195 protein-coding genes, 2 tRNA genes, 3 pseudogenes and 1 riboswitch (2 of these 201 running past the window's edge) are annotated in these 230,686 nt (G+C 53.5%); of the genes and pseudogenes, 33 read left to right on the top strand and 167 right to left on the bottom strand.

All coding sequences use genetic code 11. The annotated features are described in order from the left end of the window. The 12 genes from IRJ17_RS12050 to IRJ17_RS11995 all read right to left on the bottom strand — a co-directional run. Positions 1 to 818: the 5' portion of an ABC transporter ATP-binding protein gene (locus IRJ17_RS12050; RefSeq protein ID WP_173596820.1), read on the bottom strand. Its footprint begins 136 nt before the window's first position; the window shows 818 of its 954 coding nt (coding positions 1–818); its start codon is at positions 816 to 818; the stop codon falls past the left edge of the window. Continuing rightward, the gene (locus IRJ17_RS12045) at positions 811 to 1,833 is read right to left on the bottom strand and encodes an ABC transporter ATP-binding protein (protein ID WP_242774842.1); all 1,023 of its coding nucleotides are present in this window, start codon (positions 1,831 to 1,833) and stop codon (positions 811 to 813) included. The genes IRJ17_RS12050 and IRJ17_RS12045 overlap by 8 nt, the downstream gene beginning before the upstream one ends. A gap of 14 nt (positions 1,834 to 1,847) precedes the next feature. After that, positions 1,848 to 2,798, bottom strand: coding sequence for an ABC transporter permease (locus IRJ17_RS12040; RefSeq protein WP_173596818.1), 951 nt, complete (start codon positions 2,796 to 2,798; stop codon positions 1,848 to 1,850). Positions 2,799 to 2,802: 4 nt separating this feature from the next. After that, positions 2,803 to 3,735, bottom strand: a complete 933-nt coding sequence (locus IRJ17_RS12035; protein ID WP_122963868.1) for an ABC transporter permease — start codon at positions 3,733 to 3,735, stop codon at positions 2,803 to 2,805. Positions 3,736 to 3,978: 243 nt separating this feature from the next. Continuing rightward, complete coding sequence (locus tag IRJ17_RS12030) at positions 3,979 to 5,457, bottom strand: DEAD/DEAH box helicase (protein WP_122963867.1); 1,479 nt, start codon at positions 5,455 to 5,457, stop codon at positions 3,979 to 3,981. Positions 5,458 to 5,663: 206 nt separating this feature from the next. Continuing rightward, on the bottom strand, positions 5,664 to 6,737 hold the full coding sequence (locus tag IRJ17_RS12025) for a M42 family metallopeptidase (RefSeq protein ID WP_242774840.1): 1,074 nt from the start codon (positions 6,735 to 6,737) through the stop codon (positions 5,664 to 5,666). 98 nt (positions 6,738 to 6,835) lie between these two features. Next, positions 6,836 to 8,137: an MFS transporter gene (locus IRJ17_RS12020; RefSeq protein ID WP_242774838.1), complete on the bottom strand. Its 1,302-nt coding sequence runs from the start codon at positions 8,135 to 8,137 to the stop codon at positions 6,836 to 6,838. A gap of 66 nt (positions 8,138 to 8,203) precedes the next feature. After that, positions 8,204 to 8,806 carry a TetR/AcrR family transcriptional regulator gene (locus IRJ17_RS12015; protein WP_217022351.1) on the bottom strand — a complete coding sequence of 201 codons (603 nt, stop codon included), beginning with the start codon at positions 8,804 to 8,806 and terminating at the stop codon, positions 8,204 to 8,206. A gap of 120 nt (positions 8,807 to 8,926) precedes the next feature. Continuing rightward, a complete protein-coding gene (gene pepV, locus IRJ17_RS12010; protein WP_242774836.1) occupies positions 8,927 to 10,363 on the bottom strand; it encodes a dipeptidase PepV in 1,437 nt (478 codons plus the stop codon). Further along, positions 10,350 to 11,081: a GTP pyrophosphokinase gene (locus IRJ17_RS12005; RefSeq protein ID WP_122963862.1), complete on the bottom strand. Its 732-nt coding sequence runs from the start codon at positions 11,079 to 11,081 to the stop codon at positions 10,350 to 10,352. Before IRJ17_RS12005 ends, pepV begins: the two co-directional genes overlap by 14 nt. A gap of 135 nt (positions 11,082 to 11,216) precedes the next feature. Further along, the gene (locus IRJ17_RS12000; protein ID WP_122963861.1) at positions 11,217 to 13,289 is read right to left on the bottom strand and encodes a methyl-accepting chemotaxis protein; all 2,073 of its coding nucleotides are present in this window, start codon (positions 13,287 to 13,289) and stop codon (positions 11,217 to 11,219) included. A 109-nt stretch (positions 13,290 to 13,398) separates the two neighbouring features. Beyond that, on the bottom strand, positions 13,399 to 13,872 hold the full coding sequence (locus tag IRJ17_RS11995) for an N-acetyltransferase (protein ID WP_122963860.1): 474 nt from the start codon (positions 13,870 to 13,872) through the stop codon (positions 13,399 to 13,401). A 197-nt stretch (positions 13,873 to 14,069) separates the two neighbouring features. Here IRJ17_RS11995 and IRJ17_RS11990 point away from each other — a divergent pair, with 197 nt between their 5' ends. Further along, on the top strand, positions 14,070 to 14,663 hold the full coding sequence (locus tag IRJ17_RS11990; protein WP_063227964.1) for a TetR/AcrR family transcriptional regulator: 594 nt from the start codon (positions 14,070 to 14,072) through the stop codon (positions 14,661 to 14,663). Between the two features lie 38 nt (positions 14,664 to 14,701). Here the strand turns inward: IRJ17_RS11990 and IRJ17_RS11985 are convergent, their stop codons facing one another. Continuing rightward, a complete protein-coding gene (locus IRJ17_RS11985) occupies positions 14,702 to 16,393 on the bottom strand; it encodes a peptide ABC transporter substrate-binding protein (protein ID WP_373926275.1) in 1,692 nt (563 codons plus the stop codon). Between the two features lie 3 nt (positions 16,394 to 16,396). Next, positions 16,397 to 16,570 carry a hypothetical protein gene (locus tag IRJ17_RS11980; RefSeq protein WP_167470274.1) on the bottom strand — a complete coding sequence of 58 codons (174 nt, stop codon included), beginning with the start codon at positions 16,568 to 16,570 and terminating at the stop codon, positions 16,397 to 16,399. A gap of 316 nt (positions 16,571 to 16,886) precedes the next feature. Here IRJ17_RS11980 and IRJ17_RS11975 point away from each other — a divergent pair, with 316 nt between their 5' ends. Further along, positions 16,887 to 19,379: a U32 family peptidase gene (locus tag IRJ17_RS11975; protein WP_122963858.1), complete on the top strand. Its 2,493-nt coding sequence runs from the start codon at positions 16,887 to 16,889 to the stop codon at positions 19,377 to 19,379. Positions 19,380 to 19,407: 28 nt separating this feature from the next. Beyond that, complete coding sequence (locus tag IRJ17_RS11970) at positions 19,408 to 19,638, top strand: DUF1128 domain-containing protein (protein WP_063227962.1); 231 nt, start codon at positions 19,408 to 19,410, stop codon at positions 19,636 to 19,638. A 104-nt stretch (positions 19,639 to 19,742) separates the two neighbouring features. On the opposite strand, the gene IRJ17_RS11965 is transcribed toward IRJ17_RS11970, so the two are convergent. Next, the gene (locus IRJ17_RS11965; RefSeq protein ID WP_122963857.1) at positions 19,743 to 21,239 is read right to left on the bottom strand and encodes a DHA2 family efflux MFS transporter permease subunit; all 1,497 of its coding nucleotides are present in this window, start codon (positions 21,237 to 21,239) and stop codon (positions 19,743 to 19,745) included. A 571-nt stretch (positions 21,240 to 21,810) separates the two neighbouring features. Then, on the bottom strand, positions 21,811 to 23,049 hold the full coding sequence (gene fabF / locus IRJ17_RS11960; RefSeq protein ID WP_242774833.1) for a beta-ketoacyl-ACP synthase II: 1,239 nt from the start codon (positions 23,047 to 23,049) through the stop codon (positions 21,811 to 21,813). Positions 23,050 to 23,177: 128 nt separating this feature from the next. Here fabF and IRJ17_RS11955 point away from each other — a divergent pair, with 128 nt between their 5' ends. Further along, positions 23,178 to 24,041: a helix-turn-helix transcriptional regulator gene (locus IRJ17_RS11955; protein WP_242774830.1), complete on the top strand. Its 864-nt coding sequence runs from the start codon at positions 23,178 to 23,180 to the stop codon at positions 24,039 to 24,041. 182 nt (positions 24,042 to 24,223) lie between these two features. Here IRJ17_RS11955 and cimA read toward each other — a convergent pair whose 3' ends face one another. The 7 genes from cimA to IRJ17_RS11920 all read right to left on the bottom strand — a co-directional run bounded on the left by cimA (position 24,224) and on the right by IRJ17_RS11920 (position 31,968). After that, on the bottom strand, positions 24,224 to 25,846 hold the full coding sequence (gene cimA / locus IRJ17_RS11950) for a citramalate synthase (RefSeq protein WP_173596810.1): 1,623 nt from the start codon (positions 25,844 to 25,846) through the stop codon (positions 24,224 to 24,226). Positions 25,847 to 25,964: 118 nt separating this feature from the next. Beyond that, a complete protein-coding gene (locus IRJ17_RS11945; RefSeq protein WP_122963853.1) occupies positions 25,965 to 26,804 on the bottom strand; it encodes an alpha/beta hydrolase in 840 nt (279 codons plus the stop codon). Between the two features lie 132 nt (positions 26,805 to 26,936). After that, positions 26,937 to 28,049 (bottom strand): YheC/YheD family endospore coat-associated protein, encoded by a 1,113-nt coding sequence (locus IRJ17_RS11940; RefSeq protein ID WP_173596809.1) that lies wholly within the window; start codon positions 28,047 to 28,049, stop codon positions 26,937 to 26,939. Between the two features lie 141 nt (positions 28,050 to 28,190). Continuing rightward, entirely contained in the window at positions 28,191 to 29,384 is a 1,194-nt protein-coding gene (locus IRJ17_RS11935) for a M20 metallopeptidase family protein (RefSeq protein WP_122963851.1), read from the bottom strand. An 81-nt stretch (positions 29,385 to 29,465) separates the two neighbouring features. Continuing rightward, complete coding sequence (locus tag IRJ17_RS11930) at positions 29,466 to 30,464, bottom strand: PHP domain-containing protein (protein ID WP_173596906.1); 999 nt, start codon at positions 30,462 to 30,464, stop codon at positions 29,466 to 29,468. A gap of 236 nt (positions 30,465 to 30,700) precedes the next feature. After that, positions 30,701 to 31,177, bottom strand: coding sequence for a dihydrofolate reductase (locus IRJ17_RS11925; RefSeq protein WP_122963850.1), 477 nt, complete (start codon positions 31,175 to 31,177; stop codon positions 30,701 to 30,703). Continuing rightward, positions 31,174 to 31,968 (bottom strand): thymidylate synthase, encoded by a 795-nt coding sequence (locus tag IRJ17_RS11920; protein ID WP_122963849.1) that lies wholly within the window; start codon positions 31,966 to 31,968, stop codon positions 31,174 to 31,176. Before IRJ17_RS11920 ends, IRJ17_RS11925 begins: the two co-directional genes overlap by 4 nt. Before the next feature lie 155 nt (positions 31,969 to 32,123). On the opposite strand from IRJ17_RS11920, the gene pdxR (IRJ17_RS11915) reads away from it, so the two are divergent. Together pdxR (IRJ17_RS11915) and IRJ17_RS11910 are read left to right on the top strand one after the other, a co-directional pair. Then, complete coding sequence (pdxR, locus tag IRJ17_RS11915; RefSeq protein ID WP_242774827.1) at positions 32,124 to 33,557, top strand: MocR-like pyridoxine biosynthesis transcription factor PdxR; 1,434 nt, start codon at positions 32,124 to 32,126, stop codon at positions 33,555 to 33,557. An 88-nt stretch (positions 33,558 to 33,645) separates the two neighbouring features. Further along, entirely contained in the window at positions 33,646 to 33,843 is a 198-nt protein-coding gene (locus IRJ17_RS11910) for a hypothetical protein (protein WP_063227951.1), read from the top strand. A 147-nt stretch (positions 33,844 to 33,990) separates the two neighbouring features. Here the strand turns inward: IRJ17_RS11910 and IRJ17_RS11905 are convergent, their stop codons facing one another. Then, a complete protein-coding gene (locus IRJ17_RS11905; protein ID WP_063227950.1) occupies positions 33,991 to 34,194 on the bottom strand; it encodes a cold-shock protein in 204 nt (67 codons plus the stop codon). Positions 34,195 to 34,325: 131 nt separating this feature from the next. Between IRJ17_RS11905 and IRJ17_RS11900 the strand changes: the two genes are divergently transcribed. Together IRJ17_RS11900 and putP are read left to right on the top strand one after the other, a co-directional pair. After that, positions 34,326 to 34,784 carry a hypothetical protein gene (locus tag IRJ17_RS11900; protein ID WP_122963847.1) on the top strand — a complete coding sequence of 153 codons (459 nt, stop codon included), beginning with the start codon at positions 34,326 to 34,328 and terminating at the stop codon, positions 34,782 to 34,784. A gap of 189 nt (positions 34,785 to 34,973) precedes the next feature. Then, positions 34,974 to 36,437 (top strand): sodium/proline symporter PutP, encoded by a 1,464-nt coding sequence (putP, locus tag IRJ17_RS11895; RefSeq protein WP_242774825.1) that lies wholly within the window; start codon positions 34,974 to 34,976, stop codon positions 36,435 to 36,437. Between the two features lie 141 nt (positions 36,438 to 36,578). Here putP and pdxR (IRJ17_RS11890) read toward each other — a convergent pair whose 3' ends face one another. Beyond that, positions 36,579 to 38,000, bottom strand: a complete 1,422-nt coding sequence (gene pdxR / locus IRJ17_RS11890; RefSeq protein WP_242774824.1) for a MocR-like pyridoxine biosynthesis transcription factor PdxR — start codon at positions 37,998 to 38,000, stop codon at positions 36,579 to 36,581. Positions 38,001 to 38,114: 114 nt separating this feature from the next. Here pdxR (IRJ17_RS11890) and IRJ17_RS11885 point away from each other — a divergent pair, with 114 nt between their 5' ends. Next, positions 38,115 to 38,693: a GNAT family N-acetyltransferase gene (locus tag IRJ17_RS11885; RefSeq protein WP_173596803.1), complete on the top strand. Its 579-nt coding sequence runs from the start codon at positions 38,115 to 38,117 to the stop codon at positions 38,691 to 38,693. Between the two features lie 141 nt (positions 38,694 to 38,834). Here IRJ17_RS11885 and IRJ17_RS11880 read toward each other — a convergent pair whose 3' ends face one another. Then, positions 38,835 to 40,802 (bottom strand): dynamin family protein, encoded by a 1,968-nt coding sequence (locus IRJ17_RS11880; RefSeq protein WP_122963843.1) that lies wholly within the window; start codon positions 40,800 to 40,802, stop codon positions 38,835 to 38,837. Then, on the bottom strand, positions 40,799 to 42,448 hold the full coding sequence (locus tag IRJ17_RS11875) for a dynamin family protein (protein ID WP_423751959.1): 1,650 nt from the start codon (positions 42,446 to 42,448) through the stop codon (positions 40,799 to 40,801). The genes IRJ17_RS11880 and IRJ17_RS11875 overlap by 4 nt, the downstream gene beginning before the upstream one ends. A 197-nt stretch (positions 42,449 to 42,645) precedes the next feature. Here IRJ17_RS11875 and IRJ17_RS11870 point away from each other — a divergent pair, with 197 nt between their 5' ends. From IRJ17_RS11870 to IRJ17_RS11855, 4 genes are read left to right on the top strand one after another with little or no spacing between them, the layout of a single operon-like run. Continuing rightward, positions 42,646 to 44,220 carry a spore germination protein gene (locus tag IRJ17_RS11870; protein WP_242774820.1) on the top strand — a complete coding sequence of 525 codons (1,575 nt, stop codon included), beginning with the start codon at positions 42,646 to 42,648 and terminating at the stop codon, positions 44,218 to 44,220. Then, the gene (locus IRJ17_RS11865; RefSeq protein ID WP_242774818.1) at positions 44,217 to 45,323 is read left to right on the top strand and encodes a GerAB/ArcD/ProY family transporter; all 1,107 of its coding nucleotides are present in this window, start codon (positions 44,217 to 44,219) and stop codon (positions 45,321 to 45,323) included. The genes IRJ17_RS11870 and IRJ17_RS11865 overlap by 4 nt, the downstream gene beginning before the upstream one ends. Further along, positions 45,316 to 46,548, top strand: a complete 1,233-nt coding sequence (locus tag IRJ17_RS11860; RefSeq protein ID WP_242774816.1) for a Ger(x)C family spore germination protein — start codon at positions 45,316 to 45,318, stop codon at positions 46,546 to 46,548. Before IRJ17_RS11865 ends, IRJ17_RS11860 begins: the two co-directional genes overlap by 8 nt. A gap of 5 nt (positions 46,549 to 46,553) precedes the next feature. Continuing rightward, positions 46,554 to 46,706: a hypothetical protein gene (locus IRJ17_RS11855; protein ID WP_170205903.1), complete on the top strand. Its 153-nt coding sequence runs from the start codon at positions 46,554 to 46,556 to the stop codon at positions 46,704 to 46,706. Positions 46,707 to 46,798: 92 nt separating this feature from the next. Here IRJ17_RS11855 and IRJ17_RS11850 read toward each other — a convergent pair whose 3' ends face one another. The 5 genes from IRJ17_RS11850 to IRJ17_RS11830 all read right to left on the bottom strand — a co-directional run bounded on the left by IRJ17_RS11850 (position 46,799) and on the right by IRJ17_RS11830 (position 48,910). Next, a complete protein-coding gene (locus IRJ17_RS11850; RefSeq protein WP_122963838.1) occupies positions 46,799 to 47,320 on the bottom strand; it encodes a type 1 glutamine amidotransferase domain-containing protein in 522 nt (173 codons plus the stop codon). A 337-nt stretch (positions 47,321 to 47,657) separates the two neighbouring features. Beyond that, positions 47,658 to 47,740: transfer RNA gene (locus tag IRJ17_RS11845), tRNA-Leu, on the bottom strand. Between the two features lie 16 nt (positions 47,741 to 47,756). Continuing rightward, positions 47,757 to 47,833 (bottom strand) — tRNA-Pro (locus tag IRJ17_RS11840). Between the two features lie 88 nt (positions 47,834 to 47,921). Continuing rightward, positions 47,922 to 48,275, bottom strand: a complete 354-nt coding sequence (locus tag IRJ17_RS11835; RefSeq protein WP_229049728.1) for a sigma factor — start codon at positions 48,273 to 48,275, stop codon at positions 47,922 to 47,924. Positions 48,276 to 48,352: 77 nt separating this feature from the next. After that, on the bottom strand, positions 48,353 to 48,910 hold the full coding sequence (locus tag IRJ17_RS11830) for an IseA DL-endopeptidase inhibitor family protein (RefSeq protein ID WP_242774813.1): 558 nt from the start codon (positions 48,908 to 48,910) through the stop codon (positions 48,353 to 48,355). 138 nt (positions 48,911 to 49,048) lie between these two features. Here IRJ17_RS11830 and IRJ17_RS11825 point away from each other — a divergent pair, with 138 nt between their 5' ends. The 3 genes from IRJ17_RS11825 (at position 49,049) to IRJ17_RS11815 (ending at position 51,759) form a co-directional block, all read left to right on the top strand. Continuing rightward, positions 49,049 to 49,273, top strand: a complete 225-nt coding sequence (locus IRJ17_RS11825) for a hypothetical protein (RefSeq protein WP_063227938.1) — start codon at positions 49,049 to 49,051, stop codon at positions 49,271 to 49,273. Positions 49,274 to 49,445: 172 nt separating this feature from the next. Continuing rightward, entirely contained in the window at positions 49,446 to 49,871 is a 426-nt protein-coding gene (gene fosB, locus IRJ17_RS11820) for a metallothiol transferase FosB (protein WP_242775258.1), read from the top strand. Between the two features lie 154 nt (positions 49,872 to 50,025). Beyond that, positions 50,026 to 51,759, top strand: a complete 1,734-nt coding sequence (locus tag IRJ17_RS11815; protein WP_242774811.1) for a protoglobin domain-containing protein — start codon at positions 50,026 to 50,028, stop codon at positions 51,757 to 51,759. Here IRJ17_RS11815 and IRJ17_RS11810 read toward each other — a convergent pair. The 13 genes from IRJ17_RS11810 to IRJ17_RS11750 form a co-directional block, all read right to left on the bottom strand. After that, positions 51,749 to 52,783, bottom strand: coding sequence for a chymotrypsin family serine protease (locus IRJ17_RS11810; protein WP_173596798.1), 1,035 nt, complete (start codon positions 52,781 to 52,783; stop codon positions 51,749 to 51,751). The genes IRJ17_RS11815 and IRJ17_RS11810 overlap by 11 nt on opposite strands. A gap of 187 nt (positions 52,784 to 52,970) precedes the next feature. Further along, on the bottom strand, positions 52,971 to 54,278 hold the full coding sequence (locus tag IRJ17_RS11805) for a nucleobase:cation symporter-2 family protein (protein ID WP_122963835.1): 1,308 nt from the start codon (positions 54,276 to 54,278) through the stop codon (positions 52,971 to 52,973). Between the two features lie 33 nt (positions 54,279 to 54,311). Next, the gene (locus IRJ17_RS11800; protein ID WP_242774809.1) at positions 54,312 to 54,902 is read right to left on the bottom strand and encodes a xanthine phosphoribosyltransferase; all 591 of its coding nucleotides are present in this window, start codon (positions 54,900 to 54,902) and stop codon (positions 54,312 to 54,314) included. A 258-nt stretch (positions 54,903 to 55,160) separates the two neighbouring features. Next, positions 55,161 to 55,262: riboswitch (purine riboswitch) on the bottom strand. Between the two features lie 139 nt (positions 55,263 to 55,401). Next, positions 55,402 to 56,487 (bottom strand): ribosome small subunit-dependent GTPase A, encoded by a 1,086-nt coding sequence (gene rsgA / locus IRJ17_RS11795; protein WP_122963833.1) that lies wholly within the window; start codon positions 56,485 to 56,487, stop codon positions 55,402 to 55,404. 243 nt (positions 56,488 to 56,730) lie between these two features. Next, positions 56,731 to 57,003 (bottom strand): hypothetical protein, encoded by a 273-nt coding sequence (locus tag IRJ17_RS11790; protein ID WP_242774807.1) that lies wholly within the window; start codon positions 57,001 to 57,003, stop codon positions 56,731 to 56,733. Positions 57,004 to 57,179: 176 nt separating this feature from the next. After that, positions 57,180 to 58,421 (bottom strand): MFS transporter, encoded by a 1,242-nt coding sequence (locus IRJ17_RS11785; protein ID WP_217022355.1) that lies wholly within the window; start codon positions 58,419 to 58,421, stop codon positions 57,180 to 57,182. A gap of 305 nt (positions 58,422 to 58,726) precedes the next feature. Continuing rightward, entirely contained in the window at positions 58,727 to 59,362 is a 636-nt protein-coding gene (locus IRJ17_RS11780) for a YcnI family copper-binding membrane protein (RefSeq protein WP_122963829.1), read from the bottom strand. Then, the gene (locus IRJ17_RS11775; RefSeq protein WP_242774805.1) at positions 59,359 to 60,834 is read right to left on the bottom strand and encodes a copper resistance CopC/CopD family protein; all 1,476 of its coding nucleotides are present in this window, start codon (positions 60,832 to 60,834) and stop codon (positions 59,359 to 59,361) included. Before IRJ17_RS11775 ends, IRJ17_RS11780 begins: the two co-directional genes overlap by 4 nt. 92 nt (positions 60,835 to 60,926) lie before the next feature. After that, positions 60,927 to 61,982, bottom strand: a complete 1,056-nt coding sequence (locus IRJ17_RS11770) for a polyamine ABC transporter substrate-binding protein (protein ID WP_122963828.1) — start codon at positions 61,980 to 61,982, stop codon at positions 60,927 to 60,929. 45 nt (positions 61,983 to 62,027) lie between these two features. Then, on the bottom strand, positions 62,028 to 62,825 hold the full coding sequence (locus IRJ17_RS11765) for an ABC transporter permease (protein WP_122963827.1): 798 nt from the start codon (positions 62,823 to 62,825) through the stop codon (positions 62,028 to 62,030). Continuing rightward, positions 62,822 to 63,625: an ABC transporter permease gene (locus IRJ17_RS11760; protein WP_063228172.1), complete on the bottom strand. Its 804-nt coding sequence runs from the start codon at positions 63,623 to 63,625 to the stop codon at positions 62,822 to 62,824. Before IRJ17_RS11760 ends, IRJ17_RS11765 begins: the two co-directional genes overlap by 4 nt. A gap of 44 nt (positions 63,626 to 63,669) precedes the next feature. Next, entirely contained in the window at positions 63,670 to 64,656 is a 987-nt protein-coding gene (locus IRJ17_RS11755; RefSeq protein ID WP_122963826.1) for an ABC transporter ATP-binding protein, read from the bottom strand. Between the two features lie 190 nt (positions 64,657 to 64,846). Continuing rightward, positions 64,847 to 65,794, bottom strand: a complete 948-nt coding sequence (locus tag IRJ17_RS11750) for a DMT family transporter (RefSeq protein WP_173596793.1) — start codon at positions 65,792 to 65,794, stop codon at positions 64,847 to 64,849. Positions 65,795 to 65,927: 133 nt separating this feature from the next. Here IRJ17_RS11750 and IRJ17_RS11745 point away from each other — a divergent pair, with 133 nt between their 5' ends. From IRJ17_RS11745 to IRJ17_RS11735, 3 genes are all read left to right on the top strand, one after another. Beyond that, complete coding sequence (locus IRJ17_RS11745; RefSeq protein WP_122963824.1) at positions 65,928 to 67,277, top strand: aminotransferase-like domain-containing protein; 1,350 nt, start codon at positions 65,928 to 65,930, stop codon at positions 67,275 to 67,277. Positions 67,278 to 67,430: 153 nt separating this feature from the next. Then, positions 67,431 to 68,027, top strand: a complete 597-nt coding sequence (locus tag IRJ17_RS11740; RefSeq protein ID WP_122963823.1) for a YqaA family protein — start codon at positions 67,431 to 67,433, stop codon at positions 68,025 to 68,027. Between the two features lie 47 nt (positions 68,028 to 68,074). Beyond that, positions 68,075 to 68,434: an SH3 domain-containing protein gene (locus tag IRJ17_RS11735; RefSeq protein WP_122963822.1), complete on the top strand. Its 360-nt coding sequence runs from the start codon at positions 68,075 to 68,077 to the stop codon at positions 68,432 to 68,434. Between the two features lie 93 nt (positions 68,435 to 68,527). Here IRJ17_RS11735 and IRJ17_RS11730 read toward each other — a convergent pair whose 3' ends face one another. After that, positions 68,528 to 70,672, bottom strand: coding sequence for an ATP-dependent Clp protease ATP-binding subunit (locus IRJ17_RS11730; protein ID WP_242774803.1), 2,145 nt, complete (start codon positions 70,670 to 70,672; stop codon positions 68,528 to 68,530). Between the two features lie 253 nt (positions 70,673 to 70,925). Here IRJ17_RS11730 and IRJ17_RS11725 point away from each other — a divergent pair, with 253 nt between their 5' ends. Continuing rightward, positions 70,926 to 71,477, top strand: coding sequence for a PadR family transcriptional regulator (locus IRJ17_RS11725; RefSeq protein ID WP_122963820.1), 552 nt, complete (start codon positions 70,926 to 70,928; stop codon positions 71,475 to 71,477). A gap of 100 nt (positions 71,478 to 71,577) precedes the next feature. Here IRJ17_RS11725 and rbsK read toward each other — a convergent pair whose 3' ends face one another. From rbsK to IRJ17_RS11690, 7 genes are all read right to left on the bottom strand, one after another. Then, on the bottom strand, positions 71,578 to 72,480 hold the full coding sequence (rbsK, locus tag IRJ17_RS11720) for a ribokinase (RefSeq protein ID WP_122963819.1): 903 nt from the start codon (positions 72,478 to 72,480) through the stop codon (positions 71,578 to 71,580). Between the two features lie 26 nt (positions 72,481 to 72,506). Next, positions 72,507 to 73,304, bottom strand: a complete 798-nt coding sequence (locus IRJ17_RS11715; RefSeq protein WP_242774801.1) for an energy-coupling factor ABC transporter ATP-binding protein — start codon at positions 73,302 to 73,304, stop codon at positions 72,507 to 72,509. Beyond that, positions 73,301 to 74,167 carry an energy-coupling factor ABC transporter ATP-binding protein gene (locus tag IRJ17_RS11710; protein ID WP_173599909.1) on the bottom strand — a complete coding sequence of 289 codons (867 nt, stop codon included), beginning with the start codon at positions 74,165 to 74,167 and terminating at the stop codon, positions 73,301 to 73,303. Before IRJ17_RS11710 ends, IRJ17_RS11715 begins: the two co-directional genes overlap by 4 nt. Beyond that, positions 74,164 to 74,919 carry an energy-coupling factor transporter transmembrane component T gene (locus tag IRJ17_RS11705; protein ID WP_122963816.1) on the bottom strand — a complete coding sequence of 252 codons (756 nt, stop codon included), beginning with the start codon at positions 74,917 to 74,919 and terminating at the stop codon, positions 74,164 to 74,166. Before IRJ17_RS11705 ends, IRJ17_RS11710 begins: the two co-directional genes overlap by 4 nt. A gap of 91 nt (positions 74,920 to 75,010) precedes the next feature. Next, positions 75,011 to 75,601, bottom strand: a complete 591-nt coding sequence (locus IRJ17_RS11700; RefSeq protein ID WP_122963815.1) for an ECF transporter S component — start codon at positions 75,599 to 75,601, stop codon at positions 75,011 to 75,013. A 29-nt stretch (positions 75,602 to 75,630) separates the two neighbouring features. Then, positions 75,631 to 76,578: a nucleoside hydrolase gene (locus IRJ17_RS11695; protein WP_242774799.1), complete on the bottom strand. Its 948-nt coding sequence runs from the start codon at positions 76,576 to 76,578 to the stop codon at positions 75,631 to 75,633. 36 nt (positions 76,579 to 76,614) lie between these two features. Beyond that, complete coding sequence (locus IRJ17_RS11690; protein WP_173596789.1) at positions 76,615 to 77,619, bottom strand: LacI family DNA-binding transcriptional regulator; 1,005 nt, start codon at positions 77,617 to 77,619, stop codon at positions 76,615 to 76,617. A gap of 243 nt (positions 77,620 to 77,862) precedes the next feature. Here IRJ17_RS11690 and IRJ17_RS11685 point away from each other — a divergent pair, with 243 nt between their 5' ends. Both IRJ17_RS11685 and nfi read left to right on the top strand, forming a co-directional pair. Then, the gene (locus IRJ17_RS11685) at positions 77,863 to 78,804 is read left to right on the top strand and encodes a DMT family transporter (protein WP_242774797.1); all 942 of its coding nucleotides are present in this window, start codon (positions 77,863 to 77,865) and stop codon (positions 78,802 to 78,804) included. A 119-nt stretch (positions 78,805 to 78,923) separates the two neighbouring features. Further along, positions 78,924 to 79,604, top strand: a complete 681-nt coding sequence (gene nfi / locus IRJ17_RS11680; protein ID WP_242774793.1) for a deoxyribonuclease V — start codon at positions 78,924 to 78,926, stop codon at positions 79,602 to 79,604. Positions 79,605 to 79,697: 93 nt separating this feature from the next. Here nfi and IRJ17_RS11675 read toward each other — a convergent pair whose 3' ends face one another. The 8 genes from IRJ17_RS11675 to IRJ17_RS11640 all read right to left on the bottom strand — a co-directional run bounded on the left by IRJ17_RS11675 (position 79,698) and on the right by IRJ17_RS11640 (position 103,784). Next, on the bottom strand, positions 79,698 to 80,351 hold the full coding sequence (locus tag IRJ17_RS11675) for an immunity protein Imm33 domain-containing protein (protein WP_173596787.1): 654 nt from the start codon (positions 80,349 to 80,351) through the stop codon (positions 79,698 to 79,700). Positions 80,352 to 80,635: 284 nt separating this feature from the next. Beyond that, positions 80,636 to 86,155, bottom strand: a complete 5,520-nt coding sequence (locus IRJ17_RS11670) for a non-ribosomal peptide synthetase (protein ID WP_242774790.1) — start codon at positions 86,153 to 86,155, stop codon at positions 80,636 to 80,638. 12 nt (positions 86,156 to 86,167) lie between these two features. Continuing rightward, positions 86,168 to 88,510, bottom strand: a complete 2,343-nt coding sequence (locus tag IRJ17_RS11665) for a bifunctional Gfo/Idh/MocA family oxidoreductase/class I SAM-dependent methyltransferase (RefSeq protein WP_242774788.1) — start codon at positions 88,508 to 88,510, stop codon at positions 86,168 to 86,170. Beyond that, on the bottom strand, positions 88,507 to 89,637 hold the full coding sequence (locus IRJ17_RS11660) for a saccharopine dehydrogenase family protein (protein ID WP_242774784.1): 1,131 nt from the start codon (positions 89,635 to 89,637) through the stop codon (positions 88,507 to 88,509). Before IRJ17_RS11660 ends, IRJ17_RS11665 begins: the two co-directional genes overlap by 4 nt. Positions 89,638 to 89,788: 151 nt before the next feature. Beyond that, on the bottom strand, positions 89,789 to 98,869 hold the full coding sequence (locus tag IRJ17_RS11655) for a non-ribosomal peptide synthetase (RefSeq protein WP_242774782.1): 9,081 nt from the start codon (positions 98,867 to 98,869) through the stop codon (positions 89,789 to 89,791). A gap of 31 nt (positions 98,870 to 98,900) precedes the next feature. After that, entirely contained in the window at positions 98,901 to 101,897 is a 2,997-nt protein-coding gene (locus IRJ17_RS11650; RefSeq protein WP_242774781.1) for a salicylate synthase, read from the bottom strand. Positions 101,898 to 102,219: 322 nt separating this feature from the next. Beyond that, positions 102,220 to 102,999 carry a 4'-phosphopantetheinyl transferase family protein gene (locus IRJ17_RS11645; protein WP_122963805.1) on the bottom strand — a complete coding sequence of 260 codons (780 nt, stop codon included), beginning with the start codon at positions 102,997 to 102,999 and terminating at the stop codon, positions 102,220 to 102,222. After that, positions 102,996 to 103,784: a thioesterase II family protein gene (locus tag IRJ17_RS11640; RefSeq protein WP_122963804.1), complete on the bottom strand. Its 789-nt coding sequence runs from the start codon at positions 103,782 to 103,784 to the stop codon at positions 102,996 to 102,998. The genes IRJ17_RS11645 and IRJ17_RS11640 overlap by 4 nt, the downstream gene beginning before the upstream one ends. Positions 103,785 to 104,306: 522 nt before the next feature. Here IRJ17_RS11640 and IRJ17_RS11635 point away from each other — a divergent pair. Beyond that, positions 104,307 to 104,909, top strand: a complete 603-nt coding sequence (locus tag IRJ17_RS11635; RefSeq protein WP_063227909.1) for an MptD family putative ECF transporter S component — start codon at positions 104,307 to 104,309, stop codon at positions 104,907 to 104,909. A 70-nt stretch (positions 104,910 to 104,979) separates the two neighbouring features. Here IRJ17_RS11635 and IRJ17_RS11630 read toward each other — a convergent pair whose 3' ends face one another. The 9 genes and pseudogenes from IRJ17_RS11630 to IRJ17_RS11600 form a co-directional block, all read right to left on the bottom strand. Next, the gene (locus IRJ17_RS11630) at positions 104,980 to 105,882 is read right to left on the bottom strand and encodes a nucleotidyl transferase AbiEii/AbiGii toxin family protein (RefSeq protein WP_173599900.1); all 903 of its coding nucleotides are present in this window, start codon (positions 105,880 to 105,882) and stop codon (positions 104,980 to 104,982) included. Positions 105,883 to 105,909: 27 nt separating this feature from the next. Beyond that, the gene (locus tag IRJ17_RS11625; protein WP_242774780.1) at positions 105,910 to 106,494 is read right to left on the bottom strand and encodes a hypothetical protein; all 585 of its coding nucleotides are present in this window, start codon (positions 106,492 to 106,494) and stop codon (positions 105,910 to 105,912) included. A 205-nt stretch (positions 106,495 to 106,699) separates the two neighbouring features. Further along, entirely contained in the window at positions 106,700 to 107,263 is a 564-nt protein-coding gene (locus IRJ17_RS11620; protein ID WP_242774778.1) for a hypothetical protein, read from the bottom strand. Next, the gene (locus IRJ17_RS11615; protein ID WP_242774772.1) at positions 107,260 to 107,508 is read right to left on the bottom strand and encodes a hypothetical protein; all 249 of its coding nucleotides are present in this window, start codon (positions 107,506 to 107,508) and stop codon (positions 107,260 to 107,262) included. The genes IRJ17_RS11620 and IRJ17_RS11615 overlap by 4 nt, the downstream gene beginning before the upstream one ends. A gap of 148 nt (positions 107,509 to 107,656) precedes the next feature. Then, positions 107,657 to 107,884, bottom strand: coding sequence for a ribonuclease toxin immunity protein CdiI (gene cdiI, locus IRJ17_RS11610; protein ID WP_122966787.1), 228 nt, complete (start codon positions 107,882 to 107,884; stop codon positions 107,657 to 107,659). A 26-nt stretch (positions 107,885 to 107,910) separates the two neighbouring features. Then, the gene (locus IRJ17_RS11605) at positions 107,911 to 108,219 is read right to left on the bottom strand and encodes a helix-turn-helix domain-containing protein (RefSeq protein WP_229049962.1); all 309 of its coding nucleotides are present in this window, start codon (positions 108,217 to 108,219) and stop codon (positions 107,911 to 107,913) included. An 823-nt stretch (positions 108,220 to 109,042) separates the two neighbouring features. Next, positions 109,043 to 109,180 (bottom strand): hypothetical protein, encoded by a 138-nt coding sequence (locus IRJ17_RS28280; RefSeq protein WP_423751967.1) that lies wholly within the window; start codon positions 109,178 to 109,180, stop codon positions 109,043 to 109,045. A 41-nt stretch (positions 109,181 to 109,221) separates the two neighbouring features. Continuing rightward, a pseudogene (locus IRJ17_RS28275) lies at positions 109,222 to 109,650 on the bottom strand (Imm3 family immunity protein). A 96-nt stretch (positions 109,651 to 109,746) separates the two neighbouring features. Beyond that, positions 109,747 to 110,190, bottom strand: coding sequence for a deaminase domain-containing protein (locus tag IRJ17_RS11600; protein WP_217444929.1), 444 nt, complete (start codon positions 110,188 to 110,190; stop codon positions 109,747 to 109,749). 497 nt (positions 110,191 to 110,687) lie between these two features. Between IRJ17_RS11600 and IRJ17_RS11595 the strand changes: the two are divergent. Further along, a pseudogene (locus IRJ17_RS11595) lies at positions 110,688 to 111,730 on the top strand (IS3 family transposase); the annotation flags it as partial. Between the two features lie 462 nt (positions 111,731 to 112,192). Here the strand turns inward: IRJ17_RS11595 and IRJ17_RS11585 are convergent. From IRJ17_RS11585 to IRJ17_RS11470, 24 genes are all read right to left on the bottom strand, one after another. Then, positions 112,193 to 112,363 carry a hypothetical protein gene (locus IRJ17_RS11585; RefSeq protein ID WP_167470394.1) on the bottom strand — a complete coding sequence of 57 codons (171 nt, stop codon included), beginning with the start codon at positions 112,361 to 112,363 and terminating at the stop codon, positions 112,193 to 112,195. A 30-nt stretch (positions 112,364 to 112,393) separates the two neighbouring features. Next, positions 112,394 to 113,203 (bottom strand): recombinase family protein, encoded by an 810-nt coding sequence (locus IRJ17_RS11580; protein WP_242774765.1) that lies wholly within the window; start codon positions 113,201 to 113,203, stop codon positions 112,394 to 112,396. 188 nt (positions 113,204 to 113,391) lie between these two features. Beyond that, positions 113,392 to 113,901, bottom strand: a complete 510-nt coding sequence (locus IRJ17_RS11575) for an HGGxSTG domain-containing protein (RefSeq protein WP_242774763.1) — start codon at positions 113,899 to 113,901, stop codon at positions 113,392 to 113,394. 102 nt (positions 113,902 to 114,003) lie between these two features. Beyond that, complete coding sequence (locus IRJ17_RS11570) at positions 114,004 to 114,210, bottom strand: hypothetical protein (RefSeq protein ID WP_174231948.1); 207 nt, start codon at positions 114,208 to 114,210, stop codon at positions 114,004 to 114,006. 309 nt (positions 114,211 to 114,519) lie between these two features. Then, positions 114,520 to 114,786, bottom strand: a complete 267-nt coding sequence (locus tag IRJ17_RS11565) for a hypothetical protein (RefSeq protein ID WP_242774761.1) — start codon at positions 114,784 to 114,786, stop codon at positions 114,520 to 114,522. A 4-nt stretch (positions 114,787 to 114,790) separates the two neighbouring features. Further along, entirely contained in the window at positions 114,791 to 115,294 is a 504-nt protein-coding gene (locus IRJ17_RS11560; protein WP_242774759.1) for a hypothetical protein, read from the bottom strand. 247 nt (positions 115,295 to 115,541) lie between these two features. Continuing rightward, positions 115,542 to 116,039 (bottom strand): hypothetical protein, encoded by a 498-nt coding sequence (locus IRJ17_RS11555; protein WP_373926273.1) that lies wholly within the window; start codon positions 116,037 to 116,039, stop codon positions 115,542 to 115,544. Between the two features lie 2 nt (positions 116,040 to 116,041). After that, entirely contained in the window at positions 116,042 to 119,218 is a 3,177-nt protein-coding gene (locus tag IRJ17_RS11550; RefSeq protein WP_242774755.1) for a late control protein, read from the bottom strand. Positions 119,219 to 119,254: 36 nt separating this feature from the next. Further along, positions 119,255 to 119,626, bottom strand: a complete 372-nt coding sequence (locus IRJ17_RS11545; RefSeq protein ID WP_122965909.1) for a DUF4280 domain-containing protein — start codon at positions 119,624 to 119,626, stop codon at positions 119,255 to 119,257. Between the two features lie 35 nt (positions 119,627 to 119,661). Then, complete coding sequence (locus IRJ17_RS11540; RefSeq protein WP_122965910.1) at positions 119,662 to 120,294, bottom strand: hypothetical protein; 633 nt, start codon at positions 120,292 to 120,294, stop codon at positions 119,662 to 119,664. Beyond that, positions 120,291 to 120,806, bottom strand: coding sequence for a hypothetical protein (locus tag IRJ17_RS11535; protein ID WP_173598230.1), 516 nt, complete (start codon positions 120,804 to 120,806; stop codon positions 120,291 to 120,293). The genes IRJ17_RS11540 and IRJ17_RS11535 overlap by 4 nt, the downstream gene beginning before the upstream one ends. A 14-nt stretch (positions 120,807 to 120,820) precedes the next feature. Then, positions 120,821 to 121,921 carry a pentapeptide repeat-containing protein gene (locus tag IRJ17_RS11530; RefSeq protein ID WP_242774753.1) on the bottom strand — a complete coding sequence of 367 codons (1,101 nt, stop codon included), beginning with the start codon at positions 121,919 to 121,921 and terminating at the stop codon, positions 120,821 to 120,823. A gap of 15 nt (positions 121,922 to 121,936) precedes the next feature. Further along, positions 121,937 to 123,418, bottom strand: a complete 1,482-nt coding sequence (locus IRJ17_RS11525) for a contractile injection system protein, VgrG/Pvc8 family (RefSeq protein WP_173598228.1) — start codon at positions 123,416 to 123,418, stop codon at positions 121,937 to 121,939. Between the two features lie 49 nt (positions 123,419 to 123,467). Beyond that, positions 123,468 to 124,244: a DNA and RNA helicase gene (locus IRJ17_RS11520; protein WP_122965914.1), complete on the bottom strand. Its 777-nt coding sequence runs from the start codon at positions 124,242 to 124,244 to the stop codon at positions 123,468 to 123,470. A gap of 42 nt (positions 124,245 to 124,286) precedes the next feature. Continuing rightward, positions 124,287 to 126,941, bottom strand: coding sequence for an acetate and sugar kinases/Hsc70/actin family protein (locus tag IRJ17_RS11515; RefSeq protein WP_173598226.1), 2,655 nt, complete (start codon positions 126,939 to 126,941; stop codon positions 124,287 to 124,289). Between the two features lie 51 nt (positions 126,942 to 126,992). Further along, positions 126,993 to 127,688: an iron-dependent peroxidase gene (locus tag IRJ17_RS11510; RefSeq protein WP_122965916.1), complete on the bottom strand. Its 696-nt coding sequence runs from the start codon at positions 127,686 to 127,688 to the stop codon at positions 126,993 to 126,995. Beyond that, the gene (locus tag IRJ17_RS11505; RefSeq protein WP_122965996.1) at positions 127,679 to 128,956 is read right to left on the bottom strand and encodes a normocyte-binding protein; all 1,278 of its coding nucleotides are present in this window, start codon (positions 128,954 to 128,956) and stop codon (positions 127,679 to 127,681) included. The genes IRJ17_RS11510 and IRJ17_RS11505 overlap by 10 nt, the downstream gene beginning before the upstream one ends. Then, positions 128,956 to 131,025: a serine/threonine protein phosphatase gene (locus tag IRJ17_RS11500; protein ID WP_242774750.1), complete on the bottom strand. Its 2,070-nt coding sequence runs from the start codon at positions 131,023 to 131,025 to the stop codon at positions 128,956 to 128,958. The genes IRJ17_RS11505 and IRJ17_RS11500 overlap by 1 nt, the downstream gene beginning before the upstream one ends. A 49-nt stretch (positions 131,026 to 131,074) precedes the next feature. Continuing rightward, positions 131,075 to 131,914, bottom strand: coding sequence for a PP2C family protein-serine/threonine phosphatase (locus IRJ17_RS11495; protein WP_217022400.1), 840 nt, complete (start codon positions 131,912 to 131,914; stop codon positions 131,075 to 131,077). A gap of 2 nt (positions 131,915 to 131,916) precedes the next feature. Beyond that, positions 131,917 to 132,453, bottom strand: coding sequence for an FHA domain-containing protein (locus IRJ17_RS11490; protein WP_242774747.1), 537 nt, complete (start codon positions 132,451 to 132,453; stop codon positions 131,917 to 131,919). A gap of 39 nt (positions 132,454 to 132,492) precedes the next feature. Beyond that, complete coding sequence (locus tag IRJ17_RS11485; protein WP_122965920.1) at positions 132,493 to 133,050, bottom strand: FHA domain-containing protein; 558 nt, start codon at positions 133,048 to 133,050, stop codon at positions 132,493 to 132,495. Positions 133,051 to 133,278: 228 nt separating this feature from the next. Continuing rightward, a complete protein-coding gene (locus IRJ17_RS11480) occupies positions 133,279 to 133,743 on the bottom strand; it encodes a DnaJ domain-containing protein (RefSeq protein WP_173598225.1) in 465 nt (154 codons plus the stop codon). 153 nt (positions 133,744 to 133,896) lie between these two features. Continuing rightward, a complete protein-coding gene (locus IRJ17_RS11475; protein WP_122965922.1) occupies positions 133,897 to 134,322 on the bottom strand; it encodes a membrane-associated protease 1 in 426 nt (141 codons plus the stop codon). Positions 134,323 to 134,476: 154 nt separating this feature from the next. Continuing rightward, entirely contained in the window at positions 134,477 to 136,645 is a 2,169-nt protein-coding gene (locus IRJ17_RS11470; protein WP_242774744.1) for a transcriptional regulator, read from the bottom strand. A 550-nt stretch (positions 136,646 to 137,195) separates the two neighbouring features. Here IRJ17_RS11470 and IRJ17_RS11465 point away from each other — a divergent pair. Next, on the top strand, positions 137,196 to 139,256 hold the full coding sequence (locus IRJ17_RS11465; protein WP_242774742.1) for a VWA domain-containing protein: 2,061 nt from the start codon (positions 137,196 to 137,198) through the stop codon (positions 139,254 to 139,256). A 4-nt stretch (positions 139,257 to 139,260) separates the two neighbouring features. Here the strand turns inward: IRJ17_RS11465 and IRJ17_RS11460 are convergent, their stop codons facing one another. The 3 genes from IRJ17_RS11460 to IRJ17_RS11450 form a co-directional block, all read right to left on the bottom strand. Beyond that, the gene (locus tag IRJ17_RS11460) at positions 139,261 to 140,175 is read right to left on the bottom strand and encodes a serine/threonine protein kinase (protein WP_173599565.1); all 915 of its coding nucleotides are present in this window, start codon (positions 140,173 to 140,175) and stop codon (positions 139,261 to 139,263) included. 88 nt (positions 140,176 to 140,263) lie between these two features. After that, complete coding sequence (locus tag IRJ17_RS11455; protein WP_242774740.1) at positions 140,264 to 141,046, bottom strand: isocitrate lyase/PEP mutase family protein; 783 nt, start codon at positions 141,044 to 141,046, stop codon at positions 140,264 to 140,266. Positions 141,047 to 141,060: 14 nt separating this feature from the next. Continuing rightward, positions 141,061 to 142,299 (bottom strand): MDR family MFS transporter, encoded by a 1,239-nt coding sequence (locus IRJ17_RS11450; RefSeq protein ID WP_242774738.1) that lies wholly within the window; start codon positions 142,297 to 142,299, stop codon positions 141,061 to 141,063. A 130-nt stretch (positions 142,300 to 142,429) separates the two neighbouring features. On the opposite strand from IRJ17_RS11450, the gene IRJ17_RS11445 reads away from it, so the two are divergent. Further along, positions 142,430 to 144,286, top strand: a complete 1,857-nt coding sequence (locus IRJ17_RS11445; RefSeq protein WP_242774736.1) for an SgrR family transcriptional regulator — start codon at positions 142,430 to 142,432, stop codon at positions 144,284 to 144,286. 125 nt (positions 144,287 to 144,411) lie between these two features. On the opposite strand, the gene nagA is transcribed toward IRJ17_RS11445, so the two are convergent. From nagA to IRJ17_RS11320, 25 genes are all read right to left on the bottom strand, one after another. Further along, the gene (nagA, locus tag IRJ17_RS11440) at positions 144,412 to 145,581 is read right to left on the bottom strand and encodes an N-acetylglucosamine-6-phosphate deacetylase (RefSeq protein ID WP_242774734.1); all 1,170 of its coding nucleotides are present in this window, start codon (positions 145,579 to 145,581) and stop codon (positions 144,412 to 144,414) included. 63 nt (positions 145,582 to 145,644) lie between these two features. Continuing rightward, positions 145,645 to 146,721: an NAD(P)H-dependent flavin oxidoreductase gene (locus IRJ17_RS11435; protein WP_242774732.1), complete on the bottom strand. Its 1,077-nt coding sequence runs from the start codon at positions 146,719 to 146,721 to the stop codon at positions 145,645 to 145,647. A gap of 53 nt (positions 146,722 to 146,774) precedes the next feature. Continuing rightward, a complete protein-coding gene (locus IRJ17_RS11430; protein WP_242774730.1) occupies positions 146,775 to 147,938 on the bottom strand; it encodes a VOC family protein in 1,164 nt (387 codons plus the stop codon). 319 nt (positions 147,939 to 148,257) lie between these two features. Further along, the gene (locus IRJ17_RS11425) at positions 148,258 to 149,973 is read right to left on the bottom strand and encodes an ABC transporter ATP-binding protein (RefSeq protein WP_122965932.1); all 1,716 of its coding nucleotides are present in this window, start codon (positions 149,971 to 149,973) and stop codon (positions 148,258 to 148,260) included. Positions 149,974 to 150,021: 48 nt separating this feature from the next. Then, the gene (locus IRJ17_RS11420) at positions 150,022 to 151,053 is read right to left on the bottom strand and encodes a FecCD family ABC transporter permease (protein WP_122965933.1); all 1,032 of its coding nucleotides are present in this window, start codon (positions 151,051 to 151,053) and stop codon (positions 150,022 to 150,024) included. 3 nt (positions 151,054 to 151,056) lie between these two features. Continuing rightward, positions 151,057 to 152,112, bottom strand: coding sequence for a FecCD family ABC transporter permease (locus IRJ17_RS11415; protein ID WP_122965934.1), 1,056 nt, complete (start codon positions 152,110 to 152,112; stop codon positions 151,057 to 151,059). Between the two features lie 179 nt (positions 152,113 to 152,291). Beyond that, complete coding sequence (locus tag IRJ17_RS11410) at positions 152,292 to 153,758, bottom strand: AraC family transcriptional regulator (protein ID WP_242774727.1); 1,467 nt, start codon at positions 153,756 to 153,758, stop codon at positions 152,292 to 152,294. Positions 153,759 to 154,070: 312 nt separating this feature from the next. Continuing rightward, positions 154,071 to 155,075, bottom strand: coding sequence for an ABC transporter substrate-binding protein (locus tag IRJ17_RS11405; protein ID WP_217022381.1), 1,005 nt, complete (start codon positions 155,073 to 155,075; stop codon positions 154,071 to 154,073). 245 nt (positions 155,076 to 155,320) lie between these two features. Next, on the bottom strand, positions 155,321 to 156,112 hold the full coding sequence (locus IRJ17_RS11400; RefSeq protein ID WP_122965937.1) for a DeoR/GlpR family DNA-binding transcription regulator: 792 nt from the start codon (positions 156,110 to 156,112) through the stop codon (positions 155,321 to 155,323). A 238-nt stretch (positions 156,113 to 156,350) separates the two neighbouring features. Continuing rightward, a complete protein-coding gene (phnW, locus tag IRJ17_RS11395) occupies positions 156,351 to 157,466 on the bottom strand; it encodes a 2-aminoethylphosphonate--pyruvate transaminase (RefSeq protein WP_242774722.1) in 1,116 nt (371 codons plus the stop codon). A gap of 46 nt (positions 157,467 to 157,512) precedes the next feature. Further along, positions 157,513 to 158,307, bottom strand: coding sequence for a phosphonoacetaldehyde hydrolase (phnX, locus tag IRJ17_RS11390; protein WP_242774720.1), 795 nt, complete (start codon positions 158,305 to 158,307; stop codon positions 157,513 to 157,515). Next, positions 158,308 to 160,017, bottom strand: a complete 1,710-nt coding sequence (locus IRJ17_RS11385) for a putative 2-aminoethylphosphonate ABC transporter permease subunit (protein WP_242774718.1) — start codon at positions 160,015 to 160,017, stop codon at positions 158,308 to 158,310. Positions 160,018 to 160,022: 5 nt separating this feature from the next. Continuing rightward, on the bottom strand, positions 160,023 to 161,072 hold the full coding sequence (locus tag IRJ17_RS11380) for an ABC transporter ATP-binding protein (RefSeq protein ID WP_242774717.1): 1,050 nt from the start codon (positions 161,070 to 161,072) through the stop codon (positions 160,023 to 160,025). A 17-nt stretch (positions 161,073 to 161,089) separates the two neighbouring features. Further along, positions 161,090 to 162,178, bottom strand: coding sequence for a putative 2-aminoethylphosphonate ABC transporter substrate-binding protein (locus tag IRJ17_RS11375; RefSeq protein ID WP_122965942.1), 1,089 nt, complete (start codon positions 162,176 to 162,178; stop codon positions 161,090 to 161,092). A gap of 401 nt (positions 162,179 to 162,579) precedes the next feature. After that, complete coding sequence (locus tag IRJ17_RS11370) at positions 162,580 to 162,903, bottom strand: antibiotic biosynthesis monooxygenase family protein (RefSeq protein WP_122965943.1); 324 nt, start codon at positions 162,901 to 162,903, stop codon at positions 162,580 to 162,582. Between the two features lie 2 nt (positions 162,904 to 162,905). Continuing rightward, a complete protein-coding gene (locus IRJ17_RS11365) occupies positions 162,906 to 163,610 on the bottom strand; it encodes an aspartate/glutamate racemase family protein (protein ID WP_242774715.1) in 705 nt (234 codons plus the stop codon). A 121-nt stretch (positions 163,611 to 163,731) separates the two neighbouring features. Next, positions 163,732 to 164,622, bottom strand: coding sequence for a sugar nucleotide-binding protein (locus IRJ17_RS11360; protein ID WP_242774713.1), 891 nt, complete (start codon positions 164,620 to 164,622; stop codon positions 163,732 to 163,734). 464 nt (positions 164,623 to 165,086) lie between these two features. Next, positions 165,087 to 166,640: a xanthine permease gene (locus IRJ17_RS11355; protein WP_242774710.1), complete on the bottom strand. Its 1,554-nt coding sequence runs from the start codon at positions 166,638 to 166,640 to the stop codon at positions 165,087 to 165,089. A gap of 36 nt (positions 166,641 to 166,676) precedes the next feature. After that, positions 166,677 to 167,135 carry a nucleoside deaminase gene (locus tag IRJ17_RS11350; RefSeq protein ID WP_122965997.1) on the bottom strand — a complete coding sequence of 153 codons (459 nt, stop codon included), beginning with the start codon at positions 167,133 to 167,135 and terminating at the stop codon, positions 166,677 to 166,679. 25 nt (positions 167,136 to 167,160) lie between these two features. Beyond that, a complete protein-coding gene (gene arcC, locus IRJ17_RS11345) occupies positions 167,161 to 168,114 on the bottom strand; it encodes a carbamate kinase (protein ID WP_242774707.1) in 954 nt (317 codons plus the stop codon). 65 nt (positions 168,115 to 168,179) lie between these two features. Further along, positions 168,180 to 169,616, bottom strand: coding sequence for a cytosine permease (locus IRJ17_RS11340; RefSeq protein ID WP_122965948.1), 1,437 nt, complete (start codon positions 169,614 to 169,616; stop codon positions 168,180 to 168,182). A gap of 146 nt (positions 169,617 to 169,762) precedes the next feature. Further along, positions 169,763 to 171,187 carry a YlbE family protein gene (locus IRJ17_RS11335; RefSeq protein WP_122965949.1) on the bottom strand — a complete coding sequence of 475 codons (1,425 nt, stop codon included), beginning with the start codon at positions 171,185 to 171,187 and terminating at the stop codon, positions 169,763 to 169,765. A 2-nt stretch (positions 171,188 to 171,189) separates the two neighbouring features. Next, positions 171,190 to 172,737: an acyl-CoA synthetase FdrA gene (gene fdrA / locus IRJ17_RS11330; RefSeq protein ID WP_173599577.1), complete on the bottom strand. Its 1,548-nt coding sequence runs from the start codon at positions 172,735 to 172,737 to the stop codon at positions 171,190 to 171,192. Next, on the bottom strand, positions 172,719 to 173,621 hold the full coding sequence (locus IRJ17_RS11325) for an oxamate carbamoyltransferase subunit AllH family protein (RefSeq protein ID WP_173598212.1): 903 nt from the start codon (positions 173,619 to 173,621) through the stop codon (positions 172,719 to 172,721). The genes fdrA and IRJ17_RS11325 overlap by 19 nt, the downstream gene beginning before the upstream one ends. 8 nt (positions 173,622 to 173,629) lie before the next feature. Beyond that, complete coding sequence (locus tag IRJ17_RS11320) at positions 173,630 to 174,238, bottom strand: ankyrin repeat domain-containing protein (RefSeq protein WP_242774704.1); 609 nt, start codon at positions 174,236 to 174,238, stop codon at positions 173,630 to 173,632. A 192-nt stretch (positions 174,239 to 174,430) separates the two neighbouring features. Here IRJ17_RS11320 and IRJ17_RS11315 point away from each other — a divergent pair, with 192 nt between their 5' ends. Continuing rightward, positions 174,431 to 176,125 carry a PucR family transcriptional regulator gene (locus IRJ17_RS11315; protein WP_122965953.1) on the top strand — a complete coding sequence of 565 codons (1,695 nt, stop codon included), beginning with the start codon at positions 174,431 to 174,433 and terminating at the stop codon, positions 176,123 to 176,125. A 105-nt stretch (positions 176,126 to 176,230) separates the two neighbouring features. On the opposite strand, the pseudogene IRJ17_RS11310 reads toward IRJ17_RS11315, so the two are convergent. The 6 genes and pseudogenes from IRJ17_RS11310 to IRJ17_RS11285 form a co-directional block, all read right to left on the bottom strand. Beyond that, a pseudogene (locus IRJ17_RS11310) lies at positions 176,231 to 176,473 on the bottom strand (alpha/beta hydrolase fold domain-containing protein); the annotation flags it as partial. Between the two features lie 261 nt (positions 176,474 to 176,734). Continuing rightward, complete coding sequence (locus IRJ17_RS11305) at positions 176,735 to 176,809, bottom strand: YvbH-like oligomerization domain-containing protein (protein WP_232322303.1); 75 nt, start codon at positions 176,807 to 176,809, stop codon at positions 176,735 to 176,737. A 68-nt stretch (positions 176,810 to 176,877) separates the two neighbouring features. Next, positions 176,878 to 177,483 carry a stalk domain-containing protein gene (locus IRJ17_RS11300; RefSeq protein WP_173599578.1) on the bottom strand — a complete coding sequence of 202 codons (606 nt, stop codon included), beginning with the start codon at positions 177,481 to 177,483 and terminating at the stop codon, positions 176,878 to 176,880. Between the two features lie 67 nt (positions 177,484 to 177,550). Next, positions 177,551 to 178,180, bottom strand: coding sequence for a hypothetical protein (locus IRJ17_RS11295; RefSeq protein ID WP_242774701.1), 630 nt, complete (start codon positions 178,178 to 178,180; stop codon positions 177,551 to 177,553). 18 nt (positions 178,181 to 178,198) lie between these two features. Continuing rightward, a complete protein-coding gene (locus IRJ17_RS11290) occupies positions 178,199 to 178,846 on the bottom strand; it encodes a zinc metalloprotease (RefSeq protein WP_157128110.1) in 648 nt (215 codons plus the stop codon). Positions 178,847 to 179,102: 256 nt separating this feature from the next. After that, positions 179,103 to 180,314, bottom strand: a complete 1,212-nt coding sequence (locus IRJ17_RS11285) for an MFS transporter (protein ID WP_242775256.1) — start codon at positions 180,312 to 180,314, stop codon at positions 179,103 to 179,105. 959 nt (positions 180,315 to 181,273) lie between these two features. Between IRJ17_RS11285 and IRJ17_RS11280 the strand changes: the two genes are divergently transcribed. Further along, positions 181,274 to 181,855: a TetR/AcrR family transcriptional regulator gene (locus IRJ17_RS11280; RefSeq protein ID WP_173598154.1), complete on the top strand. Its 582-nt coding sequence runs from the start codon at positions 181,274 to 181,276 to the stop codon at positions 181,853 to 181,855. A gap of 98 nt (positions 181,856 to 181,953) precedes the next feature. Here IRJ17_RS11280 and IRJ17_RS11275 read toward each other — a convergent pair whose 3' ends face one another. The 3 genes from IRJ17_RS11275 to IRJ17_RS11265 all read right to left on the bottom strand — a co-directional run bounded on the left by IRJ17_RS11275 (position 181,954) and on the right by IRJ17_RS11265 (position 183,594). After that, positions 181,954 to 182,568, bottom strand: a complete 615-nt coding sequence (locus tag IRJ17_RS11275; protein WP_173598153.1) for a PH domain-containing protein — start codon at positions 182,566 to 182,568, stop codon at positions 181,954 to 181,956. Positions 182,569 to 182,664: 96 nt separating this feature from the next. After that, the gene (locus tag IRJ17_RS11270) at positions 182,665 to 183,222 is read right to left on the bottom strand and encodes a nitroreductase family protein (protein ID WP_122965957.1); all 558 of its coding nucleotides are present in this window, start codon (positions 183,220 to 183,222) and stop codon (positions 182,665 to 182,667) included. Positions 183,223 to 183,336: 114 nt separating this feature from the next. Beyond that, positions 183,337 to 183,594: a hypothetical protein gene (locus IRJ17_RS11265; RefSeq protein ID WP_122965958.1), complete on the bottom strand. Its 258-nt coding sequence runs from the start codon at positions 183,592 to 183,594 to the stop codon at positions 183,337 to 183,339. Positions 183,595 to 183,807: 213 nt separating this feature from the next. Between IRJ17_RS11265 and IRJ17_RS11260 the strand changes: the two genes are divergently transcribed. Further along, positions 183,808 to 184,746, top strand: coding sequence for an alpha/beta hydrolase family protein (locus IRJ17_RS11260; protein WP_242774698.1), 939 nt, complete (start codon positions 183,808 to 183,810; stop codon positions 184,744 to 184,746). Between the two features lie 126 nt (positions 184,747 to 184,872). Here the strand turns inward: IRJ17_RS11260 and IRJ17_RS11255 are convergent, their stop codons facing one another. The 29 genes from IRJ17_RS11255 to IRJ17_RS11115 all read right to left on the bottom strand — a co-directional run bounded on the left by IRJ17_RS11255 (position 184,873) and on the right by IRJ17_RS11115 (position 218,928). Further along, the gene (locus tag IRJ17_RS11255) at positions 184,873 to 185,613 is read right to left on the bottom strand and encodes a GntR family transcriptional regulator (protein ID WP_217022389.1); all 741 of its coding nucleotides are present in this window, start codon (positions 185,611 to 185,613) and stop codon (positions 184,873 to 184,875) included. A 187-nt stretch (positions 185,614 to 185,800) separates the two neighbouring features. Then, on the bottom strand, positions 185,801 to 186,538 hold the full coding sequence (locus IRJ17_RS11250; protein WP_122965998.1) for a PIG-L deacetylase family protein: 738 nt from the start codon (positions 186,536 to 186,538) through the stop codon (positions 185,801 to 185,803). Positions 186,539 to 186,548: 10 nt separating this feature from the next. Beyond that, the gene (locus IRJ17_RS11245) at positions 186,549 to 187,559 is read right to left on the bottom strand and encodes an N-acetylglucosamine kinase (protein ID WP_242774694.1); all 1,011 of its coding nucleotides are present in this window, start codon (positions 187,557 to 187,559) and stop codon (positions 186,549 to 186,551) included. Continuing rightward, positions 187,559 to 189,067 carry an argininosuccinate lyase gene (gene argH / locus IRJ17_RS11240; RefSeq protein ID WP_242774691.1) on the bottom strand — a complete coding sequence of 503 codons (1,509 nt, stop codon included), beginning with the start codon at positions 189,065 to 189,067 and terminating at the stop codon, positions 187,559 to 187,561. Before argH ends, IRJ17_RS11245 begins: the two co-directional genes overlap by 1 nt. A gap of 220 nt (positions 189,068 to 189,287) precedes the next feature. Continuing rightward, on the bottom strand, positions 189,288 to 191,819 hold the full coding sequence (locus IRJ17_RS11235; RefSeq protein ID WP_122965963.1) for an NEW3 domain-containing protein: 2,532 nt from the start codon (positions 191,817 to 191,819) through the stop codon (positions 189,288 to 189,290). 134 nt (positions 191,820 to 191,953) lie between these two features. Continuing rightward, on the bottom strand, positions 191,954 to 194,491 hold the full coding sequence (locus tag IRJ17_RS11230) for an NEW3 domain-containing protein (RefSeq protein ID WP_173598151.1): 2,538 nt from the start codon (positions 194,489 to 194,491) through the stop codon (positions 191,954 to 191,956). Between the two features lie 91 nt (positions 194,492 to 194,582). Continuing rightward, on the bottom strand, positions 194,583 to 196,310 hold the full coding sequence (locus IRJ17_RS11225; RefSeq protein WP_063227864.1) for an ABC transporter permease: 1,728 nt from the start codon (positions 196,308 to 196,310) through the stop codon (positions 194,583 to 194,585). 14 nt (positions 196,311 to 196,324) lie between these two features. Then, positions 196,325 to 197,401 (bottom strand): ABC transporter ATP-binding protein, encoded by a 1,077-nt coding sequence (locus tag IRJ17_RS11220; protein WP_122965965.1) that lies wholly within the window; start codon positions 197,399 to 197,401, stop codon positions 196,325 to 196,327. Between the two features lie 107 nt (positions 197,402 to 197,508). After that, positions 197,509 to 198,639 carry an extracellular solute-binding protein gene (locus tag IRJ17_RS11215; protein WP_122965966.1) on the bottom strand — a complete coding sequence of 377 codons (1,131 nt, stop codon included), beginning with the start codon at positions 198,637 to 198,639 and terminating at the stop codon, positions 197,509 to 197,511. A 22-nt stretch (positions 198,640 to 198,661) separates the two neighbouring features. Further along, a complete protein-coding gene (locus tag IRJ17_RS11210; protein ID WP_122965967.1) occupies positions 198,662 to 199,840 on the bottom strand; it encodes an ROK family protein in 1,179 nt (392 codons plus the stop codon). 266 nt (positions 199,841 to 200,106) lie between these two features. Then, positions 200,107 to 201,267: a cytochrome P450 gene (locus IRJ17_RS11205; RefSeq protein ID WP_122965999.1), complete on the bottom strand. Its 1,161-nt coding sequence runs from the start codon at positions 201,265 to 201,267 to the stop codon at positions 200,107 to 200,109. A 150-nt stretch (positions 201,268 to 201,417) separates the two neighbouring features. Beyond that, complete coding sequence (locus tag IRJ17_RS11200; RefSeq protein WP_122965968.1) at positions 201,418 to 202,299, bottom strand: LysR family transcriptional regulator; 882 nt, start codon at positions 202,297 to 202,299, stop codon at positions 201,418 to 201,420. A 190-nt stretch (positions 202,300 to 202,489) separates the two neighbouring features. Continuing rightward, a complete protein-coding gene (locus IRJ17_RS11195; RefSeq protein ID WP_122965969.1) occupies positions 202,490 to 203,611 on the bottom strand; it encodes an aminotransferase in 1,122 nt (373 codons plus the stop codon). 59 nt (positions 203,612 to 203,670) lie between these two features. Further along, the gene (locus IRJ17_RS11190) at positions 203,671 to 204,720 is read right to left on the bottom strand and encodes an ornithine cyclodeaminase family protein (protein ID WP_122965970.1); all 1,050 of its coding nucleotides are present in this window, start codon (positions 204,718 to 204,720) and stop codon (positions 203,671 to 203,673) included. Positions 204,721 to 204,851: 131 nt separating this feature from the next. Then, entirely contained in the window at positions 204,852 to 205,583 is a 732-nt protein-coding gene (locus IRJ17_RS11185; RefSeq protein WP_063227860.1) for an IclR family transcriptional regulator, read from the bottom strand. 27 nt (positions 205,584 to 205,610) lie between these two features. Then, complete coding sequence (locus tag IRJ17_RS11180) at positions 205,611 to 206,297, bottom strand: amino acid ABC transporter permease (RefSeq protein ID WP_173599583.1); 687 nt, start codon at positions 206,295 to 206,297, stop codon at positions 205,611 to 205,613. Positions 206,298 to 206,362: 65 nt separating this feature from the next. Then, positions 206,363 to 207,178 carry a transporter substrate-binding domain-containing protein gene (locus tag IRJ17_RS11175; protein ID WP_122965972.1) on the bottom strand — a complete coding sequence of 272 codons (816 nt, stop codon included), beginning with the start codon at positions 207,176 to 207,178 and terminating at the stop codon, positions 206,363 to 206,365. Positions 207,179 to 207,205: 27 nt separating this feature from the next. After that, positions 207,206 to 207,928 carry an amino acid ABC transporter ATP-binding protein gene (locus IRJ17_RS11170; protein ID WP_063227857.1) on the bottom strand — a complete coding sequence of 241 codons (723 nt, stop codon included), beginning with the start codon at positions 207,926 to 207,928 and terminating at the stop codon, positions 207,206 to 207,208. Positions 207,929 to 208,218: 290 nt separating this feature from the next. Further along, positions 208,219 to 209,154: an aromatic acid exporter family protein gene (locus tag IRJ17_RS11165; protein ID WP_341276025.1), complete on the bottom strand. Its 936-nt coding sequence runs from the start codon at positions 209,152 to 209,154 to the stop codon at positions 208,219 to 208,221. 166 nt (positions 209,155 to 209,320) lie between these two features. After that, positions 209,321 to 209,728, bottom strand: coding sequence for a zinc ribbon domain-containing protein (locus IRJ17_RS11160; protein ID WP_173599586.1), 408 nt, complete (start codon positions 209,726 to 209,728; stop codon positions 209,321 to 209,323). Between the two features lie 222 nt (positions 209,729 to 209,950). Continuing rightward, positions 209,951 to 210,703, bottom strand: coding sequence for a hydrogen peroxide-dependent heme synthase (gene hemQ / locus IRJ17_RS11155; RefSeq protein ID WP_122965975.1), 753 nt, complete (start codon positions 210,701 to 210,703; stop codon positions 209,951 to 209,953). A gap of 125 nt (positions 210,704 to 210,828) precedes the next feature. After that, a complete protein-coding gene (gene nagB / locus IRJ17_RS11150; protein ID WP_173598148.1) occupies positions 210,829 to 211,587 on the bottom strand; it encodes a glucosamine-6-phosphate deaminase in 759 nt (252 codons plus the stop codon). A 15-nt stretch (positions 211,588 to 211,602) separates the two neighbouring features. Then, positions 211,603 to 212,484 (bottom strand): MurR/RpiR family transcriptional regulator, encoded by an 882-nt coding sequence (locus tag IRJ17_RS11145; RefSeq protein WP_122965977.1) that lies wholly within the window; start codon positions 212,482 to 212,484, stop codon positions 211,603 to 211,605. A gap of 296 nt (positions 212,485 to 212,780) precedes the next feature. Continuing rightward, positions 212,781 to 213,146 carry a YisL family protein gene (locus IRJ17_RS11140; RefSeq protein ID WP_173598146.1) on the bottom strand — a complete coding sequence of 122 codons (366 nt, stop codon included), beginning with the start codon at positions 213,144 to 213,146 and terminating at the stop codon, positions 212,781 to 212,783. A 157-nt stretch (positions 213,147 to 213,303) separates the two neighbouring features. Beyond that, positions 213,304 to 214,308: a proline racemase family protein gene (locus IRJ17_RS11135; RefSeq protein ID WP_242774688.1), complete on the bottom strand. Its 1,005-nt coding sequence runs from the start codon at positions 214,306 to 214,308 to the stop codon at positions 213,304 to 213,306. 36 nt (positions 214,309 to 214,344) lie between these two features. Further along, a complete protein-coding gene (locus IRJ17_RS11130; RefSeq protein ID WP_242774685.1) occupies positions 214,345 to 215,784 on the bottom strand; it encodes an aldehyde dehydrogenase family protein in 1,440 nt (479 codons plus the stop codon). A gap of 15 nt (positions 215,785 to 215,799) precedes the next feature. Next, positions 215,800 to 216,684, bottom strand: a complete 885-nt coding sequence (locus IRJ17_RS11125; RefSeq protein WP_122965982.1) for a dihydrodipicolinate synthase family protein — start codon at positions 216,682 to 216,684, stop codon at positions 215,800 to 215,802. 28 nt (positions 216,685 to 216,712) lie between these two features. Further along, positions 216,713 to 217,738, bottom strand: a complete 1,026-nt coding sequence (locus IRJ17_RS11120; protein WP_122965983.1) for a proline racemase family protein — start codon at positions 217,736 to 217,738, stop codon at positions 216,713 to 216,715. Continuing rightward, entirely contained in the window at positions 217,735 to 218,928 is a 1,194-nt protein-coding gene (locus tag IRJ17_RS11115; protein WP_122965984.1) for an NAD(P)/FAD-dependent oxidoreductase, read from the bottom strand. Before IRJ17_RS11115 ends, IRJ17_RS11120 begins: the two co-directional genes overlap by 4 nt. A 189-nt stretch (positions 218,929 to 219,117) precedes the next feature. On the opposite strand from IRJ17_RS11115, the gene IRJ17_RS11110 reads away from it, so the two are divergent. Then, positions 219,118 to 220,827, top strand: coding sequence for a sigma-54 interaction domain-containing protein (locus tag IRJ17_RS11110; protein WP_122965985.1), 1,710 nt, complete (start codon positions 219,118 to 219,120; stop codon positions 220,825 to 220,827). Positions 220,828 to 221,230: 403 nt separating this feature from the next. Here the strand turns inward: IRJ17_RS11110 and IRJ17_RS11105 are convergent, their stop codons facing one another. The 7 genes from IRJ17_RS11105 to IRJ17_RS11075 all read right to left on the bottom strand — a co-directional run bounded on the left by IRJ17_RS11105 (position 221,231) and on the right by IRJ17_RS11075 (position 228,863). After that, positions 221,231 to 221,947 (bottom strand): ABC transporter ATP-binding protein, encoded by a 717-nt coding sequence (locus IRJ17_RS11105; RefSeq protein WP_122965986.1) that lies wholly within the window; start codon positions 221,945 to 221,947, stop codon positions 221,231 to 221,233. Beyond that, complete coding sequence (locus IRJ17_RS11100; RefSeq protein ID WP_242774682.1) at positions 221,944 to 222,714, bottom strand: ABC transporter ATP-binding protein; 771 nt, start codon at positions 222,712 to 222,714, stop codon at positions 221,944 to 221,946. The genes IRJ17_RS11105 and IRJ17_RS11100 overlap by 4 nt, the downstream gene beginning before the upstream one ends. Further along, entirely contained in the window at positions 222,680 to 223,684 is a 1,005-nt protein-coding gene (locus tag IRJ17_RS11095) for a branched-chain amino acid ABC transporter permease (RefSeq protein WP_242774679.1), read from the bottom strand. Before IRJ17_RS11095 ends, IRJ17_RS11100 begins: the two co-directional genes overlap by 35 nt. 3 nt (positions 223,685 to 223,687) lie before the next feature. Continuing rightward, a complete protein-coding gene (locus IRJ17_RS11090) occupies positions 223,688 to 224,590 on the bottom strand; it encodes a branched-chain amino acid ABC transporter permease (protein ID WP_242774676.1) in 903 nt (300 codons plus the stop codon). A 49-nt stretch (positions 224,591 to 224,639) separates the two neighbouring features. Further along, on the bottom strand, positions 224,640 to 225,779 hold the full coding sequence (locus tag IRJ17_RS11085; RefSeq protein ID WP_242774673.1) for a branched-chain amino acid ABC transporter substrate-binding protein: 1,140 nt from the start codon (positions 225,777 to 225,779) through the stop codon (positions 224,640 to 224,642). Between the two features lie 21 nt (positions 225,780 to 225,800). Further along, positions 225,801 to 227,465, bottom strand: a complete 1,665-nt coding sequence (locus IRJ17_RS11080; protein WP_217022395.1) for a peptide ABC transporter substrate-binding protein — start codon at positions 227,463 to 227,465, stop codon at positions 225,801 to 225,803. 330 nt (positions 227,466 to 227,795) lie between these two features. Further along, a complete protein-coding gene (locus IRJ17_RS11075; protein ID WP_242774670.1) occupies positions 227,796 to 228,863 on the bottom strand; it encodes a M24 family metallopeptidase in 1,068 nt (355 codons plus the stop codon). A 192-nt stretch (positions 228,864 to 229,055) separates the two neighbouring features. On the opposite strand from IRJ17_RS11075, the gene IRJ17_RS11070 reads away from it, so the two are divergent. The 3 genes in view from IRJ17_RS11070 to IRJ17_RS11060 are tightly spaced (each overlapping or abutting the next) and all read left to right on the top strand, a layout consistent with a single transcriptional unit that may run on beyond the window. Next, positions 229,056 to 229,328, top strand: coding sequence for a (2Fe-2S)-binding protein (locus IRJ17_RS11070; protein WP_063227839.1), 273 nt, complete (start codon positions 229,056 to 229,058; stop codon positions 229,326 to 229,328). Then, positions 229,325 to 229,660, top strand: a complete 336-nt coding sequence (locus tag IRJ17_RS11065; protein WP_173598141.1) for a (2Fe-2S)-binding protein — start codon at positions 229,325 to 229,327, stop codon at positions 229,658 to 229,660. Before IRJ17_RS11070 ends, IRJ17_RS11065 begins: the two co-directional genes overlap by 4 nt. Next, positions 229,657 to 230,686: the 5' portion of an NAD(P)/FAD-dependent oxidoreductase gene (locus tag IRJ17_RS11060; protein ID WP_242774667.1), read on the top strand. The gene runs 176 nt beyond the window's last position; 1,030 of the gene's 1,206 nt are visible here — the first part of the coding sequence; its start codon is at positions 229,657 to 229,659; the stop codon falls past the right edge of the window. Before IRJ17_RS11065 ends, IRJ17_RS11060 begins: the two co-directional genes overlap by 4 nt.

The raw sequence follows: 230,686 nt of genomic DNA, 5'->3' as shown, positions 1-230,686 counted from the left end.
GGCGGTTCGCCGATGACAATGCGTTCGCGTTCTGCACGATGCTTCGGATGAGATACCGGCATCGTAGACAGCAGCACTTGCGTATACGGATGCAGCGGCTTGGCAAAAAGGTCATCGCTTTCAGCCAGCTCCATCATGCGGCCCAAATACATCACGCCGATCCGGTCGCTGATGTATTTGACCATAGCCAGATCGTGGGCGATGAACAAATACGTCAGTTGGCTTTCCGCTTGCAAATCGGCCAGCAAATTCACCACTTGCGCCTGAATCGAGACGTCCAGGGCGGAAATCGGCTCATCCGCCACGATGAAGCTGGGCTGCACAGCGAGCGCCCGGGCAATTCCGATCCGCTGCCGCTGTCCGCCGCTAAATTCGTGCGGATACCGCTTCGCATGGTCCGGGTGCAAGCCGACTTTTTCCAGCAACTGGTGTACCCGCTCCGCTTTCTCGCGGCCTTTTGCCAAGCCGTGGGCCTCGATTCCTTCCGCGATGATTTCGCCTACTCGCAGGCGCGGGTTGAGCGAAGATTGCGGGTCTTGAAAAATGAGCTGCATCTGGCGATTGATCTCGCGCTTTTGCCTGCCGCGTGCCGTAGCCAGATCGGTTCCCGCAAAGCTGACCGAGCCGCTCGTCGGCGGGTACAGGCCGACTATGGTCCGGCCGAGCGTCGACTTGCCGCTGCCGCTCTCGCCGACCAGTCCGAGCGTCTCGCCTTTGCGGATCGAAAACGAGATGTCGTCTACGGACTTGACCTGTCTGCCGTTGCCGATCGAATAATATTTGCGCAGTTCGTTTACCTGTACCAATATGTCAGACATGCTGCTCCCTCCCTGCACTCACCAGTTCCTCCACGCGGTGCGCACGCCGATCGTGCAGCCAGCATTTGGCCTGATGCTGCGCTGAAAACGCCGTGCTTTTCGGCATGTACTGCGCGCACACTTCCATCGCGTGATCGCATCTGGCGGCAAACGGGCAGCCCGCAGGCGGCGCAAACAGATCGGGCGGTGCGCCCTGGATCGGAATGAGCCGTTCCTCGCTCGGCTGATCCAGACGCGGCACCGATTGCAGCAGCCCTTTTGTGTACGGATGCTGCGGGTTGTCGAATATTTCCTCTACTGGCCCTTGCTCGACGATGATCCCGGCGTACATGACCGCCATCTGATCGGCCACTTCCGCCACCACGCCCAAGTCGTGCGTGATCATGATGATCGACGTGCCTTTTGTGCGCTGCAAATCGTTCAATAGAGCCAAAATCTGCGCCTGGATCGTCACGTCCAGAGCGGTCGTCGGCTCATCCGCAATGATCAGCTCAGGGTCGCAGGCCAAGGCTATGGCGATCACGATCCGCTGTCTCATCCCCCCGCTGCATTCGTGAGGATACTGCTCGTACCGTCGGGCAGGCTCCGGGATGCCGACCGCCGCCAGCAGCTCGATCGCCTTTTCGCGCGCCTGCTTTTTGGCCAGCTTTTGATGCTTGATCAGCACTTCCGCGATTTGCGTCCCGATCTTCATCGTCGGATTCAGCGAAGTCATCGGGTCTTGAAAAATCATGCCGATTTGTGCTCCGCGCACTTGTTGCAGCTCTTTTTTCCCGAGACAGGACAGCTCTCTGCCCTGCAAACGGACGCTCCCCTTCTTCACGCGGCCCCGCGGCGCTTTCACCATGCCCAAAATCGCCCGCGCCGTCACACTTTTGCCGCAGCCGCTCTCCCCGACAATCGCCAGTGTCTCGCCTGGCCGCACGGCGAAGCTCACGCCGCGAACTGCCTGGATTTCCCCGCCATAAGCTCGGAAGGAGACATGCAAATCTTCCACTTCCAGCACATTCCTCATCTGTCGTTCCTCCTTCAAGCTTTGCCGCCCCTCGGGTTGAAGGCGTCCTGCAATCCGTCTCCGATCGCGTTAAAAGCAAACATCGTCAAGGAAATCATGACCCCCGGAAAAAACAGCCTCCACCATTGCCCGCTCAAAATCACGGCTAACCCATCGTTTGCCATCGTGCCCCAGCTCGCGGTCGGAGCCTGCACGCCCAAGCCGAGAAAACTGAGGAATGATTCGGCAAAAATGGCCTGCGGGATCGTAAAGGTCAAGTTGACGATAATAATCCCGGCGACGTTCGGAATCAGGTGCCGCCAAATGATTTTCGCGTGCGGCGTTCCCAGCTTTTCCGCCGCCAGCACGTACTCCTGGCCTTTTACCTGCAAAATTTGCCCGCGTACCAGCCGAGCCATCCCGACCCAGCCCGTGATCGACAACGCCGTAATAATCGTGGCCAGTCCAGGCTCCATAATGACCATCAGCAAAATCACGACCAACAGATACGGGATTCCGTACAAGATCTCGACCAGCCTCATCAGGAAATTGTCAATGCGATCGCCCCATTTGCCGCGACCCGCCATGTAACCCGACAACCCGCCGACCACTACGCCGATAACCAAGTCGATCAGGGCGGCGACGACTCCGATGAACAGGGAGATTCGCCCTCCTTCCCAGGTGCGCACCCACATGTCGCGGCCGAGGTCGTCCGTTCCAAACCAATGCTCGGCTGACAGCGGCAAATTGCCCGAGACGAGAGATTGCTCGCTGGCGGAGTAAGGAAGCATGCCCGGCCCAAAAGCGGACAAGATCACGATTGCCCCGAGCAAACAAAAGCCCAGAACTGCCAGCTTGTTGCGAAAAATTTTCCGGATGCTTTCCAGGCCGTAGCTCGCACTCGGACGCATGGCGTTGTGACTGTCGAACCGGCTGCGATCAAGCGGGCGAAAAAGTTCATCTGGCACTTGTGATACTTCTGCCATCGCGCTATTCCCCTCCATTGGCTAATTTGATTCGCGGATCGACGAATCGGTACAAAATATCGGTGACAAACAAGGTCAAAATCAGGACGGCACTGTAAAAGACAGAAGTTCCGAGAATAACCGGATAATCGCGATTGAAAATACTTTCCACGAAATATTTGCCGATGCCCGGGATCGCGAAAATCTTTTCGACGACAAATGTGCCCGTAATCAGGTTGGCAAACAGCGGGCCGATAAACGTAATGACCGGAAGAATCGCATTGCGGATACCGTGGCGGAACACGATGTGAAAAGTCGAAAGTCCTTTTGCCTCCGCCGTGCTCATGTAGTCCTGGTCAAACACCTCGATCATGCTGGTGCGGACAAAGCGGGCAATAATCGCCAGCGGCCCGATCGCCAGCGCAACGGACGGGAGCACGGAGTATTCCCAGCCATCCCAGGACGCTACCGGAAGCAGCTCCCACTTCACCGCAAAATACTTGATCAGTAAAGGAGCCAGGATGAAGCTCGGAACCGAGATGCCGAGGATGGCAAAAAACATCGCCGCATAATCCATCAGGCGGTTGTGAAACAGGGCTGCAACGACTCCGAGCGCGATGCCCCCGGTCAGGGCGATCACCAGCGACTGCAAACCGAGCACGGCTGACGCTGGAAAGCCGCTTTGAATCAACGTCGTGACGTCCTGCGACTTTTGTTGAATCGAAGGGCCGAGATCGAGATGAATCAGTCCATTCATATACTGGACATACTGCTCAATCAGCGGTTTATCGAGGTGGTATCGCTCCCGCATGTTCTGCACCACCTCTTCCGGCAGCATGCGCGCTTCCGTCGCGAACGGATCGCCGGGAATCAGATGCATGATGACAAACGTCAATGTGGCGATGAGCCATAACGTTATGACCATCGACAGCGACCGCTTGAGCATGTATTTCCACATAATCGCTTCCTCCCCACTACAACTAATCAGATAAAAATAGTATGATTTAAATTGCGAACTTAGGTTAGAGTCTAATCGATAAAAAGATTTTATTCAACATTATTCCGATATGTTTTATCAGAATTAATATTTTTGCACTTTTGTTTTATGGTTCAAATAATTCCAACAATAACTCGCCATCGGACACACGCGAAAAAGGCCCAGCTCGCACGAAGCGAATCTGGACCTTTTTTTATGCTTGCATTAACCTCTGGACTTGCCCGAATCTTGACGGAACGGTCTTGCCCCTTTGGCAGAGCGGTTTGCTCCGCCTTTTCCCGCTTTTTTGGCATCTGCCGGCTTTGCCGATTTTCCTGCTTTTCTGGCAGCAATCGCTTCTGCCTTTTTGCGGTTTTTCTCATACTGCGTCTGAAGCTCGCCCAGCTCGCGCGCCAGCTTTTTCTTGTAGCCTGGCTTTACTTTCGCTTTTTTCTTCAAAGCTTCGCGCACTGGAGCGAACTCTTTGTCTTTTTCCTTTTGCTGTTCTTTCGCCTGTTGGGCGCGCAGCTCGATGAAGTGGGCCTCGCGCTCCTGCGCACGCTCGCGACGGCCTGCATCCAGATGGCGGCCTGGCTCCAGAATGCGCTCTTCAATCGACGCCTTCGTCGCTTTGGCAAAACGACCCATCAAGTTTTTTTGGCGCGGGGAAATGAGCGAGATCGCTTTTCCGCTCTGTCCCGCACGTCCTGTACGGCCTACGCGGTGAATGTAGCTGTCGACGTCGTTGGGCAAATCGTAGTTGATCACATGCGTGATGCCTTCGACGTCCAGCCCGCGCGCCGCGATATCGGTAGCAACCAGGTACTGGAAGCGCATCTCGCGGAACTGTCTCATCAGCTGCTCGCGCTTGCTTTGCGACAAATCTCCGTACAGCGCTTGCGCGGACAGTCCGTTTTCCTGCAAACGAGCCGTGAGCTGCTGCACGCGGACTTGCGTGTTCGCGAACACAATCGTCAAAAACGGCTGTTCCTGCTCCACGACATCGACGAGCGCATCTGTTTTGTCACTTTGGTTGACGACGTAGTAAAATTGCTCGATTTTCTCTACGGTCTTTTGCTTGCCCTCGATTTTAAGATGTGGCGGCTGCTTCATGAAGCGATGAGCGAGCCGCTTGACCAAATCGGGCATGGTTGCGGAGAAGAGCAGCACTTGACGCTGCGATGGCGTGTGGACGATCACTTGCTCGACATCCTCCAAAAAGCCCATCTCCATCATCTTGTCCGCTTCGTCCAGTACAAGCGTGGAAATCCGTCCGAAATGCAGCGAACCGCGCTTCATGTGATCGAGTACGCGGCCTGGCGTCCCGACGACCACATGTACCGTCGCTTTCAGCTTGCTCAGCTGTTTGTCAATATCCGCTCCGCCGTGCAAAGACAGTACATTCACATCGAGGTGCTTGCCCAGCTTCTCTACTTCTTTGGCAATCTGAATGGACAGCTCGCGCGTCGGGGTCAAAATTAGCGCTTGAATGTCGCGCTTTCCTTCCTCCAGACGGTTCAGGATCGGCAGCATGAACGCTGCTGTTTTTCCGGTTCCGGTCTGCGCTTGTCCAATCACATCTTTCCCTTCCAGAATCAGCGGAATCGCTTCCTCCTGGATCGGCGTCGGTTCTTTATAATACAGGTCTTGAATCCCTTGCATCAGCTCCGGTCGAAAGCCAAAAGACGCAAACGATTTTGCCATCATATCCACTTCCTTTCACATCACACGCGGTCCCGTTCTGTACACCCTTGGCTGCATGGACAGCGGGTGTGAATCATCCCAGGCAGGTTGTACCCTTGCGAAATCCTATCCTACCTATACTATAGGAGTCGCTTGAAAAATACAACCAAACCATTCGACACGCCTTCGCTTTTTGCCGTGGTCAGGAAGGTGATTTCTGCTGGAAATTAGTCGATCAATCGCGCTACCGTATCATGATCGAGCTTTTTGATCACCGCCGTCAACAGCTCGGCGGCCTGTTCAAAATCTTTTTTGGACATGATCGAATTATGGCTGTGGATGTACCTGGTGGCAAAACCGACGACCAAGGACGGGCAGCCGACACCGCTCGTATGGAACTTGTCGGCGTCCGTTCCCCCGCCTGCCATCGCATCGACCTGCACGCGGATTCCCAGCTCCTCCGCCGTATCCATGACGAGATCGCGCAGTCCGGTATGCGGAATCATCGTCGCGTCGTAGAGGAAAATCAGCGGACCGTCGCCCATATTGCACGTGAACGGATGCGACTCGCTTCCCGGCGTATCGTAGGCGACCCCTACATCCAGGGCAAAGGCAATGTCTGGCTGCACCAAATGGGCGACCGTACCTGCTCCGCGAGAGCCGACCTCTTCCTGCACGGTTGCCCCGGCGTATACGACATTGGGGTGCTCCTCTGTCTGCAAACGCTTGAGAACCTCAATCGCGAGCGCGCACCCTGCCCGATTGTCCAGCGCCTTGGCTACCCACAACTCTCCGTCGCGCATCGTCGTGAACTCGCTTGCCGGAACAGCCCAATCGCCGGGGCGGACGCCCATCGCTTTCGCCTCTTCCTCGTTTTTAGCCCCGATGTCGATGTACAAATCTTTGAGCTTCATCACTTTTTCCCGCTCCTCTTTTTCCAGAGAGTGCGGCGGTTTCGAGCCGATGATCCCCACGTATTCGCCTTTTCGCGTCTTGACCTTCACTCGCTGCGAGAGCAAATTGTGCGGCCACCAGCCGCCAAGCTGCATGAAGCGCAAGTAGCCTTTTGGCGTAATCTGCGTAATCATGAAGCCGATTTCGTCGAGGTGTCCCGCCAGCAAAATTTTCGGGCCGCCCGCATCCCCCGTTTTCGCACCGAGAACTCCGCCCAGCCGATCTTTTACGAGCTGCTCGCTAAGCGGCGCCAAATGCTCCTCCATCTTTTTTCTCACTTCGCGCTCGTGTCCGGGAACGCCGTCCACCTCTGTCAGTTCCTTGATCAATTTGGTGATGTCATCCATCAGAAAAATTCCTCCTATTGGAAAATCAATTTTTTCTTTATTCTTTTTCGCGACAGCCCAGCTAATTCCCTTGAACGCTAGACAGAGAGAAAGCAAGCTCAGGCTCCGGTCTGGATCGGGGCGGCAGAAGTCTCGGGTTCTTGCGCAAGCCGTTTGGTGATAACTGCGAACATGCCCACGCTGACAGCTCCCATGCAGGCAAATCCGGCACTGAGAAGCAGCGGCGGCACCCAGGCGCTGATGAGAATAAACACGCCGGCGCTGCTGACTCCCACGATGTTGAGCAAGGAATAAACCGCCATGTACGTGCTTCGCGCATCATCTGGCACCATGTTCGCCAGCATCGTTTGCTTTGTGGGAATGTGCATCAACTCGCCGATCGTCGCTACAAGCATCGCGAACAGCAGCAGCCATGGCGAGGCGCTGTAGCTGATCACCGTGTAGCCGCTGAAAAAAAGCACAAGACCCCACAGCAAGCTGGCGCGCTCCTTGACCTTTTTCATCAGCAGGGAGACGAGTCCGGTCAGGCATACAACCAGGAGCGTATTCTCCGATCTCAGTATCCCCAGCATGTTCATTCCGTCTACCTGAAAGGCGAGAAACGGCAGGAGCGCTTGCGGTTCCGCCAGCTCCTTCACCAGGCGAATCCCGATGGCGTTCGTCAATTGTTCTTCCACCGAGATGATCAGCAAGCTTGCCAGGGCGAACCACATGAACCATTTATGGCGAAAAACGCTCGCGTACGCCGTCAGCATCCGACTGAACTTCCGCCCTTCGCCGCCTCTTGTCTGCGCTTCCTTTTTGCCGGGCTGGCTTTGGCTTTTCGGCACATACGTCTCGCCAATGTACAAAATCGTGATGAGCAAAGAAATAGCCGTGCTGCAAGCGACTCCGACAAACAGCCAAAAGTGATGCTCCTTGAACAAAAAGGCTCCGATCATGCCGCCAGCCGCACCCGCGAGATTGTTGAGCCAGTACAAAGCCGTAAAGATCGCGCGCCGATTGTCGGGACGGCTGACATCGATAATCAGCGCCTGGTAAACAGGTCCCGCCGCGCCTGTGCACAGTTGAATGAACACAAACAAGCCAAACGTCACATACGGCAGCTGATACTCCGGCGCATTTACCCAGGCAACCGCACTAAAACCTGCAAAAATAACCGCTTCACATGTGACGATCACTTTTTTCCGGCCGATCCGGTCCGCTGCATATCCCCCGGCAAACGTCCCGAGAATGCTCGCCGCCATGACCCCGATGAACATCATTCCGGTGACGGCCGTTCCCAGTTGGCTGGAGAAAAAGACGATCAAGTACGGCACAACAGACATCACCGCCAGATTCGTCCAAAATTGCAAGACCATCCGAATGCGAATCGTTCGGTCAAACGCGAAAATGCCCACGCGCGATTCCTCCTTTTTACGATTGATCAATCAATCATTTATTGGTCATAAAAAGAGCGAACACGGTTAGTCGGTCTTCGCTCCAAAAAGCTGCATGGCAAACGGCACAAATTGTTCCCACATCTGGCTGTCTGGCGAGTCGATGAGATTCACCCGCAGGCCGATCAAAAAGCTGGTGTAGGCAGTCGCAGCGTACTTGGCATCCTGGATTTGCAGCTCGCCTCGCTCCTGGCCGTTTTTCACAAGCTCGCCGATTTTCGCCCGAAACGTATTGTGAAAAGCGTCCAGCTCGGCAAACGCTTCGGCAAAGCGGTTGTGATAGCCGATGACCTGCACGACCAGCCGCAAGTACGGGCCGAAGCTCGAAAAGATTTTGATATGCTTTGCCACCATGTTCCAAAGCTCTTGCGTCGGCTGCTTGGCGTTCGGATCAAAGTCGAGCAACTTGGGTGCGTACACTTGCAGCGGCTCCACGACTGCCGCGAAAAAGAGCTGGTCTTTGTTTTCAAAATACGTAAACACACTGCCAAAGCTGACGCCAGACGCCTTCGCTACTTTCGCAATCGTCGTATCGTTATAGCCGTGCTCGGCAAACATCAGAGTGGCTTGCTCCAATATCGTCTCGCGCTTCTGTTTCATTTTTTGGACTTGCGAATCGGACAGGGCCATGCAAACACGTCTCCTCATGGATGATTACTCAATCAATCGTACTTCCAAAGTATAAACCGCGCTCCCACAAATTGTAAAGGGGATGCAGCCAATCGCCGCATCCCCGGATTATCCTGTCGATTATTTTGCCAGCTCGTAAATCGCCTGAGCGTAGATCGCTGTCGCCTTGACCAGATCGTCGACCAAAATGTACTCATCGCGCTGATGGGCACTGTCCGGGCGTCCCGGGAACAGCGGGCCAAACGCTACGCCCACATCCAGGGAGCGGCCGTAGGTGGCACCGCCAATAGCGATAATGCCTGCCTCTTCCCCTGTCTGTTCCGTGTACACCTTTTGCAGGGTAGTGACCAGCGGGTGATTCGGGTCGACGCGGTGCGGAGTCAGGTGCTCCACGACTTGCAAGTCAAAAGCAGCCGCAGCGAATCGGTCTGCGAGAGTCGTCGACCACTTCTCGAACGAGATCGAGTGCGGATAGCGAATGTTCAAGCGGAACAGCGCGTCTCCTTCCGCTTCATACTCCAGCACGCCCGTGTTCAATGTGAGCGCGCCCATCTCCTCGTCGTCATGGGCGATGCCGATCGCTTGTCCGTCATGCTGCTTGTGCAAGTAGCGATCTGCTGCGGCAACGTACACAGCCGCACGCGCGTCCAATGTCAGTGTGTGCAGGAAGTGGAGCAGCTCCGTACCTGCGTTGACCCCTTTTTTCGGGTCCATGCCGTGGACAGAGACGCCTTCCATATGCAGCACGACCAAGCCGTCTTTTGCTTCCGCCTGCCCCTTCAAGCCTGTTTGTGCCAAATGCTTCTCGTAACGCTCCACAATCGCCTGACTATCCAGTCCCTGTGGCGCAAGCTTCGCTGTTCCTTTGTCCGGCACCATGTTCATGCGCAGGCCGGATTGGAAGGACACGAGCTTGGCGTCTGCCTGCTCGACAGCCGAAGCGCCGAGCTTTTGGAACGCTTCATACGATTGGGACAGCGTCAAGTCAGTCAAACCTTTTTCGGCATAGATCAGCGGAAAATCGGCGTCAGGCGTGAAGCCCATCGTCGGCATTTCTTCCGTTTCAAAATACGTTTTCACGCATTGCCAGCTGGACTCTTCGTCCGTCCCGAAAATGAAGCGGACGCGCTTGGAAAGAGGCAGTCCCAGTCCGAGCACCACTTTGGCTGCAAAAATCGCCGCCATGGTCGGCCCCTTGTCGTCAATCGCTCCGCGCGCGACCAGCTTCCCGTCTACGATTTCGGCGGCGTATGGCGGAGTGCTCCAGCCATCCCCTTCCGGTACGACATCGACGTGGCTCAAAATGCCGACCAGCTCTTCCCCTTGCCCGAACTCGGCGTGAGCGGCATACCCGCGAACATCCTTGGTCGTCATTCCGGCTTGCTTGCATACGTCCAGGGCAAAATCCAGCGCTTCGCGAATGCCCTTGCCAAAAGGCGCTCCTTCGCCAGCCGTAGCAGGGTCGAGCACGCTTTTGATCCGCAAAAAGTCCTGCGTCGTCGCGATCAGCTCATCCTTGAGTTTATTCGTTTCTTCCAGCCAATTAATGGTCGTCATTTTCGTTTTCTTTCCTTTCGTGTGCGCTGCTTTCCATCATTCCAGCGTCAATGTCCAGGTCCAGCTCCACCAGCGAGAGCAGCGATTCCATCGGCACTTCCTTTTTCGTGAACTCGGCCTGTGCTTCCTTGATCTCGTCGCGGATGTTGTTCATCTCGCTGTCCAGCTTGTACGAAGCTTTGGCGGCCTCAAACAGCCGCTGGCGAATGTTCGACGGAATGATTCCTTCGTATTTGTAATTCAGCGAGTGTTCAATCGTCGCCCAAAAGTTCATTCCGAGTGTACGAATTTGGATTTCCACCGGGATCGTCACTTGTCCGCCCGCCATCATGATCGGGTATTCGACCGCCAGGTGATAGCCGCGATAACCGCTTTCTTTTGGCGTGGACACGTAGTCTTTTTCCAAATAGACGCGCATGTCGCCGCGCTTGCGGATCATCTCCACCACCGCGGGAATGTCGTCGATAAACTGACAGATGACGCGCACGCCCGCGATGTCCCTGATCTCCCAGCATATATTTTCATCAATCGGAAATTGCAGGCGGTTTGCTTTGTTGTAGATGCTCGGAATCGATTTGACCCGGCCCACGGCGAACTCGATAGGCGAATGCTCCTTGCGCTTGCGCAGCTCGTTGCGGATATTTTTAATTTTGACTTTGATCTCTTCTACAGCTTGCTCGAACGGCAGCAAATAAAGTTCCCAATCTAGTTTGTGCACGCTTACGTCCCTCCGGCCCGAAACTCTCCATCGTCCTTATCATTCAACATTTTGTGTGAGATATCCTTCCAAAATGCAAAAAGAGCCGGGAAAACGAACATTTCCCGGCAACGTTATGCGATTTTCCCCGCCTGGTTACTTGAGGACAAATGCGGCCAGCGAGCCGCGCAAATCGTCGGCCAGCTTCGCCAGCTGATCGGCAGATTGGGCGATCAGTTCCATCGCTGCGCTTTGCTCCTCCACCGCAGCAGAGATGCTTTGCACGCCTGCCGTAGCTTGTACGGAAGCAGCCGAAACTTCTTTGGCGACGACGACGACTTGCTGCGCATCCGGGGCCATCCGCGCGAAGGCGTCGCTGACCCGCCGGATTTCCTCCGACACGCGCAAAATGTTTTGCTCGATATGCTGGAACATTTCCCCCGACTGGCGGGCAGTTTTCATGCCGTGCGCCGTCGTCTCTGCTCCCTCGGCCATTTTTGCCACCGCGATCGCCGTGTCGTTTTGTACGTCATTGATCATGCGCACGATTTGCTGCGCAGCCTCGTTCGTGCCCTCGGACAGCTTGCGGACTTCTCCGGCGACGACTGCAAAGCCTTTGCCGTGCTCTCCGGCACGCGCTGCCTCGATCGCCGCATTCAAAGCCAGCAAGTTCGTCTGTCTGGCAATTTCCGTAATGACCGCAATGATCCGCGATATATCTTGCGAGCGCTGCTCCAGGACGTGGATCACAGAAGTGGCAGCTTCTACCGAGCGGTTGATTTCCTCCATGCTGAGAATGACCGCAGTCACTGCTTCCCTGCCTTCCTCTGCGTGCTGCTTCATCTCGGTCGAGGACAGCGTGACTTGCTGCACATTTTGCGTGACCCCCGCTACGTCATTCGTCAAGTCCACGGCCAGATTCAGCGTTTGCCCCATTTTCTCCATCTGGTTCTCACTCGAAGCTGCCACCTGATCGACCACCTGCACAATTTGCTGGCTCGATGCGGCAATCTCGTTCGTGTTCCCGTGAATTTCCCGCACGGCGTGTGCCACAGATGCTGCCGCTTGTCCGACTTGCAAAAGAATGCCTTGCAGTTGCTTCTGCATCGCCGACAGCGAACGGGCAAGCTCGCCCAGCTCGTCTTTGCGCTTCAAAAGTTTGCTTGGAAACGAGGTCGTGAAGTCGCCTTTTCCGATCCGTTCTGCGGCCAGGAGCATTCCGCTGAAAGAACGGCGCAGCCAGCCTGCCGTGTAGAGCGAAATCGCCACGATGAGCAAGAGCACCGCCCCGTTGAAAACGACCATCGCCGTTTGAATCCGGCTTGGCCCCGCCAAAATTTCCGTCATGTCCATCTCGGCGAGAATGACCCATGTATGCTTCGCTACTTTGATCTGGTCATAGGAAACGAGAACGGGCTGTCCGCGATAATCGACACTCTCCTGCGTCCCTGAAAACCCTTCGGACTGGAAAGCCTGCCCGATGATCGGCGTGTCTACGACCTGCTTGAGAATCGTCTCCTCGCCGCTTCCCAACTGCGAACGCATCAGCTTGTCCGGCCCGACGAGATAAATTTTTCCGGTTTCGCCCAAGCCCTCTCTCTGGTTCAAGAGGCGGGAGATGTAATCGAGCGGCACTTCGACCGCGAGCTGCCCCATCATATAGCCTTTTTCGTAAATCGGAGCCGCAATGTAGACACCTGGCACATTGCCTGACGGTTCATACCTGCCCAGATCAGACACCTCGGCGCTCTGTCCCTTCACGACCTGCTGAACAGTCTTGCCCAATACGGAGCTTGCATGCGGGCCTGTCAGCAAATTGGTGCCAAAATCCGCTTGCGGCTTTGTCTCGTACACGATCTCGCCTGTTTCACTGAGCAAAAAGGCGTTGGAAAACCCGTAGCGCGCGACTTCCATCTTCAACTCTTTGGCGTAGGACAGCTCTGCCTCTTTGTAGGCGGCAGACTCCCTGCCTCCTTGCCACAACTCGGAAAAGACAGAAACGGCAGAGATTACTGTTCCGGAGGCCGCCAGCGTATCGACGTTTTTCGTGCGCTCCCGCAAGTAATTCTCCACCTGCTCCTTGTTGCTGATTCGCAACGCTTCCAGCTTGGCTGCACTGCCATTCAGCAATTCCTGTTTCGTCTCTTGGTAAGCAAACACTCCTGCCGCGGTCAATGGTACGATACTCGCGACCAGGAGCACGATCAGTACGCGCGCGCCCAGCTTCATGGAAAGCCCCCCAATTCGAACATCTTTTCTGATTCAATATTCTCTATATTTTTATTATTGTTACGAATATAGTACCAGAAAAGAAAAAAGGAAGGCTATACCAAATGTATCAGGCAGTCTCGAAAATCATTGCGATTTCGTCGCACATGGGCAGCTTGGAACAGTTAATGCAGTCTTTCCACACTTTTTGCGGCAACGTTTCCTTCGCTACGATCCAAAATCCGCACTTTTCAAAGAACACTTTTTGATAGGTTAGCGCAAGCACACGGTTAATGCCCAGGTTGCGGCACTGGTCTACGAGATGAAGGACGAGATGCTTGCCCACGCCCATCCCTTTTGCTTTTTCCGATATCGCCAGGGAGCGGATTTCCGCCAGGTCCTCCCATAAAATATGCAGTCCGGCAACGCCAACCACTGTATCTCCATCATGAGCGACGATAAATGACTGCAAATTTTCACAGACAGAAAGTTTCGTTCGCGGCAACATCAATCCCTGTTGTGCATATTCATTAATGATTTCCAACATGGCATCGACGTCCTTCATCATTGCCTGACGTACTGTCAGCGCTTTTGCAACGCTCATTTTACTCTCCTCCACCCCATGCTCTAACAGCTCGGTATGATTAAATATTTATTCATTATAGTATATAAATATACATTCGACTCGCACAGAAGTCTATCCCTTTTTTTGCCCTTTTGCTCCTGAAATGTACGGAAAATTCTTTTGTAAGTAAGTGTTATGTTATAATCATACAAACGAGCAGAGGAGGTACTACCTTTTTGACGACGAGACGGGAGAGAAAAAAGCGGGAAACACGCGAAAAAATCTTCAACGCTGCCATCAAGCTGTTCAAGCAGCACGGCTTTGAAGCAACGACCATCGACATGATCTCGGAAGAAGCAGATGTCGCTCGCGGCACCATTTTTCTGCATTTCACGTCAAAGGAAGCAATCCTCGCCAACTGGGGATATGAACGGCTTCACGAAATCGAAGAACGCCGTGCGGAGTGGGACTACGGGGACGATTGCAAATCCAAGGTTCTGCGGATTTACAAAATCATGAACGAAGTGACGATCACCAATTTTGATTTCATCAAAGTCGTCGTGGAATCGTCGATGAAGCATCGCAAAGTGCTGGAGAACGAAAAGAACATGTACTTTGAGCTGCGCCAGCTTTTTGCAGACCTGATCGAAGAAGCGCAGGATCGGCAACAGCTGAAGGCCAAGTTCAATCCGCTCGTGGCGGCAAACATGTTGGAAAACATCTACTACAACGCGCTGTATGACTGGGTGCGCAGCGAAGGCGCCTGGGCGCTGGAAGAAATAATGGAAGAGAAGGTCTCGATTGTATTCGAAGGGCTGGTCGTGGATTAATCCAAGCGACCAGCCCTTCACATTTTTGTTAGGAACGATTATTCAAAATAGGCCCATTTGTACTGCGCATTGCCCAGCCCGGAAATGACGACATCTTTCAAGTTCGGATTTTTCGCGTAAACTGTGGATTTGAAGTAGAACGGAATTACTGGCATTTCATCCACCAGCAGCTTTTCTGCATCCTGCAAGATCGCCTTGCGTTTGGCAGCATCCTTTTCCTTGGAAGACTTGGCGAGCAGCTCGGCGTATGCCTTGCTTTCCCATCCGGTGTGGTTGTTGCCTTCTTTCGTGCGGAAAATTTCCAGGAAGTTGATCGGATCGTTGAAATCGCCTGTCCAACCCATGCGGGCTACCTGGAACTTGCCATTTTTCACGTTTTCGTAGTACACGTTCCACTCTTGGTTCTCCAGCTTCACTTGTACTCCGAGATTTTTTTGCCACATGTCTTGCACGGCTTGCGCGATTTTGGTCTGCGCTTCTTCTGTGTTGTAGGAGAGCGTGATTGGCGGCAGCTTGTCGGCGCTCGCGTATCCTTCTTCCTTCATGCCTTCTGCCAGAAGCTGTTTCGCTTTTTCCACATCGTTGTCCTTGAACAAGCCTTGCGTGTTTTCTGCAAACATGGTCGGAGGCACTACGGCTGTCGCAACCAGTTCGCCGCCTTGCGTCACGTTGTCGACGATGTCTTGGCGGCTGATCGCCAGTGCGAACGCTTGGCGAATTTTTTTGTTATTGAACGGTTTTTGTTGCGTATTGAACTCGTACCAGTACGTTCCTGCTTTCGGCGTAATCTCCAGAAGACCTTTTTCCTTCAGCGTCTGCATCGCGTCGAGCGGCAAGTTTCCGGTAGGCGCTCCTGCCCAGTCCAGATCGCCGTTCTCCAGCATGGACAACTCGGTATTGGCGTCATTGATGATGTTCATTTCGATTTTCGTCAGCTTGACTGTGCCAGCATCCCAGTAGTTCTCGTTTTTCTCCAGCACCAGCTTGTTTTTGTGATCCCAGGAAGTCAGCTTGAACGGTCCGTTCGAAGTGTAGTTCGGACCTGCGTCCTTCGCCCAATCCGGGTGCTCTTTCGCTACTTTTGTGTTAACCGGGAAGTAGCTGTAGAAAGCGGTCAGCTCCAGGAAAAACGGCGTCGGGTTTTCCAACTGGACGACCAGTGTCTTGTCATCCGTCGCTTTTACCCCGATCTCTTCCGGCTTTGCTTTTCCGCTGAATGCCGCTTCTGCATTTTTCACATAAAAGAGCTGGTAGGCGTATTCGGAACCGTTTTTCGCGTCCAATACCCATTTCCAGGCGTTCTCGAAGTCGTGTGCCGTTACCGAATCACCGTTTGACCATTTGGCGTTGTCCCGCAGTGTAAAGGTATAGGTGAGCAGATCGTCGGACGCTTTGATTTCTTGGGCAATCGCCGGTTGTGGCACGCCGTCTTTGTCGATTCGTGTCAGTCCCTCAAACGTCTGGAAAATGACATTGGAAGACCATACATCTGTAATCATTCCCGGATGCAGAGAAAGCGGCTCCGTAAAGTTGTTCAGTCGGAGCACCTGCTCAGGCTGTTTGGTTTCCTTCGCTGGTGCCGGCTGAGTTGTCGCCTGTTGCGATGGCTGGGCTGGTTTTGCGGCTTCCGGTGCCTGTCCGCACGCCGCCAGAGATACGGTCAAGCCTGTCGCGAGTACCGCTTTGACCGTTTTATTCCACCAGTTGCTGTTCTTGTTTGCTGTCATCATCGTTTATTCCCCTTTTTTAGGGAGCCGTTGTTGTCCATTCTGCTGTTGCCATTCTTTCAGCTCGTCTTTGATTTGGTATAGTTCTGCCCGGGTTTCAAGCTTAAACGCTTTTAACTCGCTTTTGATGCAGGCAAGCTCATGAAACAGCTTGTCCCACATTTCCTGGTCCTGTGCCATGTTCGCCTCCTTTCTGCGCTGCTGTTGCCAGTTGTCATTCGGCTAGATCACGAGCCGAGCTATAAGCTGTGCAAACGATGGCTATAATGGTGGGGAAGCTTGTTGCTCAAAAAAATCCACGAATTTTGTCGATTTGGCTGATCATTCCATTGTGGAATCTTTTGATTTTTCTTACAGAATACCATCAAACTCACACTTACTGGAAGCGACAATTTTCAACATTTGGAGAAGTGGAGGTTTTTGTTGCGGGAGCAAGGACATTTCCCTATGATGAAGAAGAGCTTTTTTTAAAGACCTTGGAGGTAATGACATACACATGCGAAACAACATAAAGCGTGAAGATATTGAGCTGTTGGCCCCCGCAGGCAACTGGGACTGTTTGAAAGCCGCCGTCGCGAATGGTGCCAACGCCATCTTTTTCGGTGTAGAAAAGTTCAACGCACGCGCACGCGCGGAGAACTTTCAAATGGCTGAGCTGCCTGAGATTATGGCTTACTTGCATATGTACGGTGTAAAAGGTTTTCTTACCTTTAATATTCTCGTATTCGAAAACGAGCTGGAGGATGCCCGCGAACTGATTGACGCCTGTATTCACGCCGGGGTGGACGCGGTTATCGTCCAGGACCTCGGTCTGGTGAAGCTGATTCGCGAAATCTCCCCTGACTTCCCGATCCACGGCTCCACGCAGATGACGATCACTTCCCCGGAAGCTGTCGAATTTACGAAACCATTCGACATGGAACGCGTCGTTTTGGGCCGGGAAAATTCCTTGAAGGAAATCAAGAAGATCGGCGAAAAAGCGAAGCTGCCGATGGAAGTTTTTGTCCACGGCGCTTTGTGCGTCTCCTACTCTGGTCAGTGTCTGACTTCGGAAATGTGGGGCGGTCGCTCTGCCAACCGCGGCGAGTGCGCCCAGGCTTGCCGACTGCCGTACGATTTGATGGTGGACGGCGTGCAAAAGGATATGGGCAACATCGCCTACGTCCTCTCGCCAAAAGATCTGGCTGCCGTCGACCTGGTTCCCGAGCTGATCGAGGCAGGCGTCACTTCTTTTAAAATCGAAGGGCGTCTGAAATCTCCGGAGTACGTAGCCAACGTGGTCAGCAAATACAACGCGGCAATCGAGCGCTATTTTGCCGGACAAGACACAGGCCCGTCGGAAATAGAAATTCGCGAGTTGCAGCAAAGCTTTTCCCGTGGTTTCACCCACGGATTTTTGGAAGGAACGAACAACAAGCAGCTCATAGACGGATCGTTCCCGAAAAGCCGCGGCGTCTTTTTAGGCACAGTGAAAAAGTTGCTGGGCACAAGCGTGCTCGTGGAAATTGCTGCTCCTGTCAAACGCGGTGACGGCATCGTGTTCGACGCGGGCGACCCGACGCAAAAAGAAGAAGGCGGACGCGTCTACGATATTTTGTCCCGCGGCAAAAAGATCGAGGGCGAAGTGGAAAAAGGCGTGTACGAGATCGTGATGGGCCGAAACGACGTCAACCTGAAACGACTCCACGTAGGCGACCGCGTCTGGAAAACAAGCGATCCCGAGCTTGACCGCCGCCTGCGCAAAACGTTTGAAACGGAAAAGCCGTACCGCACGTTCCCACTGTCGGTGCATGTCAGCGGCAAGCTGGGCGATAAACTCTGCATCACCTGGGTGGACAAACAGGCGAACCACGCTGTCACCGTTCCGTCGGAGAAGCTGCTGGAATCTGCCGTGAAGCGACCGCTGACGCACGAGCTTTTGCATGACCAGCTCAGCCGTCTGGGCGGAACGGTTTACCATCTGGACGCTCACGATTTGACGGTTGACCTTGCCGGAGACTTGATCGTTCCGGTCAGCGAGCTGAACCGGATGCGCCGTGAAGCGGTAGAGCAGCTTGTGTACTTGCGTTCCAAGCCGCCTGTCTACCAGCATCGCGATGTGAATGTGTATGCGGACGTGCCTCGCTCGCAGCCGGTGGAAAAGCCGCTGTTGACAGCTTTGTGCCGCTCGCTGGAACAGCTGGAAGCTGCGGCGCAGACGGACGTCGATTTCCTTTACGCGGACTTCGAATTTGTCAAACAGTATCCAGAAGGCGTCAAGCTGGCGCACAAATACGGCAAGAAAATCGGGATTGCCACGATGCGCATCCACATGCCGGATGAAAACGGCGTGCTCGCCCTGATTGCCAAAAGCAAGCCGGACGCGATTTTGGTGCGCAATACAGGGGCACTCTACTACTACCTGTCCCGCAAGGATGAGATCGACATCCCGCTGATCGGCGATTTCTCCCTGAACGTGGCCAACCATAAAGCGGTGGAGCTGTTCCTCGAAGCTGGCCTGACACGGGTCACGCCTTCGTATGATCTGAACATCCAGCAAATGGTGGACTTGCTCAGCCGCTCCAACGCAGCAAACATGGAGCTGGTCATCCATCAGCATATGCCGATGTTCCATACCGAGCACTGCGTATACTGCACGTTCATGAGTGAGGGAACCGACCATACCAACTGCGGAACCCCATGCGAAACCTCTCGCATCTCGCTCAAGGATCGCGTCGGCTTCTCGCATCCGGTGCGGGTAGATACCGGCTGCCGCAACACGGTGTACAACGCCATCGACCAGTCTGGCGCGGAGTATTTGAAAGAGTTCCGCTCCCTGAATGTAGGCAGCTACCGCATCGAGTTTCTGGAAGAAGAACCGGAGCGCGTGCGTGAAGTCATCAGCCTGTATCGTAAGGCTCTGCGCGGAGAAGTTAGCGGCACACACGTATGGCGCACGCTGAAAGCGACCAACCAGCTCGGCGTCACGCGTGGACAGCTGACCAAATAACAAGCAGCGTTGGAGAGGAGACCAAGCAATGGCAGATTTGAAAGAGGCAACCCAGGAAAATTTGGCGGTTCTGATCGAGGGCATCAAAGCCAAGCTCAACATGGCGAACACAGCGGTTATGCGCCCGGAAGATTTTGACCTCGCCCACTACGAAGACCTTTTGTACCTGTACAACATGGTGCAGAAAAAAACGGCGTTTGGCATCAATGAGATGACGGCGATCGTCGAAGAATTAGGGGCTATGAGAAAACAAGGCTAGTACGCAGCACGCGTCAAAAAGCGGCGCCTCCCTTTTGCGGAAGCGGCGCTTTTTTTATGTTATGGTTTTTGGTTTTTTTATGGCTTTTGGCGGACTGCGCTTGCTTACGACGGCTGGGGTACTCTTTTTTGTGCGGCAGCCTCTTGTCTTCGCGGCGTTTTGTTGCCGAGGAACAGCGCTAAAACGAGCGCGATGACGGTAAACAGCGTGGCGATCATAAAGGCATCGTTTGTGCCCATGGCAATTCCTTGCTTCGTCGCCAGCTGCATCTGGGCGAGGTCAGCCGGGTTGAGGTGCTGGCTTCGGACGATATCCGCCGTGTGGGCTGCGCTTTTCGTCGTCATGATCGTGACGAACAACGCTGTGCCGAGCGCTCCCCCTATCGCGTTGATCGTGTTGGACATCGCCGTCCCGTGCGGATTGAGCTGCAATGGCAGGGCGTTCAAGCCTGACGTCATGACGGGCATCATCAGCATCGACAGTCCGAACATGCGCACGGTGTAAAGCGTCACCAAGTAGCTGTAGCTTGTCGAGAGGCTCAGCTTCGTGAAGCCGTAAGTCGTGACGATCGTGATAATGAGTCCGATCAGGGCGAGCCATTTTGCGCCAAACTTGTCAAACAGCTTGCCTGTGATCGGAGACATGATGCCCATGATGATGCTCCCCGGCAAAAGCAGCAAGCCTGATTGCACAGGTGTGAAGTGCAGGATGTTTTGCACGTAGACAGGCAGGAGAATCATCCCCGAGTAGAGCGACATGTTGACCATCAGGCTGATCAGGACGGCCAACGTGTAGGCCGGAGTTTGAAAGATGCGAAACTCCAGCATCGCATGGTCAATCGACAACTGCCGCCAGACAAACGCCCCCAAGCTGATACAGCCCACGAGCAGCATGCCGATGACTTCTGCACTCCTCCAGCCCGCCGCGCCTGCGGAGCTGAAGCCGTAGAGCAGCCCGCCGAAGCCGATCGTCGACAAGACGACTCCCCATGAGTCCAGCTTCGGATTTTGCGTCTCGGTCACATTTTTCAGGACGAAAAAGGACGTGACCAGCACGATCAGCGCAATCGGCAGGACGACGAAAAACAGCAAGCGCCACGAGTAATGCTCGACAATCCACCCGGACAAGGTCGGCCCGATCGCCGGGGCAAAGACCATGGCAATCCCGACGATGCCCATCGCGGAACCGCGCCGATCAGCGGGGAACATGTTGAAAATGACATTGGTCATGAGCGGCATGAGAATCCCTGCCCCCGCTGCTTGCACCACGCGTCCGATCAACATGATCGAGAAGCTGGGGGCAATGCCGCAGATGAGCGTTCCTGCGGCAAAAAGGCTCATTGCGGAAATAAACAGCTGTCTGGTCGTATATTTTTCCATCAGAAAAGCCGTCGTCGGGATCAGGACGCCGTTGACCAGCATGTAAATGGTGATGACCCATTGGGCTGTGGAGGTAGTGATGTGGAATTGCTCCATCAGCTTGGGGAGGGCTACGTTGAGGAGTGTCTGGTTCAGCAGGGCCGCTATCGCTCCGGCAATAATGACGCCGAGAATCGGTGCCCGCTGGATGTTTGTTTCTGTCGCTCCCTGCTCGTTCGTCATGAATGATTCCCCTTTTTTGGTTCTGGTTTTTGTTAGTATGCTGCCTTTTTCCTAGGGGCATTCTTGGAGTTGGCGGGGGGTTCTAGGCGGAATGGTGAATGACTGAAAGATTGCTTGGGATCGTGCTTTGGAGTCTGCTTTATTTCGAAACTTCGGAGATCGCGAAGAAAAGGATGAAGGATTGAAAGATTGGTTTGGGGGGGCGCTTCGTAGTCTGCTTCGTCGGTACTTTTGGCGTGGCGAGGAAAGAGACGAATCGCTGTAGCTTCTTGGGATACCCCCTGTTGACTTCACTGCACGGCTCCGGGGAAAAGCGAAAACACGCCAAAAAAGAGATTTCTCATCCCTGATCAACTTTCAAAAAGCACTATCCAACCAAAGCTACACGTCGGCCGAGGAAACAGGGGAAACAAGCGAAAGGGCTTTGGGACTCTTACCGAGACGCAGGCGAAAAAGGAAAACACGCTTTTAAGCGGCAACGTGCGTCCGCTTCCCTGATCTCTTATCAAGCAAAAAAAAGAGCCTCCCCAAACACCCCGGAAGACTCCCTCACTCTAACTTTCTGACTTCCTTACCCCTCGTACTTCCGCAGCACAATCACCGCATTGTGTCCACCAAAGCCAAAGGAGTTGGACATCCCCACGTTCAGCGCCATGCGCCGGGCTGTATTTGGCACATAGTCCAGATCACAGACGGGATCGCGCTCGTCCTGGTTGATCGTCGGCGGTACGACTCCCTCCTGAAGGCTCTTGATCAGCGCAATCGCCTCCGCGCCGCCTGCCGCCCCGAACATATGCCCTGTCATCGACTTGTTGGCCGTGATCGGGATGCGCCCGGCGTGGTCGCCCAACAGACGTTTGATCGCCAGCGTCTCCGAACGGTCACCGACTTCCGTACCTGTAGCGTGAGCGCTGATCACATCCAGCTCCGCAGGCTCGATTCCCGCTTCCTCCAGCGCCCATTTCATCGCCCGGTATGGGCCAAGCCCTTCCGGATGGGTAGCAACCATATGGTAGGCGTCGGAGCTTGCTCCGTAGCCGATTACTTCCGCGTAAATCCGAGCGTCACGCTTCCTTGCATGCGAGTAAGACTCCACAATCAGGATACCCGCTCCCTCCGCCATGACAAACCCGTCACGCTTGGCATCAAAAGGGCGGCTCGCCGCAGCCGGATCGTCGTTTCGCGTGGACAAGGCAGTCGCATTGCTGAAGCTCGCCAGCGATACCTCGTTAATCGCGGCTTCCGTTCCTCCGGCAATCACTACGTCAGCTTTGCCCGATTGGATCAGCCGATACGCTTCGCCGATCGAAGTATTGCCAATCGAGCAGGCCGTGACAGGCGACATCGTCGGGCCGTATATGCCGTATTTGATGCTGATCATTGCTGCTGCTATATTGGAGATCAGCATCGGCACCAGCGTAGGGCTGACCCGCTCCGGCCCGCGGCTTCTCAGCGTGTCGTACTGGTCCAATAACGTCTGCACGCCGCCAATTCCAGAGCCGACATAGACGCCTATCCGTTCGCGATCGCAATCGTCGAGCCGGAGTCCTGCATCTGCCAGCGCTTCGTCCGCCGCTGCAATCGCAAACTGGCAAAAGCGGTCCATTCTTCTCGCCTCTTTGCGCCCGAATCGCGCCTCCGGGTCAAAATCCCGGACAAGACCCGCGATTTTCGTTTTAAACCGGGATGTATCAAATATGTCAATGTGGGAGATGCCTGACTTTCCTTCAACCAGGCTGCTCCAAAATTGCTCGACATTGCTTCCGATAGGGGAAATGACGCCCATCCCCGTAACCACTACTTTCTCCATCATTATCCTCCTTTACAAGCCCTTATGGAAACCATCTTGTCACATGATTTATCCTATTACAAGTTGTTGTTTATCCTAGTATAATAAGTAACAGTTTTACCCATTTTCGACTTGGAAAGGAAGTCCGCATGAACAATCAGACACGCCTGCAGGCACTCTCGTCCTTTTTAAAAGCGCAGCGAGCAAAAATTTTGCCTCAGTCCGTCGGGCTTGCTCCTGGCACAAGGCGGCGGACGCCTGGCCTGCGCCGGGAAGAAGTGGCACAATTGGCAGGGGTAAGCTCCACCTGGTACACGTGGCTGGAACAAGGCCGGGATATCAAAGTATCCCCCTCCGTTCTCGATGCCGTATCCAAAGCACTGCAACTGACTGTCGACGAGCGCAAGTATTTGTACGCGCTCGCCTTGGAAAGCGGCACAACTGTCGGGACCACGCTGCACAAAGACGAGTCGCCCCAGATCAGTCCAGCCCTGGAGCGAATTGTGAACGAGCTGCACTCCTGTCCTGCCATCATCTCGGACAGACGACTCCACATCGTCGGCTGGAACAAAGCGGCAGCGCATGTCTTTCTCGATTTCGAGCAAATACCAGTGGAAGAGCGCAATCTGATCCGATTGTTGTTCACGCGAAAAGAGCTGCGGCGGCTCGCCGTCAACTGGGAGCACTTCGTCAGCGGCTTTCTCGCGATTTTTCGCGCGTACTACGGACAGTACGTGGAAGACGAATGGTACGAGCACTTTTTGCGCGAAATGAGAGACGTCCACCCCGACTTTCATCGGCTGTGGGAACAGAGCGACGTCAGCACGGCTCCTGAGGTGCTGCTGGAGTTTCGCCATGCCAAAGCCGGAAAAATGCAGTTTCACCTCACCTCCCTGCAAGTACAGGGCAGCGCTGACTTGCGTTGCAGCATTTATACCCCGGACCCCCAATCGTCGACCGAAACAAAGCTGCGCCAGCTGATGGACCGCCCCGCTGCGGAGACGCCAGACTGAGCTGGCACGCGCAACGCAAAAAAGACCAGCCCACGCTCATTCGGACAGCCTCTCCTGTTCGCTCTGTCTCACAACAGGAGGGCCAATTCGCTGAACTGTAGCTGGTCATTTTTAAGCGTGCGTGTGTGCAAACATGCCACGCTTCCTTGCATTTTTGTTCCCTTTACATGGGGTGTTTCCAACTAATGATTGACGATTCCGACCCGCGCCTCTGCTGCGGACAAATGTCCCGCTTCCTCGCAGCCTTCCCGCCACAACAAGTAGCGAATACTGTCTGCGAGCGCCTCCCAGCTTGCTTCGATTACGTTGGTAGACACCCCGACCGTGCTCCACTTCTCCCCGTTGCTTGCCGACTCGATCAGCACACGGACTTTTGCCGCTGTCGCTCCGTTTTCATCCAGAACACGCACCTTGTAGTCGGCCAGATGCATGTTGGCGATACAGGGGTAGTAGCTCTCCAGCGCTTTGCGCATGGCGTTGTCCAGCGCGTTGACAGGGCCGTTGCCATCCGCGGCTGTATGTACGCTCTCCCCGTTTACCCGCAGCTTGACTGTCGCCTCGGACGTGATCGACTGAATGGCCGCCTTTTCCATCAAAATCTTGAAAGAATCGAGCGTGAACAAATTTTTCAGCTTGCCGGCAGCCTCAAGCAGCATGAGCGTGAGCGAAGCTTCCGCGCCCTCGTACTGGTAGCCCTGGAACTCGCGCTCTTTGATGCGCGTGATAATCTCGCGGGTCTTTTCCCGATCCAGCGACAGATCGATCTCCAGCTCTTCCATTTTGGCGAGCAGATTGCTCTGTCCGGCCAGCTCGGAGACGAGCACGCGGCGCTTGTTGCCGATGTTTTCCGGCTCGATGTGCTCGTACGTTTTCGGATCGCGCAATACGGCGCTGACGTGGATTCCGCCTTTGTGGGCAAAAGCGCTGTGTCCGACAAAAGGCTGGTTGTTCGGCAGCGTCATGTTGGCGATCTCCGCCACGTAGCGCGAAAGCTGCGTCAGCTCTTGCAACTGCTCGCTGCTCACGCACTCGTAGCCGAGCTTGAGCTGCAAATTGGGCACAACAGAAATAAGGTTGACGTTGCCGCAGCGCTCCCCGATCCCGTTGATCGTTCCTTGCACTTGCTTGGCTCCCGCCTGAATCGCGGCCAAAGCGTTCGCCACAGCTACGCCGCTGTCGTTGTGCGGATGAATCCCCAGCGGCGTACGAAGTTGTCCGGCAGCCGCCTTGACGATCTCGTATACTTCGTGTGGCAGACTTCCTCCGTTTGTATCGCAAAGGACAATCCAGTCGGCCCCCGCCTCTTCGGCAGCCGCAAGCACCCGCAGGGCATACAGCGGGTTTGCTTTGTAGCCATCGAAGAAATGCTCCGCCAAAAAGAGTGTCGTCAAACCGTTCTGTTTCAAAAAGGCCACCGAATCAGCGACCATGCGCACGTTTTCTTCCAAAGTCGTCTTCAAGGCGTCCGTCACGTGCAAGTCCCATGACTTCCCGAAAATCGCCGCAGCTTCGGCACCGCTGGCGATCAGCGCCAGCAAGTTGTCGTCTGCTGCTACTGCCACATTCGGACGACAGGTGCTGCCAAAAGCCGTCACTTTGGCGTGCTGTAGCGGAATCTCGCGGATGCGCTCAAAAAACGCCATATCCTTTGGATTGCTTCCAGGCCAACCGCCCTCGATAAAATCAATTCCGAACTGATCCAGCCGCAGTGCGATCTTTATCTTGTCTTCCACCGACAGGCTGATCCCCTCTCCCTGCGTACCATCTCGCAGGGTGGTATCGTACAGATACACCTTGCTGTTCATGTTTCTTCTCCACCTATCTCTGGTATTTTCTGAATAGTCACATCATTTGAATCTTTTGACGTTACCCAGTATACCATAGCCCAAATGGATTGAAAACGCAGGAAAATCCAGGCTTTTTCTATGTCCGCGGGGTACGGACAAAAGCCGCCGTTTGCTCAATGACCGCTTCCAGTTGCGGAGAAGTTCCTGCAAACGGATGACGCGTGTTCCACGTATGGTCGCCGCCTTCTATCCAGTGCAGCTCGCTGTGCTTCGCCGCCTGATGAATCCGTTTGGCACCCTCTACCAGACGGACAAAATCTTTTTCTCCGCTCAAGATGCACAAAGGTGTTTCCATCGAAGACACTTTCGCCAAAATGTCATACGCTTCCCGGTTTTGATCCACATCCTCGATCACCGTCCGCGTAATCGGCATATCTTGCCCGGTGCGCGCATTGGCGATATAGCCGACGCCTGTTTCCGCGATTTGCTTGCGCAGTCCCGCATCAAACAAGTTGACATCGGCAATTCCATTCCAGGTCACGATTCCCGCCACGCGCGGATTGCCCGCTCCGAACAGGATGGCATCCCCGCCGCCTTTGCTGTGTCCAAGCACGTACAGTCTGGATTTGTCCACATAGTCTGGCCAGACAAACTCACCGGAATCGATCCATTCGACCAGCGCTTGCAGGTCGGCAAGCTCACGCGCGTACGTGTTGCGGCCGAACTTTTCCAGCTCGTCAAATTCGGTCAAGCTCTCGCCCACACCGTTGCAGCTAAAATTAAAGCGGATCGTCGTCACGCCTCGCTTCGCCAGCTCGTCTGCCACATAGGGGAAGCTGCCCCAATCCTTGAAGCCCTTGAACCCGTGGCAAAACAGCAACAGCGGCTGGTCGGCACCCGCTGCCTCGTCTGTATGTACATTCCCCCGAAGCGTCAAGCCTTCGCCCAACTCAATCGAAAAAGCTTCTTGTCTCATGCTCATCTCCTCCATTCCTTTGTTTGTGAACCTTGCACGCCGTCAAGGAGCACGCATCCACCTGGCTATTATTATGCCGCATGCCTTGCGCAAAAGAAATGAAAAAGACCCTCCAAGCTGTGGAGAGCCTTTTCACCCGAGTCCGAATCGCTGGTCTTTCATCCGCTCATTTTTTTCGATCAAATACAAGGCGTATTCCAACGGCCTGCGCACGGCCTGCCGATAGCGCCGATGCTCCCCGAGCTGCCGGAATATTTCCCTGCCAGGCTTCGGATTAATCTCGATAATCCACACATGGCCGTGCACATCGATGCCTAAGTCAAACCCGAACTCCATCATCTGCCCGAAGTGCTGCTCGATTCTGCCGATAGTCAGCATGACAAGCTCTTTGCATTCGAGCACGATTCTTTTGGCGGCTTCTTGCCCAAAGCGGCTCGCCAAAAAAGGAATGGCCGGCATCGCCGTCCCGCCGCCGTGCAAATTGGACGTCGAAGAGCGCGTCGAGCCGATGCGTATGCCCATGCCTGTCAGCCGCCAGATGCCTTCTCCGTCTTTTTGCGCAAGCACCCTGGCATCGACGGTTCGCCCAGGCACCAGAGCCAATTGCAAACCTTGCTGGAGAAAAAACTGCTCTTTTCCGTTCTTTTCTTTTTCCATCCACGCTTCGAGCCGCTCGCATACTTTGCTGATCGAGGACAGCTTTTCCCTGCTTTTCGCCTGCTGTTTGGTTCTGCCATGCAGCAGATAGCCCTCTTCTGTTTTTTCCACGCGCAAAATGCTTCGCCCGCCCGAGCCGTTTGTCGGCTTGAGATACACCTGGCGATGGCGTTTCAGCATCGAAACCAGCGTGCTTCTTGCGTAAGCGAACGTCTCGGGCAGCCATTTCGTCAAAAACGGGTCTTCCAGCAAAATTTGATGGAGATTGAATTTATTCGTAAAACGGCTGTTGGCATAGCGGAACAAGTTTTGCTTGCGAAACGGCGGATAGTGGCTATGCTTCGCCAACGGATAATACCGATAGCGGTCTATGACAATGTCCGGCCACTCAAACCATTCGCTCTTCCAGCCTTTTTCGGCAGGGATGAAGCCTTTGATTTTCCGCTCGGACACATGCACATCCTGCGGCCCGAAAACAAAGACGTCGGCGCCCAGCTCTCTCCCTTCCTTGACCAGACGGCGAAAAAATCCCGGTTCGATAAAGCCGGATTCTCCCCGGTAGGTCAGTATGCCGATCCGTTTTCTCACTGGAGGCAGCCCCCTCCTTTGCTCATCTGATTGCCGTGTGCGGTATGCGATGCCTCATTTCAACAGTTTATGGCAAGACGCCAAAAAAGCGCCATTGCCACTGCTAGGCAAAAGCGCATCTTTGCAAGGGAAAGGTTTATACTACCCCTCTTTTTTCTCCAGATAGAGCAAAGCTGTTCGTCCGAGCAGCTCTCCGGCGATGAGCATGGAGTCTTCGTCGATGTCAAAATGCGGGTGGTGGTGCGGATACTTCGCCAGCTTCTCCGGGTTGCCGGCCCCGACAAACAAATACGCCCCAGGCACCTTTTCCAAATAGTAAGAGAAGTCTTCTCCTCCCATGAGCGGCTTCATCGGTTCCACGCGCTCCGGACCAAAGGCAGCCAGCGCCGCTTCACGGGCGATTTGCGCTTCCGCTTCATGATTGATCACCGCAGGATAGCCGCGCTCGTACGACACTTTCGCCTCTGCGCCCATCATGGCAGCCGTGCCGACAGCGATTTCCGTGAGGCGAAGCTCAGCGCGATCACGCACGTCCGGCAGGAACGAACGCACCGTTCCCGTCAGGCGACAGCTGTCTGCGATGATATTGTTGTTGTCACCGCCGTTGAACGTACCGACCGTCACGACGACGCTTTCCAACGGACTGACGTTGCGGCTGGCGATCGTCTGCAAATTTCCTACGATTTGCGAGCCGACCACGATCGAATCGACTGTCTCCTCAGGAACAGCGCCATGACCGCCGCGGCCCTTGATTTCGATCACAAAGTCATCTGTATTCGCCATGATCGGGCCACCGCTGATGAACACTTTGCCTACTGGCAGCATGGACCAGAGATGGACGCCAAATACAGCGTCTACGCCGTCGACTGCGCCGTCCGCTGTCATCTGGATCGCTCCGCCTGGCGATTCTTCTTCCGCGTGCTGGAACAAAAAACGGATTTCCCCGGCAAACTGGTCGCGATGCGCCGCCAGCACACTCGCCAAGCCCAACAGTTCGGAGGTATGGGCATCGTGGCCGCAGGCGTGCATGACACCAGGAACCGTCGATTTGTACGGAACATCTTTTTGATCCTGAATCGGCAACGCGTCGAAATCAGCCCGCAAAGCGACGACTTTGCCCGGACGGCTGCCCTTGAGCACTCCGATGACCCCGCGGCCGCCCACTCCGGTTTTTACTTCGTCAAACTCCAGGCCACGCAAAATTTCCGCGATCATCGCCGGAGTTTTTTCCTCTTGAAAGGACAGTTCCGGATATTGGTGAAGATGGCGGCGCCACGCGATCATTTGCGGCTCCACCTCTTTGAGCAACGATTTCAAACGTTCCTGCAACGACATGCTGTGTTCTCCTCCCGCTGGATGCATATTTATACGCTTGTCTCTATCATAGCAAAAAAGCGCACCTAGCGGGGAAGTCTGCTATTCAATCTCCATCAGGCTCCTTTTTCTGTCAGCAAAAACGGCTAAGCTGGCATATCCTGCGCGCCTCAGCTGCATTCGCGCTTCTGCGAGATGCTGCCCGACCTGATCAGGAGCTGTCGCATGGGAGGACAGCGTAATCGGCACTTCATGCTGCGCCAATATTTGCAAAAAGCGATAGCTCGGCGAAAACTCCCGCTGCGTCTGTCCGCGCACGCACGCTGTGTTCAGTTCGGTTGCCGTATCCATCCGCCGCAATGCCCGGGCGATCCGCTGATAGTACGGCAACAGCGTCATTTCATCCGCTTTCGGGTCAAACGCCCTGACCCCGTCCAGATGCGTCAAAACATCGAACAGGCCACTGTCAATCGCCTGCTCCACCACATCAAAATAACGCACGAACCATCCGGGTGATGCATGCACTTCCAGCTGCTCCTGGAGATTGCGAACGAGATAGCCTTTTCCGCCAGGGAAATGGACGGCTCCCATGCATACGTCCCACGGATATTTTTCGATCACCTCGCGCAGCTCGCCTTCCCCGCCCGGAAAATAATCCAGCTCGATCCCGATGCGAAGCGCCACCCCATCTTCCGCCCACCGCTCGCGCTCCTCTGCAAGAAACGCCACATAAGCTGGCAAAGAGTCGTTCGCCATCTGTCCAAGCCACTGCCGCTGCGCTTTGCCTAAACGGTCGTGCCCCACGTGAATAAATTGCTCATAATAAGGACGAAAATCGGCAAAGCGATACAAATGCTCGACGACGCACACTTGCGAGATGCCAGCTTGTTTCGCCCGCGCCCGGTACAAATCCAGCCACTCCCTGGAGTAAGGCCCTCTTTGGAGCCTGTGGGCAAGCCCCTTGACCAGCTCGTGTGCCCAGCCCCTGCTTCCGCTCTCTTGCTTTTCGTCCAGAAGCGGCCGCAGTGCGCACGCTTGCCCGACCAACCAGTCCAGCGAATACGGTCCCTCTTCCAGATGCACATGAAAGTCGACTTTCATCCCATCCCCCCTGCGGTTTGTCCAACCGTTTTCTACTGTTTGTATGCGCGAAACCGCCGGGATATGTATGAAGGCTCTGTGTCGTTCCTCCCAGGCTGCGAGCCGCTTGTCCGGGACTTTTCGATCTGGATACAACAAGACGGTCACATCCAATTTCATGAAAAACGCCGAGACGTTTTGCACAAAAAAACCCCCTGATGTTCAGGAGGCAGTTTGCCCGGTTTCAACGGGAAGGGCTAACCATTTTTGCGTTCATACACGTAAAACGTATGCGGGTAGGCATTCTTTTCATCGACAACACCTTCGCGCTTGTCCACAAGCACAAACGCGTCTTTGTCCCACGCAGGGAAAAACGTGTCGCCCTCTGTTTCCAGCTCGATTTCGGTAATGTACATGCGATCTACCACGTCCAGGAACTGCCCGTAAATGTTGGCGCCGCCAAAAATGATGACGTCGCCCAGAGCGAGCACTTCTTCCTTCGTATGGACGACATCGACACCTTCCGGATGAAAGTCGCGGCTTCTCGTCAGCACGACATTTCGTCTGTTCGGCAGCGGTCTGCCGATCGATTCGAACGTCTTGCGGCCCATCACAATCGTGTTCCCTGTCGTGATTTCCTTGACGTTTTTCAAATCGGCGGGCAGGCTCCACGGCATGTCGCCATCTTTGCCGATCACCTGATTTTTCGCGTAGGCCACAATCAGACTGATCATACAGCCACCTCGCCTTTGATGTGCGGATGGGCCTCGTAATCGACGATTTCAATGTCGTCATACGTGAAGTCAAAAATGGACGTCACTTCTGGATTAAGCTTCAGCTTAGGCAACGGCTTCGGCTCGCGAGTGAGTTGCAGCTTCACTTGTTCGATATGGTTTGTATACAAGTGCGCGTCTCCCAGCGTGTGAACGAAGTCGCCCACCCCAAGTCCGGTCACATGGGCAACCATATGCGTCAAAAGCGCATAGGAAGCGATGTTGAACGGCACCCCCAAAAACGTGTCGGCACTGCGCTGGTACAACTGGCACGACAGCTTGCCGTCTGCCACATAAAACTGGAACAGCAAATGACACGGCGGCAAGGCCATCTCCGCGAGATCAGCCGGATTCCACGCACTGACGATCAGGCGTCTTGAGTCGGGATTTTTTTTGATTTCGTCGATCACCCACTGGATTTGGTCGACCGTCTTGCCGTCGCGCCCGACAAAAGAACGCCACTGCTTTCCGTAGACGGGTCCCAAGTCGCCGTTTTCATCTGCCCACTCATTCCAGATCCGCACCCCATTTTCCTGCAGGTAGCGAACATTCGTGTCTCCGGCCAAAAACCACAGCAACTCGTGAATGATCGATTTCATATGTAGTTTTTTCGTCGTGACCAGCGGGAAGCCCTCGCTCAGGTCAAAACGCATCTGGTGTCCAAAAATGCTAATCGTTCCTGTGCCTGTCCGATCCTCTTTCGTCACGCCTTCTGTCAAAATGCGCTGGCACAAGTCTAAATATTGTTTCATCCCCACCACTCCTTCCGTTCTCTATACTAAACAAAGCTGCTCGAAAAGGAAAGCCTTCCATTGCGTGGTATAATAGGCTGGATGATTTTGGTTTTGGAACCGTTTGGAAACCTTTTGAAAACCGGAAACGACCACGTACAGAAAGCAGGATTGGCATGGATGACAAGACAGCAGGGCCAAAAAACAAGCCTTTATATAAACAAATTGCCGAACAGATCGAGCAGCGCATCAGCAGCGGCGAGTTCGGCCCGGGCAGCAGTCTGCCCTCGGAGCGCTCACTGGCAAAAGAACTCGGGGTCAACCGTTCGACGATCGTCGCCGTCTATGATGAATTGCAGGCCGCCGGGATCGTAGAGCGCAAGCAAGGGAGTGGAACACTCGTCAGTCAGGACATCTGGGGGCTGGCTCGCACGCGTGTGCCGAACTGGCGGCATTTGACGGAAACCGGGTCGTTCAGGCCCAATTTGCCGCTGATCCGCAAAATCCGCAGGGAGACGCAGGAAAATGAACTGATCGATCTGGCGAGCGGCGAGCTTTCGCCTGACCTCGTTCCCCGCCACACGCTGTCGCACTTGATCAGCCCGGACGATTTTCCCGATCACCTCGGCTATGAGCATCCGCAGGGCAACTGGTCGCTGCGCGAAACGCTCGGCAAACACATGAAAGAATGGCGAAACATCGAAGCGCCTGCCACGTCGATCATGATTACATCGGGAGCGCAGCAAGCCCTCCACCTCGTCGTGCAATGCCTGCTCAAGCCAGGTGACGCCGTGGCGATCGAGGCGCCATCGTATTGTCACTCCCTGCCGTTGTTTCATTCAGCAGGACTGCGCACCTTTTCGCTGCCCGTAGAGCAAAACGGCATCGATCCGAACCATTTGGCTGAACTGCATCGCAAGCACCGGATCAAAATGGTGTTTCTCAACCCGAACTTTCAAAATCCGACAGGCACTTTGCTGTCGCTGGCCCGGCGGCAACAGCTGCTCGCTTTTTCCGCCGAAAACGGCATCCCGATCATCGAGGACGATCCGTACAGCTTGACTTCGTTTTCCAAAGAGCCGATCCCTACCCTCAAATCGTTGGATAAACACGGCACGGTTTTGTATATCAGCTCGCTGACCAAAATCGTCGCTTCCGGCTTGCGCATCGGCTGGATCGTCGGGCCGCAGACGGTTATCGAGCGGCTGGCGGATGCGAAGCAGCAGTTTGATTTTGGACACAGCATTTTCCCGCAGTGGCTGGCGGACCGTTTTTTGGCTTCGCCTGACTTTGCCCAGCACGTCGATCGGTTGCGCACCCAACTGGCTTTGCGCCACGATCAGCTGCTGTTTTCCCTAGAGGACAAGTTCGGCGAGCAAGTCGCCATGGCAGGTGCACAAGGCGGCATTCATCTGTGGTGCCGCTTTGCCGGAACATGGAGTGAGCAGCAGCTTTTGACGGAAGCGGTCAAGCGCGGCGTGGTCTTCGTACCCGGCCACTTGTTCGGAGCAGAGCCGGGCCACGTACGCTTTACTTTTGGCAGAGCTTCCCTTGCGCAAATTCCTGCTGCTGTGGAACGGTTTGCGGAAGCTTTTACCGCAAGTGGATGAGCAAAAAAACAGCCAAGTGGATGGCCCCTTTTTTTGACGGACGGTATATGATCAAAGCAGAGTGATACAGAAAGGACGATTGACCGTCATGAGTATTTATCCCTTTATTATTGCCGTCATCATCCTCGTGGTCATCGCTTTTGTCGCCACGTTCCTGATCGGTTTGAAACCGACGGAAGGCAAGCAACTGAGCTTCAAGCAACGTTCGCGCAACCTTTTGCTCATATACGGATGTATTACGTCGATGCTTGTCATTGCTTTGGCTGTATTTCTATACAATGTATAAGTCTGACAACGCCAATCTGTTGCGAATGGAATCGAATGGATGATCAACAAAGACGCCGTCTGCCCTGGCTGGGTATGACGGCGTCCAGAATGGAAAGATGACGGCTTAGGTCATCTGCTGTTTGTAAGTGACTGAAAAAGTTGTGCCCTAGCTTTTGCGCGCTACGTTGGCTGCTTGCAATCCTCGCTGCCCATTCACAATCTCGAAGACAACCTGCTCGCCTTCCTCCAAATTCCGGTAGCCTGTGCCGGTGATCGCTGAATAGTGCACGAACACGTCAGGTCCTCCATCCCGCTCAATGAAACCGTATCCTTTTTCCTTGCTGAACCATTTCACTTTCCCTTGAATCATTGCGTTTCCTCCCTGTAATCAGTGCAGCTCTTACGCTTACCTCATCATATGCGGATGCGCCGAAAGTGGATATACAGTAAAATAAATAAAGTACGCTATAAGAGCGCGTGAAAGGAGTGGAGCAACACTATATGAAAAAAGCATGGATCATTGGCTGCGCGCTGATGCTTACAGCATGCTCGGAAATTTCCGAAGGGGTGCAGACGGCACAGCAGGCAGTAGAGACAGGCAAGCAAGCGATTGAAGTCGGCAAACAAGCCGTGGAAGCAGGGAAGCAACTGGCAGAATCGGAAGTTGCCCAGCAATTGCAAACGTACCTCCAGCAAAAGTACGAATCGTCTGAGTCGCTGCGCAATGCGATGTTCAGCGGCGACGGTCAGCTGCTTGTCGACGAGTTGCAAAAGACCGAACTCGCTACCTTCAGCTTTTACAAATCCGACACGTTCGGAGTGGAATACACAGGCAAGCTTGCCGCAAACGGATCGTTTCAGGTGCTGAAGCACGACCTGAACAATCCAAGTGCAGAGCCTACCGTCGTGAAGGAGTTTAAAGTCAGTCTCGACAGCAATGGACAAATTCAAGTCCAATAAAAAAGTAAATAATTAGCAAACGAACCTGCGATAGCGATATCGCGGGTTTTTTAGTTCAATTAAAAACTTTTTATTGCTTCTCTACACAATTTTCTGTGTTTTGTTCTAGATTTTCATATCTGGGCATGATAATGTGTAAGACGTTACTATAATTTTTATAAATATACAACACAACAAGAGGTGCTATCCATGAATATGCTGCTCGCGTCCATTATTGTGTACATGCTAGGCATGCTGCTCATCGGCTACTATGCCTACAAGCGTACCTCCAATCTGACTGACTACATGCTCGGCGGTCGGTCACTCGGCCCAACCGTCACCGCCCTGAGCGCGGGAGCCTCCGACATGAGCGGCTGGCTGATGATGGGCTTGCCCGGTGCGATGTTCGCCTCTGGTTTAAGCGCATCGTGGATTGCCATCGGACTGACTCTCGGTGCGTATGCAAACTGGCTGTATGTAGCGCCGCGCCTGCGAACGTACACAGAGGTAGCCAACAACTCCATCACGATTCCGGCCTACCTGGAAAACCGCTTCGGGGATAGCTCCCGCATGCTGCGTCTCGTCTCTGCTCTCGTCATCATGGTCTTTTTTACGTTTTACGTCTCGTCCGGTCTCGTTTCTGGCGGCGTCCTGTTTGAAAATACGTTCCACATGGACTACCACACTGGTTTGTGGATTGTCGGCCTCGTTACCATCGCGTACACGCTGTTTGGCGGCTTCCTCGCCGTAAGCTGGACCGATGCCGTGCAAGGGCTGATCATGGTCATCGCGCTCATCCTCGTTCCGCTGGTGACGATTTTGACCGTTGGCGGTGTGGGTGAAACTTTTACAACGATCCAGGCGGTGGACCCGTCCCTGCTTGATATTTTCAAAGGGACAAGCTTGCTCGGCATCATCTCCCTGTTCGCCTGGGGGCTTGGTTACTTCGGGCAGCCGCACATCATCGTCCGCTTTATGGCGATTACTTCTACAAAAGAAATCAAGAAAGCGCGTTCAATCGGAATGGGCTGGATGATCTTCTCGGTTGCCGGAGCCATGCTGACGGGTCTGATCGGTATCGCCCTGTACTCGAAACAAGGCTGGACGATTGCCGACCCTGAGACGATCTTCATTCAGCTCGGCACCGTGTTGTTCCACCCGATTATCACCGGATTCTTGCTCGCTGCGATTTTGGCTGCGATCATGAGTACGATTTCGTCCCAGTTGCTCGTGACGTCCAGCTCACTGACAGAAGACATTTTCAAGACGTTTCTCAAACGCTCTGCAAGCGACAAGGAGCTTGTGACCGTTGGCCGTCTCTCCGTCCTGCTCGTCGCTGTCATCGCCTTTTTGCTCGCATTGAACAAAAATGACACGATTCTCGATCTCGTCGGTTACGCTTGGGCCGGATTCGGCGCTTCGTTCGGCCCTGTGATCCTGCTCTCTCTGTACTGGAAGCGGATGAACAAATGGGGCGCACTCTCCGGCATGATCGCCGGCGCCTTGACCGTCATCATCTGGACGCGCTTCGATGTGCTGAAAGACTTCCTGTACGAAATGGTTCCAGGCTTTGCGATGAGCCTGCTTGCCATCGTGATCGTCAGCAAGCTGACCAGCTCTCCATCCAAAGCAGTAACCGATCAGTTCGATCAGTACAAAAAAGTAACGGAATAAGCTGGACGAGTGAATGAAAGAAACGCCCGAGCCTTGCCGATTGTGCAAGTGCTTGGGCGTTTTGCTGTCGCGAGCGCAGCCTGCGCTTGCTTTTCCGCTTCCCATCGTGATGATTCCTGATTCTCCGGGCACAATCGCCCGCTACGCGTCCGACCACGCTTTTGCCAGCAGGCGAATCCCTTCCCGTATATCGTCCTCCTCCATCCCGCCAAAGCCGACGATGATGCGCGGCAGCTCCATGTCCGGGGCCGTCATCCAGTTGCGCCCGCTCGAATACACGCGGATTCCCGCTTCCCAAGCCGCTGCGATCAGCTCTGCCTCGCACTGCTTCGTATGTACCGCAAGCAAAATGTGCAGCCCGGCAGAATGGCCGAGCACCGTGACGGTAGGTGGCATATAGTCGCGGATTGCTTGCAGCAGGATCGCATGCTTGCGCTGATAGATCGTGCGCATTTTCCGCACATGCTTCTCCCAGTGCCCTTTTTGCATGAACAGCTGCATCGTCCGTTGCAGGTGACGCGACACCACAGCGGGATAGGCTTGAAACGATTGCAAATAGCGCTCAAGCAGTTCCGCTGGCAGCACCATATAGTCCATTCGCAGAGCCGGGGAGAACGCTTTGGAAAAATTGCCGACATAAACGACGCGCCCCTCCCGATCCAGTCCTTGCAAAGAGGGCGTCGGCTGCACATTATAGCGAAATTCTCCATCGTAGTCGTTTTCGATGATGATCCCGTTTGTGCGCTCCGCCCATTGCAACAGCCGCTGCCGCTGCGCAATCGGCATGACCATTCCGTACGGATACTGGTGCGAAGGTGTCGTATAGACGACCGTTGCCCCGCTCTGCGCAAGGCATTGGATAGATAGCCCGTCAGCGTCCAGCGGAATCGGAACTACCTCATACCCGTGCTGCGAAAACACAATCCGCGCATCGGCATAGCCGGGTTCTTCTACCGCGATCACGCGATGCCGATCCGCAAGCAACAGGCACAAGAAGCTGAGCGATTGCTGCAATCCCGTTCCGATCCATATTTGCTCAGGCGTACAAGCGAGCGTGCGCGCCCTGCGCAAATAGCTCGCCAGCTGTTCCCGCAGCTCCCACTCCCCCTGATCGTCTCCGTAAAAAGCGAAATCGTCCGGATAGCGGTCCAGTGCTTCCAGCATGCACGACCGCCAGGCTGCATACGGAAAATGCTTCGTATCCACGACGGAGCCGTGAAAATTAAAGCGGCAGCTCAAATGATCGCCCTTTTTCTTTTTCAGGCTCCATGCTTTTTGCCGAATGTCCGCCCCTCCCTGCTCCGGCTCCCCCCACACTTCCACCTGTGCGGCAAAAAAACCGCTGCGCTCCCGGCTCGTCAAATAACCTTCGGCAAGCAGCTGCTGATAGGCGGCTTCTACCGTATTTTTCGCTACACCGCTCGCCTCTGCCATCTGGCGGATCGATGGCATCCGCGTGCCCGCCGCAATCTCGCCCGACACGATTTGCTTGCTGATTTGCCTGTACAACTGCCGATAGAGCGGCTCACTGGCATCGTTATGTAAAGTGGGCGTAAACTCCATGTGCTTCGCCTCCTTTTTGTCCCTATTAAAAACACGCACTCTGTCCCTATGTATGCAGAACATTTTCCCGTACAGTAATGGTAACAGATTGTTCAAGCAGAGAGGAGAAAAATCATGCACGTCCATTTGCAAGGAAAAAAAGTTTTGTTGCGCGACATCCGCCATGAGGATATCGATACGCTCTACTACTGGAACTACGAAGCGAAAGACCGGGAGCATCTCAACTGGAACGGCCCGTACAAGCCGCTCGATCCAATGACGCTGGACGAGTACCGCACCCTGCCTCGCCACGCGGAATCACTCGCGCTGGCCGGCACAGATGCTCCGCGCACACAGCTGATCATCGAGATCGACGGAGAGCTGCGCGGCAGCGTCGGCCGATATTGGGTATCCCAGGAGACGAACTGGTTTGAAATCGGCATTGTCATTTACGATTCGCGCTACTGGTCAAATGGCTACGGGCAGGAAGCGTTCGCGATGTGGATGGATTACTTGTTCACCCATATGGATACGGTGCGGCTGGGAATCGGCACCTGGTCGGGCAATGAGCGCATGATCAAGCTCGCCGCTCGACTCGGCATGCAGGAAGAAGCCAGAGTGCGAAAAGCGCGGATCGTTCGCGGCGAATACTACGATGCGATCAAAATGGGCATTTTGCGCGAGGAATGGGAGCAGCTTGCGCGGAAACAATAGCCACATCGCCAAAAGAAGGCAGGCTGCGCCCCCCATGCTCAGGCGCAGCCAACAACAAAAGGCAGTCACGCCCGTCATTTGCCTGACGAGAGCGCGAACTGCCTTTTGTCTTTTGCCTTATCCTTTTGACTTGATGAGGTGTTAGGAAAGCTCTGCCGCTACGCGATCTACTTTCGCTCCCAGCTCGTCCAGATCGACCGTCATATCCAGCGCGGCGAACAATCCTGTGAAGTATTCGTTGATTTGCTCGACTACCCGGTTGCGCTCCGTGGTGACAAGCTCGTTGAACAAAGCCGTAAACTGCTGATTCAACTGTTCGCTTCCGGTCGCCACGTAAGCCGTTACAGGCTCCTGCATGCGCTTTTCCAGTTCTTCGCGCAGCTTCAGCTTGCCATCCAGTTCGAAAAAGTCTTTCGTGTTTTTGAACAGTCCGAGCGCTGGCTGGAATGCCCCTTCCGCTACAGGCAATTCCTCGGCAAAATTCAACGTCTCTACCTGGCGCTGCTGGTACGGCGCCAGTGTCAAGCCTGCCGCGAAAGCATGCACATCTTTTTGCCAAGCGGAAACGAGCGCTGTTCCCTGCTTGCTCAAAAACTTCTCCAGGCGCAGCGTGGTCGCACGCAGCTCCTGCGCCAGGTCGTAGCTGATCGAGCGCAACAGATCGGTCATGCAGCCTTGGAGGGCTTGCTTCATGTTGCGTCCGTCTTCTTTCAGGACAGCCGGGTTGAACGCCACATTGAACAACTCGTTAAAACGGAAGAACAGTCGCTGCTTGACGTAGTAGAGCAGCTCTTCGCGTTCTTTTGCCAAGTCGCGCTCGTACGAAGCGGTCGCCAGCGCGGAAACCGCAGCCAGTGCCCCTGATTGGGCCTTGCTCGCCGCTTCTTTGCGCGCGAGGCGCTCGTCTTCGCCAGATTGAGCCATGCGCATGAACTCGTTCAGCGTGTCGAAAGCGCGGCGAATTTCGCCTGTCGCTGCGTTCACGGCAATTTGCGTCAGTTCCTCGATAGTAAAACGCAGGAACTCTGCCTCAAACGAAGCCATGCCGGACAGCTTGAACGCTTCGTCTGCTGCCATGAGCGGCTCGCCTTCTGCTGTTTGCGTGCGTTGACGGTATACTTTTTCCGCCGAGGCAGCCAGCTTGCCTTTTTCGTGCATGCGCGCCAACAGCGCAGTCTGGCTGGATACCGGATAAATGCGCGGCAAACGGATGCCACAAGTGAGCAAGTTTTTCTCTACGTGCGTAATCACGCCCTGCAACTCTTCCTGGGAAGCGGCGAGATCGGCTGCATTGACGATGAAGAACATCTTGTCCATCTCGAAGGTGTCCTTGACCCGGCCCATTTGCAGCAAAAATTCGCGGTCTGCCTGGGAAAACGCATGGTTGTAATAAGTGACGAACAGAACAGCGTCCGCGTTTTTCATGTATTCAAACGCCACGCCCGTATGGCGGGCATTGATCGAATCCGCCCCAGGCGTATCGACCAGCACGATGCCCTGGTCAGTCAGCGGGCAGGAATAAAACAGCTCGATGTATTCGGCGAAGCAAGCTTTTTCTTCTTTGGCAACAAAGCCTTTGAACGCCTGCATGTCGACAATCAGCTCTCCGCCCAGGTGAGCGTTCATCTCGCCCAGCCCTTTTGTGACGGCTTTCAGGAACGTATAGTGCGGCTTAGCTGTCGGCGGAATTTGCGCCACATCGATCTTGTCCAGCTCGGCCAAAGCGCTTTCCAGACTGGAAGCGTGCAATCCGAAAACAGCGAGCGAGCGCAGCACATCCTGCTCGATCGCTTCCCTGCTTTTCAGCACCACGCGGACTGTGCCGTGCGGATGCTCCTCACTCGGCGGCATGATTTTGTTGATCGCTGCCGTAGTCGGATTCGGGGATACAGGCAGGACGAGATCGCCCATCAAGGCATTGGCAAAAGAAGATTTACCCGCACTGAACGCGCCGAACAGCGCAACAGTGAAGCGGTTCGCTGTCAGACGGTCTGCGCGATCCAGCATCGCCTGCGCCTGTGCTTGCATCCCTGGTACGGAAACGATTTCGTGACTCGCGCGCCGCAGACGTTCTGCTGCCGCAACTAATTTGTCTCGTAGCTGATTCATGATTCTTGTTCTCCTTCACGCATGATTGCCTGCAATCGCTCTCTTATGTTTTCCTCGCTTGCAGTAAAGCTGGCCAACTGCCCGTGCACCGCGGCCATCTCGCGCAGCACGTCGAGACGCTCCTGCTGCGAAGCGCTCTCCGCCTGCATGTTGGTCGCAAGGCGCGCGGTGACTTCCTCGATGAACGCAAGGCCAGCGCGTCTGTACTCCAGTTTGATCGCGTTGGCGACATCTGTACAGTAGTTCATCACATATTCGCGGGAAGCCGCTCCATCCTTGATGTGCTTGGCAAGAAACTCGCCCGTAATCACAATCTCGGTCGCATGGACGCGTGCGTGGTAATCTTCGTCGCGCAGCTCGTACGCTTGCAATTGTTTGCTCATCAATTCCTTGAAATGGAAGTCGAGATTGCCCGCCACCTTTTCGCGGAACTCGGCCAGAAGTGCTTCCTCGCGGCGCTGACGCTCTTCCTCCGTCTTTTTCCCTGCGAACAAAAAGCCCATTTTGAAGCCTGGCTTGCGGCTTTCCAGGTAGCTTGCCGCTGCTTCGCTCGTGCTGTAGTAAGTCAAGCGGGCGTTGTCGAGCAAAACACCCAACTCTTTTTCCATCTGGGCACGCGCTTCTGCCGCACGGTTGCCAAGCGACTGCATGATCGCCTGCGCCTGTTCAAGCGCAGCGGCGACGGCATGTGCGTCGCGGCTGTCTACATCCGCCACATTCAGGCTGTCCAGCTTGTTCTCAAGCTCCTGGCGCGTTTGCGCATGGCTTGCCTTCACTGCCTGCACGTGCTCCTCGATCAGATGCTCGGCGGCACTGCGCACGCTTTTTGCTACCAGTTCTTCGCGTCCGGCAATCAGCGAGAGCAGCTTTTGCTTCAGCTCCACGTACTGATTTTCCGGGTGGTCAGGCTCAGCCAGGGACGTGTAAAAAATGCCGTCCGGATGAATGTTCCAGGTCGCAAACGCTTCCTCCACACTTTCCTTGTAGCTCTCGAAATCAAGCTCAAAGTCAATGTGCTTGTCGATCATGTTCACGACCAGATACACTGGTTTGCCGCGGTCTTTCAACGTTTTCGTAAAATTGAAGTTCTCTTCTGCCTGGACGTGGTTGTAATCCATCATGTAAATGACCACATCTGCAAGGTGCAGCGCGGATTCCGTAGCGATTTTGTGCGCGGCGTCCGTCGAGTCGATCCCCGGGGTATCGAGCAGGCTGGAGTGTTCGTCGAGCAGCGTTCCGGGATAGGAAACTTCCACCGATTCAACGGTATCCCCATCGACCGCAAACTGCTTGAGCTTCTCCATCTCCGTATCCGGATCAAACGTCACGACATCGCCGTTCATTGTATAGACGCGAGCGGCTTTTTCGCCCCCGCGGATCTTCACTACATTGGCGCTGGTCGGTATGGGATTGGACGGCAGCAAGTTGACGCCCAGAAGCGTATTGATCATCGTGGACTTTCCTGCGGAGAAGTGTCCGCAAAAAGCGATGTTCAACTCTGCTCTCCTTGTTTTTTCAGCCAACTGTCTCAGTTTGGCAGGGGTTGTCGCATCTCCCTGCTCCCCCATCAACTGCGCAAGCTGCTCCCATGTAAGCGCGAGTCTTGAAAAGTCTGTATCCCGAACCAAAACTTGACTGTCAAGCACTACTATTCCACCCTTCTCCGTCATTCCTACTCTCTCTACTACTCTCTATTCTACCATGCCGAATGTATCATACCTCATAGGGTTGTTCAATTCTTTGTGCGAAAGTTTGTCGTGGAACTTTCATCCGCATAATTTCCCTCTGTTCTGGAAAAAATCGCACTAACATGCTATTCGCATTTTGAACGGGAGGGAATGCCATGATGCGAAAATTTTTCGCCCAGCGACGCCAAAAGAAAACCTCTCCCTTTTCCCAGCACACGCAACAGCGGCAAACGCCTGAATTAACGCTCTCTCCCAACCTTGCGGATAACTTGGAGCTGTTCCGTACTTTATTGGGCAACCCCCACGATTTGCTGATCCGCACGTTTCTCATCGGCAATACGAACCATACGTGCGCGGTCATTGCCCTTGACGGATTAGCGGATTCGGATATGCTGCATAACCAAGTCCTGGGGCACATCCAGTTGATGATCTCCACCTCGGAAAAATCGGTTCCTACCGAACCTGACGAGATCATCCAGCTCCTTTTTGAAGAAGTATTGTCCGTTGTCGAGATCAAAAAAGAAACATCGCTTACCGCAGCCCTCGACTGTATTTTGTCCGGAGACACAGCCCTGTTTGTCGATGGTTCCAGCGAGCTGATCCTCATCGACAGCAAAGGCTGGAAAACCCGCGGCATCGAAGAGCCAGTCTCCGAGGGACTCGTTCGTGGCCCACGGGACGGCTTCACGGAAAGCATCCGCGATAATACCGTGCGCATCCGCAGACGGGTAAAAGACCCCAATCTGCGCTTTGAAAGTTCATGGGTAGGGACACGCAGCAAAACCGAGCTGATCATCGCCTATATAGATGACATCGTCGATCACGAAATGCTGGACGAGGTCAGACGGCGGATTGCCACGATTGACATTGACGAAGTCGAGGAATCCGGTTTTATCGAACAGTGGATCGAGGACGATTTTCTCTCGCCCTTCCCGCAGGCTCACAACACCGAACGGCCGGACAAGGTCAGCGCTTCGCTGTTTCAAGGACGCGTAGCGATCCTGCTCGACGGTACGCCGATGGTGTTGATCCTCCCTGTCACAATTGGCCTGCTTCTGCACTCGCCGGAGGATTACTACGAACGCTGGATCGTCGGTACACTGGCACGGCTTTTACGCTATCTGGCCGCTTTTTTCGCGGTGTTTTCCCCATCGTTGTATATCGCGCTTGTGACGTTTCACCCGGGCTTGATCCCGTCTGATCTCGCCTTCTCGATTGCCGCCACGCGAGACGGTGTTCCGTTTCCCGCCTTCATCGAATCGATCATGATGATCACGACCATGGAGCTGCTTCAGGAAGCCGGGCTGCGCCTGCCCAAGCCGATCGGACAAACAGTCGGGATCGTCGGCGGTTTGGTCATCGGAGACGCAGCCGTATCCGCCGGGATTGTAAGCCCGGTCATGGTCATCGTCGTCGCGCTAACAGCCATCTCCTCTTTTGCGATCCCGTCCTTTCAGTTGGCGATCGCTTTTCGCATGATCCGGTTTTTCGCCATGTTTGGCGCGGCCATCTTCGGAATATACGGGGTCATTTTGAGCTTGATCGCCATCATGATCCACCTGTCGAATTTGACGAGCATCGGCTATCCGTACCTGGCTCCGTTTGCGCCGCAAATGCCCAGGGACTGGAAAGATTTGATCTTGCGCGCACCTGTGACCTTCTTGAAAGAGCGTCCGCAAGCCCTGCATCCAGAAGATGAAATTCGCATGAGAACAGGGGATTCCAAATGAGTGCACAAACCTTGTCGGAAAAAATGATTAGCAAAAATCATATGGGCATCAACATCGCCTCGGTTACAGTCGGGGTGGGCATCCTCACTTTTCCCCGCGCCCTGGCGAAAGCAACGAGCGGGTTCGACGGCTGGATTTCTGTCGTGATCAGCGGGCTTGTCGCTTTATTGATCGGGTGGTTGCTGGCGAAGCTGGCGGCACGCTTTCCCCGGCAAACGTTTTTTGACTACACCGCTATCATCGCGAGCAAACCTGTCGCCTATGCGCTGACCTTGCTCGTCTGTCTGTACACGATGCTGTTTGTGTCGTTTGAAATCCGCGCGATCGGAAATATCGCCAAGCAGTATTTGTTTTACAGTACGCCCGTCGAGATGATTACCCTCAGCTTTTTGTTGATCGTACAATACGCCGTGGCTGGATCGCGTATCGCCATGCTGCGGCTGAACCTGCTTTTTCTGCCCGTCGTCCTCGTCGTGATCTTTTTCGTTCTGGTGTTCACCACGCAACTGTTGGAAATCGAAAACATCCGGCCTTATTTTTCTTCAAGCTGGAAATCACTTCTGGAAGGCTCCAAAGCGGTCGGGCTTTCCTACTCCGGTTTTGAGATCATTTTGTTCTATACGATCTTGATGAGAAACCCGAAGGAAGGGCCAAGGGCAATGGTTCTGGGGCTATTCATCCCCGTCTTGCTCTACGTCACCATCTACATTTTTGTCATCGGAGTCTTTTCTGCCGAAGTCGCCAAAAACCTGACTTACCCTACCATCGATCTCGCTAAAGAAGTGGAGATTCCCGGCGGTTTTTTTGAACGGGTAGAGTCCATGTTTTTCACGATCTGGATCATGACCATTTTCAATACGTGCGTCATGTGGCTCGACATCACCATTCTCAATCTGACCTCCATGTTTCGCAAAGTGAAAAAGATGGTCTGGATTTTGGCCCTGTCGCCGATCATTTACTTCGTGGCGATGTTGCCGCAAAACCTGGTCGACTTCTTCGCTTTTGCGGACGCCATCACGTATTTCGGCATGATCATCGTCTATTTATGTCCGATCTGTCTGCTCCTGATCGCCATCATGCGCGGGGTGAAGGGGCATGAATAAACGCTTTGCCTTGCCGACCATCCTCGTCATCGTCTCGGCTCTGCTCGCCGGGTGCTGGGATCAGGTGCAAATCGAGGAACGCGGCTTTGTCGTCGGAATTGCGATTGATGCGCCCCGGACAAAAGAAGTGGAAAAACGGGCGGCCAAAGAGGCACCGCGAAAACCGAAAGTGAAGCAACGCTTTCTCGTCACCCATCAGCTCGTCATCCCCGGAGGATTGATCGCGGGTAGCCAGGGAGGCGGCGGCGGGCAAAACACGACGAACGAAGCGTTTTTGAACCTCACCTCAGAGGGTGACTCGCTCTTCGAAGTGTCCCGCGAGCTGGCTACGCGTACGAGCCGCGCTCCTTTTTACCAGCATCTGAAAGTGCTCGTCATCTCCGAAGAAGTGGCGCGTACTCCCAACGGCTTCGCCAACGCCATGGACTTTCTGCTGCGCGACCCGGATTCCAGACGGAGCGGCAAAGTGTTTATTGCCAACGGGTTAGCCAAAAGCATCATCGAGGTCAAGCCGAAAACAGAAAAGCTGCCCTCGCTCTACATCAATTCGATTGGCGAAAATATCGAAAAAAACGCGCGCATGCTCCCCGAGGTACGCATCGGCGATATTCATGAAGAATTGCTTAATCCGTTCAGCTTCGTCATCCCCCGAGTACGGGCGGAAAAAAATGAAATCAAGATGGCAGGAAGCGCCGTATTTTCCCTCTACAATCAGATGGTCGGCTTTCTCGGCGAGGAAGAGACGGAAGGCTTGAACTTTCTCACCGGGAGCATTGATGGAGGACTGTTGAAAGCCAAGGTAAAAGGCGATCTCGTCGTATTGAACATTCAAGGAACGAAGCATGAAATCGTGCAAGACTTGCGAGACAAGCAAAATTTCAAGTTCACCATCAAAATCGAATGCGAGGGCATTTTGGCGGAAGCCTACGCGCTCATGGATTTTCTCAGCAAAGAAGAGACGAAAAAGCTGGAGCGCGCCTTCGCCAAGGAAATCGAGCGGATGTGCCTGGACACGCTGCAAAAGGTGCATAAGGAAATGAAAGTGGATGTCATCAAGCTGGGCAGCAATATCCGCCAAAAAGAATACTCGCTCTGGAAACAAATCCAGAAAGATTGGGAGAGCGGACAGCGCCTATACGAAAAGAGCACGATCAAAGTCGAAGCAAAGGTGTATTTGCGCAATGTCGGCTCCGTCAACCGATCGGAGAAAGAAGAAGGAAGGTGACAAGTATGTTCAAATACTTCGGTTCTCTGCCTCCGTTTCTCACTTTCGGCGGAGCCTTGCTCGCTTTTTTGATTCCGTACCTGTTTTATGTCGCAAGCAACAAGCTGCACGAATGGGGCGATCCGCCCTGGAAAAAAGACAGAAAAACCAACTCGTGAAGAGCAAGCTGTCTGACATAGAAAAGGCACACCCGCTTGATCGCTGCGGGTGTGCCTTTTCGTTCCACTCGTATATTCGGATTGCCTGCTTGCTACTGTGCGAGCAAATCGGCGAAAGCTTTGGCGTACGCTGGCAAATCTGGCGGACGACGGGAACCGACGATGTGTCCATCGACCACGACCTCTTCATCGATCCAAATCGCACCAGCGTTTTCCATGTCATCCTTGATGCCTGGCGTCGACGTTGTTTTCACTCCATGCAAAATTTTTGCCGAAGCGAGCACCCACCCTGCATGGCAGATGTGACCGATCGGCTTTTTCGCCTCGTGCATGGCACGGACAAACGCGAGCACCTCCGGATAACGCCGCAGCTTGTCCGGCGCCCAACCGCCCGGAACGAGCACGCCGTCGTACTGCGAAGGATCAATCTCGCTCATCGCCTTGTCCGCTTCGCATGGCACACCGTATTTTCCGATGTAGACATGTCCCGCTTTCGGTCCAACCAGATGAACAGCCGCCCCTTCCTCGCGCAGCCGGAGCACCGGGTACCACAGTTCCAAATCTTCAAATTCGCTTTCCACAAAGCAGACTACTTGTTTTCCTGCAAGTCTCACGCGATCCGCCTCCTTTTCCTCTTTATTGTACGCTCTTTTCTAAGAAATTGTTGCTTTTAGAAAAGCCGTGAGTTGCTTGATATTTATAGTACCAAGCGAAGCGTGCATTCACGGTAAATGGAAATCCTATAGACTTCCTGATTTTCATTATAGAACACACGTTTCCACAACAGCAATAGCAACAAAATTTGCGAAAAGAGCCTTATTGTAAACAAACGAAAGAGCAATTGGAAAGGCTGCGAGCTGCAACGTCCCTTTTTCGGACAAAATGAAAAAGTGAGAAACAGGTCTACTCACTGTTTCCCACCTTATAACGAAAACCATATGTATAGATTGCTGGTGCCGGTAGAGGGACTTGAACCCCCACGGTTTCCCTCACGATTTTGAGTCGCGCGCGTCTGCCAATTCCGCCATACCGGCCTGTTCGTGTGTAAAATGGTCGGGAAGACAGGATTCGAACCTGCGACCCCTTGGTCCCAAGCCAAGTACTCTACCAAGCTGAGCTACTTCCCGATTTCCCACACGTTATTGCTCCTTCTATTCGACAAAATCTGATAGGAGTCGCAACACTTAGATATTTTACAGGCAAGTCGTCCCAAAATCAATACCGTTTTTTAAAATGATCTGCCTGCCCGCTCCTTGTCCGTTTTTTGGCGCTAGATCGCTTCCGGTTCATATAGGCGCAAGGACGTGCTGAACAAGCAGCGCAAGTTTTCCCGCCTGCTTTTTTCGGATGTTTTTTGCGCAGCCAGTCCATATACAAATGCCGCGCCGCTTTGCAGCCCCACGCCTGAGCCTGCCGGGCAGCTTGAATCGAGAGGGAGAGCATGGCACGGTGACAAGTCTCCTGCAATAACTCTTCGGCAATTTCGCGCAACCCGCACACCCGGTACAAATAACGATACAGTGGGTGCTGGTGCTCAGCGATCCATTCGCTCCATAATTGTGCCTTCATCTCCCACCTCCCTTTCATCCAAACGAAGTCAGTACGAAAATATCACCACTTCTTTCCTGAAAATTTGCGATCGCTTCTCAGGCGCAGCATGCGCTCCTGCGTTTTGTTAGCGCCGCCCTCGCCCTAGGCCGCACCTTGCCCCTCACCCGCCGCCTGCATCCGCGCACACACGGCTTGCAGCAACCCGGCACGATTCTGAACAGTTGGTTTGGCAAATTGAATGGATAGTCCAAAGGATGACGCCCGACTATAATCCAGCGGCCGTCCGGCAGCTTTTTCAACTGATACACGCGAAAAAAGCGGTCGCTCGGGTCAAACTGAAACCAGACTGCGATGGTCACGCACCTCGCACTCTTTTTCAACACCTGCGATTTGACGATTGGAGTCGCTCCGATCCCGTCTCCAACCGGAACGGCAAGCTGGCCGTTGATCCTTCTCAGATCGAGATTGCCGATCACGCGGTTTGCGAGGCAAGGCGTCATGAATCTCGTCAAGAACCGGCGAATTTTGCTGACGGAATTAAAGCGTTTGGGCAAAATGACGCCTCGATTGCCTACACGCTTGTGTGCTGAAAACACGATCGTCCAAAAAGCCTGCTCCGCTTGCCGGACAACCCCAACCCACTTTTTCTTCATCTCGCATTCCTCCCCTCCTACAAGGGTATGCAACCACCAGCGCAAACGGTTGGGCACATCCCCCATACATAATTGCGGGCAAACAGGAGAAAGTAGTACGGTGTGCCACATCAACCATCTGTTCAAGGAGGAACAAACATGCCAAGCCAAATCAACACAGACTCTCTGAAAAAAGCCGAAGTGGCGACCACTCTCGCGAAAAATATGATTACGCAAGCCATCGAGCAATCCGCTGCCAACCCGCAACTGGCCGAGGAAGCATTGAAGCAAGCTTCCCAGGAGATTGCCCAGGCGCAAACGATGGTGTCGCAAGTCCAATCCACGCTGCAAACACAAGCCCAGTCGCAACAGAGCCAATCCTAGCCCTGGTGCTTGAACAGGCAAAACAGGCAGCCGCATGGTGCGGGATGCCTGTTTTTGCCGCTCGCTATTCGCCTGTCCTGTCCAGTTGTCCGATTGATCGTCGTTGGCATCCCGCTCCTTGTTACCGTAAAATAAAGGCAACTTGTGTGCAAAGGAGAAAGAGGCGATGGCTATGCAACCACTGGGCGGAATCAACCATTTTCTGTTTTCGGTAGCCGATTTGGAACGCTCCTTTTGCTTTTACCGTGACGTGCTCGGCGCCAAGCCGCTCGTCCGCGGCAGAAAGCTGGCCTATTTTGACTGGAACGGCTACTGGCTCGCTTTGAACGAAGAACCCGACATCCCCCGCAACGAGATTTCCTTGTCCTACACGCATCTGGCCTTTTCGCTTTCCGAAGCCGCTTTTGACGACTGGAAACGTCATCTGCAACAGCACCGCGTCCCCATTTTGCCGGGCCGGGAACGCGATGAACGGGACAAGCGCTCGCTTTATTTCACCGACCCCGACGGGCATAAGTTCGAGCTGCACACTGGAACGTTGCAGGATCGGCTCGCCTACTACCGCGAAGCTATGCCACACATGACTTTTTTCGATTGAAGCAGCCTGACTTACATAAACATTTCACAAATTCACAGTAGTTCCACAGTATCATTTCTTCCTCGAATGGTATAATCAGGTAGGTAGTGAGAACTATTTTGGATGACGGTGGCTGACCTATTCCGTGGCATGGATAAAAAAGCGGAGGGATTCTATGTTTGGCAAGCGTTGGGCGCGATCACAAACGGCCCCGATCCAGGAAAGCGATATCGCGATGACAGAGCAATTGCGGGCAAAAGTAAACTTTTTGCAGATGAACAATGACGATCTCAGGCGGCTCGCGCAAATCGAACCGCTCATAACCGAGCATATCGACACGATTACCGAGCGGCATTATCAGATGCTTGGCCACTATGCGAATTTGATGAATATCATTGAAGTCCATACTACTGTAGGACGCCTCTCCGGTTCCTTTCGCCACTATTTGCAATCGCTTTCCAACGCACAACTCAACGATGCCTACGTCGCGGGACGGGAAAAAATCGGGGAAGTCCACAGTAAAATCGGACTCGCCCCAGAGTGGTACACCGGCTCTTACATGCGGCTGTACGAATGCTTTATTCCCGCCATCGTCCATACTTACAGCAAAAAGCCGGACGAACTGTCTTCCATCTTGCTTGCCTTGATCAAGCTGCTCACGCTCGACTCCCAGATCGTGCTGGAAGCTTATCAAGAGGATCACGACTACAAAACGATCGACCGCCTGGGCAATGTCCTGGAGCTGGTCATGCAAATCGATAAAATCAAGCATGTACTCGATACCATCGACACGACAAGCGTCGAAACCGGCACGGTCAGACACGCAGCCGAGCAATTGTCCGAATCGGTGCAAAAGGTAGCCGCCTCCGCCGTGCACGTGGCGGAAAATGCTGCGACGACCATGGAGCAGGCCACAGCCGGGCAAAAAATCATCCAGACGTCATTGACAAGCTTCCTGTCCATGGCGGAAGAATTTAATGAGATGCAGGCCAAAATCTCGTCGCTGACGACTTCCATCGAAGCTGTCTCCCAAGTCGTGCAAGTGATCAAAAGCGTCGCGGATCAGACGAATTTGCTCGCCTTGAACGCCTCTATCGAAGCTGCCCGGGCGGGTGAGCATGGGCGCGGCTTTTCCATCGTCGCCGAGGAAGTGCGCAAGCTCGCGGAACAAACCAAACATTCCGTACAAAGCATCACCAGCACGATGGATACCGTCCGCCATGAAGCGAGCCTGGTCAAAGAAACGGCGGCTCTGCTTGGCACTCATTTCAACGACAATGCCACTCAGACACGCGAAGCGATCGAGTTGTTAGGCGAGATTGTGCAAAATATCGAACAAGTAGGCCATGCGACGGGACACATCGCTTCGTTGACAGAAGAACAGTCAGCTTCAACCGAAGATATTTCCATGCGAATTTCCCAGGTGGAGAACAATATGGAACAAATTTTCACCCACGTCTCCCACGCAGGCAAAAACGTCTACGAAATCGGGGCTGGCATCAACGCCCTGCACAAAAACAGCATCAGTCAAATTACACGCCTGAAAGCCAAACACAGCTTGCGCATCGTCAAAACCGACCATCTGCTCTGGAAATGGTGGGTGTACAACTTCTTGCTCGGTTATCATTCCATCACGGAAAAAGACCTCATCGATCACCACAATTGCCGTCTCGGGCTTTGGTATGACGAGGCGAAACAAAACCAGGCGATCAGCTCCCTCCCCGCTTTCAAACGGCTGGCAGAGCCGCACAGAGGGTTTCACGACGCGATTCGCCATATTTTCACGCTGGCTTCTACGGGCAAACAAAAAGAGGCCGAGATGGCATTTGCCATCCTGGAAGCACGCTCTGCGGAGGTGCTTGCCTGTCTGGACGATCTCGCTTCCGAAATGAACCAGATTACTTCCTAACCTTTTTCCTGCGGCGAACAGCGCGTTTTCTGGACGAAAGCGCGGAAGCAGGCTGGGCCACCCGCAAGCCAAGCGCGCGCATCGCCCGGTGAATCGGAAAAGCGATCGACAGCCTGCCGTCTGCTGAACCTGCGAAGTTGACGGCAGCGGCGTAATTGTTTGCGGTCAACCAGACAGAGCCGGAATCACCTGGCAGCGAAATCGGCGCTGCGCTGCGGATCACGGTCTGGTTGCGGAAGCGAATCGTTCCCAGTCCGCCGTAATCTCCGTAATCGACGTTAATATCGGTGTGAGTCGACTCTACGACTCCATGGACGAAGCCCGTGGTCCGGCCTACCTTTTTCAAACGGCTGCCGATCGCATAAGAGCGGACATATCCGGGAATCGTGCCGACTTTCGCATAGCGCGGAGCAAGCAGGTTATTGGAAGTCGGAATGCTGATCGCCACATCCATATCGTTGACGGCATTTTTTCGCAGCCGGACAAAACGGTACAGTTGTCCAATCCGGTCGCGTCCGGAACGCCCGCCATCCGATCCTCCCGGCTGGATCGTCTCCGTGTAGCCTCCGGTATTGTTGCGGTTCAAAACGTGGTTGTTGCTCAGCAAAAAGCGTTGTGCCCGTCTGAGCGCTCCGGTCACGATCAGGCCCGCCGTCCCGGACGCTCCCGGATATCCTACGCTGACGCCTGCTATCACCGGACGAATCCTCCGGCGATAGCTCGACGTTGCCCGCCATTTTTGATGGCTGCTGCATCTCCCGGATGTCACTGTTCGCACAGGGACAGCCACATGGGAAGTAATCTTTGGCCGCTTTCCGCCTTTTTTCCGTTTGACCGCCACGCAGCTCGGGCAGCCTTTTTTCACGGCGGCACTAGCGTCCAGCGTATACAGTACGACACAAGCACCCTTTTGGTTGTTCCTGCCGTTTACATATCCGACGCCAATGCCCATGACACCGGGCATTCGCTTCCATTTTTTCACGAGATGGTTCTTCGCTTTCAGCGCCTCCCGAAAGGTAGCCATGCACTCATCTTTCCTTCCCTGTTGATTTCGTACATAGCCATCGTATGTCTGACTTGGCCAAGGCCATTAGACGCTTGCCAACCTCGGGAGAGCCTTTTTTATCGCCAAAAAAACCGCCATCCTCTGCACACAGCTAGAGAATGGCGGTTTTCATCTTTTTAATGGACTGACGATTGCCTGACAAGCCTCAGGAAGCTTCTGAGATCGTACTCGGCACAGGAGCCTGTTGCACTTTTTTATTCGTATGAACGAGCAAAATGTTCAAAATCACAGCAGTCAGCGAGCCTGTCACGATGCCGTTTTGCAGCATCATTTTCGCCAAAGTCGGCAGTTGGTCAAACATCGTTGGAACAGCCGCGGAGCCAAGACCGACTGCGATACTGCAAGCGGCAATCAGCAAGTTTTCGTTTTGGCGAAGATCCACCTGCGACAAAATGTTGATGCCGGACGCTACCACCATGCCGAACATCGCGATCATGGCGCCGCCCAGCACGGCATTCGGCACAACGGTCGTCAGGGCAGCCAGCTTCGGCAAAAGGCCGAGGACAACCAGCAGGCCGCCGGCTCCGATCATCACATCGCGCGTTTTGATGCCTGTCAAAGAAACCAGACCAACGTTTTGCGAAAAGGCTGTGTACGGGAAGGCATTGAAAACACCGCCCAAAACGATCGCGATTCCTTCCCCGCGCAAACCTTTGACTACGTCTTTGTCCGTAACCTTCGTATCGGTTACTTTTCCAAGCGCAAAATAAACGCCAGTCGACTCAGCCATACTGATAATGTTGACCAGAATCATCGTCACAATCGCCACGATGGAAAATTGCGGGGTGCCGAAGTAGAACGGCTCGACCACGCTGAACCAGGACGCCTCCGCCACATTGGCGAAGCTGACCATGCCCATCGTGTACGCCACGACCGTACCGATCACAAGGCCGAGCAGGACAGAAATCGCCCGAATAAATCCGGTAAAGAAACGGTTAATAACCAAAATGATGACCAATGTACCCAAAGCGAGGAGCAAGTTTCGCGGGGAACCGAAATCAGGCATGCCCTGGCCGCCAGCCGCGTTGTTCATCGCCACAGGAATGAGCGACAAGCCGATAATCGTCACGACGGAACCTTGCACCACCGTCGGGAAAAACCGCAGCAGCTTGCCAAACAGAGGAGCTGCCAATACTACAAACAAACCGGAAACGATAATGGCCCCGTAGGCCGTCGCCAAATTGCTCGTCGAGGCAATCGCAATAATCGGCCCTACCGCTGTAAACGTACACCCGAGCACGACCGGAAGACGAATCCCGGTGTAACGCGTGCCGATCACCTGCAACAGGGTGGCGATCCCACACGTAAACAAGTCAGCGGCAATCAAATAGGCAATCTGGGCGGGAGTCAGGTTCAAAGCCCCGCCAATAATGAGCGGCACGACAACAGCACCGGCATACATCGCCAAAACGTGCTGCAAACCTAAAGTAACTATCTTTTGTTTGGATAGCATGAAGTAATCTTCTCTCCTCTTGATCGATCGGTTTTAGACGCGAACAGATTCCGGTTGAATAAAGTGAATGCCTTCTGGCGACATGGACTCGATACGGGCCAACGATTCAATGCGCACACCCGCTTGCTCCAGCAGTCCGCGACCTTCCTGGAAGCTTTTCTCGATCACGGCTCCGATGCCGATCAGATGAGCATTCGCATCTTTGATGATTTGGGTCAACCCAATCAAGGCTGCTCCTGTCGCAAGGAAGTCGTCGACGATCAGCACGCGGTCATCGGCAGACAGGTACTGCTTGGACACACTGATCTGATACGTTTCCTGGCGGGTAAACGAGTGCACAGGAGCCGAGTACACGTCTTCTGTCAGCGTCACGGCCTTTTTCTTTTTCGCGTATACAAAAGGCACACCGAGGGCAAACGACGTCGCCAGCGCAAAATGAATGCCGCTTGCCTCAATCGTCAATACTTTCGTAATCTTTTCACCTGCGAAAAGCTCGGCGAAGCGCTCCCCGATTTTCATCGTCAACTGCGGGTCTACCTGATGGTTCAAAAACGCATCCACCTTCAACACGGATGCGGACAACACTTTGCCGTCCTGGACAATGCGCTCTTGCAATTCCTTCATCTGTTCTTCCTCCTCCATCAACACTCGGACGTTGCCTGCCAACGCCACTCGCTCAAACCTGGTGAAAAAAATAAAAGCCCCGAACGGACAGTTCACAAGCAGGCTCAGGTAATAAAACCAACGCCAAGTGAAACTGTCCCTCGGGGCATTTTTCCCTTTAGGTGCAGCACGCCAACAAATGCGTGTCAGCGCCGTTCGGATCGGGATAAAACCACTCCTTTTGTTGCGAAGAACAAAGGAACGGCAGCCGCGATGCCAAACAGACGCTATTTCACTCGTAGTCAGGCGATTTACGGTCACCCGGTAGAAACTGTTGGGCCTTATTCCCAAAATTATACGAGCACTTCTTCTGCCTATTACCCAGCCTGTTTGCTGGGTCTTGACCAAATCTATCACAACTGGCTTGCTGTGATCAAGGGTAAATTTCTGAAAGTCTACCAAGCTGTTTTTGCTTGCTGAAAAACGGAAAAAACCCCCGAAGCTTCGAGGGTCATTTCGTTTATCGCTTAGGCTTTTTGCTGCGATGCTGCATCGTCATTTTCTTCCATTTGTCTTTCTCGGCCGCTGCCAGCCTGGCGTCTTCCTTGCGCGCCAGATGAGCCAGTTCCCGTTGCAGTTTCAAATAGCTGTCGAAGCGAGCCTGCTCCAATGTGCCATCCGCAATCGCTTCCCGGACGGCACAGCCCGGCTCCCGCCCGTGCTGGCAATCGCTGAATCGGCAGTCTTCCGCCAGCTTCTCGACATCGTCAAAAGCGCCACGGAATCCTTCATCGGCTTCCCACAGCTGCAATTCTCTCATTCCCGGCGTGTCGATCATGAGAGCGCCGCCTGGCAACTGGAACAGCTCGCGGTGCGTCGTCGTATGCCGTCCGCGATCATCTCCGTCGCGAACGCCGCTTACTTTTTGACGGTCTGCTCCGCTCAGCTTGTTGATCAGCGTCGATTTGCCGACCCCCGACGAGCCCATGAGCGCCACCGTCTGTCCGCTGCCCAGGTAAGGTGCGAGCTGTTCCAGCCCTTCTCCCTGCTCTGCACTGACTACGTGCACAGGCACGCCGATCGCGACGGTTTCCACTTCAGCCATGCACTTCTCCAGATCGTCGCACAAATCAGCCTTGGACAGCACGATCACCGGATTGGCTCCGCTTTCCCAGGCGAGGATGAGATAACGCTCCATCCTGCGTATATTAAAGTCGTTGTTCAAGGCAGTCACCAAAAAGACCGTATCGACGTTGGCTGCCACGATTTGTTCTTCGACCGTTTCCCCGGCCACTTTTCGCGAAAACTTGCTCTTGCGCGGGAGCAGCGCATGAATCGAGGCTTTCTTTTCCTCGGGACGCGCCTTGATGACTACCCAGTCTCCTACCGCCGGATAATCCTCGCGACCCGTCGCCTCATAGCGCAGCTTGCCCGTGACTTCGCCCAACAGCTCGCCATGCTCGCTCATCAGACGGTAAATGCGTTTATGTTCCAGCGAGATTCTTCCCACGCTGAAGCCTTCTTCGGCATAAGGGGCAAACAGATTGGCAAAATGCTCATTCCAGCCCAAAGATTGCAATGTTGATTGATTGGTTGCTTGATTCACTACGGATTCCCCCTGCAAATGGTTAATGATTGGCCGTACGCCAACACCAGTCGCAGTCGAATCCTCATTTTGTGAACGGTGTTATTTTCCGCTTGAAAGGAGGATTCCTGCGACGAAACTTCCTACACTCTGAGCGTTTTTCATGTTTGACATAAAACATCTCTCCTTTTCAAGACCGCACCATTTATGGTTTGGAATCATTTTCCCAATCATTGTAACATACAACGCGGCGTGGCAAAAGCGTCAGTCTCCACCGCCGCCTCCGCCGCTGTCTCCGCCTCCGCTATCACTGCCGCTGCTGCTGCTGCTGCTGCTGTAGTCACTGCCGCTGTCGCTGCTTCTCCAATCTCCATCTGTATCACGGTCGCGATGGTGATGGCTGCTGTCGGCGTAGAAGGAGCTGCTGCTATCGGTAGAATTTGAGTACGAGCGTCTGCTTGTGCCAGTTTTGGCTTTGTTTGCAAAGACAATGACTAAGATTACAAATACGACGACGATGAGAATAAAAACTTCCATCTGTACCCACTCCCTCTCCATCCTACAAGAAAAAATGTTTGTTACCTAAGTATACCACAAGCTTGCTCCCACTTTTGGAATCAGTTGGAACGGTCAGCCTGCCCACATGCGCATTAAAAAGGCATGCAGCCCAATCGCGGGACACATGCCTTTCCTTCATTCATTAGATGCACCGTCTAACGTTTACGCAGCACTCGACCGAACACAGCGAGAATCGGAATCAGCAGCAAGCCTGCCGTAATCAGGGAAGCGCGAATCGACAGCCGATGCCCGATCCAGCCGACTACAGGTCCCCCCATCGTCTGTCCAAGCGCGTTGGACTGGCTCATCATCGACAAAACCGTCGCCCGCACACTGCTCTCGATATTCAAATTCAGCCACGTCTCGTACAAGGGACTGGTGAGTGAATCGATCACGCCGATCATAAGCAAGGCAACCAGCGCCCAGCCAAAATCGGGGGCGGTAGCAAAAGCGATGACCGCCGCGATTTTCAAGGCCGTCAACACGAACATGCCGACGACGACGATCCGCTCGTTGTTGACATCCAGCCGCTTCTCGGCAAAGCTGACAGCGAACAGCCCAAGCAAGCTGGACAGCGCAGCGATGATTCCGAACCACATCGCCATGGAAATCCCGGCAACCTGCGGGAAGCCGATCTCGGAAATCAAATGCGCTTCATGCAAGCGGTCATACCCTTCGGAAGCTGCTCCTGTAAACAGCGTCACGAGCAAAATCAACAGCAAAATCGGCTCTTTGCGAATGACGCGCGCTCCCGACAGCCACGTCTCGCTCATCTCTTTCCACTGGGACGTGCCTTTTTCCCTCTCTCTTGGGGTAAAGCCCGTTTCCTTCATAAAGAAGATCAGAAAAACGCCCAGTGCCAGGTAGATCAACCCGCCAAACAAATACGGCAAGTTCGGGGCCAGCGTAGACAGCCACACACTCAGCCCGATTCCGAGCATATTCGCCAAAAGCGAGTAACGCTTCGCGCGCATAAAGATGCTGCCCAGCTTTTCCTCGCCCACTTCATCCACAATCCACGCTGTGTCGGCTCCACTGACGAACGTATCGCCCACGCCAAAAAACAGTTGGGCAATCAAGACCCAAACAAACGCAGAGACAAAAGGCAGCCAGCCATCGAGCACAGGAAGAATCCCTTGCAGCGCAAAGCCGATCCCCAACAGAAACATCCCGATGATGATGGACAGACGGCGGCTGTACGTATCGGCCACCACGCCTGTCACGCCCTCAAACAGCAGGACGGACAGCTCCAGCACCATACCGACCAGCAAAAGCTCGAACGGGTTCAGGCCCAATGTCGCGATGTAAAAGATCGCGTAAGTCGTAAACATCGTCGTGTTGGCGAGTGACGCCATAAAACGTTTGACCATATATACAGTCGTTGCATTCATAACCATGGAAGCAGTCTCCACCTATTCTGGCAGAGGACACGTTCCGTCATTTTTCAGCCGTGAACAGGCTACTTCAATCGTTCCTTATCGCGAAGAAAAACCGCACGTGCCGCACTGCCGATTGTATTGTTTTCCTACCTGTTTACTTGCTTGCTCCAATTTGATGACTGACATCATTTAACACCTCCGAAAGTAATTAGTCATAATTATAAGGAGATTCCGCCCAAAAAGGTAGGGGAAAATAAGAAACCGCGCAGCATGTTGCTCGCTGCACGGTTTTTCCCGCCGTGTTTCTTCTCCGCTACTCTCTCTTATGCTTTCTTTCTGAACAGCCCCACGATGGAGAGCAAGAGCGCCAGTCCGGAAAGCACCAGAGGCAACGTGTTGCTTGTGCCTGCGCTTGCTGCTGCTTGACCGGTCGCAGGAGCCGGAGTTGTCGCTTCTGCTGCACCATGGCCATGATCGTGTCCAGCCTCGCCAACACCTGCTTTGACAGTCGTCACGGACGCTGGAGTCTTGGCATCCTTGTCGCCTGTCCACTCCACTACCTCGCCGTCCGCATACGTTTGGTACGCTTTCCACGCCAGCGTGCCTTCTTCTTTCGGATTCGCCCCGACAAAAGCGAACTCCATGAACTCGTGCGCTTTGATCCCGCCGTTTGTCGCTGTCCAGACAAGTGCCGTGTTCACGCCGTCCTTGTCTTTTTCAAATTCATAGCTCCAGCCAGGAACAGGCTGAACGGTGTTTACTTTTACGCCAGCCGGAAATTCCAGCTTTACCTTCACTGTGTTGACGTCTTTTTCTACAGGAACGCGAACGGTGTATTTTTCATACGATCCGGTAGTCGTTTCTTTCGGATAGACGTTGACGTGCGCCTGTGCTGCTGTCGCGAGCGTCAGGACAGCTCCTGCCACCAATACACTGCTCATCCATTTTTTCATGTTCATCGTGAAAACCCTCCTAGTTTGTCGCTGCTTGCATAAGCGGCTTGTGTGTTTGTCGCGTCTGTTTTGTTTGTCGCGTCGGTCGGGTAGTTGGTTTGACTCATCCACAGCCCTGCCAACACAGCGACGATGCCAAAAACGATTTCCCAGCGCAGCCACTTCCTCTGCAACTGGTTGCTTCCCCGCCAGCGCTTTGTCTGTCCGTAGGCGAGCGCCAGCATGATGACGACGCTGACGATTTTTCCGTACAGCAGGTAGTTCCAGGCAAGCGAGCTTGCGAGAATGCTCGTCACGTCCGTTTGTACGAGCAGCATGAATACTCCCGTCACAACAGCAAGCACAGCCGCTGTCGCAACCAGGCGCAAAAAGAACCGCTTGAACGGCTCATTGCCCCGCTCCGCCTCTTTGGACACCAAGAGCAGGTAGACGAGCGCCCCCAGCCAGAGTGCCACTGTGAGCACATGCAGCAGCCGCAGCACGATCGACAGCCAGACGGGAGCAATTCCCCAAGCATGACCGCCAAAAGCTTGCGCGCTGATCAACAACACCCATATGCCCGCATACCAGCCAGACACCATGCCCGGTATCGCCAAAAGCAGCAAGAGAATGAAGGAGACGATCAGCATGACGGCAAAGGGAGACTGCATCAGCAAGTTGCTGTCCAGATGCAGCAAGGCGTCGGTCAAAGAAACAGCCTTCAGCGATTCGTCGTACAAGAACCAGAGAAAAATAAGTCCCACGATCGCAAGCGCCCAGCCGATCTGTCTGCCGATTCCGATCAGTGCCGCGAGCTTCGGCAAGCCGTAGCGCTGTCCCCACGCTGCGATCAAATACAGTCCGCCGCCCAGCAAAATGATCCCTTGGGCGAGGTAGCGATACACAATCAAGTAATTCGTGTCAGTCTTGTTTTCACCCGGCGGCACGACTACCGCGCTCTTTTGCCCGATGGAAAAAGTCAGGCGCTCCTCTACCGGATGGCCGTCCTCGGACACGACCGAGACGATGACGGAATACGTGCCTTCCGCCAAATCGGCCGGAAGCTGCGCATTGACCTGCGAAGCGTCTCCCGGCTGAAGAGTCGGGCGTTGCATTTGTATTTCTTTCCCGTCCCAATCAAACAAACGTATGGTGACAAGGTCAGGCTCCAGTGTTTCGGTAAACCTCATGGAGATTTGCCCCGGATTCGTCTGTAGCAGCTCGCCGTCTTGCGGACTGCTGCCCATCATGCCGGCATGGGCGTAAGCCAAATTCGTTCCAATCGCAAGCACCAAAAAAAAGGCCAGCGAAAGCACGGTCCATAGTCGCTTTATGCTGTGCATCAGCATATCACCTACTTCCTTCGCCTTTTCGTCCTTAATCCTATCAAACTCGTCTACTTTTCTGTATGGCTCCATCGGGCTATCTGCTGTGACGATTTTTTGAAGCAAAAACTGGCGTTCCCGCCCTTCTTTCCCTGGTGCAGGTAGTTTTTCCATAATCGTCCTGACCCCATCCGTGCCCAAAACAAAAACCGAGACAGGATGCTTCATTCATCCCATCTCGGTTCTTCTGCTTGTGGCAATTCGGTTTATCGGCCGCTCTTCATCTCAGTCCAGTAGCGGTCGTATTCTTGCAACGTATCTCCGACATCAACCAGCCACTCGGCGCGGGCGATGTCCGCTTTGTCCAGGAAGATCATTTTGTTCGCGCGATATTCTTCGCTGTGCAGTGGATATGCCTGTTCGTTCGGGTTGCTGTAGCCGATCGACTCGTAGTTTTTCACGCTGACTTCCGGCTCCATCAAGTAGTTGATGAATTTCTCCGCCAAATCTTTGTGCTTGGCTCCTTTTGGAATCGCCAGCGTGTCTGCCCAGATCGTCGCGCCCTCTTTTGGAATGACGTACTCCACATCCGGGTTTTGTCCGTTAATAATCGCAGCGTCGCCAGACCAGACCGTACCGATCCACGCTTCTTCCGCGATCATTTTTTGCTTGATGTTGTCCGTATCAAAAGCCATGACGCTCGGCAGCACTTTTTTCAGATCAGCAAACGACTTTGCCAGCTCGTCCTTGTTTGTTGTGCTGTTGGAGAAGCCGTTTTTGATCAGAGCCATCCCCATCACTTCGCGCGGGTCGTTCAGCATGATGACGCGACCTTTGTACGCTTCGTTCCACAGATCGTTCCAGCTTGTCGGCGTTTCTTTGACATACTTTTTGTTGTAGGCAATCCCGGTGATTCCCCACGTGTACACGAGCGAGTATTTGTTTTCCTTGTCAAAAGGAGGCGTCTTGAACGTAGACACGATGTTTTTCATGTTCGGAATGTTTTCTTTGTTCAACTCTTCGAGAAGGCCGAGCTGAATCATCGTTGCCACCATGTAATCGGACGGCTGAATCAAATCGTAGCCCGATGCGCCAGCCTGGATTTTTGCCAGCATTTCCTCGTTGCTGCCATACACGTCGTAGTTGACTTTGACATTGTACTTTTGCTCGAAATCTTTGATGACATCCAGGTCAAAATTGTCTGCCCAGCTGTAGATGTTCAATACTTGCTGCTCGGGTTCGGACGACGAGGAGCAGCCGACAGCTGTCACTGCGAGTACGGCGGTCAAAGCGCCGATCATCATGGATTTGAAACGTTTCATTTTTTCTTCTCAACCTCCAAATCGGTATGGGATACGTCTGGTCAACTAAAAGTGAATCTGACCGTTTTTGGAATCTTTGCGGCGGAAAAGCTCGGCAATAATCACCAGCAGCACCGTGCTTGCGATCAACAGCGTCGAAAGCGCATTGACTTCCGGGGATACGCCGCGTTTTACCAGGCCGTAAATGTACAATGGCAGCGTGGTCGAATTAGGACCAGCCACGAAGAACGAAATAATGAAATCATCGAGCGACAAAGTAAACGACATCAAAAAGCCAGCGACGATTCCGGGCATGATCAATGGCAGCGTCACATGACGCAATGTTCCCCACGGGGTAGCGCCCAAATCTTGCGCCGCCTCCTCCAGCTCTTTGCCCATATCGGCCAGGCGGGCGGAGACGATCACCATCACATACGGCATGGAAAAGGTCACGTGCGCCATGATGAGTGTCCACTTGCCCAACTCCATGTGCACCTGACTGAACAAGACGAGAAGGGCAAGTCCCATCATGATCTCGGGAATCACAATCGGCAAGTAGATCAGCCCGTTGACGACATTGCGCCAGCGCAAGGAGTAATGCTTGATGGCGAGCGACGCAGCCGTGCCCAAAACCGTTGCCAGCACGCTGCTGATCACCCCGATGGACAGGCTGTTCATGAGCGCCTGCATGACTTGTCTGTTGTCGAACAAGGAGACGTACCACTTCCATGTAAACCCGTTCCACGTCGCGTTGATCCGCGAGTCATTGAACGAATATAGAACGAGAATCGCAATCGGCAAGTACAAGAAGACCAGCATCAGCCAAGAGTAGCCGGAAAGCGTATGTCTGCGCCACGTTTTCATGCTGCCCCCTCCTTTGCCTCGCCCGCTTTGACAGCGCGGAAGTACAGAAGAATCAGGAGCATGGACAACAGCATCAACACGATCGACAATGCCGAGCCAAACGGCCAGTCACGCGCCGAAAGGAACTGGTTCTGAATCACGTTTCCGATCAGGGCCGATTTCGCCCCGCCCATCACGTCCGGCACGACGAACATCCCGATCGAGGAGACAAAGACGAGAATCGATCCGGTGACGACGCCTGTTTTGGTCATCGGCAGCGTAACGTGCCAGAAAGCTCTCCACGGAGTCGCTCCCAGATCGTACGCCGCTTCCAGCTTGCGGCGATCCATCTGCTCCAGGGACACGTAAATCGGCAGCACCATGAACGGCAGCAGCGTGTACACCATCCCCAAAAGCACCGAACCGGAATTGTACAAAAGCGGCAATGGCTCCGTAATAATCCCTAATGATTGCAAAATCGTATTGACGACCCCTTGGGAGCGCAGGATGATCACCCAGGCGTAGGAACGGACCAGAAAGTTGATCCAGAACGGAATCATCACAAGCAACAGCCAAATTTGCTGGGACGACTTTTCCAGGCGGGAAATGTAATACGCAAGCGGATAGCCGCACACGATCGACAACACCGTTGTCAAAATGGCAACTACCAGCGTGTCCGCAAAAATTTGCCCGTACAGCGGGTCCCAAATGCGCACGTAATTGTTCAGCGTAAATTCATAGACAACTTGCCCGTATGTGCCTCTTTTAAGGAAGGACATCAGCGCAATCATAAGCATGGGCAGGACGAAAAGCACACCCATCCACAAAAGGGCGGGTGCTGCGAGCAGTTTTACCGGCTTTTTGTTCAACAAGTCAGGATCACCTCGTCCGTCTGCGCCCAACCAATGGCTACCCGATCTCCCACCTTCCAGTCCAGACCGTCTCCTGCGTACTGATGGGCCATGACTGTCATGTCTTGACCGTCGAGGCGGATGAACACTTTGCGCAGGTTGCCGAGGAATACCGCGTCAGCAATCGTTCCCAGCTTTTTGTGCTTGTCCTTGTCTGCTTCTGGCTGGTACAGCTTGATCTTTTCCGGGCGGACAGCTGTATTCGTCCCATTGTCGCGGAAAATGTTGTTTTCCCCGATGAAAGTAGCGACGAACAGCGTCTGCGGATGGTTGTAAATCTCGGCAGGAGAAGCGATCTGTTCGATCCGTCCTTTGTTCATGACGGCGATCCGGTCCGACATGGCCATTGCTTCTTCCTGGTCATGGGTTACGTAAATAAACGTGATCCCGAGGTTCTTTTGCAGATTTTTCAGTTCCAGCTGCAAGCTTTTGCGCAGTTGGTAGTCCAGGGCGCCAAGCGGCTCGTCCAGCAAAAGGACGCGCGGATTGTTGATGATCGCCCGGGCAATCGCCACACGCTGCTGCTGGCCGCCGGACAGTTGCTTTGGCGTACGTTTTCTCAGCTCGGTCAGCTGCACGTACTGCAAAACTTCCTCCAGGCGCTGTTTTTGCTCTGCTGCACTTACTTTTTTCATTTTCAAACCGAACAAAATGTTTTGTTCGACAGTCATATGCGGAAACAGGGCGTACTGCTGGAACACCATGTTCATATCCCGCTGATAAGGCGGCACATGGGTGAGCGGCTTCTCGTCGAGGAAAATATCCCCGGAAGTCGGCTCCTCAAACCCTGCAATCATCCGCAAAAGCGTCGTCTTGCCGCAGCCGCTGGGGCCGAGCAACGTCAAAAACTCCCCTTCTTCAATGGAGAGAGAAAAAGAGGGGACGACGACAGTACCGTGAAAGCTTTTTTCAATTGAATCCAGATGAATAATCGTTTTCATTCCGTCATCTCACCATATGTCATTATACTCATAGCAACAATCTAGGTAACTATATCGTGTATGTCGACTTTTGTAAACAGTTTCACCCGCATTGGTCCTGATTTTTTTGCGGCTGGTCCCTCCTGTCAGCGGACAAAAACAAACGGAGCAGCCCAACAGTCTCTGCTCCATTTTTCCTGTGCGTTTGTTCTTACAAAGATTGCGATTTGAGCTTCCCGTTGGTGTCTACCGCGGTTCCTTTTTTCTTTCCCAGGAAATTCGTCCCGATGACACCGAGAATGATCATGAGCGCTCCGAGCAGGTGGTAGTAGGCGATCTGCTCCCTGAGAAGCACCACACCTCCGGCAATCGTCACGAGCGTTGACAAGTTGTTGAAAACACTCATCTTCGACGCTTCCATTTTCGACAAGGCAAAATTCGTCATGAAAGATGTCACCAAAGAAGACAGCACACCCAAATAGAGCACCGAGATAATAAACGACGAATGCGTGAGCGGCAGGAAAAACTCCGACAGCGTGCCGTTTGCGCCATGCTGGATCAAGGCCAGCGCGTTGAAGGCCAAAAAGCCGATTACGGAAACCATATACGTGACGTCTATATAATGGAAGGCTTTCGTCATCTTCTTCGCCAACACGCTATACCCCGCGAGCGACAAGGCCGAGAGCAAGATCAAAATGGTGCCGAGGCTGCTGCCCATCCCTACCCCTGCGCCCTTCATCGCGAAAATGAACACGACACCTGCTACAGACAGCAGCGTACAAAACTTTTGCAGCCACGTAGATGTCTCGCCGAGAAAAAAAGCGGCCATGACCATCGTGAAAATCGGAACGGTGGCGACAATGATCCCGGCTTCCGACGCGGTCGTGTACACCAGTCCAAACGTTTGCAGCCCGAAAAACAGCGCCGGATAGAGCAAAGCCAATGGCAAAATGACCAAAATGTCGCGCGGCTTGATCGACAGCCGGACCCATCCGAACAAAACGGGAATCGTCGCGGCGACAAAAGCGATCGTAAAGCGGTGCGCCATCGCGTCCATCGGAGTGGCTGACGTCAGCGCCATTTTTACGAAAATAAACGACAAGCCGACGATCATGGCATTCAAAAGTGCGGCCCCTATAGCTTTATGTTGATCCTTCAAGCTGATCTCTCCCCAATCGTTGCCTATGCAGCAATTATTTCCTGCTTTCATAGTAATGGGGCGGCAATCATGCTACAATGCAAAAAAAGACGATCTGTACCGATACAAAGTCCATGCGCCAGGAAGGGATTTCATGCATAAATATTTGCAATTGCAGAACGAGTTGGAGACGCTGATCGAGGGCAACACCTACCAGGATGGCGACAAGCTGCCGTCCATCCGCGAGTTGGCAACCCAATATCAATGCAGCAACAGCACGGTGATCCAGGCGCTGAACGAGTTGGAGAAACGTCATCTGATCTACTCGGTAGACCGCAGCGGCTTTTACGTCGTCAAAAAGCAGCGAGACAGCGAGCCAAACAACTGTAACAGCATCGACTTCGCCACCTCTGCCCCTGATCCTGACGTGTTTCCGTACCTTGACTTTCAACACTGTATCAACAAAGCGATTGAGACATACCGCAACGACCTGTTCCTGTACGGCACCGCCAAAGGGCTGCCTACGCTCATCCCCGTGATCGCCAAGCATTTGGCCAACCATCAGGTTTTTGCCAAGCCAGCGAACATCTTCATCACATCCGGCGTTCAGCAGGCGCTGTCGCTTTTGTGTACGATTCCGTTCCCCAACGGGCGGGAAACCGTCCTGATCGAGCAGCCGAGCTACCATCTGTTTATCGATTACTTGCAGATGCACAACATTCCGGTGACTGGGATCATGCGAACGGCGCAAGGAATTGATCTGGACGAGCTGGAGCGCATTTTCCGGACAGAAAAGATCAAATTTTTTTACACGATGCCGCGCTTTCACAGCCCGCTCGGAACGTCGTATACCCGCAAGGAAAAACAGCGCATTGCCGAACTGGCCCACCGCTACAACGTTTACATCGTGGAAGACGACCATATGGCAGATTTGGAGCATGACAGCAAGGCAGACCCGCTGTTCTCCTACGATCGTTTCGAGCGGACGATTTACATGAAAAGCTATTCCAAAATCATTTTTCCCGGGCTGCGCCTCGGTGTCGCCGTCATTCCCGATGCGCTGTGCGAGTCGTTTTTGCAGTTCAAACGGCTGCGGGACATCGATAGCTCCATGCTGTCCCAAGCCGCGCTGGAAATTTATTTAAAAAGCGGCATGTTTGAACGGCACAGGCAAAAAATCCGCCAATCGTATCAGCTCCGATCGAAGCTTCTGACAGAAGCGCTGCTCGCCCATGCAGCCCGCGCTGACGCTCTGTTTGCGTTTCGCCCTCTGCCTTATCCGGGGATTCACACGCATCTTGTGCTGGACCCGCGAGTTGACGCATCCCGTCTGATCCAGCTGGCTAAAAAACGCTCGATCTTGTTGGAAGCGGCAGACAGGCATTATTTGCCCCTGTTTCCCCGGGAAAATATTTTGAAGCTGAATGTATCCAACGCCAAGGCCGAATCGGTGGAAAAAGGAATTGACGAGTTGATGGCAGTATTGCATGCGATGCGGTTATAATGAAAGAAAAAAGTTTTTGCAAAAGCAGCAACCGTAACCATATTTCGGGAATATCCGTCTTAATTTGTATACAACATCGTTACGCCACACGACTCTACCCATTTTTATCCGTCGCAGCAGGCGGATCGCATGAGATGGACAAAGGAGAATGAAATGGTTCAGAACGTTTTAGATTTTTTGATGGAATACGGCATTTGGGGAGTCGTCATCCATTCTTTTGCAGACGCCGTCATCTTCCCCATTCCTGTATTCTTTCTGCAAGTTTCATTAAGCCTGATTGATCCATCCGCTGCTTTATGGATTGCAACCGCAGGATATATCGCGTGTCTGGTTGGTACACCCGTCGGCTACTTTCTCGGCAAACTGCTCGGCCACTCTGTCCTGTACAAACTGCTCAAAAAAGAGTGGATTGACTCGGCAACCGAGATGTTTCAAAAAAGAGGCGAAGTCGCCATTTTTGTCGGCTCCTTCACCCCGATTCCGTTCAAAGTATTCACGATCTTGTCCGGCTGTCTGAATTATCCGCTCTGGAAGCTGATCGGTTATGCCGCAATCGGCAGAGCCGTGAAATTTTACCTCGTCGGTTTCCTGTTTTACTTTTACGGGCGGATGGCGGAAAATATGGTCGGTCACGCCTCCCTGTACGTGTTCTTGCTGATGATCCCGATTTTGCTGATCGGACTTTTGGTGCGAAAAATGCGGGCCAAAAAACAACTGATGCAAACTGCCAACAAGCAAGCAGGGGAATGATCAGCTTGTAGCCTGGCTTGAATCATTATTCAGAAAGGAGCTGCAATATGAGCCAAACATATAAAGTCATGATTCAGCACCGAATAAACTACCCTACCCCCATTGAATTGACTCAAGGTCAAACCGTCATACTCGGTCGAGTCGACGATGATCCCGACGGTTGGAGGAACTGGAGGTACTGCTATACGCTTGACCATAGCATGGAAGGCTGGGTGCCTGAACAGATTATTCAAGCAAAGGACAAGGAAGGCATCATTACGGAAAATTACTCCGCAAAAGAGCTAGATGTAAATGAAGGAGATACGGTTGAGTTGCTCCAAGAGCTGAATGGCTGGGGATGGTGTATGTCCACCAACCGGGAATACGGATGGGTTCCGATGCGAAATCTTCAGCTTGCAAGCCAATAGCAATCTCTTTTTGTGCAAACGCTCGCTTCTATCTCTATATAGGAAAGAAAGAGTCCCTGTCTAGCCGACAGGGACTCTTTTTGGGACAAACCCTTATGCTTTTTTCACGCGAATCGCTTCTTCCTCAACTTCCACCACGATCTTGCGCACATCCGCTTCCTCCATCAACAGATCGGCGATGCCATCTTCGACCTGCTGGGCGATCACGCGACGCAGCGGGCGTGCCCCGAAAGCGGGATTGTAGCCCAGCTCAGCCAACATTTCTTTGGCAGCGTCTGTCACTTCAAGCTCGACTCCTTGCTCGCCGAGATTCAGCACGACTTCCTGGAGCAGCAGCTCCACGATTTGCACCAAGTCTTGTTTTTCCAGATGAGCGAAAGAAATAATCGAGTCGAAGCGGTTCAAAAATTCCGGTTTGAAGTACGCTCCCAGCGAATCAAGCACAGTGCCAGGCTGCTGTTCCTCGGCGCCGAAGCCTAACGCTTTTTTGCGCTCAGCCACTCCGGCATTGCTCGTTGCGATAATGACCGTTTCCTTGAAGCTCACGGTGCGGCCCTGGCTGTCTGTCAGGCGGCCATCCTCCAAAATTTGCAGGAACATGTGCATGACGTCCGGGTGCGCTTTTTCGATCTCATCCAGCAAAATGATGCTGTACGGATTGCGGCGCACTCGCTCGGTCAACTGTCCCGCTTCCTCGTGGCCTACATAGCCTGGAGGCGAACCGATCAGCTTGGAGACGGAATGCTTCTCCATGTATTCGCTCATGTCGAGGCGAATCATCGAATCTCTCGTGCCGAACAGCTCCTCGGCGAGCGCTTTGGACAGCTCTGTCTTCCCTACGCCAGTCGGTCCGACGAACAGGAAGGAGGCAATTGGCCGATTTTTCGGCTTCAACCCGGCGCGGCTGCGGCGAATCGCCTTGGCGACCTGTGCGACAGCTTCCGATTGCCCGATGACTTTGGCTTCCAGATGCGCAGCCAAATTTCTCATCCGCTCCTGCTCGTCGCTTTGCAGCTTGCGGACAGGGATGCCTGTTTTTTGCTCGATCATCTCCTGAATATCCGATACTTCCACTTTCGTGCGATTAGCGGCCCCATCAAGCTGATCCAGCTTGCCGAGAATTTCCGCTTCCTCATCGCGCAGGCGGGCAGCTTGCTCGTAATTTTCTTGCTCGGTCGCTGCTTTTTTCTCCTGGTTAATTTGCGCCAGACGCTCATGCAGCTGGCTCGTATCTGCCGCAGAAGAGCGGAGATTCAGCCGCGATCCGGCTTCATCCATCAGGTCGATCGCCTTGTCAGGCAGGAAGCGATCCTGGATGTAACGATGCGAGTATTCGACGCAGGCGCGGAGCACGTCATCGGAGTAAGCGACCTGGTGGAAAGCTTCGTATTTCGGACGCAGTCCTTGCAAAATCTCGATAGCGGCCTCCACTGTCGGCTCTTTGACCATCACAGGCTGCAAGCGGCGCTCCAGCGCGGCATCCTTTTCAATGACGCGGTACTCTTTTAAGGTAGTCGCCCCAACCAGTTGCAGTTCGCCGCGCGCCAGAGCAGGCTTGAGAATGTTTCCGGCGTCCATCGAGCCTTCCGCAGAGCCTGCTCCCACCAGCAAATGAATTTCATCCACGAACAGGATGACGTTTTTGCGCGATTGCAGCTCGGCAATCACTTGCTTCATCTTTTCCTCGAATTGTCCGCGAATCCCCGTGCCTGCGACCAGGGAAGCCACGTCCAGCACGTACACTTGCTTGTTTTTCAGCTTGGCAGGCACTTGACCTTCCGTAATGCGCAAGGCCAGACCTTCGGCAATTGCTGTCTTCCCTACCCCCGGCTCCCCGATGAGCACCGGGTTGTTTTTGTTGCGGCGGTTCAAAATCTCGATCACACGCTCGATTTCCTGGTCGCGTCCGATGACCGGATCAATCAGCCCTGCGCGGGCCGCATCGTTCAGATTGCGCCCCAGTTCGTCCAGAAGGCCGCCTCTGTCCGCAGTTGTCGCCTGTCCCTTCATGTTCGGCTGTTGACCGCCTTTTGCATGGGCCTGCGCTTGTGCGAAGCCTTGCAGGAAGTCGTCCAGACCGGAGAAGGAAGAGAACGGGCTGAAGCCCATTCCTACTCCCATTTTGCTGCCGAGCTTGGCATTGCACTCCCGGCACAGGTTGTAGGCTTGCTGTTTGTCTTGCACGCGTATATGGACGGACACAGTTGCTTGTCGTTGTTTGCAGATTTCACATTGCATGTTTCATACCCCCAAAATCATGCTTTTGGATTTTTTCTTATTTGTGTGTTCGACAGGTCAACGGTTGTTTGACCATTTCTGACCTTCGATGACTTTATTATAGTTTGACCTTCTTTGACTTTCAAGAGGGTAACTTTGGATTTTCTGCTTTCGCTTGGGAGAAGCTATACAGGACGCAGGTTCTCTCTTGCTTCGCCAGAAAACCCTTCCTATAATGAGGTTGATATTCGCTAAAGTCAGGGGGCTTTTCACTTTGAACACACTCGCGTATGGACTCCTCGGGCTGGTTGCCCGCACACCAAGCTCCGGCTATGATTTGATGCTCCAGCTGCAACCATTTTGGCAGGCCAAGCACAGCCAAATTTACCCGCTGCTGGCGAAGCTGGAACAGGAGGGCTATCTGGAGTTCACTCGCATCCACCAGACGGATCGTCCTGATAAAAAAGTGTATTCCATTACAGAAAAAGGACAGATTGCACTAAAAGTCTGGCTTAGCGAGCCGGCAGCAGAGCCTGTTTTGCGTGACGAGCTGGTGCTGAAAACGTACTGCCTCGGATTGGCGGACGAAAAAGCGGCCTCTACGATGTTTGTCGAGCGCATCCAGCAATGTCGCGAGCATTTGGACATGTACGAGCACTACTTAAAGGAGTACGAGAGTGATTCTGCCGAACATTCGTATCCGCCCGACCATCCGAACCATCCGGAATTTGGGGATTATTTGCTGCTTTCATGGGGATCACGGCGCATGAAAGAGGATATCGCCTGGTGCGAGTGGGTGTTGGAGCTGTTGCAGAAGCGTTCCTAAAAACAAAAAGCAAACGCGTCTTTGGAACATTGCGCTCCAAAACACGTTTGCTTTTTCTTTCGTTTTCGTCCATGACATGATAGAAAGATACAGACGCTCGCTAAAAGGAGTGCGCCTCTACTTCTGCCAGCGTGGGCAGCGATGGCTGCGCCCCGCGTCTAGTCACGACGATCGCAGCCACTTTGCTGGCAAATCCGGCTGCTTCCACATCCGACATCCCTTTTGCCATGCCCACGGCAAAAGCTGCGGTAAACGAATCGCCTGCCGCAGTCGTATCCACTGGCTCGACCCGACAAGCAGGCACATGCACGGTTTTCTCCTCCGTGACCAAAAGCGCGCCTTTTTCGCCCAGGGTGACAATGATCCGTCTCGGACCGCTTGCCAAAAGCTTTCTCGCCGCTTCCCCGGCTTCTTCCGGCGTCGTGACGGGCAGACCGCTCAAAATGGCCAGCTCTGTTTCATTCGGCGTCAAGGTGTGCACATGCTGTAACAGTTCCTGCGAGAGTGCCCTTGCCGGAGCCGGATTCAAAATGACCAGCTTGCCGAGCGCAGCTGCCTTTTTCACGACGTATTCCACGACGTGGAGCGGGATTTCCAGCTGCAACAGCACGACGTCGCTCTGCTCGATAATCGACAGGTTCTCATCGATGTGCTCTATGCTCACTTGTGCATTGGCTCCGGGAACCAGCACAATGTTGTTTTCCCCGTCATCGCTGACATTGATGAAGGCCATGCCAGTCGTACCCTCGCGCTTGATTCCTTCGACATGAACCTGCGCCTCTGTCATGCCCGCAAGCATGATGGTGCCATTTTCATCCTCGCCCACCATTCCGATCATGGATACGTGCGCGCCCAGACGTGCGGCAGCAACTGCCTGATTCGCCCCTTTTCCGCCTGGAATCAGCATAAAGTCATGGCTTGCAATCGTTTCTCCTGCCTTGGGCAGATGGTGGACGTGGGAGACGAGATCCATATTGATGCTTCCTACTACTGCGATTTTCACAACGTGCTACCTCCCCCAGCCGCTTTTTACAGCATGGTCTCTACAAATTCTTCGATCGTCAAAATTTGCTTTGGCAAGCCGAGCGTATGGCTCAATCTGCTAATGTGCGGCTGCTTCAGCATGCTTTCTTCCAAAATCGCGTGATTCCAGAAAATGTCCCGCTTGTTCGTATCCGCTACTACATTTTTGTGGGCCATGACGATGACACGCTCAAAATTTTGCACGACAAACTCCATGTCATGCGTGATCGTAATGACGGTTTTGCCTTCGCTTTTCAAGGCGGCGATCAGGGAAGAGATGCGTTGCATCCCTTGCATGTCTTGGCCTGCGGTCGGCTCATCGAGAATGATCACATCGCAATCCATCGCCACTACTGCCGCCATGGTCACGAACTTGCGCATGGAATACGGCAAATTGTACGGGTTTTCCTGCAAGTACGGCTCAATCCCAGCCAGCTTCGCCGCTTTCATGACATTTTCCTTCGTTTGCTCTACAGACAAGCCGAGGTTTTTTGGCCCGAACTCGACTTCGCTGTAGACATCGCTATGGAAGATCTGGTCATCCGGATTTTGGAACACGTAGCCTACCTTGCGCGAAATTTGCGCGGTCGTATGCTCTTTTGTATTCCAATCATCAATAATAACATCGCCTTTGGTCGGCTTCAACAAGCCATTCATCAGCTTTACCGCCGTCGTTTTGCCCGCGCCATTTTGGCCGACGATGGCGACCGTCTCGCCTTTGCCAATCTCCATGGAGACGTTTTCTACCGCTGTATGTCCGTTCGGATAAGCGAAAGTGATATTTTTCAAGGAAATGAAGCTCATATGCGGACTCCCCTTTCTGCCATCCACCAGTTCATTTCTTCGACGGCCTGCTCTTCGGTAATCGGGATTTTGCGCAGCGGCACTCCGCGTTTTTTCAGCTCCAGTCCCAGCATGGCGTACTGCGGAAGCATGACATCGTAGGAGAGCGCCTTTTCATCGGAGAGGACGTCTTGCGTTGTGCCCTCCATGACGATTTCGCCATCGTGCAGCAAAATGACGCGATCCGCAAATTCGGCAATCAGTTCGATTTTGTGCTCGACCAGAATGATCGTCTTGCCTTTTTCCTTCATGATCTGGATGATCTCGAAAACTTCTTCCGTACCTTGCGGGTCTAGCTGCGAGGTCGGTTCGTCGATGACCAAAATGTCCGGCTCCATCACGATGATCGAGGCCAAAGCGACGCGCTGGCGCTGACCGCCGGACAGTTCAAACGGATTTTTGTCACGCAGATGCTCGATCTTGACCAGCTTCAAAATCGCTTCTACTCGCGTTCGAATCTCGTCAGGATGCACCCCGAGGTTTTCCAGTCCGTAGGCGACTTCCTCGAACACGGTTTCTTTGACGCCACTGATTTGAATGAACGGATTTTGGAAGACAAAGCCGACAGACAACGACAACTCGCCCAATGTGCTCTCGACGATGTTTTTCCCGTTGACGAGCACCTCGCCGCGCAAGTCCCCCCGATAAAAATGCGGAATGAACCCGCGCAGGACGTTGCAAAACGTGGTTTTCCCTCCGCCGTTGGGGCCAACCACAGCGTACAGCAGTCCTTTTTCGATCTCGATGTTGATGTTTTTCAGGACGTCGATCTTGCCCGTCGGGTATTTGTAGCTCATGTTGGATATTTTGATTACGCTGTTCATAACAAAATCCTCCCCGCAATCAGAATCAGCAAGGCAACGAGCATTCCGATCCGCACGACCGTGTCATGCTTGGTTTTATATATTTCGTACAGGTGTGTTTTCTTGACTGGCGCAGAAAAAGCGCGCGATTCCAATGTAATCGCTCTTTCCTCCGTGCTTGCCAGCGAAGAGAGGATCAGCGGACTGATTGTCGGGAGAAACGCTTTTGCCCGCACCATCATCGTCCCTTCCGTTTCCACACCTCTCGTTTTTTGCGCATCCATAATGACACTCGTCTGCTTTTTCATTTCCGGAATGATTTGCAGTGTCGCCAGTACGACATAAGCCCCTTTTGGAGGCAGACCCAGCTTTTCAAGCGAATACACGAAGTCTTTGACAGAAGTAATGCGGAAAAACAGGATGAACGCCGAACCGATCGCCAAAATCCGCGAAGTCATATTCAAGCCGTACAAAATGCCTTCCTGGGTGATTTTCAGAATGCCTGCTTGCCACAAAATTTGCGCGCCCGGATAGAAAAAGGCTTGCATCAGGAAGATAAACACGAGCAGAATCAACAGCCCGTTGCGAACGAGTGTGATAAATTCCTTGCCCTGCCCCGCCGCGATGGCGATGATCAGGCACACTGGCAGCATCGCATAAGCGTACCAGTAGGTTGGAACGATGAAGACGGAGAGCGCGATGAACAAAGTAAACAACAGCTTCGTTGTGGGATACAAGTTAAGGATGTAGTTGGTCTTGGCAGCTTGCGACATAATCCTTACCTCCTCTTCCATGGGGTAAAATGAATCGCTGCCTGGCCCCCTCGAACAGATGCCCAAAGAACCAGACAGCGATGAATCACGTTTAGTCTTTCATATAAATTTGTCCGTAGTTAAGCTTGGACAAATAGCGGTCAGACATGTTGCGAACGATCAGGAAGCAAATGAATGCCGACAGCAGCTTGTCGCCGATTTCCTGAATGAACTGTGTGGAGAACACAGCCGTCCAGATTTGTTGGCCGGATGCCAGCAAGACAGCGGTAATCGCTCCGCCAGTCGAACCGGTAACGCCGCCAAACAAAATGACAGTGATCGGAGCCGCAATAATAGTAGAGACGAATGCCAGGATAATGCCCGCGATAATTACTTTCCAAACCTTCTTGAACATCCCTTTCATGGAAAGGAAGCCTGCTGCCAAGCCTACTGCCATGGAAACGAGGGAGAAGGGGAGATAAACCGGGTTGAAGATCGAGTTGATCAGGTTGGTAATCAAGCCTGCCACGAGCGCTACCCACGGACCTGCTACCATGGCGATAACCAGTGTGCCGATGCTGTCCAAGAAGATAGGCAGACGAAGCAGCTGAGCAATTTGGAAGCCGACCATGTTGATGGCGACGCAAACAGGAATCAGCAGGATTGCCATGAGAGTGAAGTCATTCTTGATGCCGGTTTTCATACCAGAATCCTCCTTTTGCTGAAAAATTTTTATACAAACTGCTTGATGGCAGCGTGTAGCATATCTGCAAAACGTGCTCTGTCAATCTCGAACAGCACTTTGGCGTTCGCCGGTTTGCCCGTCACGCGGTTGTAGTCCACGACGGTGCAGCCTGTGGTCAAGCGGCCGGATGTTTCAATCTCGACGTAGCAGTCCAGTCCGCGGAACAGCGTCGGGTCAAGCAAGTACGCGACTGCGCAAGGATCGTGCATGTGCAAGCCCTCCACATGTCCCGGCTCTGCCAGAAAATGCGGCGTGTTGGAAAGATTGAAAAAGTCGAGCAAGCCTGCCATGACTTGGCCTGTCTTGTTGCCGATGTGGCGAATGCGGTCGATATCTTCCTGGAACAGCTGCGCTTTCAGCGTCACATCAAGGCCGCTCATGATGATCGGAACTCCGGAGCGGAAGACGATATCGGCTGCCTCCGGGTCAACGTAAATGTTGAACTCGGCTGCTGGCGTGATGTTGCCGCCAAAGCAGGCCCCGCCCATCAGCGAGATGCACTCGATCTTTTCTTTCACTTCCGGGTAGGCGTTCAACAGGATCGCCACGTTGGTCAGCGGCCCGGTCGCCACAATGGTAACGCTTTCTTTTGCATTCAATAAAACATCACGCGTCGCATCCAACGCGCTTCTGTTGCTGGCGGCAAACTTCGCCTCGCCCAAGTCCGCGCCGTCAATGCCTGTCTCTCCGTGAATATCTTCGGCAATAATCAGGTCGCGTACCAACGGCTTGGGAGCCCCTCCTGCCACTTCGATATCGGTTACCCCGATAAAGCTGAGCAGCTTCAACGTGTTGTTCAACGTTTTGTCCGGCGTCTGATTGCCGGCACTTGTCGTAATGAGCTTCACATCCAGCTTGTCCGATGCGAGCGCCAGCAAGATTGCCAGCGCGTCATCGTGTCCGGGATCGCAGTCCATGATAATCGGTCTTTTCATCGCTTCCCTCTCCCTTTTTTGGTGGCTTGGTGACGATTACAGTTTGGTTGTGCTCTGGCGGATCATCAGCTCCGGCTCCCAATACACGACCTTTTGCTTGATCCCCTTTTTCTTGATGCTTTGAATCAAGATTTTCGCCGCTTCCTTGCCCATCTGGTAGGCGGGCTGGCGAATCGTTGTGAGCTTGGGCATCAGGGTGGAAATCAGCCTGATGTCGTCAAACCCTACGACCGATACATCGCGCGGAATGCTTTTGCCAAGCTCCTGCGCGGCTTCGTAGACGCCGATTGCCATCAAGTCGTTGCAGGCGAAAATCGCAGTGACCTCTCCGTCAGCCAGCATTTTTTTCGCGACCTCATAGCCGCCGTCGATCCGATAGCCGCCAGAGACGATCCATGATTCCTGAACGGAAATCCCTGCTTCGGCCAACGCTCGCTTGTAGCCTTCGACACGATCCTGGGAGTTCTGCACGCTTGGCGGCCCGCTGATGCAGCCGATCCGCGTGTGGTTTTGCTCCAGCAAATGCTTCGTCGCCATGTAAGCGCCTTCTTCATTTTTCATGTAAACACCGCTGTAAGCGTCTCCGGATTCTCCCCGGTCAATCAGGACGACTGGAATGTCGGCCGCGATCAGCTCGTCATACAAATCCTTGGAATACTTCGCCGTGCTGGAGAAGATGATGCCGTCCACTTTTTTCTCTGTCATCAACTGGACGTATTTCTTTTCTTTTTTCGCATTGTCATCAGAATTGCCTAGGAATACGCTGTAGCCTGCCTTGTTTGCGGCATCCTCAATCCCGCGCACCAAATCCGGAAAAAACGGGTTGGTGATATCGGGAAGAATCAGCCCGATCGTGCTTGTCTTGCGTGTGATCAACCCGCGAGCCAATGCATTTGGCTGATAATTCAGCTCCTTGATGATCGACTGGATGTACTCCCGCGTCTGCGGCGAGATGCCTTCCGATTTGTTGTTGATCACCCGTGAAACCGTTGCGGTTGATACGTTTGCTCTCTTGGCAATGTCCTTAATCGTAATCGCCATGCCCTCACCCTTTTTAGGTAAACGTTTACGTAATCGTTTACTTAACAAAATAGTCCTTTTCACACAGGTTGTCAACGTATTGTTTTTGCAGTTTTCCGAAAAAAATACTCCTTGCTTCACCCTACTCCCCGATTTATGATGGGACTACTATGGAGCTTTTCTTGGACAAACCTCCTTGCTAAGTGCCTCACCCTCACCCTTTTTCTGGTGCAGGACTTTCTTGACAGGAGAGGGGAAAACTCCATGAATACCGCACACTCCAGCTTCAAGCCCGTCTTGGCTGGCATCGTCTCGTCACTCATTTTCGGCTTTTCGTTTCTGTTTTCCAAAGTGGCTTTGGATGAACTGCAAAACAATACGATCCAGATGATCGCCTATCGCTTCGGCATCGCTGCGGTTGTGCTCGGCCTGTTGAAGCTTGCTGGCGTCATCAAAATATCGTATCGGAACAAGAGCATCGCCCCGTTGCTTTGGCTCTCGTTTTTTTATCCGTTTCTGTACTTTATTTTTGAAGCGCAAGGCATCCGCTACACCTCTTCCTCCGAAGCGGGTACGATGATCGCGCTGATTCCGATTGCCGTCACCATCATGGCGACGATCTTCCTCAAGGAAAAAACGACGCTTTTGCAATGGCTGTTTATTGTATTGTCCGTCGGCGGCGTGCTGTTTATCAATTTGATGAAATTCGAGGCGCAATCCAGCCTGACAGGCATCTTGTACCTGTTGGCGGCCATTGTCACTTCCGGCGTCTACAACATTTTGTCGCGCAAGTCCTCAGCGCAATTCAGTCCGCTGGAAATCACCTACGTCATGATGTGGACAGGCGCGCTTATTTTTAATGCGATCGCGCTCGGGCAGCATGCCGTGAATGGCACGGTCGACCAGTATGTCGCACCGCTCGCCAATCCGGCTCTCTTGCAGGCGATTTTGTACCTCGGCGTTCTCTCGTCTGTGGTCGCCTTCTTTTTGATGAATTACATGCTGGCCAAGCTGGAAGCCTCCAAGGCAGCCTCCTACTGGAATCTCAGTACGGGTGTCTCCATCATCGGCGGCGTGCTGATCTTGCACGAATCGTTTTACTGGTACCAGGCGGCAGGGATTGTCTTCATTCTCATCGGCGTGTGGGGTGCGAACCGTTTTGGACAAAAGCAAAAACAGCAGCCAAGCCAGGCCAAAGCTCATTAACGGCAAATGACATCCAAAAAAGCCAGCCCTCCGAGTGCGGGGCTGGCTTGATTTATCGTTGGGCTGTAAACTACTGGTAGTTCTTTTTTGCGAGATCACTTCAGTCAGGAGGTCACCAAATGCAACCCGTCATCCACCATCCGTGGACTCTCACGGAGCAGGAAGCCATTTCTCTGCAACAGCAACTGGCCCTGCAAGTCAAAACGGAAGATCAAGTAAAAGAAGTGCAGCATATCGCCGGAGTCGATGTCGCCTACCATGTAGCGGAAGATGTGCTCGTCGCCGGAATCGTCGTTTTGGATGCGGCAAGCTTGCAAGTCGTGGAATCTGTCGTCGTTTCGGATTCGGTAGCTTTTCCGTATATTCCGGGTCTGTTCTCGTTCCGGGAGCTTCCTCCGCTGATGAAAGCATTCGAAAAGCTGCAAACCGTGCCGCAACTGATCGTTTGCGATGGGCAAGGCATCGCTCACCCGCGCAGATTCGGACTTGCCAGCCACGTCGGACTTTTGTACGACATTCCTGCTATCGGCTGCGGCAAAACGCGTCTGCTTGGCGAGTACGCACAGCCCGATTCACACAGAGGAGCCTGCTCTCCCTTGCTGGACGAGGGCGAGATCGTCGGCGCTGTTTTGCGCACGCAAGCGGACACAAAGCCTGTATTCGTCTCCGTCGGGCATGGCATTTCCTTGCCGACTGCCTGCGAATGGATCACGCGGCTTGCTCCCAAGTACCGTCTGCCGGAGACGACGAGACAAGTCGATCAGTTGGTGAACAAAGCATTGGCTGGCTTGGGCAACTAAGCGCTTTGCTCTGTTTTTTTGCTTTGCCGCGCTGCGCGGACAGCTTTTGCCTGGACCGGACAAGGACAAGTCAAACCCTCGCAGCGACGTGCTTTAATGCAAGGTCGGCCAGACGTTTTCGTCATGCTCGTCAAGCACCGCTTCCAGTTGCTCGCCATCGAAAACAGCGAGATAACCGGGAGGCAGCGCCAGCACTTGCAAGACAGACGGGCGGTGTTTCAACAGTTGGAAAATGTAGTACGATTGCAAATCATCGCTGTCCACTTCCCCTTCCACTGGCCCGAGATACCAGCCTGAATCGCCGTCGCCTGCATGGTCGCCACGCTGCAAATAAATCCGTTTTTGCTCCAAGGCGCCTTTGGCGACGACGATCTTGTCCTGGAACAAGGCGGCTTCACCCGCGATCTGCAACGTTTGCAGGCAATGGTTTTGCGCCAGTTGCACATAGAGCGACACGGACAAGTCCGGATTGGTGTCCGTGAACGGATTGGTATCGTAGTCTGGTGCCACGACTTCCATCTGCCCATCGCGTTCGTTCACGATGAAAATAGTCCAGCCCACTTGAATCTTCGCGCCATTTTGAATCGGCCCGCTCTCGTTTTCCACATCCGCCAGCAATTCGAGCAAAAAGTCGGCCTGCTTCGCGAAAAACTCCCGGCAAGTCACCACGAAGGTTCTGTTGCCGATTTGCCGGGAGCGTTGACAGAAAGCAGACGACTGATTGTCGGGAAACGGTTTGTTGCTCATCGTTACCATCCTTTCTCCATCGGTATATCGATATGTATGTTTGTATGAAAATAGTTCACTCACAGGCAAAACATGCACGTTCATTGTCAATAGGGTAACACGATTCCAACAGCAGCGCAGCATTTTCCCGTTGAAATGGCGACGCGCGAAAAGACGCGTTTGGACGGGTAAACCGTCGCTGGGTCGCTAGGTCGTTGCTTCGTTCGTGCAAAAGAAGCAGGAAGAGGGATGCCCCCTTTCGCTCTGCCCGAGGCAGGTTCACGGAGCGATCCCTCCCTTGTTCTTTATTTTTGTGTGAACGGCGCTTCCAGCAATTGCGCCAGCCTGCTTACATTCGGCTCCATCATGCAACTGAAATGGTTGCCCTCAATCGTAATGACGTCCAGCTCGCCAAGGCATACATCCTGCCAGAAGGACAGCGTCGTGTCATCTGTGCGCGGCAGGAACAAGAACGGTTCGCTCGCCAAAAGGAAGCGGATGTCGCCCATGTACGGCAACGGCGTGTAGCGGGCGGCTTTGAAGCTTTGGCGGAACACCTGGCACAAGCCCTCCGCCATCTCGATCGGCATTTGTTCTCCGGTTGTTCTGGCCTTCGCTTCGACATAAGCCTGGAAGCGCTCCGCTTTGCTGACCGCAGCCATTTTGCCAAACAGCTCTCCTACCTGATCCAGCCCGGCATCTCCGCCAATCGTCACGGCAGCGCCTTGCGGAATGCACTCTCCGTGCCGCTCCACGAGCTGCATGACGCCACGAGCCAAATCTTGCTCATCCACCTTGCCAAAGCCTGCCTGCTCCAGCGAAACATTCAGGTTCGGGATAAAGAGTGTTTCGACGAGCAAATCGTCATCCACTTCGGTGAAGATCGGCGGAATGTCGATCAACACAAGATCCGCGACCTGCACGCCCCGCTCCATCAACCGCCTTGCCACTTCGACGGCGATCAGGCCGCCCAGGGAATACCCGATCAGTTGCAGTTCGCTGTGCCCTGTTGCCATCAGGCATTCGGCGTAATCGTCTGCAACTGTCTCGATCAGTTCTGCCGAGTCAAGCGAGCAGTAGCGTTCCATGTCAGCAATCGCCACACCTACAATGCTGCCGATCCCTTGCGCTTTGAGGTGCTCAAGCAGCGGACGGAAAATGTCCATCGTCCCGAGCACAGCGTGGAACACGACGCGCAGCGGCCCTTCCTGCGCCGTTCCGTACGGAATCAGCACAGCGTTGCTTGCACTGTTTTGCTGGTGGATCGTCCATGCTTCCTCGGTATGCGGCTGCTCCTCTTGTTCACGGGAGCGAATAAACTCAGCCAAGTCGGCTACCGTTGGATAGTTCAGCATTTGCCGCAGCAGAGCGTCGAACGGGATGGCTTGTTGCACCGGGTCTTCCGCCAGCTTGTCGCGCAGTCTTCCCGCCACCTGCGCCATGATGAGCGAATCCGCGCCATGCTCGTAAAAGCTTTGCGAGCGACCGATGGAAGCCAGCCCGAGCGATTCCGCCCACAGCTTAGCCAGTATGCTTTCCAGCTCATCCAGCTTCTCCTCGCTCGCAGCGACCATCTCTTGTGTTCCGCTTGCAGCGGGACGCCATTTTGCCAAGGTGCGCCGATCGACCTTGCCATTTCCGGTCAGCGGAAGCGCATCGACTACTTGCAAATGCTGCGGCAGCATGTACGCAGGCACATGACCTTTCAAAAATGCTTCCAGCTCTTGCGGACGAACCGCCAGTCGTTCCTGCTTCATCCGTTTGGCGAACAAATGGAACCCGAGTGCAGTCAGCTTGTCGTCTTCTTGCGGCAGCAGCAAAATCGGCTCGCCTTCCTCTTCTTGCAGTTGGGCAAGCCAGTCATGGCGATCCAGATAGGACGACTCCAGGCGCAATTCGTCTCCTGGCTCCATCATCATGAATGCTTGCGAAGCCAAAATCCACAAATGCTCAATCGTCGGCTCCGTGAAAACAAGCCAGCCGTCCGGGCGAATCAGCTCCCGCAGCCTGCTCATGCTGGCTGGTATGTCACGGGCATTTTCCAGTACCCCTGCCGCCAGCACGACGTCGAAGCTGTTCGGAGACAACCCTTGTGCCCGGTAGTCTTGGTCAACATCGAACACGCCGAAGCTCACGTGCGGATACTTGGCGAAGCGCTGCTTGGCTCCGGGAATGAAAAACGGCGCGACATCGGTAAAGACGTACTCGATCGGGTAGCCTTCCAGCGCTTGCAAAACGTTCCCCGTCGTCGCTCCTGTTCCGGCCCCGACCTCCAAAATGCGCAGCGGCTTGCCTTCGTGTCTTTGGGCGATTTGCTGCAAAAGCAGGCACATGCAACGGTTGAGATAACTCGCCATGATATGCTCAATATACAGCGTATGGACGTGATCCCATTTCCCCTCGGGGAACAGCAACGCGACCGGGTCCTCTTCGCCAGTCAAAAGCTCTGCCAGCTTTTCTGCGTTTTTGCGAACGTAAGCGGTAAAGCCGTCCGTTCCCAACATTTTCGTCCAAATGCCCTCCGCGGACGCCCAGCACTCGCCGACGAGCTGCTCACTGACAGTCTGTTCGCTGCGATACTGCTCAGCAGAAAGCGCGGTCAGCAGCCCGGCCTGCTCCAGCCTTGCAACCCAGCGGCGTACCAGCCAGTGATATTTCGGCAAAATTTTCTCTGGATGCAAAACCGCTGCCAACGGCTCGACTCGATTCGCTGCAAAAAACCCGAGCTTTTGCAACGCATGAAGCATGGAATGGAGCACAGCCTGATCCAGACTGGTCATCGCCGCTTCGATTTCCTGCACGCTGATGTGCGCCGCGATCTCCCCTGCCGTATCCCCGATGCCGCTGACTATTTGGGCAAATTCGGCCGCTTCCGCGCTGCGGTCGCGTTCCGGTTTGCGAGCTGGCTCCACGATTGCAAGCAGCGTCGGCTCGTCGCTCGCTTCATCCAGGACCACTCCAGCGGCGGCGACAGCAGGGTGCTTGAGCAGAGCAGATTCGATTTCTCCCAGCTCGATGCGATGCCCGCGAATTTTCACTTGGTTATCTTCACGGCCAAGGAACTCAATCTCGCCGCCCGGCCGATAACGTCCCAAATCTCCGGTGCGATAAAGTCGCTGCCCATCTTCGGGGTGCAGGAAGAAGCGTTCCTGGGAAAGTCGCTCGTCACCCGCGTAGCCTTGGGCCAGGCCATCTCCGGTAATGTACAGCTCGCCTGTGACCCACACCGGGCAATCGCGCATGTGCGCATCGAGCACCCGGAAGCCCTGGTTAGCGAGCGGCTGTCCGTACGGAATGCTGCGCCAGTCGGGCAACAGTCCTTTGTACACATGATAAATCGACCAAATCGCCGCTTCCGTGGCTCCCCCCAAGCTGACTGTCTGCGCGAACGGCAGGCGCTTCGTCATCTGATCCGGCAGCGACAGGGGAATCCAATCGCCTGAGAGCATAGCCAGCCGCAGCTTGGACAAGCATACTTCCGGCGTGCCTTCCAAATAGGTGACGAGCATTTGCATCATGGCGGGAACAGAATCCCACACGGTGACTTCGTGCGCAAGAATCAGCTCTACCCAATGCGACGGGTCTGTTTGCCTGTCCGGTTGCGGCAGGACAAGCGCGCCTCCTACCGACAACGGGCCAAATATGTCGTAGACGGACAAGTCAAAATTGAGCTGAGCCAGTCCGAGCACCTTGTCATTCTCGTTGACCGCAAAGCGGCGATTGATGTCGACAATCGTGTTCGCCGCAGCGCGGTGGCTGACGACGACGCCTTTTGGCTGCCCGGTAGAGCCTGACGTGTAAATGATGTAAGCTGGCAAGTCAGGATTCGTGTCAGGCAAAATGAGCGGCGTCTGCTGCTCCGCCACCTGGTCGACGTCCACGCGTTGAAGCGCCTGCGGCCACTCTGCGTCTGATTCGGAGGCAGTCAGCACAAAACGAATGTCGGCTTGTTCGGTCATCGCCTGCCTTCGCAACAGCGGTTGCTTGGCATCAATCGGCACGTACACGCCCCCGGCAAACAGCGTGCCCAGCACGGCGGCTACCTGATCGACGCCTTTTTCCAGCGCAATCGCCACGCGATCCTGCTCGCGGCAACCAAGTTCTTTCAGCTTTCCGGCGATCGCCGCAGCACGTCTGACCAGCTCTGCATAAGTCAGTTGACCATTTGCGTCAATCACCGCCGGGCGGTCCGGCGTCGCCATCGCTTGCGCCACGATCGGCTGGTGCAGCGCGTAGTCAGGCAGCGGAGCCTGTGTGGCGTTGATCTTTTGCCGCTCTGCTTGCTGCCATTGCGGCAGGGCAAGCTCGCCGCCCTCCTCCCAACGCTGTTCCGATTCAACCAACGCTTGCAGCAAATCGGCGAATGCCGCAAACATGTCGTCTACCATCTTTTCCGGAAACACGCCTTCCCGCACGTCCCAGTTGACTTGCAACCCTTCGGCGCTGTCCATCGCCTGGCAGTCGATGAACACTTGTGGCGTCTGGCTGATGCCGTATTCGCCGATTTTGCCGGAAAGCCGCTCTCCCTCCGCGATTCCGACAAGTCCGATCGCGCTGGTGAAGACAATCGGCATCAACGCTGCTTCGCGCCCGCGTCTGCGCGCCACCTCGCGCATGACCTCGACGCCGGAATAGAGACGATGATCCAAATCCTCGAACAATTGCTTCTGAATCGCTTTTGCCCGTCCCTGGAAGGAACGCTCCGCTCCCCAGTCTACGGCCAGCAAACTGACCGAAGTGAAATCCCCGACGATATCTTGCACGCGATCATGCAGCGGCTGGCGGTTCAACAGCGTCAAGTTCAGGCTGAACGCCCGATTTCGGCTCCAGCGCTCGATGACGGCGGCATAGGCAGTCATCACAGCGGCAGTCGGAGTCAGTCCGCGCTTTTGCGCCCGCTGCTTGAATACGTCCCATTTGGCCGCATCCAGGCGAATGAACTCCCGGCGAAAACGCGCCTTGCCCGCCTCAACTTCTCCCTTGGCAAGCGGCAAATCCGGGGTCTGCGGCAAATCATCGATGCGCGACAGCCAATACGCTTTGTCCCGCGAATAAGCTACTGTCTCCCGCAACGTGCGTTCCGTCAGCACGTAATCGCGGAACGTGATCGGCAGCTCGGGCAGCCTTTTTCCCGGCTCCTTGTAGAGCGTCTCAAATTCAGACAGCAACAGCCAAATACTCGCCCAGTCAGCAATGAGAAACTCCATGGAAACATGCAGCACGGCGCGATCTGCCGTTTTGGTCACGGCGATGCCGTAGAGCGGCCACTTGTCCGTGTCATAGACGCGATGCCCCATGTTTTCGCGGATCGCTTCCAGTGCACTCCCGGCTTTGGCTTTGTCCAACATGCTTGTGTCTGTATAAGGCACCTTGAAGCGCGGCACTTCTGCCATCACCCGCTGTTGTCCGTCGGAGTCAATCGTCGCACGCAGCATATCGTGACGCGCAATCAGTTGATTCCATACTTCCTCGACCCGTACCGGATCAAGCTGTTCGTAATCAAGCTCCAAATAAATGTGGCACGCCACGCCGCCGTAGCCGAACAGCTCATACCGTCCCAGCAAGTAAGCTGATTGCACATCTGTCAGGGGAAAAGGCGTAAAGCGGGCGGCCGGATCAGGCACAACCTCGACTGGCTGCGCCTCTTTTTGCAAAAGAGCCACGATTTCTGCTTTTTGTTCGCGAAGCATCTGCAAATCTTCGGGGGCCAGGCTGCCTTTTGGCGCCTTGTAACGCAGGTTCCCCGCTTCTTCCCAGATAGACACACCTTCCTCGCGAAGCCGCGTCAAAAGCTCGATACTACTGATCTGGATGTTTTGGGACATTTGCACACACTCCTATTTGGTCAGCTTGGCCATATCGTTGCAGTTGTCGGTGAAAACCAGTTCCCGCTCCGTTTTTTCTGCCTCTTGGCCTTTTTGGATGACAAACAGCTTCTGGCCGAGCAAAGCCAGCGGATGATCTTCGCCGGGCAGCACCGCAAGCTCGCCCACACCAGCGCCATGAAACACATCGCGCCACTGCTGAACAGTCATGAAGGTCGATTGCGTCTGTTTCCGATCATCGACAGGAGGCGTCATCATGAACGCCTGGGAGATCAGCATTTCCGTAAATTCTCTGGTCGGCTCGGTAATGAGCATCCACCCGCCAGGCACCAGACTCTCCATCAAACTGCGAATGATTTGATCCGTGTCGCGCGCATTGTTCAGCATGCCAGCCGCCACGACGATATCTACACTCCCTGGCTCCACACCTTGTTCAAACAAATTTTTGTCAATATCGACCACCGCAAAGCTCATCCACGGGCAATCCTTGAACCGCTGGCGGGCAGCCGCAAGGAAAAAGTGGGACACGTCCGTGTACATGTAGTCGACACGCAAACCTTTGGCAACTAGCGGTCGCAAGCGCGCGACGACGCCGTCAGTCGTGGCTCCTGTCCCTGCGCCTACTTCCAAGATGCGCAGCGAACGTTTGCCGGAAGCGATGCGGCTCGCCGCCTCTGCAACCGATTTGTTCAAATACTTGGCGACGAGCGTATCGCGGTAGAGCGCGTTGGCGACATCCATCCGGCCTTCCGGGAAAAGCAGCAAAGCTGCTTGCTGAGTGTCATTCATCAGCGCGGGAAGCTGATCGGCGTTGCTTTTCAGGTAGTCGATGACAAGTGGCGAACCGAGCTTGCCACTCCACGCTTCCTTCGCCATCATCCAGCGGCGTTCCACCTCTTCCCGGCTCATCCGCTGTCCGCACCGAAAAGCATCTTCACGGGCATCTATGTAGTTTTTGTCTTGCAAAACGTGCAGCCAGCGCCAGATGACAGGTTCGTGACGCGGTGCCACTTGAGCGAGCGAAAAAATGTCGGAGCTGCTGTATCGCCTATCGGGCTCAGCTAACGCCCCTTGCGATTGCAATGCCAACAGCATGGACGCCAGGGCAGCTTGCTCCAGACGCTCTACGCCTTCTTTCACCACTCCCGCATCCACGCCTGCCAGTTCGCTTTCCGCCACCGTCGAGCACGTAAACACATTGCGGTTTGCCTCTCCCCCCTGAACTGTCGACTCTTCCGGTTCAGGCAGGTCATCGGGAATCTGCAAAGCCGCCTGCCGCAGCACGTCCAGCGAAATCGGCTGATGCTTCCCGTTTGCGCGCAGCACCGGATAGCCCAATGCCTGCGTCCAGTCTTGCCAGCCGCGAGAGCAAAGCAGCTCCTGCTGCGCCCGCATGTCGATCGCCGCCCGATCCACGTTGCCCAAAATCATCTCCCGCATCGCCAGCAGATCACGCCCGATCGCTTGCGGCCATTGCTTGGTCAAAATATCGCGATAGCTTGCCGTCTCGTACGTCCCGAGCACTTCTGTGCTGCTTTCGAGCATATGGGCAGGCGGAGAGGCCGCCAACGTTCCGTGAATATCCGGCAAATCAGGCACATGCAGGCGCGGCTGCCAGACGACCGGACCGTGTGTATCCGTGAGCGACAAGCTCCCTCCTGCTGTACCGATCGTAATTTTGTGCAACAAATGCAAATGATTGTCGGGATCATCAGGGTCGACTTCATTGTGGGCCAAAAGCGTCACCGGAATTTTGCCGAGCTGTCCGATCAGCACCTGAAAAGGCCCTTCGTCTTTGATCACATGGTTGATCTTCCACGGGCGGATCGTCGGCAGCGCCTCTTGCAAAATGTGCATCAGCGGGTACGAAACTTGCGTGGCGCAAGCAGCCTCGATGTACAAGGCAGGCTGTTTGGCGAGCAGTTCTTTGGCGCAAGCGATAAATCGCCGGACCGCAGGAAGATGCACATACAAGTCACCCGTCATGAAATAAACGCCGGATTGCCGCGCTTGCTTCAGGCACGCCGCCAAATCTTTTTGATGAATCGGCTGCTCGGACAGGACGTGAATGCCGCGCTCCAAAAGCTCCAGCGCCAGATTCGTGCCCTGTCCGCCCATCACGGTCGAGCGGAGAACGACGCACGCGAGATCGAGATTGGCCGGAAGCTGCCCCACTTCTGTAAACAAGGGAACACCCAGACGCTCGGCGCACTGTCGCGAACGCTCGCTGCCTTTTGCCAGCAAGCCGACCAGTTCATACTGCTCAGGCAGCGCCCGCACTGCTTCCAGGTAAAACTGTCCAAAACGAGTGCCGCATACGACGACACGCAGCTTGCGATTTGCTTTTTGAGTCATCGGGCACCTCCCGCTGTTCTTTCGCTTCGTTCAAGCGCAAGCTCCACGCCTTGGCGGCAAAGCGCCTGAATCAAAGCTGCCTGTGATACGCCTTCGGATACGTAGTAGCAGCCCGCTTTTTTGTCCGCTTCTTCTGTCACGAGCTGGGCAACCGTCGCCGCCACGATGCCCGACAAACGGTTCCAGTCACCCCGGTACAAGAGCGTCGCTGTCAGCCGAACGGGAGCGCCGTCGCGAAGTCCGTCTGCATGCAGATGGAACATCGTGTAATCGTCTACGTTCGGCTTTTTGGCTGCGAACTGCTGCAACAAAAGCTTGGCAGAGTGCTGCTTTTGCTCCTCGGTTTTGTACTGCTGAAGAGCCTTGATCATGACAAACTGATTCAAGATGCCGCTATGTTGATAGCTGTTGTAAAAGTAAGCCGCCTTGATCTCATGGGCATGGGCCATCCGGCAAAATTCTTCGGTCAGGACGGGATACGTGTCCCGTTTGCCCGCTGGCTGGGGAAGCATGCAGCTTTTATGAAAAGGCCCGTCGATTTTGCGCACCTCTCCGTCACGGCAATAGCTCATCCCGTAGCCCGTGTCTTCCTCGATGCTGCACACGATGTCATAGGCAGCGTTCAAGGAAAAATCGCCCTGACCCGCAAAAAACAGTTCCAGCTGCTCGGTGCTGTCCAGCTCTTCCTCTGCTATGTATGAAGGGAATATCTCTGACAAGCCAGGGTACACTCCCGCTGAGATGACGAAGCGCAGTCCTTTTACCTCGATCTCCGCTTTTCTCGTCAACAGTAGCCGATACAAATGCTCGTCGCCGGATACATCGACGTAGTGAACCCCTTTTTCCAGGCACGCCACAGCCACTTTATCGAGCACTTGCTTGGCAGGGCCAGCGCAGTTGATCACGATATCGCAGCGGCTGCAAAAATCAGCCAGTCTGGAAGCGTCGAACACGTCCACTTCCCAAAAATCGCCTCTGTCCTCGCATCCCGCCAGCAGTCCCCGAAGCTTCTCGGGATTCCGTCCTCCTAGCAAGACCCGATGCCCGGCAGCTGTGAGAATTGTCGCCAAAGCTGCGCCGCCAACCACTCCGGTCGCGCCGAGAATGCCGATTGTTTTTTTCTCCACGTGTTCTCTCCCTCTCTCGCCTGCTCGCTGCATCGATTCCGGCAAAAAAGCCGGGCTGCGCCCTTTTGCGCCCATGTGCGCAGCCCGTGTTGCCTTTTTTGCTGGTTGAGCTATCCTTCGCTCAATTTGATGCTTGGCAGGCTTTCTTTTCCTAAATGGTTCCCTCGTCGTAGTTCATATCCGGCTGCTCGGCATCGGTTGCATTCGCCTCGATGAACGCGGCAAGCTGTCCGAGCGTCGGTGCTTCAAACAAATGCTGCAAGGACAATTCCACCTGATGCCGTTCCTTCAACAAGTTCAGGCACTGGATGGCGCGCAAGGAGTCGCCGCCGCGCATGAAAAAGTTGTCGTGGATGCCGATATCGGAGCAACCAAGCACTTCTCCCCAGATGCTGGCGATCATTTTCTGCGTGTCGCTTTCCAGGACAGCAGGCGCTTTGCCTGGCGAACTCGTCTTCTTCTTGCCGAGCTGCGCCAGCGCTTTGCGGTCCACTTTTCCATTGGCGGAAAGCGGCAGCTGGTCAAGCTGTACGAACTCTGCCGGAACCATGTAGTCCGGCAAGTTTTGCCGCACGGCATCCGCCAGTTTCTCCGGCTGGAACAGCTTCACGGCAAGCGGGGCCTGCGCCACGAGCAGATGTCGCTCGAATGTCTCCGCCGTCTGTCCGGCCTGCGGGAACGCTTCGACGCTCGTAAAGCCGTGTTTGTCCAGCAGCTTCTGCCATTGCCCGACGGCGAGCAGCGGGAGCTTGCTTGCTTTTCGCTCATCCTCCAGATGGGAGAAGCCATCTTCGAAAAATCCGACAGTGGTGAGCAGCAAACGGCTGTTGCGGGTGGCCTCGACGAGCAGCAGGATGCCTCCTGGCGCCAGGAGCGCTTTGAGATAGTCCAGTGTCGCGTCGAGGTTGCGGGAACGGTGCAGCGTGTTATCCGCCACGATCACGTCAAAGGAATGCAGCTCATAGCCTTGGGCAAGCGGTGCCTGATTCATGTCAAACTGACCGTATTGAAGCGGTTCCGCCTCGCCAAAAGCTTGCTTCGCCCTGTCTGTAAAGAAGGTCGACTCGTCTGCGTACAAATACTTGCTTCGCTCGGCTGGCAACACCGATACGAGCGCTTGAGTCATGCTGCCAGCCCGCGTGCCGATCTCCATGATGCGCAGCTCGCGCTCTGCGGGGTGGCTGTCTGCGATAGTTCCGAGCACCTGTGCAGCCAGGCCGTGGTAGTAGTCGCGCGTCAAATCAAATTGGCTCAGGCCGGCAGGGGTGAGAAACGCCTCTTCGGCCAGGAACAGCTCCAGCGGGTCAAGCTCTCCGGTCAACAGTCCGATAAAGAGCGGATAATCCCGGCGATAAACGGCTTCCAGCGCCTGGGCAGCCTCGGTGCGGAACGAAATGTCGAGCATCGCGTCACTCAAGGAGCGGACGCAACGATAGACGCCGTCCTCCGCTTTTTCCAGCAGCCCTTCTGTGCGCAGCGCCTCCAGCCAATGTTGCAGCAAGCTTTCGAAACGCGGGTGAATTTGCAAGTGTCGCATCAGCTCAGCCGTAGAGTAGCTCTCCTGCTCGCGGGTGAACACACCCATATGCTCCAATGTTCGGCACATGTACATGATGCTCACCGATTCCGCTTCGCAGAGGAACGTCTGCACAATCTCCGCATCCAAGGCAGACGGGATACGGGCGGCCTGCTTTTTCCCCGACTCGCTGATTTCCTGCAAGCGAAGCGAGCACGCAGCCGGATCGGCTTTGGCTGTCACCAGCAGCTCGGTTTCCTGTTGGCCATCGAGGACGACGTAGCCGACGAGACGCTTTTCTTCCCCTGATTCATCCGGTACGGCTACGATCGCTTCCTTCACGCCGTTCTGGCGCTTGAGAACTGCTTCGATCTCGCCCAGCTCGATGCGGTGCCCTCTGATTTTGACCTGGAAGTCCTCCCGGCCGAGAAACTCCAGATTGCCATCTGGCAAGTACCGTCCCAAATCGCCTGTGCGATAGAGGCGCTCACCTGTCCGCGGGTGGCGGATGAACTTGTCATTCGTTTTTTCTTCATCCCGCCAGTAGCCTTTGGCAAGGCCAATCCCGGCAATGTACAGCTGCCCCGGCACCCAAACCGGGCAGTCGCCCATCCATTCGTTCAGCACGTGGAAGCGCTGGTTGAGCATGGGGCGTCCGTACGGGATGCTCTTCCATTCCGGTTCGACCTGCTCGATCGGGTAAAAGTTCGACCAGATCGACGCTTCTGTCGCTCCGCCAAGCCCGATCACTTGCGCATGCGGGAAGTAGGCTTTGATTTTGTCCGGCAAATCGAGCGGAATCCAGTCTCCGCTCAACAAGACGAGACGCAGGCTTGGCGCTACGCTTGCCTTTTGGCCGGAAGCGTACTCGATCAGCATCTGCATCAGCGCCGGAACCGTGTTCCAGACGGTCACCTGCTCTTTTTCCAGCCACTCGATCCAATGCGCAGGGTCTTTTGCTTTGGCGGCATCCGGCATTACAATCGTGCCGCCTGCGGCAAGCAAGCCGAACACGTCGTACACAGACAAGTCGAAGTTCAGGTTGGACAGGGCCAACACTTTATCGGTTGTGCTTACGGCAAACCGTTCGTTTATGTCGAGGATCGTGTTGACCGCGCCGCGATGGTCGATCATGACTCCTTTTGGCGCTCCCGTCGAGCCGGATGTGTAAATGACGTACGCCAAATCTTCCGGTCGTTCAGGGAATGACAGCAAGCTGGAGGCGCTGCCTTCGACCCGATCCACAGCCAGGCACTGGACATCGGCAGGCCAGCCCAATCGCTCCGCAAGCCATGATTGCGTCAGCACGAAGCGGACTTGCCCGTCACGCAACAGCTGGGCGCGTCGCTCTTCCGGATGAGCGGGATCAATCGGCAAGTACGCAGCACCCGCTGCCATAATGCCCAAGGTGGCGGCCACCTGCTCCCAGCCTTTTTCCATCACGATCCCGACCAGCGTGCCAGGCTCTGTTCCATGCTGCTTCAACCATTTGCCGATCACGCTCGCCAGTTGGGACAGCTCCGCATACGTCAGCGTCCGTTCCGCCGAAATGACGGCTGGCTGGTTCGCTTTGGCCGCGACTTGCTTGGCAAACAGTCCGCCAAGCGTCTCGTCAGTGAGCGGCGCGTCGGTGGCATTGGCTGCCCGTCTTGCTTCCAGTCGCGGAATGGCGATCAGGCTTGGCGCTGTCTCTTGCCATGCGGCCTGTTCTTCCGTCAAGCGGTGCAAAAGCTGGCAATAAGCGGCAAACATGTCAGACAGCATGCCTGCGGGGAACAGCCCTTCCACGGCGTCCCAAATGAGCAAAAGCTCGCCGTCCTGCTCGACGACTTGATGATCCAGCCAAATTTGCGGGGTCTGGGTAATGTTGTAGACGAGCTTGCCCAGCCATTTTCCGTCCGTCCCGCTGCCGCTCCACTCATCTACGCCAAGCGCGCTCGTAAAGACGACTGGCATGGAAACGCCGTGATGCTCGCCGCTTCGTCTCGCCAGCTCCCGCTGCACGGTCACCCCGCCCACGAGCGGATGATCCAGGTCGCGCCACAGCTGCTGCTGCAAATTGCGGCCCCGTTCCAGCAGAGTCGCCCCTTTGGACAGCTCCACAGCCAAAAGCGTCAAGGTGGTGAAGTCTCCGACGAGCGCATGCACCTGCGGATGCAGCGGAAGACGGTTGAACTGCGTCAGGTTGATCGTAAAACGCGAGCTTCTGCTCCACGCTCCGAGCGTCTCGGCATACGCCGTCAGCAAAATGCCCGATGGGGTCAGCCCAAACTCGGCTGCGCGCTCCTTCAACTTCCGCCATTTGTGGCGATCCAGCTTCGCTTCCAAGCGCTCAAACCGCTGTGCGGTCATCGTGTCGGGATTTTGCGCGAGCGGCAACTGCGGAGCTTGCGGCAAGTCATCCAAGCGCGCTGTCCAGTAGTCCAAGTCGCGTTGGTACAGCGCTGACGACTTCAACTCCTCCAGTGCGAGAACGTAATCGCGGAAGGACAGATCGAGCTTCGCGAGCGGCGCGTCCGGCTCATGGTACAGCCGCGTCCATTCGCTCAGGAGGTGGAACATGCTCCAGCCATCGAAAATCAGGTTGTCGAAGCTGATATGCAAGCGAACCCGACCGTCATGCAAGCGGGATGCCCGCACGTCAAACAGCGGCCAGACGTCAGGCGCAAGCACCTGGTGCGACATTTCCTCGCGAATCGCCAGCAGTTCTTTCTCCACGATCTCCGTTGGCTGCTGGCGCAAGTCCGTGATCGCAATCTGGTAGCGCGGCACCTGCGGCAAAATTTGCTGCTGCAAGCCGTTTGGCAAAACGACTGCCCGCATCATTTCATGGTGGTCGATCAAGCGCTGCCAAGCTGCGTTGATCCGCTCCAGATCGAGATTTTGCCCGTCGATCTCGAAATAGCAGTGCGTCGACACATTCCCCAGAGCGTAAACGCCGCTGCGGCCCAGCCAGTACGCCTGCTGGATGTCCGTCAGCGCAAACGGCTGCTCTCTCTGCTCGGGGGCAGGCACAATTTGCGGCCAGACAGCGGTTGTCTGCGCCTGTTGCCCGTTTTCTTCGAGCACCGCCTGAACGTGCGCCGCCAGTTCGGCAATCGTCGGCTTGTCAAAAATTTTGCCCAGTGAAAGTTCCACGCCGATGCGGCTGCGCACTAACGCAGCGAGCCGCGTCGCCAGAAGCGAATCCCCGCCCAGTTCGAAGTAGTTGTCGGTCATGCCCACTCGCTCGACGCCAAAAAGCTGGCACCAAATCGCGGCCATCTCTGTTTCCAGCGGCGTTTGCGGTGCGGCGAACGCTTTCTCCGCTTTCGTCCGCGTCAAACTGTCCGGCGCAGGCAATGCCTGGCGATCCACTTTTCCGTTTGCCGACAGCGGCAACGCATCCAGCAGGAGGAACGCGGTCGGCACCATGTAATCAGGCAGTTTGTGCTTCAGGAAGTCAGCCAGCCGCAGCGGATTGAAGCGCTGTCCATGCCCGGGGGCTTGCGCCACTATTACGTGCTGTCCAAACACATTCGCCGCGTCGCGCTCGTTCGGAAACGCCGCTACTTGTGCAAACGACTGCTTCAACACGCGCTGCCACGCAGCTTGTGCCAAAAGCGGCTTCTGGTCATGGCGACGCTCGTCTTGCAACCCGGTGAAGCCGTCCTCCAAAAATGCCGTACTGACCTGCTGCAAACGGCTGTCGCGCGTCAGCTCCAGCATGAGCAGCACGCCGCCCGGTGCCAAAAGCGACTGCGCGTGGCTGAGCGCCACTCCGATATCCCGCGCCCGATGCAACGAATCGGCAGCGATGATGACATCGTATTGATGGGCCTCGTACCCTTGAACAAGCGGGTCTTTTTCCAAGTCGAGCAACTGGCATTGCACATGAGGCAGCTTGCCGAATCTGCTCTTCGCCTCCTGCATGAAGAAGGTCGACTGGTCTGTGCACGTATACGCCGCTACCTCTTCAGGCAGGACCGCCAGGAAAGCCTCGGTCAAATCCGCGCTTCTCGCCCCGATCTCCAAGATGCGCAGCGGCTTTCCGCTTTCGGCAAACGGCGCAGCCAACTGTTTCAGCATCAGCTGCGCCAGGCGATCTCTTTCTTGGGCAAAAGGAAGCGTCTGCAACAGCTCTCGCGGAGCAAGACCTGGCTCCGTGGTGAAGAAATGGGTCAGCGGGTCCACCGCTCCGGTCAACAGCCCGGCATGGGCGCCGTCCAGCTTTTGCAAATACGCAAGCAGTGTTTGTGCGTACGTCTCCCATCCAGCCGGCGCTTCACTCGCCACAGGCGGCTCGAACCATTCGGCGCGAATCTCGCCGACCATGACGTATGTACCCGCTTCGCCTTTTTGGACAAGTCCCTCTTCCGCAAGCGAGTTCAGCCATTGCTGGACAAGGGCGCGATACCGTTCCAAAATGCCGCATTGCTGCATCAGTTCATCGAGGGTAAAGCTGCTGCCAGGAGCAAGCTTTGCGCCTGCTTGCTTCAATGCTTTGCACATATACCGGACAGCCAGTTGTTCCAGATACGCCCAAAAAGCTGCGAAAGCTTCCGGGGTCTGGATGTCCGGATCGCCTTGCCACTGCTCGGCCTGATCTTTTGCCGAGTCGAGCAGACTCGTCCACACCGCTTCCTGGAAGGCTGGCTCCGCTTCCATCCGCTCAAACAGCCCGGCATCGGCTGCCCGATCGGCAACGAGATAGCCTACCAGATGACGATTGCCACGCGGATCGCCTACAGCGGAAACGACCGCATCCCGCACGCCCGGATGCTGCTTCAACGCTGTCTCGATTTCGCCCAACTCGATCCGGTGACCCCTGATTTTCACCTGGAAGTCTTTGCGTCCGAGAAACTCAATCGTTCCGTCCGGCCAGTACCGTCCCAAGTCGCCTGTGCGGTACCAGCGGCCGCCCTGCCCATTTACGAAGCGCTCTGCTGTCAGCTCGGCATCGCCGCGATAGCCGAGCGCCACGCCCGCTCCGCCAATCCACAACTCGCCAGCCACCCAGTCCGGGCAATCCCGGCCTTTTGTGTCCACCACGCGATAAGACTGGCGCGCCAATGGACGTCCATACGGAATCGAAGTCCACTGAGCAGGGAGCGGCAGCTTGACGTCGTGCGCATTCGACCAGATCGACGCTTCTGTCGCACCGCCCATCGCCACCAGCTCGCTCGCTGGCGCTGCTTCTTTCAGCCGCCCTGGCAAATCGAGTCCGATCCAATCGCCTGACAGCATCGCCAGTCGAATCGGCAACGGCCCATGTCCCGCACTTTTCGCTGCAATCAGCAGCATATCGAGTAGCACAGGCACCGAGTTCCAGAGCGTAATCTGGTGCTCTTGGACAAGCTGCGCCCACTTGCTCGCATCCCGTCTGGATTCCTCGTCGATCAAGACGATGGAACCGCCTGCCGCCAAAAGTCCGAACACGTCGTAAACAGACAAATCGAAATCGAGCGAAGACACGGCCAGTACACGGTCAGAAGACGTGACCTGATAGCGCCTGTTAATCTCGCAAATCGTATTCCACGCCCCGGCGTGACTGATCTCCACTCCCTTTGGCTCGCCTGTGGAACCGGACGTGAAGATGATGTACGCCAGACTGTCGACCGCTGCCGTTACAGGCTCAGCCAGCGCTTCGGCTTTTTGCGCATCCGCCACCGTCAAGACTTGCGCCCCGGTCGGCCACTCCAGCTTGGCAGCGTGTTCGGCATCGGTCAGGGCGAAGCGAATGCCTGCTTTGGCAAAAATCCGCTCGCGTCTGCTCGCTGGCTGCCCGATCCCTACCGGAACGTAGCATGCGCCAGCCGCCATAATGCCGAGCACGGCCACGATTTGCTCAAACCCGCGCGGCAAGCTGACCGCCACTGGCTCGCCGTTCGCAATGCCCTGCCCGCTCAGAAAAGCCGCGACCTGCAAGGCTCTTTTTGCCAGTTCGCCATACGTCAGGGGCGTTGCGCCGTTCCCGTCAATAAGCGCCGTGCTCTGCGGGTGTTGTCTCGCATTGCGGAAAAAGGCTTCGTGCAAACATTGCGGCGCAAACGGCGCAGCGTGCTCGTCCGCTGGCTCCTGCCTCTGCTTGGCGAGATCAGGCAAACATTGCGGCGCTGCCTGCCAGTCGTTTTCCGGGGCAACCAGCCAATCCATCAGCTTGCCAAAAGCGGCAAACATCTGGTCGATCATGCCAGCAGGGAACAACTCTTCGACCGCGTCCCACGCCAGCAGCAATCCCCCGTTCATTTCGTACGACTGGAAATCGAGCCATACTTGCGGCGTCTGCGAGATCATGTAGGAAAGCTCGCCCAACGTATCGCGGCATTCCTCGTTGATCAGCGGCGTCCCCAAATTGCACGCGAACACTACCGGAGCGAAATCGCGCTCTCCCTGGCGAACGCGGGCAAGCTCACGCTGCAACTGCACACCTGAATAAGCTGCGTGGGCCACATCCTCGTGGAAGCGCGACTGGATGGCATGCACCCGCTGCAAAAACGACTCCGGCTGCTTCATGTCGACCGCAAGCAGCAGCAAATTGGTGAAGTCAGCGACGACTTCCTCAATCCCCGGCTCACTGGCTTGGCGATCAAACAGCGGAATGTTGATCAAAAATTCCGAGTGCGTGCTCCAGCGATCGAGCACTTCCGCATAGGCTGTCAGCAAAACCATCGCAGGCGTGACTTTGTGCGATTGCGCCCGCTTTTGCAGGCGCATCCAGTCCGCTTCATCCAGTCGATGCGTTCTTCGCACGAAAACAGGCGACTTGACCATTTCCGGCTTCACGGCAAGCGGCAGGCCAGGCGCTCCCGGCAACGTCAGCAGCCTGTCGTGCCAGTAACGGGCAGCCTGTTCCACATCAGCCGCTCTTCGCTCTGACTCTTGTTGCAAATAGCGGGCAAAGCTCCACTCGGCAGGCGCCGCAGGATCAAGCTCGCGCCCGTAGGCAGCTGCCAAATCGCGCAGGATGATGTGCAAGCTTTGGACGTCAGCGACGAGCAGATCGAGGTCGAAGTGCAGACGAGTCCGGTCACCCGTGAGCAGGCTCAGCTCCAATCCCGCCACTTCGCCAAGCTCGACCGCCAACTTGCGGTGGGAAATCCGCTCGCGAATGCGCATAAGCTCCTGTTCTTGCTCGTGCTCTGCAAGGGCACGCAAATCATGGACAGGGATTGCTTTTTCGTAAGGCACTTCCAGCACCTCTTGCCGTCCATCCGCCAGGAATCTGGCCCGCAGCATCGGATGGCCGCGCAGCACTTTTTTCCACGCTGCCAAAAGTCGCACATGCTCTACGCCAGTTCCGTCGATCTCCAGGTAGGCGTGGCAGCCCACTCCGCCAAGCGGTTGATCATCCTGGCGGCCAATCCAGTACGCGTATTGCACATCTGTCAAGGCAAACGGCTCATTCTTTGCTTCTAGCGTCTGTGGCTTTGCCTGATTCGCTTTTGCATTCGTTGGCTCCGTTGCTTTCTGGCTGCTTTTTTGCAAAAGCGCCCACCATTCTCCCAGGCGCGGGGAGGCGATCAGTTCGGCAAACGTCACCTTCGCCCCTTCCTTGCGCCACTTGTTGACCATCCTCATCATCTGCAAGGAGTTCAGTCCCAGCTCAATCAGGTTCTGCTCGTCAGCAAACTCGACCGCCACAGGCAGCATGGATTGAATTTGGCGGCGCACCGCGTCATAGTCCAGAGAAGCGATCGCCCCGGCGGAATTGCTGTCATCAAGCACTTGCTTCATCACGGTTTCCTCCTTTCTGTCAAAAGTGCCCCTATTGTTGCTTCACGGCCTCCAACACGCGGCTCGCCATGACGAGCTGACGGGAAAAACTGCTCAGCTTCTCGCGCGTCTCTTCCAGTTCGCGCTCAGGCAGCGACATTTCGACCACGCCAGCCCCGGCATGCAGCCACGCTTGGCCGTCTTTTTGGTAGATCGTCCGCAGCACGAGCGCCGCGTCCATCGCTCCGCTCTGGTCATACGTCATGACGCATCCGCTGTACAAATTGCGCGGGACGCTCTCCAGTCTGCCGATCGCTTCGATCGACTCCCGTTTCGGAATCCCTGACGCCGTCACAGCCGGGAACAGCGCCCGGAACGCATGCCAAGAATTGCGGCCTTCCATGAGCTTTCCTTTCAGTCTGGAGGCAATGTGCTGCACCGTTCCTCTGCTCGCCACCGTCATGAAATCAGTCAACAAAATCGTCGAAGCATCGCAGACGCTTCTCATCTCTTCGAATGCCAGCTTGACCGAAACGGCGTGCTCGGCAATTTCTTTTGGATCGTTGAGCAGCTCTTCTTTCAGCTTGTCGCTCTCGGCTTCGCTTCCCCCTTTGGAACGCGTACCCGCCAGCGGATAGGTGCTGACCCAGCCTTCGCTGTCCACCTCGACAACCGTTTCCGGGCTGAAGCCCGCCGCATTCATCCCTTCCAGGCGAACCAGGAACGAACGTGCCGGAGTGTTGACTCTGCGCCCGGCGACGTAGCTCGCAACCATGTCCAGCTCTTCTGACACCGGAATTTTTCTGGACAAAATGACCTTGTGGTATTTGCGCTCGGAAATTTCCCGAACCGCTTCCGCTACTCCCTGCATGTACGTCTCCGCCCCGTGCGTCTCTGCCTGCGGAACGGCCAGCTTTTCTTTTCCTGCGCGCTCTGCGAGACTGCTCTGCGGTTGTTTGTCAGCCAATTCGGCGAACACTTCTCGCAAAAGCTGCCCCAACTGCTCGCTGTGCTCTTGTGCAAGCGTCCGCAAAAGTACCTCGCCCTTGTGGAACCGCACCTCTGCTTGCGGGATGAACAGCTTGAGCAGATTCGGGTCTTCGGTAGCAAGCGGCAGTCCGTTATAGTAGCGGGCCATGCCGAAATTCACCGTGCCGTATGCGCGCCAGTCGGCCAGCGGCACAGCAGCGAAGGCTCGTTCGATCGTCTCGCCGAGCTCTGCGTTTTCGTAGGTTGCCGTCTCGCCGCCGCAAACCATTTTCGTCTGCTGCGCATCTACGGTAGCCAGAGCGTGGATGCCCATTCCGATCGACAGCTCATCCCCGTTTTCGTAGAGTACATAATCTTCAAAAAGTCCACGCTCGACGATTTCTGCCGCCGCCAAATGAACATCTCCTGCAAAAGCAAACGTTTCTTCCCGATAAGTGTTGATCGGCGCAGTTGCCTCCACTTGTTTCGCCATAGCCATCTCCTTGAGCTTGTTTTTATTGACCTTCCCCACACTGGTCAGCGGCCAGCTGTGCGCAAATTCCAACTGGTCAGGCATTTTGTAGCGCGCAACGCCCTTCTCCTGGAAAAAGGCGTGAATATCCGCCAGCGTCAACTCCGGATTGTCCGTGATGACGAATGCGCAGCTTCTCTCCCCCAGTGTGGAATCTGGCAGTGTAATCAGAGCGGCATCCCTGATGTCCGGGTGCAGACGCAAGTACGACTCGACTTCGGCTGGCATGATTTTTTCGCCCGCGCGGTTGATCATTTCCTTGATCCGTCCGCCTACCTGGATATTGCCTTCCGGCGTGAACCGCGCTTTGTCTCCCGAGCGGTAAAAGCCGTCTTCCGTGAAGCTTTCACGGTTTTGTTCCGGTGCCAGGTAATAGCCGCGAATCGTGTACGGCCCCCGGACGATCAGCTCCCCGTATTCGCCTGGTGCAACATCGTCTCCGTCCTCATCGACGATCCGTACTTCGTCCGCCTCGGAGATCGGACGCCCCTGGCTCGTCATGATGACTTCGTCGGAATCGTTTAGCGACGTGCCGCAAATCAAGCCTTCCGCCATTCCGAACACTTGCTGGAGCTTGCACGTCCACTCCCGCATGATCCGGCCAGCCACCTTGTCATCGAGCATCGAGCCGCCCACCTGCAACACCTTCAGGCTGGACAAATCGCTCTCCGTATCCCATTCCAGAACTTCCAGCCAGACGTTGACAAGCGCAGGCACCAATGCCGTAATCGTCACTTTTTCTTTTTCAATCAGCGGAAAAGCCTCATCGCAGCTGGTCGTTTGACACAACACAACCTTGCCGCCGACCGAAAACGCGCCGAGAATGCCAGGGCAACACAGCGGAAAATTGTGCGCGATCGGCAGAACAGCGAGATAGACGCTCTCGTCCGTCAGCTCGCAGCGAGCTGCCATTGCTCGCGCATTGTAGGCGTAGTCGGTGTGTGTGCGCGGAATCAGTTTTGGCGTGCCTGTCGTACCGCCCGACAACAGCAACAATGCCGTATCTGTATAAGCCGGGCCGTCGAACAACATCGGCGGGCCGCTGATCGTCGCCAGATTCGTGCCGATGCCGCTTTCTCCATCGGTCAAAACGAACTGCACGCACGCGTGTTTTTTGACCAAATGTTCCGCCAGCTTTGTATAGTCAAAGCCCAGAAACGTGGTGGGAATAATATAGGCAACGGGCTTAGCGAGCGAAAAAATCCCGTCCAGTTCCGCCTCCCTGTGGGCAGGCAATACGAGAATCGGCACTGCCCCGATGCGAAACAGGGCAAAGCATGTCAGGACAAAAGCAGTCCGGTTCGGAAGCTGGACCGCGACTTTGTCGCCTTTGCGGATGCCCATGCGGTACAGGCCAGAGGCAAGCGCATCTGCCTTCGCATCCAGCTCCTGGTAAGTCAGTCTCGCTTCATCCTCGACCAACGCCACTTTGTCCTGATACTTTTCCGCCCAGCGGCGCAGTTGCTCCCCCAGAGTCAACGGCTCCCAAAACCCGCGTTGTACATACGTTTCTGCTGCTTGCTCAAACCAATCGGTGCTTGCTCTCATTCGTTCCTCCTCCAAGATAGCCGCGGGTGTATGTCCGTACCCCAAGCCGAATGATGCAGGTCATTGCCAAATTCGCTGTCGGTCATGCTGGTTTGTCTACCAACCAAAATATTGATACTGATTCTCATTGTCAATTCCTTATGTAGTCTATTTTTTCTACATTTTGGAAGGAAACGGCGCATTTTCTTCCACTTTCTCCCGTTTCCTTCATTTCTCGGGGATGATTTTACATTTACTTACATAAAAATAAGGACTTTCAAAAACCAAGCAAGTTGATATGTATAATAGAAGTTTCTCGTTTCCACACGGTTTTTCTCAGCGGCTAGACACGCAAAAACACTGGATGTATCTGCTGTTCTCCCTGATCAAAAGCAATCGCCGCGGAATATCCTGCTGCCGCGCTGAAATCCAAAATCGTCCATGTATTCCGAGCTGCTCCCTCTCCATTTACGCGAAAAATCCCCTGCTCGCCATCCTCTGCAATCCAAAAAGAATCGAGGGGGCGTGACAAGCCCTCCCCCGTCGCCTTGACAAACGCTTCCTTGCGCGCCCAGCAGTCGAAAAACATTTGCTGCTGCTTCCCGGCGGCAGCCGCATGCAGCAGCTTCTGCTCGACGGGATGGAATTGCTGCGCCAACTGCGGCCATTCGGGTATGTCCCGAATCCATTCCACGTCAATTCCCACGCTGCGCCCTCTCGCAAAGACAGCCGCAACCAGCTCCCCGGAATGGGACAGGTTAAACGCGAGCTTCCCTGCTCTGCGCTCTGTGCGCAGTTCGGGCTTCCCGCGATGATCCGCCGCAATCTGGACGCGCTCGACAGGCATGTCTTCATAGCGCCCGCACAAGGAACGCACGAGGGCATGGGCGACGGCGAATCGCTCCCGATCCGCCGCAAAATAAAACCGCTCCATCCGCTCGACTTCTTCTTGGGTCAGCGCCTCGCGCAGCGCATGTTCCTTCCCGCGAAAGGCAGGGACGTGCGCCAGCCAAATGTGCAGCTCCGCTTCTGCAAGTTGCAGAGCTGTCCGATCGGCATGACGATCCATTTGCCACTCCGCCACGATCACTTTCGGGCGAGCGTTATCGGCGGTTGACCTCATCTCCGCTCACTTGCTGCTTCGTTCCCTGCCATTTTCAGATGCCCCGCCAAAATCGGGGAGAGCTGCCGCAACAGTTCCTCTCTGTTCGTCGTCAGGAAAAAATGCTCGCCTTCGATGATGCTCATCGTAAAGTCGCCAGCCGTATGTTGCGCCCAGGCCGCCATTTCCGCCTCGCTCGCCTCTCGGTCATGTGTGCCGCAAAAAGCAGAGATCGGACATTCGAGCGGCGGCTCCTCTTTGAACAAATACGTGTCGTCCAGCGTGAAATCTGCGCGCAACAGCGGCATGAACAGCTCCATCAGCTCTTTGCTGCGCAAAATCGCCTCCGGTGTCCCGGCAAACCGCCGCAGCTCCTCGACGAACAGTTCCTGCGGCAAATGGTACAGCGGATTCGGCTCCGGGATATGCGGAGCACGAGCCCCTGACACAATCAAACGGCTTGGCGCCAACTGCCAGTTTCTGCGGACGGAGCGCGCCAGCTCGAACGCAATTTTTGTGCCCAAGCTATGCCCGAAAAAAAGAAACGGCCGATCCAGGTAAGGCTGAATCGCCTGGCTAATCGCCGCAACCAGCGTATCCATCTCGCGGATGGCAGATTCCATCAGCCTGTTTTCTCGGCCAGGAAGCTGAATCGGGTACACCCCTACTCCTGCGGGCAGCTCTTGCGCCCATCCCCTGTAAATCGATGCTCCTCCCCCGGCAAAAGGGAAGCAAAAAAGGCGGATTTGGTCGTGTTGATCAGGCTCGGCAAGCAGCCATCTCTCAGCCGGTTTCACCATGTCCATAGTCATTCCTCCATTCGGTTTTACAGACGGTCAGCTATGTCGTGCGCCATTCGTCCATTGCTTACGTAACAAGCATGATAACGATTATCACCTTTTACAAATTTATACAATGTCCATTTGGCTGCTTTTTCGCCAGATCAGGGCTTGCTTCCTCTCTCGTTCTCGCCTTAGGTCGTTCACAGTCATTTTTTTACAATCGGGAGGATTCACTCATCCCCTTCCATGCCAAACGAACTAGAAATTTTAACTGCGGACGAGAAAAAAGGAAAAAAAAGGAGATTATTGGCGATATTTGAGAAAAAACGTCCCAAAAAATAGAAATTTTAGCTTTCTTTTTAATCTGATAACAATTATCATTATCAGTGTCTTGTACTTTTTCATACTTCCGTGACATCGACATACCTTGTGACCATGCTTTGTTGGATGGGGATTTTGGGAAAAGGAGGAGATTGAACTCGCTTGTCTCATCCGTCTGGCCAACTCGCCGACGGACACCATTTTGAAGAAGAGGAAGGATGCTACATGCAAGCTCAAACGCTGGCTGTCCCGAATAGATGGACCATGCGCGACTTTATTACCTTGGCTATTTTCAACGTCATCATGCTCATCATCATGACTTTTTGTCCCGCCGTCTCGGTTATTTCGCCCCTTTTGGTCGGCGGTCTTACCGGCTTGCTCAACGGCCCGTTTTACATGGTCATGTCCAACAAAATCAGAAAACCGGGAGCGCTGTTTCTCACCGCGATCATTACGGGTCTGTACTTCGTCGGTTTCGGCTATGCCAACTACATGCTGACACTCGCTGTCATCGGGCTGATCGGGGAACTGATCCTCTGGAAAAAAGATGTTTCCGTCCATTCCGCTCGCAATGCCATCGCTTACGGAATTTTTTATGTCGGCTATTCCTTGTGCGGAGTCGTTCCGCTTATTTTCTTCCGCGACTCGTACATGGCGATTTTGAAAAAAACGTACTCGGCGGCGGCTATTGAAAACATGCTTTACTATTTCGATACGCCTAAAATGATCTTGCTCATGTGCTCGATCTCTTTGGTCGGCGGACTGCTCGGCGCTTACTTTGGCCATCTGATGCTGAGAAAGCACGTAAAAAAAGCGAAGCTCGTATAAACAACGGAGCGAGAAAGCAGCGACAAAAAGAACCTTGGCGGACAACGCCGCTCAAGGTTCTTTTGACATATTATGTGGGCGTGCTCGGGCTTGGCAAATTTGCAAAAGCAGCTTTGTTGATGCCCGCCAGATTCATCGTTTTGCGCAGCTCTTGGGCAAACTCCATGTAGAACAGCTTCTGGTTGTTGCCTCCTGCATACTTTCTCAGCTCGTAATCATTGATCAGCAAAGGATACAGATCTGCTAGATCATGCACCAATACTTTTTGCATATCGTGCTTCGCAATCGATGGCTCAAGCCTGCATTCGTCCACTAAAGCCTGCAACGTCTCCGCCAACGCCTGTTCATCGTACGCTGGATGAGCCAGCAAGTAGTTCAAATCGTAGAGGTCTTTAAATCGCGGGCGCACGATCGTCTGATGCAGCTTCCACGCCACCTGGATCGACAGCGGCACCGTGTACGGTACGCAGAAGCTGTCGCCCAGCACAGGCTGGTACTCCAGTGAGACAGGCGCAAGCTGCATGTCGAGGTGAAAGGAAATGTCCAGATACAGCTCGTGATACCGATTGGCTTCGCGCTTTTCTCCCGCAAAATAGTAGGCGATATCGGTATTCACAGTCGGAAAATCGTCCGCCATCGCATAGTCGATCCTTCGCCAAAAGGCGTTCTCGCGGAAGCTCCTGAACACGATGCCATCTTGCAAATCCATCTCTGTCGCCCGGATTAATGCGCTTGTAAACGTCTCGTGCGCATGCTCTGCATCGCGAATTTTCCCCGCGTACAAAAAATCGATGTCATCCACGTCCCGCATGTCCGGATTCGCCAAATACTGCCGTGTCAGCAAGCTGCCCTTCAAGACAAACGGCATGTTCACCAAAGCCATTCTTTTTAGCAACGCTTCCAACACGACAAGTTCCCTGGTATCCTCATCCAGGCTGCTCAAGTTTAGATGCAGCTTTTCATTCCCGTTCATAGTGCTATCCCCTTCCTTTCCTGCGCCCTACGAAATCCAGCCGCTGTCCAGTTCCTCTCTGCTGTCGTAAATGCACAACTCGAATTGTTCTTTTACAAGCGCGATTTGCTTTTCCTGCAAAGCAATATGAATCTGCTTGACCCGCTCGTAAAACTGCGCTTCGCTCTCGTACTCCCGAACCGTCACAAACCTGACTTTTCCGTTCGGATTGAGCGAGTTTCGAGAGATATGTCCAGCGGATGGCTTGCACAGTTGTTTCAGTCCGTCGACATCCTCGATCTCCACTTTTCCATGCCATTCAAAATACGGCTTGAATCGCTCTGTAATCGGCGCGTGAAAATAGGCCGTTTCTTTTGGCGAAATCTCTACTTTTTTACGGACAACCGTAAATCCGCCCTCCTGAAACACAGCGGCAATCCTGTCCATCTCGCGCTTGGCTGCCTGAAAGTCCGGGCGCTGGATCACCCCCGTCATCATCGGCTGGTGGATGTAATTCCCTTTGTCGAGGACAATCATCAGCGGTTTTACTTGCTGCTCTTGGCAGATGCCGATAAACGCTGCTTTGTCTTCTAAAGCGACATCGTCAAGTGTGACGTGAAATTCGAACTCCATGGAGTCACTTCCTCTGTTTGCTGATTTTTGCCTTTGTTTTTTCCACTTGGAAAAAGTTGCTTCTCTCTCCTTGTTAACGGCAAATTTTTCTCCAGATTTTAGGAGTTTACGAGAGTCGGGCGTAAAAAACCGCCAGTTCCTTGGCGGGTTGGCGGTTTTTTATTGGTTGTTTTTTCGCTTTTGTCATTAACGCTCACGATTTTTGTCAAGTTGGAGCTCTAGCGAATAGCTTGGCCTTCGTCTTGAGCTTCCCGTCCTTGAGGGGCGTGCCTTCCAGCAGGTCATTTTTGCCGGAGCCGTGCAGGGGTCCGCCTCTTCCCTTTCCGCCGTCCGAATCACTATTAGCGTGCGGCTTTTTGGAACCATGCGGCGCGTCCACATCCAATTTCGCCACCGATTTGCCGCCTTTTAATGCTGCTGTGCCCATTCCACCGCTATACACCGTCAGCACGGCTTCCGCTACGACCATGTCTTTCTTAAATTCGTTTTGCCCTTTTGCGTAGCTTTCTTCGACCGAGCGGGTCCACAGACCGCCGTGCAAATTATCCTGTTTGTACTTCTCGTCTTTTACAAAAGGGTCGATGTAATCGTTGTATAATCCTGTCCCGATCGAGACGGCTGCGTCGCCTGCATCTTGGGCTACGTCCTGCCATGATTTTTTGCCTGAAGCCACGTTCTCTACATATTCGATTGTGTTCGTGGCGACTTCCACCGCTCCTTTGGCCAGATTGTTCCTCTCGGTCAGCGAACCGACTTCGGAGCCGCTCACAAACTCATACAAGCTTTGGGCTGGGCGTCATCGCCTCCCAAAACCCCCGTCACAACCAGGTCGCCCGCGTCTACCGCCGCGCCCCACAAACCAGCCAACGTATCCTCAAAAGCAGCAAATTTCCCTTCCACCTCTGCGATCTGGTTATCCAAGGTTCGTTTCGCCATGACCGCGAGAGTCTCGTTTGCCGCTACATCCCACTCATACCTGCTCCATATATGCTCTTGGATGACAAAAAAGCTCATTCCTACTCATGATTCAAGTGGGAATGAGCTTTTGAACGTTTATTAGTGTCTGAATGGTTTAATGCTTGGTTTATTGGTTGTATTGTATGATCTTGTTGTTGAGGTTGTAAATAGGCTTACAAAAAAATCTGGATTCTACCCATTATTCTTAAATACTATATTTCTCTTTAATTCTCAATAAATATTCGTTAACTTCATCTTTTTTGTCTTCGTTCTTTTCAATATAGAAATTACATGCTACCTGCAAGTAATCATATAGTTCTTTATAACTGACAATATCATAAGTATCATCTACACCATAATAAAACAAAATGCAATTTTCACCAAAATACCCTTCATCCCCTACATCGTATTCATCTGAATAGATAACCGCCATATAATCTCGTCTCTCAACGTACTCGTTTAAAAAACCTTCTTATACGACTTGTATTCGTCACGCTTGACCATTCCCTGAATCCAAAGCGTCAACTCTCGCTCGTTTACCTGCTTCCGTATACTCCTAATAAACTCATGAGTCTTTTCTGACATAAGCAGATATGGGTGGCAATGCAGATAATTTGGCAGGAAATACGTGTTGTTCTTACCCTGACTGACCAGAATCATCTTCTTGTCTGCCAATTCCTTGATATGGCGTTCTACTGACTTTGAACTGCATCCGACATTTCGGGCAATCATTTCGATGGTCGGATAGCATTGACGTTTGTCGCTCATATAAGCGATTAGGTCAATCAGAATCAGCTTCTCATAATGTGTTAAGCCGTAGCACCGATGGATTTTATGCGGCACTTTTGTAAACCCTTTATGCTGTGATGTGAACTGACTCTCTTGACTTACCTTGTCCATTTACTCATTAGCGGCTTGACAATTCTGAATTTGAACAAAATCCTTCATTCCCTTTACCTTCCTTCTCGCAATTTAGTTCCGCCTCGGAGCGGCTATGAAGTTAGGAAGGCGGCTAGCCTACACGTTACCTTACCTGTTATATGTCAACTGGTCGTCACCAGATTCATTTCTTCACAGTAACAATCGCGATAACTTGCCATTCAGTTGCTGATAAAATCAAAAATATTTTCGATGTAGCCCCCACTACTATTAATTGTCGTGCTACACATCCTTAAAGGTGCGATTGGTTAGTTTCTCATCCTCTCTAATAGGGCGACATACCGTACAGTTACGATTGAATTCAAAAAACTGCGAGAAAACGAAGCTAACAAAAAACAGATCAATCATGGTGGTATCTGAGCATAATTGACCTGTCACCTGTTTAATGTATCGGAATAGCACTTTTTAGGGTATAAAGCCAAAGCATTGATGTGCGTACAAATAAAATGAAAAAGTCTTTATTCGAATACAACTTGAGTTAAGTCTACTTAGATTCATCTGCCCTACTCATTCGGCACTGGGTGGGGTCTACCCATCAACAAACCGCAATAGGATAAAAGACCACGATACGTTCGGCTATCTCGCATTGTGGCTTAGTCGGTTCTATTGCATTATCTTTTTGTTGTTGTATAACTCCATACAAATATCTTGACTATAGTTTACTCAACACATCCTTAATTCGACTAGATAGGTCTCTCTTCTCATCTTCCGATAATTGTTCCCCAATATCATTCAAATCGAACTTCTCTAATTCACTTTTTATAATTCTAATATTTTCATTTGCTCGTATATTATTTAGTAATAATAATTCAGCTAAAGTTGTTTTGACAGTTATGTTTTCACTTGACGTATTTCTACTATCCTCTTAAATCGTTCCAAGACATTATTAACAATATCTTCTCCACTACATGCTTCAAAATTTTGATTTTGAAAATACTCCCTAACGTTATTTGTCATTTCAAAATAATACCATCTTACTACAGGATAATAATCCAATGGCTTTGTATCTATTTCTTGTAAGATTCTATCTCTACGGATAAGTAAATCCTTAAATTGCTCATCTGTTACTACGTTTTTAGCTTATTTAAATCTAGTGAAAGTAAATCTTTTTGTTGTTTCTTTAGCAGTAACTAGTACCTTTGATTGCTTTAGTAACAATTCTCCATATATAATGTGGATAATTGCCTTCTCCATCTCTCCTTGATTTTGGATTGCTTCATACACATTGTATGTTCTAGCAAGTGATTCAGAATCACTCATATTTGCGTTTTTATATGAAAATAATCTTCCATAAAAGATTCAAATAACTCCTCGTATTCCCACTTCAAACTCATTCCAAAATTACCACCTTTTAATTTATTTTTCGGGTTTCGGAAGTTCTTTAGGAGGCACTAAATTGCCACTATTATGAATTACCTCAATTTCAATTCTCGGATATCTTTCTTTAAATTTACCGATTATATTGTTACAGCTTGCGCATGTATCTCTTTCGGTAAATATCTTCACTTTCCCTGTAGCATTAGGATTATATCCAATCTTTTGGGCTAAATCATTCATTATTTTGTATTCTGAATCTTCTAGTCTTTCAAAAACACTTCCCTTATTATCTGGTGCTTTTGTAGCATTAAACACAGGATCATCTGGTAAGAAAGAAAAACCATTTAAGTTCGGATTCCCTGATGAAAAATCAACTTGACTGGAGGCATAAAACTCTCTTTGATTTACAGTCGGAATGTCTACTTCAGCGTATCCAAAGTTTCCTCCCTTTTTTAATACTGTTTTAGATAACCGACTTTTCAGTTCACTTACTCTATCAATAATATAAGCATCGGCAACAGGATCAACTTTCCTTGTTTCTAGCCACTTAAAATTAATTAACTGGTCCGTATTCGGATCAAGTGCGTACCTATATTCAAGTGGTGTTGATCCATGTTCTACAATAGGTTCACCCGTCCCCTCAGCCCCTGCCTTTTCCTTCTCATAAGGCTGATTTTTATTAGCATCATTACCCTTCTTATCAGTAACTGGCTCATCATGATGAGAATGCCCGAGGTCTCCGCTCGCCTTTCCTCCTTTTGGCGACGTATTCTTGCTGGGAACATCCGTATCCGTAACTTTACCGTCATGCCCCTTTGATGTCCCCGAACTATGCGACCCGCCTTGCCCTGTCCGATCTTTCGAAAAGGAATAGCCCTCCCCTTTCTCCCAGAAGAAAATGGATCGGCTACACTGAATTGGACAATTCTCTTAGGGTCTAGTAGATTGAAATCAAATCGACATGGAACGGAGAGAATGTCATGGGGAAACGTGAGCGTCGGTCATTTACAGATCAATTCAAACAGCAGATGATTCAGCTTTATGAAAATGGCAAACCACGTGCAGATATTTTGAGAGAATATGATCTGAGTGTATCTGCGTTTGACCGTTGGGTCAAACAGAGTAGAACCACAGGTTGCTTCAAAGAAAAGGACAACCGAACAGAGGAACAAAATGAACTCATGGCGTTGCGTAAGGAAAATCAACGGTTGAAGATGGAGAACGATATTTTAAAGCAAGCAGCGCTGATCTTCGGACGAAAATAACAGTGATCCGGCACAATGCACATAAATACCCCGTGTCTGCCATGTGCACCATCCTCAAGGTGAATCGGAGTACCTACTATTATGAAAGTAGCCAGCAGCCATCTATCGATGATGAGGTGGAGCAAGCAATCATCCATATTTTTGATGAGAATCAGCGCGTGTATGGAACCAGAAAGATCAAGGCAACCCTACAAAAAGAAGGATGGATCGTTTCCAAACGGCGGATTGGACGCTTGATGAAAAAGAATGGTCTTGTATCGGCGTATACGGTTTCCCAGTATAAACCGCATAAGTCACCGTGTAACGATTCACCAATCCAGAATGAACTGAACCGCGAGTTTACAAAAGATGAACCACTAGAGGCGGTTGTGAGTGATTTGACGTATGTCCGAGTCGCAAACAAATGGCACTACATCTGTCTGCTCGTGGACTTATTCAATCGGGAGATTATTGGGTATAGTTGTGGAACCAGTAAAGATGCTGCGCTCGTCTACCAAGCTTTTGCAAGCGTAAAAGGAGACCTACGTCAAATTCAGCTCTTTCACACGGATCGAGGCAGTGAGTTTACCAATCGTACGATTGGTGACGTCGTCCGTATATTCAACATCAAGCGCTCGCTAAGCATGAAAGGCTGCCCCTATGACAATGCAGTCGCAGAAGCAACTTTTAAGCTGATTCAAACGGAGTTTGTCAAGAATCGAAGATTTGGGTCACTCGCACAGTTGAAGCAGGAACTAGGGGCATACGTGAAATGGTTCACTCATCAATCCGTAATAAGCCCCAAGCGGCACATCCTTATATTCCATGACAAATTTGTCTATGGATACACTTGCATTCATCACACGCTACACTCCCGTTCTCATACGCTTTTTTGCTCCATGCGATTGTAAAATGTAACACTTACTCGACTAATTAAGTAATTATCGGACGCTGTCCATTTGAGAATGTTAAACGCAAAAAAGCACTTGTCGTCCATTACAGACAATCAAGTGCTCTAAGAGTTGAAGTTTACCAAGTTAGCAGTATCCCCTGAACCACAATCGAATACTGTATGAGGAATTATGTCACATGCTTTGTTTGGAGTCAACAATAACGTTTAATCCTATGAGATGGTTCGCTCTCGTTTGTATCTCCCCTCATCGGTGTCATTTGTGGTAATCCTACATGAGAACGTCGTCTCGCCCGGTTCTCGTGGGTCTGCTGTGGAGTATGCTCGTATCCTAGTCGAGTACGCCTAACTCACGACGCATTTCAATCTCCAGTTCACGTAACCGCTTTTGCTTGGTAACCAATTCCTCAAACCATTTCTTGTCCTCCATGGCTAGAGCCATGTCAATCATTTCGTCGTAGTCTTCAGAACACATCATCATCCGTTCTTTGAATTCGCTCATTTGTCCAGCCTCCCAATGTCTACGTAATGATTAGCTGACCTGCCTTGCCTTGTTCCACAACTGGCGACTAATGATACGAGGGAACACATCTTTCTGTCTAATGCCGTTCTGCTCTTTTTGCCCGTTGTACATGTTGAACCCTGTGTACGTCTCATTGTTCAAAATGTTTTGTACCTGTACGACTGTCCAAGCCTTTCCTGTCTTGGTTTGGATACCAGCGTTGTTCAGCAACTTGGCGATGCGATAAGGGTTCGTTCCTTCTACATATTCCTGAAAAATGTATTTTACGGTGCTGGCTTGCTGTTTATCCAGTTCAATGTTTCCGTTCCACAGCCTGTAGCCATAAGGAATACCTCCGCCAGCATATTGATTCTTTCTAGCCGTAGCGATTCGTCCGTTTCGGGTACGTTCATTGATGGTTGCACGTTCAAACTCAGCAAAACCGCCAAGCATTTGCAAGAAAATCTTCCCTTGCGGAGTCGAGGTATCCATTCGCTCCGTCACACTAATGAACGCCATGCCGTGTGGTTCCAGTTCCTCTTCGATCAAGTCCAGCAGATGATTCAATTGACGATGGATACGGTCTGATTTCGTCACGACAATCCCGCCAACCTCATGTTCGGGCTGCTGAATGTAATGCAGCATATCTTGATAACCGTCTCGTTCTATTGTGCTCCCACTAACTCCTTCGTCCTTGAAGATCGCTGCTAGTTGCCAGCCCTGACTCACGCAAAACGCTTCAATCTGCCTTACCTGTTCACTAATAGATGTGTTCTCCATCTGACTGTCCGAGGAGATACGCACATAGCCTACCCATTTCTTGACCTTCGTTTCCTTCATGTAAATGCCTCCTGTTTTTTGTAACACCATACGACCTTACGGAAGGCATTTACAACCCTCTTTATCCTTTTTGCCGCTCGTTAACCGTGATCGTGGTAAGACATTTTTACATTCATTTTTAGATGCCACGCCTTCTGCGGTAGTAAAAAAGGAGCGAAACAAAGCGTGTGCTCTGTCTGCTCCTGTCTTCATCCTTGAAACTTGCTTCTCGCTTGTTGCAATATCTCGACCAACTGGTCTAACGAGCCATCACTTTTCTGCTTCTGCATACCCCTGAGTTTACCGTTCTCCCGAATCAGTGCCGCGACATTCATCTGCACTTTGGTGATGGCATCTTCAATGGCTCTAATTTCAGCAGGGTCAGGCTTGTCCTTCTGTTCCTCCTGCTGAATACGCATTAGCATACGCCGTATCCGTAACTCTGAAAGCCGATACTCGCTATCCACCTGTACATTCGGGTCGGTTGAAACCTGATGGTACAACTCTTGTTCTTCCTCCGTTAGCGTATCTAGCCAGATCGTTTCATACAGTCCATGTTTCAAGGCGTTTTTGTTGCCTTTTAGACGTTCGCTATGCTTCGCCCTGTCCTTCGGGCCAGTAGATTTTCCACCATGCAACCTGCAACGTCCATTCTTTAGAGCCGCTTTTTTACAAGCTTCACCGCTTTTCGTCTTGGCTCCGCATTGTTTCTGTTCCATTTTTATATCCCCTAACCTCATTTCATGGGGTATCGTTTCCCCGACCCGGGGGAGGTCATCCTGCCTCCAAGCTGTTTATCTATCTGTTTCAATACATGTTCACTATTCTTGTTCATCTTCTTCAAGAAATGACTCCTTTAATGCTTTCCTTCTACTTTCTTCCCTCTGTTTCTTATGCAACCGAAACTCCTCAAGCTGTTCCGTTTTAGCAATAAACGTAAAGCAGTCAAAGTACATACGTGTTAGTTCTGCTTTCGTATTAATCTCGTGAAGTAACAGTTCCCATAAGAATTCTTCATGTTTTGTCATTGTGCTATTTCCCCCTGTGACGTTCATATTTGGTTGCTCTCGTGGTTTCGTGCCTGCTGCGGTAAAATGTCCTTGGTTGTATGTTTGAATCGGTGCTCAGCCTAAGAGCGCCTGGCTGCATGTGTTATTCCTTAGACTGCTTCGCTTTACGTTCCCAGTATCTGTGCTCGTATTCTTTTTCCTTTAATCGGTTCTCTGGCTTCTGCCGCCATTTGCGCCGATATTCTCGTTCATACTGTCTTCTGTATTCCCGACGTGCTTCTAATGCTTCTGGACTTAGGTTCAACATCTCTCTATTCCTCCCTCTGGTTACGTTCTCCCTGTAGCGCTATTCATCGTTTCACGTACTGCGTCCTGAACTGTCACTCTCAATTCTTCTGTTGAGTCTATATCATCAACTTCAATGACTTCACTATCGTCTACGATCTCAATTACAAAGCTATCGCTGCTCTTGTTGGCCTGCATCGTACAGGCTCCCTTCTCCGTAATCAGTTCAACTCGTTTGCCTGTGCCCTTAAGATTCTGCAACAGATCGCGCATCACGCCTTGATATTTTTGAGGTATCCCGTTATTCATTCACCTAGCTCTCCAGTTCTGCAAGCTGAGCCACTTTTTCAGCCAATACATGCCTTGTTTGTGCCAGACGCTCTTCTGCATCCTGAATCATTTTCACCGCTGCTGCCTTTGCATTTTCAAGTTCTTGCTCCTGACGTGCTTGAACTGCCTCGTTATACCGTATAAGCTGCTTGCAATCTGATGCTTCTTGCTCTAGTCTGTCTATGAGTTCTAGTGCTTGCTGGCGTGGCAGTCCATCCTTCTGATCTGCTACCGCGTCCAAATGCTCCGCTCTGTTCAACAACTGCTGAATCTCTTCGCTAATCTGAAAATCTGTACGTCCTGATCGCTGCAACTTTTCCGCCTGTTCACGTAATTCCCTTGCTTGCTGACAGTACCCACGAATTCCATCCATTAGCTGTTCGTATGCTGCGCGAGCCTGGGCAATAGACCTCACTTCTTTTTCTCCTTCCTGTGCTAGTTGCTGGTTCTTCAACTCTTCTGCCACTACCTGTTCACGTTTTGCCATTCGTTTCATCCTCCTTTGATTTTGGACATGCAAAAAAAGCTCATTCCTACTCATAAAACAAGTTGGAAAGAGCTTTTGAAAGTTTATCAAGTGTTTGAATTATTTAGTGTTTGGTTTGTTGGTTGTATTGTATGATCTTGTTGCCACATTGTAAACCCAATCTATATTTTTGCATGGGTTACTGATTGAATGATTGTTTTAATCGTCACTAAGCAGTTCAATCAATATTGAAAAATGTAACAATAGTTTACTCGGCACAACCATTATCTAGCGCATCCAAGGTTTCATCACTAATATCTAGTGGTTCCTGTTTATCCCAAGCAACATCTGCAATTATAATAGAATTACCATTTATATATATATATCCTTCCCTTCTATAGAAAAAGCCACCTCTTTCATATAGCTTTATTGCCGGCTCAAACAAATCCTTGTTATCCATAGCAATTGGATTTTTTTCATCAATAAGAGCGCATAATTCAAGATAACTCGTAACGAGAGCTCTATGGTAAGAATTATTTATTTCATTCAGTATTTCAATCATCTCAATGTTTTCTTGGGGCTCAGTGATCGAATTTGAAATCATAATAAAAGGGGGTACACAAGTACCTGGATAATCTCTTAAAAATTTGGTTGCTCTTCTTAAGTACTCTCGACACAAATAACTTTGTGACATGGTTTCCTTTTCTCCAAGACAGCCCCAATCTATTACGGAAATACGTTTAATCGCCTGATTTAAATATCCCACATTCATTCTCCTTTTTCTTTTTCTAGTTGTTTTTCTATCTTACCTTGTTCTTTAAGATTATAGCTAAACGCCCCATCAAACTCACCTTTAGGTTGAGGATCAGCTGCGTCGTGTGCCCCTGGAGGTTTAGAACCAAAGGTATTCGAGCCAGGATTGTATGCACCAGGATTTTTATATGGATATCCTTGCTTCATAAGTTCAATTTCCGTAAGCTCATGTTTAATCATTTGTTGTAACCACTCTTTTTGTGATTGTGTTAACTCTTTCTCTTTTTGTGCTTGCTTCCATGCGTAACCAAAATCAGCATCTGGAGTAAATTGCCCTACTCTATAGCTTTTATCATTCAATGGTATTTTATGTGAATCAAAAAAGATGTGTTGCTTCACTGCCCTTATTTCTTCTACTGATAAACCAGTATTTTTTGCAACCTGTTCAATATCTTCCATACCCACGCTTCTAATCTCATCATAGTGCTTTGATGCAAGCCTGTAATTTGCTTCATCAAATATAGTTTCAAAGGTCGGTTTATAATTATCTACACGGTTATATTTGCTCCAATCAATTTTTTCAAGTTCTATCGGAGCATTACCCGTCCCCTCAGCCCCTGCCTTTTCCTTCTCATAAGGCTGATTTTTATTAGCATCATTACCCTTCTTATCAGTAACTGGCTCATCATGATGAGAATGCCCGAGGTCTCCGCTTGCCTTTCCTCCTTTTGGCGGCGTATTCTTGCTGGGAACATCCGTATCAGTAGCTTTACTGTCATGCCCCTTTGATGTCCCCGAACTATGCGACCCGCCTTGCCCTGTCCGATCTTTCGAAAAGGAATAGCCCTCCCCTTTCTCCCAGAAGAAAAAGCGTTGGCCCGTCATCGCATCTTCCATCACGACCAGTCTTCCATTTAACTGCTCGCTCATCTTTTCGAGGAACTTTGCAATCGTTTCGCTCAGCTCTTTTAACACATCATCCAGCAGTTTGGCCTTCGTCTTGAGCTTCCCGTCCTTAAGGGGCACGCCTTCCAACATGTCATTTTTGCCGGAGCCGTGCAGGGGTCCGCCTCTTCCCTTTCCGCCGTCCGAATCACTATTAGCGTGCGGCTTTTTGGAACCATGCGGCGCGTCCACATCCAACTTCGCCACCGATTTGCCGCCTTTTAATGCTGCTGTGCCCATTCCACCGCTATACACCGTCAGTACGGCTTCCGCTACGACCATGTCTTTCTTAAATTCATTTTGCCCTTTTGCGTAGCTTTCGTCGACCGAGCGGGTCCACAGACCGCCGTGCAAATTATCTTGTTTGTACTTCTCGTCTTTCACAAAAGGGTCGATGTAATCGTTGTATAATCCTGTCCCGATCGAGACGGCTGCGTCGCCTGCATCTTGGGCTACGTCCTGCCATGATTTTTTGCCCGAAGCCACTTTCTCTACATATTCGGCTGTGTTCGTGGCGACTTCTACTGCTCCTTTGGCCAAATTGTTCCTCTCGGTCAGCGAACCGACTTCGGAGCCGCTCACAAACTCATACAAGCTTTGGGCGTCATCGCCTCCCAAAACACCTGTCACAACCAGGTCGCCCGCGTCTACCGCCGCCCCCCACAAACCAGCCAACGTATCCCCAAAGGCCGCAAACTTCCCTTCCACCTCTGCGATCTGGTTATCCAAGGTGCGTTTCGCCATGACCGCAAGAATCCCGTTGGCCGCTACATCTTGCTCAAACGCACTTAACAGTTGCGGAAAAGAATGCCGGGCACTCGCTTCCAGCTGAATGTTTTCACTGCTCGCATTTGCTTCTTCGATTAACTCTAGGGCATCTCCTGCCGTTTTGACCGTCAATCCTTCTGTGCCGGACAAATGAACAGCCGCACCGCTCAGGCTCACGGCGCCCTTTCCTTGAATCCGCACCTGCGAAGCACTATTGAAACTGACGCCCGCATCCTTATTCATGGAGATGTACAGCATGCCCTCCTGCGCCGTCATCGTCAGCTCTTTGTCGCCCAGCGTGAACTCTTTGCCTTGGGGGTTGCCGAACGATTTGACTCCCGGGTCCTGCATTTTTTTCGCTTGCTTCTGGACGGCTTCGCCTTGCGGGGCGTGGCGCACGGAGTTCATGACCATGCCGTCGTCCTCTTCGGCACCAGGGAAGTACAGCTTGACCTTGGAACCGAGCTCTGGCATGAGGTATAAAATCTGGTTGCCTTCTGCGGCGTACGGGAACCATTGGGCTTTGCTTGCGTCCTGTTTTTGGTCCATATTCAAGTGAATTTTGACCTGGTTGCGGCCAACCTGAATGATTTTGCCGTCGATGGCTGCGCCGATAATCGCGGAGTTGTACAGCTTCGTTTGCTTGACCGATTCAGGCACAGCGCACACGTAAGTCCACTTCAACAGTCCCTGCTCCAGCGTTCCGGTAACCTTTGTGATGACAAACGTTCGTCCGTCACGCTGCACCTCATCGCCGATGTGCAGCCACTCGTCGTGAGCGAAGGTGTACGTCGTGTACTGGTATTCGGACAGCGAGGATGCGCCGTTCGCCGCTTTTTTCATGTACGGCGCAATCGCCCGGTTGACCTCGTACGGAGCCGCTTCCAGCTTGATTTGCTTGCGTCCCTCCGGCATCCCGATCCAGAAACGCACCTTGTGGTCACTGACATCCGGGACGAGGACGGCTCCCACATGCGAAGCGATGCGCCTGACAAACGTCCAGTCCGTCTCCTCGTACTGCATGATGAACTTGCCTTGCTTTTTCTCGTCAAAAGCTTGGTCGATGAAATCCCCGCCCGGATAGACGGACAAAGCTTCCTCGACGACATCCCGGTACAGGCGGTCTACCTGTTGAAAAGAGCGCGTTTTCGGACTCAAGTCCATCGCGTATGTATGGGAAATCGCTTGAATCGTCACGTAATGAATATCCCGGACGACTTTGATCTCCACATGCTGCAAGCAACCCATGAAAATCGGCTTTTTCGCCGCGCCCTGTTTCCCGTACAGCCCGATGCCGTCGTGGTTGCTGGCGAGATGGATGATTTCCTCTTCTTTGTCTTCCGGGACGATTCCGGTCAGGCGCAAAGTCGCATGCGTGCCCGTCTGATGCAAAAATGTCAGGCTGTCCAGCCGGATCGGCCCATACGGCCAGACGACTTGCAAATCGTGATAGGCCATGACGCCATCTGTTGCCTGCATGTCATTTCCCTCCCTTTTTCAGGTCGCAGGTTGACGTCAATCTTGTCCGTCCTTGTCAATGGTGATGATGCCTGAGGCAGTGCAAACCAGCCGCGATTTGCTCAGCAAAGCGGGTTCGTTATCCACCAGCACATCCTCTTTTCCGTCCGTCCACTTTTCCGGCGTCTGCGGCACGCACTGGCTTCCCGTCAGCTTGCAAAATCCGAAGCAGCCAATATTCGCACCCGAAGCGTGATCTGCGACGTTCATGACAGGCTTTCCGCGACTGTACACTCCGTGGCACGTAGGCAAGTTTAGCACCCCGGGGTCTGTTCCTTGCGAGCATTTTGCTGTCGCGCCGCGTACGACATACGAATACTCTTCGCCAAATATTCCTGCACTCAGCGCCCTGAGCAAGTTTTCCAGCATATCCCTCTCTCCTTTCCCACTCATTCACCAAAAGCTTATACGCCCTCGCTTATCTTGAGAGTCCGGATCAATGCGGTCGCAAGCGGCTGCCACACCCACGCTTCACTCGCCGAAAACACCAGGCTGCCAAAAAAAGCTCTCCCGTTTAGCGACGTCGCGAACATGATCTGATAAAAGTTACCGTCTGGCTTCGGAACGACATATTCGTAACTCGCCATTAACCGCCCAGCTTGCTCCCACACATCGTTTTTTACGATCTGCAAACCTGGCGTCTTGCTTTTGATCTGTGCCGTCATCTCACGCAAAAAAATTTCGCTCTCATTCACCGAAAGCGCATGGATCATATGGTTGAGACCAAGCAAAATCGTGCCTGCTTCGTCCTGAAAAGCCAGCTGCTCATGCTGCTGTGCCGTGCTGCTTTTGCCTACCAGTCCTCTCGGCATAAGCTGGAGCGTGCGCGGCAAAATCATGCTTACCTGTCCGTCGAAGATCACTTTCTCCTCAAACGCGAACGTGCGCCCGTCATGCTCCATGCTTCCAAGCTCCGCAGCCGCCAGACATTCTTCCCAGGTCAGTTGTGGTCGCTGCCGACTCATCTCCTCCAGCTGCCGCTTCATTTGCAGCTCATTCCACACATCCAAAATTTTTTCATCCCAATGTTCTGTCATGTCTGTCTCCCCGACTCGATCTCCACTTTTTGCAATACGAAACCAGTCAAGCCTCTACGCAGAAAACTTTCCGCCGCATCCAGACTCACCACGATGTACGGCTCCAAAATGCCTTGCACCGAGAAGAAATGGTGTCGCTTTACCTTTTCGTAGTCCAGCACCATTCTTTTCAACGCTCCATTCTGGTGAAACTCGCTGCCCGCGGATAGCGCATCCACCGGGGGAACCTGCATGATCCAATACACATTCCGATCGTTTTGTTGTCGGTCGATCAAATCGACGCGTTTCCAACGAATGCCCAGATTGTACTTGGCGGTAATGGATTTCATCCGGTCGGACAGCATGTACAACGGCCTGTCCAACCAATCCGGATACGTGAGGCTCCCCTCCGACCGGACTTCCAAAACAGTCACGGGCAAAAGCGCCTCGATCCCCTCTTCCAGTGGCAAGCCAGTGGGCTGCACCTTCCGCGAGATACGCCTGTCCTCCGTGAGCAAATAGTAATCCCGCACCGTGATCACCTCCTTCATTCCGTTGCCCAGCAAATCTCTTCCCGTTGTTCGTCCGTCAACGCAAACCGATCCTGATCCCGTTCCAAAAAGATCGCCTGTCGTAAATTTGCTCCGCAGAAGCTTGCCCTGTATAGACGAGAATGGCGAAAATCCGCCCCCTCCAGATTCGCCTGATCAAACCGGATGCCAAGCAAGCCTGGTTGCCTATACCGTTTGTCATTGCTTGTCTGTCCGTCTGTGTAAGTGAAATTGGCCCCACGAAGGTCGCTTTGGCGAAAATCGGCATCGCAAAGCAACGAATGGCGAAAGTCAGCGTTTGTCAGCTTGCTGCCGATCCAGCGCGTACCCATCAGCACGCATTGACGAAACTCGCTGTTAGCCAGATCACTGCTGCTAAAGTCGTTGAATCGCAAATCCAGCCCGTCCGCCTTGATCTCGCGCAACTGCATGTTGGCAAATGTTTCGTGCGTACACTGCGCCCCTTTTGTTTGCTCCAGCAGCTTTCTCGCTTCCTCTTCTTCTCTCGCCTGGATATCTTCCACATAGACCGGCTCGCTCAAATCTTTAAACTCGCCCACCCGGATTTGAAATCGCTGCGCTTTTTCCAATTGCTTGTACTCTGGCAGCTTGACCACTTCTGATAGGGAGAGACGGGCAAGAGCTGTCACGAATTGGGCAAAAAAGTCCAACTCCTTGAGCACCATCCGTTCTACATCCGGTGCATCCAGCACGCCCATGTACCTTTTGCGCCGCTCTTCCAAAAGTCGCAGAAGTCCGGAGATTTCTTGAAAAGCCCAGCCTGCGTCATAGCGGGAAAAGCAAGCCGCCTCATCCCAATACCATTTGTCTGTATAAGCTTCGAGCAAATATTGGTTTGATCCGTCCAACACGGACGTGCGCAACAGCGAAAGGTGAATAAATCCGACAGCTGGCATAACACCTCGTGCCTGCCTTTCTTTAATCTGGATGGCAAACTGCCGCATCGCTTCCACAAAATCCGCTACGAGCCGCTCCCTGTTTTCCAGAAAAAAAGATTCCAAAGCCGCAACACATTCTTCCAGCGCAGGCAAAGCGACCTGCTCGTACAGATGCTGGAGCGCTTCCGCTTTTTTCATGGCTGAACGAGCCTCCTAGTTCATCTTGATTTCCGAGCCCTTCATTTCAATTTTGTCTTCCAACGTAATCGTGTTCCCTTTGCCTGTCAGCTCGATCTTTTGCGCATTAATGTGTATCGTGTTTCCAGACATGTTGATGTCTTGTCCGGCTGTAATGTTCACGTTTTGGTTGCTCACAATCGATATTCCGTGCTTGTCGCTGATCGTAATCGACATCTCCCCCGCGGAAATGACGATTTTATCGGGAGCCAGCACAATTTCTTTTCCGTATTTCGTACGAAACGTCTTGACCGCCGGATCTTTCATCCGATCGTTTCCGCCGCCGCTTCCTCCTGCGGCAGCAGCTCCGCCTCCCGAGCCGCCTGACTTTTTCTTGGCATCCGGTTTGGCGTCTGGAATATCCTTCAGAACCGAGCTGATAGCTATCCCGTCCTCTTCCTTCTTGCTGGGAAAATAAATCCGGATTTGATCGTTGACCTCCGGCATGACGTACCAGCCCGTCTGGTTTTCGGATGTGTAAATCGTCGAGTACGGAAACCAGTAAGCTGTGCTCTGGTCTTGCTGGTCATCCATGTCCAGCTTGGCCCGCACATTGTCATTTTGGATCTGGAGCACGCGTCCCTGGATGGAAGCCCCGATGATCGCATGATTGTACAGCTTCTTGCGGTACATGCCTTTGCGCGGAAACAGCTTGTACGTATGCGTCAAAATGCCGTCCTTGATTTCTGAGACAGCTTCCCCGACCACAAGCGGCCTGTTTTTGAACTGGACTTCGTTGCCTACCTCAAGAACTTGCTCACTCTCTACCTCGTACACCGTATAGTCTTGCTCGTTGATTCCGGGAATCTTATTTTCCGAATCGCTTTGGAACTCGCCCACCCGCTTGTGGACGGTGTAGTGGCCAGCCGTCAATTTGCCCTTGTCCTGACCGCTTGGCAGTCCAAAGAAAAATTTAGGCAGCGGAAAAGTCGTGGCGGGAACAAGACCGGTATAGAAGCGCGAAGCCATTCTTTTCAGAAACTGCCAGTCTGTCTCCTCGTATTGCATGATAAAGGTGCCAAGCGTTTTGCCTTTGGTAACCGAGTCGATAAAATCGGCTTTACCATACGCTGACAGTACCGTCTTCACCAGATTGGCATACGTCATCGCCGGGTTTTGGAAGGAGCGCTTCTTCGTTTTGACATCGAGCAAATACGTGTACGAAACCGCCTCTACCGACAAGTAATACACGCCCCGACTCGCTTTGACATTGACCCGCAGCACGATGCCCTCAAACCAGGCTGTCGGCTTTCCCTTTCCGTCCGTCAAAACGATTTTGACAGGTGTTTGCGAATTGGTTTGATTCACATAGCTATCCTTCTGCTCCTCGGAAATGATTCCGGTAAACCAAAGCCGTGCGTGCTCGTTCATTTTTTTCACGACTTTCAACGTTTGCAAATGAGTCAGTTCATACGGCATCACTTGGATGTTCTTGTAGGTGAAAAACTGGCTGCTCATCGAATCCCTCCCGTCTGGCTACTGCCTGATTGTTGCCATCCCGCTTCCGCTAATCCACAATCACCCGCTGCCGCCCGGACGCCCGCCACTCTTGTTTGGGCTTGTCGCCGCTCTTCGCCTCTTCCAAAATACGCCCCAAATAGCTGACGATCTGCGGGTTGGAGCTGGCGCGATAGCCGAAGCCCAACCGGGTGCCTATATAATGAAGAATCAGGTCGCGCTCCACTCGCTCGGCGTTGATTCCTTGTGTGGCAAAAGCGAGGTCGAAGGCGTTTGTCGTTTTGGTCTTCAACAGCTCGTGCGAAAAATAACGCAAGATCGCCGGAGCGAGTGTCGGGTATTGCTGGCCTGCATATTCCACATTCGTGAAATTCCACGTGTTGTACTCTGTTGTCAAATCGAGAAAATACGGGTAATCCGAGCGCAGCTTCGCGCCTTCCTTGAGCTTGAAACGGCCCAGCTCGCGCTCATCCGTCCCGATGTCCATGTTCGTATCGAGCACATAGTGCGTCTCGTACGCCAAAAAGTCGGTCAACGTCGTCTGCTCGTCGAAACGTATTTTCAGCATCGTCTCCTTGCCTGTCGCTTCGTACGGGAGCCGTTCCTCGCGATCCAGCAAATAAATCCGGCCTTGATGCTTGATGATGCCGCGGCCGACGACGAGCTGTCCGTCCTCGACCGCAACGTCCATGCCGGAAATAATTCCGTCCGTGTAGGCGAGAAAATGCAGCTCGGCGAGATGTCTCGGATAGTCCCGCAAGTTTTCGAGCATTTCCCGCTTGAGAATTCGCCCCTTGTGAAATTGGGGAGAGAGATGGGAAAACAAGGCTGTTCCCCCCTTCTTGTTCATATGGATTAGGTTGACTCGCTATTTCATCCCGTCGAAAAAGTCCAGCTCGGACAAATCGCTTTCAAAGGCGAAGAACACTTTTTTCCCCAGAAGTAGCTGCTCGTTTTGCCGAGCGACTGGCACCACGTGGAATCCCCATTCGCTGCCGCCTGAAAACACGAAAAACTTGACCTCTCCGTTTTGAATCGAGTCGGTTTCTTCCTGGGGAATGTGGCTTGCGTACTTGGCCTGGATTTCTTCGTAGAGCACAGGCTTGTACGCGCTTCTGTCGTCCGTGTACAAATAGCGCTTGCGCAAAAGTCCGTCGCTTTCCTTGAGGAAAAACTCCACCTCGCTCACTCCGTACGGACGGGAGATGGCCCCATGCACCTGGCTCAGCTTTTCCTGACTGCGAATCAGTATCCGCTCCTGTCTGTTGTGCGTGAACGCCGTCACCGAGTAAGGAACGACAGGCGCGTGATTGGTGATTTGCGCTTCGATGAATCCCGCTTTTTTCGCGCTCTGATAACGAAGTGCGCCGCGCAGGCAGGACAGCTTCAGGTCGGGTACTTTTCCTGCGTCCTCGGACCTTTGGCGAAATTCGATGCTGCGTCCCGGCACGAACTCCTTCAACGCTTCGCGAAACACGTCAATCCGGCACGACTGTCCGGTCAGCTTGATGATGGAAAAGTCCGCGAGCTTTCCTTCCTGATAAAAATCGTCGAGGAACACCCGCAAAATCTCGTAAATGTCCGCCTTGATCAAATGGTTGATCTCTTTGCTGTTGAAGACGACGTCAGGCAAGTCGTACACATCCCGGAAGCGACCATCCTCGCGTATCGACAGCACCCAGCGCTCGACTGCTGTCAGCTTCAAATCCTGCTCCTGACGCTGCTCTCCTTCGGCTGTAAACCGGTTGCGCAAAATGCCCGTCTGACGGAAAAACTCCTTTTTCATATGGTCTGCCAGGTCCCATAAAAAGTGAAAGTTGTTGCGGACGCGCTGATAGTCGTCGCGGCTTTTGTTCTCGTAAGCTTTGTAGCAGGTGGGCAAAAGCGCCTCTGCCTCCCGGTAGCGCCGTTCGAATTGCTCGTAGACAGCATCGACGCCAAACTCATCTACATGCCGGAATATTTCCGAGCCGGGGATGTCGATCAGTTGGTCGATGTCGGTTACGTGGCGGCCTTTGCTGTAGTAGTCGGCAAACACGATTTTCATGAACTGCATGATCCGGTATGTGATGTTGTTGCCGCCAAAGTTCGTATCGCCGTTTTCGTAGGTCGTGCTAATGTCGATGCGATAGGAGATGTGGCCATCCTCGATGCGAAAGCGGCACGATGACAAGTCGGTCGTTCCTCCGCCGCAGTCAATGACCAGCGCTTGGTACGTCTCGCCGTCGAGGAAGCTGTCTTTGTCAATCTGGTCCGCGATCGTGTTGAACAGCACCGCCATCCCTTCATCCAGCGCATCCTGCGATTCGATGCGGTATTCCGGCAAAATGTCCGTAAACATCTCGATGAACTGCGTTTTCAGCTTCACAGGACTGGTGATATGCAAGTGCCGAAACCGACACTTGAACTGATGCTCCGCCGTCTGGATGACATGCAGCAGGTACTGCCGCAAAATGTCGCTACGTTTGACCATGGCCGTATTCCCTTGGCTGTCCATCACTTCTTCCAGCTTGTGATAGCTGTTCACCCAGCGCTTCAATCCGAAAAATACGGTCGCATGCGAGCTGTATCCGTTCTTTTTCATCTGGCGCAGCGCTTCGTAGCCGATGTGGTAGCGCACGTCTTGCGCGACGGAGCAGTCTGCTACCTGGACAACGGTCGGCAATACCTCGATCCACTCTTCTGTTTTCTGGGTCGTGTCTGGAAACGCGACGTAATTGATCGCATTCAGCTTGATCCGGCCATTCAGCAAATCGTTGCTGGAAGGGGCGCTGACATACTGGTGGTCCAAAAAAGCGCCAGCGGTCGTGGAAGAAGTGCCGAAATCAATCGCCAGCACAGCATCCGTCTCTTCCAGCTCCCTGATTTCCAGATCCGTTACAGGCACTTTGTAATAGTGCAAGTTGACAGGGGGGAGCGGCTTATCCTCGGTGTATGCTTTGTACAAATAATCCGAGTCTTGCTTGCGAAAAAAGAGCAGGCTGTAGCTCTGATTCACGGTTTTGCGCCACGGGACGTCCTTGTGGGAAAACAGCATGTACCGTCCCTGCTTGTCTGCCTCTTTGCGCAGCTGAAAAATGCCGCACAGCTCCATGTAGTCATTGACGAGCAGGACATTCGACTCGGACAAGCCTTGGGCCGACTCCACCCGATAGCCATCCAGCCTGTCTACAGCCAGCCCGGCATACAAACTCATCTTTGCCGGGATTTTGATGGAGTCCGCCCCAGGCAGCGGCGTATTCAAGTAGGCATGCAAAGCCGCTTCGATCCGTTCAAAGCCGCCTGTTGTATCTGCTTCGATAAACAAGCTCTCCTCCGCGCTGCGAAACCGCAAGATCGTGTTCAGCAATCCTTCCCGATCGAGATTGTTCACAACCGAGCCAACCAGCTTTTCCTTGTAACAAATATTGCGCAGCTGAAAGGTCGTCATCTCCATCAGCTCATCTCGCGTATACGTGGTTTCGTTTCGCGGGACGTCCATGCTGCCTTTTTGAATATGAAGCTTGTACGACATTTTACTCATGAGAACGCTCCTCCCACACCCACATGACTTTCTAGCAAAATCACGTGCCTTCTAGTACATTGCCATGCTGTCGATTTGCATGGTTTCCTCCACATCGAGAATGCCAAAGTGGTTGCGCCAATACACTTCTGTCTGGAAGCGAACAGGCAGGAAAATGTCCTTGATCAGCTCCAGCCTTGCCCGCGCTGCTGCCGTCTCCTCCTGCCCGACATACAGAAGCAGTTCATCCTTCTCCTCGCAGTTTGCGTAGATGGTCGAGCGGGGAAAAATTTTTCGCATCGTGTCCCGCAGCAAATAAACTGCTTCTCCCGTCTCATACAGTCGCAACAAATTGCCCGCAATGATTTCACGTTCTTCCTGGGTGAACAACCGAATGTGATCCGCCGTCCTTTTGCCGAACAGTCCCGCTTCGAGATCGCGCAACACAAAGCGGATGTAGTATTCTCGCTTGTTCATTCCTTGCACCAGATCGATATCGGCCAACAGGTGAATGACGATGTCAAACAAGACGTGACGCAGTTCAGGCTCATCCGTGTAATTGACATCAAACAGCTCGCGGAAAATATCGTCAAAGCGATAGAACGGGTTCACTTCTACCGTCTTCTCCACGGTTTTGGCGTTGATCGCTTCCTGGCTCAGCTCCATGTAAGGCGAGTACACCTTCGCCGCTTGGAACGTAATGTCTCTTTTGGCAACTCCGGCGCGCCTGGCCTTGATGACCAGATCCCAGATGTAGTTCACGCCCATTCTCCTTCGCACTTGTATTCCGGGAAATACATCTGAATCTCGGACACGAGAAAGCTCATCATATCCTCTAAAATAAAGCTGTCGGTTCCGCGCTTGCGAAAGCCGAGATGCATGATTTTTTTATCGTGCTCCACGCGGACATTGTCGCTGATAAACGGATTCATCTCATACGTAGCGGCCGTCCCTTTGCTTTTTTCGCGAATTTCCACATGCACAAGCTCCAGCTGCTCCGCTGCTTCGAAGGAGTGGACGATGCGAATGATCTCTCCCTTGGCCCGGACCGGCATTCCTTGCTTGCGCGCGAAGCTGGTGACAAAGCTGCTCTTGCGGCGGTTGGACACCAGTTCATAGTGCAGGCGGGACGTAGGCGTCTCGACAGGCTGGGTAATTTTGCAGACGTGCCAAATTCCCGACTTTTCCTGGGGAGACACGATGGTCAATTCTTCGGGCGTGCGCTTGATATAGCGGATCAACGCTTCGTCGCCGTCTACCAAATACCCGTGCTGGCTCCCTGTCTTGCGCAGCGACAGCACGTGCTCGAAGTTCACCCGATCGGTAGCAGGCACGGGGAAGCCGATATTTTTCAAGGCCAGCCGTTCGATGTTCCAGAGCGGGATGACATCCAGCTTTTTGTAAGGCTCCCACTCTTCCAGGTGGACGGACACCTCCACGATCTCCTCGTCCTCGCCAAGCTCGCCCTCGCAGGAGACGAGGATGACGTCGAAAAACTTGTTCGCGTACGGATGGTTTACGGTTTTCCACGGCATGCCGTTTTTTTGAAACATGTTGTACAGCTTTTCCAGCTCGTTTACGTACAGCGGGTTTGGCTGCAAGCGCACTTCGATCGGGTACGAATGCTCCGCTGTCGTCAAACGCCCCTGAAAATGCCGCTTGCCATGCGCAAGCGATTGGAGACGGCTGTACTCGCACTCCAGAAAAATCGTCATGAGCACCGCTTCTTCCTGTCGGGCGAGTTGCTCAAACAACTCCTTGCGATCGAACCATGTTTTTTGTTCGTCGCCCGGAATCATCGGGTACAAATAGTCGTGAATCGGATCGAAGTCATCCCGCTGACATAGCGTGACGTAAATGTCGTGCTTCTCTTCCTTGTCCTCAAATTCGGAGAAGACCCGCTGCTCCAGCTTCTTTTGCATGTCCTCCTGATATTCGACCAGATGCAAAAACACGCTGTTCATCATCTGCTTCAGCATCCTGCGCTGTTCCAAATCTTCCATTTTGTTCAAACGGTCCAGTACGATCTCTTTCATCATGGTGCTTTGACAGCCTCCTTTTGCGCCGGATTGGCTGGTGATTCGGCAGCGGACTTGCCCTCGACTGGCCGAGCGGAAGGAGCCGGACTGGCGGATTGACCCGGTTTGGGTGCTTGTTGCTGCGCTGCCGGGGGTGGAGTTGCTGCCGGACTCGGGGTGGTGACATGCCCTGCATTGCCCCCTTGCTGCTGTACCGCTGGGGCGGGAGTTGCGACCGGACTCGGGGTGGACGCATGCCCCGCATTACCCCCTTGCTGCTGTACCACCGGGGCGGGAGTTGCTGCCGAAGTCGAGATGGCCGCTTGACCCGGTTTGGGCGCTTGCTGCTGTACCGCCGGGGGTGGAGTTGTTGCCGAAGTCGGTGGGCTGGCTTGACCCGCATTGCCCGCTTGCTGCTGCGCCGCCGGGGTTGAAGTTGCTGCCGGAACAGAACTTGCGGCATTCCCCGAGTGACCCGCTGGCTGCTGTGCAGCCGATGGCACAACCTGCGGCGTGCTTTGCTCAGCAGCAACAACAGGCACTGCAGCTGGCGGATTCAGCTTTTCCTCCACCTTGGTCACTTTGCGCTCCATCGCCAAAACCTTTTCCAGCACGCCGATTTCCTGATACATCTCCTGCGCCATCGTGTACGATTCGACGGCCGCTGCAAAATCGCCAGCGGCGTAGCTGTCGTCGCCTTTTTTCTCCAGCTTGTCTGCGGACAGCATTTTCTGCTCTTTGCTGATGCCCGTTTTCTTCGCTTCCACCTCGTCCAGCTTCGCCCGAATCTCTTTTTCCCCCGTGAGGTAGGACGATTCCAGCGCCAGCTTTCTCGCCTTTTGATAAAAGGCGGCAGCCCCTTCGTAGTCTTGCGCCTCGAACAGCATGTCGCCTTCCTTCTTCCACTGCATCACGAGCAAATACGATTCGGTCTTTTCCTTTTTGGCAGCAATCTCCGGCTCGTTGAAATCGTCCCGGCCTTTCATTTCCTTGAGCGCCTTGTCGTATTTTTCCAGCGCTTTCTGATACTGCTCGTCCTTCATCGCCGTATCCCCGTCCACGATGAGCTGGGTGATTCGCTGCTTTTTGTTCAAAAGCGCCGCGTGGATTTTGTCCTTGACGATGTTGGCGGCATTGCGCGCTTCGCTGTATTCCTTGAGCGCTTTCGGATAGTCGCTTTCTTCGATAAACGCATCCCCGTTCTGCTCGTGCTCGAACATGCCTGTCGCAGCATCGGCGATTCTCTCGGCTTCCTTCATCTTGAACAAAAGGGCGCCGCCTCCTGTCAAGGCAAGCAACAGGACGATAATCGCGACCCGCTTGATAATCCGCCACTTTTTCTGCGGATCGGTCTTGAAAATCTTGTTGGCAAAAATCGCCGCAGCCGTATAGTTGTTCACCACACGCTGCTGTTTGCTCAACAAGACATCCTCCACCGTATCGATCAGCGCTTCGGGATCTTTTGCTTCCTCAAGCGCGTCCTGCATCTCGGCTGGACCGACTCTCTCCCACACCCCCGGAGTGGTCAAAAGCAAGACGTCTCCGTCGTACAGCGGCAGCTTTTTGGAAATGTACGGGCGAAATTCATCCGGCGTTCCCAAGTAATTCAACAGATTGTGGCGCTCCTCGTGGCAGTCAAGCACGTCCTCTGCGATTTCTTCTCCATCCGCCATCTGTTGCGACAGACTCTGGTCTTTGCTCCGCAAATGCAGCCGTCCGTTGCGAAACATATACAGTCTCGTGTTCCCGGCCACACCGTAAACGACGCGGGCATAGTCGGTGACGATCAGCGTCAGACTGGCCTTCAGCCGCACCCGATGGCTCTCCTGCCGGAGCACGCGATGCGCTTCCTGCAAGTAGCGGCTGATGCGATAGCGGGAGAGAGACGGCTTTTGCATAAAGTGTCCCAGGACGCTTTTGACCGCAAGCTCGGCGCTCTGCACTTCCTGATCCGCATCCAAGCCGCGGGCGATCACCCAGCAAGCAATATCATCCAGTTCGGTGTAGGCAAAGTAATCCTTGTTGCGCACATGCGTGCCTGACTCGGACAAAAATCCGGTTACAAATTCACTGTTGTCCCTTCTCATCCTTAACTACCCGCTCCTCCTTCTCTTCCGGATGCTGCTGCCCTCGATCTCACCAACCTTTTTCCAAAATCAGAATGGTCGCGTTGTCCTGGTTGGCTTTTTGCTTGCTCTCGACGGCATCGATGATTTGCTCGGCAGCATCGTGGGAGGAAATGTTCTGAAACAAGATTTTCTCCAGCTCCACTTCTGTCAACGTATCGTAGACGCCGTCGCTGATCAGAATCACCTTGTCGCCCTTCTCCAGCGGAAAAGGTTCGCGGCCAATCTCGATATTATGAAAGCCTTCGTAGCCGAGGTAATTGATCAGCTGCTTTTTCTTTGGATGGCTGATCGCTTCGTCTTTGCTGATTTCCCCGGCGAGAAAACGCTCTTCCAACACCGATTCGTAAATGTCCTTTTGATTGATCGGAATAAATTCTCCCCCGCGAAAAACAGTCAGGACACTATCCCCGACCGCGCCCCAATGCAGCATGCCGTCGTGAATGACTGCCGCAACCAGCGTAGTGCCTCCCCGGCTGCCTTTTAGCGCCTGCAAAATCTCCCCGTTGGCAAGCGTAGCGGCTCGGGAAAAGAAAAGAGAGAGGTGGCGCGGATGGTCCAGCTTGGCGAACTCGCGAATAAACGTCTGGACGGCCAAAGTCGATGCCAGTCTGCCGTTGGCAAGGCCGCTGATGCCGTCTGCCAGCACAGCAATCGTTCCGTGCGAGGTCGTTGTCGTGGCAAAATAGTCATCCTGCTCTGCTCTTCTGCCAATCGTCTGTCCATTGCCAATCTGAATGACCGGATGCTTTTCCTCTCTGATCCAAGCGGCACGAACGCGAAACAACCAAATGATGACGGCTATGACGGCAAACACAACCAGATAAGGAATGATCTCCTGTGCAAACATGCTCATCCTTCCTTGCCTTTGCTTACGTTGTCCCATTCAAAGTGAACCCCGCACAGCGGGATGAAAATAAACGTACTGCCGCCAAGCTGGATGACGTCATAGGCAGTCAGCTCGACTGGCGTGTACACCGCTTCGTTATTGTGGTAAGCCAGACCGGAGGCATCGCCGGGGAGCAGGTAGAAATTGCGCTTTTTCGGATCGTAGACGATGACGGCATGGTTTCTGCGAGAAATTTTGTTATCCCCGATGATGCGGATATGCATATCCTCGGAGCGTCCGATGAAGTTTTTTTCTGCCATGATGCGATAGTCTTGTCCCTGCTGTGGCCCATCGATGCAGACCAGCCAGCCTGTGACAGGCTCGATGCCTTCTGTCTCCCCCAAGTAAGGCATGGTCTTGTCATCTTCGTCGCCGCCCCTGGCAGGCATTCGGTTCTCCGCCTTTGCCGCAGGCTCTACCACCAGGCTGCAATACGGGCAAGTGCTGCCGTGTTTTCTCGTGCTAAACATGTGTCCATTTGCGCATCTCGTCAAACTCATTCAAGTCTTCCCCCGTTTCGTGTCTCTCCACCTGCTCGTCTACTTCAGCAGCAAGCGTGTATTGGCTATGTAAATGATGTCGCCCGCCTTCACTTTGTGCGGCTGCTCGATTTCCAGCTTGTTCTTGTCGCGGCTGTTCGGCTGTTTGATTCCAGTGCCGTTGCGGGAGTGAACATCCTCGATAAACCAGTTGCCCGAAGCATGGTTGAGCACTGCATGCTGTTTGCTGATCAGAGCAGCGTACTCGGCGTCAGACAAGTCGATGTCGACTTCGTTCTGGTTCGTGTTTTTGCCGATCAAAAGCGAGGTCGCTCCCTGGATAAACCACTCCTTCACGCTCTCGCCGTCCTCATCCAGCAGCACGAGCTTGGAAATGCCTGTTTCCTTCCTGTCCTCCTTCTCGTCCGGGCTTCCGACCGTGACAATAAACATGCCGAATAAAAAAAGCCCAAAGGCAATTCCCGTAAAAATCTTCAGAGCGTTGCTGTCCGTGTAGCCGAAAACATAAATGAGTTCGCCAAACAAAAGAATTGCAATCAACAGCTCGATCAGCTTTACCCTGACAGATTTTTGATAAGCCTTGCTTTTCTTTGCCATCTTGAGTACCCCCCTTACGAAAAAGTGCCCCAAGCTTTGGGAGAATGGTTTTTTGCTGACATCCATCCAAAGAAAGGAGCAGGTTCGGTGCTTCTATGTCCATAAAAGAGCGGCCATCCGCCTTGTCATCGTTTCGGTCTCTTCGCCTGCTGTCAGGATGTCGCCCGATTTTTCCTTTTTAGGTATGCCGTCTGTTTGGTTAGCTGCTCTGTCTTGGGTGACAGCGTCTTATTTTTTCTTCATGCGAAAAAACTGCTCGAACATATCTGTGGTATCCAGCGGATTTTTTTTGCCGCGGTTCATGCTCTTCTCGTTGACCTCTCCTGTTTTCGGATGAAAGCCGAAAAACTGCTCAAACGTCTTGTGCAAATCTTCCATCGAAGCGCCCGGATTCGCTCGCTGCTGGTTCGCTTTCGCCTGGCCCTGCGCCCTTGCTTGCTCAGCGCCGTTTCTTTCACGGGCTTGTCCTCTTCCCTGGACAAACGCTTCGTAACGCGCGTCGTAGGCTTCCCGCGCAGACTCGTCCTGCAAAGTCTGGTACGCCTCTGTTATATCTTTGAAAAGCTGTTCGGACTCCTTGCTCCCCGCATTCACATCGGGATGGTGCTGCTTCGCCAACTGTCGGTACGCTTTTTTGATGTCGTTTTGGGAGGCCGTCTTCGCAAGCCCCAAAATCTCGTAATAATTTTTCACCACAGCACCCTCTGTCTGGCTTTTTGGAAAACCGTACCTTGAACACGGCTTTCAAGGTACGGCTCGTTTACTCTTTTGAAAGAAAAGAAGCTGTGACCGCTTGCGGTCGATCCGCTGGACGCGACCGTTTGGCCAGTCCTTCGCGGCAAAAGACTAGACAGCGTAGCCGCCTTCGATTTTCGCGAACTCGGTTTTGTCTTTCTTTTGTTTGATGAAGATGCTGAATGTACCAACACCTTCTGTATCGCCGAATGTCTCGTTGTAATCGACGACGAAAGCGTTCGGGAAGTAGATTTTGCGAATGACCTGGTCAGCAGCGATCACTTCCAGTGTCACTTTGCGGTAGCAGTCTGCTTTTTCCGCTGGAACCAAAGACCACAGAGCCAGCTTCATCGTGTCATCGGCGCTGTCGCCGTCCGTTGCTGTAATGATTTTGCCTGTCAGACGCAGTGTTGCCCCTACGTCAGTGGAACGAGCGTTGGAATCATCTGGAGTATCCGTGTCGTACTTGACTGTTTGGATGTTGTCCATTCCCAGCTCGATTGTTTCGGAACCTTCTACTTTGAGTCGAAAACCCATGAAAAAAACCTCCTTGGCGTATATGTGTGCTCTCGAATGACCGGATGGGCTTCGAGGCTTATGTGTAAGGGTGCGCTTTGGAAAGCACACCTCTAGCCACCTGCGTAATGTGTGAATCCATTTCATAAAAAGCTCTCCCGACTGAAATCAGGTACTAAGCTTTGACAGGAGTCGTACCCTTCGTGATCGTGACTTCCAGATTTTTCACATTGCCATTGAAGATCAGATCGATGTGGCACAGATTGCTCTTGTCGTCGATGATATAGCTCATGTCGTCGCCATCCTGAATGATGGAGTTGACAAAGCCGCGTGTGCCGAGCCATTTGCTCTTTTGGCTGCTCGGGTTGTTGCTGAAAAATTTGACGATGTTGTCGTGCTTGAAATCGCCCGTCTGGAAGCGGAGAATCCGCTCGATGTAGGTGCTGACCAGCGTTTTGTAGATGGAATCGAAGCCATCCTCGGCCATCGCCAGGCTGCGCGCCTTGTACACCGTGATTCGCTTGATGTCCTTGCCCTGGATTTGCGCATTTTCCGAAGAGAAGACAAAGCCAAAGTTTTTGCGGTTGATCGAATCTTTGATGTTGTTCGTAAAGCCGGAGATTTCCTTGGCCATGGTCGTAATCGCCCGCAGACCGTTTTCGCCCGCTTCGATGTCAAAGCGCACGCCTGGATACTCGCGGCTGACCACCTTGAATGCTTCGCGCAAATACTCCGGACACTGATACGCCGCCACAATCCCTGCCGCTACATAGCTCGCTCCGACGTAAACGCCTTCGATCCACAGCTTCAGGATGTCTTCTTTTTCCTGCGACAGCTTCACGCCGTCTTCGGTTTGCAGCATGCGGCTGTCGATGACCACTCCCGATTTGTCCTTCGGAATAATCGTAAAGTTCGGAACGCACGGGATCGCAAACTCGCTGTACTCCTTGCGCACAAGCACGCCGCACTTGTCGATGTACTTGTCGATGCCGGCAGTCGCCATGCTGTTGAAGGTCGTCTCTTCGCCCGTGCTGAAGCTGAAGAAAATTTGGACCTTGAAGTCTTTGACTACTTGCAGCAGCATCGTCAGCGATTCCATCGTATTGCCGTCCTGTTTGACGACCTTTTCGTTGCCGCGGAAGCGCTCGCGTGTGACTTTCGCTTTGGCGCCAGCTTCCATGTCGATGGAAGGCACGATTCCGAACCAGATCGTATCGGTGAAGTCGTTTTTCGCGTTGACAGTGTTGAGATACGTCTCCAGGCGCGGGATGTTGCTGCTTTTCACCAGCATGTCCAGCTTGGTGTTGGTGATGAGCATCGCAGGCTGCATGCCTTTGTTCTTGGTCACGTACTGATCGAAGAACATTTTCACGCCGAGAATTTTCTCGACCAGCGGCTTGACTGTTTTCACGAAGTCATCCTTCGCGTTTTTATAAAATTCGAGGTACGTGTTGTAGTTTTGCACCTCTGTCTCAATGTCGATCTCGCTATGAACGGCAGGCAGCGGGCAGAACGTGCGCACCACCAAGTCTTTGACATAGGAGGACGGCGTTTCGGTAATCGACTCGTAATCATCCTCGAACACGTTCATCAATCCGTTGCCGTTGCCCTCGTCGAGAACCATCAGCTCGCGGCTGTCGCTTTTCGGCGCTTCGATGATTTTCAGCTCACCGTTTTCCCCGATCGTCAGCATCCCGATCTGAATCGCTTCCGACTGGTTCTCCTCTTGCGCCCCGCCGAGAAGCAGACGGGTCTTGATATCTTCAATCGCGAGCGGGAGCATGGCCATGACGTTGTTGTAGTTTTTGCTCGCATCTTCAAACATGATGTTCAGCTTGTCGCCGAGATCGAGCTTCTTCGGATCGCCATCGTCCAGCTTTTCGTAGTGGCTGTACAAGTAGTGAATCTCTTTGCGCACCTGACGGATATCGTCCATCACTTTTTTCGGGGAGATCATGTCCAGAAGATTCTCGAATTTAAAGTCGACGTTCGTGATTCCCTGGCTGCGCTTAGTATCGATCAGTGTGAACAGCATTTTCAAAAAGTCATTGCTCTGGTCGATCTTGATCTCGGAGATCTCATCTTCCGCAATGCCATCAGGCTTTTTCAAGGTGTACATGACCTTTTGGTTTACGGCGTTGTAGAACGAATAGACAGTCGGGGAGAACTTGTCCAAAAACTCATCGAAGCTTTTCACAAGCAAATGCTCGTTGATTTCCTTGATCTTGTCGTCGCTCAAACTGTCGATGCCCTTGACGTCGCCTACAATCGTGATGAGGTCGAGTTTCTCCGGGTTAATCTCTTCGAACAGCATGGTTCTGTTGGTCTGGTTAATAATGTCCATAAATGACCCCTTCCTTTTGTCTCTCGTAAATGCGTGGTCCTAACTCAGGAGTGTATGAGTCCTACTTCCACAATCAATTACAGTTGATTACATAAATCCCAATAAAACCAAAAATCTTGCCTCTAAATTAAACTCGCTCGCCATATTTTGTCAACAAACCCTCTATTATGACAATTTTCCTATGTGCACCATTACCGTTTCTGGTATTTAGACCCATTTTATTCCACTCATCTTCCTTTTTCTGGTTGAGCACTTTATGCTGAATCCAGGGAGTCTTCCCGCCTACTTTTCCCGACAAAACCAGCATCACGCCTTACTTTGTCCCTACTTCTGCCGCCCTGCCCGCACAGCGCCGGATGCGCCCATAACTCGAAATACTGACAAGAAAGGACAGGATGAACCTTATTTTTACAAAAAAGGCTATTATTTCACTTTATATACCTCGGCAAAATGGTGCCCGCCGTTTAGCTGGAAGTTGATTTATGGGCAAATAGTCCTGTTGCAACAAAATGTGAACAATTTGCAAACTTTTAAGGAAAAGAGTGAAAACATGTACAAAAAAACTGGACATCCTCCTCCGTTCTCCCTGGCGTTCAAATGGGTGGTTAGCGGTATCCTCCTGCCTTTCCTCCTCCTTTTCTCTCCCCTTCCAAGCGGGGCAACCGGGACGGGTGAAGCAGGAATCGATGCGGTTTTTGTCATTGATACGAGCAATTCGATGAACCAGACAGACCCTGGGAAAACAGCTGCCGAGGTCATGGGCATGTTTATCGACATGAGCGAAGCTAGTCGTACCCGGATCGGCTTTGTCGCCTATAATGATCGAATCGTCCAGACGCAGCCGCTCACCAGCATGGCGGAGAGCAGACAGCGCGAGCAGTTGAAAAGCAAGATTCAAGGGTTGCGTTATTCGGGATATTCCGATATGGGGCTTGGCTTGCGAAAAGGGGAAGAGCTGATTGCCAGAGCGAAGGATCAATCGCGAAAGCCGTTTTTGATCCTGCTCTCGGATGGGGGAACCGATCTGCGCCAAAACGCCAATGGCAGAAGCGTCGCGGCATCGAACAAAGATGTGGAGTCGGTTATGGCAAAAGCGAAAGCGGAGGGCTACCCGATCTACACAATCGGGCTGAACAGCGATGGCTCTGTGCAAAAAGAGCAGCTGAAAAAAATCGCGGAGACGACAGGCGGGACTTCTTTTGTCACGCAAAGCACAGATGATTTGCCGGAGATTTTCAATCAAATTTTTGCGAAGCACATCCAGTCGCAGCTTGTGTCGGTAGCAGCCATGACGGCGACGGGAAGCTTGCAAGAGGTCACGGTAAACATCCCGAACGCCAGCATGCAGGAAGCGAACATCGTGCTGTTGTCGAACCATCCGCTGCTGGAGTCACAAGTCTACTACCAGTCGAAAAATGTGCATTTTATCCAATCGAAAAAATACTCGCTGATGAAAATCGAGCAGCCGACAAAGGGGAGCTATCTGGTCAAATTCCGCGGACGGCCGGGCGATCTGGTCAAAGTCAATTTGCTGGGCAACTACAGTCTGAAAGCCGATGTACAGGTTGCACCTGATCCTGTCTCCAAAGGCAATCCGACGACCTTCACGACTTATTTGACCCAGCTGGAGGGCAATCAGCGCCTGGAAGATCGGGACGTCTACGGTTTGATGCAGGCCGAATTGATCGTCACCGACATCGCGAAAAAGCAAACCGAAAAAATTCCGCTGAAAAACGGGGGAACGGTCTTCACAACCGACTATGTGTTCCCGCACTCCGGGCAGTACCAGTGGAAAATTTTCATGAGCGGCCCGGACTTTTACCGCGAGACGGCAAGCAAAACATTCGAAATCGCCAACATCGCGCCCGTGGCAGTAGCCAAAAACGAGCTGACCATCGAAAAGGAAAACGGCGAGCAGACGATTGACCTCGCTGCTTATTTCACCGATGCCAATCAGGACAAGCTCACCTATGCGATCGTCTCTCCTACTCCCGCCGATCATTTTGGGGCAAGCATTCATGAATCCGGGTTGAAGCTCGTGCCGGGCAAAAGCGGCACTTCCGCGATCACTATCACGGCTACCGATTCCGAAGGGGCAAGCGTGACGGGTCCGCTTGTCATCACGGTTCATTCTGTCTGGGATCGCTACATCACAATCGGACTGATCGTTCTCGCTCTTGCCGCAATTGGCGCAGGCGCCTACTGGTTCATGCGCCCGAAACCGAATTTTAGCGGCCGTTTGGAAGGGTATTTTCTTCACACCGCCAGCGGCAACGACATTCCCGTGAAGTTTTGGCCGCTCGCCGCGTTTGGCAAAAAGCAACGCATCACGCTCCACGAGCTGTTTTCAAGCCTCGACGTCAACGAGCACCTGCCGGAAGCACACAAAATTTACTTCCAGCCAGGGAAAAACCAGACTTTGGTCATGATCAGCCACAGCCAGTGCACACTGCAAAAAGGCAAGGACATTTTGCCTCGCCATAAAAAAGTGGTGCTCCACTACAACGACAAAATTTACGTGACTTTTGAGGATCATGTCACCGAGATTGAACTGCGCTACAAAGAAAGCAAACCCAGTCCCCACCAAGCTGGGAACTGGGAAACGGCATAACGGACTATTTGCTTTTGCTTGCGAGAAAGGGGGTCTGCAAGCGAGACTTGCCCGCTCTCAACAGATGCTCCGCACGGACGGCTGCTGCCAGCACCCGAAGTGAGGGGCATCTTTTTTTCGCCTCGACTGCCATGCCCCACGCAATGACATTCGCGATCAGCCGCGGCACAGTCGGATTCAGCTCGCGAACGGACGGCAGCCGATCCTCGATCACCCGCGTCGCCACATCGGCCGGACGGTGCCTGGTCAGGCAAAAATAGAGAGTAGCCGACAAGCTGTACACATCGGAAAAAACACCTTGTCGGGACTGGCTGGAATAAAATTCGAGCGGAGAGTATCCTTCCGTCGTCACGATCTGGCGGGGGGCGTCGGTTGCAAAGCGAATAGCCGAGCCGAAATCAATCAGCATCGGCTTTCCCTCATCGGTCATCACGATGTTTTGCGGCTTGATATCCCGATGGATGATCCCTTGCTTGTGGATGTAGTCCAAGCTTGCCAGGAGCGGGAGCACGGTTGTCTGCACGAAAGCAGCGACATCCAGCTCCCCTTGCTCTTGCACAAACTGGTCAAGCGTCTTGCCTTTGCAATACTCCACGACCAGATAGCCTGTCCCATTTTCTGCAAAGTGATCGACATAGGGAGCGATATGCTCATGGCGCAGCTCCTGCAAAATCGCCGCTTCCTGCCAAAAGCTCTCCAGCAGCGTCTGAAATCGCGCTTTTGACGATGGCTTCCGGCAGATGACGCTGCGGTTATCCAAGTCGCGCATCGCCAGTGCTCTCGGGAAAAACTCCTTCACAATTCTCGTCTTTTTGGCCTCCATGTGGTAAACGAGATACACATGGGACAGCTCGCTCGTGGAGACAGTCTTTTTGATCCGGTAGGCTCCCCGCAAAATCGTGCCTTTTTTCAGCTCCATCCGTCTTTCGGTTCACTCCTCCCTGGCATCTTTCTCGTTCTCAGGAAACGATACCAAATACCAGGGGCAGGTGGCAATATGTGGAGATTTATCCTTGGCGATTCGCTGCATACAGCAGGGCCGTGTCACGGTCAGCCGCCAGCTTGGAGGCACTCGCTTTTGCAAAATCAGCAACATGGTCGTAAAAGTCATTCCCGATGCTCAGCCGCTTGACTCCCCACTCTGCCAAGCGCTCGGCATTCGTCAGGGTGGGGCGCGACAGGACATTCAGCGGCGCACGCACTGCTTGGGCAATCGCTCTGATTTGCTCCTCCTCGACGATCCCCGGAACGAAAATGCCGCTCGCCCCGCTCTCGACGTAAGCCAGTCCGCGCTCAATCGTTTCCGCGAACGGGTCCTCTCGCCGGAAATACGTGTCGATTCGCGTATTGATGTAAAAATCAGCGAAGCCACGGTTGTCGAGAGCAGCCCTCATCGTCTGCAAAAGTTTCGCCTGATCGGCGATCTCTTTTAACCCTGGCCCTCGTTTGAAAGAGTCCTCGATGTTGATCCCGGCAACCCCCAGGTCAGCCGTTCGCAGCACGTTCTCGACAATTTGCCCGTGAGTCTCTGCATAGCCCGCCTCAATGTCGGCGGAAACCGGAATGTTCACGTGATCCACGATCAGCTTGATGATGGACAAATGCAAGGCAAAGTCAATGTTTTCCCCATCTTTGTATCCGAGAGAAGCCGCAACGCCCCAACTCGTCGTCCCGATGGCCCGAAAGCCGCTCTGCTCCAACGTCCGTGCCGAAAGGACATCCCAGGCATTTCCCAAAAACAACATCTCGTCTGCATGATGAAGCGCTTGAAATTGCTGAATGTGATTCATTCTAATCCCTCTTTTTAAATCATGATTTGTATAGGTTGTTCACAATCTTGCGTCTTCTGCTGACGCTGTTCCCACAGTCTTTGACCGCGCTGGAAAAACGGCAAGGCCAAAAAAGTCAGCAGCATCAAGATCGCGAAAATAACTGGCCCTTGGTCAAAGCCCAATTGCTGAAGCAGCAAACCGCCGATCCACGCAGTGGCGCTCTGCCCCAGAAAAGCGAAGCCGCTCGCGCCGTAATAGGCACCTCGCATATGTTCGGGAGCAATTTCTCCGATCAGTACATCACCGATGACAAAGCATAAAATTTCCCCGATGGTAAAGACCACCATCGACACCGACAGCCAGAACAAATTGGTGAAGAGTCCGAACCCGAACAAGCCGAGTCCGAAAAGGAGGCAGCCGACTTTCAGGGCCGTCATGGCAGAATAGCGTTTCATCAGCCTGGCAAGCGGATATTGAAAGACGAGGACAGACAACGTGTTCATCACGAACAGGAAGGAGTAAGCCTCGACCCGGTCGTGACCGATGTACTGGGCAAGCGTCGTATCCAGGTGCGTATAGGCTCCAGCCACAAACAAATTGCCGAGCAACAGATACAAAAACACTTTGTCTGTGAACACGATCCGCGCCATCTGCCCCATCGGAATCGAATCGGAATGCTCCCGCAGTTGTTGCTTGAACAAGATCATGAACACGACCAGGATGACCGCATACAGCGCCATAATCACCGCACTGATCAGAAACGGCAGCATGGAGGACGAACTGCCTGCGCCGAGCTTCAACCCAATCAGCGGCCCGATCGCTCCCCCCAGATTGATGGCAAAATACCTGGCGTTGAAAGCACCCCTGCGCTGGCTGTCCGGGGTAAAATCAGCGAGCAGGGCACGCGCCGTCGGTTCAAATACATTGCGGCACAAACCGTTCAGCGCACTCAAAAGGAAGAACATCCACGTCTCGCTCGCCAGCGTGAAGCCGACCAGGACAAAGCTCCAAAGCCCCATAGAGGCGATCATGACCGGATAGCGTCCCAACCGATCTGACAACGCTCCCCCAGCGAAGCTGCTGACCGTGCCCACCAAAAGGCTCATCGCCAAAATCGCGCCAACTACGGCCGGGTCGATTCCCTTTCCTTTGCCCAAGTAAATCCCGAGAAAAGGCAGCGTCATGAAAAATCCTGTGCGCGATAAAAAGGTGCCGATGATGACGCCCCATGCCACGGGATGAAAGCGCGGTAACGGAAACCTTTTGCTCATCTTGTTTGCTCTCCCCATTCCTGTTTTTCGTCTGTCGTGTTATCTTCAGTATATTGATCTGAGAAAAGCGAAAAAGGGTAAGGTGTAAGCAAACTCTGTCACCTTTTCCCAAAAACAAAGGGGGGCCTTCATGGTTACCGTTCTCTACTTTTTGGAGCTGCGCCTGTTCTTTCAGCAGGAAGAAACGGCCAAACCGTTCCCCGTCACGATTGAAAAATTGAGCGGACTTTGGCACTGTACGCCCCGAAACGCGAAGCTGATCGTCCGCAAGCTGGCGGAAATGGGCTGGATCGACTGGCAGCCTGGGCTTGGCCGGGGCAATGCCTCCGTCCTGACGTTTCTGGCGGATGCCGATGCCATCTTGCTTGCGGAAGGAAAGCAGCGCATGGAGCAAGGCGATGTCACAGAAGCTATGGAGCTTTTGAATCGCTTCGGCAAGCCCGCTGTCAAAGAGCAGTTCATGGAGTGGCTCTCGGCAGAACTTGGCTATTGCACGCCGAGCGAGTCGAACCATTATCAGGACACGCTGCGCTTCCCGGTCTACCGCAGCATTGTCACGCTGGACCCCGCGCAGGTGTACTATCACTTCGATGCGCATTTGGTCCGCCAGCTTTTCAATACACTCGTTCACTTCGACACGGACAGCCGGACGATCCATCCAAGCATTGCCCACTCGTGGGAAATGAGCGCGGATCACAAGGAATGGACGTTTTATTTGAAGAAAAATGTCGTGTTTCACCACGGTCGGGAGCTGACCGCGCACGATGTTGTCTTTTCGCTGGACCGGCTGCGCTCGCATCCGGAAAAGTATGAAGCAAGCTGGATGCTTGGCGATATCGCGCAACTGGAAGCAGTTGATGCCAGAACGGTGCGGATTTTGTTGCAGGAGCCGAACTACTTGTTTCTGCGGATGCTTTCCACTACGCCCACCAGCATCGTCCCGGCAGAGATCGTTCTGGAGACGGCAGGCGAGTTTGGGAAAAATCCGATCGGGACTGGCCCGTTCCAGCTCGTCCGTCTGGATGAAGGCATTTGCATTTTGGAGGCTTTTTCGGGACATTTTCAGGGGAGGCCGCAGCTTGACCGCGTGGAAATCCTCCTGTTCCCCGATCTGGAAACAGGCATTCTCCATGAACCGGACTGGACGTCTGTCATGATGTCCCACGGTGTGGCCACAAAAGCCGAAGCATTAAGGGAAGCAATCATCCGCGACAGCCGCGATTGGTGCGATCTGGAGACGCTGTTTTCCTGCTGCAACCTGCTCGTCTTTAACCAATGGAAAACCGGGCCGCAAAACCATCCGCAATTCCGCCAGGCGCTCGACTTGCTCATCGATCGCGAGCAGATGATTGCCGAGCTTGGAGGAGATCGCGTCTTTCCGGCAAAAGGCTTCCGCCCCTTCTCTCCGCAGCTTGCGACTTGGTCAGCGGAACGAACGCCCCGCCCAAGCGCTGCGCAAATTGCCGCCCTGCTTGCGGAAAGCGGCTATCGGGGAGAGACGCTGCGCATGGTCATGACGTCCTATCACGAGCCGGACGCCTTGTGGATTCAAGCCCGCTGCAAAGACTACGGCATTCACCTGGAAATCGACGTTCGCGAGCCGTTTGAGTTTGCGAATCACGACTTGCTGCCGGAGCACGACTGCCAACTGTTCGGAAACGTTTTTAGCCATGATGAAATCAGTGAACTGGAAATGTACTTGCAAAAGAACTACTTCCTGCCCAGCTTTGACGCACCGTTAGCCGAAGCGGTTCATCAAGAGACCGCTGCCCTTTTCCGGGAAGCAGATGAATCCGTCCGGCAACAAAAGCTCGCGCACATAGAAACGCTGATCCAAGAAAACCATGCCGTTTTGTACCTTGTGCAAAAGAAATCGCAAGCTTCTTTTCACAAGTCGGTTCGCGGCGTCACGATCAATCCGTCCGGCTGGCTGGACTTTCAAAAAGTCTGGTTTCACCCGCATGCTTCGCAGCCCGTGCAGCAGTAGGGGGTACAAAAAAACAGCCCCGGCGCATTGTTTCATCCACGCGCCGCCCTGCCCGTGCAGCAGTATACGACAAAAAAAAGCAGCCCCAGCGCATCTGGGCTGCTTTTTTACGCCTATGGATTGGATTACTGAGCGCGTTCGTATACGCGTTTTCCGGCAACGAAGGTCATCGCCACTTCAAAATCGTCATCCAACACGATCATGTCGGCATCGTATCCGGCTGCCAGCCGACCTTTTCGCTCCCCGTATCCGAGGATAGCGGCTGGCGTATGCGATGCCATCTCTACCGCTTCCGCCAGTGGTACACCGCTCAGCGTCACCATGTTTGCTACGGCTTTGTTCAAGGTCAAAATGCTGCCAGCCAATGTCCCGTCCGCCAACTGCGCCTGATTGTCGCGGACGCGAACCTCTTGCCCGCCCAAGTCGTAAGTGCCTTCGCCGAGCGCAGCAGCGCGCATCGAGTCGCTGACCAGCGCGAGCCGCTCCGGCGTTTTCACCCGATACAAAATTCGCATGACCGCAGGATGGACGTGGATGCCATCGGCAATCAACTCGGTGCTCAAATGCTCGTGGTACATCGCAGCACCGACCACTCCCGGCTCTCTGTGATGCAATCCGGTCATGGCGTTAAAGCAATGCGTGAAGTGGCGCACGCCCGCATCCACAGCTTCAGCCGCCTGGACAAACGTCGCCCCTGTATGGCCTGCCGAGACGATCACGCCGCGCTCCTTGAGCCAGGCAATCGCTTCGAGCGCTTCCGGCTGCTCGGGAGCAATCGTCACGACCTTGATCAGCCCTTGGGCCAGCTCGTACATTCGCTTCACCGCATCCAGCTTGGGCAAAGAAATGTTTTCTTCCTTTTGCGCCCCTTTGTAACGCGGATTGATCCACGGCCCTTCCAGGTGAATCCCGATCGCCTCTGCCCCCGGCAAGCCAGCCTGGCTTGCGCGCGCAATGTTTTCCAGCACAGGCTCAAGCTCGGCGTAAGGAGCCGTCATCGTCGTCGCCAAAAAAGAAGTGACGCCATATCGGGCAAGCGCGCCGGAAATGGCCTGCAAAGATTCCGGCGTCCCGTCCATCGTGTCGTGGCCGTCGATCCCGTGCATGTGCATGTCTACCAGTCCTGGGCAAATCCGCCCGGTTTCCACCGTCAGCAGCTGTGCAGGACATTCGCCCGCATAAGCTTCGGCTTCCCCTGCGTACACGATCTTCCCTGCCGCCACTACGACAAGCCCGTCCCTGATTTCCTGTCCGTCTGCAATGATTGTTCCTCGAAGAGCGTATTCCTGTTCCATCTCCATTCCTCCGTCAACGCACTGCCGTAGTCTGTCCGTAATGATGCCGCACCTGTTTCCTTGCTATTCCTGCACAAGTCCTGCGCATGCACGCTTCGTTTCCTCTACGAGCCGCAAGACCAGTTCGCCTGCGCCAAGCTCCCTGCCAAGCGGTGCCGCCTGTCCCGCCCACATCGACATATACGCGGATTTCTGCTGCTTGCCCGCAGCGGCGCGAATGTCTTTGGTGAGGGCATTTTGCACCGGGTAGGCGGGCAATTCCTGATCCAGTGGCGCCAGCTTTCGCATGAACTCGTTCTCGATGCCTCTCGCCCATTTGCCGGAAAAAGCCCGTGTCATGACGATGCCCTCTTCGCTCGACTCCCGGATGGCTTGCTTGTGCAAAGCATGCGCGCCGCTTTCCGCACACGTTAAAAATGCCGTTCCGAGCTGAGCCGCCTGCGCTCCCAGTGCGAGTGCGGCTGCAATGCCTCGCCCGTCCATCATCCCGCCCGCTGCGATCACCGGAATTTTGACGCGATCCACGATCTGTGGCACCAATGCCATCGTTCCGATCAGATTGCTCGGGGAATCCGGCAAAAACGAACCGCGATGCCCGCCTGCTTCACTGCCCTGCGCTGCGATCATGTCCACGCCGCCCGCTTCCAGCACGACTGCCTCGCGAACCGTCGTCGCAGTCCCGATCACCGTCACGCCTTTTTGCTTGAGCGCTTGCAGTGAACGCGCGTCGAGCATGCCAAACGTAAAGCTGAAAACCGCAGGCACTTCCTCCAGTACGACTTGCAGCTGTTCCGCAAACGACTCCTGAAAGCGCGTGACTTGCAGGCTTTCGGGAATGTCCAGCTCACGGCGCACCTCATTGAGCGCGGAAGCAACCGTGTCTGCGATCGGCTGGGTCGCGTCAAAGTCTTCCGGGATGAACAAATTGACGCCAAAAGGTTTGTCGGTCAAATCGCGGATCGCATGTATCGCTTCACGGATTTGCTGTGGAGTCATATAGGCAGCTCCCAGCGTTCCCAATCCCCCTGCTTCCGAGACGGCCGCGACCAGCGCAGGAGTTGTCGCACCGCCCGCCATCGGTGCCTGGATAATCGGCCATTTGATTTTCAGGCGTGACGTAATCGGATTCGCTTTCCACATGCTTCTTCCACTCCCTTTTGTCTATTTCGTTCCATTCACGCACGAGGGCAGGGTCATGGCTCGTGGCGAATCAATTCAAGAAAATGGGCCAAAACTCGCGCAGTAAGCCCCCAGATGACTCGTCCGTCCAGCTCGTAAAACAGATGCTCGACTGTGCCTGTGCGCCACGGATACTTTTTGCCGCCCGGAATCAGGTGATAAGGGAAATCATCCTCCGGCTCGTTCACAAGCGCTGAAGTGTATGTCGCAGGCTCAGCGGCAGCCAGTCGTTCCAGCGAGATGATAAACACTTCTCCCACTTCATCGGGATTCGGCTTCATCTTCGCTATGTCCTCCACGTAGCCGACAAACGGGTAAATCGCAGAATGGCCCGGACCGATCAACCGATCCAGCTCGCCGACGTAGTGAATGCTTGTGAGCGGCACTCCCAGCTCCTCGCTCGTTTCCCTGCGGGCTGTCGCCCAGCGCGATTCGTCGCCCTCTTCCGCCCGTCCACCGGGGAAACAGATTTCATTGGCCTGCCTGCGCATCGTGCTTGCCCGCTTTTCGAACAAAACCCCCAGCTTGCCGTCCTCCATCTTCACCAAAGGAAGCAAAATGCCAAACACACCCGTTTGCTTCGCTCCCATAAACCCCGGCTCGCGCTCGTTCAGCACTTGCAAAATCCGCTGGACGCCCGGCTCTTGCTTAATTGGGTCGGCTGCTTCGCGCGTGTCCACATCGGTCCCTCGCTCGATCGGTTCAGCTTCGCGTGTGCCCACATCCGCCCCTCGCTCAATTGACTCAGCTACGCGTGTGTCCACATCCGTCCCTCGCTCAATTGGCTCAGCTTCGCGTGTGTCCACATATTCCGCCACTTCGATTAAATTCCGGTCGGGGTCGCGCACGTAAACCGAACGGATCAGTCCCGCTGCACCTGTCCTGTGCACTGGCCCTTCCTCGATGTCCACCCCGCAGCTGGCAAGCTTGGCGATGACTGCCGCAAGCGGCACAGAAGCGATCAAGCACAAATCAGCAGAGCCTGGCAACGGCTGTCCCGCTTTCGGCTCAAACTCGTGTCCTGCCACATGCAGGTTGATTTTTTGTGCGCCAAAATGCAAAGCTTTTCTGCCATTGCCGAAGGTGACAACCTGCATGCCAAGCGCGCGCTCGTAAAACTGGCAAGTCGCTTCCAGGTCGCGGACGGTCAACACCAGATGGTCCAATCGGTCGATCATGCTTACCATTCCTTCCTGTCCCGCTACATGCTCTTGCTATGTATTATAGCAAACAGGGAGCTTCTATCGTTTGATTCGACTGCAAAACACCCTCCAACTTGTTCCTCACCAACTGGAGGATACGCTTTTCTTTTCACGAACATGTCTACCCGTACATTATACAATGATTTCCTTGTTTACAGCTGCTTTTTGCCCCGCTTGTACAAGGCGCATAACTTAGCATATAGCACAGCAAAACGAGCGTCCCCCGCCTCATGCGGAAGAACGCTCGCTTTTTTTGTGGAAGAAACGCCACGGACAATCACAGCCGTTTCATCGTCTATGAACTGAACTGCGCTTGATGCAGCCTGCTGTACACGCCTTGCGTTTGCAAAAGTTCGTCGTGGTGCCCTTGCTCGGCGATGCCTTGTTCGGCGACGACAATGATCCGGTCTGCGTTCTTGATCGTCGCCAGGCGGTGGGCGATCACGAGCGTCGTGCGTCCGTGGGACAGCTCTGCAAGCGCCTGCTGAATCGCCGCTTCCGTCTCGGTGTCGAGAGCAGAGGTCGCTTCATCCAAAATGAGGATCGGCGGGTTTTTCAGGAACATCCGGGCGATCGACAACCGCTGCTTTTGACCGCCGGAAAGCTTGACGCCCCGCTCCCCGATCAGCGTATCCAGTCCTTCTGGCAAGGCGCGGATCACGTCTTCCAGTTGTGCCCGTCTGGCTGCGTCCCACAACTCTTCATCGGTCGCGCCAAGCTTTCCGTAGGCAATGTTTTCCCGGATCGATCCGTCAAACAGGAAGACGTCCTGCTGCACGATTCCGATATGCGAACGAAGCGACTCCAGCGTCATGGAACGAATGTCGATGCCGTCAATCATGATCGAGCCGCTGTCCACATCGTAAAAACGGGGAAGCAAGCTGCACAGTGTCGTTTTTCCTGCCCCGGAAGGTCCCACGAGCGCGACCGTCTCGCCAGCGCGAATGGACAGCGACAATCCCTGGAGCACTTTTTCCTTGTTTTCATAGCCAAACGTTACGTTCTCGAAGCGGATGTCGCCGCGAAGATTGCTGACAGGCTTCGCGTCTGGCGCATCGTCGACGTCAGGCTCTGTCTCCAGCAACTCCAGGTAGCGCTTGAATCCGGCAACACCTTTTGGAAACGTCTCGATGACGTTGTTGATCTGCTGAATCGGGTTCAAAAAGACGTTCGACAGCATCACGAAAGCGATAAACTCCCCGTACGTCATCTTTCCTTGGATGACGTAATACGTTCCGCACACGAGGACAAACAGCGATACCAGCTTCATCAAAATAAAGCTCAACGACGAGTTCCACGCCATGATGCGGTACGTGAGCAGCTTGGTCAGGCGGAAGCGCCCGTTGTTCTCTGCAAAGCGTGCGATTTCATGCTTTTCGTTAGCAAACGCCTGTACGACGCGAATGCCGCTGATGTTGTTTTCCACGCGCGCATTGTAGTCTGCTACATCGGCAAACATCCGGTCAAAAGCGCGGGACATTTTGCGGCTGAAATACATCGACAAATAAATCATTAAAGGCACGATGATAAAAGTCAGCACCGCCAATTGCCAGTTGATGCTGAGCATGATACCGAAGGCGCCCAGCAATGTCATGACCGCGATGAACAAATCTTCCGGGCCATGGTGAGCGATCTCCCCGATATCCATCAGGTCGTTCGTCATGCGAGATACGAGATGTCCGGTCTTGTTGTTGTCGAAAAAGCGGAACGAGAGCTTTTGCACCCGATCAAACAGCTTTTTGCGCATGTCCGATTCAATATTGATGCCGAGCTTGTGTCCGTAATAGGTAACGACGTAGTGCAAGGCCGCACTGACCACGTAAATGCCCAAAAGCCCCAGGCACGCGTACAGGATCAGCAGCCAGTTTCCGCTCGGAAGCAAATCGTCCACAACCCGGTTGACAGCAAGCGGAAACGCCAGTTCAAGCAGCGCGGCCAAAATCGCGCAAGAAAAATCTGCTATAAACAGCCCCATATACGGCTTGTAGTACGCAAAAAAGCGACGCAGCATACCGAATCCTCCTCCTCTTCACCGCACGATGAAAGCCTTTCTTTTTCTCTACGACTTCGAACGGGCAAGCAAGTACAAGAAGTACGGGGCTCCGATGACAGCAACCACAATGCCTGTTGGAATTTCAGACGGCTGCAAAATCCAGCGTCCGATCGTATCAGCAACAATAACCAGGAGCGCGCCTGCCAAGGCCGATGTCGGCAGCAGCATTTCGTGTTTCGGTCCGACAAGTCTGCGCGCCAAATGCGGGCCAATCAGACCGACGAAGCCGATCCCGCCGCTGACAGCCACGCAAGATGCCGCCAGTCCGACCGATGCGGCCAACAGCTTCAACTGTTCTCTTGCGACCGGAGCGCCAAGACCGATGGACAGCTCTTCTCCCAAATTCAGGACGTTCATCACACGCGCTTTGTAAAAGACAAACGGCAGCAGGACGACAATCCACGGGAGCAGCGACAGAACGAATTTCCAGTTGGTTCCCCAAATGCTTCCGGCAAGCCAGGTTGCGACAAACTGGTACTTGTCAGGGCTCAGCTTGAGCGTCAGCACGATCATCGCAGCGCTCATCCCCGCTGCGACCGCGATCCCGGTCAGCAGAATGCGAATTGGCGACAAGCCTTTATGTCTCTTGTAAGACAGCACAAAAATCAGGGCTGCGGTCAAGCTTGCTCCGACCAGCGCCAGGACAGGCAACAGGAAAACAGGAGCGGCAGCCGTCGACGGATAAAAGGAAATGAACAGCATAACCATCAAACCCGCACCTGCGTTGATCCCCAAAATGCCGGGGTCAGCCAGCGCGTTGCGGGAAATCCCTTGAATGATGCAGCCGGAAACCGCCAAACCTGCTCCGATCAAAAGCGAAATGACGATGCGCGGCAAGCGGAAGTCGAACAAAATCAAGCTTTGCTTCTCGGTGCCAGACCCGAACAAGGTCATGAGCAAATCCATTGGCGACAAGCGAATATATCCTGTGTTCATGCTGATGATGAACGCAATCAAAATGAGCACAGACAAAATCATCATGACGAGGATGCCCCTGCTGCGTTTGCGGGCATCGATTTGCGCAGTAGCTGGTTGCATGATTTACATCTCCCTTCTTTCTTTACGAGCCAAGTAAAGGAAGAACGGAACGCCAATCAGCGCAATCAGGGCGCCCAAAGGTGTTTCGTAAGGCGGATTCACCATTCTGGCTGCCAAATCGGCAAAAACGACGAGCAAGCTGCCCATAATGGCAGAGCAAGGAATAATCCACCGATAGTCGACCCCGACCAAATAACGCGTCAAGTGCGGGATAATCAGTCCGACGAAGCCAACCGCACCGACGACAGCGACAGCCGAACCTGCCAAAATCAGGACGATGACCGTACCCGCCAGTTTGACGAGCGCTGTTCGCTGGCCCAAGCCTTTGGCAATGTCCTCGCCGAGACTGAGCATCGTGATGGAACGCGACAACACAATCGCCCCGAGGATCGCAGCGGCAATCCACGGGAACATCACTTTGAGCTGGAACCATTTTGTCCCGGCTACCCCGCCTGCGTACCAGAAAGCCAAATCCTGTCCAATTTTGAAGTAAAGCGCAATCCCTTCGCTAAGAGCAGACAACAGGGCGCTAAGCGCTGCCCCTGCAAGCACGAGCCGCACCGGAGTAAGCCCGCCTTTTGCCATCGAGCCAATTCCGTAAACAAGTCCTGCGCCTACACCTGCGCCCAAAAACCCGTACAAGATCAAGTACATGAAAGGCAGCCCCGGGAAAAAGGCAAAGCAGAGGGCAATGACAAAACCTGCTCCCGCATTCAGCCCGAGCAAACCGGAGTCGGCAAGCGGGTTGCGAGTCATCCCTTGCATGATCGCCCCTGCCACAGCAAAGCTGGCCCCGACCATCGCTCCACCGAGCAAGCGGGGAAGGCGTATTTCCTGGATGATCTGATGCTGCGTAATATCTGGATTAAAATGAAAAATAGCGTCCCAAACGACAGAAAACTGAATATCTGCTGCCCCGAATGAGACAGACAGAAACATTCCGAGAATCAAGGCAAAAACTCCGCCCGTGAGGATCAGCGTTGCTGCCCATGGCCGCGAGCGAAACTGTTCCTGTTTTGATGTACTCCCCTGCTTCAGGGTGTGTGTCTGTTGACCCATGCTAGCCACCTTTTCCATTCATTATGTACATGCACGAAATGTTGCTTTCCCCTTCCCTTTCGCTAAATTCATGAAATTGATTCTTATTATCATAGTAGGATTTTAGGCGATTGACAAAAAGAGTGTCAATGGACAAAAGAGTGGTCTTTTTTGTATGTTTGCAACAATCGTGGTCCATGCTAGGCCAGCACGTGCAAAATGTGCTCGATTTTTTTCTGGTTGGCGATGATGCCGTGATTCATCCACGTCATGAAATCGACTTCGTACGCCCGCTTGTCACGCACAGCCCGCAGCGATTGCCAGACGGGGTGGTGCACCTGGAGCTTTTCCGCATCGGTTCCTTCTCCATGCCATTTGTCAAAAGCGTAAAAAATATGGTCGGCGTCAAGCGCAGAGAGCCATTCCCACGACACCCCGGCTCTTGCCTCCTGCACAGAGAGCGACCTGACCAGCATATGCGGCTGCATGCCCAAATCGTCGAACATGACAGGGGCCGAGTACGACTTTTCCACGCTGATCATGTCTGCCGATACGCGCAAAAAGGCGACGGTCTGCCCTTTCATGCTGCTTGACAGCTTGCTGCGGGCAGCGGCGGCTTTTTTTTCATAATGCTCGATCGCCTTGTCGGCTGCGTCTCGCCGATTCAGCCAATCGCCCAAAATCCGCATCGTCGATCGCCAGTCTGACCCGAGCTCGCGCACCATGCATGTCCGCGCGATCTTGGCACATTGCTCGTAGTGAGCCGATTCCCAGCCTGTGCAGGAACGCAACATGATCACATCCGGGTTGCTGTTGGACAAAGCGTGCACTTCATCCTTCAGCACGTCAAACGTCGGGACGTCTTGCAAGCCGAGATAGTCCTGCTTGCCCCAGTACGAATGCGCCCATTGCACAATCGGCGTAATGCCAAGCGAACACAAGTAGTCTTCCATAAACAAAGAGACGACGCGCAGATCGTCGCGGTGGACATTCCGGTACTTGCCGGGAGCCAGCCCGACCATTTGCTTGAAGCGGCGATTGAAGTAATATTCGCTGTTGAACCCGACATTTTGCGCGATCTCATGCACCCGATCCGCTGTCAGAAGCAACAGCTGTTTGGCCCGGTTGATCCGCAAGCCGTTGATATAATCGAGCGGAATTTGTCCGGTCAGCTCTTTGAACAGCTGCGTATAGCGCCAGCGCGGAACCGCTGCCTCATAAGCAAGCTGCTCGACCGTCAGCGCCTCCTGGTAATGCTGCTTCACATATTCAATCGAGCGCTCCACGGCGCGAAGCGGGTCCTGCATCGGCCCTCCGGTTGCATTTTGCTGGAAAAGGTCAGACAGAACCGTCTCGAAGCGTACGTGACTGCTGTAACGCACCAGCCGATCCGTCTCATCCCGCACGGCGTATATTTCCTCAATGCCCTCGACTAATTTGGAAAAAGGAGTGCAGACCATCTCTCCTGTGCGAAACCAAAGCTCCTCTTCTCCCTGCGGTTGCAATGGCACCATCCGAAAGGTCAAGCGATAGTATTCCAAATCCCGCTCGGCTGTGCAGATGCGCACATGCTGACCAGGCTCCGTGATCCAGCAGCTCTCTCCCCCCAGCCGATAGCTGGTTTGATCGATTTGCAGGACACCTGAACCGTCTGTCGTGACGAACATAGCATAATCATTCTGTTCATGGCTGTCTTGGCAAGCATGCGATGCAAGAACCCCTCGCTCTATCCCCGTCAGCACGTATATGGACGACGGATACAACTGATTCTCTGTCCCGTTTGTATACATATCCTCACCTATTATATGAGAATGATTATCATTGTATATTATACGGGGATAAGCCGGGTTTGCCAAGCAAAAGAGCGGGTCCGAACCTTTTCAAATGTGCGCTTCCCGTGAAAAAAGAAGGTGCCCCGCGCAGCTTCACCTGCCTTTCGGGACACCCTGTCTTTGTTCTGCTCGCCTGTACAGCTCGGTTTATTTGACGAATGTCTTCACCAGATCGTCGGCTTTCATCATATTGGCCAGCATGGCGCCAGACTGCCAATGCGTCCGGTTCATCTGATAGACGTGGCCTTTTTTCACGGCAGGGACGGATTGCCACAGCGGGTCTTGAAGAATTTTCAGCGCCTCTTTGTTTTCCGCAGAATCCCAGCCGCCGTTCGACGGGAAGATGATGATGTGATCGGCATTGATTGTCGGAATCGCCTCTTCGCTCAAGACGACGTGCGTGTCCTGATTTTTCGCCGCTTCATACGGGGCAAGTCCAAGCTCCTTGTAAATGATGCCAGTGTACGCATTGCCTTCTCCGAACAGGGCAAGTGTCGGCTTGTCTCCTACGTTAAGACGGATGACGGCTACGCTTTCCTTGCCGATTGCTTTTTCCAGCTTCGCGCGGGCATCGGACATTTTTGCCTCGTACTTTTTCACAGCCTCATCGGCTTTTTCCGGGATGCCCAATACGTCCGCGATGTTTTTCAGCCGACCAATGGTGTCATTGCGCAGTTCGTCCGGGATTTTATACGTAGGCGCGACTTTGCTGTATTGCTCGTATTTTTGCGCATCCGCGCCCCCGTCTACAATAATCAGATCAGGGTTTGCCGCGATCAAAGCTTCCATGCTGCCTGTAATGTCAAACTGCGGGACGTTCAGGTTGAGGTAATCTTGCTTGCCCCACGCCGGATGGTACCATTGCACGATCGGCGTCACACCGAGCGCGAGCAAGTAGTCTTCCTGGTAGATGGCTGCGACTCTTTGCGGATGGGCCGGGATGGTTACTTCCCCGTACGCATCGCGGACAACTCTTGTTTCTGCCGCTGCTGCCTTGTCGTCAGCGGCTGGTTTTTGTTCAGCTGGCTGCTGCTGTGTCGAGCCTGTCGCCTGCGGCTCCGCTGCTTTCTCGCCGCACGCTGCCAGTCCTGCCATCGCGATCAGCAAGATAGCCAACCATGTCATGACGATCTTCCGACTATTTCTCCCCATTTTTTCGACCCTCTCTCTTCTGCTGATGAGCTTATGATGATTATCATTCTCACAACTTTTTTCATCATGATCATATGTGGTTCCATGCCGACAAACAATGCACGTTCTCCAGTTTTTTTTGTCCAAACTCACGATCCGCACGATCAAAATGTTTTTGCCGCTTCTGTTTGGACAAGTCAGGCGCTGCACGCCAAAAAGCCGGATTTCTCGCACAAAGAAATCCGGCCTGTCTCGCTTGTCGTTATTTACAGTTCTTTGGCTACCAGCCAGGTAACGCCTTTGGCTTGCAAATCGTCGCTCCATTCCTCGGGAGCCGCCGTATCGCTGATGACCATGTCGATTTCCTTGAGGTCGGCAACCTTGCACAACGTGCTGATCCCGATTTTGGAATGATCGGCGAGGACGATGTTCTCGTTCGCATTTTCAATGTAATGCTTCGCCAGCTCTGCACGCTCCGGGTCATAACAGGTCAAGCCCTTGTGCAGCAAAAGACCGTCCATGGACAGAAACGCTTTATCCACGTAGAAGGACTTCATCATTTTTTCAGCAAACGGACCGCCCACACGGTAATGCTTCGCGTTCACTCGGCCGCCCAGGAAGTAGACCTCTGCGTTGAGCAAGCCGTTGTTTTGGTACTCGATGAGCAGATTGAGCGCCGTGATCGAGCTGGTCAAGACGGTCAAATCCTTTTTGTTGAGCAAAAAGCTGATCATCTGGAGAGGCGTCGTGCCTTCATCGATCACGATCGTATCGCTGTCCTGCACCAGTTCGGCCGCTACCCGCCCGATTCTCCGCTTTTCTTCTGCCTTCATGACTTCGCGGCTGAGGTGGGATGGTTCTGTGCGATCTACGTTCAGCTTGATTGCTCCTCCATAGACGCGCTTCAGCTTTTTCTCCGCTTCCAGCTCTTCCAGATAGCGGCGAATCGATTCTGAAGATACTTGCAGCTTTTCTACCAGCTCGTTTGTCCTTACCTTGCCATTCGAATTGACCAACTGCAATATGATCTGCTTACGCTCTTCCCCGAACAACGACACCGGTCTTGTCCCCCTATTTACGTACTTGAAGCCAGATGGGCGGCTGACCATCGCTGCCGTCCCATTCCTGACGTGAATCTTGCCGTTTGCACCTGCTGTCAGCTTGAGAAGGAAACAACAACCATTTTATTCCGTTTTTTCCCCTCTCTTGAATTGTAGTGGTATTTGCCGCGACAATCAAGGATTGTCCTGTTGGATTATTGTTGATTTCGTTGGTTTTCGGGTCAAAAAAAATCGTCTACAGCCAAAATCGGTTTGCTTCCACTGCTGTCAGCAACCGCTCCATATCCGCCGGGTACACTTCGCCGATATTGCCGATGCGAAACGTATTTGCTTGCGATATCTTTCCCGGATAGATGACGAAGCCCGCCTGCTTCAATCGCTCGTACAGCTCTGCAAAAGAGAACGACTCCACCTCCGGATAGTAAAAGGAAGTGATGAACGGAGACTGGGACTCTTTTGGCAACAGAACGCGCAGCCCGAGACGCTCCATGCCCTCTGAGAGAATCGCCTGATTTTGCTTGTAGCGCTCATATCTTTTCGCTACTCCGCCTTCTTGCTCCAGCTCAAGCAACGCCTGGTAAAAGGCCCGGACTACGTGCGTAGGAGACGTATAGCGCCACTTGCCGTTTTGCTCCTCCATCGTTTTCCACTGGTCGTACAGATCGAGGGACAGCGTGCGGGCCACGCCAGCGCATTTGTGCAGCTCGGACGTCTTCGCGATGACGAAGCCGAAGCCTGGTACGCCTTGAATGCACTTGTTGGCGCTGGAAATCAAAAAGTCGATCGACAGCTCTGCCACGTCGAGCGGAATGCCGCCAAAGCTGCTCATGGCGTCGACGATGTACACCTTGCCGTATTTTTTGACCGCCGCTCCAATCTCGGCAATCGGATTGAGCATGCCTGTCGTCGTCTCCGAGTGAACGACAGCCACATGCGTAATCGCGCCATCTGCTGCCAGCGCCTGTTCGACTGCGCGAGCCTCCACCTGGGCCAGCTCGCCAAAATCGATCACCGTTGTATGAATGCCATGCACTTGCGCCATCTGGACGATCCGGTCGCCGTACGCTCCGTTTGTCAGCACCAGCAGCTTGCCCGCTTTTGGAATCACGCTGCTGATGACCGCCTCGACACAAAAGCTGCCGCTGCCTTGCATAAGTACACTTGTATAATCATCCGTCTGCGTGGTTGCCAATCCGACCAGCTTTTGACGCGTAGACTGCACCAGCTCGTTGTAGTCGCGATCCCACGTGCACCAGTCGCGCATCATCGCTTCCCGCACGGTTCGCGAGGTAGACAATGGCCCTGGCGTCAAAAGCAAATACGGGTTGTCGGTTGTCGTTGTTTGCGTCATGCTTCTCATCCTTTCTGTCTTTCGTGCCTGCTGGAACCTTTTGACGTTACGGACGCTCTCCCGCCTTCAGGCGCAGCTCGATTTTCGCTAACACGTCATCCAGCCGTCCGATTTCTTCGATTACATAGTGCGCTCCTGCTGCCTGCAATCTGGCGGCAGCGCTTGCAAGCCGCTCTTCCAGCTCGTCCGCTGGCATGTTCGCTACTTCCTGCTGCGACAAACCAAGCTCGCTTCCGCCTTTGAGGACGCCTACTGTCCACATGCCCGCATTTCTGCCTTCCCGCATATCGCTCGTCGTGTCGCCTACTTTGACCATTTCGCCAAACGGATACACATCGAGCTGGATCGCATTTTGATAGCACATCCACGGATACGGTCTGCCTGCGGGCACTTCGCTTGGCGTCACGAGGCAATCCGGCTCGTAGCCTTGCTCTTTCGCCGCTGCGGCGACGACGTTCATCATTTCCCGCGTATAGCCTGTAGTCGAGCCGATCTTGATTCCCCGCTCGCGCAGCCGCGCCACCAGCGCAAGCGCTCCCGGCACAGGAGTCGCGTAATCGTGCAGCGTCGCCATCAGCATCGGCTCGAAATCAGCGTACAAGTCGTCTACATCTGCCTCGTTCGGATAGCGGCCGAATTTTTCTTTCCACAATTCAGCGACCCTCTCCATCCGGCACAGCGCCGCAATATGATCGCGCTTCAGCATCCCCATCGGCTCGCGTGCCTCTGCTGCCGTCAGTTCAATCCCTCTTTTCTCAAACACTTGCAAAAACACTGCCAACGGCGCAAAGCACCCGTAATCCACCATCGTGCCTGCCCAATCGAAAATGACTGCTTTCATTTATGCCACCTGTCCTTTCTCCTGCTCTGTTCTTGCCGTGCGCTTGCGCAGTCTCGCGCTGATCCACTCCGCGCCTGCACGGGCGATGATGTTGAGGACGACAATCAATACCGACATGGCTGCCGCCGGGGCAATATCGCCCGCGTCATCCATATTGACGATGGAGACGGACGCCAGCTTGAAATCCGCTGCGTACAAAAACACGACCGCCGAGATCGTCACCATCGCGTTGATGAAAAAGTACACGAGCATTTCGATGATCGCAGGCATGCAAACCGGAACGGTCACCCGCCAAAACAGCTTCATTTGCCCGATGCCCATCGACTCGGCTGCCTGCTCGAACTCGGGATCGAGCTTTTTCAGCGCGGTTGTTGCCGTGATGAAGCCTACCGCGAAAAAGTGAATGACGTTGGCCAAAATCAAAATCCAGAGCGAGCCGTACAGACCGTGCAGCGGGTTGGCCGGATTGTTGAAAAAGAAAATGTAGGCCAGGCCGATCACAAGTCCGGGAAGCGCCAAAGGAAGAATCGACAGGAAATACCCTGCCTGGCGCAGCCCCTTCCACACCTGCGACTTTTCAATCGCATACGCGGCGACAAACGTCACGCATGTACCGATCACCGCCGTCAATACAGCGACGACAATGCTGTTCCACAACGGTTCGATGCCTTCGCCTGCGACATTGGAAAAATCGTAGTGAACCATACTGAAGTCGAGATTGTACGGCCACACCTGAATGAAGGAAGCCAACACCACTGTCGCCATCAGCAAGAGCAAAAATCCGCTGACGCCCAGGCAAACAACCGTATAAAACAGGTCGCGCCAGCCGTTTGCCTTGATCCGGTACTCTTTGGACTTGGCTGTGACGGCTGCATGCTGCTTGCGCTCCACGATTCTGTCCACGATAAACGCCACGAGCGCCGGGATGATCAGCAGCAGTCCCACGGTAGCTCCCATCGTCATGTTTTGCTGCCCGATGACTTGCTTGTAAATATCGGTGGCCAGCACGGAAAACTGTCCGCCCACTACTTTTGGCGCCCCGAAGTCGGTAAACGAAAGCGTGAAGCAGACGAAGCAGGCGCTGACGATCCCGTATTTGACGCCGGGAAGCGTGACCGTCATCAATTTGCGCACATGTCCGGCGCCGAGCGTATCCGCCGCTTCGTATAGCTGGTAGTCGGCAAAAGCGAGCGAGACGGCCAAAATCAGGTACGCCTGCGGAAACACGTAGACGATTTCCGCCAAAACGATCCCGACTGGCCCGTACAGATCCACGTCCCACTGAAACGGCAGCAAGCCGAAAATCCCCGTCGTCACCAGTCCCTGATTGCCGAACAAATACGTCAAGGCAATCCCGTGCATCATCGTCGGTGCGAACAGCGGAAGCAGCGCGACCGCCCGGTAGAAGCCTTTTCCCCGGATGCCGCTGCGCGTCAGGGCATAGGCGAACAAAAAGGCGAGTGAAACGGCGATTGCCGTAGTCATGGAGGAAATATACAGCGTGTTGTGAAGCGACTGCGACAGCGCTGGAGTGGAAAAGTAGGTGATGAAGTTATCCAAGCCGACGAACAGGCCATTTTTGTCGTAAAACGCTTTGGAAAACAATTGGATGAGCGGCAGCAGCACGCTGGCAGACAGCCCGGCCACGACGAGCACAATCAGCCACTTTTGCCCCGCCTTGCCTTTTGGCGCGGTAACAACTCCGTTCATTGCGCTCACCCCCGTCCTGCGCTGGCGTCTGCCTGCTCAAAACAAAGCAGATTTTCCAGCGGGAACTCCAGCCACACTTTTTGCCCGCGCACAAGCCCCAGCTTGCGGGCCTGGGTCGCCAACAGATCGAGCGTCAGCACATCAGGCGCGCTCTGACCGCTCTCTTCCCAGGCGAGAAACATCCGGTAAAAGGAACCGCGAAACTCCATCTCGGAAATGATTGCCGGGATGCCGCACTCCGATTCGTCCGGCAAAAGCCGCACATGCTCGGGACGGATGGCGAACAATCGCTGGTTGTCTGCTTGCTTGTGCTCAAAGCGATCGGGAGCAAAAAAGTTGATCGCTCCGATAAAATCGGCGACGAACGGGTTGGCAGGCTTGTTGTACACTTCTTCCGGCGTACCCACCTGCACGACCTCGCCGTGATTCATCACGACGATCTTGTCTGCCATGGTCAGCGCTTCCTCCTGATCGTGCGTGACCATGACCGTAGTCATTCCGTATTGTTCATGCAAACGGCGAATCTCCCGACGCAGCTTTTGCCTTACTTTTGCGTCCAGCGCGGACAACGGCTCGTCCAACAGCAGCACATCAGGCGACAGCGCAATAGCCCGCGCCAAGGCAATCCGCTGTTGTTGGCCGCCCGAAAGCTGTCCGGGATATTTGGCGGCGGCATGAGACAAATCCACCATGTCCAGCGCCTCTTCCACTTTCGCGGCAATCGCTTTTTTGCCCAGCTTTTTTTCCTCTAGCCCAAAGGCGATATTTTGCGCCGCAGTCAAATTGGGAAACAACGCATAAGACTGGAACATCATCGCGATGTTTCGCTTGGCCGGAGGCAGAGAGGTAATCTCCCTGCCGTCCACGATCATCCGGCCTGTTGTCGGTTGCTCCAATCCTGCCAGCATTCTCAGTAATGTCGTTTTGCCGCAGCCGCTGGGGCCGAGCAGACAGACAAATTCATTTTTGTCGATATCGATGGAGATGTGCTCCAAAGCGGCAAACAAACCGAAACGTTTACTGACCCCTTGAATGGATAGATAGGATGGTGTCATGCTGTTCTCCTCGCTGCTTACTTGGGTTCGCTCTTGGTCGCGTAGCGTTTTTCCCACTCAGCCAAAACTTTGTCGCGGTTTTCCGCCGCTTTTTTCAGGTCGAGCTTGACCAGTTGCGAGATCGGGTCTACGGAATAGCCTTCCGGCAGTGGCGCGCCGTCCTGCTTCACGCTGACGATGGCATAGTTCTGGTTGTAGGCTTTCATCGCTTCATCCGTGATTGCCCAGTCGAGGAACAGTTTGGCCTCTGGTTTGATTTGCGCTTTTTTGATCAAGCCGTTCGCTTCCACGTCCCAGCCGGAGCCTTCTGTCGGGAAAACGACTTCCACGGGAGCGCCTTTTTTCTTCTCGGTAATGGAACGGTAGCCGAAGGAAATGCCGATCGGATACTCACCCGACGCCGCCATTTTCGCTGGCTTCGAGCCGGAATGCGTGTAAATCGCCATGTTCTCGTGCAGCTTGTCGAGGTAAGCCCAGCCTTCCTGCTCGCCTTTGAGCTGCATGATCCCGTTGACGGTCAACAGTCCTGTGCCGGACGAAGCCGGGTTCGGCATGACGATCAAGCCTTTGTACTCCGGTTTGATCAAATCTTCATAAGTGCGGGGGATCGGCAAGTTGCGCTTTTCCAGCTCTTTGGTGTTGACGGCAATCGCCGTTTCCCAGGCGTCAATCCCTACCCAGCTGGCAGGCTCTTTCGTATCTTTGAACTCAGGGGAGACACGCTCGATTCCTTTTGGCGAATAGCCTTCCAGCATTCCTTGCTGTTCCAGTACCAAAAGGCTTGTCGCCGCTGTACCCCAGACGACGTCTGCTTGCGGATTGTCTTTTTCCGCCAAAAGCTTTGCCGTGATGATTCCGGTCGAATCACGCACGATGTTGACCTTCACATCCGGGTACTTCGCTTTGAACGATTCCAGGTATGTCTTGATCTGGTCGTCCTCCAGCGCGGTATAAACGGTAATCGCTCCCGAAGCAGCTTGCTGTTGGCCCGCCTGACTTGCCCCCGCTCCTTGTGTGTTTGCTTGGGACTGTGGAGCTTGTCCGCATCCAGCCAAAAAGGCGATCGACAAAAAGGACGCAAGTAAAGGATAATGCCACTTTCTCATTGAGAATCTCTCCCCTGTGTGGAATATTCATTTCCTGACCTCACGTCCCATCTTACGGGCCTAATATTAAGTGGATGTGAATCCAGCGTAAAGGAATTGTTTTTAAGTGGTTTTTGTTTGTTTTAGTTGTGTAATTCTTTTCCTGCTCTCGCCTGGTTGACGAATGTCTCGCGCAAGTGGCAGGCGAGCTGGATTTTCAACACGTCTTCCGGTCGCTCAAAAGAGAGGTCCCCCTAAAAACGCTGGCTGCAAAATAAATAGCCCCGTTCCTCCATGCCACCAGGCAAAGAGAAACGGAGCCTTCTTTTTTCTGTGAAAAATGTCTCGATGTTTTTCATGACATGGGCTGTAGCCGCTTGCGCTTGCGGTCAATCAAACGGTCATGACCGTTTTGTTTGCACTTACAAGGTGTAGTCGCGCTCTACCTTGCAAATGCGCGTGATGTAATGGCCGTACCACATCTGTCTTCCTTTTTCCTGTGCCACCCGGTGTTCCTCGTTCCGCTTCCATTCGCGAATCGCTTCCAGCGAGGCCCAGTAGGAAACAGTAATCCCGAAGCCGGATTCGTCGCGGACGCTCTCTACTCCCAAATACCCGGGTTGCTCCGCAGCCAGCTCCACCATCCGGTCCGCCATCTCCCCGTACCCTTGATCTCCCGCTGTTCGCTGGGAGGAAAAGATGACGGCGTAGTAGGGCGGTTTCGGGGTCTGTGCAAAAGGATTCATGCTTACTCTCCCGCTTTCAGCAAAGCCGCTTCTACCGCTGCCTGCGCATGAATGAGAGATGTATCAAAAACGGGAACCTCGCAATCGTTGGCCGAAATCAGCAAGCCGACCTCTGTACAGCCGAGAATGACACCTTCTGCTCCTTCGCTGATGAGACGGTTGATGATTTTCATATACTCGCTCTTGGATTCCTCACGAATGATTCCCCGGCACAGCTCTTGGTAAATGACGTCATGCACGATTTTTCGTTCCTGCTCATCAGGTATGAGCACCACGATGCCGTGAAGCTCGCGCAGGCGATCCGTGTAAAAAGATTCTTCCATCGTAAAGCGGGTAGCAAGCAGGGCGACCCGCTTGATTCCTTGCGCGGTTATCGCTTTTCCCGCCGCATCGGCAATGTGCAAAAAGGGCAGCTTCGTCGCGTCCTCGATATAAGACGCCAGCTTGTGCATCGTATTGGTGCACAGAACGATCAGATCGGCACCTGCCGCCTCCAAACTCCGCGCTGCTTCTGCCATCTGCTCTCCCGCCTCGTCCCAGCGACCATCGCTCTGCATGTCTGCGATTTCGGCAAAATCAACGGAATACATGATGCTTTTGGCGGAATGCAGCCCACCCAGTCGTTCTTTTACAGCTTCGTTGATCAGTCGATAGTACACGTGAGAAGACTCCCAGCTCATGCCGCCGATTAATCCGATCTTTTTCATGTTTTTCGCTCCTTTGTCTGCCATCCGTTTTGATCGCTTTTCCGGAAAATTCATTCCAAGTGTGGCAAAAGGTCAGAATCGTTTCGCCAGTGCAAGCGCAGGCGCACATCCTGCCTCTTTTCTAATGCCGTTCTGTTTCCTTTGCCGCGCTGCACGCTGCTTCCCCCACTTGGCGAAAACGCGTGCGCAACAACGCATTTGCCCTGCCTGTGTTCAGCGAGGTATCCAGCGGAATCCCTTTTTCCCTGGCTTCTTCTGCATCCAGGCGATCCTCTGTCACTAGGCGAGAGTCAAGTCCGAGCGCTTTTGCCAGCGTGACAGCAAAAGAATAATAGCTTTCTTTTTGCGCGGGACCGAGGTGCAGCGTCCCGACGAAAGAGCTGTCGGCCAATTCCTTGATCGCTTGAGCGGCATCCTGTACATGCAAAAACGTTTTGAACAAATTGCTCGTACGGGTGATCGGTCGGCCAGCGGCAAGCTCCTGGCGAATCGTCGCCGCTCTTTTGTCCCATTTGCCCAGGGAATTGCAGCCGTAGAGCGGGCCGATGCGAACGATGACATGCTGTTCGCGGCGCTGCCGGACAAGCTCTTCCCCCAGCCATTTTGCCCGCGAGTAACGGGCCAGCGGATTGCGTTCAGAGAGCATCAGCGGCTGGTCTTCCTCCGCAAAAGCACCCGTCCCTTGTCCGAAAATGCCGTCAGAGGAAATGAAAATGACTCGGCTCTTTGGCGGCAGATGCGCCTGCAAAATGTCCAAACCTTCTGTAATCAGAGCATGCTCATCGGTCGCGCTCATCAACGCCCAGATGACGACCTCCGGCGCAAAGTCCGCAAGCAATGCGGCAAACGCTGCGGGATGAGTGACGTCGACCTGCACGAGCTGCTCTCCTGTTGGCGGAGCAGAATAACACGTGCCTACAACCTCGTTATCTGCATCCTGCTGTAGCTCATGGAAAATTTGCGCTCCCAAATATCCACTGGCTCCCAGCAGCAACATACGCCGTTTTTTCATGCCAGCCTCCCCTCTACTCGCGGTTTCCAATATGCTCCAAGTCTACTATAGAAACGCAGTTTGCGGAAATGGGAAAGTCGGCTTTTTCCGAACAAACTGCAAAAGCACCAGTTGCTTGCCCGAAAATGCCGTCAGTGGATATGCAGATGACTCGGCTCTTTTGCGACAGGAGCTTTAGCAAGGTATCCAGGGATTCGCGGTCGAATCGGGGAACCCCCTCCCTGATTTTATAATCCTAAATCTCCCGCATTAAGGGACTCCCAGTGCCGACTGATTTTCAAGGAATCATTTTCCTTTGTTATAGTCACTTGAGCCTCCTACTTCCTTTTTTATCCAAGGCACAAGTATTTTACGTTTTCCCATATAGAAAGGTTGCAAATAAAGAGTGTCCAGACAAACAACAAAAAGCTGTGACCCCGTTTCGGATCACAGCTTTTCTTTTTCGCAACGCAGCCGCAGCCAGCTTATGCCTTCGCGTCTTTTTCTTGCAGTTTAGCCAGCGGTGCGTTTTTGTCCATCATGTATTTGCCGACAAAAATCGCTGCGACCATCAAGTACGAGTAGACGAACTGCATGGACGAATCTAGGGCAAAGCCGACCGTTGGCGAGTGGATGATGCCAAACAAGGACAGAGCGGCCCCCGCCGCACCAGCGATTGCGCCCCGCAACGGCTTGTCTGTAATCGCAAAGATCGCGATGCACCCCCAGACCATGCTGCTGATCGGCGCCCCGTTGCCAAGATGCATCAAACCGTTGTAGTAAACGCCTTTGTTCGCCATCACGTCCACCCCTACCTTTGCCCCGGTCGTTCCGGCAGCGGACAGCACGTTATTGGTCAAGGTCAACGCCCAGTTGGCAATCCACGGGAACATGCAGATGAAGATGACCGGGACTTCCAGCTTCGGCGTCTCCCGCACGACCTGGTTGGCTGTGACGATCCCGATATAGACGAGAATCGGCACAATCGCCGCTACCGGAATGACCGCAAGCAAGAACGCCCCGATTCCGAACAGCGAGATGATGAACATCGACAGGCCAGTCGCGACGGTATAGCCAATTCCGGCGCCGAGAGATTTCCAGCCGGCATGTCCAACGTACACAGTGACCGGGTACGGATTGCCGCAGAAGCAGCCGATGATCGAAGACAGGCCGTTGGCAAGCATCACTTGTCTTGTTTTGTACTCGTCGCCGGCAGCGTGCGCGCTTTCGATGTTTTCCAGGTCAAAGATGTAGTTGGCCAAGCCCAGCGGCACCGCAGACGCCAAGTAAGGCAGAGCGTGCGGGATGCCTTGGATCAGCGAGTCGACATGCACGGTCGGCGGATTGAAGCCAAACGATTGCATCGATGCAGCAATCGCTGCCGGATCTTGCAAGCCAAATGCCCAAGCGAGAATCGTTCCAGTCGCCAGCAGCAAAAAGCCTGTAGGAATTTTCGCCAAAATCGGCTTTTTCCCGAACCAGTTCAAGAAAATGATGATGAGGACAGCAAACGCGACAACAGGCGTCTCGAACGATTGCAGCATCGGATTCATCGCGAGCAAAAGCAGGCCAAGCCCGGACAAGCAAGAGAGCAGCACCGTTCTCGGAATCATGCGGCGGATCGTATCGCCCAAAAAGGAACCGACGACGAGAATCATCGCTTCAAAAAAGCACCAGACCAGGGCAATCTGAAAGGCAAACTCCGCATTTTTGGTAGACAGATAGACGGGCAAAATTACGAGAAACGTCACGGTAAAAATCGAAGGAGCGCTCGGGCCGGACGGCAGTGCCGTCACATCTTTTCTCCCGGTCGTTTTGGCGAGAAAATAACCGAACACAAAGTAGCAGATGCTGGCGAGAAAGATTCCGAGGCCGAACGCAGGAACGACGCGGCCATACACGATCTCTTCCGGAAAGCCGACAACAAACAGCAACAAAGCGATCATGGTCAGAAGGTTTGTCAAGTTGTTGGCAAGCAGGCCGAAGTACGCGGCCCAGTCACCCTTTTTCCACAGCAATCCTTGCAATGATTTATCCATGCTGCCTCACCCCAACTGTTTTCTTTGAAATGGCGATTACTTTTGCGTTTTGTTCAGCTCGTGGAAGTACGTAAACAGGTGATCGCAATCCTCGCGCTTCTCCACCTTGATCATGTTCAGGACGCTCTTGTCCTTGCCAGTCAAGTAGTCGCGCAAGTGCATGTCGGAAAAGCCGTGCTCATGCGCATCGTGAGAAGTCGAGCAATAGTGGACGACCTTGATGCCGGACCAGATGATCGCGCCTACGCACATCGGGCAAGGTTCGCACGTGGCGTAAATCTCGCAACCTTCCAGATTCATCGTGCCAAGCGTTTTGCACGCTTCGCGGATCGCGACCATCTCGGCATGCTGGGACGGGTCCATATCCGCCATCATCCGGTTGCTGCACACCGCGATAATTTCATCGCCGCGCACGACAGCCGCTCCGAACGGCCCGCCGATTTTGTTTTCCATCCCTTCGATAGTTTTCTCTACAGCCAGTTTCATGTAATCCACGATCATGCGTCCTCCTTGCATCGGGTTATTGTTTGACGATGTGCGTGCCTGCTTTGCCGACGATCGCGTCTTTCAAGCTCTCCGGGTTGGTGATGATGACCCGCGACCCGCGATGCTCCAAAAAGCTCAGGCTCGCCTCGATTTTCGGCAGCATGCTGCCTTTGGCAAAATGCTCTTCCTGCACATACTGCTTCGTTTCTTCTATCGTGATTTGCTCAAGCGCCTTTTGCTCCGGCTTGCCAAAATGGATGCACACTTGCGGAACGCCCGTCGTAATAATCAGCGTCTGCGCGTCGATTTGTTCAGCCAGCAGGCTTGTGGCAAAATCTTTGTCGATCACGGCGTCGATGCCGTCGTACGTATTTTCCCCCGTCTTGACGACCGGAATGCCGCCACCGCCAGCCGCGATCACCACGTATCCGGCTTCGATCAGCGAGCGGATCGCTTCTTTTTCCACGATGTCGATGGGCTTCGGCGATGGAACCACTCTTCTGTAGCCGCGCCCGGAGTCCTCGATGAACACCCAGTCCGGATGCTCGGCTTTCATCGCTTCCGCCTGCTCCAGCGTAAAGAAGGAGCCGACTGGCTTCGTCGGATTTTGGAAGTTCGGGTCTTCTTTGCTGACTTCCACCTGCGTAATGATGCTCGCCACTTTTTTGGCAATCCTGCGTTTGGCGAACTCGTTGGTGAGCGCCTGCTGGATTTGGTAGCCGATGCCCCCTTGCGTGTCTGCCACGCAGTTGACGAGCGGAATCGTCGGCATTCCCGACACTTCATGGGCAATCTCGCAGCGTCGCATCGCGAAGCCGACCTGCGGGCCGTTGCCGTGTGTAACGACAACCTGGAAGCCTTGCTCGACCATGTCGGCAATGTTGATCGCGGTTTCGCACACCGCTTCGTATTGATCCGCGATCGAATCGCGACCGTTATCTCTCACCAATGAGTTGCCACCGATAGCAACAATAACGAGTTCTCCCATTGGTAAACCTCCTTTTCTTTTTGCAAAAAGTCATGCTGTTTGCTTGCCAAGGTCGTCCGCTTTCTTTACTGCTTTTTGTAAAAAAGCGTGTAGAGCACGAACGACAAAATCAGCCCGCTGAAGAAAGCAAATTGGTTCAACATGGACAAAATCGCCACCTGGGGCAAGAACGCCCCGGACATCGGGAGCAGGAAGCTGATAGCCATGACCAGGCAAGCCACTTTGTTGTAGCCGCTGGCATGCTCGCCGTTATCTCCCGGCTTCACGTAGATCGTATCCAGGTTGAGCTTGCGCCTGCGCTCGATGTAAAAGCTCGACAGCATGATTCCGGCGATCGGGCCGTACATGGAACCGATAAAGCTGTAAAACAAGTACAAGGTAGCCGTGCTCTCGACGAGCTTCCAGGGCAGGATGAGCGTGCCGATGACTGCCGTCCAGATTCCGGCCGACTTGACGGTAAACCATTTAGGTAAAAGCGCTGTCATTTGCAGACCTGCCGGCAACAAATTTCCAAAAACAACAAAGCCGGTCGCCCCGACGTTCAAAGCCAGGATCAGCACGATGACAGCAAACGGATTGTCAATTTTGCCAATTGCGTCGACGATATTGAAAATAGGTTCTCCAAAGGCAATCTGCGTTCCGACGATCAACCCGATGCACGTAACGGCAAACAGGAGGTAGGAAACGATCATTCCGATCGGCAAGCCATAAAGCGGAGCCTTCGGCGATTTTGCCCGCTGGGTCAGGTCAGAGATGTTGACAATCGGCCCAGCCCAGTTCGATACAAGCGCACTTACGCATGCGATGAAGACTAGCCCATTTTCCATCGGTTGGGCAGGAACGTACTCCATGATCGGACCGATTCCGCCTGCGATCGTAATCGCCCAGATCGCCGCCCCGATAATGAAGATGTAGACGACGGGTGACGAGTATTTGCTGAAAACGCTGAGAATGTTCATTCCGCCCAAAAACAGGGCCACAGTGATGATCCACAAGAAAAGATAGGAGAGCATCGTCGGGAAATTGAGTCCGAACAGATCGAATCCGGCTCCCCACGTCATGTAATCAGGAAAAATTCTCGCAAAAATGACGTTCAACGATTGGGCGCCAACGACCGTTGTCGCACCGAAAAACACAACTCCGGCAATCAGTCCGCGGCACAAGGCAGGAATAATCGAGCCTTTCACGCCAAAGGAGTCGCGGAGCAGCATGGCAAAAGGCACGCCGTACTTCGCTGCCGAATGACCGTTCAGCACATAGCCGGCCGAGACGATCACGGCAGACAGCATGACGGCCCAAAATACTTGCGGAACACTTAGTCCCAGCGCAAAAAATCCGGCGACTGTCATGTACGACATGATGTTGTGAACAGCGCCCATCCAAACGGTAATGTAGTGAAACACGCCCCAATCTCTTTGTTCAGACGTCTTGGGCAAAATATCGTCCGAATACCCGTACGATTTCAGCTGCTCCGGCGAAATCTGCTCTGCGGGTTGTCCCATGACTTTCACCTTCCTCGCACTATAGGAGACTCCCATCCATGGAAGAAAAGAGTCTCACGCGGGAAAGCCTGCTCGCGGCGCTAACTTCTTGCTGTCGCGCCGCGAGCGCAAACCGCCTTCCTGCGCCTTGTTGGTCCAAAACGTTTTTAGCTGATGCTCTCCGTCAAAGCCAGGAGAGCTTTTTCAAAAGCTTCCATCGGCGGATACGTGATACCCGCGCCGATCATGCCGATGCCGGCGTCTTTGTGGGCAATCGCCGTATTGATGACTGGCAGGATGCCTGTTTGGATGACTTGGCGAATGTCGATTCCGGTAGCTACCCCTTGGAAGTCCAGCAGCGGGATCGTCACATTCGGATTTTCCGCTGTCGTGATTTCTTTCATCGTGGTAGAAAAACCGATCGCTTCCTCAACCGTTCCCCCTACGAGCGCTACGATTGCGGGAGCAGCAGCCATGGCGAAGCCGCCGATTCCGTATGTCTCCGTAATCGCGCTGTCTCCAATATCGAGACCGGAGTCTTCCGGCTTGTAGCCTGCGAACATCGGACCGATCACTTTTTGGGCAGGACCAGTAAACCAGGTGTTGCCTGCCATGCCGCTCACGCGAATGCCAAACTCGACACCATTGCGCGCCATTGTCGTGACAATCGTGCTGTTTTCGATTCCGTGCGCCGCATCCAGCGCGCATTTGCACAAAGCCATCCACGTCGGGCCGGAGAAATAGTCGCTGCTTGCCACAAATTCAAATACTTCGCGTTTTTGCTCGGTCGTGAAGTCAGTCTGCAAAATATGCGGGGTCAGCGCTTGAATCAGCAGGCTTGTCCCGGCGTTGTTGCGGTTGTGGCACTCGTCGCCCATATGGAGAGCCTGTGCCAGCATGAGGCGCAAATCGATTTCGCCTGCGATCTTCATCGCGTCGCGCAGCATCGGCCCGAGTACGTCGCGCATCCAGTTCAGGCGCGTGATGACGCTCTCGTCATTGGCACCCATGCGCAAAATTTTTGCCATTTGCTCGCTCATGTTTGTGTAAGCGACATTGCCGTACGTTTTGTTTTTCACTACGTGCATGAACATCGAAGCAGAAGTGACACCAGCCATGGAGCCTACGCAATTGTGCTCGTGGCAAGGAGAGAAAGTAATTGCGCCGGAAGCGGCTACTTGCTCTGCTTCCTCGATGTCTTTTGCCAAACCTTCGAAAACGATCGCCCCGGTTACGGCACCTTTCATCGCACCGCACATTTTGTCCCAAGTGATCGGAGGTCCTGCGTGCAAAATCGTCGTTTTGGTCATGCCCGGCACGACGTTGATGGCCTGGTCAAACCCGACGAGCATCGGCTGCGAGTTGATAATGCGCTCCACTGCCAGCTTGTTGGCCGCCGCGATTTTGTCTGCCAGCGCCGCGTTCTCCAGTCTGTCGAGCGCACGGATCAGTTCAGGCTTGCCGCCGCCTGGCGGTTTCCACTCCAGGTGCGTGGCATTCGCATTTTGCTTGATGATATCGTCTTTGAAAAATTCGATCCCTACGTTGATCGCATGGATGTTCCCGGCGAACAGCTCGTTGATTTTGCTCATGTTTATGCCCCTTTCACTACAAATTCTCTGGCCAGAAGTCCAGCGTTTGTGCTGCTGCTGGCAATCGTCACGCCTGCGTCCATCAGCTTTTTCACTTGCTCGTCGAAGTTCGGCGTATCCAGGTCGGTTCCCATTACGTAGCCGAGAATCTCCAGATGTCTGCCTGCTTTTGCCGCTTGCGTTTTTGCCTCCACAATCGCTGGCAGCATTACGCCGACAGGGTCTTCGTGCGAGCCGAAGCCGAGAATGAAGTCCATCAGGATGACGCCGACAGACGGATCTTTCGCTTCCTGCAAAAATCTGGCGATGCGCAAGGACGGGTCGATCATCGGGTGCGGCTTGCCGTTTGTGAAGTCGTCATCGCCCATGTCGAGGTACGTGTGCGCTTTGCTTTCATGAATGTTTTTCAGCTTGTAGTCGGGATTTTTCTGGATGTTGCTGTAGACGTCCGCGAACGTTTCCATGGCGAGATACATCGCTTCATCGCAAAGAGTGCCGCCGCAGAACAGGCCGCGAACGTATTTTTGCTCAGGCGCAAGCTTCGCGCGCACTTCTTCGATCAGCGGCCAGTTGAGGGCGCGTTTGTTGATCTCGTCTTCATTGGCCCCTGCGAGCACGACTGCTTTGAGCGCCGCTTCTTTGGTTGTTTTGGCAAAATGGCCGCCTGCCGCCACCACGGCTTCTTCGTCTCCGCCGATGAAGTAGACGACTACTGGCTTCGTGCAGTTTTTCACCTGCGCCAGCACTTTTTCCTGAACCGATGCGGCTGGCGGCTTGGAGATGAGCACAATCACTTTCGTCGCCGCGTCCGCTTCCAGCGCCTTGATGCCGTCGATCATCATGATGCCGCCGACTTGCTCGCTCAGATCGCGGCCGCCCGTGCCGATCAGCTGTGTGATCCCGCCGCCGAAGTCGTGGATGCGCACGCTCACTTCCTGGCTGCCTGTTCCCGACGCGCCCACGATGCCGATGCTGCCTTTGCGCACCGCGTTTCCAAAGCACAGGGCAACTCCGTTGATGATCGCCGTACCGCAGTCTGGCCCCATCATCAGCAAGCCTTTTTCATGCGCGTATTGCTTCAGGGCAATCTCGTCCTCGATGCTCACGTTGTCGCTGAACAGCATGACGTGCAGATCGTTTTCCAACGCTTTTCTCGCTTCTCTCGCCGCGAAAGCGCCATTGACGGAAATGATGGCGAGATTCGCTTCGGGGATGCTCGCCGCAGCAGAATCGATAGTCGGGTACTTGATCTCGCTCGCGCCTTTGCTGCCGCCTTTTTTCTTGGTGAACAGCTCTTCGATTTGCACATACGCGCTCTCGGCCAGCTCTTCTGTCGCCGCCTTGACGACGATCATCAGGTCGCTGCTTTTCGCCGCTTCCAGCTCCGGCGTGAGCAAGCCGACGTTTTTCAGCACTTCCTTGTTCATCTCCGTACCCATGGCAATCACTGCCTGTTCCACGCCCTCAATCTGATTCGCTTTGGTGGACAAAGACATCAGCGACACGGAATCAAAATACGTGCTTTGCTTGATTACAACTTTGGTAGACATACATTCCCTCCGGCTTCTAGATTTCGTTCCAAACCGCAAATCAGTCCCAGGGCCATATCGGTGCCTGAAGAAGAACCGATGCCCACGACTTTTTCCAAAGCTGGCAGCAGCTCTTCGCGCGAACCTTGCGTCAAGCAGCGAAGCAAGTCGACCAGCGACTCCCTCACTTTTCCGCTCGCTGCCTTTTTTAGCGTGATGGAACTGATTTCATTCGTCAGCTCTCTGGACGACTCGACCACTTTTTCAAAAAAACGGCATGACAAACAGCAGGGAATGTTCTGCATCTTGTATACAATGCACAATCCCACCAAAAAATCGTCTCCCGATGGCGTCAGCCCCGGCCCCAGTCCGACAAGCCGGACAGCCTGCTCGCTGGCTGACTCGCTGTTGCCCTTCGCCAGCTCGATTGACAGCGCCTCGGCACGCTCATTCAGCATGCGGGACGTCTCCCTTTCGAACAAACTGGCAGGGCGGGAAGACATTTTCATGCCTCCCGTTTTTCCCTTCGCGTCCACATACTGCTTCATGAACGCTACATTTTCGCGCAAAACGTCTATGTCACAAGGATAGGAAGGCAAGTGCGCTTCCCACTTTGTTGCTTGCCTTATGCAGATGAAGACGCCCGATCCGACAATCAGCTCGTCGCCTTTCCCGTAAACAGGATCGCCTTCCGCCACCTCCATGCCAGAGAGGGAAGGCAGATCGATCACCAGTGTGTTAGGACCGTTGTCCAGCTTGTTGCAGGCAATCGTGTACAGCTCATTGTCGTCGAGACATTTCAGATTGATCGTTCGCTCAAAAACACTGTGCACGAACCCGTGAAACGAGGAGCTTGCCAGCTTCTTGCAAAAATCCGCATCGCCAGACAATGCCTGAATGCGCATAGCTTGTGTTACTTCGCTCCTGCTGCGAGCAAAATTTGTTCGATTTCGGTGTAGCCTTTTCTTCTGGCAAGCTCAAGCGGTGTGACCCCGTATTTATCCACCATTTGCACGTTGACGCCATGCTCGATCAAGAGCTTGATGATCGTCTGCTGTTTTTCGCCGCCATCGCCCAAAATGATCGCTTCGATGAGCGGTGTCCAGCCGACGAAGTTCGTATGGTTTACATTGATATCTGTCGTGGTAAGCAGCTCGCGCACGATGTCTACATGGCCTTTTTCGCAAGCTGGCGTCAGGCCGACACCGCCAAAACGCGTCAAAAGTTCCAGGTTTGTGCCCGCTTTTACCATCATTTGCACAAGCTCCAGCTTGTTGTGAATGCAAGCGTACAAAAACGGGTTGAAGCATGTTTCATCCTGCAAATCGATATCCGCACCAGCTTCGATCAAAAATGAAACCGTATCCAAATGATCGTGCATCGCAGCCGTCAAAATAGCGGTACGCTTCTGTCTGTTTCGCGCATTGATGTCGACGCCTTGCTCCAGGTGCTGTTTCAGCGCCTCGATGTTTCCCTCTGCGGCAGCTTCGAGAAAAGCCTGCACTACGCTTTGGTCTGTCATGGTCGCCCTCCCATTTTCTCGTGGTGTTCACCGTTTTTTCTCGCAAAAAAATTGGACAAGCCTTCTGTCTTACAGCATTATTTTAGACAGGGGGCATGAAAACGTCATTGTGTATCGAAACTAAAAAAACGCGAAGGTCATTGTGCACATTGCATAAATAGCTTCTGTCCCGACACGAAGGAGTGATCCCGGATGTTGACCATAAAAGATTTGCTCCAGATCAAATCCATCGAAGGCATCAAGATCATTGCCGGAGAACAAGGCATCGACAATGTCATATCCATCGTCAACATCATAGAGAACCCTGATGCCTTCGACTGGCTGTCTTCCAACGAGCTTTTGCTGTCAACCGGGTACATTTTCAAGGACAATCCCGAACTGCAAAACAAAATCATCAAGGAACTGGCAGAAATCAACTGCTCGGGGCTGTGCATCAAAATGCAGCGTTACTTTGATCAAATCCCGCAAAACATGATCGACCTCGCCAACCAATACGGCCTGCCGCTTTTGGCGCTGCCTTTTGAATACACGCTGTCCAAAGTAATCGCCATCATCAACGAAAAAGCATCGGGACGTTACGATTTGCTGAACCGCAAGACGCTGGACATGCACAACGCGCTGTTTCGGATCGCGCTGGAAGGCGGCGGCCTGGACCGCATCTCCTCCGAGCTGTCCGAGACGATCAACAATCCGGTTCTGTTCCTGGATCGGGACTGGCATCTGCTGCAAGCGACAGAAGTCGCCGAGAATCCGATACCGCTCGCCTCCTGCCTGACGCTGAACAAGAACAGGCCCGTTTTTACCCGCGAGTTTACCGATTCTGTCCCGAAAAATATCAGCCAGATCAAAAAATCGATCAAGCGGATTTACCACGCGAAAAACCAGGACGTCAAATGCCGAATCTTGCCTGTCGCCGTCGCCAACTACATTTATGGCTACATCGTTGTCTGGCAAACGGTTCGCGAGCTGAACGAATTTGACTACATCGTGCTGGAGCAAGCTTCTACCATCGTAGCGCTGGAGCGGATCAAGGCGCGGGAAATCGAGGAAGTGAAGCTGAAGATCAGGCAGGACTTTTTCGACGATCTTTTGACGGGCAAAATTACCTCGGCTGAATCGATCCAGACATTGTGCGATCTGCACGGACTCAATTCGGCTTACACGTACTTCTGCATGGTCATCAACATCGAGCCTGTCGAGCTGGAAGAGATGGCCGATATGGTCGATCGCAAATACGAGCTGGACCGGATCGCCAAAAAATGCGTGGATCTGGTCTACGACTACTCAAGCAAAGCGCCTGGAGAGGTCACTTGCTTTTACCGCAACAACCGGATCATTATTTTGCTCGGGCAGCATGAGCATCGCCCGCTGATTTCCGTCAGCGAAGCCAAGCAGTTTGCTGGCGAGCTGTACAGCGCTCTTGCGGAGAAAATCAAGAAGACCTTGTTTTTCATCGGCATCGGCCGATCCTACAAGACGATTGCTTCCTTGCACAAAAGCTTTTCCGAAGCGCACGAAGCGATCCGGCTCATGCAGCGCTTCAACAGCAAAGGCGATGTCTCGCATTTTGAAGACTACTCGGTCTATCATTTTCTCGATTCCAACATCAAGGACAGCGAGTTGGAGGACTTTTTCCTCAAGCGGCTCGGCAAGCTGTACGAGCACGATCAACAGTTCGGCACGAGCTTCATGGTGACGCTGGACCAATACTTTTTGCATAACCAAAATGTCAGCGAAGCGGCAAAAGCGATGTTTATCCATCGCAACACGTTTATTTATCGGATTGAAAAGATTAAGGAACTGCTGAACATGGATTTGAAAAATTCAGAGGAGCTGTTGCAAATTCAGCTTGCTTTGAAAATCGGGAAGCTGCTGCATAAAGACTGAAAAAGACCCTGTTCGAACGAAATGGCCGGAGAAGCTACGGGAAAAGGCTATCTCCCCAAGTCAGATTGCCTGGAGGAGATAGCCCTACCCTGTCGCGCTCATCGCTTACGGATTAAGCGCTCTTGCCATCGCATTCACATAGTTTTCAACAGCACGCTGGCTTACTTCTGCCTGCGGAACGAACCCTTCAAAAACGTGGAAGCAGCCGGGATACAACTGAAATTCGACGTCTACGCCCGCTTGCGCGAGACGCGTCACGTAGTCAATCGTCTCATCACGGAATACGTCGAGCTGACCGACGCATGTATAGGCAGGCGGCAGCCCGGCCAAGCTTTCCGCACGCGCTGGCAGTTCGAGCGCGGAATCAAATCAGGCGAAATCGCCCCGCCAATAGACGCCAACGCTGTGTCCCAATCGCTGATCGTCTCGTTGATCGGGCTGACCGTCCTTTTGAACGCTCGGCCACAACGCTCTTTCGCGAAAAATACGATACAAGTCATTCTTCAAACACTTGGTTAACGAAAGGAAAAAAGAGCGCCATCCATGCAGGGTGAGCGTTGCGTTGGCAAAACGCCGCTCTTGAAAGCTCTGCACGGGACACTCCCTCTGTCATTTCCAGTTTTGAATATATGTTTCAAGCACTTTCCCGAAGTCTTTGACGACGTACTTTTCCCTGGCACCCACCAGCCAGTCGAAAGCGTACTGATTGAGCGGCCTGAGCTGGGACGCAGTTGTTTCATATAACGAAGTAGTTAACTTTTCTTATCTCTTAGCTTTGCTATTGCGGCGTCTACTTTTTTATGCAAATTTAATTCTGTGTTAAAAGGCACATAAAAAATCAAGGCATTATCAACCTCATAAATAAACGGAACGATCATATCTGTTCTCTCTCTTATTACTTCAAATTCCAACCGCCCTCTTACTCGCTCTTCATAAGATTCATAAACGTATATATGAAGATGCTCCATCTCACCAATTTGATAACTTTCCGGTGTTTTTTTATTCAATGGAAAGTACGATAGTTTTGCAGGATTTAACGGTAACCCGTTGTCTTTAAATGCCTTTTTAATTTCCTCTGAACTAAGCAACCTTGTAATCTTTGCTTTCATTACTTCTACATTTTGCTTTTCGGGATTCCATTTCGTTGTGTAGCCTAAACTTTCAGCGAGTGGCCTCAATGGAACATAAGTTGTCCCATTATAATTTAATGCTTGCTTTGCAAGAGGAAGCTTTTGACCGTCAACTATTACATCCTTAATATTAAAACTAACAGCAATTTGATGCAGAGGTTCAGCAAAAACACTTATGGAAGTAAATAGCACACCTCCGACAATAAAGCCTGATAAAAATTTTTTCATGTAATATTTCACCTCTTCACGATAATCAAAATCCGTTGGAGTACATAGCCAACGGATTATTTTTTATTTATTCCCAATTATACTTCTGAACTACTTTATCTTTTAATTTTTGAAAATGATTCAAATTATCCCCAATAATTTCTTCATTTGCTACATCATCATATATTGCATCTTCAAAATCTGTTATAAACGTACGATTTTTAACATTATCGTTAATTGAGTGATCGTACTTTCCTTGGTACATTCCGACAATTTGGTAGGAGTTTTCTTTTGGAGTATCTCGTAAGAACAACGTGTACTCTCCTTCTTCATTCATTAAATTATACCCTTCAACCGTAACAAACTCATTTTTCTCGCTATCTATTGCAGCTGGCTCGAAGACCAGCACATTGTCCTCTTCCTCAAGATCGCCTTTCATAACCTTTTTAATCTTAACTTTTGATTTCGAAAAAGGTATGAAATCGGTGACAGAATCTCCGAGAATTGTTTCTCTTTCTCCGGTAAATTTAGCATTTACAATTATTGGGGATTGACTCTCTAATTCTTCAATATCTTCATAAACTTTATAATCGGCATGGTAAGAAAATACTTTCATTCCTTCCGTTTTCGCCATAAGCGTACCAGATGTGTAATTAATTCCGACAATTGCTGCAGCCATTGCAATTATTCCAATAGTTAGTTTAGTCCTTTTATTCATTTTATTATATCCTCCTCATTAATACTTCCATTGAAGGTTTGATATATCTAATTGCTGAAGGTCAGGATAGCTGATTTGTCCTGAAACCATGACTGATTTCACACCATCATACTGATGCTCCATAGCAAAGGCATGACCAATTTCATGAATAGTAGTTTTATTGCGCTCATCCGAAGTAAATTTGTGCTGTTTCATCATATAATCATTCAACCAAATTTTTGCATAAGCCCATGTTTCATAATTAGATGCGCGCTCATAGCTAGTAGTTTTGGGATCAATTTTAAACGGGATCATAATCCCGAATGCATCTCTTGCATACTCACTAGAATTTTTTTCATCCATCACTATACTTAACATTTCACCGTCACCACTTGATAATTTCCTAAATCCAATATTTGCATCACTGATTGAATCAAATTCATTTACAGCATCATCGACATATCTAGAGTACCCAAGTCTATCTACAGCGTTACTAGTTGAATATGTTAATTTTGAATATTTACTATTAGAAAATCCACCTCCTGGCCAAAAAGCGTTCGCATTTGTTTTTCCTTGAGATCCAGACGCTGGGATTGAGAAGGCACTTACCACAAAAAGAATGGCAACTAACGATGGTATTTTCCTCATAAAAACAAACACCCCAATATTTGTAAATTTCACTTTCATTATAACCAACTATATTCACTTTCTGCAATTACTACAGATTTACAAAACTCGACATTATTCCTTACCTATACACAAGCTTTTATCCTCATTTCGATAATCTTCTCCATTAAATCAATTAATTTGCCTTGGCTCTTGCCCTTGGTTTTTGCCCTTGGTTTTTGCCCTTGGTTTTTGCCCTTGGTTTTTGCCCTTGGTTTTTGCCCTTGGTTTTTGCCCTTCGCTCTTGCCCTTGGCTTTTGCTCTTACCTCGCCCTGACTACTTACTCTCCCCCCTTTCCATCCCCCTCGCCCCTCTTGTCATGCTCCAAAACAAAAGTGCCACCGCGCTCACCGAAGCTCCAAGCAAGCACACTCCGTCCCAACCGTAATGCGTATATACATAAGTAGAGCTGATCGAGCCAACAGCGCTTCCGATGGAATAAAAGACCATGTATCCCGCCGTCAGCCGACTGCGTGCTTCTGGGCGGATCGGCAAAATCATGCTTTGATTCGTGACGTGGACGGCCTGTACCGCCAAGTCCAGCAGAACGATGCCAATAACGAGCACCAACAGCGACTGCTCTGTATAGCGGATGAAAAACCAAGACAGCAACAAGAGGCTGAGAGCAACGCCAGTCGTTTTTTGCCCGTAACCCAGATCAGCCAACTTCCCTGCCCGCGCTGCCGCCAAGGCGCCAGCAACTCCGGCCAGTCCGAACGCCCCGATGGCCGTGTGCGAGAGAGACAACGGCGGCGCACTGAGCGGCAATGCAAGCGGTGTCCATAAAATGCTGAACGCGGCAAAAATCAGCAGGGCCAAAATCGCACGTACCCGCAGGATCCGCACCTCGGCGAACAAGACGAACACGGACTTCAGCAACTGGGAGTAGGATAGCGGCTTTACCGTTCGCTCGATATTCGGCAACACCTTCCACAACACGCCAACGACCAGCAGCATCAATGCCGCGAAGACGAGATAAACGGCGCGCCATCCAGCCAAATCAGTAAGCGATCCGGCAACGGTTCTGGCGAGCAAAATGCCAATGACGATTCCGCTTGTGACCACCCCAACGACCCGGCCGCGTTCGGCAGACGACGCCATGGTCGCTGCGAACGCCACGAGCGTTTGCGTCACGACCGCCAACAATCCCACAAGTGCGATACCCGCGTACAGAATCGCGCTGCTGGAAGCCGTTCCTACCAGCACAAGCGCTAGGACAGATAACAGCATCTGTGTAATGATCAATCGCCGCTGGTTCAACAAATCGCCTAACGGCACAAGCAGCAACAATCCCGCTCCGTAACACACTTGCGTGACCGTAATCACGCTCCCGATAACAGAGTAGTCGATGCCAAACTCCCTCGACAGATGATCGAGCAATGGCTGGGCGAAGTAGATCGTAGCTACCGACATCCCGCATGCCACGGCAAACAGCCACGTAACCAGCCTGGAAATGCCAGAGCCTTGAACAGCATCCGAATCGCACAGCGTCGGCTGTACTGGCTGCTCCAGTTGCGCCGGTTGTTCTAGATGCGCTGACTGTTCCAGCTGCACCGACTGTTCCAGCTGCTCAGACCGACCTAGCTGTTCCGACTGACCTAGCTGTTCCGGCTGCTCTGACTGTTCCGGCTGGCCTAGCTGTTCCGACTGGCCTAGCTGTTCCGACTGTTCCAGCTGTCCCGGCTGCCCTAGCTGCACCGACTGTTCCAGCTGCTCCGACTGTCCCAGCTGCTCCGACTGTTCCAGCTGCTCCGACCGACCTAGCTGTTCCGGCTGTTCCGATTGTACCGACTGACCTAGCTGTTCCGACTGTTCCATCTGTCCCGGCTGCTCCGGCTGTTCCGATTGTTCCAGCTGCACCGACTGTTCCAGCTGCGCCGACTGCTCCAACTGCTCCGACTGTCCTAGCAGTTCCCGCTGCTCCGACTGTTCCACCTGCATCGACTGACTTAGCTGTCCCGACTGTCCAAGCTGCGTCGACTGTCTCAGCTGTTCCGAATGCACCGACCGATCTAGCTGTCCCGATTGTTCCAGCTGTCCCACCTGCACCAACCGACCTGGCTGTTCCACCTTTTCCAACCGCATCGGCTTTTCCAAATCCACCGACTGTCCCAGCTCCACCAAATCCACCGCCCCGTCTACCCGAACCGCCTCACTCTCCATAGCCTCTTTCATTTTGAACTCACCTCGATTCTATGCTTAATAAAAAAGCCAACCACCAACAACAATACAGTACCGATCAGTACGTTATTGTGCCCAGAAAATATATCCCATCTCTTCTTCCCCTGTCAATAAAAACATCCACAAACGCAAAACCCCGCAACAACACCGCTTCTCCCTCGAAGCCAGGATACTCTCATTTGACAACACTAGCCAAAAACCATAAAATATATCATACCGATAAGTAATAAATTCATTCACCCATATCGAGAGGGACAAAAACAAAAATGGCGAGAACACGCGAGTTTGACGAAGAAAAAGTATTGGATGCTGCCATGCAGCTTTTTTGGGAGAAAGGGTACGAAGCGACTTCTTTAAGCGATCTGACAGCCAGGATGGGTATCCAGCGCCCCAGCATCTATTCGGCTTTTGGCGACAAAAAGGAACTGTTTGAAACCGCCTTGCGCAAATACACGATGTCGCACGCATCCGAAGTGCGGAATCGGCTGCAGAGCAAGCCATCTGTCAAAGAGGCGTTTCGCGCTTTTTTTGAACAAGTGGTGGAAGAGGAGTATGCAGGTGATCTCAGTCGGGGCTGCTTTTGCATCAATACGATGGTCGAGCTTGCTCCGCACGATGAGAAATTCGAGATTTTGACCAGAGAGCATCAGATGTATTTGGCGGTCATCTTTCAGGAAACGATCGAGCGCGGAATCAAATCAGGCGAAATCGACCCCGGCATAGATGCCAAGGCCGTCTCGCAGTCGCTGATCGTCTCGTTGATCGGGCTGACTGTCCTGTTGAAAGCCCGTCCACAACGCTCCTTCGTGGAAAATACGATTCGCGTCATCCTTCAATCACTTGGTTAACGGAACGGAACTAAAAAAAGAGTGCCATCCATGCCTGAGCAAGCATCCGTAAAACGGCGCTCTTGAAAGCTCTGCATGGGGCACTCCCTCGATCGTTTCTAGTTTTGAATGTACTTTTCAAACACTTTGCCGAAATCTTTGACGGCGAATTTCTCCCTGGCGTCCATGAGCCAGTCGAAAGAGTACTGATTGATCGACCTGAACTGGGACGATACATCTGCCTGATGGCCTGTGACTCTGCTCAGTGTGCTTTGCGCAATGCTCAGACTTTCTTGGGCAATCTGGAGCGCTATTTCGTTCTCGCGCGTGATCGAGGCGATCTTCAGCAGCGCCTTGTACAAATCTTTCAGCTCTTCCAAATGCTTTTTATTCACGTCAATCGAGTAATGCACGTCGCCGATGGAAAATTTGATTTCCACATCCAGGTCGACGGTGCCTGCTGTTTCCAAAGCGACGTTTGCGATTTTGTGCGTGCCGTAAGAAAAGCGGCGCAGCGTGCGCTTTTTGCTGGTTGCACTCGTTCCGTCCAGGTGAATCAGCGCCAGGTTCGTAAAGCAATATTCGTCTGCTTTGGATTTGATCAAAAAGTAGATTTTTTCGTTGTCTTCATGCATGACGTAATCGTCTGCATCGACTTTGTCAAAGTCGGCTGGCTTTACCACTATCCCGACATTGCTCAATCCGAGCGCGTCTGCGGCCAATTTTCCGAACATGCGCAAAACCTCCCTTGTATTTTGGGCTTATGCCTATCCCCCATTATTGTACGTGCCAAACAATCCCAGGTTGTTATTTATTTCAGCCAGTCAGCGTTACAGCCAGGTCGTCTTCTCTTCCGCAGCCACACGGTTTGTCACAGGCGCATCCGCTTCCGGGTAGCCGATGAACAGCGTGCCTACAACCTTTTTGTTTTCCGGCGAGCCGAGAAATTCCAGCAAGCGCTCGTCGCGCACCAAGCCGATTCCTCTCGTGCGCCAAACCATGCCAAGTCCAAGCTCCTTCGCCGCGAGCCACATGGAATGAATCGCGCAGCATACAGCGTATTCGTTGTCTTCCGATGAAGCCTCGTCGCCCGGAATTACATCCGATGTGACGACGATGACCAGCGGTGTTTTTTCCAAAACAGCCAAAGAGTCCTGGACGAGATTCGGCTTGGTCGGAAAACGCTCCAGCAAAAACGCCTTGGCGATTTCCTCAAACCGTTGCTTTGCCTCTCCTCTGATGACGTAAAAATGCCACGGCTGGCGCAAACGGTCATTCGGGGCCAAAACGGCGCAATCGAGCAGCGCCTGGATTTTCTCTGTTTCGACTTCTTTCGGAATATAGTTGCGGACGGCTCTTCTCTCTTTCAATGTTTCGACTACGGACACGACTGTTACCTCCTCGCTTTCTTTCCATTCATAAATTTCCCATTTCATTATATCGAATGGCAAATCGGTTCGTATAGAGCGGCCGGAAGATTACGCTCCGAACCCCGTTTTTTTTCATTTGGAATGAATCGCCATATGCGCCGTGTGCTCGTCTTCTTTTTTCACGTAAATATCGTACTGGGTACGATCCTCGCGCGGAAACATCCCTGCGCTGTCTGCTCCCAAGTGACTCCGACCATATGAGTACGAACGAGTCCGAAACTTCACCCCGTGGGCGGACAACTTGTGGACGATTTGCAAATATCGCTCGTGACCGAACGCCGTATAAACCAGGCACTTGTATTTGGAAAAGAGCGTGAGAAAAAAGTTCATGAACGCTTCTCCCTCCCTTTCATCTGGCACATGCCAAACAGAAACGAAATCAAAATTAATAATTGACAGAAAATTATCCACTCGTTACTATGAATTATACAACTAACCATACAACTATACATGTATTAGTCTTCTTGTTGTATGAACTTTGGAAAAGGAGGTTGCGATGCACAAGCCGTCAACACGTCAAAACGTCAAATCCAAGGAGGACTTATGAACAAGCCAAAATATGTCTCTGCCAACATCCTACTCGCTCTCATTCTGCTTTTTGCGGGCTTCCAGCAAAGTACATTCGCCCAGGACAAGATTTCTGCAAACCAAACAGCTGCGATTACAGCAACAGAAAGTCCCGTCTCCATCGCCAACAAGTCGTACGTCGTTCCCGGAATTTTGACAGTGCCTTCCACAGCAACAAAAGAACATCCAGCTCCTGCTGTGCTGCTCTTGCATGGCACGGGCGGAAACAAAAACGAGCTGGGGGATATATACAAAAGACTGGCATCCAAACTGGCCGCAAACGGGTACGCATCTTTGCGCATCGATTTTGTCGGCGGTGGCGACAGCAAGGTCCCTTATGTCTACAACAACTTTGACGATTCCGTGCTCGATGCCAATCAAGCTATTGCTTTTCTCGCAAACAACCCGCTGGTCGACAAAACAAGAATCGGCGTTCTCGGCTGGAGCCAAGGTGGCCGGATTGCGCAAGTAGTGGCTGCGAGAAACGAATCGGTCAAAGCGCTCGTGACGTGGGCATCTGCTTCTTCCAACGGCGCGACAGACTTCGAAGATATGTTCAAGTATGAGGAGCAGGCAATAAAAAATGGCTACTACGATTTCGTATTGCCATGGGGCAGCAAGCTTCGCCTTGGCAAGCAGTGGTTTGTGGCAATGAAAAATTCAAAAGCAATGGAAGAAATCAAACAGTACAAAGGCCCGCTGTTAGCCATTCACGGCTCTTTGGATGTCATTGTGGTTCCTGCCAAGTCACGCGAATTGCTGAAAAACGCAGGCAGCAACGATGCGACTTTGCGCATTTTGGACAAGGCAGATCACGGATTTCTCATTGTCAAAGGCGACAGCCTCAATCCTGACCAGTCCACACCGGAAGAACTGCTCAAAATAACGGTCGATTGGCTTGCCGAAAAATTATAGCAACCTCTCTCTGACGATAGCGAAAATCCCATCAGCGCACCTTCTGATGGGATTTCTGTCATATGCCGCAAGTATAGGGCAGACAGGCAGGCGAAACACATTCGCTGGCTGCTGCTTACCGCTTTCCTAATGCGTGCAGATCGTTAGCTGCGCGTCCTCTTCCGGAACAAAAAATTTATTGTGCATCAGGATGTTCCCCGTCTTATCGTAAATCACTTCCAGAATCAAGACGAACCAATTGTTTTGGGAAGGCATTTTATGCGTTTTAATGAGGTCGTTGCCTTTGACAAACTTGATTTCGAGCTTCGTACTGTGCGCGTGTTCATAGATTTGCTCGTCTACAAACGCCGCGAGCTGCGCTTCTTCGGCGTAGTTGATTGAGTATGCCTCAAAAGTGTCGTAGGGAATCATCGTGAATCCGTAAGCTCTCGCCCGTTTTTCATGTTCATAGAGCCGATCAACGCCCATAACCCAAGGGACGATTTTTCCAAGCGTATTGATCACATAATCATTCGGCACATCGATCCGATAGCTGATCGTTGCCAGCTCAATCTCGTACTGTGAGCACTTATAAACGGGATTCGTCTTTTTTTCCAACCCGGCATGGTTCACGTTAGGTGTCTTGCTGACATAGCTGCCTGAGCCGTGACGCATGACGATAAATCCGTCTTCCTGGAGCAGTAAAAGCGCCTGCCGCAAAGTCATCCGGCTGATCCCGAGCATCTGGGACAAGTCTGTCTCGGATGGAAGTTTGCTATTTTCGGGATATAGACCGCTCTGGATCATGTGCAAAATTTCGTTGTACGCCTTAATATATCTCAGAACTTTGCTATCGTTTTGCCCTTTTTTCGGATTTGTGATAAACACTCACCTCTTCTCTTCCCCTTCCTCTCATTATATGCCCGCCGGAAGCGGTCTATCAAACAGATGATGTATACACCGTGGCAGACATGGTTGAAAAAAGCGGCTGCTCTCCGCGCAAAAACGCCGGATCGCAGCCGCCACGCCAAATAACAGGCATATTTTCAGTTCTACTGAACGGGCCAAAGACACCCTACAACTCCATCACCGGAATCCCTTTCGGCGCTCGCAACGGCTCAATTGGCTTGCCCGCCGATCGCACCAGCGTGTAGTATTCATAGCAGCCAATCACGGTAAAGTCGCCATCAATGACGCCCGGATAAGCGCGGTTGACGGAATACACCTGGCTCTGGTGGGCGCGCAGCGCTTCGCCTTTTTGTGTCCGGTAGTCTGTGATGTCTACCTTGCCTGTAATCGGAACCGCAGGCTGCGGGCCACTGTCCGGGCAATGGTCGTAATAATGCGGGATCGACACGTAGTACAAATCCGGATATTCATCCGCCGCAAGCTGCGCTTCTGCTTGTTCGACCGCAAGCGTGGTCGCTTTGCAGGTGACGATATGATCGGGGTGTCCGGTCACGCCGTCTGGCGGAAACGTGATGACGACATCCGGCTTCCACTCCACGATCGCCTCGCGTATTTTGGCTGTCAGCTCAGCCAGATCGGCATGCTGCAAAGATCCGTCCGCATAGCGGAACAAATCCAGCCGCTTGATGCCGAGCACTTCCGCGGCTTTTGTCAGCTCCTGCTCCCTGTGGCGAGCCAGCTTTTCCCGGCAATCGATCTCAAATGGTCCGGATCGCCCTTTGCAACCAGATGTGATGCACAAGTAGCAAGTCTCTTTGCCCTCTGCCTTGCATTTGGCCAGAGTGCCGCCGCAAGCGAAGGACTCGTCATCCGGGTGGGGGAATACTACCATCAGTTTTTTCATCTCGGGCACCTCACTTGCCGCCTGACTGCCGCTCCAAATACGCCAGTCCTTTTGCTATGACACCGTAGATCGGGTCGTTTTGCGCCTTCTCGATGACCACCTGGGCAGCATACTGCTGGACACGCTCGACGACGATTGTTCGCACCCGATCGTCGTTTTGCAAGACGCCGCCCTGCATGATCATTTGAAACGGTTTTTCCTTCATATCCAGAGCGTCGATCACGGCACGAACGGCCGCAAACAGCTCTTCTCCGGCAACTTGCAAAATCCGGGTCGCTACCTGATCGCCCGCCAGTGCGGCTTGGCTGACCAGCGGAGACAGCTCCCCAACTTTTTCCACGGAATAAAAGTCGCTGTACGTCCAGTTGAACAGTTCATCGACACGCTCCAGTCCGGCATGCGGAAGCAGCAAATCTTGCAAAAGCGTCGGCTCGCCGCGACCGTCTGCCGCCCGCAGGACAGCCATGATCGCCTGCTTGCCGATCCAGTATCCGCTCCCCTCGTCACCGACCCGATGGCCCCAGCCTCCAGAACGCGCTGTTTCTTGCGCGTCGTTTACTCCGAAGGCGATGGAGCCAGTTCCGGCGATGACGAGAATGCCCGGCTTGCCGCCCGTCGCTCCGAGCAAGGCGGCAAACCCGTCGTTTTCCACGATCAAATGCTGGACGCGGATGCCAAGCTGATACAGCACCTTGCTCACCATCCGCGAGATCACCCGCCGATCATGCTCTGTATCCAGACCTGCAATCCCGATCACGGCGCATTCGATTTCCCATTCCAGCTCGCCCGCTGCCTGTTCCAGGCCAAGCTCTTTCCCTGCTCCACGGCTGACCGCATCGGCCATCGCTTGCCGAATGGCTGCGATCAATTCGCGGGCGGCCGCTTCCTCGCCGATTCCTTGATAGTTGCAAGAGCCGGAACGGCCTTGGCCGACTTCTCTTGCGGCTCGGTCCACGAGCACCGCCAAGCATTTGGTGCCCCCTCCGTCCACTGCCAGAAGAGGTATCCGCACCACTGCCATTACCCCACGCTCCATTCAGCTATCATCTGATCCAGCCTGTTCATGCCATCTGCAATGGCTTGTTGTTTCTTTGCGACCCACGCACTTTCCTGCCCGAGAACAGCCCGGCGCTCGGTGATCATCCGGTTGATTTCTTGCGGATTCGGTCCGCCTGGCAGCTTGCGAATCATGACAAAATGCACAGGATCAAGCGCCAAGCGCAGCTCTTCTTCCGTGATCGACAATTCGCGGCCGATCACTTCGACTGCGGCGCGATTGACCAGCTCCAGGCTGATCTGGTTAGCCGCCAGCTCGGCGCTCATCGCTTCTTTTACGACCCGACTTACGATGTGGTGCGATTTGCGGAACGAGAGGCGATCCGTGCGCACCAGCGTATCGGCAAGCTCTGTTACCGTAGCGAAGCTCGCTTTTGCCCGCTCCAGCAAGACGTCCTTGTTGACATCCATCGTCCCGACGACGCAAGCCATCAGGCGGTACATCTGCTCCAGCACAGCCATGCTCTTCCAAGCGTAAGGCTGCATGTCATCTTCTGTATCGACAATATCACCAAACGGCGTATTGTGCATCATCGTCAAAACAGTCGTGGCATTTCCAGCGCTGCTGGACAAAAGCGAGCGCATGTGTTCGAACGATACCGGATTGCGCTTTTGCGGCATGATCGAGCTGATCTGAACGTAGGGACTGGCGACTTTCAGGGCGCCAAATTCCTGCGTGCACCACAACAGCATATCTTGTACCGTGCGCCCCAAATCGATCGCTGCCAGTTGTACGGCAGTCGCTACCTCGCCCAAATAGTCGGCACCGCAGACGGCGTCGTATGAATTTTCCACCAGTTCGTCAAATCCGAGCAATTCGCGCATCCGCTCCCGGCTGATGCCAAAACCGGATGTAGTCAGAGCTGCTGCTCCCATCGGGGAACGGTTGCACGTCTGATACGCTTGGATGAGTCGCTTGATGTCGCGGCTCAAAAGATCAGTTGCTGCCATCATGTAATGGGCCATCGTCGTTGGCTGCGCCTGCTGGGTATGCGTATAGCCGATCATGACTGTCTCGGCGTGCTCTTGCGCAAAGAGGAGCAATTGCTCTTTCAGATAGAGGGCAGATGCGATCGTCACCAGCAATTTTTCGCGCAGCACCATGCGATAGATGGTGATTCCCATGTCATTGCGGCTGCGTGCCAAGTGCAAATTGCCTGCAACATCTGGCGCCAATTCCAGCAAACGGCTCTCTACCTGAAAGAACAAATCTTCAAACTGCCCGGTGTAAGTAGCGCGGCGCAGCTCTTCCATCTCGATCCCGCAAAGGGCGCGGGCAATCTCTTTGGCTTCGCCGTCCGTAATCAATTCCTGTTCGCGCAGCATGATCAAATGCGCTTTGTTGATTGCCATCATCGGCTTTAGCAGGTGGTGCTTCGCCTCATTAAATGCCGGCTCCAGCACAGCCTCTACGTATGTCTTTCCCGGGAAACTGGCTCCCTCCTGCGAAAATATGCGTTCCCTGTAGTCCATCCTACTCGCATCTCCTTTTTACGCCGAATCGTCAGCTACACATGTTTCAGCGATGGTTTCGTGATTGTTTGCTTCGTTTGTTTTCGTCCAGGCGTTGGCAGAGTCAAAATAACTCCCGGGACAAAGGAGGCGACCCAAACGAACAAAGATCGCCTCGCTTCGCTCCCAGGCAAAACGTGAGCCGTCGCGTCGGGCAAGCCCTGCGCCCTGTCCGGCTTTTCTACTGCTTCAAGCTGACCATGTTGACAAACATTCTGATCGCGCCAGGCACGAGCGCCGGAATTTCCCGGTACCAGACCAGCGAGCTGTACGTGTACGTTCCTTTGCCATACTTGGCGGAGAGGAATGTACCTGTGAACTCTTTTTCACCCGGATCGCCATTGGAAATCAGTGTGGTATACTCTTTGCCCCACTCTGCCGGATTGTAGGCGGAGCGGTCCTGAATCCAGTTGTTCCAGTCTTCCTCGGTAATTTTGTTCGGTGCGTTGAACAGAGGGTGATCCGGTGCGAGCATGGTCACTTTCGAATCTTCATCGGTGACGCGCCATTGGATCAGCGGCGTGCCGATTTTGATCGGATAAGGAGCCAGCTCGCTCTTCCAGTTATCCTCCGGTTTGTGGTATTGCACGACGAGATTGCCGCCGTTCTCCACGTATTTCAGCAGACGGGCATTGCTTTGGGTAAGCTCTGGCCGGAAACCGTAGGCGCGAATGCCGAGAACAATCGTGTCGTACTGGCCGAGATCGCCCGACTCGATGTCTTTTGCCGTCAGGTTGGTCACATTGACGCCAAGCTGGGTCAAATATTGATCGATGTTGTCAAAGCCGCTGGACACGTAGCCCACCTTCAAACCTTCCGGCACCTTCAGGTCAAACGCCTGGACAGCAAGACTTGCAGGCTGCACGAAATACGTTGTGCCGATGTGCGGATAGCGAATGACTTGCGCGCCATGGCGGCTTTCTTTTCCGTCACCGGACGCCACTGCCGTAATCGTGTACGGTGCAGGCTTGACGGAAGCCGACGCTTTCACCGTAAAGGCTACCGACTTCGTTTCTCCCTTGGCGGCAAAAGCAAGCGGCGCTGCTTTCGGCTCCACCGACCAGCCTTCCGGCACCTGCAAGGACACGTTTGTCTTCGCTGCACCCGGATTGTAGTTTTTCACAGTGACTTTGACAGGGATCGGTTCTTGCGACTTCAACGTGTTCAACACCGTTGCGCTTGGAGCAAGCGACATCGAGAACGCCGGAAGCACCGCAACAGCATCTGCCGGCGTGACATGGCTGGTTGCTTTTGATCCGGCAAAACTGTAGCTGACGTCAGCCGTGATCGCCGGAGCAGCATACGGTTGGAACAGACTTGCATCAGACGGAACCGTTACTTCAAAAGTAGTCTTGACTGTCTGATTGTAGGACAGGGAAGAGAAGCTCGTCGTGGACAGGGCTTTGGCCTGCCAGCCTTTCGGAACGTTCAGCGCCAGATTCACGCCGCTCACCTTGGCTTGACCGCCGTTGTACGCGCTCACCGTGACCTTCGTGGTTTGGCCTGCGACCAGCTCGTTTGTTTCCGGTTTGACTTTTGTCACCAGAGACAGTGCCTCCGCGCTGGCTTTGTTCAACTGCGCTTGCTTCACATCCAGGCGATGGAGCAAATCGGTTTTGCTTGCTTCGGGAAGCGAAGACGATTGGACGTCTTTTTGCGCTTTCTGCACGTCAGCGAGCATCTCGTGCGCTTCCTTGGCTACAGCGGCAAAGCTCGGATAGGCGGCAACCACTTCTTCCGCATCCTTTTGCAGCTTCTTCAATTCGCTTGCTACTTTTTCGCCGCCAGACTGGCTTGCCGTTTCTTTGGCCAGGTCGTCAAAAGTGAAGGCGATGCCTTCAAAAAAGTCAGCTTCCTTGGCTTTCGTCTGGACGATCGACTGATCGAGCTTGTAGTAGCCAAAGCTCGGCCCTTCGTCATAGTGGCGGCCCATCCCTTGGCTTTTGTGCATGAAGCGGGATTCTTCTCCCAGTTGCACATACGAAGCGCCGTAAATCTCGTCATACGCTCCGACAGGAACACTGACGGAGTAATCTTTTTCCTGGGCAGGCAAATACAGCTTTTTCACCTGCCACGGGGACAGCCCTTCTTTCAACTGCTCGGGGAAAACGTTTGGATCAGCGGCATCCTTGAATGCCCGGACAGTAATGACATTAATAGCGCGATGATGGCCGTGAGTCGAAGGTTCGTTCAAAAATGCGGGAATCACTACATCCGGTCTGATTGTGCGGATTTTGCGGATCAGCCTTTCGTAGGCTATATCCTCGCCCCACTTCTGCAAAGTTTCGTCCGGACTTTTGGAAAAGCCGAAGTCGAAAATGGGGTCATCAATCTTCTGGCTGAGATTCTCCAGATGGATGTTCGTGATCTTGGAAGCCTCCTGCAATTCGCGGGTACGGATAATGCCCAGCGCGTTGCCCAGCTCGCTGCCAATCTCGTTTTGTCCTCCCTCGCCGCGATTGGCAATGACGCTGGACGTGTCTACCCCTCTGCCGAGCGACAAATAGGCGAGCATGGAACTGTGCTCGTCATCCGGATGGGCTCCGGTATTCATCGCGCTGGCAATCGTCGTGAGCGGCTTGATCGCTTTCCACAAATCGACGACTCCCCGATCGGCGTGCGCCGTTTGTGGCGCCAACGGGATGACCAGAGTCGTGGCAAGCGCGGCCGCGGCCGCAATGGTGTAAAGCTTGGCAAGTTTCCCCTTCCTCAATGAACTCTCCTCCATTCGCTTTTACGATTGATGTCTATATCAATCATGGCGCTATGTATGCGAGTGTTTCGTTGCTGCTGCCATGGATCGACCCACGTTAGATCAGAGCTTTTTCAAGTGAATGGTCTTGATCGTTACTGTTTCTGGCTGATCATGTTGACAAACAGGCGGAAGGCCCCGGGCACAAGCTGCGGAATCTCGCGGAACCAGGCGAGCGAGCTGTACGTGTACGTCCCTTTGCCATAACGGGCCGTCAGAAAAATTCCGCGAAACTCCGGCTCCCCCGGATCACTGGTGGCAATCAGCTCGGTATATTCGCTGCCCCAGCGTGAAGGGTTGTAGATCGAGCGCTCCTGCACCCAACCGTCCCAGTCTGCCTGGGTGATCGGGTTAGGCTCGGAAAACATCGGATGCTCGGGTGCGAGCATGCGCACGTCTGACTGCTCATTCGTGACGCGCCAGTCAATCAGCGACTCGCCGATGAAGATCGGGTACGGCGCGAGCTGCGGCTTCCACTTGTCCTCCGGTTTGTGGTACTGAACGACGAGATTGCCGCCGTTTTCCACGTATTGCAGCAGACGCTGGTTGCACTCGATCAGCTCTCTGCGGAATCCGTATGCGCGGATGCCGAGCACGATCGTATCGTAGCGGGACAAATCGCCTGACTGGATCTCGTCTGCGTCGAGGTTGAGGCAATGCACGCCTACCGCGCGCAAATATTTGTCCAGGCTGTCAAAGCCGCTGGCGACGTAGCCGATTCGCCGATTTTCGGGAATCGCCAAATCGAATGCCTGAACGGTGAGCTTGGCAGGGCGGATGAAATACGTCCGTCCGACGTGCGGATACTCGATCACCTGCACATCCTGGCCGCTCTCGGCCACTCCATCGGCGCGGGTTACTTGCGCCTTGACCTCGTACTTCCCGTTTTCCACCTGCGGCCCTGTATGCACCGTGAAGGCAATCGTTCTCGTCTCTCCGCGAAAAGCAAACGGCACATCGATAAACGCAGGTTCCGCCGTCCAGCCTTCGGGCACAGCGAGGGACACTCTTGCTGTCGTGCTGCCCGGCCGATATTGCTTCACTGTTACTTTTACCGGGATGGGCTGCTCTGTATGCAGCGTGTTCCGCACAACGGCAGAAGGCGTCAAAGTCAATGAATAAGGCGGCAGCACAGCGACGCTGTCATCCGGCACTACCCGGATGGTGCTTGCTATATCAAAGGCGAAGTACAATGCCTCGACTTCCAAAATCGGCGGCCGGTACGGGTGAAAAAAGGCAGCTTCGGCCGGGACGGACACTTCGTATACGGTGCAAACGGTCTGGTTGTAAGGAAGCCGCGGAAAAGTGGTCGGCGTAAGCGGCTTGGCTGTCCAGCCGGGCGGAACTCGCAGGCGCAGCTGCACATGTTCGACTTCGATTGCTCCGCCATTGTAGGCCGTCACCGTGACTGTCGTCGTCTGCCCGGGAACCCACTCGCCCGTCTCCGGCTTGATTTTGACCACAAGCGACAGCGCTTCGGCACTGGCGCGGTTGAGCTGCGCTTCCTTGATCCCCAGACGGAACAGCAAATCGGTCTTCGTCTCCTCGTCGAGCGAAGAGCCGGGCACCGCCAACTGAACGGCATGCAGCAACGCCTTCATCCGGTGGACGCGGCTTGCCACCTCCGCAAAGCGCGGATACGCCGACAGCACTTCATTCGCCGCATCGTGCATCGTATCGAGGATGCGAGCCAGCTCGGATTCTCCTTTTTGGGCGACGCTTCGGGCCAGATCGGCAAACGTGAACGGCAATCCGGCAAAAAAGTCTCTCTCTTTTTCCGCCGCCGGAACGACGGACGCATCGAGACGATAGTAATTGTAGGTCGGGCCTTCATCGTAGTGGACACCCATCCCTTGGGTCTTGTGCATGAATCTCGATCGCTCACCAAGCTGGACATAGGAGGAGCCGTAGTTTTGATCGTACTCCCCGACAGGAACAGCCACATGATAGTCTTCGTTGTCCATGACGGGCACATACAGCTTTTTCATCTGCCAGGGCAACAAGCCCTCCTGAATGTGAGCAGGAAACGTCTCAGGGTCTGCCGCACCGTGAAAAGCTCGCTGTGTCAGCAACGTAATCGCCCGATGGTGTCCGTGCGTAGTCGGCTCATTTTCAAAGCAGGCGATGACGACATCCGGGCGAAGCTCCCTGATTTTGCGGACAAGTCGCTCGTAGACGACTTCCTCGCCCCATTTGCGAAATGTTTCCTCCGCGCATTTGGAGAAGCCGAAGTCGTTGATCGGATCGTCCAGCTCTTCACTCAGGATGCCAAGCGTCACATTGCCGAGCGCAGACGCCTCTTCCAGCTCCCGCGTGCGAATGATGCCGAGCGCAATCCCTTGCTCGCAGCCGATTTCATTTTGGCCGCCCTCTCCCCTTGTCGCGATTACGCTGGACGTGTAAACGCCCCGTCCCATCGCCAAGTAGGCGAGCATCGCGCTATGTTCATCGTCGGGATGCGCTCCCGTATTCATCGCGCTGGCGATCGTCGCCAGTGGCTTGATCGCTTTCCACAAATCCAACAGCCCGTGTTCCCCCTGCATCGTCCGCGCAGAGGCGGGGATAGGTGGGCAGGGCAGCCTGGTCGGCTGCACCACCGAAGCACTTTTGTCTATCGATTCACTGCTTTCCACGTGAAGCTCCTCCTTTTGCCAATTCCCGTATGCTGCCGCAGGGCTTGCGCAAAAGCCGTTTTCCGAAGCGATCTAACCGATTGGTCGTCTGCTAGATGGCCGTTCCGGCTTTGTCCTTGGTCAGTTTGCTAGAGATGAACAACACGAGGATGATGACCACGATTTGCAAGACGCCATAGGCGCAAGCAGTTCCAAATTCAAAGCTGTACATGCGCTGGAATACCGCGACAGACAGCGGAGTCGTTCGCGGGGTAAAAATCAGGATGGAAGCGACGAACTCCCCGATACACTGTACAAACGCCAGCAACGTTCCAGCGAGAATCCCGCCAAGCGCCATCGGGAACACCACTCTCCTGAAGCTGTACCACCACGATGCGCCCAGATTGCGCGCGGCTTCCTCCACGGACGGGTCCATTTGCAGCAAGGTTGCCGATGTGGAACGGAAGACGAGCGGAAGGTGGCGCACAAAATACGCGAGCGGGATAATCCAGAATGTTCCGATCAGCACTTGCCCGAAGCTGAACGCCGTCGGCTCGCTGAACGCGGCAATCAGGTTAACCGCCACAACCGTACCAGGCAATGCCCAAGGCAGCATGATCAGCACGTCCAGAAGCGTTTTCCCGCGGAATTTGAGACGCACCATCGCATAGGCCGCCGCTACCCCGAACAGGACAATTCCGACAGAAGCAATCGCCGACAACTGCAAACTGTTCAAAATCGGACGCCATGTTTTGCTGTCCGTAAATAAGTCCATGTAATGATCCAAAGTGTATTGCGGAGGCAATATTTGCACCGTCCAGGTCCCATCCACCGAAAACGAGATGAGCACCAGCACGAGAATAGGCAGCATTAGAATGACCGTGCCGATAAACGACAGCACAATCGTTGTGTAACGGCCTGCTTTGCTCTTGATTTCCGTCCGGTGTACGCTCACGCCTTTGCTCAAGTTCTGATAATTGCGGGCGCCTTGATACCAGCGCATGATCAACAGAAACGCGATCGATACAATGGACAAAATCGTCGACTGCGCCGCCGCCATGTCGAGATCGCCATTCGTGCGGGACAAGTAAATTTGCATCGTCATCGTCCGGTCGATACCGAAGATGAGCGGTGCTGTGTACGACGCCATGGAAATCATGAAAACGAGCAGTGAGGAAGCGACCATCGCTGGCGTAAGCATCGGCAAAATGATGCGCCGCCAGACGGTAAAGCGGTTTGCCCCGAGGCTTGCTGCCGCTTCTTCCAAAGAAGGATCAAGCCCTTTGATCGCGGCTGTCGCCGTCATGAAAAAGTAGGTGTACATCGTAAACGTATGGACGACCACGACGCCCCAGATGCCTTTCAATGAAAACGGCACTTGGGCCAAGCCGAGCAACTCCTTGATCGCCCGCGGAAAAATTCCGCTCTCGCCGTACAGGAACGTAAACGACAGAACGCCGATCAACGGAGGCAAAGCCATCGGCACCAGAGCCAGTACAGAAAGAATTTTGCGGCCCGGAAACTCGTACCGTTCCAACAAAAAGGCCATCGCCACCCCGACGATGCCGCAGGTGATGACACTCAGTACAGAAATATAGACGCTGGTCCACAGCGCTTCCAGATTGGCCGTATGCTCCAGGCTGAAAAAGCGCGTGTAGTTTTTCCACGTAATTTGCTCATCGACGCTGATACTGGCGACGAACGTCTGGAATAACGGATAAATGACATAAGCCAACAAAATCAAAAAGAGTGGCGATACCAGCACATAGACGAAGGCGGGTGAAGCCGTGATGGACTTTCGTCTGGCCGATGTCGGCGCTTGCTGCAATTCTGCTCTCAAAAGCTTTTTCCCCCTTATCCGGCGAAATAGATGCTCTCCTTCGGTATGTGCAGTCCGATGGCGTCGCCGCGTTGCTTGATTGGACGGCCGAGGTTGATGGACATGCTGCGCAAGTTTTCCTGACCTACTTCCGTCACGTAGTTCACGCATGCGCCAGTGAACTCGGACATGACGACCTTGCCTGTGACGATATTCGTTCCTGCTCCTTCGCTCTGCTCCTGGACGGATTCAGGACGGATGGACATGGTCACCTGCTCGCCGACTGCCAGCTTGGCGCGAGGCGACGCATTTTTGGCAAAACCGCTGAGCACTTGTCCCGAGGAGATGCGCACTTGCACTTCATCCCGGTCGATGCCGACCACAGTCCCTTCCCACAAATTCGTCTCCCCGATAAACGAAGCGACGAAACGGTTCACCGGACGATGGTAAATCTCGTGCGGAGTACCGATCTGCTGCACTTCTCCGCCCTGCATGACCATGATTCTGTCCGACATGGACATCGCTTCAGCCTGGTCATGCGTCACGTATATCGTCGTAATCCCCAACTCCAGCTGAAGCCGTTTGATTTCAAAACGCGTCTCTTCTCTCAGCTTGGCGTCCAGATTGGACAGCGGCTCATCCAACAGCAGAATCTGCGGCTCGATGACCAGCGCCCGTGCCAGCGCCACCCGTTGCTGTTGCCCACCGGAAAGCTGGTCGATGCGCCGCTCGCCATAGCCTTCCAGTCGAACCAGCTTCATGATCCGCTCCACGCGCTCTTTCGTTTCTGCCTTGTTCACAGAACGCACCTGCAAGCCGAACGCGATATTTTCAAAAACGGTCATGTGCGGGAAAAGCGCATAGTTTTGGAACACCATGCCTGTATTGCGCTTGTGGGGCGGAACGGAGGTAACCTCCTGGGAACCGAAGCGGATTTGCCCTGCTGTCGGGTAATAAAAGCCGGCAATCATCCGCAAGGTAGTCGTTTTGCCGCAACCACTCGGACCGAGAAACGTAAAAAATTCACCTGATTCGATGTGAATGTGGACGTCTTCTACCCCTTTTGCATTGCCAAACTTTTTGTGGACGTGATCAAGTGTTACGCTGCTCATCAGGTTTTGTTTCCTCCTTCATGGCCATTCCTGGCTGCTTGGCCTAAGACGTTGGCATAAGCGACTAGACGGAAAGGAACGCTCCTTCCCGTCTAGTCTGTTGCGAGTTACTTCTTGCCTTTGCCCTTGATGTTTTCATCCCAGTGCTGCATCCATTCTTTCTCTTTGGCAGCCATGACAGCCCAGTCGAGTTCGAGTGGTTTCAGCTCCAGGTTTTTCATGAAGTCTGGCAATTCATCCTTGCTGATATCCGTGCGGGCCGGGAACTGGAAGCGCTCCTTCGCCAATTGGGAAGCAATCTCAGGACTCATCAAAAATTCCATAAAGTTTTTCGCTGCATCGAGGTTTTTCGCGCCTTTGACGAGAGCGATACCGTCTACGAGGATCGGCGCTCCGCTCTTTGGATAGATGAAGTCGTACGGATGGTTGTTCTTTTTGCTTTGGAGCAGAACATCTTGCAGGTTCCACAAGGAAATGACGCCCTCTTGACGGTCAAGCTTCAGGTAGAGGTTGGTCGGGTCTTGCGTGTACTCTTTCGTGTTGGCATCCAGCTTTGTCAGCCATTCGTAGCCTTTTTCCGGCGTATCTGCACCTTGGCGGAAAATCATCGCGGAGTAGATCGTCCGCATCGTGCCGGATGGCAAAACGTTGCGGATGACGATTTTGTCCTTGAATTTCGGATCGAGCAGCTCATCCCAGTCTTGCGGAGCTTCTTCCGGCTTGAGCGCCTGCGAGTTGTACATGATGACCTCTGGCAAAAGCATCTCGCCGTACCAGCGATCTTCCTTGTCTTTGTACAGGTCAGGAATCTTGTCGGCAAAAGTCGGCTTGTACGGCTCCAGCAATCCTTCGTCGGCCGCTGTGCTCAGAGCAGACTGTGTGCCGCCCCACCAGAAGTCAGCTTGCGGGTTCGCTTTTTCCGCGCGTACGCGCTCCAAAATTTGCTGAGCGCCCATTTCGAGCGTTTCCACTTCAATATTCGGATACTTTTCCTTGAACTTTGGCAGCACGATCTCAAAGATGTTTTTATCCCGTCCGGTGTAAATAACCAGCTTTTGCGGTTCACCGGATGGAGCCGGAGTTTGCGCAGCTGGCTGCGAGCCCGTTTGGCCGCCTGCGCCGTTGTCGGCAGGCTTTGCTTCCTGTCCTCCACCTGAGCACGCGGCCACAGTCAGAGCCAAGGAGCTGGCGAATACGCCTTTCATCCATGATTTCAGCTTGTGATTGACCTTTTTCAAAACTGACTCCCCCTCTTTTTTCTCACTCTTTGTCAAGCAGTCGTGTGAACGGAAACGCTTCCAATACACTGTGGACGGCACCAATCAAACCTGCTCGCTCCCCCAGAGCAGCCTTTTCGAGACAAGGCACCTCTGGCACCCACTCGGTCAGCCAATCGTGAATTTGCTTCACCCCTTCATCATCGACGTGGACCATCTCTCCGCTCAAAATCAGGATTTCCGGGTTCAAAATGCTGATGATATTCGCCATGCCGTAAGCCCAATGCCGATACACTTCCTGCAAAAGCGCTTTCGCTTCGCTGTTTTGTTTGGCACAAAGCATGAGCTGTTCTATGACACTCGACCCTTCCTGAAGGTCAGAGAGAAATCCCTTTGCCTGCTGCGCGATTCCCGGTATGGAAAAATTCGTCTCAAACACTCCGGACGCGCCATTCGGGCGGTTATGTACCGGACCGATCATCATGAAGCCGATCTCGCCTGCTGCTTCCCGACTCCCCCGGTAAAACTGTCCATCCAGGATGATCCCCGCACCAATGCCCGTTCCCACATACATGTAGACGACGTTGGAATGGCCAGTGCCTGCTCCGCGAACGTATTCGCCCAAAGTCATCATGTTTACATCGTTGTCGATGATGACGGGCAGCCCCAGTCGCGACTCGATGGTTTGCAATATCGGCGACCCCATCCAGCCCGTACTCGGCGAAAAGCTGACCGTACCGCTTCCCCGCTGCGTGACCCCTTGCAATCCCACTCCCATGCCAAGCAGTCGCTCGCGCGGAATCCCGCTCTCGGCAAGCAAGCGATCCAAACCTGCTGCCAAATCCTCGATGACGGTCTCCCCGTTCGCCGGCTGCGCCAGTCGCTTGCGATGACGGGCGAGAAACTCCCCCTTCATATCCGCAATCGCCATGTCCAGTATCGACCCTTCGAAGATCGCTCCAGCAATCGCATAAGCCTGGTAATTGTATTCCAAAAGAATCGGCTTGCGGCCGCCTTTGGAATCCCCCATGCCGACCTCTTGCAGCAATCCTTCCTGAATCATTTCATCGACCAAAGCGGAGACGCACGGACGGCTGAGCAGTGTCTGCTTGGAAATATCGGCGCGGGAAATCTGACCGTGTTGGATGACCTGTTGCAAAACTTCTTCCTTGTTCAGTTTCTTTACGAGTTTACTGTTGCCTGTTTTTCTGGGAGCTCGCACGCCTTTACAATCACCACCACAGCAGTTAGTTAACTTTACTAACAAAGATAACCAAATTATACCTACGCCCATTCAAATAGTCAAACAATTTACATTTGTTCCTCAGATATTTTCTGGATTTTTTACTTTATATCTCCTTTTGTACATGTAACTTCAATTTCAGTGAACAAAAAGCACAAAAAAGACACCTCTGCTCTGGAGGTGTCTGCTCTTGCCCCGTTTTCTTGGCTGCCGTCCGCAAGCAAAATCGGTTTGTCTCCCACGTCTCAACGGGTTTGAAACGTCACGGGAAAACTCTCCACGCCAAAAACAATCGGACTCGGAATCGGAGTCAGCGCTGTTTTTGGCGATGCGATCTCGTGCAGCGAAGACAAAATCCTGTCCAAGGCAATCTGCCCTTCCAGCCGGGCGAGAGGCGCTCCCAGGCAAAAGTGAATGCCGAAGCCAAAGCTGAGATGGGCATTCGGCTTGCGGTCAGGCAAAAACAAATCCGGCTGCTCGAACTTGCTCTCGTCGCGATTGCCCGATACGACCCAGGAGACGACCTGCTGGCCCGCTGCGATCTTTTGTCCGCCGATTTCCACATCTTCCACTGCGCGGCGGCCGACCACAACGAACGGAGGATAGTAGCGCAGCGTCTCCTCGATCGTCGATTTGACCAGCTCCCTGTCTTGGCGCACTCGCTCCTGGATGTCCGGCTGCTCGGTCATGACGCGAATCGTGTTCGTGATCAGATTGGTCGTAGATTCGTTGCCTGCGACCAGCAGCAAAATACAGAAGCGCAATACTTCCTCTTCGTTCAGCCGCTCTCCGTCGATTTCGGCAGCGAGCAAGGCGGAGATGAGATCATCTTTTGGATCAGCCCGCCGCTCGGCCAATATCGCCCGAAAGTAGTGGAACAGCTCTGCTTCCGCTTTTTCCTTGTCCTTGTGCATCTGGATAAGAGCCTCGTCTGTATCGGCTTCCGCTCCTTTGACCATCGTATCGGACCAATCCTTGAACAATCTGCGGTCTTTTGGCGGAACGCCGAGCAGCTCGGCAATGACAATTACAGGCAGCGGATAAGCAAAATCGCGCACCAAATCCATTTCCCGCTTGTCCTTGACCATGTCGAGAAGCTCCGTGACGATCGAGTCAATGCGCGGGGTCAAATCGGAAATCGCTTTGGGCGTAAACGCCTTGTTCACGAGATTGCGCATCTGGGTATGCTTCGGCTGATCCATCGTTAGCACCGTTTCTTTTTTCGCATCCGCGATCCTTTTGGAGGAAAACGTCGTGTGATCCTTCAAAATTCGCTGAATGTCGTCGTAGCGAAACACATCCCACGTCTGGCGGTTTTCATCGTAGCGGACAGGAGTTTCTGCGCGCAGGCGGCGAAAAATCGGGAACGGATGAAGCCGATCCTCTTCGCGCACCAGCTCCTTCATGTAAATGCTGTTGGCATAGCGCACAGGCGCTTGATCCTTGTTCGTAACAATCAGCTCCTTGCTGTTTCTGGTTCTGCTGCAACACAAGCTCCCAGAAATTATGCCCGTTGCCAATTCAAAACATGTAAAGGCGTCCGCCACTCATCCGGCCTACTCTTCCCGCACCGAAAGCCACACGTCTTTTACCAGCTCCATGAACGTTTGAATCGCTGGTTCGTCGCGCCGCCGCTCCAGACAGACGAGCGAAGTTTCCGCCTTTTTGGAAAAACGGTACAACTCGACAAGCTCGCCCGTTCGCAGCTCCCCCTCCACCAGCGCCGTACTGAGCAAGGCGACGCCCGTCTGATTGAGCACAGAGCGCTTGATCGTCTCCTCGCTGCTGCACTTGATGACAGAGGGCGGGACGTAGCTGATCTCCAGCAGACACTCCGTAATGAAGCCATCGAGATTACACCCTTCCTGATAGGACAAAAACGGGAATTGCGTCAGCGTTTCCGTCATCGAACGGCCCTGCACCATATCCGGCGCAGCAACGAGAGCAAATTCCTCTAAATCGACGACCATGGAATAAATCCCCTGCTGCGTACTGGTTCCGGCAATAATCCCGATGTCCGCTGCGTGGGCGCGAATTTTTTTCAACGCTTCCTGACTCGTGCACGAGATGACCTGCAAGTTCACTTGGGGATGTGTCTCCACATAAGCCTTGAGCATTTGCGGCATGTACTGGGTACAGTAAAATTCGGGCGCGGCCACCACGAGCGGGCCGACAGGCAGATGCAGGTGGTTCAGCCCCTCCTCCATGCGCAACAGGACAGAAAAAAGCTGATCGGTATGCTGCTTCACCAGCTTCCCTGCCGGGGTCAAAAAGGTGCGCTTGCCGACGCGGTTCAAAAGCGGATGCCCCAGCTCCCGCTCCAGTGCCTGAATCTGCAAAGTAATCGTCGGCTGGCTGTACCCGAGCAGCTCGGCAGCCTTCGTCAAGTTCAAATGCTCCGCTACGACCTGAAACGTTTTCAAATTCCGCAGCTCCATGCCTTGCACCACTCTCCCCCGCTTCTTCGTCTATACGGAAAAGTGTAGCCGAGAGTGGACGTGAAGTTCAACCTGCACAGTGCACCACTATGAATAACGGGATACGCTCCCCGCCAGCTTGGCGGCGTCCCCATTGCTGCCGCTTGCAATCGTCAGCACCTTTTTTCCAGGCAAGCAATCCGCTTATCGCCTAGCTTCTCTCCCGCAAAAACTTCGAGACTTGCGCCAAACCCGCCTGGAGCACCTCTGTGTCGCAAGCGTACCCGATCCGCACCCAGCCTTCCATGTCAAAGCAGCTTCCCGGCGTCAAAAACGCGCCTGTCGCACGGAACAGCTCGATGCAAAACGCTTCCGACGGCATATCCAGCTCGTATTTGAGCATGGCGGTCGTTCCCGCTTTTGGCTTGACGTAAGAGATGAGCGGTTCCGCCGCCACCCACTCGTCCAAAATTTGCAGGTTGTCCCGCACGATTTTCAGATTGCGCTCCATGATCTTGTCCCTGTTTTTCAGCGCATGAACCGCCAGCATGTCGTCGAGCATCCCGCAGCTGATCGTCGTGTAATCGCGGTGCGAGAAGCAGTTTTTGATGACGTCGAGGGGCGCGGCGATCCAGCCCAGGCGCAAGCCGGCCAGCGAAAATACTTTTGACATGCTGCTCGTCGCAATCCCTTTTTCATACAAATCTACGATAGACGGAACCTCGATCTCCGGGTCCTGATGCAAATGGCGATACACCTCGTCACACAACACGTAAGCGTCGACCGAACGGGCAATCTCCACAATTTCGCGCAACGTCACCTCATCCATCAGCGCACCGGACGGGTTGTTCGGATTGTTGATGCAAATCAGCTTGGTCTTGTCTGTGACAAGCGTGCGCAGTTCATCCAGGTCAGGCAAAAACTGCTTCTCCGGCACCAGTCGCAGCAGCTTCACCTCAGCGCCGAACGACGCAGGCACTTCGTAAATCTGCTGATAAGTCGGGTGGACAGAGACGACTTCATCGCCAGGGCCGACCAGCGAAAACAGCGCAAGAAAATTGGCTCCGATCGCTCCGTTCATCACCAAAATATTGTCCGGCGTCAGCGTCTTGTACATGCCCGCGACGAGACTGCGGAACTCAGGCGAGCCTTCGATGTGGCCGTACGTCAGCTTCTTTTGCGCCATCTCGGCAAAAAAATCGGCCGGCTCTGCCGACAGGCGAATCAGCTCTTCCACGGTCAGGGAGTCCACACACGTTTCCGCGATGTTGTAGACCGCTTCCAGCTCGTAGGCATTCATCCATTCTTCTACTTTAAACGGGGCAATTCTCATCTTTGACCTCTCCTTCGGTTGTTCCGTGCATTTCCGTGTGTATGGATCGCAAGCTGCTACTACAGATCGACGACAGCTCCTGCGCCGCTCGCTTGCGCCTTTTGCAAAATGTGGTGCGCTGTCAGCAAATCTTGCAGCGCAATGCCTGTGCTGTCAAAAATCGTAATTTCCTCCGCCGAGCGGCGTCCCGCTGCCTGTCCGAGAATGACGCTGCCGATTTCCGCGACAATGTCCGCCTGCGAAATCAGCCCTTTTTTCAGCGGAATCTCGGTTTCTCCCACGCTCACAGCCTGCCCGATGTCATCCACGAAGACCCGTCCCATGGCGAAAAGTCGCTCGTCGATTTCCTGCTTGCCCGCCATGTCGGCTCCGATGCACGTAATGTGCGTCCCTGGCTTGACCCATTCGCTCTGAATCAGCGGCGTCCGGGAAGGGGTTGCCGTGATGATCACGTCCGCTTCTCCGACCGTCTTTTCCAGGCTTTCGACCGCGATAAACTCAACCTCGCATTTACGTGCGTAGCGCTCGTAGTCTTCTCCTTCGTATTTCGCTACGAACGCCGTGAGCAGTCTGTCTTTGATCGTTGCCGCGAACTTTTGCGCCTTTTCGTAGGAGCGCGGATGGCTGATGTACACTCGCTTGATGTTGTCCATCGCCATCAGTGTCGCGATGATTTGAAAAGGCGCCTGGTGACCCGTCCCGATCATCAGCAGATTTTCCGCTTCCGGTCGAGCCAAATACTTGGCCCCGATCCCGCCAGCAGCCCCCGTTCGCATGCATGTAATATGCTCGCCGCTCAACAGCCCCAGCGGAACGCCTGTCCGGCTGTCCAGCACCATCACGGTTCCGATCAGCTGCGGCAATCCTTTTTGCTCGTTTTCGCCAAACCAGGAGACGAGCTTGAGTCCGAATATATCCGCTCTGGGCAAATGGCCCGACTTGATATCCATATCCGCTTTGCCTGCCGCAAATTCATGAAAAATCAGCGGAAACAGCGTCGCTTGCTGACTCGATTTTATCTGGTAGGCTTGCTCCACCACTTCGATGACACTCGCCATGTCCAGCAGCTGTTCCGTTGTTGGTTGATTGATAACCCGAAATGGAAACATGTCTTGTGCTCCTCCTCTCGATTTCCTCCACACTAACACAGATTTTTCGGGCAAAAAAATTGAAAGTTCCAATAGTAAGCATTAAAAAACAAAAACCTCCATCCGATGACGTTCGGAAATGGAGGTTGCGATTAAGCGCCGCCGATTCTTGCAGATATGGCGGTTGCTTGCTGCTTTACTTTTTCGATGAGCTGCGGCAGCCGTTCATCCGGGACGCGGAAGATCGGCGCATTGATGGAAATCGCAGCCACGAGCTGATTGCCGTAGCCAAAGATCGGGGCTGCGACTGCCATCGTCCCTTCCGTTTTTTCGCCGTAGCTGATGGCATATCCGCCTTTTTTGGCGGCCGCAAGCTGTTCCAGAAACGCTTCGTGCGAAGGCGCTGGCAGCTGCTCGGAAATAATTTTTTCGATCTCGGCTGCCTTGGAATGGGCCAAAATCATTTTGCTGGGGGCACCGATCGTCAGTGGAATCCGTTCCCCCAAGTTCTCGTCAATGCGAATTTTCAGCGGACTCTCGACCTTTTCAATCGGCATCGAGTCCTTGCCTGCCAGTACGTTCAGGAAAATGCTCTCTTCGACCTCGTTGGCCAGCTCCTCCATGAATGGTCGAGCCACGGAACGCAAATTCAGCTTCTCGTGCAAAATAAAGCCGATTTCCATCCACGTATAACCGGGTTTGTAATGCTTGGTGACAGGCTCCTGCTCAACCAATCCGAACTGGATCATCGATTCGAGGAAACGGTGGAGCGTGCTGATCGGCAGGCCGGTCGCTTCTGCTAACTCCGATATGGGCCAGGCGTGTTTTTCGTCTGATATCAGCACTCTGATGATTTTCATCGTCCGTTCGATTGATTGAACCATAGTTCCTTCGTCCTCCATAAACGTGCCTTATGCTGCGACACTCGTATCCTTGGCCTGCTTTCGCGGTGTTTTTCCCTTGGCAAGCCTCGTCTCCAGTCTGTTGACAAAATAGGTGAACAGCATAATCAGCACGAGATAGTACAAGCCGACGACCATGTATGTCTCCAGCTGTTTGTAGTTGGAAGCCGCCTCACCGAGACCAGTTCCCCACAAATCTTGCATCCCTACGTACGCTACCAGCGACGAGTCCTTCAACCCGATGATGAACTGGTTGCCGAGTGACGGGATCGCCCGGCGAAACGCCTGCGGCAAAATGATGCGGCGCATGGCCAGCGGGTACGACATCCCGAGCGAGCGGGACGCTTCCATCTGCCCGCGATCAATCGATTGGATCGAGCCGCGGAAAATCTCGGCAATATAAGCTCCGTTATGAACGGCGAGCGCGATTGCCCCTGCCCAAAACTGGGAAAGCGTCACCATGTTCGCCAACCCGAAGTACAAAATACAAATTTGCACGATCAAAGGCGTACCGCGAATGACGGTAATGTACAAGTGCGCGAAATAGTTAAGCGGCTTGGAATTGGAAATGCGGAAAAACGCAATGATCAGTCCGACGATGCAACCGAGCAAGAGAGCGACTGCCGTGAGCTGAACGGTCAACCAGGTCGCTTTCAGGAAAAGGGGATAGCTGTTCAGAAAAATATCGATGATCATAGGAAATCCTCCTCACATGAAGCGGAAAAAGGGGGGCGTCCAAACCGGACACCCCGTTGCCCACTTTATTGTTTTTGCAGGATATTGCGGCCAAACCATTTTTGGCTGATTTTTTCGTAGGTGCCGTCTTTGATGATTTCATCCAGCGCTTTGTTGATTCGGTCTACCGATTCCTGATCGCCCAGTCGCACAGCAATCGCCTGTTCGTCGAAGCTGAGTGGCTCACCCACGTCGATGACTTTTCCGCCACCCTCTTTAATAAAGCGCAAGCCTACTACCTGGTCGGTAATGACCGCGTCCAGACGTCCTGTCGGCAAGTCGAGCAGCGCCGTGATATCGCTGTCGTATTGGGTGATTTTATCTTCATCTGTCAGTTTTTTCGCCCAGTCCAAGTAGTTGGAAGCTTTGACGACCCCGATCTTTTTGCCTTTCAGATCGTCCTTGCCCTTGATCGTCGTGTTGCCTTCCTGCACGAAAATCTGCGAGCCGGAGCGGTAGTACGGATTCGTGAAGGAAACCGCTTTTTGACGCTCGGGAGTCACCGTCAAGCTGCCGATGATCGAGTCGTATTTTTTCGCATCCAGACCAGGAATGATCGTCTCAAACGGGTTCGTGATCGGAACGGCGTTCATCCCCATTTTTTCCGCCAGCGCTTGTCCGATTTCTACGTCAAAGCCTGTCAGCTGCCCGTTTTCTTTAAAGCTGAACGGCTTGTACACGCCGCTCATCGCGTAAGTAAAATCTTTTTTGCCTTCGCCGCCCGCTGCCTGTCCGCCTCCTGCCGGCGCGCTGCTCTCTTGAGAGCCACATGCCGAGAGCAGAAGCGAGCCCAACAAAACGGTAGACAACAAAACTCCGGACCATTTTGCACGTTTTTTCATCTGAAATTCCCCCTGTTTTCTCTGTTTTTAACGAATGCTGCGCAAAAACTGCTTGGTTCTTTCGTGTTGCGGATTTTCAAAGAACGCACTAGGCGGCCCTTGCTCCAGGATTTGACCATCGTGCATGAACACGGCGCGATCTGCGACTTCGCGGGCAAAGCCCATTTCATGGGTGACGACGATCATGGTCATGCCTTCTTTTGCCAGTTGCTTCATTACCTGCAACACTTCGCCGACCAGCTCAGGGTCAAGTGCGGAGGTAGGTTCATCGAAAAGCATGATTTTCGGCTTCATCGCAAGCGCTCGCGCAATCGCCACGCGCTGCTTCTGTCCACCCGAGAGCATGTCCGGGTACACATCCGCCTTATCCTGCATGTTTACTTTTTTCAACAGTTCGTTGGCCAGCTCTTTCGCCTCGGCGACTTTCATTCCCTTGACGTGCACCGGAGCCTCGATCACATTTTCCAGTACCGTCTTGTGCGGGAACAGATTGAAGTGCTGGAATACCATCCCAACCTCTGCCCGAAAATGGTTCAGATTGGTCTTGTGCGGGTCAACCTTCTCCCCGCTGATCCAAATCTCGCCAGCTTCATGAAACTCCAAAAAATTCAAACATCGAAGCAAAGTGCTTTTGCCTGAACCGCTGGCACCGAGCAAGACGACGACTTCTTTCTCCTCTACCGAGAGGGTGACACCTTTCAGCACGGTGAGTGATCCGAAAGACTTGACTAGCTGCTTAACCTCAATCATCCTGCTATCCCCCTATCTATCTGTTGCCGGATGGATGGCCCTTTTCACTTTTTCCGAATATCGGAAATGATTTCTGATTTAAATTATAATTGTATATTTTCAGACATTCAAGAAAAATAAAATTTACTGAATAAATATGCATGCCTGAAAGGGCAGAAGCTGGCAGTGCCAAGCTTTCACGCCTTTTTCAGCAAAAAGTCGGGATGTTGTTTGGGACACAAAAAGCGCCTTCTTCCGGTTTTGCTCAGAAGAAAGCGCCTTTGTTCTTTGGCGTTTTGCCACACGAAGCGTTACTTGCCCGGTGTTAGCTCCGCTACGGCTGCTGGTTTTTTGTCCTCACTGCTTTTGCCCAGCTCATGCTTGATGAATAAATAATTCTCGATCTCGCGCAACAAGTAAAACAGCGACGCTCTCGTCTCAAATTCCTCGCGCGTGCGCGGCAGCTCCGACTCCTTGATCTCCTCGCGCATTTGGCGAAGCTGATCGATAAAGCGGTACGCCGTATTGCCCGGGTGCACCGAGTCGCTGATCCGTTCGAGAAAATCAGCGATCCAATGGCTCTGCGGCACCTGCGTGTCGAGTGACGAAACGATCGGCATCATCCGCTCCAACAGTTCAAACTGCTTTTCTCGCATGACAAAGTATTGGTGGTACGAGTCATCGCGCCGCCCCAGACGGTTATCGATGTCGCGCGACGCAAGCCTGAGCGCTTTTTCCAAAAGACCCGGCGCCTCGATCATCTCTTTCCCGTCCCAATCGCTCTCGCCATGCCGCAAGTAGTAGCAAAACTCCCGCAAAATTTGCCTGAACAGCTGCTCGATCTGCTTTTGCATCGCCCGCAGTTCCTTGTCCAGGCTCGGCATGTACAAGTTCACGAGCAGCGCGACCCCGACGCCGATCACCAGCAGTCCCGCTTCGTTCAGCAATAACGGGAAATCCATTCTTTGCGCCGAGTACAGGTGCATGAGCACGACCATGCTGCTGACGAAGCCCTCCTGGATGCCAAACCGCACAGCGAGCGGCAAAAACAGCAGGATGGCGAGCAAAATGGCAACAGGCGAATACCCGAGCAAATAAAACAGCGCCATCCCGATGCCAAGCCCGAGAAAGCTGGACATGATCCGGTTCCACGCTGTGCGGAACGACTGCTTGACCGTTACTTGTATGCAAAGAATCGTAATGATGCCCGCAGATGCGGGGTACAGCAGATCAAGCTGTTGAGCCAAAAAGATCGAGATCGCTGTCCCGATCGCCGTTTTTAAAGTGCGATAGCCGATTTTCAGCTTTAGAAAGCCCAGTCTTGTTCCCCTCCGCTCTGATGTCGCTTTCCTCTTTACTGTATCAAAAAGTTTCCGGGAACCAAAGCCAAGACTTTGTTAAGAAACCGTGTCCTTACACCTTTTTCCCGCAGCCCGGACAGTATTGGTAGCCAGCCTTTACGCGCTGCCCGCAGTACGGACAAAAAGCTTTTTCGCCTGTCGTCTCTGTGTCCGCTTCCGCTTCTCTCTCCTTGCCGAATCGGCGGTTCAACGGGTCGCCTTCCTCGCTGGCGTCCGTAATATCGTACAGCGACATCCGCTCTCTGCCTGTAGCGTTTTTATAGTGATAAACAGCCTGAACGATCCCGATAATGATAAACAAGACCCCAAACAAAGGAAAAATCGTGCCGACCACGGGAAACGGCGAATCTTGCGTGATGAAAAATGCCATAATCGTCCAAAATACTCCGAAAACAATAGCAACGACACTTCCCGCCGCGCCCATTGCCGACGGGCCTCTTCCTGGCTTGATGCTTTTCATTGCAATCCCCCTCTCCTTCCGGCTTAATCGCTTCCCAGCGCAGCCTCTCTCTGTTCTTCACATTTCTCCCATCCTATTACATCTACGTTCCGAGCACAAATCGGTTTCCTGCGGCTGGCAGGCTCGACGCCTAAAAAAGACCGAGCCAGAGCCGATCCCCCGGGCAAAAAAAATCTGCCGATGCGACAACTAGCAGCCGCACAGCAGATTTTTGACAGATGATTACACTTCCAGTTTTTTCGCGAGCGTTTCCTGATTCAGCACGTTACCGACCAGGAAGTTGCCGAACTCGCCAAAACGGGCACTCACTTCATCAAAGCGCATTTCGTAGACGATGTGCTTGAACTCCAGCGGATCGTTGGCGAACAGCGTCACGCCCCACTCCCAATCGTCGAAACCGACGGAGCCGCCGATGATTTGTTTGACGCGTCCAGCGTAGGAGCGGCCGATCATGCCGTGGGAGCGCATCATTTCTTGACGCTCCTGCATGCTCAGCATGTACCAGTTGTCTTGCAAATCGCGTTTTTTGTTCATTGGGTAGAAGCAAATGTGCTCCCATTTTGGCAGGATCGGATACAGGCGATCGCGCACGTGCGGATTTGCCTTCGGATCTTCGCCCGGGTTATGTACATAGTTGCTCAACTCGACAACGGAGACGTAGGAGTACGGAGCATCTGTAAAGGCAGCAAAGCGGGTTTTATTGAAAGCCGTCTTGATTTCTTCGAGTTCTTGCATGGTCGGGCGCAGGAACATGAACACGAGGTCTGCTTTGTGTCCAAGAATCGAATAGAAAGCTGTACTTCCTTGGTTTTCCGCTTCGTTCGCTTCCCAAGTGCGGATCAGCCCGTTCAGCTCGTCCAACGCTGCTTGGCGCTCCTCGGCGGAAGCCGCTTTCCACTTTTCCCAATTGATCGTGCGGAAATTATGATACGTATACCAACCTTCTAATGTAAGCAACGCTTCGTTTGCGCTCATCGAAAATCAGCTCCTTAGAAAAATCTGGTGAACCTTCGTGACAACACTCCCAGTATAGCATAAGGGACAGACAGATATTCGGAACAGATTGGTGAACAACAAAAGAAACAAGCGGCGCCAGACGGCTACCGCTTGTTTTCCACACTTGTCGCAGCGACAGTCAGCTGGCTCGCCGCCGCCTCGTCCACGATGACCGTTACATCCGGGTGAAGCTGCAGCAAGGACGCTGGCACATCCGCTGTCGGCTCGCCCTCCACCATCAGGCGCACAGCCTGTGCTTTTGCCTCTCCGCTTGCCAACAGCACGACCTTTTTCGCTCCGAGAATCGTCTTGATCCCCATGGAAACCGCTTGCGTAGGCACTTCCTCCACGCTGGCAAAATAACGGGCGTTCGCCTCAATCGTGCTCTCGGTCAGCTGCACCACCCGCGTCGTCGACTCCGCGGATGAGCCCGGCTCGTTGAATCCGATGTGACCGTTGTTGCCGATGCCAAGCACTTGAATATCGATACCGCCCGCTTCGCGAATCGCTTCCTCATAGCGCGCGCACTCCTTGTCCAGATCGGCCGCATCTCCTGTTGGGACGTGTGTTTTGTCTGCTGGCAAGTTGATGTGCTGGAACAAATTTTCCTGCATATAGGCGCGATAGCTTTGCGGATGCGCCGAAGACAGCCCGACATATTCATCCAGATTAAAGCTCTGCGCCTGCGAAAAATCGATCCCTTCGTCTTCGTGCAGCTTGATCAGCTCCCGGTACATGCCTACCGGAGTGCCGCCAGTCGCCAGCCCCAGGACGGTCTGCGGATGCTGCTTCACCTCAGAGGCAAGCAATTCGGCCGCTTTGCGGCTCATTTCCTGATAATCTTTGACTATGACAAGTTTCAATTCCTCTCACCTCAATCAATATTTTCGTTCCAATACGGCTTTCGCTGTCCGTTCCTTGTATGTGAGCGCCTTTTCCTTGTTGCGCAGCGTAATGGTCGTGCAGATGACGTCCAGCACGTGCAACTGGGCGATTTTCGCAGCCAGAGAACCGCCCTGCAACGGGCCTTCCTGTGCGGCGGTCAACAGCGTCATATCCGCGACACCCGTAATCGGCGAGCGGCGGTAATGCGTAATGCAAATCGTCGTGGCTCCCGCCTCTTTCGCGACCTTGAGCGAATCGATCGTATCCTTCGTGCTCCCGGAAACAGACAGCCCGATCGCTACATCCCCCGGCCCGAGCGTAGCTGCCGCCATCGCCTGAAGGTGCGATTCACTCATGGCATCCACGCGCAGTCCGATCCGCAAAAACGCGTACTTCGCATCCTGCGCCGTCACAGCCGATGTTCCTACTCCGTAAAAGTGAATCGTCCCTGCCTGCTGCAAAAGCTGGACACAACGCTCGATCTGCTCCAGATCGAACAGGGCAGATGTATCGGCAATCGCCTGTTGATTCGTCGCGGTTATTTTTTGCGCCATCGTCTCCAGCGAATCTTCCTCGCCTACTTCGCCGTGCAAATTTTTCGCCGGTGCAACCAGCTCCTGCGCGAGCGCCAGCTTGAACTCCTGATAGCCGCGAAAACCGATTTTCCGGCAAAAGCGCAGCACCGTCGTTTCGCCGACGCCAGCCTTTTCAGCCAGGTCGATCACAGAAGAATAAATGACGCTGTCTGTCTGCTGCAAAACGATGCTCGCTACCTTTTGCTCCGATTTCGTGAAGGAGGGCAAAAGACTCTGGATGTGCAAAAGGGTGTTTGTCTTGACTCCGGCAACGGTCAACTCCTCTGTATGTCCTGCCATGCTGCGCCTCCTTTTGAAAAGTGACTCCGTTTGGTCGTGCTTACCGTCATTATATCAAAAAAGGAGTTATCCGCCATTACTTTTATATAAAGTGGAGTGTTTCTCCAAAATTTCCGCTCCCGTCCCGCGATCAACGCCCGACCGCCTCAACGTCAGCCCCGGCCAGGCAACAAAACAGTCATGACCTTTTGGTTGACCGCAAGCGGACACATCCCGTTTCATGAAAAAAAGCCTTCCCCTGCAAGCGTGCAACTTGCAAAAGAAAGCCCTATGCATACATTTCCGTTTCCAGACGACTAGGCGAATACACGGTAGCCGAGCATGATGACTACGACCAGCACGAGCAAACAGCCGATGAAAAAGCCGATGCTGCCTTCCTGTCTTTTCGCCCGTCCCAGCGACATCTCGATCAAGCCGAAAGCGACAATCGCGAGCAGACCTTTCACGTAGAAATACACTTCGCTGGCGTGCACGGTAAACAGCATCCACGCTCCGGATACGAGAATAATGACCATCATGAGTCTGAGCAGCATATGTACGATCTTGCCCGCTTTTTCCTTGCCCGCACGATAGAGGAAGTACGCTACGATCAACAGGACAATCGCGACTTCCCAGCCACCCACGTGGGACTCCAGCAACGCTTTATACGGCACAAAATTCAACCCCTTTTTCCCTTGTTTATACTTGTCCCAGCCATTATAACAGAAGTGTCGGAAAAAAGCAGATGCCTGGATGCGTGGCAGTATTGTGACACCGTTATATGCATGAAAAAGAGGCCGCCCAGATCATGCAGCCCCTTTTTCCCCACTCCTGCCATGCCTAGCGCAGCAAAAAGCCGTCCTTTAACGGATCAGTCGGATCGACGACAAACTGGTGCAAGCCTGTGATAAAGGCCCGGCCTTCAATGGACGGAATGACCGCCGGGTAGTCGCCTACCTGCGTCGTTTCCAGTACGGTACCGACGAATTGGCTGCCCACGATCCCTTCGTGCACAAACCGCTCCCCGACTGCCAGCTTGCCTCTGGCAAAAAGCGTCGCCACCCGCGCAGCCGTACCTGTGCCGCACGGCGAGCGGTCAATCTGCTTGTCGGCGAAAACGGTCACGTTGCGCAAGTGTGAGCCTTGCACACGCGGCTCATCCGAGATAATCACCCCGTAAATGCCAGCCAGCTCAGGCTCGAACGGATGAACGACCGCAAGCTTCGCTTCAATCTGCTGCTTGATCCGGCTGCCCCACTCCTGCAAAGTCGCCAGCTGCTCGATTTCGACCTGGACACCGATGTCCTTGGCTTGCACGACCGCGTAAAAAGCTCCGCCAAAGGCGATATCGACGGAAAACAGCTTTCCTTCCCACTCGATCGGCACGTCCTTGGCGAACACAAAAGACGGGACATTCTCAAAAGCGACCGACTGGACGTGCGCTCCATCCGTGTGGGCACGCGCGATGATCCGGCCCGCCGGACTGTCGATCACAATTTTTTCATCCGGATCAGCCACGCGAAGCATCCCTGTCTCGATCGCCGCTGTCACGACCGCGATGATCCCGTGGCCGCACATCGTACTGTAGCCTTCGTTGTGCATGAATAGGACGCCAAAGGCCGCATCCGGGCTGACGGGAGCCGTCATGACGCAACCGTACATCCCGTGGTGTCCGCGCGGTTCGTACATCAGCACCCGCCGGATATGATCCAGCTCCTGGCGAAAATAACGGCGCTTCTCCAAAATCGTTTCGCCTTTGAGAGGCGGGATGCCGCCCGTGATGATCCGCAGCGGCTCCCCTCCTGTATGGGCGTCAATGGTCGTAAACAACTGCTGGATGTTCATAGTCCTCCCACACCTTTACCTGCCAGGTTTCGCTGTTTACCAGGCGTATTTGATCGCGCACGTCTTCGTGGCGCTGTAAAAATCGAGCGCCGCTTGCCCTTGCTCCCGCGTATGCGAGCTGGACTGCTTCATGCCGCCAAACGGAGCCTGGTACTCCACCCCGGCCGTCTCCTGATTGACGCGCACCATCCCGGCCTGCGCCAAGTCCAAAAAGCGGTGGGCACTCGCCAGATCGCGGGTAAACAGCGAAGCGCTCAGCCCGTACACAGACTGGTTGCACAGCTCGATTGCCTCGTCGAACCCATCTGCCGTCAAAAGCACAGCCAGCGGCCCGAACACTTCCTCCTGAACCAAAGCGTGGTCGGCCGCTACTCCTTCCACGATTTGCGGACGGATAAAGTAGCCGTGCTCCGCTCCCGCATAAGCCGGACTTTGGGCAATCAACCGGGCCTCAGACTGGGCGATAGACATGTATTGCCCGACTGTCTCGTACTGCGCCGCAGAAGCGACCGGACCCAAGTAAGCATCCAGATCGGAAGCATCCCCGACCTTGCACAGCGAGATAGCTGTCTGCAACCGCTCGACCAATGGCTCGTAAGCCGCCTTTTCCACAATAATCCGGCTCGTCGCCGTACATTTTTGCCCAGCAGAGCGGAATGCCCCGCTGAGCAAGATCGGCACCGTTTTGTCCAGATCCGCGTCAGCGAGGACAACCGCCGCATTTTTTCCGCCCATCTCGGTCTGGTATTTGATGTTGCGTCCCGCGCAGGCAATCGCGATCTGTCTGCCTGTCGCGGACGAGCCGGTGAAGCTGACCGCGTCCACCGCAGCTTCCTCAATCAAAGTCGTTCCGATTTCCCGTCCTTTTCCGATCACCAGATTGAGCACTCCTGGCGGCAGCTTCGTCTCGGCAAAAATTTCTGCCAGACGTGTCGCGGTCAAAGAACCGTTTTCCGCCGGCTTCCAGATGACGGCATTGCCGCAGATCAACGCGGGAGCGATCTTCCAAATCGGAATCGCGACAGGGAAATTCCACGGCGTAATGACAGCCACGACACCGAGCGGCACTCGACGGCTGTACTGCAAAACATCCGTATCCGCAGACGGGATCAAATTGCCGTTGGCCCGCATTCCTTCGCCGGCATAATAGCGCAACAAACTGATGCCCCGCGCCACCTCGCCGCGCATTTCGCCCAGCTGCTTGCCCATCTCCTGGCTCGCGAGTCTGGCGAGACTGTCTGCATGAGCCTCCAGAGCGGAAGCCATCTGATACAACACCTCGCCGCGAGCAGCACCTGTCTTCCTCGCCCACTCGGCTTGCGCCACACGTGCGGCATCTGCTGCTGCGAATACGTGAGAACGATCCGACATATGCAAGACGCCCACTTCCTCGGCAAAGCGCGACGGGTTTTTGACCGTCACTTCGGCTCCCTGCGGCGTGATCCATTCGCCGCCGATCCAGTTTTTGCTGTGCATGCCTGCCCTTCCCCCTTATCGTCCGCTGGCTGCGCCGACTGCGTAGTCAAACGCCTTTTTGATCCCAGCGTAGTAGTCGTCTGCCAGCGGGAGGCGCGGTGGGCGAGTCGGACCTACAGGGAAGCCAGCCAGCTCCATCATGTACTTGATCGACTGCACGAGCTGCGGACTTGCGTCGTAGTGGAACAGCGGCAGCAGTCGGCGGTACAAAGCCTGAGCCTCCGCAAGCTTGCCTGCGCGCGCGAGTCGGAACAGCTCCACGCCTTCTTTTGGCAAAGCATTCGGCACGCCGGCGATCCAGCCCGTCGCTCCGATCAAGCCGCCCTCCATCACCAAATCGTCCACGCCGACCATCACTTCCAGGTCTGTCTGGGCGAGAATGTCCTGCATGCGACGCACATCCCCGGAAAACTCTTTGACAGCTACCACGTTTTCAAACTTCGCCAGCCGCGCCAAAATATCCGGGGTCAGGTCGATCTTGTAATCGTGCGGGTTGTTGTAGGCGATAATCGGCAATCCGACCGTGTTCAGCGCTTCGTAATGCGCGAACACTTCGTTTTCCAGCGGCTTGTAGTTGATCGGCGGCAAAGCCATCACCCCGGCTGCGCCTGCGTCTTTGGAAAATTGCACCCACTCCACTGCCTGCCGGGTCGACGGCGCTGCCGAGCCGACTACGACCGGAACGCGGCCTTTTGCTGCTGCGATCACCGTATGGATGACTTTGGCCCGCTCCTCGCCTGTCATCGTGGCGTATTCACCCAAGGAACCGGACGGCACCAAACCGTTGACTCCTTCCTGAATCAGCCAGTCGCACAGCTCTGTCAGCCGCTTGTAATCCACCTCGTAATCGCTAGTAAATGGCGTGACAATCGCTACGTATACCCCTTCAAATCTTCCCATCGTTCATTCTCCTCTCAACTTTTTGTATTTAATGGTCTGTGGCCGCCGGAATCAGCAAAAAGCCGTTTGCCAGCTCATCTTCGGGATTGTAAAAAATCGTGTGCTTGCCCATCAGCCAGGCGCTGCCGGCAATGGTTGTCACGACAGCGGGAAGTCCGCCTTCCTCCGCAACCGCCAGCACTTTTCCTGTAAACAGCGAGCCGACGATGCTCTCATGGACAAATGGTTCGTCCAGCCCGATCTCGCCTTTGGCAAACAGCGTGGCCAGCTTCGCGGATGTGCCTGTGCCGCACGGAGAACGGTCGATTCCACCTGGCGGCACGACGACCGTGTTTTTGACATCTGCTTCCGGCGCGCTCGGGTCCGTGTAAAACTCCACGTGCGTCAAGCCGCGGATGAACGGCTTCGCCGGATGGACGACTTCCAGGGACTGGTTGATCGCTTTGCGAATGCGCACAGCCGTGTCGACGATCACAGAGGCATTTCCCGGAGCCAGTTCGAGTCCCAGAGCCCGCGCGTCCGTAATCGCGTAAAAATTGCCACCGTAGGCGATGTCGCATGTAACCGTACCGATCCCTTCCACCGTGACGCTGACATCTTGCTTGTAGAGAAAGGCAGGAATGTTCGTAAACGACACCTGCTTCGCCTTTCCCCCCTCAACCTGGATTTCCACCTCGACCAAGCCTGCTGGCGTATCCAGTTTCAATCTCGTCAGCGGCTCGCTTACCGGAATCATTCCGGTTTCCACCAACGCTGTGCAAAGCCCAATTGTGTCATGCCCGCACATCGGCAAGTAACCGCCCGTCTCGATGTAGATCACCCCCACGTCCGCTTCCGGGTGGCACGGCTCCACCACGAGAGCGCCAGACATGACGTCATGGCCGCGCGGCTCGTACATCAGCAGGGTGCGAATCCAGTCGTACTCTTTTTGCATGTGCAGCATTTTGTCCGCCATCGTCTCCCCCTGAAGCTTCGGCAGACCGCTGATCACCGTGCGGGTCGGATTGCCGCCCGTATGCGTGTCCACAGTCGTAAACACTCTGGCTGCTTTCATGGATGCAGCACCTCTTTCTTCGTGAATCGGTCGTGGCGAAGCGGTTCGGTGGGAATGATCGTGTCCGACTGTCCCTGTAGCATTTCGGACATCAGCTTGCCTGTGACCGCCGCCAGGCTGATCCCATCCCCTTCATGTCCGGCCGCGATAAAAAAGCCGGGCACTTCCTCGACGCGCGAGATGATCGGCAAATGATCCTCCGTCCACGGGCGCAACCCGCAATACGTACGGATCATGGCAAAGTCAGCGATTTTCGGATAAAAGCGCAGCGCCCTTCTCGCCATGCAACGCACCACGTTCAGATCGATTCGCGTGTCAAAGCCGACGAACTGGCGGCTCGATCCGATCAAAAAGTTTTGACTCTCTGTCGGCTCGAACACCAGCGCAACCCCGTATTTTTCCGTCTCGGCGTCGACCTGGCGCACTCCGCCGAATTTGGAGATCAAGTAGCCAAACTCCATCACCTTGCGCATCCCGACCGGAAGCTGTCTGGACGCGACGATCAAGTGTCCTTTTCGCGGCACGACCGGAATGTCGACTCCGACCATCTGCCCGATGAAAGGCGCCCACACTCCCGCTGCATTGACCACCTGCTGCGCTGTCATCGCGCCCGTATTCAGTTCGAGCTGAAACGTTCCCGTCGCCTGATCGCGGCGCAGCGCCTTGACCTCGGTACGCCGCATGATTTTTGCCCCGTGCTTTTTCGCGCCTTCAAACAGCGCAAAGGTCAGCATGTACGGATTCACAGTAGAGTCGGTCGCGCACTCCAAACCTCCCAGCAAGTCGTCGGCAAAGTAAGGCGACTCCTGGCGAATGTCCTGGCGATCCAGCATCCGAAAAGGCAGCCCGGCTTCCTTTTGCCGTCGCACCCACTGCGCTGCCGCTTCCATTTCCGCCTCTGACTCGCAGACGAGAATGCTGCCCAAAGCCCGATATTCAAACGAATGCTCCAGCTCCCGGGTCAGCTGGTCGACGAGCATCTGGCTTTGCAAGGACATCTGGCTGTCGAAGCCGGGGTCTTTGTCGATCGCCAAAATGTTGCCGTCGCAGCGCGAGGACGTCCCTGACGCCAGCTCGCCTTTTTCCAGCACGACCACATCCAGTCCAGCCTTGGCTGTGTAGTAGGCAATCGCCGCCCCGATAATGCCGCCGCCGATTACCGCAATCTGCGCATGGGTTTGTCTTGTCATGGCTGATTCTCCTCAAAAGCTTTTCGTAAAATCGTTGCACTTGTTTATTTTTGCAAATGCCGTGCCAACCAAAAGGAGCGAACATCCGCAAAATTTTTGTCTAAATTCTTTTACAACTCAACAAGCGAATGTATAATATTCGAGAAAGTGTTTACATTTTTATACACTCTTCCAAAAGGAATGATCGGGATGAACCATAAGCTGCCTGGCATTGCCGAGCTGATCCAGACGAACATGCAGATTTACCGGGAGCAACCGCTTTCTTTGCTGCCCTCGAAAGGAACCGTACCGATTGCGTTTGCCCCGCTATCTTCCGGCTGGCACGCCTGTACGCTCGCGTCTACGGACGCCGACATTTTTGCCGACGAAAGCAAGCCGCCAGCCGCATGGGAACAGGTCGGCGTCCTGACTGTTGCTGCTCCGCTTCCTGCTGCGATCCAACTGCTCGGCACCCACAGCTATGTGCTCGTCACCGATGACCAAGGGGAACCTGTCGGATATCTCGACCGCCCGACTGTTCTCCGTGCCGTTTTTACCTCTTATGAAATTTTGGAGGCTTATTTTGAGACGATGATCCAGACGATGGACGCCTCGATCTCCGTCATCGACGAAAAAGCTCGCGTCATGGTCTGGACGGAAGGTGCGGAGCGCATTTTTTCGCTGAAGGCCAAAGACATCGTCGGGCGGCCGATCACGGACTTTTTCCCGCTCGACATGCTGGAGACGCTCAAATCGCTGCATAACGGGCAATCGCTCTACCGCCATCAGCATCAGCCGCGAGAAGACCTCGTCGTCCTCATCAATACGAAACCGATTTATTTGCACGATACAATCATCGGCGCTGTTGCCGCTGAGACCGATATTACCAGCCAGGTTCGCCTGAATCAGGAACTGTTGAAGGCGAACAAAAAAGTGAATCATTTGCAGCAGGAAATGGCGAAGCTCAGCTCCACTCCCGATCCGTTCCAGCACATCAAAGGAACCAGCCTCGCCATCCGCCAGATCAAGTCGATGATCCAAAAGCTCGGCTCGACCCAGGCGACCGTGCTGATTATCGGGGAGAGCGGCGTCGGCAAAGAGCTGTTCGCCAAGGCGGTGCACGATGTGCGCGAAGGCGCAAACGCTCCTTTTATCGCGATCAACTGCGGAGCGATCTCCCCCACCCTTTTTGAGAGCGAGCTGTTCGGCTATGAAAAGGGAGCTTTCTCCGGCGCTGATCAAAAAGGCAAAAAAGGGATGATTGAGCTGGCCCGCGGCGGAACGCTGTTTCTCGACGAAGTGGGCGAAATGCCGCTCGACATGCAAGTCAAGCTGCTCCGCGTCCTCCAGGAGAAAAAGTATTACCCTGTGGGAGGAACGAAGCAGATCGAAGCCGATTTTCGCATAGTGGCCGCCACCAACAAAAACTTGGAGGAAATGATCCGTGAAGGAAAGTTTCGCGAGGACTTGTATTATCGGCTCAATGTCGTCACCCTCGCCATCCCGCCTTTGCGGCAGCGGATCGAAGACACAGTCGAGCTGGCCCACTTTTTTCTCTACGAGTTTTCCTTGCGCTACAATCGGCCGATCCACGCCATCTCGCAAAACGTCATGCAAAATTTGCTGCAATACGACTGGCCGGGCAATATTCGCGAACTGCGCAATGCCATCGAGCGGCTGGTCGTTTTTGCTACGGACGGAACGATCCGCGAGGAAGACTTGCCGTACTCTGTGCAAAGCCAGGCCAAGCAGTTGCCCGTCGAGCTGCCGGACGACCTGTTTTCTTTGCAGGAAGAACTGGAAGCGCATGAACGGCGCGTCATCCTGCGCGCGATCGAGCTGGAAAACGGCAACAAGCAGGCCGCTGCCAAAAGACTCGGCATTTCCCGCGCGACTTTGTACAACAAGCTGAACAAATAATCCGGCGCCAAAAACGAGCCGTGCCCCACTGCAAGGGGCCGCACCGCTCTCCGCTCTCCCTGGCAACAAGCTGAACAAATAATCCAGCGCGAAAGGCGAAGCTCGCTCGCACCTCGTCTTGTGAAAATCAACCTCCCGTCTCACTTTGCCGTGTGAAACGGGAGGTTGGTTTTTGCGTTTTTGCGGCGTGGTTTGCAGCAGCGCGAATGCAAAACGGGCCTGCTTGGGCTAACGGCGCCTGCCCGCCTTTTTGCACTGAAAAAAACGGCGAAAACACCCGCGCAGCTCCCGGCAGCTTCGCCCCTCTTTGGGCGGCAACAACTCAGACAAAATGCGAATCAATTCCACGGTTGATTCCTCCTTTGTCGTTGGAGAACAGCCTTGTCCTGACTGCCTGACTGACTCACGCGCCCAGGTACGCCTTGACGATCGAATCGTCTGTGCGCAGCACGTCTGCCGTATTTTCCATCACAATGCGCCCCGTCTCCATCACATAGCCGCGATGGGCAAGCTTGAGCGCTGCCTTGGCATTTTGCTCGATCAATAAAATCGTCGTGCCTTGCCTGTTGATTTCCTTGATTATGTTCATGATCTCTTGCACAATAATCGGGGCCAGCCCCATCGACGGCTCATCCAGCATCAACAGCTTCGGTCGCGCCATCAAAGCGCGGCAGATCGCGAGCATTTGCTGCTCGCCGCCGCTCAGCGTTCCTCCCAGCTGTTGACTTCGCTCCTGCAAGCGGGGAAACAAGGCAAAAGCTTGCTCGATCCCTTCCTTGACGGCCGCCTTCTCTCGTCTCTTCGTAAATCCGCCAAGCTCCAGATTTTCGCGCACGGTCAGTCCGGCAAAGATCCGCCGCCCTTCCGGAACATGGATGACGCCTGCTTCCACGATTTGATGCGGGGCGCAGCCGACCAGACTTTTGCCTGCCAAAGCAATCTCGCCGCTCGTCGGCCGGACAATCCCGGAAATCGCTTTCAGCGTGGTGCTTTTGCCCGCTCCGTTGCTGCCGAGAAGCGCGACGATCTCCCCCTGGTTCACTTGCAGGCTGATCCCTTTGAGCGCCGCGATTTTCCCGTAATGCGCCTGGAGGCTTTCAATCGTCAAAAGTGCCGTCACACTGCCTCCTCCTTCCCCAAGTACGCTTCGACCACCCGCGGGTTGTTCAGGACAGCTTCCGGAACGCCCTCCGCGATTTTTTGCCCATAATCCAGAACAACGACGTGATCCGATATTTTTTTGATCAAGCCCATGTCGTGCTCAATGATCAGGACGGTCAGCCCATACGTGTCGCGGATGCTGCGGATCAACCCGATCAACGCCTCTTTTTCCTCATAGTTCAGTCCAGCGGCAGGTTCGTCGAGAAGCAGAAGCTTCGGCTGCGTCGCCAGCGCGCGGGCAATTTCCAAATACCGCTGCGCTCCGTACGGCAAATTTTTCGCGATCCGCGCGCAATCTTGTTCCATGCCGACAAAGCGCAAGCAGTCCAGCGCCGTCTGCTCGATCAAGCGTTCTTCCTGACGCTGTGCCCGCGTATGCCACAGCGCTCCCCAGACCGCTTGCTTCGTGCGGCTGTGCATGCCTGCCTTGACATTGTCCAAAACCGTCAAGTTCGGAAACAGCCGCAAGTTTTGAAAAGTGCGCGCCAGTCCGAGGCGAGTGATCTGGCTTGGCTTTTTCCCGACCAGATTTTGTCCGTCCAGCAAAATCTGCCCCGCTGTCGGTTTGTAAAAGCCCGTGATCATGTTGAAGACAGACGTTTTTCCCGCGCCATTCGGGCCGATCATGCTCGTGATCGAGCCTGCACCGATCTCGACTGTCAAGTCGTTGACAGCGACAAGGCCGCCGAATTTAAGCGTTACATTTTTCAGCGTCAACGTTGACATCGTCGTCCCCCCTTCCCGAAAGCGCTGCTTCTGTTTCCCCGCTGGCCGCTTGCCCTGCATCGTATCGGGCGGGCCACAGCCCTTGTGGACGAAACAGCATCATTGCCACCAGCGCAACCCCAAAGATCAGATAGCGCCAGTCTTCCACTGAGCGAAGCAGTTCAGGCAAGGTGATGACCAGCGCAGCGCCCAGAACGACACCCGGGATGCTGCCCAAACCTCCGAGCACGACCGCGAGCAAAATCATGATCGACTGCGTAAAGCTGAAGCTGAGCGGGGCAATCGCACTCATTTTGACGGCGAACACAGAACCTGCCAAACTGCCGATGACCGCTCCGATGGAGTAAGCCAACAGCTTCATGTTGATCCGATTGATGCCCATGGCCTCGGCTGCGTCCTCATCCTCGCGAATGTACATCCACGCCCTGCCGATCCGCGACGTTCCCAGCCGTTTGACCGCGAGCACAGCCAAGATGGCAATGACGAGAATCAGATAGTAAAAATCAAGCTGTCCCGCAAGCACATAGCTCCCGATGGACGGTCGCGGAATGCCGTAAATGCCGGAAGCCGAACCTGTTATGCTCAAGTTGATCGCCAATAGACGAATGATTTCCCCGAAACCGAGTGTGACGATCGCCAAGTAATCGCTGCGCAGCCGCAGAGTCGGAGCGCCAATGATAACCCCGACGACAGCGGCAAGCGCAATCGACACGGGCAAAGTCAGCCAAAACGACCAGCCGTAAACCGTCATCAAGATTCCCGTCGTATAAGCTCCAACAGCGAAAAACGCCGCGTAGCCGAGGTCAAGCAGGCCGGCAAAGCCGACGACCACATTCAGCCCCTGAGCCAAAACGATGTAAAACAAGGCGAGTGTCGCCACATCGAGCCAGTAATTATTGGCGAGAAACGGCAGGATGGCGGCGACAAGCAGCAACAGGACGACAGGCAGCTTTTTGCGATATCCGTTCATCGGCTACATCCTCTCTGTCACTTTCTCGCCCATGATGCCCGTCGGCTTGAGCACCAGGATCAAGATCAGGAGCGAAAAGGCGACGACATCTTTCCACGATCCACCGAATACAAAAGTGCCCGCCGTCTCCATCAAGCCAAGCAAAAGCCCGCCGAGCATCGCTCCCGGAATGCTGCCGATCCCGCCAAGCACAGCGGCTGTAAACGCTTTAAGCCCGATGATAAAGCCCATCATGAAATTGACGGTTCCGTAGTAGGCGCCAGCCATCGTCCCTGCCCCCGCCGCCAGTGAAGCTCCGATAAAAAAAGTAAGTCCGATGACTTTGGGTACGTTAATGCCCATCAGCTGACACGCCGTCTGATCGTGCGCGATGGCCCGCATCGCTTTTCCGTAAAGCGTCCGGTTGATGAACAAGTGCAGCCCGAGCATCAGCAATGCCGAGATGAGCACAAGCCCGATCTGGGTATACGTGATCGTAGCCCCGAACAAATTGATTCCGGCATGCGACAGTTGCAACGGATACACCTGATACTGTGCGCCCCAGGCGATCATCGCACCATTTTCCAGAAAAAGGGATACGCCAATTGCGGTAATCAGGATCGACAGTCTGGGAGCAAGGAGCAGCGGACGGTAAGCAATCCGCTCAATCCCCATCCCGGCAATGCCGACAATCACCATCGTCAACAGAAGTACGACGAGTATCCCGAACAGCCCCATGCCGGAATCGCCGCCGCCAATCATGCTGAGCAAGCTGTAGCCGACGAATGCGCCGAGCATGTACAAGTCGCCATGAGCAAAATTGAGCAGCTTGATGATGCCAAAAACCATCGTGTAGCCGAGAGCGATCAAACTGTAAAACGCGCCGATGACCAAACCGTCTGCCAGCGTTTGGACCAGAATCTCCATGCCACCACCATCCCTTTGCCTGAATGACCTCTTCCTTGCTCTGGCGGCCCTATTTCGCCAATGTGAATTTGCCGCCTGTCACTTTGAGCACAGCAAAGTTGGAAGTATCGAGCGTGTTTTGCGCGTTGAAAGAGATCGTTTGACCGAGAGCTTGGAAGTCTTTCGTTTCCTTGAGCGCCTTCTTGATCGCATCGCGCTCTGTCGAGTTGGCCCGTTTCAAGGCATCTGCCAGCAAATTGACCGCGTTGTAGCTGAGCGCAGAGAACGGCCCAGGAGCAAGGTTGTTGTACGTTTGCTTGTATTCGGTGGTGAAGGCTTCTGCGCCCTCGATAAATTCAGCAGTCGGCGTAGCGGTAATCAACAGTCCCTCTGCGTTGTCCGCTCCGGCGATTTTGATGACGTCCTCGCTGAACGATCCGTCGCCTACGAGGAACAGGCCCGGTACTGCTTTTTGCTTGAACTGTTTGACCAACAGCCCGCCAGCCGCATAGTAGCCGGTAAAATAGGTGGCGTCTGGCTGCAAACCTTTCAGCTTGGTGACGAGCGCGCTGAAATCTTTTTCTTCGGGATTGATCGCTTCATAGGCGATGACGGTGCCGCCGCTCTTTTCCACGGCAGCTTTGGCGAAGTCGGCGAGGTCTTTGGCATAAGCGGAGTTGTCGTGAATGAGAGCGACTTTTTTGGCCTGGTTGGCTGCCATGTAATCTGCTGCGGTTTGGGCTTGGTCTGGGGTTAGGCCATTGATCAAAAACAGGGTGTCATAACCTTGGGCTGGCAATTTTGCCGAGTTGGCTGCCGGGACGATCATCGGGATATTCGCATTTTTGAACACACCGGAAGAAGGAAGCGTAGCACCGGAGCAGTAGCCGCCCACGACTGCGACTACATTTTGCGAGACGAGCTTGTTCGCTGCGGTCGTTGCCATTTGCGGATCGCATCCGTCATCCGCGACTTCGATTTTCAGCTTTTTTCCAAGCACGCCGCCGCTGTCATTCACTTTTTTCACAGCCATTTCGATGGCGTTTTGCATGTCTTTCCCATCTATTGCGTTGTTTCCCGTCACTGGCAAAAGCACGCCGACCAGGATTTCATTGGCGTCCGCTGCACCTTGGCCCTGGTTCGCACATCCCGCAACGGCGAGCGACAGACTAAGCAACGCTGCAACCACTACACTGCCCCATTTTTTCATAGACCTTCCCCCATTCACTTGTTATTCGATCGACGTCCATTTCCAGTCGATTGCGCCCAATCCGTCCTGGAAGACTCCTTTTACCTTGTCGTTTTTCACCCATGTATGCGTGTAAAAGTAGATCGGCATGATCGGCATTTCATCCATCATGATTTGCTCGGCTTCCCGCAAAATCGCCTTGCGTTTGTCCGGATCACCCTCTGTCGCAGACTGGTTCAGCAATTCCTTGAATTTCGGATTTTCCCAGCGCGTGTCGTTGTTTCCGCCGTCCTTTTCCTTGAACAGCTCCAGGAAGTTGATCGGATCGTTGAAATCGCCGGACCAGCCAAGGCGCCCTACTTGATAGTTTCCTTCGTGCATCGTTTCCAGGTAGACTTTCCACTCCTGGTTTTCCAGCTTCACTTCCACACCGAGATTTTTGCGCCATTGATCCTGAATGGCCTCGGCGATTTTTTTGTGACCTTCGGACGTGTTGTAAACGAGTGTTACAGGTGGGAGCTTGGACAGGCCCTGTTCTTTCATGCCCTCTTCGAGCAGCTTTTTCGCTGTCTCCAGATCGTTGTCTTTGAAGTATCCATCCGGGTTGAGGGCCATCGTTGGCGGAACGGCCCCCATGGCTGGCTGCTGGTTGGCCTGGAGTACGTTGTCGATGAGAATTTGGCGGTTGATCGCATAGGCGAACGCTTTGCGGATTTTCACGTTATTAAAAGGAGGTTGCTCTGTATTGAACTTGTACCAGTACGTCGCGCCGACTGGTTTTACTTGCAGCTTGCCGCTGTCTTTCAAGGCTGGCATGGCATCGGTCGGCAAAGAGCTAAGCGGAGCGCCTGCCCAGTCAATTTCGCCGTTCTCGAACATGGACAGCTCCGTATTCTCGTCCTCTACCATGGAAAACTCGATTTTGTCGAGCTTGACGCTGTCTTTGTCCCAATAGTTCTCATTTTTGACCATGACCATCTTGCTCTTGTGTTCCCATGTTTCCATCTTGAACGGGCCGTTTCCGACATGCGTCTTGGCATCGCCTGCCCAAGTTGCCGATGATTCAATCACTTTTTTATTTACCGGGAAATAAGTTTGGAAGGCGGTCAGCTCCAGGAAAAACGGCGTCGGATTGGCAAGCTCCACTTGCAATGTCTTGTCATCAAGCGCTTTGACCCCGACTTCGTCCAGGCTGCCATTGCCTTTGTTCGCTTTTTCCGCGTTTTTGATGTAGTACAGCTGATAGGCGTAATTCGAAGCGGTCTTAGGGTCGAGGGCACGTTTCCAGGCGTAGACGAAGTCATGGGCGGTTACGGGATCGCCGTTGCTCCATTTCGAGTCGCGCAGCTTGAATGTATACGTTTTCAAATCAGGAGATACTTCGATTTTTTCTGCTACTGCCTCCTCTGGCTTTCCGGAAGGCCCGATGCGGGTCAGCCCGTCAAAGAGCGCCTTCACGATTGCGGCTGATGTCGTATCCTCAGCCAGTCCCGGATCGCCTGTCGGCGGCTCGGAGTGCAAATTCCAGCGCAAGACTTGCGCCTCTTTCGGCTTTTCCGCAGGTGCAGGCTGCGCATTGCCTTGTGCTTGTCCAGATTGTGCTGGCTGGCTCGTCGGCTGGGCCGCTTGCTGCCCTCCTCCGCAACCTGCGAGTGCTACCCCCAGTACCGCGATACTGCTGACTAATGCAAACATGCTTTTTTTCACGCGATCAACCCCTCTTCTTATGAACTGTTGCAAATTTTGCAAAATACTGAAAATGCAACATGTGTGCCAAATGGAAATATGCGGGGATTTTTGACACACGGGTGAATAGTGTATAAACATTTGTACACATGGACAGATGCGCTGTTTCATTTGTTAGACACTGTTGTCTGGAATATGGCTTGGGGCAGATTTGCATAGGAAAAGACCCTCGACTTTTCGCTACAGTCGAGGGTCCTGGCTTTTGGCTTTGGCTTTGGCTTTTGGCTTTTGGCTTTTGGCTTTTGGCTTTTGGCTTTTGGCTTTTGGCTTTTGGCTTTTGGCTTTTGGCTTTTACAAAATAATGAGTTCGCGCGGGGAATGCGTCAATACATCGTTGCCTGTATCGGTGACAACAAGGTCATCCTCGATTCGGACTCCGCCAAGCCCCGGAATATAAATACCTGGCTCGACAGTCAAAACCATGCCCGCCGCAAGAATCGCTTCGCAACGTGTCGACATGAACGGCTCCTCATGAATGTCCAGCCCTACGCCATGGCCCATGCCGTGACCAAACCGTTCGCCGTATCCGTGTTGCGCGATGTAGTCGCGAGCGAGCGCATCTGCCGCTTTTCCAGACAGCCCGGGACGAATCCCCGCTACCGCACGATTTCGCGCTTCGAGAACGATGCCGTATATTTCTTGAAGCTGTTCATGCGGCTGTCCGACGGCAACTGTACGGGTAATGTCGGAGCGATAGCCTTGGTACAGAGCGCCAAAGTCCATGGTCACCATATCGCCGCTCTCGATCTTTTTGTCGCTCGCCACTCCGTGCGGCAGAGCAGAGCGATGACCAGAGGCGATAATGATGTCAAAAGCAGAGCCTGACGCTCCTTGTTTGCGCATGAACATTTCCAGCTCATTAGACACATCCAGCTCTGTAATGCCTGGGCGCAAGAACGTCAAGATATGGGCAAAAGCCGCATCCGCTATCTGTGCGGCTGTCTTGATCTTGTCCAGCTCGTCTGCGCTCTTGATCATGCGCAGCCCCTCGACTACGCCAGCAACCGGCAGCAAACGTGCTTGAATCGCATCCGCATACTTTTGATGCAAAGCATACGTCACGTTTTCTGATTCAAAACCGAGGGTCTGGATGCCCATTTCCTCTGCCTGGCGAGCGACTTCGCTGTAAACGGATTCTTTTGTCGGCAAAAATACAATCTCAAAATCGACAGCCTGGGCTTTGGCCTGCTCCGTATAACGGAAGTCAGTGAACAGCTTTGCCTCGTTCCGCGATACAAGCACCACTCCGTATGTACCTGTAAACCCGGTCAAATAGCGGCGGTTTTGCCCGTTTGTAATGAGCATTCCATCCATTCCCAAAGCATCGAATTGTGTGCGCAGACGTGTCAATTTGTCCATGTGGTCATCCCTCTTCGCTTCTGTGATTTTCGTTCTTTTTCTATAAGCTCTATAAGCAATCCTCGTGCCAAGCTTCCTTGTCCATTTGCGCTTTCTGCGGGGGTTTGTCTGTTGTTTTTATTGTAACACTCGCTGCTTCTGGCACGACACTTGCATTTTGCTATCTGACAACAACGAAGGGAGGCTTTTTGCATGGACGCACAGCAGGTGATCATTTGTCGCTGCGAGGAAGTATCTCTGGAAGAGCTGCTGAGCACTGCCCGCGAGTACCAGTGCACCGCTCGCGAATTGAAGCTGCGGACCAGAGCTGGCATGGGCTGCTGCGGTGGCAGAACGTGCCGGATTTTGATCGAGCAAATCGTTGAACAAGCAACAGGCCAAGTGCCTACGCATACAGTTTCGCTTGGATATCAGCCGCCTGTACGGCCCATTTCGTTTCAAACGCTTGGAGGAAAAAGCTCATGAGTCAACGCATCTTCCATCATCCTGTGCTTGGTTCTATGGAAGAAAGAACCGCTCTCCAGTTTCAGTTCAACGGCGCTGTTTATACCGCTTACGAAGGGGAAACCATTGCCGGCGCGCTTTTGGCTGCTGGCGTGCGCACGCTTCGGGTTCATGAAGAAACAGGGACTCCGCGGGGCATTTACTGTAACATTGGCCATTGCTACGAATGCCGTGTGCATGTGGACGGCATCCCGACTGTGCGAGCGTGTATGACGCTTGTTACGGAAGGAATGTGCGTAACAGCAGGCTCCGTTCTGCCGACTCCGCTGAAAAAAGGAGGGCATGCGAAATGAGGGATGTTCTGGTCATCGGAGCTGGCCCTGCTGGCTTATCTGCTGCCATTGCCGCCGCCCGACAAGGATTGTCTGTGAAAATCGTCGATGAGTTTTATCGGCCGGGCGGCAGACTGCTCGGACAGTTGCACGAAGAACCGGACGGGGTATGGTGGAACGGTTTGGCTGAAGCCGCCCGTCTGGATCAGGAAGCCAGAGCACTTGGGGTCAACATCTCCTGTGGTGTTTCGGTGTACGATATTGCCCGCTGCGACGACCGCTGGCGGATTTCCACGACAGAAGGCGAGTGGGAGTCTTCGCTGCTGCTGATTGCTACCGGAGCGTCCGAAGCTGCGGTTCCCGTTCCCGGCTGGACATTGCCCGGTGTGATGTCGATTGGAGCCGCACAAGTCATGACAAATGTGCAGCGTGTTCGCGTAGGCAAAACAGGCGTGGTGATCGGCGTCAATATTTTGTCTGTCGCGATTGCTAGAGAGTTGCAGCTGGCTGGCGTGCATGTCGAGCAGCTGATTTTGCCTCCCCTGTCTGAGGTGAGCGGAAAGGCAGGACGGCCCCATGAGATTATGCGCTCGTTGCTGCGGGTCGCCCATCTCGCCCCCTCGCCTGTCATTCGCCTCGGAAGCAAGCTGATGGGCAGCGAGTGGATGCAGCGGTTGGCGGTTGCTTTTTTTCCGTCCAAAGGTGTGCGCATGTGGGATATGCCGATCCATTTGCGCACAGCCGCATTGGAGATCGTCGGAACTTCACAAGTGGAGGGAGTCAGGACTGCCCGCATCACGCCGGAAGGATTGCCGATTCCCGGGACGGAACGGCTCATTCCGGCTGACTTTGTTTGCATCGCGGGCGGGTTGAGTCCACTCGCAGAGCTGGCGGCCATTGCCGGATGTCCTTTTGCCTATGTTCCCGCCCTCGGAGGACACGTCCCTTTGCACGATGAATACATGAAAACGCCTTTGCCGGGACTGTACGTTGCAGGCAATATTACGGGAATCGAAAGCGCCAAGGTTGCGATGAGCCAAGGGGTGG

The sequence above is a fragment of the Brevibacillus parabrevis genome (genome assembly GCF_022701015.1).
Classification (GTDB): Bacteria; Bacillota; Bacilli; order Brevibacillales; family Brevibacillaceae; genus Brevibacillus; species Brevibacillus parabrevis.
Note: the sequence above shows the minus strand (reverse complement) of the source record. Positions and strands in the feature narration are given on the sequence as shown.

Excerpts from the sequence above, each read along its gene's own strand:
- IRJ17_RS12045 (WP_242774842.1), bottom strand. The coding sequence starts at position 1,833 with ATGAGGAATGTGCTGGAAGTGGAAGATTTGCATGTCTCCTTCCGAGCT.
- IRJ17_RS12040 (WP_173596818.1), bottom strand. The coding sequence starts at position 2,798 with ATGGCAGAAGTATCACAAGTGCCAGATGAACTTTTTCGCCCGCTTGAT.
- IRJ17_RS12035 (WP_122963868.1), bottom strand. The coding sequence starts at position 3,735 with ATGTGGAAATACATGCTCAAGCGGTCGCTGTCGATGGTCATAACGTTA.
- IRJ17_RS12030 (WP_122963867.1), bottom strand. The coding sequence starts at position 5,457 with ATGGCAAAATCGTTTGCGTCTTTTGGCTTTCGACCGGAGCTGATGCAA.
- IRJ17_RS12025 (WP_242774840.1), bottom strand. The coding sequence starts at position 6,737 with ATGGATGACATCACCAAATTGATCAAGGAACTGACAGAGGTGGACGGC.
- IRJ17_RS12015 (WP_217022351.1), bottom strand. The coding sequence starts at position 8,806 with ATGGCCCTGTCCGATTCGCAAGTCCAAAAAATGAAACAGAAGCGCGAG.
- pepV (WP_242774836.1), bottom strand. The coding sequence starts at position 10,363 with ATGACGACCATTAATTGGCTGGAAGAAACGAATAAACTCAAGGATGAG.
- IRJ17_RS12000 (WP_122963861.1), bottom strand. The coding sequence starts at position 13,289 with ATGAAGCTGGGCGCGCGCGTACTGATCGTGCTCCTGGTCGCGAGTATC.
- IRJ17_RS11995 (WP_122963860.1), bottom strand. The coding sequence starts at position 13,872 with ATGAGCGTTGCAAAAGCGCTGACAGTACGTCAGGCAATGATGAAGGAC.
- IRJ17_RS11985 (WP_373926275.1), bottom strand. The coding sequence starts at position 16,393 with ATGATGACAGCAAACAAGAACAGCAACTGGTGGAATAAAACGGTCAAA.
- IRJ17_RS11980 (WP_167470274.1), bottom strand. The coding sequence starts at position 16,570 with ATGGCACAGGACCAGGAAATGTGGGACAAGCTGTTTCATGAGCTTGCC.
- IRJ17_RS11975 (WP_122963858.1), top strand. The coding sequence starts at position 16,887 with ATGCGAAACAACATAAAGCGTGAAGATATTGAGCTGTTGGCCCCCGCA.
- IRJ17_RS11970 (WP_063227962.1), top strand. The coding sequence starts at position 19,408 with ATGGCAGATTTGAAAGAGGCAACCCAGGAAAATTTGGCGGTTCTGATC.
- IRJ17_RS11965 (WP_122963857.1), bottom strand. The coding sequence starts at position 21,239 with ATGACGAACGAGCAGGGAGCGACAGAAACAAACATCCAGCGGGCACCG.
- fabF (WP_242774833.1), bottom strand. The coding sequence starts at position 23,049 with ATGGAGAAAGTAGTGGTTACGGGGATGGGCGTCATTTCCCCTATCGGA.
- IRJ17_RS11955 (WP_242774830.1), top strand. The coding sequence starts at position 23,178 with ATGAACAATCAGACACGCCTGCAGGCACTCTCGTCCTTTTTAAAAGCG.
- cimA (WP_173596810.1), bottom strand. The coding sequence starts at position 25,846 with ATGAACAGCAAGGTGTATCTGTACGATACCACCCTGCGAGATGGTACG.
- IRJ17_RS11945 (WP_122963853.1), bottom strand. The coding sequence starts at position 26,804 with ATGAGACAAGAAGCTTTTTCGATTGAGTTGGGCGAAGGCTTGACGCTT.
- IRJ17_RS11935 (WP_122963851.1), bottom strand. The coding sequence starts at position 29,384 with ATGTCGTTGCAGGAACGTTTGAAATCGTTGCTCAAAGAGGTGGAGCCG.
- IRJ17_RS11930 (WP_173596906.1), bottom strand. The coding sequence starts at position 30,464 with ATGAAAGTCGACTTTCATGTGCATCTGGAAGAGGGACCGTATTCGCTG.
- IRJ17_RS11925 (WP_122963850.1), bottom strand. The coding sequence starts at position 31,177 with ATGATCAGTCTGATTGTGGCCTACGCGAAAAATCAGGTGATCGGCAAA.
- IRJ17_RS11920 (WP_122963849.1), bottom strand. The coding sequence starts at position 31,968 with ATGAAACAATATTTAGACTTGTGCCAGCGCATTTTGACAGAAGGCGTG.
- pdxR (WP_242774827.1), top strand. The coding sequence starts at position 32,124 with ATGGATGACAAGACAGCAGGGCCAAAAAACAAGCCTTTATATAAACAA.
- IRJ17_RS11910 (WP_063227951.1), top strand. The coding sequence starts at position 33,646 with ATGAGTATTTATCCCTTTATTATTGCCGTCATCATCCTCGTGGTCATC.
- IRJ17_RS11905 (WP_063227950.1), bottom strand. The coding sequence starts at position 34,194 with ATGATTCAAGGGAAAGTGAAATGGTTCAGCAAGGAAAAAGGATACGGT.
- IRJ17_RS11900 (WP_122963847.1), top strand. The coding sequence starts at position 34,326 with ATGAAAAAAGCATGGATCATTGGCTGCGCGCTGATGCTTACAGCATGC.
- putP (WP_242774825.1), top strand. The coding sequence starts at position 34,974 with ATGAATATGCTGCTCGCGTCCATTATTGTGTACATGCTAGGCATGCTG.
- pdxR (WP_242774824.1), bottom strand. The coding sequence starts at position 38,000 with ATGGAGTTTACGCCCACTTTACATAACGATGCCAGTGAGCCGCTCTAT.
- IRJ17_RS11885 (WP_173596803.1), top strand. The coding sequence starts at position 38,115 with ATGCACGTCCATTTGCAAGGAAAAAAAGTTTTGTTGCGCGACATCCGC.
- IRJ17_RS11880 (WP_122963843.1), bottom strand. The coding sequence starts at position 40,802 with ATGAATCAGCTACGAGACAAATTAGTTGCGGCAGCAGAACGTCTGCGG.
- IRJ17_RS11870 (WP_242774820.1), top strand. The coding sequence starts at position 42,646 with ATGATGCGAAAATTTTTCGCCCAGCGACGCCAAAAGAAAACCTCTCCC.
- IRJ17_RS11865 (WP_242774818.1), top strand. The coding sequence starts at position 44,217 with ATGAGTGCACAAACCTTGTCGGAAAAAATGATTAGCAAAAATCATATG.
- IRJ17_RS11860 (WP_242774816.1), top strand. The coding sequence starts at position 45,316 with ATGAATAAACGCTTTGCCTTGCCGACCATCCTCGTCATCGTCTCGGCT.
- IRJ17_RS11855 (WP_170205903.1), top strand. The coding sequence starts at position 46,554 with ATGTTCAAATACTTCGGTTCTCTGCCTCCGTTTCTCACTTTCGGCGGA.
- IRJ17_RS11835 (WP_229049728.1), bottom strand. The coding sequence starts at position 48,275 with ATGAAGGCACAATTATGGAGCGAATGGATCGCTGAGCACCAGCACCCA.
- IRJ17_RS11830 (WP_242774813.1), bottom strand. The coding sequence starts at position 48,910 with ATGAAGAAAAAGTGGGTTGGGGTTGTCCGGCAAGCGGAGCAGGCTTTT.
- IRJ17_RS11825 (WP_063227938.1), top strand. The coding sequence starts at position 49,049 with ATGCCAAGCCAAATCAACACAGACTCTCTGAAAAAAGCCGAAGTGGCG.
- fosB (WP_242775258.1), top strand. The coding sequence starts at position 49,446 with ATGCAACCACTGGGCGGAATCAACCATTTTCTGTTTTCGGTAGCCGAT.
- IRJ17_RS11815 (WP_242774811.1), top strand. The coding sequence starts at position 50,026 with ATGTTTGGCAAGCGTTGGGCGCGATCACAAACGGCCCCGATCCAGGAA.
- IRJ17_RS11810 (WP_173596798.1), bottom strand. The coding sequence starts at position 52,783 with ATGGCTACCTTTCGGGAGGCGCTGAAAGCGAAGAACCATCTCGTGAAA.
- IRJ17_RS11805 (WP_122963835.1), bottom strand. The coding sequence starts at position 54,278 with ATGCTATCCAAACAAAAGATAGTTACTTTAGGTTTGCAGCACGTTTTG.
- IRJ17_RS11800 (WP_242774809.1), bottom strand. The coding sequence starts at position 54,902 with ATGAAGGAATTGCAAGAGCGCATTGTCCAGGACGGCAAAGTGTTGTCC.
- IRJ17_RS11790 (WP_242774807.1), bottom strand. The coding sequence starts at position 57,003 with ATGGAAGTTTTTATTCTCATCGTCGTCGTATTTGTAATCTTAGTCATT.
- IRJ17_RS11785 (WP_217022355.1), bottom strand. The coding sequence starts at position 58,421 with ATGGTTATGAATGCAACGACTGTATATATGGTCAAACGTTTTATGGCG.
- IRJ17_RS11780 (WP_122963829.1), bottom strand. The coding sequence starts at position 59,362 with ATGAACATGAAAAAATGGATGAGCAGTGTATTGGTGGCAGGAGCTGTC.
- IRJ17_RS11775 (WP_242774805.1), bottom strand. The coding sequence starts at position 60,834 with ATGGAAAAACTACCTGCACCAGGGAAAGAAGGGCGGGAACGCCAGTTT.
- IRJ17_RS11770 (WP_122963828.1), bottom strand. The coding sequence starts at position 61,982 with ATGAAACGTTTCAAATCCATGATGATCGGCGCTTTGACCGCCGTACTC.
- IRJ17_RS11765 (WP_122963827.1), bottom strand. The coding sequence starts at position 62,825 with ATGAAAACGTGGCGCAGACATACGCTTTCCGGCTACTCTTGGCTGATG.
- IRJ17_RS11760 (WP_063228172.1), bottom strand. The coding sequence starts at position 63,625 with ATGGGTGTGCTTTTCGTCCTGCCCATGCTTATGATTGCGCTGATGTCC.
- IRJ17_RS11755 (WP_122963826.1), bottom strand. The coding sequence starts at position 64,656 with ATGAAAACGATTATTCATCTGGATTCAATTGAAAAAAGCTTTCACGGT.
- IRJ17_RS11745 (WP_122963824.1), top strand. The coding sequence starts at position 65,928 with ATGCATAAATATTTGCAATTGCAGAACGAGTTGGAGACGCTGATCGAG.
- IRJ17_RS11740 (WP_122963823.1), top strand. The coding sequence starts at position 67,431 with ATGGTTCAGAACGTTTTAGATTTTTTGATGGAATACGGCATTTGGGGA.
- IRJ17_RS11735 (WP_122963822.1), top strand. The coding sequence starts at position 68,075 with ATGAGCCAAACATATAAAGTCATGATTCAGCACCGAATAAACTACCCT.
- IRJ17_RS11730 (WP_242774803.1), bottom strand. The coding sequence starts at position 70,672 with ATGCAATGTGAAATCTGCAAACAACGACAAGCAACTGTGTCCGTCCAT.
- IRJ17_RS11715 (WP_242774801.1), bottom strand. The coding sequence starts at position 73,304 with ATGAGCTTCATTTCCTTGAAAAATATCACTTTCGCTTATCCGAACGGA.
- IRJ17_RS11710 (WP_173599909.1), bottom strand. The coding sequence starts at position 74,167 with ATGAACAGCGTAATCAAAATATCCAACATGAGCTACAAATACCCGACG.
- IRJ17_RS11705 (WP_122963816.1), bottom strand. The coding sequence starts at position 74,919 with ATGTCGCAAGCTGCCAAGACCAACTACATCCTTAACTTGTATCCCACA.
- IRJ17_RS11700 (WP_122963815.1), bottom strand. The coding sequence starts at position 75,601 with ATGAAAACCGGCATCAAGAATGACTTCACTCTCATGGCAATCCTGCTG.
- IRJ17_RS11695 (WP_242774799.1), bottom strand. The coding sequence starts at position 76,578 with ATGAAAAGACCGATTATCATGGACTGCGATCCCGGACACGATGACGCG.
- IRJ17_RS11690 (WP_173596789.1), bottom strand. The coding sequence starts at position 77,619 with ATGGCGATTACGATTAAGGACATTGCCAAGAGAGCAAACGTATCAACC.
- IRJ17_RS11685 (WP_242774797.1), top strand. The coding sequence starts at position 77,863 with ATGAATACCGCACACTCCAGCTTCAAGCCCGTCTTGGCTGGCATCGTC.
- nfi (WP_242774793.1), top strand. The coding sequence starts at position 78,924 with ATGCAACCCGTCATCCACCATCCGTGGACTCTCACGGAGCAGGAAGCC.
- IRJ17_RS11675 (WP_173596787.1), bottom strand. The coding sequence starts at position 80,351 with ATGAGCAACAAACCGTTTCCCGACAATCAGTCGTCTGCTTTCTGTCAA.
- IRJ17_RS11670 (WP_242774790.1), bottom strand. The coding sequence starts at position 86,155 with ATGTCCCAAAACATCCAGATCAGTAGTATCGAGCTTTTGACGCGGCTT.
- IRJ17_RS11665 (WP_242774788.1), bottom strand. The coding sequence starts at position 88,510 with ATGACTCAAAAAGCAAATCGCAAGCTGCGTGTCGTCGTATGCGGCACT.
- IRJ17_RS11655 (WP_242774782.1), bottom strand. The coding sequence starts at position 98,869 with ATGAAGCAAGTGCTTGATGACAGCAATTCCGCCGGGGCGATCGCTTCT.
- IRJ17_RS11650 (WP_242774781.1), bottom strand. The coding sequence starts at position 101,897 with ATGAGAGCAAGCACCGATTGGTTTGAGCAAGCAGCAGAAACGTATGTA.
- IRJ17_RS11645 (WP_122963805.1), bottom strand. The coding sequence starts at position 102,999 with ATGAGGTCAACCGCCGATAACGCTCGCCCGAAAGTGATCGTGGCGGAG.
- IRJ17_RS11640 (WP_122963804.1), bottom strand. The coding sequence starts at position 103,784 with ATGGACATGGTGAAACCGGCTGAGAGATGGCTGCTTGCCGAGCCTGAT.
- IRJ17_RS11635 (WP_063227909.1), top strand. The coding sequence starts at position 104,307 with ATGCAAGCTCAAACGCTGGCTGTCCCGAATAGATGGACCATGCGCGAC.
- IRJ17_RS11630 (WP_173599900.1), bottom strand. The coding sequence starts at position 105,882 with ATGAACGGGAATGAAAAGCTGCATCTAAACTTGAGCAGCCTGGATGAG.
- IRJ17_RS11625 (WP_242774780.1), bottom strand. The coding sequence starts at position 106,494 with ATGGAGTTCGAATTTCACGTCACACTTGACGATGTCGCTTTAGAAGAC.
- IRJ17_RS11615 (WP_242774772.1), bottom strand. The coding sequence starts at position 107,508 with ATGAGCTTTTTTGTCATCCAAGAGCATATATGGAGCAGGTATGAGTGG.
- cdiI (WP_122966787.1), bottom strand. The coding sequence starts at position 107,884 with ATGGCGGTTATCTATTCAGATGAATACGATGTAGGGGATGAAGGGTAT.
- IRJ17_RS11605 (WP_229049962.1), bottom strand. The coding sequence starts at position 108,219 with ATGAGCGACAAACGTCAATGCTATCCGACCATCGAAATGATTGCCCGA.
- IRJ17_RS11585 (WP_167470394.1), bottom strand. The coding sequence starts at position 112,363 with ATGAGCGAATTCAAAGAACGGATGATGATGTGTTCTGAAGACTACGAC.
- IRJ17_RS11580 (WP_242774765.1), bottom strand. The coding sequence starts at position 113,203 with ATGAAGGAAACGAAGGTCAAGAAATGGGTAGGCTATGTGCGTATCTCC.
- IRJ17_RS11575 (WP_242774763.1), bottom strand. The coding sequence starts at position 113,901 with ATGGAACAGAAACAATGCGGAGCCAAGACGAAAAGCGGTGAAGCTTGT.
- IRJ17_RS11570 (WP_174231948.1), bottom strand. The coding sequence starts at position 114,210 with ATGACAAAACATGAAGAATTCTTATGGGAACTGTTACTTCACGAGATT.
- IRJ17_RS11565 (WP_242774761.1), bottom strand. The coding sequence starts at position 114,786 with ATGAATAACGGGATACCTCAAAAATATCAAGGCGTGATGCGCGATCTG.
- IRJ17_RS11560 (WP_242774759.1), bottom strand. The coding sequence starts at position 115,294 with ATGGCAAAACGTGAACAGGTAGTGGCAGAAGAGTTGAAGAACCAGCAA.
- IRJ17_RS11550 (WP_242774755.1), bottom strand. The coding sequence starts at position 119,218 with ATGCAGGCAACAGATGGCGTCATGGCCTATCACGATTTGCAAGTCGTC.
- IRJ17_RS11545 (WP_122965909.1), bottom strand. The coding sequence starts at position 119,626 with ATGCTGGAAAACTTGCTCAGGGCGCTGAGTGCAGGAATATTTGGCGAA.
- IRJ17_RS11540 (WP_122965910.1), bottom strand. The coding sequence starts at position 120,294 with ATGACAGAACATTGGGATGAAAAAATTTTGGATGTGTGGAATGAGCTG.
- IRJ17_RS11530 (WP_242774753.1), bottom strand. The coding sequence starts at position 121,921 with ATGAAAAAAGCGGAAGCGCTCCAGCATCTGTACGAGCAGGTCGCTTTG.
- IRJ17_RS11525 (WP_173598228.1), bottom strand. The coding sequence starts at position 123,418 with ATGAGCAGCCAGTTTTTCACCTACAAGAACATCCAAGTGATGCCGTAT.
- IRJ17_RS11515 (WP_173598226.1), bottom strand. The coding sequence starts at position 126,941 with ATGAGTAAAATGTCGTACAAGCTTCATATTCAAAAAGGCAGCATGGAC.
- IRJ17_RS11510 (WP_122965916.1), bottom strand. The coding sequence starts at position 127,688 with ATGGGCGTGAACTACATCTGGGATCTGGTCATCAAGGCCAGGCGCGCC.
- IRJ17_RS11505 (WP_122965996.1), bottom strand. The coding sequence starts at position 128,956 with ATGAAAGAGATCGTACTGGACCGTTTGAACAAAATGGAAGATTTGGAA.
- IRJ17_RS11500 (WP_242774750.1), bottom strand. The coding sequence starts at position 131,025 with ATGAGAAGGGACAACAGTGAATTTGTAACCGGATTTTTGTCCGAGTCA.
- IRJ17_RS11495 (WP_217022400.1), bottom strand. The coding sequence starts at position 131,914 with ATGTTTGCACAGGAGATCATTCCTTATCTGGTTGTGTTTGCCGTCATA.
- IRJ17_RS11490 (WP_242774747.1), bottom strand. The coding sequence starts at position 132,453 with ATGAGTTTGACGAGATGCGCAAATGGACACATGTTTAGCACGAGAAAA.
- IRJ17_RS11485 (WP_122965920.1), bottom strand. The coding sequence starts at position 133,050 with ATGGCAAAGAAAAGCAAGGCTTATCAAAAATCTGTCAGGGTAAAGCTG.
- IRJ17_RS11475 (WP_122965922.1), bottom strand. The coding sequence starts at position 134,322 with ATGGGTTTTCGACTCAAAGTAGAAGGTTCCGAAACAATCGAGCTGGGA.
- IRJ17_RS11470 (WP_242774744.1), bottom strand. The coding sequence starts at position 136,645 with ATGGACATTATTAACCAGACCAACAGAACCATGCTGTTCGAAGAGATT.
- IRJ17_RS11465 (WP_242774742.1), top strand. The coding sequence starts at position 137,196 with ATGTACAAAAAAACTGGACATCCTCCTCCGTTCTCCCTGGCGTTCAAA.
- IRJ17_RS11460 (WP_173599565.1), bottom strand. The coding sequence starts at position 140,175 with ATGGAGCTGAAAAAAGGCACGATTTTGCGGGGAGCCTACCGGATCAAA.
- IRJ17_RS11455 (WP_242774740.1), bottom strand. The coding sequence starts at position 141,046 with ATGAATCACATTCAGCAATTTCAAGCGCTTCATCATGCAGACGAGATG.
- IRJ17_RS11450 (WP_242774738.1), bottom strand. The coding sequence starts at position 142,299 with ATGAGCAAAAGGTTTCCGTTACCGCGCTTTCATCCCGTGGCATGGGGC.
- IRJ17_RS11445 (WP_242774736.1), top strand. The coding sequence starts at position 142,430 with ATGGTTACCGTTCTCTACTTTTTGGAGCTGCGCCTGTTCTTTCAGCAG.
- nagA (WP_242774734.1), bottom strand. The coding sequence starts at position 145,581 with ATGGAACAGGAATACGCTCTTCGAGGAACAATCATTGCAGACGGACAG.
- IRJ17_RS11435 (WP_242774732.1), bottom strand. The coding sequence starts at position 146,721 with ATGTGGAAAGCGAATCCGATTACGTCACGCCTGAAAATCAAATGGCCG.
- IRJ17_RS11430 (WP_242774730.1), bottom strand. The coding sequence starts at position 147,938 with ATGATCGACCGATTGGACCATCTGGTGTTGACCGTCCGCGACCTGGAA.
- IRJ17_RS11425 (WP_122965932.1), bottom strand. The coding sequence starts at position 149,973 with ATGCTGCGTCGCTTTTTTGCGTACTACAAGCCGTATATGGGGCTGTTT.
- IRJ17_RS11420 (WP_122965933.1), bottom strand. The coding sequence starts at position 151,053 with ATGCAACCAGCTACTGCGCAAATCGATGCCCGCAAACGCAGCAGGGGC.
- IRJ17_RS11415 (WP_122965934.1), bottom strand. The coding sequence starts at position 152,112 with ATGGGTCAACAGACACACACCCTGAAGCAGGGGAGTACATCAAAACAG.
- IRJ17_RS11410 (WP_242774727.1), bottom strand. The coding sequence starts at position 153,758 with ATGTTCGTCACGACAGACGGTTCAGGTGTCCTGCAAATCGATCAAACC.
- IRJ17_RS11405 (WP_217022381.1), bottom strand. The coding sequence starts at position 155,075 with ATGGGGAGAAATAGTCGGAAGATCGTCATGACATGGTTGGCTATCTTG.
- phnW (WP_242774722.1), bottom strand. The coding sequence starts at position 157,466 with ATGACGCAAACAACGACAACCGACAACCCGTATTTGCTTTTGACGCCA.
- phnX (WP_242774720.1), bottom strand. The coding sequence starts at position 158,307 with ATGAAAGCAGTCATTTTCGATTGGGCAGGCACGATGGTGGATTACGGG.
- IRJ17_RS11385 (WP_242774718.1), bottom strand. The coding sequence starts at position 160,017 with ATGAACGGAGTTGTTACCGCGCCAAAAGGCAAGGCGGGGCAAAAGTGG.
- IRJ17_RS11380 (WP_242774717.1), bottom strand. The coding sequence starts at position 161,072 with ATGACACCATCCTATCTATCCATTCAAGGGGTCAGTAAACGTTTCGGT.
- IRJ17_RS11375 (WP_122965942.1), bottom strand. The coding sequence starts at position 162,178 with ATGAGAAAGTGGCATTATCCTTTACTTGCGTCCTTTTTGTCGATCGCC.
- IRJ17_RS11370 (WP_122965943.1), bottom strand. The coding sequence starts at position 162,903 with ATGAATCCTTTTGCACAGACCCCGAAACCGCCCTACTACGCCGTCATC.
- IRJ17_RS11365 (WP_242774715.1), bottom strand. The coding sequence starts at position 163,610 with ATGAAAAAGATCGGATTAATCGGCGGCATGAGCTGGGAGTCTTCTCAC.
- IRJ17_RS11360 (WP_242774713.1), bottom strand. The coding sequence starts at position 164,622 with ATGAAAAAACGGCGTATGTTGCTGCTGGGAGCCAGTGGATATTTGGGA.
- IRJ17_RS11355 (WP_242774710.1), bottom strand. The coding sequence starts at position 166,640 with ATGGATAAATCATTGCAAGGATTGCTGTGGAAAAAGGGTGACTGGGCC.
- arcC (WP_242774707.1), bottom strand. The coding sequence starts at position 168,114 with ATGGGAGAACTCGTTATTGTTGCTATCGGTGGCAACTCATTGGTGAGA.
- IRJ17_RS11340 (WP_122965948.1), bottom strand. The coding sequence starts at position 169,616 with ATGGGACAACCCGCAGAGCAGATTTCGCCGGAGCAGCTGAAATCGTAC.
- IRJ17_RS11335 (WP_122965949.1), bottom strand. The coding sequence starts at position 171,187 with ATGAGCAAAATCAACGAGCTGTTCGCCGGGAACATCCATGCGATCAAC.
- fdrA (WP_173599577.1), bottom strand. The coding sequence starts at position 172,737 with ATGTCTACCAAAGTTGTAATCAAGCAAAGCACGTATTTTGATTCCGTG.
- IRJ17_RS11325 (WP_173598212.1), bottom strand. The coding sequence starts at position 173,621 with ATGCGCATTCAGGCATTGTCTGGCGATGCGGATTTTTGCAAGAAGCTG.
- IRJ17_RS11320 (WP_242774704.1), bottom strand. The coding sequence starts at position 174,238 with ATGACAGACCAAAGCGTAGTGCAGGCTTTTCTCGAAGCTGCCGCAGAG.
- IRJ17_RS11315 (WP_122965953.1), top strand. The coding sequence starts at position 174,431 with ATGTTGACCATAAAAGATTTGCTCCAGATCAAATCCATCGAAGGCATC.
- IRJ17_RS11300 (WP_173599578.1), bottom strand. The coding sequence starts at position 177,483 with ATGAAAAAATTTTTATCAGGCTTTATTGTCGGAGGTGTGCTATTTACT.
- IRJ17_RS11295 (WP_242774701.1), bottom strand. The coding sequence starts at position 178,180 with ATGAATAAAAGGACTAAACTAACTATTGGAATAATTGCAATGGCTGCA.
- IRJ17_RS11290 (WP_157128110.1), bottom strand. The coding sequence starts at position 178,846 with ATGAAAGTGAAATTTACAAATATTGGGGTGTTTGTTTTTATGAGGAAA.
- IRJ17_RS11280 (WP_173598154.1), top strand. The coding sequence starts at position 181,274 with ATGGCGAGAACACGCGAGTTTGACGAAGAAAAAGTATTGGATGCTGCC.
- IRJ17_RS11275 (WP_173598153.1), bottom strand. The coding sequence starts at position 182,568 with ATGTTCGGAAAATTGGCCGCAGACGCGCTCGGATTGAGCAATGTCGGG.
- IRJ17_RS11265 (WP_122965958.1), bottom strand. The coding sequence starts at position 183,594 with ATGAACTTTTTTCTCACGCTCTTTTCCAAATACAAGTGCCTGGTTTAT.
- IRJ17_RS11260 (WP_242774698.1), top strand. The coding sequence starts at position 183,808 with ATGAACAAGCCAAAATATGTCTCTGCCAACATCCTACTCGCTCTCATT.
- IRJ17_RS11250 (WP_122965998.1), bottom strand. The coding sequence starts at position 186,538 with ATGAAAAAACTGATGGTAGTATTCCCCCACCCGGATGACGAGTCCTTC.
- IRJ17_RS11245 (WP_242774694.1), bottom strand. The coding sequence starts at position 187,559 with ATGGCAGTGGTGCGGATACCTCTTCTGGCAGTGGACGGAGGGGGCACC.
- argH (WP_242774691.1), bottom strand. The coding sequence starts at position 189,067 with ATGGACTACAGGGAACGCATATTTTCGCAGGAGGGAGCCAGTTTCCCG.
- IRJ17_RS11220 (WP_122965965.1), bottom strand. The coding sequence starts at position 197,401 with ATGAGCAGCGTAACACTTGATCACGTCCACAAAAAGTTTGGCAATGCA.
- IRJ17_RS11205 (WP_122965999.1), bottom strand. The coding sequence starts at position 201,267 with ATGAAGGAGCTGGTGCGCGAAGAGGATCGGCTTCATCCGTTCCCGATT.
- IRJ17_RS11200 (WP_122965968.1), bottom strand. The coding sequence starts at position 202,299 with ATGGAGCTGCGGAATTTGAAAACGTTTCAGGTCGTAGCGGAGCATTTG.
- IRJ17_RS11195 (WP_122965969.1), bottom strand. The coding sequence starts at position 203,611 with ATGAGAATTGCCCCGTTTAAAGTAGAAGAATGGATGAATGCCTACGAG.
- IRJ17_RS11190 (WP_122965970.1), bottom strand. The coding sequence starts at position 204,720 with ATGTTTCCATTTCGGGTTATCAATCAACCAACAACGGAACAGCTGCTG.
- IRJ17_RS11185 (WP_063227860.1), bottom strand. The coding sequence starts at position 205,583 with ATGGTTCAATCAATCGAACGGACGATGAAAATCATCAGAGTGCTGATA.
- IRJ17_RS11180 (WP_173599583.1), bottom strand. The coding sequence starts at position 206,297 with ATGATCATCGATATTTTTCTGAACAGCTATCCCCTTTTCCTGAAAGCG.
- IRJ17_RS11175 (WP_122965972.1), bottom strand. The coding sequence starts at position 207,178 with ATGAAAAAACGTGCAAAATGGTCCGGAGTTTTGTTGTCTACCGTTTTG.
- IRJ17_RS11170 (WP_063227857.1), bottom strand. The coding sequence starts at position 207,928 with ATGATTGAGGTTAAGCAGCTAGTCAAGTCTTTCGGATCACTCACCGTG.
- IRJ17_RS11160 (WP_173599586.1), bottom strand. The coding sequence starts at position 209,728 with ATGAAAAGCATCAAGCCAGGAAGAGGCCCGTCGGCAATGGGCGCGGCG.
- hemQ (WP_122965975.1), bottom strand. The coding sequence starts at position 210,703 with ATGAGCGCAAACGAAGCGTTGCTTACATTAGAAGGTTGGTATACGTAT.
- IRJ17_RS11145 (WP_122965977.1), bottom strand. The coding sequence starts at position 212,484 with ATGGCAGGACATACAGAGGAGTTGACCGTTGCCGGAGTCAAGACAAAC.
- IRJ17_RS11135 (WP_242774688.1), bottom strand. The coding sequence starts at position 214,308 with ATGAACATCCAGCAGTTGTTTACGACCATTGACGCCCATACAGGAGGG.
- IRJ17_RS11130 (WP_242774685.1), bottom strand. The coding sequence starts at position 215,784 with ATGCACAGCAAAAACTGGATCGGCGGCGAATGGATCACGCCGCAGGGA.
- IRJ17_RS11125 (WP_122965982.1), bottom strand. The coding sequence starts at position 216,684 with ATGGGAAGATTTGAAGGGGTATACGTAGCGATTGTCACGCCATTTACT.
- IRJ17_RS11120 (WP_122965983.1), bottom strand. The coding sequence starts at position 217,738 with ATGAAAGCAGCCAGAGTGTTTACGACTGTGGACACGCATACGGGCGGC.
- IRJ17_RS11115 (WP_122965984.1), bottom strand. The coding sequence starts at position 218,928 with ATGACAAGACAAACCCATGCGCAGATTGCGGTAATCGGCGGCGGCATT.
- IRJ17_RS11110 (WP_122965985.1), top strand. The coding sequence starts at position 219,118 with ATGAACCATAAGCTGCCTGGCATTGCCGAGCTGATCCAGACGAACATG.
- IRJ17_RS11100 (WP_242774682.1), bottom strand. The coding sequence starts at position 222,714 with ATGTCAACGTTGACGCTGAAAAATGTAACGCTTAAATTCGGCGGCCTT.
- IRJ17_RS11095 (WP_242774679.1), bottom strand. The coding sequence starts at position 223,684 with ATGAACGGATATCGCAAAAAGCTGCCTGTCGTCCTGTTGCTGCTTGTC.
- IRJ17_RS11090 (WP_242774676.1), bottom strand. The coding sequence starts at position 224,590 with ATGGAGATTCTGGTCCAAACGCTGGCAGACGGTTTGGTCATCGGCGCG.
- IRJ17_RS11085 (WP_242774673.1), bottom strand. The coding sequence starts at position 225,779 with ATGAAAAAATGGGGCAGTGTAGTGGTTGCAGCGTTGCTTAGTCTGTCG.
- IRJ17_RS11075 (WP_242774670.1), bottom strand. The coding sequence starts at position 228,863 with ATGGACAAATTGACACGTCTGCGCACACAATTCGATGCTTTGGGAATG.
- IRJ17_RS11070 (WP_063227839.1), top strand. The coding sequence starts at position 229,056 with ATGGACGCACAGCAGGTGATCATTTGTCGCTGCGAGGAAGTATCTCTG.
- IRJ17_RS11065 (WP_173598141.1), top strand. The coding sequence starts at position 229,325 with ATGAGTCAACGCATCTTCCATCATCCTGTGCTTGGTTCTATGGAAGAA.